Source organism: Candidatus Accumulibacter meliphilus (assembly GCF_036625345.1).
In the GTDB taxonomy this organism is placed as follows: domain Bacteria; phylum Pseudomonadota; class Gammaproteobacteria; order Burkholderiales; family Rhodocyclaceae; genus Accumulibacter; species Accumulibacter meliphilus.
Genome location: NZ_JAZKTZ010000009.1, coordinates 55,795 through 225,743, shown reverse-complemented (window position 1 = coordinate 225,743; position 169,949 = coordinate 55,795). Strand labels below are relative to the sequence as shown.

The window sequence follows — 169,949 nt, the reverse complement described above, 5'->3', positions numbered from 1 at the left end:
ACGATCAGCGTCGTCGTGACCAATGCCGCACCTGTCGCCAATCCCGATACCGCCAGCACGCGGGAAGACACCCCGGTCAGCGGCAACGTCCTGACCAACGACACCGACAGCGACTCGGGCGACAGCAAGACCGTCACCCAGTTCGTGGTCGACGGCGTGACGGTCACCGTTCCCGCCGGCGCAGTCGGCGGTAGCACCCTGATCGCCGGCGTCGGCACGCTGACGCTAAAGGCGGATGGCAGCTACACTTTCACGCCTCTGGCCGACTGGAATGGCAGCGTTCCGGTCGTAACCTACACCGTTCGTGACACGGTCGGCGCGACCGCCAGCAGTACGCTGGCAATTGCCGTCACGCCGGTGGCCGACATCACCGCGGACAGCGTCACCACCAACAGCACGGGGTTAGTGACCTTCGATCCGCTCACCGGCACGAACGGCGCCAGCGCCGACAACTTCGAAGACCCGGCGGCGGCCATCACGGCCATCGGTGCTCCTGGGCAAGGCACCGCCGTGCTCAATCCCGACGGCACGATCACCTACACCCCGACGCCGGGCTACGTCGGACCGGACAGCTTCAGCTATACCGTCAGCAGCGGTGGCGTCAGCGAGATCGCGACGATCAGCGTCGTCGTCACCAATGCCGCCCCCGTCGCCAACCCCGATACCGCCAGCACGCCGGAGGACACCCCCGTCAGCGGCAACGTCCTGACCAACGACACAGACAGCGACCCGGGCGACAGCAAGACCGTCACCCAGTTCGTGGTCGACGGCGTGACGGTCACAGTTCCCGCTGGCGCAGTCGGCGGTAGCACCCTGATCGCCGGCGTCGGCACGCTGACGCTCAAGGCGGATGGCAGCTACAGTTTCACGCCTTTGGCGGACTGGAATGGCAACGTTCCAACGGTGACCTACAGCATTCGTGACGTTGCCGGCGCGGCCGCCAGCAGCACGCTGGAACTTGCCGTCACGCCGGTGGCCGACATCACCGCGGACAGCGTCACCACCAACAGCACGGGGTCAGTGACCTTCGATCCGCTCACCGGCACGAACAGCGCCAGCGCCGACAACTTCGAAGATCCTGCGGCGGCGATCACGGCCATCGGTGCTCCTGGGCAAGGCAGCGCCGTGCTCAATCCCGACGGCACGATCACCTACACCCCGACGCCGGGCTACGTGGGACCGGACAGCTTCAGCTATACCGTCAGCAGCGGTGGCGTCAGCGAGATCGCGACGATCAGCGTCGTCGTCACCAATGCCGTACCTGTTGCCAACCCCGATACCGCCAGCACGCCGGAAGACACCCCCGTCAGCGGCAACGTCCTGACCAACGACACCGACAGCGACTCGGGCGACAGCAAGACCGTCACCCAGTTCGTGGTCGACGGCGTGACGGTCACCGTTCCCGCCGGCGCAGTCGGCGGTAGCACCCTGATCGCCGGCGTCGGCAACCTGACCGTCAAGGCGGATGGCAGCTACACTTTCACGCCTCTGGCCGACTGGAATGGCAGCGTTCCGGTCGTGACCTACAGCATTCGTGACGTTGCCGGCGCGACCGCCAGCAGTACGCTGGAAATCATCGTCACTGCGGTTGCCGACATCACCGCCGACAGCGTCACTACCAGCAGCACTGCAGCGCTCGTGTTCGATCCACTCAACGGAAGCAACGGCGCCAGCGCCGACAACTTCGAAGACCCGGCGGCAGCAGTTACGGCCATCGGTGCTCCTGGGCAAGGCACCGCCGTGCTCAATCCCGACGGCACCATCACCTACACCCCGACGCCGGGCTACGTTGGACCGGACAGCTTCAGCTATACCGTCAGCAGCGGTGGCGTCAGCGAGACCGCGACGATCAGCGTCGTCGTCACCAATGCCGCACCTGTCGCCAATCCCGATACCGCCAGCACGCCGGAAGACACCCCCGTCAGCGGCAACGTCCTGACCAACGACACCGACAGCGACTCGGGCGACAGCAAGACCGTCACCCAGTTCGTGGTCGACGGCGTGACGATTGTCGTCCCGGCAGGGGCGGTCGGTGCCACCACAAGCATCGCCGGCGTCGGCAACCTGACCGTCAAGGCCGATGGCAGCTACAGCTTCAGCCCGTTGGCTGACTGGAATGGCAACGTTCCGACGGTGACCTACACCGTTCGTGACACGGTCGGCGCGACCGCCAGCAGCACGCTGGAACTTGCCGTCACGCCGGTGGCCGACATCACCGCGGACAGCGTCACCACCAACAGCACTGCAGCGCTCGTGTTCGATCCTCTCGCCGGAACGAACGGCGCCACCGCCGACAACTTCGAAGACCCGGCGGCGGCAATCACGGCCATTGGCATGCCAGCCCACGGCAGCGCCGTGCTCAATCCCGACGGCACCATCACTTACACCCCGACGCCGGGCTACGTCGGACCGGACAGCTTCAGCTATATCGTCAGCAGCGGTGGCGTCAGCGAGACCGCGACGATCAGCGTCGTCGTCACCAATGCCGCACCTGTCGCCAACCCCGATACCGCCAGCACGCCGGAAGACACCTTCGTCAGCGGCAACGTCCTGACCAACGACACCGACAGCGACCCGGGCGACAGCAAGACCGTCACCCAGTTCGTGGTCGACGGCGTGACGGTCACCGTTCCCGCCGGCGCAGTCGGCGGTAGCACCCTGATCGCCGGCGTCGGCACGCTGACGCTCAAGGCGGATGGCAGCTACAGTTTCACGCCTTTGGCGGACTGGAATGGCAGCGTTCCGGTCGTAACCTACACCGTTCGTGACACGGTCGGCGCGACCGCCAGCAGTACGCTGGCAATTGCCGTCACGCCGGTGGCCGACATCACCGCGGACAGCGTCACCACCAACAGCACGGGGTCAGTGACCTTCGATCCGCTCACCGGCACGAACGGCGCCACCGCCGACAACTTCGAAGATCCGGCGGCAGCAGTTACGGCCATCGGTGCTCCTGGGCAAGGCACCGCCGTGCTCAATCCCGACGGCACGATCACCTACACCCCGACCCCGGGCTACGTCGGACCGGACAGCTTCAGCTATATCGTCAGCAGCGGTGGCGTCAGCGAGACCGCGACGATCAGCGTCGTCGTCACCAATGCCGCCCCAGTCGCCAACCCCGATACCGCCAGCACGCCGGAAGACACCTTCGTCAGCGGCAACGTCCTGACCAACGACACCGACAGCGACCCGGACGATAGCAAGACCGTCACCCAGTTCGTGGTCGACGGCGTGACGGTCACCGTTCCCGCCGGCGCAGTTGGCGGTAGCACCCTGATCGCCGGCGTCGGCACGCTGACGCTCAAGGCGGATGGCAGCTACAGTTTCACGCCTTTGGCGGACTGGAATGGCAACGTTCCGACGGTGACCTACACGCTTCGTGACGTTGCCAGCGCGACCGCCAGCAGTACGCTGGCAATTGCCGTCACGCCGGTGGCCGACATCACCGCGGACAGCGTCACCACCAACAGCACGGGGTTAGTGACCTTCGATCCGCTCACCGGCACGAACGGCGCCAGCGCCGACAACTTCGAAGATCCGGCGGCGGCAATCATGGCCATTGGCATGCCAGCCCACGGCACCGCCGTGCTCAACCCCGACGGCACGATCACCTACACCCCGACGCCGGGCTACGTTGGACCGGACAGCTTCAGCTATACCGTCAGCAGCGGTGGCGTCAGCGAGACCGCGACGATCAGCGTCGTCGTGACCAATGCCGCACCTGTCGCCAATCCCGATACCGCCAGCACGCCGGAAGACACCCCGGTCAGCGGCAACGTCCTGACCAACGACACCGACAGCGACTCGGACGACAGCAAGACCGTCACCCAGTTCGTGGTCGACGGCGTGACGATTGTCGTCCCGGCAGGGGCGGTCGGTGCCAGCACAAGCATCGCCGGCGTCGGCAACCTGACCGTCAAGGCGGATGGCAGCTACAGCTTCAGCCCGTTGGCCGACTGGAATGGCAACGTTCCGACGGTGACCTACAGCATTCGTGACGTTGCCGGCGCGACCGCCAGCAGCACGCTGGAACTTGCCGTCACGGCGGTCGCCGACATCACCGCCGACAGCGTCACTACCAGCAGCACTGCAGCGCTCGTGTTCGATCCTCTCGCCGGAACGAAGGGCGCCACAGCCGACAACTTCGAGGATCCTGCGGCGGCAATCACGGCCATTGGCATGCCAGCCCACGGCAGCGCCGTGCTCAACCCCGACGGCACCATCACTTACACCCCGACGCCGGGCTACGTTGGACCGGACAGCTTCAGCTATACCGTCAGCAGCGGTGGCGTCAGCGAGATCGCGACGATCAGCGTCGTCGTCACCAATGCCGTACCTGTTGCCAACCCCGACACCGCCAGCACGCCGGAAGACACCCCCGTCAGCGGCCACGTCCTGACCAACGACACCGACAGCGACTCGGACGACAGCAAGACCGTTATCGGCTTCGTCGTCGATGGGGTGAGCGTGGCCGTCCCGGCAGGGGCGGTCGGTGCCACCACAAGCATCGCCGGCGTCGGCAACCTGACCGTCAAGGCCGATGGCAGCTACAGCTTCAGCCCGTTGGCTGACTGGAATGGCAACGTTCCAACGGTGACCTACACCGTTCGTGACACGGTCGGCGCGACCGCCAGCAGCACGCTGGCAATTGCCGTCACGCCGGTCGCCGACATCACGGCCGACAGCGTCACCACCAACAGCACGGGGTCAGTGACTTTCAATCCGCTCACCGGCACGAACGGCGCCACTGCCGACAACTTCGAAGACCCGGCGGCAGCAATCACGGCCATTGGCATGCCAGCCCACGGCAGCGCCGTGCTCAACCCCGACGGCACGATCACCTACACCCCGACGCCGGGCTACGTTGGACCGGACAGCTTCAGCTATACCGTCAGCAGCGGTGGCGTCAGCGAGACCGCGACGATCAGCGTCGTCGTCACCAATGCCGCACCTGTCGCCAATCCCGATACCGCCAGCACGCCGGAGGACACCCCGGTCAGCGGCAACGTCCTGACCAACGACACCGACAGCGACCCGGGCGACAGCAAGACCGTCACCCAGTTCGTGGTCGACGGCGTGACGATTGTCGTCCCGGCAGGGGCGGTCGGTGCCACCACAAGCATCGCCGGCGTCGGCAACCTGACCGTCAAGGCCGATGGCAGCTACAGCTTCAGCCCGTTGGCTGACTGGAATGGCAACGTTCCAACGGTGACCTACACCGTTCGTGACATGGTCGGCGCGACCGCCAGCAGCACGCTGGAACTTGCCGTCACGCCGGTCGCCGACATCACCGCGGACAGCGTCACCACCAGCAGCACGGGGTCAGTGACTTTCGATCCGCTCACCGGAACGAACGGCGCCACCGCCGACAACTTCGAAGACCCGGCGGCGGCAATCACGGCCATTGGCATGCCAGCCCACGGCACCGCCGTGCTCAATCCCGACGGCACGATCACCTACACCCCGACGCCGGGCTACGTCGGACCGGACAGCTTCAGCTATACCGTCAGCAGCGGTGGCGTCAGCGAGACCGCGACGATCAGCGTCGTCGTCACCAATGCCGCCCCCGTCGCCAACCCCGATACCGCCAGCACGCCGGAGGACACCCCCGTCAGCGGCAACGTCCTGACCAACGACACAGACAGCGACCCGGACGACAGCAAGACCGTCACCCAGTTCGTGGTCGACGGCGTGACGGTCACAGTTCCCGCTGGCGCAGTCGGCGGTAGCACCCTGATCGCCGGCGTCGGCACGCTGACGCTCAAGGCGGATGGCAGCTACAGTTTCACGCCTTTGGCGGACTGGAATGGCAACGTTCCAACGGTGACCTACAGCATTCGTGACGTTGCCGGCGCGGCCGCCAGCAGCACGCTGGAACTTGCCGTCACGCCGGTGGCCGACATCACCGCGGACAGCGTCACCACCAACAGCACGGGGTCAGTGACCTTCGATCCGCTCACCGGCACGAACAGCGCCAGCGCCGACAACTTCGAAGACCCTGCGGCGGCGATCACGGCCATCGGTGCTCCTGGGCAAGGCAGCGCCGTGCTCAATCCCGACGGCACCATCACTTACACCCCGACGCCGGGCTACGTCGGACCGGACAGCTTCAGCTATATCGTCAGCAGCGGTGGCGTCAGCGAGACCGCGACGATCAGCGTCGTCGTCACCAATGCCGCACCTGTCGCCAACCCCGATACCGCCAGCACGCCGGAAGACACCTTCGTCAGCGGCAACGTCCTGACCAACGACACCGACAGCGACCCGGGCGACAGCAAGACCGTCACCCAGTTCGTGGTCGACGGCGTGACGGTCACCGTTCCCGCCGGCGCAGTCGGCGGTAGCACCCTGATCGCCGGCGTCGGCACGCTGACGCTCAAGGCGGATGGCAGCTACAGTTTCACGCCTTTGGCGGACTGGAATGGCAGCGTTCCGACGGTGACCTACACGCTTCGTGACGTTGCCGGCGCGACCGCCAGCAGCACGCTGGAAATCATCGTCACTGCGGTCGCCGACATCACAGCCGACAGCGTCACTACCAGCAGCACTGCAGCGCTCGTGTTCGATCCTCTCGCCGGAACGAACGGCGCCACCGCCGACAACTTCGAAGATCCGGCGGCAGCAGTTACGGCCATCGGTGCTCCTGGGCAAGGCACCGCCGTGCTCAATCCCGACGGCACGATCACCTACACCCCGACGCCGGGCTACGTGGGACCGGACAGCTTCAGCTATACCGTCAGCAGCGGTGGCGTCAGCGAGATCGCGACGATCAGCGTCGTCGTCACCAATGCCGTACCTGTTGCCAACCCCGACACCGCCAGCACGCCGGAAGACACCCCGGTCAGCGGCAACGTCCTGACCAACGATACCGACAGCGACCCGGGCGATAGCAAGACCGTCACCCAGTTCGTGGTCGACGGCGTGACGATTGTCGTCCCGGCAGGGGCGGTCGGTGCCACCACAAGCATCGCCGGCGTCGGCAACCTGACCGTCAAGGCGGATGGCAGCTACAGCTTCAGCCCGTTGGCGGACTGGAATGGCAGCGTTCCGACGGTGACGTACACGCTTCGTGACGTTGCCGGCGCGACCGCCAGCAGCACGCTGGAAATCATCGTCACTGCGGTCGCCGACATCACCGCCGACAGCGTCACTACCAGCAGCACTGCAGCGCTCGTGTTTGATCCTCTCGCCGGCACGAACGGCGCCACCGCCGACAACTTCGAAGATCCGGCGGCAGCAGTTACGGCCATCGGTGCTCCTGGGCAAGGCACCGCCGTGCTCAATCCCGACGGCACGATTACCTACACCCCGACCCCGGGCTACGTCGGACCGGACAGCTTCAGCTATACCGTCAGCAGCGGTGGCGTCAGCGAGACCGCGACGATCAGCGTCGTCGTGACCAATGCCGCCCCAGTCGCCAACCCCGATACCGCCAGCACGCCGGAAGACACCTTCGTCAGCGGCAACGTCCTGACCAACGACACCGACAGCGACCCGGACGATAGCAAGACCGTCACCCAGTTCGTGGTCGACGGCGTGACGGTCACAGTTCCCGCTGGCGCAGTCGGCGGTAGCACCCTGATCGCCGGCGTCGGCAACCTGACCGTCAAGGCCGATGGCAGCTACACTTTCACGCCTCTGGCCGACTGGAATGGCAGCGTTCCGGTCGTGACCTACAGCATTCGTGACACGGTCGGCGCGACCGCCAGCAGTACGCTGGAAATCATCGTCACTGCGGTTGCCGACATCACCGCCGACAGCGTCACTACCAGCAGCACTGCAGCGCTCGTGTTCGATCCGCTCAACGGAAGCAACGGCGCCACCGCCGACAACTTCGAAGACCCGGCGGCGGCAATCACGGCCATTGGCATGCCAGCCCACGGCAGCGCCGTGCTCAATCCCGACGGCACCATCACTTACACCCCGACGCCGGGCTACGTCGGACCGGACAGCTTCAGCTATACCGTCAGCAGCGGTGGCGTCAGCGAGACCGCGACGATCAGCGTCGTCGTCACCAATGCCGCACCTGTCGCCAACCCCGATACCGCCAGCACGCCGGAAGACACCCCCGTCAGCGGCAACGTCCTGACCAACGACACCGACAGCGACCCGGGCGACAGCAAGACCGTCACCCAGTTCGTGGTCGACGGCGTGACGATTGTCGTCCCGGCAGGGGCGGTCGGTGCCACCACAAGCATCGCCGGCGTCGGCAACCTGACCGTCAAGGCCGATGGCAGCTACAGCTTCAGCCCGTTGGCTGACTGGAATGGCAACGTTCCAACGGTGACCTACACCGTTCGTGACATGGTCGGCGCGACCGCCAGCAGCACGCTGGAACTTGCCGTCACGCCGGTGGCCGACATCACCGCGGACAGCGTCACCACTAACAGCACGGGGTCAGTGACTTTCGATCCTCTCGCCGGAACGAACGGCGCCACAGCCGACAACTTCGAAGACCCGGCGGCGGCGGTCACGGCCATCGGTGCTCCTGGGCAAGGCACCGCCGTGCTCAACCCCGACGGCACGATCACCTACACCCCGACGCCGGGCTACGTTGGACCGGACAGCTTCAGCTATACCGTCAGCAGCGGTGGCGTCAGCGAGACCGCGACGATCAGCGTCGTCGTCACCAATGCCGCCCCCGTCGCCAACCCCGATACCGCCAGCACGCCGGAAGACACCCCGGTCAGCGGCAACGTCCTGACCAACGACACCGACAGCGACCCGGGCGACAGCAAGACCGTCACCCAGTTCGTGGTCGACGGCGTGACGGTCACCGTTCCCGCCGGCGCAGTCGGCGGTAGCACCCTGATCGCCGGCGTCGGCACGCTGACGCTCAAGGCGGATGGCAGCTACAGTTTCACGCCTTTGGCGGACTGGAATGGCAGCGTTCCGACGGTGACGTACACGCTTCGTGACGTTGCCGGCGCGACCGCCAGCAGCACGCTGGAAATCATCGTCACTGCGGTCGCCGACATCACCGCCGACAGCGTCACTACCAGCAGCACTGCAGCGCTCGTGTTTGATCCTCTCGCCGGAACGAACGGCGCCACAGGCGACAACTTCGAAGATCCGGCGGCGGCCATCACGGCCATCGGTGCTCCTGGGCAAGGCACCGCCGTGCTCAATCCCGACGGCACGATCACCTACACCCCGACCCCGGGCTACGTCGGACCGGACAGCTTCAGCTATACCGTCAGCAGCGGTGGCGTCAGCGAGACCGCGACGATCAGCGTCGTCGTCACCAATGCCGCACCTGTCGCCAACCCCGACACCGCCAGCACGCCGGAAGACACCCCCGTCAGCGGCAACGTCCTGACCAACGACACAGACAGCGACCCGGGCGACAGCAAGACCGTCACCCAGTTCGTGGTCGACGGCGTGACGATTGTCGTCCCGGCAGGGGCGGTCGGTGCCACCACAAGCATCGCCGGCGTCGGCAACCTGACCGTCAAGGCCGATGGCAGCTACAGCTTCAGCCCGTTGGCTGACTGGAATGGCAACGTTCCAACGGTGACCTACACCGTTCGTGACATGGTCGGCGCGACCGCCAGCAGCACGCTGGAACTTGCCGTCACGCCGGTCGCCGACATCACCGCGGACAGCGTCACCACCAGCAGCACGGGGTCAGTGACTTTCGATCCGCTCACCGGAACGAACGGCGCCACCGCCGACAACTTCGAAGACCCGGCGGCGGCAATCACGGCCATTGGCATGCCAGCCCACGGCACCGCCGTGCTCAATCCCGACGGCACGATCACCTACACCCCGACGCCGGGCTACGTCGGACCGGACAGCTTCAGCTATACCGTCAGCAGCGGTGGCGTCAGCGAGACCGCGACGATCAGCGTCGTCGTGACCAATGCCGCACCTGTCGCCAATCCCGATACCGCCAGCACGCGGGAAGACACCCCGGTCAGCGGCAACGTCCTGACCAACGACACCGACAGCGACTCGGGCGACAGCAAGACCGTCACCCAGTTCGTGGTCGACGGCGTGACGGTCACCGTTCCCGCCGGCGCAGTCGGCGGTAGCACCCTGATCGCCGGCGTCGGCACGCTGACGCTAAAGGCGGATGGCAGCTACACTTTCACGCCTCTGGCCGACTGGAATGGCAGCGTTCCGGTCGTAACCTACACCGTTCGTGACACGGTCGGCGCGACCGCCAGCAGTACGCTGGCAATTGCCGTCACGCCGGTGGCCGACATCACCGCGGACAGCGTCACCACCAACAGCACGGGGTTAGTGACCTTCGATCCGCTCACCGGCACGAACGGCGCCAGCGCCGACAACTTCGAAGACCCGGCGGCGGCCATCACGGCCATCGGTGCTCCTGGGCAAGGCACCGCCGTGCTCAATCCCGACGGCACGATCACCTACACCCCGACGCCGGGCTACGTCGGACCGGACAGCTTCAGCTATACCGTCAGCAGCGGTGGCGTCAGCGAGATCGCGACGATCAGCGTCGTCGTCACCAATGCCGCCCCCGTCGCCAACCCCGATACCGCCAGCACGCCGGAAGACACCCCCGTCAGCGGCAACGTCCTGACCAACGACACCGACAGCGACTCGGGCGACAGCAAGACCGTCACCCAGTTCGTGGTCGACGGCGTGACGATTGTCGTCCCGGCAGGGGCGGTCGGTGCCACCACAAGCATCGCCGGCGTCGGCAACCTGACCGTCAAGGCCGATGGCAGCTACAGCTTCAGCCCGTTGGCTGACTGGAATGGCAACGTTCCGACGGTGACCTACACCGTTCGTGACACGGTCGGCGCGACCGCCAGCAGCACGCTGGAAATCATCGTCACTGCGGTCGCCGACATCACCGCCGACAGCGTCACTACCAGCAGCACTGCAGCGCTCGTGTTCGATCCTCTCGCCGGAACGAACGGCGCCACCGCCGACAACTTCGAAGATCCGGCGGCAGCGATCACGGCCATCGGTGCTCCTGGGCAAGGCACCGCCGTGCTCAATCCCGACGGCACGATCACCTACACCCCGACGCCGGGCTACGTCGGACCGGACAGCTTCAGCTATACCGTCAGCAGCGGTGGCGTCAGCGAGACCGCGACGATCAGCGTCGTCGTGACCAATGCCGCCCCCGTCGCCAACCCCGATACCGCCAGCACGCCGGAAGACACCCCGGTCAGCGGCAACGTCCTGACCAACGACACCGACAGCGACTCGGGCGACAGCAAGACCGTCACCCAGTTCGTGGTCGACGGCGTGACGGTCACCGTTCCCGCCGGCGCAGTCGGCGGTAGCACCCTGATCGCCGGCGTCGGCACGCTGACGCTAAAGGCGGATGGCAGCTACACTTTCACGCCTCTGGCCGACTGGAATGGCAGCGTTCCGGTCGTAACCTACACCGTTCGTGACACGGTCGGCGCGACCGCCAGCAGTACGCTGGCAATTGCCGTCACGCCGGTGGCCGACATCACCGCGGACAGCGTCACCACCAACAGCACGGGGTCAGTGACCTTCGATCCGCTCACCGGCACGAACGGCGCCAGCGCCGACAACTTCGAAGATCCTGCGGCGGCGATCACGGCCATCGGTGCTCCTGGGCAAGGCACCGCCGTGCTCAATCCCGACGGCACGATCACCTACACCCCGACGCCGGGCTACGTCGGACCGGACAGCTTCAGCTATATCGTCAGCAGCGGTGGCGTCAGCGAGACCGCGACGATCAGCGTCGTCGTCACCAATGCCGCCCCAGTCGCCAACCCCGATACCGCCAGCACGCCGGAAGACACCTTCGTCAGCGGCAACGTCCTGACCAACGACACCGACAGCGACCCGGACGATAGCAAGACCGTCACCCAGTTCGTGGTCGACGGCGTGACGGTCACCGTTCCCGCCGGCGCAGTTGGCGGTAGCACCCTGATCGCCGGCGTCGGCACGCTGACGCTCAAGGCGGATGGCAGCTACAGTTTCACGCCTTTGGCGGACTGGAATGGCAACGTTCCAACGGTGACCTACAGCATTCGTGACGTTGCCGGCGCGGCCGCCAGCAGCACGCTGGAACTTGCCGTCACGCCGGTGGCCGACATCACCGCGGACAGCGTCACCACCAACAGCACGGGGTCAGTGACCTTCGATCCGCTCACCGGCACGAACGGCGCCACAGGCGACAACTTCGAAGATCCGGCGGCGGCCATCACGGCCATCGGTGCTCCTGGGCAAGGCAGCGCCGTGCTCAACCCCGACGGCACCATCACTTACACCCCGACGCCGGGCTACGTCGGACCGGACAGCTTCAGCTATACCGTCAGCAGCGGTGGCGTCAGCGAGACCGCGACGATCAGCGTCGTCGTCACCAATGCCGCACCTGTCGCCAACCCCGATACCGCCAGCACGCCGGAAGACACCCCCGTCAGCGGCAACGTCCTGACCAACGACACCGACAGCGACCCGGGCGACAGCAAGACCGTCACCCAGTTCGTGGTCGACGGCGTGACGATTGTCGTCCCGGCAGGGGCGGTCGGTGCCACCACAAGCATCGCCGGCGTCGGCAACCTGACCGTCAAGGCCGATGGCAGCTACAGCTTCAGCCCGTTGGCTGACTGGAATGGCAACGTTCCAACGGTGACCTACACCGTTCGTGACATGGTCGGCGCGACCGCCAGCAGCACGCTGGAACTTGCCGTCACGCCGGTGGCCGACATCACCGCGGACAGCGTCACCACTAACAGCACGGGGTCAGTGACTTTCGATCCTCTCGCCGGAACGAACGGCGCCACAGCCGACAACTTCGAAGACCCGGCGGCGGCGGTCACGGCCATCGGTGCTCCTGGGCAAGGCACCGCCGTGCTCAACCCCGACGGCACGATCACCTACACCCCGACGCCGGGCTACGTTGGACCGGACAGCTTCAGCTATACCGTCAGCAGCGGTGGCGTCAGCGAGACCGCGACGATCAGCGTCGTCGTCACCAATGCCGCCCCCGTCGCCAACCCCGATACCGCCAGCACGCCGGAAGACACCCCGGTCAGCGGCAACGTCCTGACCAACGACACCGACAGCGACCCGGGCGACAGCAAGACCGTCACCCAGTTCGTGGTCGACGGCGTGACGGTCACAGTTCCCGCTGGCGCAGTCGGCGGTAGCACCCTGATCGCCGGCGTCGGCAACCTGACCGTCAAGGCGGATGGCAGCTACAGCTTCAGCCCGTTGGCGGACTGGAATGGCAGCGTTCCGACGGTGACCTACACGCTTCGTGACGTTGCCGGCGCGACCGCCAGCAGCACGCTGGAAATCATCGTCACTGCGGTCGCCGACATCACCGCCGACAGCGTCACTACCAGCAGCACTGCAGCGCTCGTGTTCGATCCTCTCGCCGGAACGAACGGCGCCACCGCCGACAACTTCGAAGATCCGGCGGCAGCGATCACGGCCATCGGTGCTCCTGGGCAAGGCAGCGCCGTGCTCAATCCCGACGGCACGATCACCTACACCCCGACGCCGGGCTACGTGGGACCGGACAGCTTCAGCTATACCGTCAGCAGCGGTGGCGTCAGCGAGATCGCGACGATCAGCGTCGTCGTCACCAATGCCGTACCTGTTGCCAACCCCGACACCGCCAGCACGCCGGAAGACACCCCCGTCAGCGGCCACGTCCTGACCAACGACACCGACAGCGACTCGGACGACAGCAAGACCGTCACCCAGTTCGTGGTCGACGGCGTGACGGTCACCGTTCCCGCCGGCGCAGTTGGCGGTAGCACCCTGATCGCCGGCGTCGGCAACCTGACCGTCAAGGCGGATGGCAGCTACAGCTTCAGCCCGTTGGCTGACTGGAATGGCAACGTTCCGGTCGTGACCTACACCGTTCGTGACACGGTCGGCGCGACCGCCAGCAGCACGCTGGCAATTGCCGTCACGCCGGTCGCCGACATCACAGCCGACAGCGTCACCACCAACAGCACTGCAGCGCTCGTGTTCGATCCGCTCAACGGAAGCAACGGCGCCACCGCCGACAACTTCGAAGACCCGGCGGCGGCAATCACGGCCATTGGCATGCCAGCCCACGGCACCGCCGTGCTCAATCCCGACGGCACCATCACTTACACCCCGACGCCGGGCTACGTTGGACCGGACAGCTTCAGCTATACCGTCAGCAGCGGTGGCGTCAGCGAGACCGCGACGATCAGCGTCGTCGTCACCAATGCCGCCCCCGTCGCCAACCCCGATACCGCCAGCACGCCGGAAGACACCCCGGTCAGCGGCAACGTCCTGACCAACGACACTGACAGCGACTCGGGCGACAGCAAGACCGTTATCGGCTTCGTCGTCGATGGGGTGAGCGTGGCCGTCCCGGCAGGCGGCGTCGGCGGCAGCACGACCATCGCCGGCGTCGGCGACTTGAGCTTCCAGGCCGACGGCAGCTACCGCTTTACGCCGCTGCCCGACTGGAACGGCAGGGTGCCGACAGTGAGCTATACCGTTCGCGATACCGCCGGCGCGATCGCCAGCAGTAGCCTGGAAATTACCGTCATACCGCTTCCCGATAGCAGAGTTCCGCCTTACGTTTTCGAAAACTTTGATGTCGCGCGCTGGCTGGACGCGGATCGTATCGAGCGGATTTTCGAGCCCATCGAACAGCCTTTCATCCCTGCTCAGTATGTCTTGCAGCAAGTGGCCAGAGCGCAGGAATCCCTGGCCGAGGCGGTCGCCGCGCTGCTTGGCGTATACGATGCGCGGCAGGCTGGCGAGATACGGTCATTGCTACGCGACTTCTACCAAACGATGACGCCAGGGCAGTTCGTCCTTGACCAGGGCGTTGCGTTCTCGCGGGAACTGCTTGCCGAGTTGCAGCAGCGTGCACTGTTGAGCAGCCACATGGCAGTCGGTGGCGAAAGCTTGTATGACGATTTTTCGATCTTTTCGCCACTCAAGATCGCGGCGGACCCGGGTGGACTGCCAACGGACGGAGGAATACCTTCCGCCGCGGCAGATTTCGCCACGGCGGAAGAGGCGGCTGCCTTGCCTGAGTTGGCGAATGTGGGCAACACGGCGGCCGCGCTCAAGCCAGTTGCCGGAACGGAGGCCGCAGACGGGATCGCGCGGGGCGCCGGGAGCCAGGGCAGCGCCGCCGACCGCTTGCTGCCGCCCGTGCTGGCAGCGCCCAGACCGACGCCAGCCGCTGTTGCCCGTTCCTTCAGTGAACAATTGCGGCAGAGCCAGAGCGCGCGGCAACGCATTCCACTCGTCTAGAAGTCTGATTCTTCGAAAGGCCCCTAATGAAACGTCCCCTGTTAAGCGTGCTGAGCGTATCCCTGCTGGCCGGCTGCGCGAGTATCGCTCCCGAGCCTTTCAGCAGCGAAGAAATTAAGGCCCGCGTGGCACGCGATCAGCTGGAAATGTACAAGGATCAGGCACCGATCCTGCAGCCGATCACTTTCCACGACGCCGTGGCGCGAGCCCTGACCTACAACCTGGACTACCGTCTGAAGTTGATGGAAAGCGCTCTGGCACAAGGTATTTCCGACAGTAGTGCCTTCGAGTTGTTGCCGCGCTTGACCGCCTCTGCTGGCTACAACATGCGCAACAACGACTCGGGTGGGACCAGCGTGAGTATCACGACCGGCGAGGAGACGCTCAGCCCATCAACTTCGCAGGAGCGACGCCACAATCTGCGCGGTGCCGAACTGAGCTGGAATATTCTCGATTTCGGCTTGAGCTATTACCGCGCCAAACAGGCGGGTGACGAATACAACATCGCCGAGGAGCGGCGTCGCAAGGTGCGCCAGAACATCGTCCAGGACATGCGCAACGCTTACTGGCGAGCGCTCGGCGCACAGCGTCTGCTGGTGCAGGTCGAGGCTTTGACCAAGCGCATCGAACGTGCCCTCGAACAGTCGCGCCAGGCCGAAGCGAGCGGCGTGCTGCCGCCGGCGCAGGCGCTTGCCTATCAGCGGGCGCTGCTCGATGCGCTGACGCTGATCACCCTCAAGCGGCAGGAGCTGGAGTTCGCCCGGCACGAGTTGGCGGCGCTGATGAACATCCAACCGGGCACCGTCTTCCAGTTGGCTGATGCCCCCGAAGAGAGCCTGCCGCCGGTACCGGTACGAGTTGCCGAACTCGAAATCCAGGCGCTGGAAAACCGTCCGGAGCTGCGCGAAGAGGATTACCGGGCGCGCATCGATGGCTTCGAAGCGCGCCGACAACTGATCGCCCTCTTGCCGGGCATCGAGTTCGTCACCGGCAACTTGTACGATAGCAACAAGTATCTGTACAACAACAGCTGGTACGACAGCAGCGTGCGCATTTCTTGGAATGTCCTCAAACTGGCCGCCTATCCGACCGTCAAGCGCACGCAGGAAGCGCGCGAACAGACTGCCGAAGCCCGCCGCCTGGCTCTGTCGATGGCGGTGATCACCCAGGTCAGGGTGGCACTGGAACGTTACAAACTGGCCCTGCTGGACTACCGCCAGAGCGACGAATCGGCGCGCGTCGATGAGCGTCTGGCGCAGATCAGCCAGGCCGGCGTCAGCTCGCGGGTGGCGAGCGAACTCGAAGCGGTGCGCACCGAGTCGCGCGCGCTGGTCACGCAGTTCCAGCGCTACGCAGCCTACGCCAACGCACAGACCGCGCTCGGCCGCATCCTGAACTCCGTCGGCCAGAGCGTCCTTCCCGACGAGCTCGAAACCCGCGATCTGGCGACTGTCGCCAGCGAGTTGCAGCAGAGTCTCGATGCGGGCGAGCGCGACGTCTTCCAGTTCGTCAGCGCTGCAGTACCAAAGTCGCAAAGCTTGCGTGTCGAGATCGAATCCCTGCCGAGGAATCTCTCGAAGGCGGCCATCGTGGAGGCGGTCAGCGAGCGTTTGCGGCAGAACCGCTTGCTGATCAGCAAGGAAAGCGGTGGCGCTGTTTTCCGCATGAAGCTGCAGCGCGGCCCGGTCAAGAACGGCGTCGAACGCAGCGCATGGCAGATGAGCCTGTTTGAAGTCTCGGGCAAACTCGTTGCGACGCACAATTACAGTACCGTCCTGACGCCGGATCTCCCGCAGCGTTCGGTGCAGGCCTTTGCCGAAGCCGCGGCTTTGTCGCAGGTGAATTTTCTGCACGAGCAACTGACCCCACCGCCGGCGACGCCGGCACCAGCTCCGACAGCGCCTGCGGCCGCGACGGTGCCACGATAAGCCCGCTGGGCTGATTGACTCGGGACACGAAGAAAATGCAAGGAAGTACGCTCTTTCTCGCTACTTTGCTGGTCTGCAATCCATCCTGGTCGGCCGAAGCAAGGCTCAAGACCGCGCCGGCCGCCGCGACCGCCAGCAGCCAGACAACGCCGCCAATGGCGGTTGCGCATGCGCCGGCCAGCGCCGAAACGCCGGTACGGGCGCTCCTGGTTCCGGATCAGGAAACGACGCTGGCCGCCGGCATGAGCGGCCGGTTGACCGAACTCGAGCCACGACCGGGGGGGGCCGTCAAGAAGGGGCAACTGGTCGCCAGCTTCGAGTGCAGCGAGCCGCAAGCGCGGCGTGACATGGCGCAGGCGGAATTGCACAGTGCCCGCCTGGAACACGATGGCAAAATCCGCCTGCAGGGCCTGCAGTCTGCTTCCGAGCTCGAAGTCGAACTGGCGGCTGCCGCGGTTAGCAAGGCGCAGGCGCAACTGGGCGTCGCCAAGGCGCAGCTCGGGCAGTGCCGCGTGGTCGCACCGTTCGCCGGTTGGGTTGTCAAGTGGCATGCCAAGCCCTTCGAGGGAGTGAACGTCGGCGCGCCACTGATCGAGATCGTCAGCAACCGTCCGCCGCGGCTGCGGCTCAATGTGCCCTCGCTGTGGCTGTCATGGTTGAAGGCGGGAACGCGTTTCGAAGTCGATATCGAGGAAACGGGCAAGCGTTACGCGGTCCAGCTCAGGCAGATCAACGGTCGCGTCGATCCGGTCAGCCAGACCATCGCCGTCGAGGCAGAGCTGCTCAAGAACGACCCGGATCTGCTGCCCGGAATGAGTGGCACGGCGGTATTCGCCACGCCGCAATGAGCGCCTCCGCAGGCACTACCGGAAACGTCGCAGCAGCTGGCGGCTCGGCCAGGCAAGAGTCCGGCTCGACGACCACCCCACTGCAAACCTATTTCGGCCTGGCCGCCAGCGCTCGCGCAGCGGCCAGCCTGGCCGAACTGCAGTTCCTGATCTGCAACGACAGCCATGCGCTGCTGCCGTTCCGGCAGGCGATGCTGCTGCGCCGGGACGCCCGCGGGCAGTGGCGGCTGGTCTGCCATTCGGGACTGAGCGTTGTGGACGAAACCAGCCCCTACAAACTGTGGCTCGAAGCCGTCGTTAGCTGGCGGGATGGCCAGGAGGCTGGCGAGGGAGGGGAGGGTGGGGAGGGTGAGGTTGAGCACAGGGCAGGGGTCATCGAAGTCGGTGACCTGCCTGAGACCTTGCAGGCCGACTGGCACGAGTGGCTGCCGACAGGCCTGCTGGCCTTGCCACTGGCCGGGCCGGAGGGGCCAGTGATGGCCTGGTGGTTGTTGGCCCGTGACGAGCCCTGGCAGTGGCCGGCACGCGCTCCCGACCCGGCGCTGTGGTTGCCAGAGCTGCAGTCGGTCTATGGCTACGCGCTGTGGGCCTGGCTGCGAACTCGCCGGCAGTGGCTGGCGCTCAAGCTGTCGCGGCGCAAGCTGCTGCTCGGCGTGGCCCTGTTGCTGTTGCTGGGCGCCCTGCCGGTGCGGCTGTCGGTTCTCGCACCGGCGGAAATCACGCCGATCGATCCGCAAATCGTCGCCGCGCCGATGGACGGCGTCGTCAAGCGCATCCCGGTCGCTGCGGGGGCGCAGGTGAGCAGCGAGGAGGTGCTGGTCGAGTTCGACGACACTTTGCTGGTCAACCGCCGGCAGGTGCTCGAGGAAGCGACGCGCACCAGCCGTGCCGATCTGCTGCAGGCCGAGCAGCAGGCTTTCGACGACCAGCACGAGAGTCGCATGGCGCTCAGCGTCCTGCGCGGCAAACTGAGCGAGAAGCAGGCCGAGCTCGAAAGCATTGCCCGGCAGAGCCAACGCTTGCAGGTTCGCGCCCCGGCCGACGGTGTCTTCATCTACGGCGATCAGCTCGACTGGGCCGGCAAGCCGCTGCAGACCGGCGAGCGCATCGGCCTGCTCGCCGATCCCGAAGCGATGAACGTAACGGTCTGGGTGCCGGTCGCTGACGCCATCAACCTGCAGACGGGCGCCGAAGTGCTGGTCTATCTGCACGTCGCGCCGCTGCATTCGCTTGCCGCCACCTTGACCGAGACCAGCTTCGCCGCCCAGCCGGGCCCGGACGGAGTGGTCAGTTACCGCATCAAGGCGCGCCTGGAAGAGCGTGAAGACGCCAGGATCGGCCTCAAGGGGACCGCCAAGATCTACGGCGAACGCATGCCGGTGATCTACCTGCTGCTGCGCCGGCCGCTGGCCACTTTGCGCACCTGGTGTGGCTGCTGATTGCCGTGAATGCTCCCGCGGCAGCCGCGCCGCTTCCCCTGCTGCGCGAGGAATTGCGCTTGCTTGCGGCCAGCCCGCAGCCCGACGGATCGCCGGCCTGGAACGTGCTCGACCCGGTTCGCAACCGCTTCTTCCGTATCGGCTGGCTCGAGTTCGAGCTCCTCTTGCGCTGGTCGATCGGCAATGCCGAAGCCATTGCCATCGCCGTCGCTGCCGAAACCACCCTGCCAGCGAGCAGCGATGACGTCGAGGCCCTGGCCCGTTTCCTGCAGCAGAACGAATTGCTGCAGCCGGGATCCAGCACTCTCGGCGCCTCCGCCGCTGCCGGCACGACCGCAGCAGAACTGACGCGACGCAGCGCAGCACGGCGCGGCGCCTGGCTCAAGCGTGCGCTGCACAACTACCTGTTCTTTCGCGTCCCGCTGATCCATCCGCGCCAGTTCCTGGTCAAGGCCGAAGCCATGACCCGCTGGTTGTTCAGCCCCTCCTTCCTGCTCCTGACGGCGCTGGCGGGAATCGTCGGCGGCCTGCTCGCCGCGCGCCAGTGGGATACCGTGCTCGTCCGCCTCGGCGAGTCCTTCAGCCTGCAAGGTTTCCTTGCCTTCGTCCTCGCCTTGCTCTTCGCCAAGTCGCTGCACGAGCTGGCGCATGCCATCACCGCCACCCGCTACGGGGTGCGCGTTGCACACATGGGCGTGGCCATGGTGGTCCTGGCGCCGATGCTATATACCGATACCGGAGAGAGCTGGAAAATTACCAATCACCGCGCCCGTCTGCGCATCGCCGCCGCCGGCATGGCCGCCGAACTGATTCTCGCCATCTGGGCGACGCTGGCCTGGGCAATCGTGCCGGACAGTCAGCTGCGTGCGGCACTGTTCTTTCTCGCCACCACCAGCTGGGTGCTGACCTTGCTGATCAACGTCAGCCCGTTCATGCGCTTCGATGGCTATTTCATCCTTGCCGACGCCCTCGACTTGCCGAATCTGCACGAGCGCAGCACGGCACTGGCCAGGCAGCGGCTGCGCCGTCTGCTCTTCGGAAGCCACTCGCCCGACCCGGAACCGTTCGCTGCTACGAAGGCGCGGCTATTGACCGCTTTCGCCGTGCTCTCCTGGTTGTATCGGCTGGTGATTTTTTTCGGCATCGCACTGGCCGTTTTCCATTTTTTCTTCAAGGCACTCGGTATCTTCCTTTTTGCCGTTGAAATTGCCTGGTTCATCGTCCTGCCGGTGTGGCGCGAGTTGCGCGAATGGCCCGCCCTGCGCAAGCAGATGTCCTCCGCCCGAAAAGGGGTCTATGCGCTGCTGGCGCTGTTCTTGCTATGGCTTCTTTTCTGGCCATGGCAGAGCGCGGTGCATGCGCCGGGCTGGGTGTTTCCGGAAGCGCAGCGCGTCATCTACAGCCCGCAGCCGGCGCGGCTGGTGGCGGTACTTGTCAGCGATGGCGAGACGGTGAACCCTGGGCAATTGCTCTTCGAACTCGAAGCCCCGGAGCTCGATGACGAGGCGCAGCGGGCCAATATTCTCGCCAAAGCCTACGCTCGTCAGGCGGCTGGACTGCCGGTCCTGAACCAGCGTGGCGAAGCGCAGTCGGCCAAGGCGATGCAGCAAGCGCGCGAGTTGCGCCAGCAGGCGCGGGCGCAAACGCAAGCCGCCGAGCGCCTGCTGCTGAGCGCGCCGTTCAGCGGCAGCGTGCGCGATCTGGCCGAAGGCCTGCACCCGGGCACCTGGGTGAACAGCCAGCTGCCGCTCGGCAGAGTCGTCGACGACAGCGCCTGGCGAGCCGAGTTGCTGGTTCAAGAACAGGCCCTGGCCCGCATCGCCGTCGGCCAGTCGGTACGACTTTACCAGCCCGCTCTCGCCAGCGCCCCCTTGACCGGCCGCGTCGCGGCGATCGATCCCTTGCGTGTCACCCGCCTGCCACACCCGATGCTCGATGCCAATAGCGGCGGGCCGATCCTCACTCATCGCCAGGATGAGCGCGATGTCGTGGTCGATGCACTCTATCGCGTCAGTATCACGCTCGATGCGGGCAGTGAGTCAGCTGCTGCCACGGCCGCCGGAGCGATTCGCCGCGGCCGCATCGACGCCGAGCCGCAAAGCCTCTGGCAGCAATGGCTGCGGCCGCTGCTCGCGGTGCTGGTTCGCGAGAGCGGCTTCTGATACGCAACGGGATGGTCGATCAGGACTTGCTGCGACCTGCAAACAGACCCAACAGGCAGAGGGTGTCAAGGCTCAGCTCGGCACTTGCAGCCTCGGTAGGGTGTGCCGGCCTCGCCGGGGTCGTCATCGCGCGCGCACTGGGCTGCCCTTTGCTGCTGTGGCGGGCGCGCTGAGCGTCTAGAGGAAGGCCGCCAGGTCGGCCACCTGCGGCGGGCTCAGCTGCCAGGCCTGCAACAAGCGCGCACCGTCGGCGTGCAGGCGGCCCGCATCGAGTTCGCTGTAGTGGCGCACCACGTCTTCGACGGTTGCAGCGCTGCCGTCATGAAAGTAGGGTGCCGTCGCCAGCAGCCCGCGCAGTCCGGGCACCTTGAACTCACCATAGTGGCGCGGCTCCATGACGACATGCTTGGTCGCGACCGCGCGTGCAGCGTCGGGTGGCGTGTCGGAAAATGCGCCGAGCCGGTTGTAGGGACTGGCAAGCCACTGCTGCAGCCCGCCCCAGCGCCCCGCATCGACGCCATCGGCGCTGAAGAAGAGTCGGCCGACGTCGGCGAATTCGCCGTTCGTGAACGACGGCCCGGCGTGACAGAAAAAGCAGCGACCCGACCCGACGAAGATCTCCAGCCCGCGCTGCGCCGCTGCCGGGTAACGCGCCGCCGTCACGCTGTCGCCGCGTGACAGGGCATCGCGGAAATCATCGAACGGCGTGCGTGGCGGCGGCCATGGGCCATGCGACTCGATGCGTGCACGCTCTTCCGCGGTGAAGTCGACGCTGCCGGCGAGCACCGGAGCGACCACAAACAATGCGAGCAGGGTCCGCAAGGCCCAGGGCCTCACGGTAGTGTGATCGTGTCGAGCAGCCGCTCGGAGTGCTCGCCCGCCCGCACATCCAGCTGCAATTCCCAGCGGCCCGGCATGTGGAACATCAGCCCCTCGACTCGCCAGCGCCCGTCGCCCAGTGGCTTCACGCCGGGGCGGTAGTTCATGCCGTGGCGGTGTTCAGGCATCGTGGCGTTGGCACGCGCGAGGACGGCGCCGGCCGGGCACAACTGCACCTCGATGGCGAAGTGGCGGCCGACGGCGATCGGCGCTCCGTCCACCTTCCAGTCCGCCTGCACCTCGCCCTGTTGCAGCATCGGCGCCGATAGTGGGCAAGCCGTTGCCGGCAGCACCGCACAGAGCAGCAGTGCGGCCCCTCTCATGGCCGCGTCAGCATGGTACCGAACAGCGCCTCGCCATTCTTGTAGGCGATGCGTTCGGCCCCTTCGACAGGCAGGTCGGCCAGCCTTCGCCACGCTGGCGGTATGGCCGCAGCACCGGGATCACGAGATCAGGCGCCTCGGCAAGCAGCATCTGCGCGCCGTCGTCGCTGCTGCTCGAGACCATGGCGCCCTGCAGCCCGGCCTGGCGCAGGATCGCGATGGCTTCTTTGGGCGGCAGTTGCTCCCAGGCGTCGTGGCTGTAGTGCAGGTGCGAGTCGAAGATGGGCAGCAGTGTCGCCGCACCCGTGTTCAAGGCGAACAACAGTGTGCAGCTCAGGATCAGGCGCATCAGCATCGGAATACTCCAGCAAAGCAAAACAGTGGCGGTCAGGGGCGTGGCGATCGCTGCGAAGCATCGCACAGCTGCTGGCCGTCTGTCAGCGCGCAGTCGGCCAAGGCGATGCAGCAAGCGCGCGAGTTGCGCCAGCAGGCGAGGGCACAGACGCAGGCTGCCGAGCGCCTGCTGCTGAGCGCGCCCTTTCGCGAGAGTGGCTTCCGATGCGCAGCGCAGAGGTCGATCAGGGCTTTCTGCAACGTGCAAACAGACCCAGCAGGCCGCAGGCGCCAAGGATCGGCCCCGCGCACATCCCGCCTCCGCCGTCATTGCGAGGAGGCGCAGCCGACGCGGCAATCCAGTTCCATCCTCTCACTCACTACCTTTTTTCCCGGCCCGTGTCGGCCTGAAACGACCGGACGCGCCTGGCTCTGGCCTGTCGTCGCCGAATTGGGGCTAGCCCGGGCGTACCAATTGATCCAAAGACAGCAAGCCCGGACCTGCCGGTCGAGCATTTTCCGAGCGGCCGTCCGCCAAAACTGCTGACGCGGAGCAAGCCGCCGTTGCTCAGGCAATGCCGATTTTGGCACCTGATTGGCAGCTCCGACGCGGTAGAGCAGTGAGCGTAGAATTGACGCCGGTCGGCAGCGGTCAGCGACTCAGCGGTAAAACTGCATCCATGACCCTCTCGTTTCGGCGCTATCATCCGAATCGCATTTCCATCTCTTGACGACTGTCCATGTCCCCCTTGCTTTCCGGCGCCAACAGCAAGAACACCAGCGAATGAACATCATCGACCGAGCCGTCGATCTGCTCAGACCGTTCATGGGCGAAGATCGTCGCGACACCTGGCTGACGCTGGCCTTTCACGCCGAGCATCGCGACGTGTATGACGACATTCCTCGGCGCGGCGCCACGAAGGATTTCGTGGTCGCTTGTGTGCGCCGCCAGACGGCCGCCAGGTCAGCATGCGCAACCCGGTAGTCTTCATCAGCTACTCGCGTAGCGACCGTGACCTCGCCGACCGCCTGGTCGCCGTACTGGAGCGTGCCGGCCATTCCTGCTGGCTGGACAGCAGCGACATCCCCGGCGGCGAAGTATGGCTGGCGGCCATTGCCGATGGCATCGAGCGCGCCTATGCCGTGCTCAGCGTGGTGTCCGCGGCGGCGAACGCCAGCGATTGGGTGCGGCTGGAGTACCTGCATGCAAGCAAGCGTGGCAAGCCCATCGTGCCGCTGCTGGCCGACGACTGTGAGCCGCCGTGGTACATGGCCGACCGCCAGCCGATCTCGATCCGCGACGCCGACTACGCCGACGGCGTGCAGCGCCTGCTGCGATCACTGCCCGCGGCGCCGGCCGCGACGCAGGCACCGGCTCCTGCCGGCGCGCAGCGCGCGGCAGAGCTGGCCTACCTGCGCCGGCTGGAAGTCGGCGAGTTGATACACACCGAGCTGTACACGCCGATGGCCGGTGTGGCCCGGGTGCTGGCGCGCGGCGAAGCGGCCGCCAGTCTGCCGGCCATCGTCATGCGCCCGGAGTTCCGTCATCTGCGCCAGCTTTCGGGTGCCGCGGCGGAAACGCGCAGCGAGTCGCGCCCGTACGAGGACATCGCGCAGGCTTTCGGCCAGGTGCGCCGGGCGGTGCTGCTCGGCGAGCCGGGTGCAGGCAAGACCACCACGCTGTGGAAGCTGGCGCGCGACGCGCTGGAGGCAGCGCTGGCCGACGAGGCCGCGCCGATTCCGCTGCTGGTCAGCCTGGGCAAGTGGACCGAGACCGACGAAAAATTGCGCCCATTTCTCGAACGCCAGTTGGGCGAGCTGGGCGCACACCTCGGCGCTCTGCTTGATTCCGGGCGCGCCATTCTCCTGCTCGACGGACTCAACGAAATGCCTACCGCCGAGCGCGCGGCCAAGGCCGCGCAGGTCAAGGCTTTTCTCCTGGCGCAGCGCAAGCTTGCGGCGATGCTCAGCTGCCGCGAACTGGACTACACCGGCACCCTGTCGCTAGACCTCGATACCGTCAGCATCCGCCCGCTCGACCCGGCGCGCATCCTCGATTTCGTCACCGGCTACCTCACTGCCGCATGCGCAGCCAGCGCAGACGACCCTGCCGCGCGGCAGGCGGCTGGACAGGTGCGTGGTGAGGATCTTTTCTGGCGCCTCGCTGGCGGACAGGACGTACGGCAGGCGTGGGAGGCGTGGCAGGCCGCTGGCGCCAGTTTTTCCCTGTTCTGGTCGGCGAGCGAGATTCCGCGGGCGAACCCGGACATCTACAGTCGCACGAACGAGGCCATGGACCGGGCCTGGCAGCAGGGCGTGCACGACCCGCGCAGCCTGATGCGCCTTGCCGGCAATCCGTATCTGCTCTACATGCTGACCCGCGTCTATCTCGATTCGGGCGAGGTGCCGGAAAACAGGGCCGTGCTCTTCGACCGCTTTGTTGAGGTCCTGCTGCTGCGCGAGCGGCTGGCCGAAGTGAGCGAAGCGGAAGTCGATACGCTGCGGCTCAGCGTGGAAGGCGAGCGTCTGCTCGAAGCCCTGGAGGGCCTGGCGTGGACCCTGCAGTCGCGCCGCGGCACAGGCGCCGCCGAGGACGCCGATGGGCACGGCGATACCGCGACGGCCGTCGACAGGGCGGAGGCGAGCACATTTCTCGACAGCCAGCTCTTGCACCGCGCGGCAGCCGCCAGCCTGCTGGCCGTCGGCGAGCGCGAAGTGAGATTCACCCACCAGTTGCTGCAGGAATACTTCACCGCCCGCGGCTTGCGTTCGCGGCTGGCGTCCGCAAGCTTGCCGGCCAGCGAGCTGTGGTCCGCCGCCCGCTGGTGGGAACGCACCGGCTGGGAGGAAAGCGCCGTGCTGCTGGCCGGTCTGTATGGGGTCGCTTCAGAAAACGAACAATAAAGCACGCTAAGCCGTTTGCATAGGGCGTAGTGGCCTGAACTTGCCTCCACCGATCTTGGCGCCGCTGCGCCACAGGTAGTCGCCGGTCAGGTTGATGTGCTCCCAGCCGAGCGGTGACAGGTACTGAAACAGGCCATCATCGACAGCACCACCGTTGGCACCTGGCGCATGAGCTGCCCGCTCCAGATACGCCGTGTTCCACAGAATGATTGCGGCCGTCACCAAGTTGAGGCCACTGGCCCGGTAGCGCTGCTGCTCGAAACTGCGATCGCGGATTTCGCCTAGGCGGTTGAAGAATACGGCGCGGGCCAGCGCGTTGCGGGCCTCGCCCTTGTTCAAACCGGCGTGGACTCGGCGACGAAGGTCCACGCTTTGCAGCCAGTCGAGGATGAATAGCGTGCGCTCGATACGACCCAATTCGCGCAAGGCGACGGCCAGGCCGTTCTGGCGTGGGTAGCTGCCGAGCTTCCTGAGCATCAGCGAGGCCGTCACCGACCCCTGCTTGATTGAGGTGGCTAGTCGCAAGATTTCATCCCAATGGGCGCGGACATGCTTGATGTTGAGCGTGCCACCGATCATCGGCTTGAGGGCGTCATAGGTCGCTTCGCCTTTCGGGATGTAGAGCTTGGTGTCGCCCAGGTCGCGGATGCGCGGCGCGAAGCGGAAGCCCAGCAGATGCATGAGGGCAAAGACGTGATCGGTAAAGCCGGCCGTGTCGGTGTAGTGCTCCTCGATGCGCAGGTCGGACTCGTGGTACAGCAGGCCGTCAAGCACATAAGTCGAGTCACGCACGCCGACATTGACCACCTTGGTGTGAAACGGCGCGTACTGGTCCGAGATGTGGGTGTAGAAAGTCCGTCCTGGGCTGCTGCCATATTTCGGGTTGATGTGGCCGGTACTCTCGGCCTTGCTTCCGGTTCGGAAGTTCTGGCCATCCGACGATGAGGTGGCGCCGTCGCCCCAGTGCTCGGCGAACGGATGGCGGAACTGGGTGTTCACCAGCTCGGCCAGCGCGGTCGAATAGGTTTCGTCGCGGATGTGCCAGGCTTGCAGCCAGGCGAGCTTGGCGTAGGTTGTGCCGGGACAGGACTCAGTCATCTTGGTCAGGCCGAGGTTGATCGCGTCGGCCAGGATTGCGCTCAGTAGCAGGTTCTTGTCCTTGGCCAGTTCGCCAGATTTCATGTGTGTGAAGTGGCGAGTGAATCCCGTCCACTCATCCACCTCCAGCAGCAGTTCGGTGATCTTGACGTGTGGCAAGAGCATGGCCGTCTGGTTGATCAGCGCCTGCGCGGTGTCGGGCACCGCCGCGTCCAGCGGCGTGATCTTCAAGCCCGACTCGGTGATGATGGCGTCCGGCAGGTCGTTGGCCAACGCCATGCGGTTAACCGTGGCAAGCTGCGTTTCAAGCAGCGTCAGCCTCTCGTGCAAGTACTGGTCGCAGTCGGTGGCCACGGCCAGCGGTAATTCGCCGGACTGCTTGAGGCTGGCGAATTTCTCGGGCGGTACCAGGTAGTCCTCGAAGTCCTTGAACTGGCGAGACCCCTGTACCCAGATGTCGCCCGAGCGTAGCGAGTTCTTCAACTCGTACAGCGCGCACAGTTCGTAGTAGCGTCGGTCAAGTCCGGCGTCGGTCATCACCAGTTTTTCCCAGCGCTTCTTGATGAAGCCGGTCGGCGCATCGGCGGGCACCTTGCGGGCGTTGTCGGTGTTCATGCCGCGCAGCACTTCAACGGCGTCGAGCACGTCCTGGGCGGCTGGAGCAGCCCGCAGCTTGAGCACTCGGAGGAACTCGGGTGCGTAGCGGCGCAAGGTTGCGTAGCTCTCGCCGATGCGGTGAAGGAAATCGAAGTCCTCGGGCTGGGCGAGCTTCTGTGCCTCGGTGACACTCTCGGCGAAGGCATCCCAGGACATAACGGCCTCAATGGCGGCGAACGGGTCACGGCCCGATTGCTTGGCGTCGATCAGCGCCTGGCCGATGCGCCCGTACAGGCGCACCTTGGCGTTGATGGCTTTGCCAGATGCCTGGAACTGCTGCTGATGTTTGTTCTTGGCGGCGTTGAACAGCTTGCCCAGGATGCGGTCGTGCAGGTCGATGATTTCGTCAGTGACGGTGGCCATGCCCTCAATGGCCAGCGCCACGAGGGTGGCATAGCGTCGCTGGGGCTCGAATTTCGCCAGGTCGGCGGGCGTCATCTGGCCGCCCTCGCGGGCGATCTTGAGCAAACGATTCTGGTGAACGAGGCGCTCGATGCCGGCAGGTATGTCGAGAGTCTGCCAAGCTTTGAGACGATCGATGTGTTCGAGCATATGCCGCGAGTTGGGCTTGGCGGGCGACTGGCGAAGCCAGGCCAGCCACGTCGTCTTGCCGTTATCGCGGCGTTTCAGCAGGCCATCGAGGCGATACCGGTGCTCGTTCGACAACGGCTCGGACAGTGCTTCGTAGATGCGCCGATTGGCGCGGGTGATGGCCTCGGCACTGGTGCGCTCGATGGCGTTGAGCGCGGGCAGGATGATCGACTGCCGCCGCAGATGCTCAATCAAGGCACTGGCCAGCACGATGCCTTTATCGGTTTGCATAGCCAGCTCGGTCAGCGTATGTACGGCCTGCCGGTAGTGGCTCATGGTGAACGGCTGGAAGCCGAACACCGTTTGTAGTTCCACCAGGTGTTCGCGCCGGGTCTGCTCCCGCTGCCCGTAGTCGTCCCAGCTTTCGACACCAAGCTTGAGCTGGTCGGCGACCAGTTTCAGCAAGGGCAAGAACGGCGACTGATCAACGCCAAGGACGATGCCAGGGAAACGCAGGTAGCAAAGCTGGACTGCGAAACCCAGGCGGTTTGCAGACCCGCGCCGCTGCCGGATGATCGAGAGGTCGGTATCGTTGAACGTGTAATGTCGGATCAGGTCGTCCTTGGTGTCCGGCATCGCCAGCAGGCTTTCTCGCTCAGCGGCGGACAGTAGGGAACGACGCGGCATGTTTAGTGATTCGCTCTCAAGTATTGATACAGGGTCTCCCGACTGACGCCGAACTCGCGGGCCAGCTTCGCCTTTTGTTCGCCGGCGTCGGCCCGCTGGCGCAATTCGGTCGCACGCTCTGGCGACAGGGCTTTCTTGCGGCCCCGGTAGGCCCCGCGTTGCTTGGCCAGTGCAATGCCCTCGCGCTGCCTCTCGCGGATTAGGGCGCGCTCGAACTCCGCGAACGCGCCCATCACGGACAGCATCAGGTTTGCCATCGGCGAGTCTTCGCCAGTGAAGGTCAGACATTCCTTGACGAACTCAATACGCACGCCGCGCTTGGTGAGCATTTGTACCAGGCGGCGCAAATCGTCGAGATTGCGCGCCAGGCGATCCATGCTGTGCACTACCACGGTGTCACCTTCACGCACGAATATGAGCAGCGCATCGAGTTCGGGCCGCCGGGTGTCTTTGCCCGATGCCTTGTCAGTGAACACCTTGTCCACCTGAGCCTGTTCAAGCTGGCGATCCGGGTTCTGATCGAAGCTGCTGACCCGAACATACCCGATGCGTTGACCTTTCAAGGGTGCCTCCTGCATGAATATGTCAGGAAAGAATCTATGACCCTTTATCGCGAATGTCAATAAACATTCGTTACCACTCTATCCTGACGCATTTTAGGTCCTGTGTTGGACGCCAAGTTAGGGTATAGCTCAAAATGACACCTTGCTTGAATGATTCACTGTAAATCACTATGATTATAGTGCAATCATAAATGAGCAGAGCTGTCCGACAAACGAAGGAGATTTCGCAATGGCACAGACCGAAACCAAAGTGCTGACCGCACACATTCCCATCCCCTTGGCCGAGAAGGTCGATCAGATGGCCGCTCGGCTTGAGAGGTCGCGCGGCTGGATCATGAAACAAGCGCTGTCGGCCTGGATCGACCAGGAGGAAGAGCGCAGTCGCCTGACCCGCGAGGCACTGGCCGATGTGGATGCCGGCCGGGTCATCGACCACCAAGCCGTACAGGCATGGGCCGATAGCCTCAGCTCCGACACGCCGTTGCCGGTGCCGCGTTGATGGAACTGAAATGGACCAGCAAGGCGCTCTCCGACTTGGCTCGTCTATACGAATTTCTGGCCCCGGTAAACAAACCGGCGGCTGCGCGCACCGTACAGGCGCTAGCGGCCGCGCCGTCTGCCTTACTGGTCAACCCACGCATCGGCGAACGGATCGATGAGTTCGAGCCGCGCGAGGTGCGCCGGATTCTCGTGGGGCATTACGAGATGCGCTATGAACTTACGGAAACCACCATCTACGTGCTGCGACTGTGGCACACCCGAGAGGATCGCTGATGGGCCCTGCCGCCAACCTACCTGGCACCTCGAATTCCCCGAGGTTTTCGTGAATCTAGCCACTGCGCGTTAAACGCGACCGATTCGGTTCAATGTGTACGATGAATTACCGCTTTTCCGAGCGATTCCGCCACGTTCTTGCTTCGAATCGCCTCTGGGAGCCGTGATTCGGCCCACAACTGGCGTCAGAAGGCCTCAATCCCGCCTTTTCTGGAGTACATCAACCGGTGCACGCCAAGTGGCTATCGCCGTGTCAGCTGCTGGGTGCATCAAGACGGCTCACAGCAGAACGAGAAAGACAGCGCTCAGCGCTGCGGCGCAACTCCCAGAAACCACTCTTGCGGAAAGTCAATCCGGCCCAAGCGTTGTTCTGGCGGCACACCCTCCTTGGGGTACTGCGTCCCGAAGCGCCAATACCATCGCCACAGCGTGCCGTCCTGGCGCAACAGGAAGACGGCCGCGCCTATACTGCCCCAGTAGTCGTTCTCCTGGAACAGCTTCACTCCACCGCTCACCAAAACGTCGGGTTTACGCACGAGCAGGTTGCGGCGTAAGTTGGCGTCATCACGCCTGTCGCTATGGTAGTCGAGCAAAGTACCATCCGAGCGTAGCGCTAGCAGGTGGATACCCTGGGCCTCGTCGTATGCAAAAGCCATGTCGGCGAAGCCGCAACCCAGCGGCTCCATGCGCACTTTCATGGCTCGTTCCTGGCTCACCCACAGACTGCCGTCAAGCTTGCGGGCGGCGACCAGCGTCGAATCTTTCGAGATCTTGACGTCTACCCAGTCCTGGCCCACCAGTCGGGGCCATGGACTTTCGTTCAAGCCCGGCAGGGCCTCGGACGTAGTCATCGCCGCTAGCGTTCTGCCCCATGCCCAGGTACTCCCATCGGCACGCCAGGCCAGTTCCATGTTGCGTGATTGGGGTAGCCGCGCAAAGCCCAGGCCATGCCAATTCAGGTTCCTGGGTGTTGCGTCGGACTCTCCAGGACGAGCCCAATGCAATTCATTCCAGGCCAACAAGCCGCCGTCACGTTGGAGAATAAGAACGGGCTTGCTGCCACGTACCTGCGTCACATCCTTGGCCATTACCTGAATAGGCCGCTTGCTGCCACCCCAAGCCCAGAGGCGGCCGTCTTGCGCTAGAGCCCGGCCGCCGTAGTTGTCCACATCGGCCAGAATGAAATTCTCGCCGATGCGAGCGGGCTGCCGGCGGCTCTCGCCGCCGTCGCCCAGACGGCCAGAATAGCCGCCGCCCCAGGTCCACAGACTACCGTCGCGCCGCACGACGCTGCTGAAACGCTGGCCTGCTCCGGCATAGAGGTAATCGTCGCCGATTACAAAGGGCGCTACGATCTCAGCCCTATGTGTATCGCCCCTGCCCAATACGCCGTCGTAGTTTATCCCCCAGCCCCAGACGCGCCCTGAGGCTTCGCGCAGGAAGACATGGTCTTCGCCGGCAGAGATCTCCGCTACGCGTGCGGCCCAGCCTTGCGGGTCTGGCGGCGCGCCCGATACGGCACAAGCGGCCAACAGCTGCTCCCATGTGCGAACATCGCCGACCCCCAAGAGCAGGCTCTTGCCGTAGGCACTCAGATTCGGTGCAAGCGATGCGAGCGGGAAGATCTTGCTGTCGATGGAACTCAACATGCCGTAAACATGCCCTGGGCAAGACGGGCCACGGAGCCGCCAGCGTTTGTCGCTACGCCAGACGATCTGGTCGCCGCCCTTCGAACGCCAGCGACGCCATTCCTCGATACACCAATCAAAGGCTTCCAGGCTGCCGGGTGTCCACTGCGCTTCGCCGCGTCGGCGCAGCTTGCGTGCCGCTTCCAAGACGCTGCGCTCGCCGCGCCGGTGGACTGCCAGGCGTCCATCGGGGCTGAGCAGATCGTCCGCTTCCACGCGATCGCCAGTGCGCAGATCGAACAGGCGCTGCTCGTGGTTTTGCCAGCAGCGAGTCTCGCAACCGTAGCTATCTACCTGGAGTACGAGCAGGCGTGGGCTGCGCCACAGCACGGAGACCTTGATGGTCTCATTCGCTGACAGCGCCTCTGGAAGCCTCGAGAGCCGGTCGCTGACATCCTCGTCCCGCGGACTCGCAGGCGCGTCCATGCGCAATAGGTCCCGATAGAGCGCATCGTTGATCCGCAGGCCGACGAGTGCGGGTCTTGTCTGCACGAAAGGTAGGCTGCTGGCCTCGTCTTGCCCCGTCGTTAGCGGCAGGCGAACGGTGTCTATGCGCACTTCCTGTACGCTGCGGCCGGGCTCCTGCGCGCACGACGAAAGCGCTTGCGCCAGTTCGTCAGCCCGCTGGGTGAAGGTACTGCCGAGGTAGTCCTGCGCCGCCACTCCGTCCAGACGGTCAAATTCCGCTCGTACATCGGCTAGCCACGGCGCATGGAGGCGGAGTCGTCCGGGTGCCCCCTGTGCATCGCCACTGCAATGCTGTTGCCAAAGTCCCAAACTGCGCGCTAGCGCATCCCGCAGCACTCGCAAAGCCGGCTGCTCGCACAGTGCCCGATCAATCGCCGGCGCCGTCGCCGGACAATTTTCCCGCGCCCATGCGGTGGGTACATAGGCCACGATGGCCATTGATCCAACCAGCGTGGCCGCGCAAAGCAGCGTCCTCATTGTGGAGTCTTAGTAAACGGCAAGAGTTGATTATGCATACAGTATGAGCTGAAAGAAACCCTTCCGAGCTCAATCCGCTCCGAGAGTCAGGTTGATATGGCGCCTAAGAACCACGAAGGAGCGCTTGGCCAGTCTCCTGTCTTCCGCTCACTACAAGAAGTGTGCCGTGATTGCCATCGATGCAGACGCCAAGCAGGTTTTCATCATCGGTATTTTTGCTACGGCGGCTAGGGCTACGAAACAATCTGCAGGGCGACTCTCAGGGGCCAGGAGCACTGAGCCTTCTTAGCGTGCTTTATTTTCCGTTTTCTGAGACGACCCCTGTATGCCGCCGACTGCACGCCGGTGGTGGAATGGCTGCTGCAGGCGCAGCCCGAGGTGGCCGCGCAGTGCATCCTCCGCAGCGGCGCGCAGTTGCCCGACGCTACCCTGCTGCGGCTGCGGCAGGCGTGGCGACCGCGGCTCACGAATATAGCGGACGATCCCGAGCCCGAGGCCCGCGCGGCCATCGGTCGCGCGCTCGGTAGCCTGACCCTGGACGGCCGGCCGCTGGACGACCGGCCCGGTGTCGGCCTGCGCTTCAATGGCCGGCGGCGATGCCTGGTGCCGGATATCGACTGGGTCGAAGTCCCGGCCGGGGCCTTTCGCTATGGAGACGAGCAGAAGAGGATCAAGCTGCCGGCCTTCCACATCGCCCGCTATCCGGTCACCAACTGTCAGTTCCGCTGCTTCATCGACGACCCGCAAGGCTACGCCGACGACCGCTGGTGGGAAGGCCTTGCCGAGCGTACCGAGCGTCCTGCCGAATCGTCCTGGGACCATGCCAACCACCCGCGCGAGAGCGTTTCGTGGTTCGAGGCCATGGCCTTCTGCCGCTGGCTGAGCCAGATCCTCGGCTATGAGGTCCGTCTCCCGACCGAGCAGGAATGGGAAAAGGCCGCTCGCGGCGCCGATGGCCGGGAATTCCCCTGGGGTGACTTCGCGCCGGGGCATGCCAATATCAACGAGACATGGGACGATGAGGGACCGCACTACCTGGCGCAGACCTCGGCAGCAGGCATCTATCCGCAAGGCGCCTCCCCCTGGGGCTGCCACGACATGGTGGGAAACCTTTGGGAGTGGTGCCTGAACAAGTACAAAAAGCCAGGCGATACCGATCCGGGTGGCGATGTCCGGCGCGTGGTGCGCGGTGGCTCGTGGGACAACGATCGCCTCATCGCGCGTTGCGCCCTCCGCTTCCTCAACGCTCCCGTCAACTGCCGCTACGATCACGGCTTTCGGGTGTTTTGTGTTTCCCCCATCCCTTGAACTGCTGGCCCCCGCTGCGCTGATCTCTGTTTTTCTGTTTCACTGCTTCACTGCGGCACCGCGCAGCGGTGCCTACGGGCGCGTAGCGCCCGGCGAGCCTGTCGGCATCCTGCTGAATGGCAGCCCTGAGAACACGTGTCGGCGCAGGCCCCAGGTATCGGCATAGCGGACGTGATTCACCCACGCCTTTACGCTGACATCGAGCTCGGCAAAGCTGATGCGCCCGGCGCGATAGTCGTCGGGGACGACTCGCGTCAGCGTTGCGTGCGGGAAGTGGTGCTTTAGCCGCTCACGAAATGGTGCGGCACTGGTCTTGCGCTCTTTCGGCTCGGGAACGAAAGCTGGCGTGCCGAGAAGGAGACAAGCCGGTGCCGTTGCACGAAGAAATTCTTCGCGCCGGGCGCCGCGTTGCAGCGCGTCAGAGAGGCGGTGAACCAGAAAAACAGTGATCAGCGCAGCAGTGGCCGGCGTTTCAAGGGATGGGGGCGACACACAACACCCGAAAGCCGATATTAACGTCGCGGAAGCCGGGATCGAGACTGAGGCGGTAGGCACAACGCGCGTAGTGGCGATTGCCGAGCCACGAGCCGCCGCGCGCCACGCGCTGGCCTTGGCCATCGTCGGCATTCTCGCGGCCATCGCCGGCCACATAGGGATACGGGCGGTAGAGGCTGCCGGTCCATTCGAAGGCGTTGCCGCTCATGTCTGCCAGGCCTTGCGGGGTGTCTCCACCGGGCAACACGCCCACCGGCGTGGGGCCCCGCACATGGGTTTCGAAACTGTTGCAGCGGCTGGGGTCGAAGGCTTCTCCCCAGGCGTAGCGCCGCCCCTCCCGGCCACGTGCGGCGGGCCCAGTCCCTCGATGCTCAGCAGGTCCAGCAGCTGGTTGCCGCGATCGGCGAGGGGCATGGATTCCTCTTTCCACTTCGACCCGCTCGCCGCGTAGCCGAGGGTCCACATGCCCAGGCTCGCGACATCCTCCGCGGGTAGGAGGGTGCTCCGTGAGTCGCTTGCGCGACTTTCACCTCAATCCTGCATGGCCATCAGTTCCTTGTCGGAATAGCGCAGACGCATGGCCAGCACTTTGGCGACCGCCTCGACCAGCTCGAAGGCCAGCCGCTTGTGTTCCTCGCGGAGCTTCTCCAGCTGCGCACGCTGCAGCACAAAGAGTTCCGTATCCTCGACGGCGGTGGCGTCGTTGAAGCGCGCCATGTGGGAAAGAAAGGCCATCCCGCCGAAGAAGTCACCGCGGCCGTGGGTCAGCGCGTGATGGCCGGGGAGGTCGCCAGCACTCGGCAGCGTGATGCGCACCGCTCCCTTGCGAATCAGGAACAGCTCGTCGCCCTGATCGCCGAAGGAGTACACCTTGCCATCCTTGGCCACCGAGCGTCGCTCGAAGGACGCTTCGAGGTCAATCAGGGTCTCATCCTTGTGGTCGCTGAAGACCTCGATGTCGGCGAGTTCCAGCGGAGCGATATCGGCTTCCTGTTGCACATCCTTGCCCAGGATCTGGTCTTCAATCCATTCGATGGCGTCGTCGAGTTCAGGGAAGATCTTGACATGCTCGCTCGTCGCCGTCAGCGCCATCTGCTCGAAGAGCTCGCCTATGTTGCGGCCATTGGGCAGCGTCTTCGAGACGCTGCAGAAGATCAGAAAAGCGTCACGTTCGATCAGCGAGTCCCTGATCTGCTCCAGCAGATGCACGGCCGTGACGTCCACCGACTGGACGCGCCGCATGTCGAGCACGAGGTACTTGCGCGTACCGACCTCCTGTTCGAGCGCCAGATACAACTGATCCTTGGTGCCGAAGAAAAGGCTGCCCTGCAGCTCCAGAATGGCCGTCTGCTTTCCCTCTTTCTCGAGCACTTCCATGTCCTCACGCAAGCGCACGCGCTTCGAAAAGCGGCTGCCACCGTCAATCTTGTTGCGGATCACGGTACTGCTCAGTTGCTCGCGGATGAACAGCAGCATCGCGAGAACGATGCCCACGCCCGACGCCGCGATCAGGCTGTAGCCAAGGGCCACGGCGACCACCGTCAGGACCACGAAGAAGTCGAAGCGCGTCCATGGCGAGTCCAGCAGGTGCAGGCTGTTGCGGTCGATCATGCGCACGCCGACGATGATCAGGATGGCCGCCAGGGAAGCGACCGGAATCCAGGCAATGAGGCTTCCCAGGGCGAGAAAGGTGATCAGCGAAAGAACCCCTTCGATGACGCCGGAAATCCGCGTCTGGCCGCCGCTGGTGAGATTGACCAGCGTAGCTCCCATCTGTCCGGCGCCGGGCATGCCACCGACGCAGGCCGAGGCGATGTTGCCGGAACCCTGGGCGATCAGCTCGCGGTTCGAATCGTGGCGGCTGCGGGTCATCGTATCGAGCACGACGCAGGTCTTCAGCGTATCGATCGAGAGCAGAACGCCCAGGGTCATGGCCGTACCAAGCAGCGCGCCGATCTGGCTGAGCTTGAGCTCGCCTATTTCGTGCCAGCGGCCGGTAATCGCTTGCAGCATGCTGGACGCCGTGCCACCCAGCGGGCCAATGATCAGCGAGTTGCCTTCCATGACCAGCAAGGAGTCGTCGACCGTGTAGGCAATCGCGAAATAGGTGATCACGCCAGCGAGCAGACCGAGAATCGCGGCCGGCACGAGGCGCGTGAAGCGCGGCGCACCGAGCATCACGGCGATGGTTACCACGCCAATCAGCGCCGTTTGCCAGTGCCACAGATCGGGCGCAATCACCACCCGCCACCAGGATGAGTCATCCATTACGCCCATGAACTTGGGGATCTGGCTGCCGATGATGATCAGGCCGACGCCACTGAGGTAGCCACTGACGACCGGAAACGGGATGTACTTGATCAGCCCGCCGACGCCGAGAAAGCCGAGCAGCAGCTGGACGATCCCGCAGACCAGACCGAGGGCGGTCAACATCAGGACGATGAAGGTCGCCGGAACGCCGTTTTGCACCAGTTCGATGGCAAAGGCCGAGCATACCGCCGCCGCCGGCGCACAAGGTGCCGTGATCAGGCGGTCAGTGCCACCGAGGGTCGGCGCGATCAGGCCAAGAGCGGTCGTCCCGAGAATGCCGGCCAGCGCGCCCAGGCCTGCATATTCGGGGCCGATGGCGGCGTAGATGGTGACGCCGAAAGCGATTGCCGACGGCAGGGCGACCAGCATCGACGCCAGACCACCCCAGAAATCACCGACGAGTTTGTCGTTCTTGAGATTCAATGCCATTTCCATGCCTTGAGGCCTCCCGCCATAACGGCAGAAATCGCCCTGCTGTGGACCATTGGTCTGCTGCAGGGCCAAAAATAAAACGCAGTCCTGGATAGGTTGCCCAGGCTGCGTCCGCTGCGCGCGGAAGTATAGCGGCTCAGCGCCCTGGCTGTGCGAACGGGGCGCGCTGCCGACTGTTTTTTTGGCATGCCAACACGCATCATGCTATGGACAAACTGCGCGCGGTTCTCGCAAACGATCAGGCGCCTGGCCGTTGACCAGGGCCGCCACGGGCTGCTGCAATAAAGCGCATATATGTCAGCGGTCAGCAGCGCGAAATTGGCAGGGTTTCCATTGTATAAAGTGCTTTGCCTGATTGTTGGGAGTGTTGTGCGCAAGGGCACAACGTGAACCCCGCGGACGGCGTGGGCGCCAAGCAGCAGCGGCCTTCTCGATCCCTGCCTTCACCCGACACGCGGCCAGGAGCAGTCGGGACGCTCGTGTTCCCCGCCTCCGCAAGACACGGCGGGTGTTCAGCAGAGCTTCACGACAATATCCAGCAGCGTGCTGTTACAGATGTTCAGACGGTCGCCGGCCCGGCTCAGCTGGGTGTAGATCTCCTTGCGCCGGAAAATATTCTGGAAGTCGTTGTCCTGAAATAGTTCGGCCAGTGCGCGCCGGACCGTGCGGGTCAGGCTCTTCACCGCTTGATCGGCTTTCTCGGCGTCGGCGCGGCCTGCTTGCGGTTCCTTCGCCAGGCGGCCATAGCCCGCAGCCACCGCTTCCACCCCGGCCTTGAGGTAAACAGCCATTTCCAGGCAGGCCTTGTCAGGCTTCAGAGCGAGAAGCTCGCTATCCATTTCGACGACGATTGATTGGCAGCTGTTGATGATCTCATCGAGATTGATGAACGCCCGATGCAGGTCTTCACGGTCGATCGGCGTCGAGAAAGCTTCGTTCAGCAGGGTCAGGTTGCGAATCTTCTGTCGATCGCCCTCGCGCCCGGCCTCGCAGATTTTCTTGGTCGCCTGGGAGCTGTCGCTGCCCATGTATTCGACCAGCAGGCCGGCGGCGCTATTCACATGAGCACTTTGTTCGGCGAGTAGGGCGAAAAAATCGGTGGTCGTCGGGAAGACCCGCTGCAGGAGCCGGCGGGTGAAAGAAGATGCTTCAGTGCTAACGTCTGACATGGTTAAGCCTTTCCCATATGGAAAATGACGAGGGCAAAAGTCTGAAGACGACCACTACGCGGCCGACCGACTTGACAAAAGCATTTTCTATGCCAGGCCCATCAAATGTGCAGGAAAGCGGAAAAAACAAGAGAGGGCAGGGGTTGGCGATCATGATGCCTGTTGCCCTTTACGCTGCAGGGGGTGAAACAAAACGCTGCAGCGCGTAGGGCAACGTCATTTCCGGTGGCGGTAAACGTCTTCCGAAAGGCACACACGCAGTTTCGGCATGCCGGCGTTGCGATCACAAAATGTTACATCGGGTGCGGATCCACCGGGCTTCGCGGCGCGTCGCATTCCGCGGCTCAGGATCTGGCTTGAAGCATTCGCCGCGCCAAACGCCTGTTGAGCGCCGGACGCGACAGTCCGAGCAGCGTCGCGGCGACGCCCTGGTTGCCTTTGGCGCGGCGGAGCGCTTCCTCGACCATGGCCTCCTCGACCTCGTCAAGGGTCGGAAAGCGTCCCGGGATGACGATCGGCAATCCATCGGATGCCTCTGCCACCGGGTAGTCGGCCCGTAGCTGCTGTTGCTTTTGAATGGCGTGGCGGAAGCTGTCCATGGCCAGTACCGAACCGCCTCGATGCAAGGCCATGGCGTTGAAGACCATCGCTCGCAGCTCGCGCACGTTACCCGGGAAATGGTAGTTCGAGAGCAGCGTGATCAGCTCGTTCGATGGTTCGGGTGCCGGTTTCCTGATCGCCGCGGCCGCTTCGTCGAGAAAGTGCTGCAGGAGCAGCGTGAGATCTTCGGTGTGCTGGCGTAGGGGCGGCACTTCGACCTGATGCACCGAGAGCCGAAAAAAGAGATCGGAGCGAAACTGGTTCTGGCGCATCAGCTGGGCGAGATTGTGGTTGGTCGCACAGACGACGCGGGCGTCGCTGGGTCGCGCCACGTCGGATCCCAGGGGGAAATACATGTGCTCCTGCAACAGGCGCAGGAGTTTGACCTGCGAGGCCATCGACAAATCGCCAATTTCGTCCAGGAACAGGGTGCCGCCGTTGGCTTGTGCGATCAGGCCGGCGCGGTTCTCGTCGGCACCGGTGAAAGCGCCTTTGCGGTGGCCGAAGAGGGTGTCCGAAAACAGGGTGTCGTCGAGGCCGGCGACATTGACCTGCACGAACGGCCCGGGCAGACCGCTGAGTTTGTGCAGGGCATGGGCGAACATTTCCTTGCCGGCCCCGGTCTCCCCGGAGATCAACACCGGCTCTGCCGATATCGCCACTGCTTCGATGTACTGGAAGAGCGCGCGCATCTTGCGGCTATTGGTCACGATGCCGGCAAATGCCTCGCCGTGCTGCAGGCAGTCCGACAACAGATAGTGTTTGAGGACGCCCATCTCACGGCGCAGCGACTGTACCTCCAGCGCGTGCCGGACACTTGCCACCAGCCGGCTTTCCTCGACCGGCTTGACGAGATAGTCGAAAGCGCCTTCCTTCATGCTCAGCACTGCGGTCTCGACATCCTGAGCAGCAGTCATGACGATGATCGGCAACTGCGGGCAGAGGCGGGCGATCTGCGGCAGCAACTCGTTGCCCGTGACATGCGGCATGAAGAGATCAAGAAGGATGGTGCTGGCTGGCTGCCGTTCGAGCGCCGGCAGCAGTTGCCGACTGTCGTCGATGCTCTCGATTCTGGCGACGCCGGCGCTGTGCAGCACCGCCGCCGTCGCGTGCAGGACCGACGGGTCGTCATCGACGACGAAGACCGGCCAACTGGCTGGCGACTTCTCTTTCATTCACGCCTCCTTGACAATCGGCAAATAGATGCTCACCGTTGTTCCAGAACTCTTGTTGGACTCGAAGCGCAAGCGCCCTCCGTGCTTTTCGACGATCGACGACGAGATGGAAAGACCCAGCCCGGTGCCACCACGTTCTGCTTTGGTGGTGAAAAAGGGCTCACTGATCTGGGCCATGACCTCGTCGCTCATGCCGGTGCCCTGATCCTCCACGCGGACGATGATGCGGCTGGCGGAGCGATCCAGCCCGGCGGTAATTTTCACCGAGCGGCTCCGATCCGGCAGCGACTCCAGGGCATTGACGATGACGTTGATGAACACCTGCTCCAGTTGCTGGACATTGCCTCGGACGGGCGGCAAGCCCTCCGGCAGAGCCAGGGTCAGGCAATCGCTCTCCTTTCGGATGCGCGCATCGAGCAAGGTCAGTACGGCCTTGAGGATTTTCGCGATGTCGGCGAGTTCGTCCATATGCCCGTGATCCTGCTTGCCCAGGTGTTTCAGATTGCCGATGATTTTCTGAATCCGCCTGGCGTTTTCGCCGACGTCAGCCATGCCACGTGAAATGGTCTCGCGCGCCTGCGCAAAGCTCAAGCCAGCGAGCAGGAAATCCCCGTGCTCCTGTTCGTATTCGGCAAGGATGGGCAGGGCATCCTGCCAGATGCGGGCCAACAGGGGCGCATTGGCCATGATGGCATGATTGGGGTTGCTGATTTCGTGCGCAATGCCAGCCGACAGCACGCCAAGCGAGGCCAGGCGCGCACTGCGGATCGCCTGCCACTGCAGCTTCCGGTTCTCGGTGATGTCGGTAATCACCACCATCACTGCGGTCATCGCTCTGCCCGTATTGGCGGCGTTGTCCGCACCGATCGGCACCATGCGAATTTCCCACCAGCTAGCGTCGTCGGCGGTGTACTGGCAGTGTTCGATCTGGCCGCTGGCGAATACCTGCCGCAACTTGTCCAGGTACGCGTCGCGAACATGTTCTGGCAAAGCCAGTTCGGAGCGCTTGTCGTCAGCGTCGGGAAACGGGTGCGGCAGCGGCCGGTTTGCGAACAGGATCCGGGCCTGCTCATCGACAGTGAAGATCAGGTCGGGCGAATGATTGAACAAGGTGCGTAACTTCGTTTCCGAGTCGCGCAGCGCATCCTCGGCCAGCTTGTGCTCGGTGATGTCCTCACAAAAGCCGACGATACGGCTCAAGCCGTGCTGCGGCGAACGGACCGGGAAGCCGCAGACGCGCAGCCAGAGCAGATTTCGCTGGCCCCGGCAGCCAGGTGACAGCGGCAGGATCAGCGAAAATCGCCCGCCATCCGCCTGCAAGTCGGCAATCGCTTCGCTTAGCATGCGCCGGTCTTTCGGCGCGAAAACGTCGAGCAGCAGCGATGGTGCCGTACTGTCCAGTTCGACCTCGTCACCGGCCAGCTGCCGGAAAGCGGGGCCGATATACTCCAGCCGCGTTGCCTCGGCGTTGATCGCCCAGAAAACGACATCGACTGTTTCGGCGAGCTGGCGAAGCAGTTCTTCGCGTTCGAAGATGGTTTTTGCGAGCTGGCTGCGATTGTCCAGTTCGCGTCGACTGCGCACCAGGTAAAAACTGAGGAGTGCCGTGAACAAGAGGCCGGTGACCATCACTGACCAATGCGCCTCGGTGAATGCCTCAGCGCTGCGAAAGGTATGCGTGGCCACGCAGGTGACTGTCCAGCTGCGGTCGCCGACGCGAATCGTGGCCACCATCCGTGGCTGATTCTCGTCCTGCTCCGGAAGCCAGCCGGTGGCCGTCGCGGTGGCGCCGGGTTCCAGACGGCTGGGGTAGAAATGGATGAACTGCGGGAGGAACTGCGGGAGGATCTGCGGGAGGAACTGCGCGTCGTCGCCCGTCGTCTCGTCGCGCACCAGTACCTCGACACCGCGTGGTTCGAGCCGCTTGATGGCGAAGTGGACCAGTTCCTCGATGTCATAGACGCCAAGCACGAAACCCTCGGGAGCCGGGCTGCTTTGCGCGCTTGCAGGGGCATGGATCGGCAATGCGGCGTAGATGACGGACAGGCTGTTCCTGCCTGGTCGGGCCAGCGTCATGCGCCCGCTGACGGCAATTTTTCCGCTCTCGCGGGCCCGCGCGAACAATGCCGCGAGTTCGCTGCTCGAGTTCAGGTCGACGCCTTTGGCGAGTTCGGAGAGCGCGCGTGACGCGGCGAGGACAACCGGGATGCGAGTGCGTTGCTCGCGCTCGGTGCCCAGTGGCGTGTCTTTCACTGCCGCTGTCGTTGTCGGCACCCCGCCGATGACAGTGGCCGATGGTTCTTCCTGAGGCGCGGTCTGCAGGGGGGCCCAGAGCAGGCTTGCGATGTACGGGTGACGCTGCAGGATAGGGTCGGCAAAGGCGCTGAACGTGCTTTCGTCAAGTTCCTGGGCGGCGTAGAAAAGCCCGCGAATTTCCCGCAAGGCGTCGAGTCCCTGGTCGACCACAGCTCGCACCGACTCGATGCGATCGCTGGCCGCCCACTGAAATTCCCTGCGGTGGCTGCTTTGCAACTCCTCTCGCACATTCCACGACGACCAGCAGGTCAGCACCACCCCACCGATCGCCACGGCATAGGCGGCGGCATATTTTCGTAGCTGGTCGAACATTGACGATCATCAGAGCGGAGCTGTGAAGAATCCTGCGGTAGTAACTTGCGGACCGCGACGGGCTGTCGGCCGGGAGCTTAGCAGAAAGAGAAAGCGGTGCGGGTGCGCAACAAAGCGGCGTTGCCAAAGCGGAGGGTACGGCGATTCCCGCGCCCGCCTGTGTCGCGACCGTCGCACAGCCAGCAAGTCCCCGCGGCAGCCTCAAGCACGGGTCGCCGGAGACAGGGTGTAACGCCGCGTCTTTACGCGCGATTCCGCCGGAGGAGACACAAGACACCGGTGTACCTACAAAATACCTTGCTTCAACGGTCGGTCATGACCGACAATGTCCATCTTGTTGCACCCCAAAGCGGACGTCGCTTGGCCCCGGCTATTGCCGCCAGGTCACTGATTCAGCATGTGAAGTGTTGCTTGTCTGTTTTATGGCATGATTCGTGCTTTATTTGTTGCGGGGAAAAGCCGTTTGCCGCGCTCATCCGTGCCCGGCCAGCGGCGTTGTCAGCCGGATTTGCCGCGACCGACCCGGCCGAGTCGAGCATTCTGAAGCACTCGTCGACAGACGACAGGGAGGCAGGTCGTGGTCAAGCCTGCCATCGGCAAATAGTCCACGCGACCGCAGCGTCATGTACTGCAGCGACGCCGCCCGGCGGCCACGATTTCGCCATTTGCTTTCGGCGTCAAGGTGCCCGATGTGAGGTCGCCTCGGCTGTCAGGCAAGGGCGACATCTTCGGCCGTAATTGCAATTACCGAGCATTTTCACACCGGCAAAAAGGAGACCTTAATGGACAAGAGCAAGCTGCGCCTGTTTCACACCACGCGAGAAGTGGAAATGCACTTCGATTCCTTCCTCGACACCGTTTCGCAGGGCGGCCTTGCGTTTCGCTCCGCGATTGGGGTGTACCTGGATTCAGCAGCCAATGACGACCTGGCGGCCAAGCTGAAGCAGCTCAACGAACTGGAGCACAAAGGGGACGAGCTGCGTCGCCAGGTCGAGCAAGAGCTTTATACCATGGCCCTGATCCCCGACTTTCGTGGCGACGTTCTCAGTTTGCTGGAAGATCTGGACAGCCTGCTCAATGTCATGGAAGAGACGATGGTGTCGTTCGCCATCGAACGGCCCGCTTTCTCTCAGGAGCTGCACGCCGACCTGCGGGAACTGGCCGAAAGCGTGTCCATGGCCGTCGAGAGCACCGTGCTCGCGTCCCGGGCTTTCCTGCGTGACATTCATTCGGTTCGCGATCACCTGCACAAGGTGATGTTCTATGAAAAGGATGCCGACCGCGCATCCGACAAGCTGAAACGCGCCGTCTTCGGGTCGTCCATGCCTCTGGCCGAAAAGCTGCACCTGCGCCGCTTCATCGATGCGATCGACCATATCGCAGATGAATCCGAGGACGTCGCCGACTGGCTGGCGATCTACACCATCAAGCGCTTGGACTAACGGTCATGACAATCGATACACCTCAGATCATGAAAGTCATGACCGTTTTCCCTCTTCCCCGACCCTTCTCCCGCGAGGGGAGAAGGGAGTTTCGTGAGTCGCTTGCGCGACTTTCACATTAAGTTCAGGGAGACGCCGAGACTATGGATCCTACGATATTCCTTTACCTCTCCAGCGGTTTGTTCCTGGGCTGGTCGCTGGGCGCCAACGATGCGGCCAACGTGTTCGGTACGGCGGTCGCCTCGCGAATGGTCAAGTTCCGGACCGCTGCGATCATCCTCACGATCGGCGTGATTGCCGGCGCCATCGTCAGCGGCGCCGGAGCAGCCCACACCTTGTCCAAGCTCGGCGCGATCAACGCCTTGGGCGGCGCCTTCATGGTCGCGTTTTCGGCAGCGGCCGTGGTCGCCTGGATGACCATCGTCGGTCTGCCGGTTTCGACGACCCAGGCCGTCGTGGGAGCGATCATCGGCTGGAACCTGTTCACCGGTTCGGTGACCGACTACAGCGTCTTCAAGACCATTTGTGCCACCTGGATTGCCAGCCCGCTGCTCACCGGCTTCTTCAGCTACTTTCTCTACAAGGGCGTGCTTAAGTGGCTCGAGAAGGCGCAGATTCACATCATTCGCCTGGATGCCTTGACCCGTATTGGTCTGGTCGTTGCCGGCGCGTTGGGGGCGTATTCGCTGGGCGCCAACAACATCGGCAATGTGATGGGCGTCTTCATCGGTGCAAATCCGTTCCGGGATCTGAACGCCGGGGTGTTCGAGTTCTCTGGTTTGCAGCAGCTGTTCCTGCTCGGCGGGATCGCCATTGCCGTCGGCGTCTTCAGCTACGCCAAGAGGGTGATGATGACGGTGGGAACGTCAATCGCTCCGCTGACCCCGGTCGCTGCCTTTGTGGTGATCATCTCCACCTCGCTGGTTCTGTTCCTCTTCGCCTCGGAAGGCCTGGAGTTTGCTCTCGCTTCCATTGGCCTGCCGACGATCCCTCTGGTACCGGTATCGAGTTCGCAGGCAGTCGTCGGCGGAGTGGTCGGCATCGGGCTGATCAAGAACGCCAAAAACATCAAATGGAGCGTCGTCGGGCGTATTGGCCTGGCCTGGATTCAGACCCCGGTCATCGCGGCGCTGGTTTGCTATGTATTTCTTTTCTTTCTGCAAAACGTCTTCGGACAAACCGTCTACAACCCCTCGGAATATCGTCTCTCCAATCAGTTGCTGATTCAGCATGGCGATGCGGTGGATGCCAAGGCGTTGTCCGCGGTGGTCGGCAAGAACTTCACTACTTCGGGCGCGCTAAAGAGCGCCATCGACAAGGCTCTGCCGGATTTGCCTTACAAAACCAGCCTGAAGCTTGTCGACGACTCCCTGGTCGAAGCAATCACGGTGGACCCGGCCAAATTCGCGGCCCTGGAAAAGTTGAACGTGATTGGGCCGAAGCGCCTGGAGGCTTTGCGCAGTTTGAATGACAAGACCTTCACCTACCGTTGGGAACTGGTTCAGGCGCTTGCCGACGGCACGCCCGAGTGGAAGTTGAAGCCCAACACGGTTCTCAACAAGCCGTACAACAAGGAAATCCAGAAGGACCTCGATCTGGTGATGGATGCCTACGTCGCCAAGATGAAGTAGGCGGTTTGCGCGGAGAACAGGGGATGGGCAGCTTTGCATTGGGGCATGCCATCACACACGCCGAACGCGATGCGGTGGCCGCGAATCAGGCTGCTGCCGGCGGGGGGGCGGACCGTGCGGCGGTGGCGCGAAAGAGCGTCGTGGCTCTGCTGAACTCCGAGCTGCCCACCTGGAGCACCGCTGTCCCCTGCCTCAAGGTGGCCGAAGAGGCGGAAGTGGCCAAAGTGGCCGTGGTCACACCGGAGCTCAGTCGCCGACGTGAAATCGCCCTCGACGTCGTGCGGCGCGCCCGGCGGGACGGTTACCTCTTCTCCTTCCTTGCTTTCGATGGTACTTGCGGCCACCTGCCATGGCTCCCCAGCGAACTGGATAGCGCGGGGGAGACTTTCCTGCTGGAGATTCACCCGGATAGGGCCGTCTATGTCGACGAACCGTCGCCAGTCGTGGCGGATGAACGATCGTCTTTGGTTCGCGCATCACTACGCTTGCGCGAAAAGGCAGCGCCCACTTCCGTGATTGCCTGGATGTCTGCTCAGCCGACAAGCGCGTGGCGTCGGCTCTTGATCACGGGCGGGGAGAATCGCAAGCGCAAGCTGCGCGCCGACTATCTGATCCAGCGGGTATGGGTCTGGGATGGCAGATCCGCGTCGGCTGACAACTGGCATCTCCTGGTACGCCGTGAAATGAATGGCGAGACCCTCAACTTCTGCTTGTCCAATGCCACGCCTGGCGCTTCCCTGCGTCATCTGGCAGAAATGCAGGAGCACGCCATTTCGTCGAGAGCGCCTGCGAGGGCGAAAAAAGCACGTACGACCTGGCTCTGGTGATCGCTGCACCAAGGCGCAAGGCGCTTTCACGTTTCACCCGTGGCCGCTCGCTGTCGGGCATCGCGCCCAGGCGCAGGTAGGGCGCCAACACGCTTTCAGTGCACGCTGATCGGCTTTCAAGCCGTCGATCACTTCGCGCAGGCAGATGGCGTCCGATCCGGCCTTCGACTCGATCAACGCCGGGAAGAGATCGTCTTCCTCATCGGCATGATGGTGCCTGACGGCGCTGTCGAAGTAGCGCGCATTACTTTGGCAGCAGCCGTACGCGCCTCGTCGTCGACGCCATGGGCAAGCAGGTGTGGAACCAGGCCGGGGGAAGGGGGGCGGTCATGACTTTCATGATCAGGGGTGTCTCGACATGTCATGACCGTTAACGGCTTTCGGAAAGCCGTCCCGGTGCGCTTTTCGGAGTCGCTCCGGAATGATCATCAGGCGGCAGTCTGCTGCCACCGGAAATCGAAGTCTTCGGCCCCGGCTCAGTCGATCGCCCGCGATCGCTAATCCTGGCGATCTCCACCATGCTTGCCGTTGCTGCCGTGGCCCTTGTCTTTCTTCTGTTTGCCATGATGGTCATCCCGGCGTTCATCCTCTTGGTAACGGTCGTTGGCGCGACGGTAGTCGCGGCGGTAGTCCTCGCGGTATTCCTCACGGCGATAGCGCTGCTGACCCTGATAGTAGGGAATGTATTCGCGGTTGTACCAGGTGTTCTGAACAAAGTAGACCCGCTCCCCGCAGGCTCGGTACCTGTGACAATTCTTGCTCCAGTGCTTTGCGTGGCCGGGGGGAACGTTCAGGTAGATCGGCGGGCGCATGACCGGTACCCGCTCGATGATGATCGGCTGCGGGTACATCAGCGGCGGTGTTGGATAGCCGCCAAGGTCGATGCGACCATAGAAGCCGGGTTGGCCAATACTTACCGAGACGCCAAGGTCGGTGGAAAGTGCCGCTGAGGTGGCAACGAGTAGTACGGCGGCGAAGAGGAGACGTTTCATGCTGGCCTTGTAGGTGTGGAGCAATCCCTGCGTAACGCAGCAAGCCCTTGCTCCGTTGACTGCCTGCCTTCCTGGCGCGCCGAAGCGCGCGCTGGCTGCCGCCAGGGCGCTGCTTTGCAGCCTGAGCGCCGTCGCTCGGCGCTATGAAGCCCACCGCGCGCCCGTGCGCAACATCCTGACACTGCCGGGTGAGCCGACATCGCCTAAGCTCTCCGCTTATTACACACAGGTATCCATGAAAGCAAGTTCCAAGCCCGGCGCTCAACCCCTTTCGCTTCGCTCTCTGACCATGCGCAATAAGATAGATTGCGTTTCGTCTGCCGTTTCTTGTGCTGCCTTTTAATGTGAAAGAAGCCAGTTGGAAGACGCACGAAACCCTGACCGCCTGTGGTCATGCAAATGGGTTGCTGTGAATCAAGCGGCTGCGGGGATGAAGCCGAAGCGAGTCAGAGCCTTGATCCAGCGAGAAGCGTTGCGCTGTACGGAAAGCTGCTCATAGTTGGTGGCGGAATCCCGGTAGTGTTCGCCACGCTTGAGCATGAAGAAGATGGTGCGCAACATTTTGTGAGCCAGCGCGACGATGGCCCGTTTGTGACCACGGCGAACGATCAGCGACTGGAACTTTGACTGGAACGCTGATTTGGTCCGGCTGGCGGCGTGAGCGAACTCACAGAGAAGTCGGCGAACGTAGAGATTGCCCTTACGCACGCGCCCCGACTTTCGTTTTCCCGCCGACTCGTTGTTGCCCGGACAAACGCCGACCCAGGAAGCGAGCCGGTCCGGGGAACCAAAGGCACTCATGTCGCTGCCGATCTCGACCAGCAGCATGGCCGCGCCGATCAGGTCGACGCCCGGCAGCGTTTGCAGCAGCGCCAGCGCATTCATCTCACTGGCCAACTCGCCGAGCAGGCGGGCGTCGAAGCGGGCGATGCGCGCTTCGAGCTCTTCGATATGCCGCAACAGTTCGTCGAGAACGAACACATGGCTCGCGGTCAATTCGCCCTGCAGGGCATCGTGCAACTCCTCACGACTGGCTTTGAGGCGTCGGCTGGCGAGGTTGAGTACCTCTTGGGGAGGCTTGCCGGCAAGGAGGCCTTTGATCATCGCCCGTGCCGACTGCCCGTGGATGTCACTGACGACGACACCCAGGCGAATGCCGGCGTCGGTCAGCACTTTGTGCATGCGGTTCTTCTCGGACGAGAGCAGGCCAACGAGCTTTTGCCGCTGCCGAGCGATCAGACGCAGTTCGCGCAGTTTGGCCGGTGGCACGAAAGACCCGCGCAGCAAACCGGCTCTCGCCAGGGTGGCCAGCCACTGGGCATCACCAACATCGGTCTTGCGCCCGGGCACCTGCTTGACGTGGCGGGCATTGACCACCGTCGCCCGGATACCCACCGCCTCCAGCGCTGCGTAAGGACTCTTCCAGTAGATGCCGGTGCTTTCCATGACCACTTCGTCAGGATCAAGCGCCGCCGCCCACGCTGCCAGTGCTCGTCGGTCCCGTTTGAAGGCACCGAATTGCCGTTGTTCGAGGCGTGTCTCGCCGCCCGATTCCTCGGTGATTGCGCACGCCGTGATCTGGGCTTGATGGATGTCGAGTCCAATGACCCGCTTGTGGATCGGAACCAGTTCCATACCGTCTCCTTTCACAATAGACTTGAAGGCGGGAGGCGGTGGGTGCCAGAACCGAAGTTGCCTGAAGGCGACAGGTCGCCAACGGCCCTTTTAATGTGTGCGCTCGATGGCAGCAATCCGGGGTACGAGTCGGTTCAGCGGGTCACGTTAGCTTCCGGGGTCAAGCCGCCAAAACTTTGCGCGATCTCTACCCACGGCTTCCCAACTCGTATCTTCTTTCATGATCCGGGGCGGCCGCAACTGCAATGACCGTTAGCTTTGGAAAAGCTGATCTGTTTCATGGTCCGGGCTCGCTTGAAATCGACAGGAAAATCATGCGATAGGCAAATGCGTGATTGAGGTCTTGATTCCTTAGAGTTCAATCTCGACCAATTCATCACGCCATTGATCCCAGATTTCGCCTTCTCCGTTGGTATCCTGATATTCACGCTTCACGATTCTGTGTGCCTCAGGTGAATACCAATAAGTTTCAGAAATTCTCCCCATCCAGCTCCAATCATTAGTTCTGGCGGAATAATTCCCTTCATGCTTGACTCGCATCGCCCGGAAGGTGCCGGCTGGAACGTTGACGGTATCCCAGCCTTCAACCGTCGCTGTTTGGGTCACCGATAATTGTTTGCTCGGAATACTGTACTTGAAGTGCCATGTTTTCCCGTGGCTTAACGGAAAGCTGAGTGGCTGATACTGCCCACTTAAACTTGCATCTGCAAAACTATGGAACTTGGTGTCGAAGAGTTCGCCGGTCACACTTCCCATGCGTTGCTGGTTGTCAGAATTAAGAATATTCCAGCGCACGACCCAAAGCTTGTTATCCGGCAAGATAAAATCCTGGCGAAAGCGCTCCGTCTCTCTGTTTTTCCATAAATCAACCCGCCGATAAGTCCACTTCTGACCTGCGTTAAAAACCGGTGCTTCTATACGATCTTGAGTTTCGCCAGCGACTCGATCCGATGATGAATCTGTGTCGCTTGTGGTGATTTGCATTGGGCTGGTTTCCAGCAGTCCACATCCGCTGAGCAGGCTTATGAGAATGCCAACACAAATGATATTTTGCATCGTTGATTACCTCGTTTCAGTCCGTAGCGGTCGGACAAGGTTATAAACACGAATCACATGACCGTGGCGCCCGCGGCCACAAGGGAATTGAGAAGATTTGGCGAACTTCGGATCACTGTGGAGCGCAGCGCCGTGCACATCTGCACCGTTGATCTCTATCCAGCTGCCCGGCCCTAAGCTAGGGAAACGCTTTAATCAGCCCATCCTTAGGCACTAAGCTTTGATCCTGCCATCAGAAAAATCAAGCCCAAAAAGGCTTGCTGCTGTGATCTACATAGAGCGTCGAGGAAGCATATTGCGAATCAGTCGAAGATTTCTCCTCTTCGGGGAAGCCGTAAGCAGATGCAAAATACTTCGTATTGAGAAAAGGAGCGATGGGTGAACGGTTTGCCTCGCGTGGACGACTCGGATCAATAACCAACAGCCGATCTGAACTCAAGGCATAACGCATCGGCCGAGCAAGTTTTTGAGCATCCTGACCATAAAACCTTGGTCCAACTTGGGGGCAATTGTTTTCTCGGCAATGGTCATAACAAAGCCCTTGGCCGGGACTGACAACGGGATAGGGCGGCCTTTCCTGCGCGGTGATTACCGTCGGCAACAAGACCACTGTCCCGACCAGAGCCAGCCAATATTTAGTCACTTGATTTTCCTCACGTCACCCAACATGGCGTCAGTTTGCAGGGCAATTGAGGAGGGAGTTTGTCGAAATATTGGAGGTTCTTCCAAGCGGCCGAAGAGGAACACAAACGCTGGGTTTATGTCCATGTCGAGCACATCGGAAAGCCAACATAGGGAATTTCGTCGCCGGCGCTCGGGGAACTCCTCCGCGACTTCCTAACGGTCATGACAATCCATACACCCCAGTCATGAAAGCCATGACCGTCCCCCTCTCACTTGCAGTGCGCATTCCGGCTTGGACGCCGGAATCGTTCGCCGGGCAGGGAGAGCATGCTCCCTGAATTCCCCGCCTCACCCCTGACCCTTCTCCTGAGAGGGGAGAGGGAGTTTCGTGAGTCGCTTGCGCGACTTACAGAACCACGCTCGACACCAGATAGACCGCAACCGCCGCGGTCAAGCCCTGCACCAGGGTGCCCACGGTTTGCAGTTTGTAGCCGGTTTTCACATCCATACCGGAGAACTGGGTCACCACCCAGAAGTAGCTGTCATTGGCATGGGACACCACCATGGCCCCGGCGCCGATGGCGATCACGACCAAGGCCCGGTGGGTATCGCTGTCGAGCCCGAGAGTCGCCAGGAGCGGGGCAAGCAGTCCGGCGGTGGTGATGATGGCGACGGTGGACGAGCCTTGCGCGGTCTTGATTCCAGCGGCAATGAGGAACGGCAACCAGATACCGAGATTGGCGTCGCTCAGCGCACCGCCGATCACGTTCGCGATGCCGGAGTTTTGCAGCACCTTGCCGAAGGCCCCGCCGGCACCGGTGATGATGATGATGGTCGCTGCGCCGACGATGGCTTCCCCCACCCAGCCCGTCATCGAGAGCATTTCCTTGTCGAAGCGCTTTGGCAAGGTCATGGCCAGGGCAACGCCAATCAACAAGGCCACCACGGGTTGTCCGAGAAAGCCCAGCACTTCCGTGAAGGCGCCGGCCTCTCCGAAGGGTTTGCTCGGTAGCTCACCGATGGAGCGAGTGACGATGAGGATGATAGGGAGAAAGATCGGCAGCAGTGAGCGAGTGACAGACGGCCCATCCTCCTGCGCGGATACCAGAGGGGCAGAGGCTGAGTCGGCATTCGCCTTCTTCCCGGCATCCGGCGAGATGTAGACTCGCGAGGCCACCAGGATCGCGAACAGCCAGCCGGCGATCATTGAGACCAGCCCGACCGCCATTCCCCACATGATTACCAGACCCAGATCCGCGCCGAGTATCCCCGCCGCTGCCACCGGCCCCGGGGTCGGCGGGACCATGGTGTGAGTGGCGTAGAGACCCAGACTCAAGGCCACGGCGGCCGATGCCAGGGTGATCCCGGCCTTGCTCGCCAGGGCTCGCATGAGCGGCGCCAACAGGACGAACGCGGAGTCGCAGAAGACCGGAATAGAGACCACGTAGCCCATGAATCCCATGGCCAGAGGCACCTGCCGCTCGCCGGTGAGCTTGAGGATGCTGGTCGCCAGGCGATAGGCCCCGCCGGACTTTTCAAGGAAGGCACCGATGATGGCACCGGCCAGGATGACGATTCCGATATAGCCGATAGTGCCGCCAAATCCCTTATTGACCGAATCCACGACATCCTTCAAGGGCATGCCCGAGAGAATGCCGAAGCCAAATGCGGTCAGCAACAAGGCCAGGAATGGGTGCATCTTGAGCTTGGTGGTCGCCAGGACGATGAATACGATGGACAGGGCCAACAGTACAACGAGCCACATGGGAATCTCCTCAGGGTAGGGTGTCGCCGTTTGGGGGGCGCGGTAGGTGTTCTAGTGATGCATTCTTGAAGAGGCTTTACGCAGGCGAGAAACGAGCGCGAAACCCTGATGGTGGCAGTAATCTATCGATTCGACACTGAGAGGTTGTGAATTTATTGCCTTCGCGCCAGTAGAGGCGAAGCTCCCCTGGTAACGCCACCACGGGGCAGAATATGCCTAATTCATGATAATGATTGCCGTTGGCCCTTGATCTATCCCTTTTTTGCCTGTTTTCCCCGGTTACCCGGCGATTTGTGGAACAACGGACGTTCCTGTCCCTATCCCAACCAAGTGGGGTGCGAGCGTGACAGTACGCATCAGGTTATGTGCCAAGGCGAAGAGTAGGGCGACCGCCTTTACTTTCTTCAGCCCGCGAACCCGTAGTCGATTCAGACCCCGGTTGCGTGCCAGGGCATTCACGCATTCGGCCGTCGATGCGCGCTGCTTGTAAATGATCTTGGCTTCATCACTGCCCATCCGCTGACGCCATTTGGCGACCGCCGGGCTGTCTTTGGGTTTCGGTTGGTGGATGTCGACTTCCGAGTTCCTGGCCTTGGGCACCGGGGCATAAACGGTCGTGTTGTCGGCGACTGCGTCGACCTGTCCATGGCCCGGATAGCCCCCATCAACCAGCCAGTTCTCCGGGACCTGACCACAGCGTTCGCTGACTTGTTCGACCATCGGTACCATCTGACCTTGGTCGGTGCCAGCGGTAACGACCTCAACGCCGATGATCACCTGACTTTCGGTGTCGGCGGCGTACTGAAAGTTGTAGGCCGGCCGAAATCCCCCATCGCCCATCTTCATGATCGTCGCGTCGGCATCGGTCGTCGAACTCCGGGCCTTATCCGGCTCCTTGCCCTGACCCTTCTTGATCGCCGCCAGTTCGGGCAGCCGGTCCAGGGCGGCTTCAATGCGCGCCTCCCGTTCGGCCACCGCACGCTGCTGCGCCGCTTGTGTGCGTGCGCTTTCGCCCACGGGGTCGTCATCCAACTGTGCCTTGAGCTTGGCCACCTGTTGCCGCGCCTCTTCGCGACAAGCTTTAAGCGTCTCTTCCCGCCGGAAGGACGCCGCACCGGCACTGGCGCGTACCCGCATGCCGTCTTGCGCACACCCTTTGAGTTTGACCGCTCCCGCCGCCATCAGGCTGGCGACGTTGTCGGTCAGCAGATCGTCGAGCGCCTCGCCCTGGCGGCTGCGAAAATCGCACAAGGTGTGGTAATTGACTTGCACGCCACCACAAATCCACCGGTAGGCATCATGGGACTCGGTCAGACGGGCCACGGCCCGCCCACAGCCCACACCTTCCAGCGTCGCGTAAAGCCAGAGGGCATACAGAATTTCAGGAGCAATCGCCGCCCGTCCCACGCCACCCTCAGTCACTTTGATCCCGGCGTACAGTCCTTCCAGATCTTGTCGCTCGACGTAACCCCATACCAACCGTGCTCGATGTCCAGGCGGCAGCAGTGACTCCAGATCGCTGGCACGCCATTCAAGCTGCGTGCGGTTCGGCATCAAGACTCGTGCCAACGCCTTCGGTAGCGCTGCCTTCTCAGCTTCTGGCGCATTCACGTCCAACGGGGGCATCGCATCGTCGGGGAACAGGGCTTGCGTCGCGGGCATGGTCGTCACCTGGAGTGTAAATGACTTCGTCATTATAACCCAGGTGCGTGGCTTGGCGGTGGAGAGCGGGGAATATTTTCACAGACTCTGAGTGCAACACGACACTAGCGCCCTGGCCGGGAGGCGCTGAAGAAACAGCGCACTACTTGCTCGGTCGCAGCTTGCAGCAGCGAAGGTCCGTCCTCCATGGCCTGTTTGAGGGTCATGGGGCCGTGACAAAGGCTAAAGACGGCGTCGATGCCGATGTGGTGCAAATCGGTGATGCGCTCGCCGATCCCGCCGGCGATGGCCATGCAGGGGATGCCCTGCAACCTGGCCCGCTGGGCGACCCCGGCGGGGGCCTTACCGAAGGCGGTCTGGAAGTCGATCTGGCCCTCAGCCGTGATGACCAGATCGGCACCGGTGAGATGGGCATCAAGGCCTACCAGGTCCAGCACCAGGTCCACGCCACGGCGCAGCTCGGCACCCAGAAAAGCATGTAGCCCGGCCCCCAGCCCGCCAGCGGCCCCGGCTCCCGGGAGGTCACGGACGTCCAGTCCCAGGTCCGCGGCAATGACATCGGCCAAATGGGCCAGACCCGCGTCGAGTTCCTCCACCTGTGCCGGCGAGGCGCCCTTCTGCGGGCCATAGACATGGGCCGCGCCACGCGCTCCGAGCAGTGGGTTATCGACGTCGCAGATGGCTTCGCAACGCAGCCTGGCCAGGCGTGGATCCAGTCCGCTGGCATCGATGCGGTGGATTTGTCCCAGGGCACCGCCGACCGGCGCTACCGGCTTGCCGGCGACGTCGAGGAAGCGCATGCCGAGGGCGGTCGCCATGCCGATGCCGCCGTCGTTGGTGGCACTGCCGCCAATACCCACGACGATGTGGCGAACCCCCAGATCCAGTGCCGCACGAATGAGCTCGCCGGTTCCATAGGTCGTGGTCAGGCTTGGGTTGCGCTGCTGCGGGGTGAGCAGGGCCAGGCCGCTGGCCACCGCCATCTCCACCGCCGCCAGCTCCAGGGCCGGGACATGGCACAGGGTCGCCTGAATCGGCTCGTTGAGGGGGCCGCGCACGGTGACCACCCGCGCCTGACCATCGAGCGCATCGATCAGCACTTCCGTCAACCCGTCGCCACCGTCGGCCACCGGGACCTTGATGACCTCCGCGGCGGGAAAGGCCGCGCGCACTCCGTGCTCCATGGCCACAGCGGCAGCCATGGCCGACAGGCTGCCCTTGAAGGCGTTCGGGGCCAGGACGATTTTCATGTCGGGTCTCTCCGGTGAAAGGAAGGCAGCCAGCGTAGCCGATGGGCAGGAAATTCATCGGCGGCGAGGGCAGTATATGAGCGCCCATCAAGCGGCGTCAATCGCAAAGCTTGGCCCGGCAAGCCTCTGATAGGCGGTCGCGGCCAAGCTGAAAGCGGTCGCCGTCAGCCGGCATTGAGACGCTTGCAGCACGACTTCGAACGGCCACCTGTGGCGTACTGCACGCTCTCGTGCCGGTCGCAGGCCTTTACACGGTGGCTGGAAACTGGGCGACCGTGCGCTCGATTTCGCGGGCATCGCCAGGCCGCACGAGGCGCGCGATTTCCTTGCCACGATGCATGAAGACCAGGGTCGGCCAGAGCTTTACGCGAAACGATCGTCCCAGGGCGCGGCCGGGGCCGTCTTCGATCTTGATGTGGGCGAGCTGCGGATGCTTGGTCAGGACCTGAGCGATCAATGGCTCGGCGGCACGGCAGTAGCCGCACCACGAGGTACCGAACTCGACGATCGTGGGTTCTTCGAGGGCATCGATCTCGATGCGCGAGGGTTCGCTCCCTGACGGGTTTGGTGAGGCTTTCATGGGCTCTACTCCTTGACGATCAGTTCGGCAATCCAGTGCTTGAGCTCGCCGACCGCCGCATCGTAGCGCTCGCAGGCCATCAGGCTTTGCCCGAAGACATAGGCGTAGAGCAGCAGGCTGCGGCTTTTCGCTTCGTCGTCGGAGAGGCCGCGGCGGACAAAGAGCTGGCGGGTGCATTCCAGGCGCCAGGTATCGACTTCCTCGACAATGGCCGCCGCCTGGGCGTCGCGTCGGGCCCATTCGCGCACCGCCAGTTCGATCGAGATCCCCTTGCGGTTGCGCGTTGCGCCATAGACGTCGATCAGATGCAGCAGCTGTTCGCGCTCGCGGCCAGTACTGGCGCCGGTCTGCTTGTTGATGTCACGGATGCGGCCGTCGCGCCAGGTTTCGAGGACGCCGTCGACCAGATCCTGACGATCCTTGAAATGCCAGTAAAAGCTGCCTTTAGTGACGCCGAAGTTCTTGGCCAGGACTTCGATGCGCATCCCCTGCACGCCTTGCTCGGCGAGAACATCAATGGCCGCTTCGATCCATCCGTCACGGTCGAGCGTTACGCGGGCGCTGGTCTTCTCGGTTTTCATCCTTGTCTGCTTCCTTCATTGGTCTCGCGCGTCGGGCAAACGGTAGCAGTAGCGGTCGCTTGGCGCACGCCATCCATACGACATGGTATGGGCTATTGTCCGGTCAGCGTTCGGCAATGTCAAACGCTGACTGTCGGCTCCATGCGCCGTGACCATGCTGTTGAGCGGGGCTTTCCTGAATCGCGTAACTGAGGCAATATTGCTGGCTAGCGTCGCACTGTCCTTGCCGACGGTATTGACAGCCGTTTTTCCATACGGTACCGTACGCCATCCATACGACAGAGTATGGCCTGTTTTCCGGTCAACGGTCGGCGCTGTTATCCGCGGGCGGTGTTGCCTTGGCCGCGATCGATGTCGATTACCTTGCAGTGATAAAGGAGAAAGTTTTGAAGATTCTCGTTCCAATCAAACGAGTGGTGGATTACAACGTCAAAGTGCGCGTCAAGGCTGACGCCAGCAACGTTGATCTGGCCAACGTCAAGATGTCGATGAACCCTTTCGACGAGATCGCTGTTGAAGAAGCGGTGCGTCTCAAGGAAGCGGGGATTGCCAGCGAAGTGGTGGCCGTTTCGGCCGGCGTGGCCAACTGCCAGGAAACCCTGCGCACAGCGATGGCCATTGGCGCCGACCGCGGCATCCTGATCCAGACCGATGTCGACCTGCAGCCGCTCGCGGTCGCCAAGCTGCTCAAGGCGGTGTGCGAGAAGGAGCAGCCGCAGATCGTCATCTGCGGCAAGCAGGCGATCGACGACGACGCCAACCAGACCGGACAGATGCTGGCTGGCCTGTTGGGCTGGCCGCAGGCGACCTTTGCCTCCAAAATTGTCGTTGCCGGTCAGCAGACGACGGTCACTCGCGAGATCGACGGCGGTCTGGAAAGCATCGAAATCGCACTGCCGGCGGTACTGACTACCGACCTGCGTCTCAACGAACCGCGCTACGCGACCCTGCCGAACATCATGAAAGCCAAGCGCAAGCCGCTCGAGACGACCAATCCGGAAGCCTTGGGCGTTGACGTGACGCCGCGCCTGAAGACCCTGAAGGTGGCCGAGCCGCCGAAGCGTAGCGCCGGCATCAAGGTGGCCGACGCCGCCGACCTGGTGATGAAACTCAAGACTGAAGCGAAGGTGATCTGATCATGGCCATACTCGTCATTGCTGAACACGACAATTCTTCGATCAAGGCGGCGACGCTCAATGCCGTGACTGCGGCGACCAGGATCGGTGCCGAGCTTCATCTCCTGGTTGCCGGCAGCGGCTGCGCGGCTGCCGCCGACGCGGCGGCGAAAATCGCCGGCGTGGGCAAGGTCCTGCTCGCCGATGCTCCTCAATACGCTGACCAGTCGCCCGAGAACCTTGCGGCACTGGTCGTGGCCAATGCGGCTGCGTACGGCCACATCGTCACTGCGGCAACCACGATCGGCAAGAACTTCATGCCCCGCGTCGCGGCGCTGCTCGACGTCGCGCAGATCTCGGAAATCGTCGCCGTCGAAGCGCCGGACACCTTTGTTCGCCCGATCTACGCCGGCAACGTCCTGGCCACCGTGCAGTCGAGCGATGCCGTCAAGGTGCTCACCGTGCGTACGACCGCTTTCGAAGCGGCGGGCGAGGGGGGCAGCGCCGCCGTGGAAAGCCTGGCTGCCGGTCCCGATCTCGCGCAAAGCAAGCTCATCAATCGCGAACTGACCAAGTCCGAGCGTCCCGAACTCTCGGCCGCCAAAGTCATCGTCTCCGGCGGTCGCGGCATGGCTAACGGCGACAATTTTCACAAACTGCTCGAGCCGCTGGCCGACAGGCTGGGCGCTGCGGTGGGTGCCTCGCGGGCGGCAGTCGATGCCGGCTACGCTCCCAACGACTACCAGGTCGGCCAGACCGGCAAGATCGTTGCGCCGCAGTTGTACATCGCCGTCGGCATCTCGGGTGCGATTCAGCATCTTGCCGGAATGAAGGACAGCAAGGTGATCGTCGCCATCAACAAGGACGCCGAGGCACCGATCTTCCAGGTTGCCGATTACGGCCTGGTCGGCGACCTCTTCGAGGTCCTGCCGGCATTGCTCGCCGAACTCGGCTGAACACAGTCGGGCGGCGGGCAGCGTGAACCTGCCGGACGGCCTCCTCGGCAGTGGCTGGCTGTTGCTGTCCTGGATGGTCTTCGTCGGGGTCGCGCTGCTTGCCCTGCGGCGGGCGCCGTGGCCTGTGCTGGCCGACGGCGCACGCCTGAATGCCTTCCTGGCGACGATCGTTGCGTTGATCGTACTCTGGCACCTGCAGGCCGGGGTCAAACCCGGTCTTTCGCTGCACCTGCTCGGGGCAACGGTGTTTACCCTGTGCTTCGGCTGGGCGCTGGCTTTTATCGGGCTCTGTCTGGTGCTGCTCGGGGTCGGGCTGAATGGTTTTGCCGGCTGGCAAAGCTTTGCCATAAACGCTTTGCTGATGGCCGGCGTTGGCGTCGCCGTGAGTCATACGCTGCATCGCCTGGTCGATCGCTGGCTGCCGCGCCACATGTTCGTGTACATCTTCTGCAAGGGCTTCTTTGCCGCGGCGCTGGCAGTGATTGCGGTCGGCCTGGCGGCGTGCACGCTTTTGGTGCTGGCGGGGACTTACGACGGTGATTACCTGGCTGCCGAGTATCTACCCTATTTTCTGCTACTCGGTTTCTCGGAGGCCTGGCTGTCGGGAATGATGGCGACCCTGTTTGCTGTTTATCGACCGGATCTTCTCGCCGATTTTGACGATGTGCAGTTCCTCGGAAAAAAGTGATGAGCGCCGGCGAAGGCGACTGTGAGATCAATTAGCAACCACAATGCATCCCAAACGGTCTTGCCGCTGATGACCGTTTCCCCTGGCGAATTTAAAGGAGAATGAAATGAGTGAATATTTTGCCCCAATCCGCGATATGCAATTCGTGCTCAAGGAACTCGCCGGGCTCGAAGAGGTGGCGCAGCTACCCGGCTGCGAAGAGGCGACGCCCGATCTCGTTGACGCGGTTCTCGAAGAAGCCGCCAAGTTTGCCGAGGAAGTGCTCTCGCCGCTCAACATTCCGGGTGACCTCGAAGGCGCCAAATGGCACGACAAGGCGGTGACCATGCCGGCCGGCTTCAAGGAGGCCTACAAGCTGTTCGCCGACAGCGGCTGGACGGCGCTGGCCTGCGAGCCGGAGTGGGGCGGTCAGGGCCTGCCGAAAGTGCTTGCGGCGGCGGTTGCCGAGATGTGGAAGTCGGCCAATCATTCCTTTTCTCTGTGCCCCCTGCTGACCAATGGCGCCATCGAGGCGCTGGTGCTCACCGGTTCCGAGAAGCTCAAGAAGGACTATCTGGAGAAGATGGTCAGCGGCGTGTGGACCGGGACCATGAACCTCACCGAGCCGAATGCCGGCTCCGACCTGGCCGCCGTGCGCACCCGTGCCGAGCCGCAGGCCGACGGCAGCTACAAGATCTTCGGGCAGAAGATTTTCATCACCTATGGCGACCACGACATGGCCGCGAACATCGTCCATCTGGTGCTGGCGCGGACACCGACCGCGCCCGAAGGGGTCAAGGGCATTTCGCTGTTCGTCGTACCGAAGTTCATGGTCAATGACGACGGCAGCCTTGGCGAGCGCAACGACGCCTACTGCGTATCGATCGAGCACAAGCTGGGCATTCACGCCAGCCCAACGGCGATCATGGCTTTCGGCGACCATGGCGGCGCTGTCGGCTACCTCGTCGGTGAAGAGAATCGTGGTCTCGAGTACATGTTCATCATGATGAACGCCGCGCGCTTCGGCGTCGGCCTCGAAGGCGTCGCCGCTTGCGAGCGCTCGTATCAGCGCGCGCGCGACTACGCTCGCGACCGTATCCAGTGCACCGATATCGGCGAGCGTGGCGGGCCGAAAGTGGCGATCATCGCGCATCCGGACGTGCGCCGCATGTTGATGACCATGCGCGCCCACGCCGAGGCGACGCGGGCGCTGGCCTATGTGGTTGCCGCTGCCCACGACGCCGCCATTCACCATCCCGACGCCGCCGAGCGCAAGCGCAACCAGGCTTTCGTCGATCTGATGATCGGCGTGGTCAAGGGCTGGAGCACCGAGAGCGGGGTGAGCATGGCCTCGATGGGCATTCAGGTGCATGGCGGCATGGGTTACATCGAAGAAACCGGCGCCGCGCAGCACCTGCGCGACGCGCAGATCTCGACGATCTACGAGGGCACCACGGCCATTCAGGCCAACGACGTGATCGGTCGCAAGATCGCCCGCGAAGGCGGCGCCACGCTGCAGGCACTGATTGCCAGCATGCGTGCTTTTGACGCCGAACTGGCCGGGCAGGCGGGCAGTCATTTCGACGCCATTCGCAAGCGCTTGACGGCTGGCGTCGAGGCGCTGGCAGAAGCCGGCGACTGGGTGGTGGCCACTTACCGCGACGACGTTCGTGCGGCATCGGCCGGTTCGGTCCCCTTCCTGACCTTGCTCGGCATCGTCGCCGGCGGTTGGCAAATGGCGCGCGCGGCAGTGATCGCGCAGAAGAAAATCGACGGCGGCGACGCCGATCCCTTCTACGCGGCAAAAGTGGTCACCGCGCGTTTCTACGCCGACCACATTCTGTCGCGGGCAGCCGGCCTGGCGAGTAGCGTCACCGACGGTGCCGTCGGCGTGATGGCTTTGCCGGAAGACATGTTTTAAGCAGCTTCAGCGAGGAAGGCGGCCAGCCGGCGGTTGGACCGTTTTCATGCACCCGCGCCGGCGATTGCCAATCGTCGGCGCGCCTTTTCCGCAATCGCCGTGCATCAAGTACAGGAAGCACCATGCCAACAAGCCAACGCAAGCTCGTCCAGACCAGCCTGATGTCCATTCGCTGGGGCGACATGGACGCCTACGGACACGTCAATAACACCGTCTATTTTCGCTACATGGAGCAGTGCCGCGTCGAGTACCTCGAAACACTGGGCTTTAAGGTGCTGCCGCGCGGCACGGCACCGGTAATCATCAACGCCGCGTGCACCTTCCTGGTGCCGCTCAACTACCCGGGCATTGTCGAAGTACGCATGTTCTGCGCTCATCCGGGCCGCAGCAGCGTGCAGACGCATTACGAGATTCGCCTGCAAGACAAGGAAACACTCTACGCCACCGGCGATTCCAAGATCGTCTGGATGGACGTGGCCACCGGCAAGTCGGTGCCGATTCCGGAGGAGTGGCGGGCACAGTTGTCGTAAGCGCGTTTTTCCATCGCAGCAAGGAGGAGGGGATATGGATCAGCAGGCTCTCTGGCGCCCAAGCGCCGAACGTATCGCCGGCGCCCGGCTCAGCGCTTTCATGGCTGCCGTGAATAGCCGCTGGAATGCCGCTTGCAGCGACTATCCCAGCCTCTGGCGCTGGTCGGTGGCCGAGCCGGAGGCGTTCTGGACGTCGGTCTGGGACGAGTGCGGAGTGCTCGGCGAGCGCGGCGAGCGCATTCTCGAAGACGGCAAGCGCATGCCGGGGGCACGCTGGTTCCCGCAAGCGCAGCTCAATTACGCGCAGAATCTGCTGCGCCGCGGCGGCGAAGGAGTCGATCAGGCCGACACCGACGCTCTGGTCTTCTGGGGCGAAGACCAGGTCAAGCGGCGTCTCTCGAACGCCGAGCTGTACGCGCAAGTCTCGCGCTGCGCGCAGGCCCTGCAGGCTGACCGGCGTCGGTCGCGGCGATCGCGTCGCCGCCTACCTGCCGAACATGCCGGAGGCCTTGATCGCCATGCTCGCCACGGCTTCGCTCGGCGCCATCTGGTCGTCGGCGTCGCCCGACTTCGGCGTCAAGGGCGTGCTCGATCGTTTCGGGCAGATCGAAGCCAAGCTGCTGCTCTGCGTCGATGGCTACTGGTACAACGGCAAGCGCATCGACTGCATGGCCAAGAATCTGCAGATTGCCGCCCAGATGCCGACCGTCGAGCGCTGTGTCGTGGTTTCCTACCTCGACCCAAGCCCGGACGTGACCGCGATGCGCAAAGGCCAGCGCTACGCCGACTTCATTGCGCCTTTCACCGCCGGCAGAATCGATTTCGTGCCGCTGCCTTTCGAGCACCCGCTGTTCATCATGTTTTCCTCGGGAACCACCGGCGTCCCCAAATGCATCGTGCACTGCCATGGCGGCGCGCTGCTGCAGCATCTCAAGGAGCATCAGCTGCACAGCGACGTGCAGCCCGGCGACCGCGTCTTCTACTTCACCACCTGCGGCTGGATGATGTGGAACTGGCTGGTGTCCGGGCTCGCCTCGCAGGCGACACTGCTGCTCTACGACGGTTCGCCGTTCATCGCCGGCGCCTCGGGAAAAGCCGGAACGATCCTTTTCGACTACGCCGACGCCGAGCGCATGACGCACTTCGGCACCTCGGCCAAGTTCATCGACGCGCTCGCCAAGACCGGCCTCAAACCACGTGAAACCCACCGTCTGCGGCAACTGCGGGCAATGTTCTCGACCGGCAGCCCGCTGGCGCCGGAAAGTTTCGACTACGTTTATCAAGAGATCAAAGCCGAGCTGCTGCTGGCGTCGATTTCTGGCGGCACCGACATCCTCTCGTGCTTCGCGCTCGGCAGCCCGATTCTTCCCGTATACCGCGGCGAACTGCAGTGCCGCGGCCTGGGCATGGCGGTCGACGTCTTCGACGACGATGGCCAGCCGATTCCCGCCGCTCGTGGCGAGCGCGGCGAACTGGTGTGCACCGCCCCGTTCCCGGCCATGCCGGTCGGTTTCTGGAACGACCCCGACGGCGCCAAGTATCACGCCGCTTACTTCGATCGCTTTGCAAACATCTGGTGCCACGGCGATTTTGTCGAACTCACTGCCCACGAAGGAATGATCATCTACGGCCGCTCGGATGCCGTCCTCAACCCCGGCGGTGTGCGTATCGGCACTGCCGAGATCTATCGCCAGGTCGAGCAATTGCCGGAAGTCGTCGAGTCGCTGGTCATCGGCCAGGAATGGCAGCACGATGTGCGCGTCGTGCTGTTCGTCAAGCTGCGCGAAGGAATGACGCTCGACGACGCGCTGATCGAGCGCATCAAGCAGCAGGTCCACCAGAACACCACGCCGCGGCATGTGCCGGCGCGGGTGTTGCAGGTCGCCGACATTCCGCGCACCAAGAGCGGCAAGATCGTCGAACTGGCGGTGCGCCACATCGTCCATGGCCGGCCGGTGAAGAACGTCGAGGCACTGGCCAATCCTGAGGCGCTGGCGTATTTCCGGGATCGGGACGAACTGCGCAGTTGAGCCATGGCCCCCGCACTCGGATGGCATGGGTTCTTTCGTCATCCTCGGCAAGGGGAGAATTCCCAACATTCACAGGCTCATGACAAGAAAGCGCCAGGAACTGCAGCGACACGCGCTTCGTCCGGCCCGCGACGCGCTGGCTGCCGACTTCCCGGAACCCTAGACCGGCTTGGCAGCGAAGCGGTTTGTCGCGAGGCAGGAGCTGGTTTTCTCCCATTTCTCGTGCCAGGCGATGAACTCGGCGACGGCCAGCGGCGGCGAGAAGTGGTAGCCCTGTCCCCACTGCACGCCGGCGGCGCGCAGGGCCTGCAACTGGGTGTCGGTTTCGATGCCTTCAGCGACGACGGTCAGTTCGCTCGCCTGCAGGAGTCCGGCCAGGCTACGCAACCAGTCGGGGTGCGGGCATTCCGGGGTGATCTCGGCAGTCAGCAGGCGGTCAAGCTTGATGAGCTGGAAGTTGCAACGCGAAATGAGCGCCAGATTGGTGCCGCTCATCATCACGTCGTCGAGGGCGAGCTTGATGCCGCCATGAAACATGCTGTTGAGGGCCAGCAAACCGAGCTGGTCGGGAATTCCGCGTTCGGTCACTTCGAGGATCAGCTGCGTGCGAAACTCGCCGAGACCGGACTTGACGGCGGCGTACTCCAGACCGCCGCGACCGAGGATTTCGGGCGGCACGTTGAGGCTGAGGTGGGCCTCCGGGTGCGCGCGCAGCCAGCCACCGACTTCGCCAGCGAGCGTGTCGATCAGCCAGTAGGTGATCAGTCCGGAGAGCGGGGTATTATCCGCCAGCGGGATGAATTTGTCGGGAGGAACGACGGTGCCGTCAGGTCGCCGCCAGCGGATGAGCGCTTCTGCCCCCAGGCAGCTCTGATCGCCGAGAGAAACGATGGGCAGGTACTCGACGAAGAACTCGTCCTTGTTCAGGCCATCGTAGATCGCGTTTAGCTCGGTCGAAGCGAGCATCATCTGCTGACGGGTGCTGGTCGTGATGAGCCTGAGACGACGACCGGCAGGTGATGATCAGCTTGCGTCGGCTTCATCGGGGTGCTGGCTCTCGTAGTCGCGGCCGTAGAGGCAGGTCAGATCGAACAGGCGTTCGGAGTGCCAGGCTTCGACCTGATCCCAGCGGTAACGCCATTCCCACGATCCCACGCCGACACCCGGCTGGTTCATGCGGTGCGTGCTATCGAGGGCCAGCGCATCCTGCATCGGTATCACGCAATAGCGGGCCACCGACGAAAACGCGAGACGGATCAGATACCAGCACAGTTCTTCGCTGTTCTGGCTGCCCACGCCCAGGTAGGTGTGCACGCGGTCCTTTTCGCTCTGTTCGAGCGATTCCCACCAGCCGCAGGTGGTGTCGTTGTCGTGCGTGCCGGTGTAGACGACGGTATTGGCATCGTAGTTGTGTGGCAGATAGGGGTTTCTGGCGTCATCGCCGAAGGCGAAGTGCAGGATGCGCATGCCCGGCAGCCCGATATCCTCGCGCAGCTTCTTGACCGGCGGGGTGATGATGCCGAGGTCTTCGGCGATGATCTTGAGCTGGCCATGCTCGTCGGCCAGCTCGCGACGCATGGCGGTGAACACTGCGGCGCCCGGTCCTGGTTGCCAGAGGCCGTCGATGGCCGTTTCGGCCGAGCCCGGAATTTCCCAGTACGACTCGAAGCCGCGGAAATGGTCGATGCGCACGATGTCGCAGAGGATCATCATTTGCCGCATGCGATCTACCCACCACAGATAGTGCTCGGCGGCGTGTGCCGACCAGAGGTAGAGGGGGTTTCCCCAGCGCTGTCCGGTCTCGCTGAAGTAGTCCGGCGGGACTCCGGCGACGACGCGCGGACGACCGCTCTTGTCGAGGTCGAAAAGCCCCGGGTTCGCCCACACATCGGCGCTGTGGTCGGCGACAAAGATCGGCAGGTCGCCGACGATCTCGACGCGGTGGGCGTTGGCGTAGGTTTTGAGCCTGGCCCACTGCGTGTAGAAGCACCACTGCGAGAATTTCCAGAAATTGATTTCGTCGGCGTGTGCGCGTTCCGCCGCGCGCAGCGCCTCCGGCTGGCGGTGCGCAAGCTTTGCCGGCCACTCCTGCCAGATCGTTCCGTTTTCACCGCCATGGGCGATATCCAGCGCCATGAACAGCGCGTAATCGTCGAGCCAGGTGCGGGAAGCGGCGCAGAAGGCGGCAAATGCCTTGTGCTCGGGGGTCTTTCCGCTGGCGAAGAAGCGCGCGGCGGCCCGCCGCAACTGGTCCATCCTGAAAGGTCGCACTGCCGCATAGTCGATACGCTGTTCGGGGAATGCCGGAGCTTCGGCGAGATCGGCGGGGGTCAGCCAGCCGGCGTCCTGCAGTTGCACCAGGTCGATCAGCAACTCGTTGCCGGCGAAAGCGGAGGGGCTGGAGTAGGGCGAGTTACCGGGTCCAAGGCCGGTCAGCGGCAGCAGTTGCCACAGCGACTGGCCGCCGGCAACCAGCCAGTCGACGAAGTGGAAAGCGGCGGTGCCGAGGTCGCCCGAGCCGTGCGGTCCGGGCAAGGAAGTCGGGTGCAGAAGAATGCCGCTTTGGCGGGGAGCTGAGTTCATCCGGATCTCTTTTTCTGGTTAAAGCCATCGCCCGCTTGCGAGCGGTGGAGCAAGCAGATGGTCAATGGGTGTCGGGGAGTGTGTCTGGGAGTGCGGCTAAAAGCGTGGCTGGCAGCGTTACCGGGAGTAATAGTGGCATGGTGTAGCAGCGCAGGCCATGCCAGTCGGCTGCGGCGCTGCGCTGGCCCGGGCCGACTTGCGTGCCGACAATCAGTTCTTGAGTCGGGTGATCTTGTTGCCCTGCAGGCCAATACCGGCCATCAGACCTGTTTGCCCGAAGATAAAGGCGTAGATGTCGTCATGCACGGTCGTCGAGGTCATCGATTTGCCCATTCCCTCGTCGACCACGACAATCGATGGGCCAACGCCGACTTCGAATCCTTCGGCCTGATTCAAGGTCCGGAGCGCTTCTTCTTTCATGAAGAACATCGCATAACCGTATTGCTGAGCGCCGGCCTGGAGTCCATACGAAGCACCCGAGGTGTTGTAGTAGCCGCTTGCTTTGCCGGCCCTGAAGAGGACGCCGTCTCCGTATTGCCCGCCGACGACGAGACCAGCCTTGATGATCGTCGGAAAGACGAGGACGGCGACAGCGTCCCTGGACAAAACTTTCGCCGCAGGGATTTTGTCGATCAATTTCTGATAGGCGCTGCGTGCGTCTCTTTCGAGCGCCGCGCGGTCTGCGGCGATGCCGACAGCCGGGGCCAGCAGAGCGCTCAAGGTGGCCATCAGCAGCCACCGGGACAATTGAGAAACCTGCGAAAAAAATGTCTTGTTCATGTCGCCACTCCCTGAAAAGCGCTGTTAAGAAGGGTCCGCCTGCTTGGCTTGCCCAGGCATTATCATAAGCCAAAGTCGGTCTCGCCGCCCGCTTCGGCAAGTGGTTTTCATCCCCGCACCCTGTTCCGACCGGATGGCAGCGGGCCGTGCTGAGCGCGGTTCATGCCGCGACGGGTCGTGCCTTCGCCGTTTTCGCGCGATACGCTAGAATGGATGTTCCGGGCCGCCAGCCAGCCATCAGGCACTGGCGGGAGTTGCCAGGGAAAGAGCGGGGCGAGCAGAGGCGCCTTGCCGGCGAGACGATAAAATCCTTATCCACGACGAGTACATGATGACCAAAGATACCCTTGAGAACCGTTGTTTCGACGAGATCAACATTGGCGATACGGCGAGCATCAAGCGCACGCTGACGGTGCGGGATGTGCAGCTTTTCGCGACCGTTTCAGGTGACGTTAATCCTACCCACCTCGACCTCGAGCTGGTCAAGCAACTCGGCGCCAAGGAGTTGAGCGCGCACAGCATGTGGCTGGGCGCCCAGATCTCCGGATTGCTCGGCAACGAGCTGCCCGGGCCGGGCACCGTGTACGCCGGTCAGGATCTCGAGTTCCACGCACCGCTGGCCATTGGCGAGGAGATCACGATCAGCATCACGGCGCGAGAAAAATTTGCCGAGACGCGCAAAGTGACTTTCGACTGCCTTGGCGTCAACGCCCGCGGCGAGACGATCATGAGCGGTATTGCCCGGGTCGTTGCGCCGCATACGCGGATCATCATGGACCGTCCGGACGCTGCCAAGGTCTCGATTCAGAGCCACGACCGCTTTGACAGCTTTGTCGAACGCTGCGGGAAACTGCCGCCGGTGGCGGTGGCGGTGGTGCATCCCTGCGACGAATCCTCGCTGGGTGCTGCCCTCGAGGCCGCCCGCGAAAACCTCATCGAACCGATCCTGGTTGGTCCGCTGGAAAGGCTGCGGGCGGTGGCCGCGGAGTTTGGCTTCGACCTTGGCGGGGTACGCGTGGAAGACGTGCCGCATAGCCACGCCGCCGCCTTTCGTGCCGTCGAGCTGGTGCGCCTCGGAGAAGCCGCGGCGCTGATGAAAGGAAGTTTGCATACCGACGAACTGATGGCCGAGGTGGTCCATCGGCAAACCGGTTTGCGCACCGAGCGGCGCATCACGCATGCTTTCCTGATGGATGTGCCGACTTACCACAAGCCCTTGATCGTGACCGATGCGGCGATCAACATCGCGCCGGATCTCGACTGCAAACGCGACATTTGCCAGAACGCCATCGATCTGGCGCGAGTGCTGGGTATCGTGCAGCCGAAGGTGGCGATCATCTGCGCCGTCGAAGGCATCAACTCGCGAATGGTGTGCACGACGGACGCCGCTTCGCTGTGCAAGATGGCCGACCGTGGTCAGATCACGGGTGCCATTCTCGACGGCCCGCTGGCCCTTGACAACGCGATCAGCACGGAAGCCGCGCGGATCAAGAAAATCGATTCGGTCGTCGCCGGCGATCCCGACATTCTTGTCGTTCCCGACCTCGCTGCCGGCAACATTCTCGCCAAGCAACTGACTTTCATGAGCAATGCCGATGGTGCGGGCATCGTGCTCGGCGCGCGCGTGCCGATCATCCTGACCAGCCGCGCCGACAACCGGCGTGCCAAGCTCGCCTCATGCGCCGTTGCCTGCCTGATGGCCAGTGCCGTGCTGACGCACGACGCCAGCAAAGTGGGAGCTTGAAATGGGAAACGTAATTCTGGTCCTCAACGCCGGTTCCTCGAGCCTGAAGTTCTCGATCTTTAACGTCGGCGCTGCGCGTGTTCTCAGTGCCATGGCCGTCGGCCAGATCGAAGGGCTGGGCACGGCGCCGCGACTCAAAGCCAAGGGTGCCGACGGCAGTGTCATTGCCGATGAGCAGTGGACGACGAGCGAAGTCGCCAACCACGGGCAGGCTTTACAGGAGATCGCCACCCTGCTGCGTGCGCGCTTTGCAGGCCAGGAACTGGTCGGAGTCGGTCACCGCGTCGTGCATGGCGGACCGGATTACTCGGCGCCGCTACTGATCACGCCGCCGGCCATGGAGACGCTCGCTACCTTCGTGCCGCTGGCCCCGTTGCACCAGCCGCACAATCTTGCTGCCATCCGGGCGGTGGCAGAGGCCAGGCCCGAGTTGCCGCAAGTCGCCTGCTTCGATACCGCTTTTCACCGCACGCAGGAGACGGTCGCGCAGCTCTATGGTCTGCCCTATGAGTATTACGAGCGCGGTATCCGGCGTTATGGCTTCCATGGCCTGTCCTACGAGTACATCGCGGCCACTCTGCCGGAGCTGGCGCCGGAAATCGCCAGCGGACGCGTGATCGTGGCACACCTCGGCAGCGGGGCCAGCATGTGCGCGATCGACAACGGTCGCAGCGTTGGCAGTTCGATGGGCTTCACCGCCCTCGACGGACTGCTGATGGGTACGCGACCGGGCAACCTGGACCCCGGCATCATCCTCTATCTGCTGCAACAGGAAGGCATGAGCGCCAGAGACGTCGAGAGTATGCTTTACAAGCGCTCCGGCCTGCTCGGCCTGTCCGGCATCGGCAACGACATGCGCGTCCTGCAGGCGAGTGACTCGCCGCGCGCGCGGCTGGCGATCGATCATTTCGTCTATCGCATCAGCCGCGAACTCGGCGGGCTGGCAGCGGTACTCGGCGGCATCGACGCTTTCGTATTCACCGCCGGCATCGGCGAAAACAGCGCCTATATCCGCCGCCTGGTCTGCGAACAGGCGAAATGGCTGGGCATCGACCTTGACCCGGCAGCCAACGAGCAGGGCGGTGCGCGCATCAGCAGCGGCGGCAGCAAGGTTTCCGCGTGGGTGGTGCCAACCAACGAGGAACTGATGATCGCCCGCCACACCTGCCAAGTGCTCGGGCTGTAGGCAGGGTTGCACGATCGCGGCTAGCGACTGCCAGCAGCAAAGCCAGCCGCGCGGCCCACTTCAACCGCGCGGGTCTCCACCGGCGCGCGCTTCACTCTATGCTGCGCGCTTCGCTCTAATTGGGGTCGCTTCAGAAAACGGAAAAAATCGTACGCTAAGCCTGTGCCGAGGCTGGCACCCAGCGGTACAGCGTAGGCACGGATACGCCAAGGTTCTTGGCCACGTCCTTAGCTGGCACACCGCTGGCCAGCAGCTTTTTGGCTGACTCGATCTTGCTCTCGGTCATCTTGGGTTTACGACCTCCTTTGCGGCCAAGTTGACGAGCGACATCCAATCCGGCACGGGTGCGCTCGACGATCAGCTCGCGCTCCATTTCGGCGAGGCTGGCCATGACATGGAAGAAGAACCGGCCAGAGGGGGTGCCGGTGTCGATGGCGTCAGTCAGGCTCTTGAACTGGATGCCCTGCTTGTGCAGTTCGCCGACCAGATCGACCAATTGCTTGACGCTGCGCCCCAGGCGATCCAGCTTCCACACCACCAAGGTGTCGCCTTCGCGCAGAATCTCTTGCACTTTGGCTAAGCCGGGTCGATCAGCTCGCGTGCCACTTACCTTGTCCTCAAAGACTTTTTGGCACCCGGCCTTGGTCAAGGCTTCGCGCTGCAGCTCTAGGTTTTGATCCTGCGTCGAGATACGGGCATAGCCGATCAACATTGGATTGCATCAAACCATGCACCGAATGCTTGTTTTGAGGCGAACAACTGTTTGCCGGTCGGCGTATCAATGTCGAGTTGGTAGCCTTCATCGAGCAACTGCTCCATGAGGTATTTGAAATTCGCACCGGCTCTTGTCTTGCCATCGGTAACGCATTCCCATGACGCATGGATATTAAGCATCTGGGTGCTCCTCAGAGAAACATATGAGTATGCCGTCTGCACCGTTTGGCTGATGATCCGGGTCATGTGCAATCGGGGAATTGGTGTCGCTGCAGTCAGATTCAATACCTGGCTGCCCTGGGTTCACGGCAACAACCACCGTCCTGTTGCACTTCGAACAATACACATCCTGTGGTGGTGGCGGAAAACGTGAGAGATCATGGTTCCATTCCTTCGTCGTTACAGTTTTCATCATCGGCATCCTGGCGCACGGCGGGCAGTTGCTTAAGCAACTCCGGTAGCCACTCTTGGGCCGTCTCCCACACCACATCGAGGTTGATGTCGAAATAGCCGTGAGCCATTCGGTTGCGCATGCCGCGCATGTTGCGCCACGGCACCTCGGGGTGCGCCTGAGTGAACGCGACATAGCCCTCCATCACCTTCGTGGCGGCCTCGCCGATGATGATGAGGCTCATGATGACGGCCTGCTGGGTGCGCTTGTCGGCCAGGAAGTCGTCCTTGGCCAACCCTTCCACGAAGCCGCACACATCTGCTGCGGCCTGCTGTATGTGATCGATGTAATCAGGCAGACGGTTCTCATTCATACCGGCTGCGCCTCCGCGAGCACCTTGGCCCGGAACTTCGGCGGCAAGTCGCCGGGTGTTAGCAAATCAACGTGAATGCCGAGCAGCGATTCCAGATCGTCTTGCAGACCGCCTAAGTCCAATAACGTGGCACCCGGCAGCGCATCGACCAACAGGTCAAGGTCGCTGCCATCCCGGTCGGTGCCATGCAGCACCGAACCGAAGACGCGCGGATTCGCCGTGCGAAAGCGGTTCACCGCTTCGCGCACTGCACTTCGCTTCATGTCAAGCACAACGGACGGTCGCATGGGCATCCTTTCTTCTCGAAACTCATTGCAACGGTAAGGGATCGAGAATAACATTTCAAGAACTATTTTCGAGAATCGCAACGCCTTGATTTCGCGTGTCACGTTGGTGGTCTGGTGTGGCCTCTCAAATTCCCTCGTTTTCAAGAAGAAGGAAACTGCATGCCACGCCGTTCGATCCTGTCCGCCGCCGAGCGTGCCAGCCTACTGTTACCACCCGACACCGAAGATGAATTCATCCGGCACTACGCGTTCAGCGAGACCGACCTGTCGCTGATTCGCCAGCGGCGCGGCGATGCCAATCGCCGGGGCGTCGCCGTGCAGTTGTGCTTGCTCCGTTTCCCAGGTCAGGGCTTGCTGCCCGATGCCTCCATGCCAATGTCCCTGTTGCAATGGATCGGACGACAACTGCGTATCAACCCATCATGCTGGCCGCAGTATGCAGAGCGGGAGGAAACCCGGCGCGAGCATCTGCTTGATCTGCGTGCATATTTGGGCGTGGAGCCATTCGGCCTGGCGCACTACCGGCAGACCGTCCATGTCACCACCGAACTGGCATTGCAGACAGACAAGGGCAACTTGCTGGCTGTCAGCGTCCTCGACACGCTGCGCCTCCGGCACATCAGTTTGTACGGGCGCATCGGCCAGGCGTTGATCGACGCCAAGCAATCGGGCCGCGACCCGTTCGCCGCCATCGAAGCCGTCATGTCCTGGGACGCTTTCGCCGAGAGCGTCACCGAGGCGCAGAAGCTCGCGCAGCCCGAGGACTTCGATTTCCTGCATCGCATCGGCGAGAGCTACGCCACACTGCGCCGCTACGCGCCGGAATTCCTTGCCGTGCTCAAGCTTCGGGCCGCGCCCGCCGCTAAAAACGTGCTTGATGCCATCGAGGTGCTACGCGGTATGAACACCGACAACGCCCGCAAGGTGCCCGCCGATGCACCGACCGGCTTCATCAAGCCGCGCTGGCAGAAGTTGGTGATCACCGACGCCGGAATTGACCGGCGCTACTACGAACTGTGCGCCCTGTCGGAACTCAAGAACTCCCTGCGCTCGGGCGACATCTGGGTGCAGGGTTCGCGCCAGTTCAAGGACTTCGAGGACTACCTGGTGCCGCCCGAGAAGTTCGCCAGTCTCAAGCAGTCCTGCGCATTGCCGCTGCCCGTGGTCACTGACTGCGACCAGTACCTGAGCGAGCGCTTGGAGCTGCTGGAAGCGCAGCTCGCCACGGTCAACCGGATGGCGGCGGCCAATGACCTACCGGATGCCATCATCACCGAGTCGGGCCTGAAGATCACGCCGCTCGATGCAGCGGTGCCGGACACCGCGCAGGCGCTGATCGACCAAACGGCCATGATTCTGCCGCACATCAAGATTACCGAACTTCTGCTCGAAGTCGATGAGTGGACGGGATTCACCAGGCACTTTACGCACCTGAAATCGGGTGACCTGGCCAAAGACAAGAACCTGTTGCTGACCACGATCCTGGCAGACGCGATCAACCTGGGCCTGACCAAGATGGCCGAGTCGTGCCCTGGCACGACCTACGCCAAGCTCGCCTGGCTGCAAGCCTGGCATACCCGCGACGAAACCTATTCGACGGCGCTGGCCGAACTCGTCAATGCGCAGGTCCGGCATCCGTTTGCCGGGCATTGGGGCAACGGCACCACGTCATCGTCGGACGGCCAGAACTTCCGAACCGGCAGCAAGGCCGAGAGTACCGGTCACATCAACCCGAAATATGGCAGCAGTCCAGGACGGACGTTCTACACCCACATCTCCGACCAGTACGCACCATTTCACACCAAGGTGGTCAGTGTCGGCGTGCGCGATTCGACCTATGTGCTCGATGGCCTGCTGTACCACGAGTCCGACCTACGCATTGAGGAGCACTACACCGACACGGCGGGCTTCACCGATCACGTTTTTGCGCTGATGCACCTGCTGGGCTTCCGTTTCGCGCCGCGCATCCGCGACCTGGGCGATACCAAGCTCTACATTACCAAGGGCGAAGCCGCCTATGACGCCCTCAAGCCAGTGATCGGCGGCACGCTCAACATCAAGTATGTCCGCGCCCATTGGGACGAAATCCTGCGGCTGGCCACCTCGATCAAGCAGGGCACGGTGACGGCCTCGCTGATGGTCAGGAAACTCGGCAGCTATCCACGCCAGAACGGCCTGGCTGTCGCCCTGCGCGAGCTGGGGCGAATCGAGCGCACGCTGTTCATCCTGGACTGGCTGCAAAGCGTGGAGCTGCGCCGTCGCGTGCATGCCGGGTTGAACAAGGGCGAAGCGCGCAACGCGCTTGCCAGGGCGGTGTTCTTCAATCGGTTGGGCGAAATCCGCGACCGCAGCTTTGAGCAGCAGCGCTATCGGGCCAGCGGCCTCAACCTGGTGACGGCGGCTGTTGTGTTGTGGAACACGGTCTATCTGGAGCGCGCCGCGCATGCTTTGCGCGGCAATGGCCATGCCGTTGATGAGGCGCTGTTGCAGTACCTGTCGCCGCTGGGCTGGGAACACATCAACCTGACCGGCGATTACCTCTGGCGCAGCAGTGCTAAGGTAGGCGCGGGCAAGTTCAGGCCGCTACGTCCGTTCTCTGGGTCTTAACGTACGATTTTTTCCGTTTTCTGAATCGACTCCTAATTGCTGTACGCTTTCTACGCTTGAGAGAGGCGATCGACGGGCGCGTCGAGCCGTAGTCGGCAGATGACTACCGAGAAATCTTCGGGATCGGCCGAGGTCGTGAAGCCGAGGCGGTCGGCGAGCCGCAGCATCGCCGTGTTGGCGCGCAGCACGAAACCTTCCATTTCCACCAGTCCGCGCGCTTTCGCCGCAGCGATCAGCGCACTCATCAGGGTGCGCCCAAGGCCGGTTCGAGCGTATGCGGCGGTGACGGTGACCGCGAACTCGCAGCTCGCCGGATCCGGGCCAATCATCAGGGAGCTGCCGCCCACGACGTCGATCCCATCGTCAGCCGGGATGGTGGCGACGATGCCGGTACCGCGCTCGGGAATGAATGCGAGCACCCTGCGCAAGCGCTTCACGTCGGGTTTGCGGACCACGTGCATGAAGCGCATATAGCGGGTTTCCGGGTCCAGTCGCTCGAAAAATTGCATGAGTTCACCCTCATCCGAGCAGTGCATCGGACGCAGGTGCACCGCACGTCCATCGCGCAGCACGACATCAACATCATTGAACGAGGGGGAGCTCACTTGCCTTTATCTCCGGGTGTGCTGGACAGGAATCGACCTTGTCGCCGCGTCAGTTCAGGTCCGGATCGACGTAATAGGCGGCGGCACCCCAGTTGGCCTGGAGCGCGAAGCCTTTCTCGGTCAACTGGTAGACGTCGATGTAGGGATTGAAGGAGATGGTTCCTCCCGCCGAGCCGGCGGTCGCGGACGCGCCGACATCGCCGCCTGCCTTGCCGCCGATCTTGAATTGATCGAGAGCTGCCGCAGACTTGAAGACGAAGATTTGATACATGGTCTGGTAGCCCAGACCGGGGCCGGTACCGGCGCGAATCGCCTGCATGTAGGTTGGCTTGCCGGTCGCATTGTCGAAAATCACGCCCGGGCCGCGTGAGCCGACGACGACGAGCGCGTTGACCATGGTGATGTCGAAGACGCCATAGCCGACGGCGCCCTTGATGACGGCACGAGCGTCGGGCTGCGTTGCGTAAAGCTTGTCGAGCGCGGTCTTCGCCATGGCCAGCGTGTCTTTGCGCTCCTGCTTGATTTGTGCGCTGTCGAGATTGCGTGACTCGGGCTGCGTCTCGACGCTCGAGCAAGCGGACAGCACGCCCAGTGAAGCGACGAGAAAGAGTGCGGCGAGGTTCTGCTTGAGTCGGGCGGGTTTGTTCACGTGGGTTCCTTGCTAAGTGATTTGGGGGTCGCAGAAAACAGGGCGGCCAGAAGGGAAGCGTATTATATCCGCTGGCCGCTGCGTGGGCGACGACAGGAGGCTGATCGCCGGCCCGATTCCGATCCTGGTCCCGGTCCCGATTGCGGCTGCGAGCGCCAAATGCTTTGTCCCCCCGCCTGCCTTCGACGGATTGCTATTTCCTTATTTCGCTATTTCATTTCTCTCCCGGCGTATTGATGGCTGCGTGTTCCGGAGCGTCTGCTGGCAGTGCCTTGCAACTGCGGGTGTAGCGCTCGATGCCCGTCTTGGCGCTCAAGCCATGCGCGACAACGCTGAGCAGCACGGTAGCCATCACCGCCAGACGGATGGTGTTCTCGCCTGGCAGGTTCGCCTGCTGCTCCAGGTAAACCAGCCCGAGGACGATCGACGCCAGGCCGCGCGGGCCGAACCAGCCGAGGAAAAGCACCGTTGCGCGACTGAGCCCGATGCCGGCAACGGCCAGCGCGACAGGCAGCATGCGCACGACCGTCAGGCTGAGAACGGCGTAGAGGACGATGAGCGGAGTGAAATCCTGCCAGTCGAGCGCGAAGAGCAATCCGAACAGGAAGAAGACGAACCAATTGAACAGCTGCCCCCAGCCTTCGGTGAACTCGACGCTGTGGCGCCCGACTTTCGGGAAGCCGACCTGTGCCGCCAGGCCGGCCACGAAGGCGGCGATGAACATGCTCGCCCCGGACTCCTCGGCGGCCAGTATGCACAGGAGCGGCATCGCCACGACGCCAAGCTGGCCAAGCTCGGGCGACATCCACTGCCGGCGCTGCGCCAGCCCCATCAGCAGACCTCCGCCGAGCCCGATCGCCAGTCCGATCGCGGTTCCGTAGCCAATCTGTTCGAGGAGAAAATGCGCCAGGACGCTGCGTGCGCCGACACCTTCCTCGATGGCTGCAGCGAGAGCAATGAACAGCATCAGGAAAGGAACCGCCAGTCCGTCGTTGAGCCCTGCCTCGACGTTCAGCGCCTGCCGTATGCGCGCCGGCACGCGCGGGCTGTTGACGATGATCTGTCCGAGGCCGGCGTCGGTGGGCGCAAGAATCGCGGCGAGAATGCCGGCCTCCCACCACGACAGTCCGGCGAAGCACGCCATCGCCGCCGCCGCCCCGAGCAGTATGGTGAGCAGCATGCCGACGCTGAGCAAACGCACCGGCAACCTGCGGTTGTCCTGCAAGGCGCGGCGGCTGATGTGCGAGGCGTCGGTGAACAAGGTCATCACCAGGCCAACTTCGGCGATCAGCAGCAGCGCCTTGCGGTCGAGGAACAGTTCCCTGGACGCTGCCGGGAAGAGCAACATCAGCACACCGGCCGCGGTGAACAGGAGGGGAGCGGTAAGCGGCGTGCTTTCCAGCCGGCGCGACACCAGGCTGTAGCCGAAGACCAGGACGATGAATGCGGCAGTGATCAACATGCGGGCTTGTTCCCCAGGCAAAGAACGATTAAGCGAAGGCCGCCGTTCAGGAGGCGAAGTGATGCGAGCGGCAGCCGGGCGTCCCGCTTGCCGACATCACTCTCCCGCAGCCACCGTCATTACCGTCATTGCGAGGAGGCGCGGGAATGTGGAATGGGCAACGTGGTAACGGGGCAATATGGAAGGTCGAATGGGAAGGGCGGAATCAGGCGGCATCGGTCGCTGGCTGCTCGTCGGCGAGGGTCCCGACCAGGCGGTCCTTGACGGTGTTGAAGTTGCGCAGGGACGCCAGATGCAGGTACAGCAACTCGAGCTCGTCGCTCTTCACGAGCTGCTGCAGGGTCTCGCCGGAAAGTGCGCGCAGTTTGTCGCGGCCGACGACCATGAAACCGCCGAGGCTCAGTTTCTCTCCCTTCGGCGTGCTGACGGTCGCCTGCATCGGTTCGAGCAGCCCGAGATCCTTGAGGCGGCGACCGAAAACCCGGGTGCGTTCGAATTGCGCCTGATAATCCTTGAGAAATTCGAGCACCTTGTCGACGTAGGGCGTCGGCTTGCCGTCGTCGCCGAAGAGGGCGTTGCCGCGGCCTTCGCGGTTCACGCCGGGGTGCGACTCGTCGATGCACAGGGTGAGCGATTTGCCGTCGGCCGTGGATGCAAAAACAAAGGGATAGCGGCGGATAAAGGCCGGAATGTAGTCGGCCTTCCAATGCCCGTCCGGCGCCAGGTAGAGGTTTTGCTCGTTGCGTATGCCGAGTATCACCACCGGCATGAGTCCGTCGCCGTCGGCGGCAAAGACGACAGCGTACTCGGCCGTGGCACGCGGAAACTCGACTGCCATCAGCGGCACGGCATTGATAGCCGCGCTGAAGGCATAGCTGTCGCTCCCTTCCAGGGACATGCCGGCATGACGCGTCGCGGAAACCGGCACTGCCGTTTCATAGATCAATAACTGTTTGGCCACGAATATTTACTCCTGTTGTTAATAGGCGACGTGCGGGGCACGCCATTACGGTTCATTGCTGTGATTTCTGCCGCTTGTCGCTTGCCGCTTGCCGCTTGCCGCTCGTCCCTCGCCGATCCCGGCGCCGGGAGCCCGAAGCCGGGACAAAAAACGTGGGACAAAACTCCCGTTGCAATCCTCGCTCCACCAGCGCTGGCAGGCGGAGCACGTATCGAGAGGCTCAGGCCCGATTCAGCACCTCGATTGTCGGCGATAGCGGCAGCGAGATTTCCACGTGCCCCCGTAGTGAAGCGTTTGGCTGGCGTTGTCCGTCATTCTTGCCGAGATGATCAACAAAGTCACGCCACCAGTTGGAAGATCTCGCCGGTGTCGCAGGCGCGGCTCCTCAGCAGCGAAATATCGGCGCTGTCAAGGCAATCTTGCGGATGGAAGAAGGTGACAACGTGTTTTCGCATCGGGGTGAGGGCGGCGCCAAGCACTGAAATCGTTGCCAAGGGTCATCACCGTCGAGATTTGCATCTGAAGTATCGCATGCGTGCCTTCCAGGGCGGACAAGGCGAGGGCTTGCCGGGCGGAGCTTGCGCCGCTAATATCCAGCGCGCGCCCATCTGGCTTGGCGCGTGTTTTACGAGACCCGCAATGAGCTTGCAATCCGTACGTGATTTCTTTTCCGCCCGCGATCTGGATCTGCCGATCATCGAATTGGCAGTCAGCACCGCCACGGTTGCCCTGGCTGCCGACGCGCACGGCGTCGAGCCTGGTCGCATCGCCAAGACCCTCGCTTTTCGCCTGGCCGATGGCCGGGTCATCATTCTCGTGGCACGCGGTGATGCCCGTATTGATAACCGCAAGTTCAGGGCGGCCTTCGGGAAAGGCAAAATGTCGCCGCCGGAAGAGGTTGTCGAGCTGACCGGGCACCCGGTGGGCGGCGTCTGTCCCTTCGGTTTGGCGCAACCGCTAGCGATCTATCTGGATCAATCGCTACAGGACTTCGACGAGGTCTTGCCCGCTGCCGGTGCGCTCCACACGGCCATCCGGATCAGTCCCGCACAGTTGGCAGTGGTGACCAAGGGCGAGTGGGTCGATGTCTGCCGGCTGCGCACTCCCTGATCTGTTTCCCCTGCCCGCCATTTCGCGCAGCAAAGTCTTCCCGCGCAAACGACCCGAACTGCCACCTGTAGTGTAAGCGCAAGCGTGTAATCGCAAGCCTCGGTTCGGCCAGCGACCTGTTCCCCTCAACCCTAGTGGGGGAGGGCCTAGCCATCGACGCCACCGCGCGCACGGTCAAGCTCCCCTCCCCCCTCGCGGGGGAGGGGCTGGGGGAGAGGGGGGATCCGCTGCTCGTTGTCAAGCCAGGCGAGCGCCAGTCCAGCCCACAGGGACAAGGGCTGCGTTGCCATCGCCGCCAGTGCTTCGCTGCGAGCCAGCACGAGCGGACGGATATCCTCAGTTTCGTGCGCCAGGCCATGGCATCCGGCAACGCTGCCAGTATCCACCGCCGCGCAATAGAGATGCACGCGTTCGCTGGACAGGTGTGGCGCCGTGAGATAGACGCCGATGGGCACGATGGCGGTCGGCGTCAGCCCTGACTCTTCAGCGATTTCGCGCCTGATCGTGTCGAGGGGCGTCTGCCCGGCCTCGATGCGGCCAGCGACAATGTCGATCAGCCACGGGTTTTCTCCCGCCAGGTGCGCGCCCGCACGATACTGTTCAACGAGCACGACCTTGTCGGTGCCGGCGTCGTAGAGGAGGGCGGCAGCGACGTCACTTCGATGCAGGACTTCCCGCAGTAACGGGCCGCTGCTGCCTCCGTCAAAAAGATCGTGCTCGACGGTGAGGCGACGAAGCTCAAAAAACCCCCGGTAAGCGGCGTCGATGCGCAGGATGCTTGCTTTCATTGGTTTGCTTTGCTTGGCATTTGGCCATTGTGGATGAACTCGGCGAGTAAGACCACTGCGGCAGCGAGCGAGCCTGCGCGCTCCTGAGCGCTCCAGGCGGCGGTGGTCTGGTGCGCCGGGATGCTCTCGGCTTAGAATTGCGGCCATGTCGCAGGAAAAACTCCCGGTTACGCAGGCCATACGCGTCTTGCGCGCGGCGCGTGTCGCTTTCACTGATCACCCTTACGCCTACGAAGAGCAGGGCGGCACGGCCGTCAGTTGCCGCGAACTGGGCATCGCTGAGCATGCGGTGATCAAGACGCTGGTCATGGAAGATGACGGGAAGCGGCCGCTGATCGTGCTTATGCACGGCGATCGTGAGGTGTCGACCCGGCAGCTCGCGCGTCATATCGGCGTCAAGACGATCTCGCCGTGCAGCCCGGCGGTAGCCAATCGACACTCCGGTTACCTGCTTGGCGGCACCAGCCCTTTTGGCACGCGCAAGGCGATGCCGGTGTATGTCGAGCGCAGCATTCTCGAACTCGAGAAGATCTACATAAACGGCGGTCGTCGCGGTTATCTGGTGGGTATCGCGCCGCGGGTGCTGGTCGAGGTGCTCAAGCTGGAATTGGTTGCGGTGGCTGTTTGAGGCGCGGCGGGGTGAGTATTTTGGCTCGGCTCGTGCTGGGCACGATTTGCCCCTTCTCCCCAACCCCTCTCCCACGAGGGGAGGGGCTAGGCGGGCGTGGGCATGGCCCAGAGGTGGGCGGCGACCAGGGCTCGCCAGGGTGTGAACGGTGCCAGCCAGTCGCGCGCTTGCGCTTCGCTGATTTTCTCGGGGGATGCGAGCAGCGCTTGCAGTTTGCGGCGCACGGCGACGTCGCCATGCAGAGATCCGTCGAGGTTGCCGAATCCGCGCAGCAGGGCGTAGTTGACGGTCCACGGGCCGATCCCGGGCACGCCGAGAAGCTGCTCGCGGATTTCGTCGATTGGCAGCGTCGTCAGCCATGCGGCCAAGGGCAGCTTGCCGCTGCGCACCCCTTGCGCAAGGGAGCGCAAGCTACGCGTCTTGGTCATTGAGAAACCGGCCCGTCGCAAGTCATCCTCGCTCAGTGCAGCGATCTGCCTGGCCTCCGGATAGCAAAACAGACCGCTCGAATGGCGCAGGCCGGTCGCGACAATCAGTTTTCGCCGCACCGAGACAGCGGCCCTGACGCTGATTTGCTGGCCGGTAATCGCCCAGGTCAAGGCTTCGAAGGGCGTGGCCGTCAGTGGTACGCGCAAACCGGGACGGCCGGCAATCAGCGGGCCGAGCTGTGGATGCTGGTGATAACGGCTGGCGAACTGCTCGACGTCCTGCGTCAGGCCGAGCATGCGGCGCAGCATGGCCTGGAAGGCGGCTTCGCTGCTCGTGGCCGCGTTGCCATTGATGCCATTGATGCCATCGCTGCCCTCGCTGTCGTCGATGTCGTCGATGTCGTCGATGTCGAGTTCGGCCGTGGCCATGTCTGCCGCCAAATGAATGCTGAGACAAGCCGGCGCGTCCGCCCAGAGCAGGCCCTTGTGCAGGGAGCTGGCGGTGACACGTTCGGCAATTTCCTGCGCATCACGGCGGTGGAAAGCCAGAATGTCGCCGGCTCGAAAAGATGCGGGCAGGGGTATTGCGCAGCTGAAGCGGATGCTCATTGGCGGCCCGGCGGGCCCGCTTTGCGGAAAGTGAGGTTGATGCGGCAATTCCCGGTCTCCGGGAAGAGCCCATGCTTGAGTGTTTGTACGCCGTGGTAACGCAGGCGGGCAGGGCCGCCCCAGACGACGACATCGCCGTGCGCCAGCAGGACGCGCGTCGTCGGCTCCTTGCGCTTCAGTCCGCCGAAGAGAAAAACAGCCGGCAAGCCGAGCGACACCGAGACAATCGGCGCTTCGCGATCGCGCTCGTCCTTGTCCTGGTGCAGCGAGAGCTTGCTGCCCGGTTCATAGCGGTTGATCAGGCAGGCATCCGGCGTGAAGCCAGGAAAACCGGCTGCGGCGGCTGCCATCTGGGCAAGCTGGCAGAAAACCTCGGGCATTGCCGGCCACTGCCGCCCGCTGTCGGGATCGAGCGGCGAATAGCGGTAGCCCTGGCGGTCGCTGACCCAGCCGAGCGCTCCGCAGTTGCTCATGGCTACCGACATGTGCAAAGCGCCGGGCGTCTGCATGCGGCGAAAGGGCGCTGCCGCGGCGATCTCGTCCACCGCGGCGAGCAAGGCCGGTGCTTGCGCGTGCGCGCAGCCATGCAGCAGCATGGCGCCGTCGGCGAGGATGTCCCGGCGCTGATCTTCGCTGTCAAGGCGGGAAAACAGGTCGTCGATCATTTTCTGCACTTTCGCGCGGAGGTCGTGGCGGTCGCGGCGGAGGTCGGGCCTTGCCGACGCGGGCTCTCGGCGCTGCTGCCTGCCGGCGGCTATCCTTGTCCTGCACGGCGGTGCTGGCGATGGCCAGGCAATGGCTGGCTGCCGCTCAGCTCCGCGCCGCGCCCCAGGTACGAAAGTCGCCGGTGTCGACGTGCAGGAAGTCGGCTCTGGGGTAATAGCCGACGCCGCCAATTCCCAGGTCCACTGCCGCCTGGCTCAGGCGCGCCGTATCGAAACCCACCAGGCGCACATCAATGGCACGTCCGTCCATGTGCAGGCTATTCTTGGCGACGCCGCGCCTGTGGCTACGCAGCGATGCGTTAGTGAGCGGTGAGCGGTAGCCTGATATGATTTCGAAGGTTTCGCCGCCGCAACGCGTGCGCAGTGCATGCAGAATATCGAACAACTGCGGATCCATGTGGATCATCTCGCCGGAGCGGTGGTCGCGCAGCAGCCAGTTCATGCGCTGAATGGCGGGGGCGATGTAGCCGCGGTTGTCGCGAAAAACGACGTCGAGCAATTCGTCGGTGTGCGTGTGGCGAAACTTCAGTTGGTATTTGGCGGTGCCGGCGCTGGCTGAGCGGAAGGGCAAGGCCAGCGGGAGAGCGGCTAATCCCTTCAGAAGTAAACGACGATGTGGTACGGTCTTGCGGTGCGCAGTGCCATGCGAGTGCGTGGAGTGATCGGGCATAGGTCAGATTTATCCGGAAAACGCGTGAAGCGGCCATTTTACCCGATCTTGCGCCGATGTTGACCGTATCGCGCACGCTGGCTTGTATTTGGTCGAGTGCTTTGAAGAATTGCTTTGAAGAACTTCGTCGCTTCTTGCCTCTCCAAGCCACGTTGCCGGTGCGCGCTGACAGGCGCTGTTCGCTGGCTCCTTGGCGGTTTGGCGGCCTGGCGCTGGGCCGGGCGCTGAGAAATTCAGGCGGCAGCAAGCGGTTGCTGCATATGTGTAGTAAATTTCGTCCTCTTTGGCGCTCGCGCCATCGTTGCAATGAATCGTGGGCGCGATCAGCAATCGCTCGCCGAGCAACGGCACGATACTTGGATAGGTCTTTCAACTCTCAGGGATTGCAAGAAATGCGCTTCTGGAACAATGACTTGTTGGGCGGTGCCGGGGCGGTTCGGAGGGCGGCCACAGCGTCGCTGGGGCGGCTCGCTGCGGCGATGCTGTTGACCGGGCTTGCTGGGCCGGCGTTGGCGCAGGCGGTCGCGGCGCCAGACGCCTTCGCCAGCAGGCCGGCGCCGGTCTCTTCGCCGCAGGCGCCGGCTACGACACTGGCGCAGCGCCTCGAACAGGCGCTGAACGAGCCCGCCAGCGTTGAGTCGTCGGGCGGCTCGAGCGAGGCCGCCGCCATCCGGCTCTTCTATTACGGACGGGGTTATCGACCGGCCTGGACCGACAACGCGCGCCGAGGCGAACTGATCGCCGCGGTCGAGGCCAGCCGGGAGCACGGGCTGGCGCCCGACGATTTTGACATTGCCGCGCTGCGCAAGGTGGCTGCCCGAAGCGACGACGATGCGCAGATGATCGTTCACCGGGAGCTGCTGTTTACCGAGACCCTGGCGCGCCTTGTGCGGCAGCTGCGCTACGGCAAGGTCGATCCCTCCGCGCTTTATTCGACCTGGAATTTCTCCCCGCCGCCCGGCGTACAGGAGCGCGCGCAGACGCTGGACGAAGTGCTCGAAGCCGCCTCGCTGCAGAGCGCACTGGCGGCGCTGGCACCGCAGGACGCAGCCTATCGCGGCTTGCAGCAAGCCCTGTCACGGTTCACGGCCCTGGCCGCCAAGGGCGGCTGGCCAAGCGTCCCCGACGGTCCGACGCTGCGTCCCGGCGAGAGCGATGCGCGCGTACCGGCGCTACGCGCGCGCCTGCAGGCGGAGGGCTGGCTGGCAGAAGAGGGTAAAGGTAAAGCGGGTAAAGCCGGTAAAGCGGATGCAGCAGGTGAGCGCCAGGGCAACAAGCTTGGCAAGGCCAGCGCGCGCGGCGATGCCACGCGCTATGACAAGGCGCTTGCCGAGGCCGTGCAGCGCTTCCAGACGGCGCACGGCCTGCGCCCCGACGCGGCGGTGGGAAGCAACACGGTCGCCGCGCTGAACGTCAGCGCGGCCGAACGCGTGGCGCAAATCCGCGTGAACCTGGAACGTGTGCGCTGGGTGGCGCGTGACATGAGTGCGGATCGGCTGGTGGTCGATATCACCAGCTTCAATGCAGCTCTCCAGCTCGATGGGGCGCGGGTGTGGTCATCGAAAGTAATGGTCGGGCGTCCGGCCCGCGAAACGCCGGTGCTACTCGACCATGTCCAGCATCTGGTGCTCAATCCGAAATGGGTGGTGCCACCGACCATTCTGCGCGAGGACGTGATCCCGGGCATGAACCGTAATGCGGCCTACTTGCAACAGCACAATTTGCGCATCGTCAACCGTAGCGGGCAGGCGGTGGCTCCGGAGCAGATCGACTGGAGCAGTGCCAGACGCGGCGGTTTCCCGTATCAGGTGGTGCAGGAATCCGGTTCCCGCGGAGCGCTTGGTCAGGTCAAGTTCTCGCTGTCGAACGGCTACGCCATCTATCTGCACGACACACCGTCGCGTGCGCTCTTCAGCAAACCCGTGCGAGCCCTCAGTTCGGGTTGTGTGCGGATCGAGAAACCGCGCGAGCTGGCGCTGCTGTTGCTTGACGATCCGGAGCGCTGGAACGAGCAAGCGCTGGCCGCCGCGATCGCCAGCGCACGCACGCGAACGCTGCCGGTCGGGAGGCATGTACCGGTGATGCTGCTCTATCGTACAGCCGTCGCCGAGGGGTCCGATGCTGCCGACAACATGGGCACGGTGTCCTTTCGCGTAGACATCTACAACCAGGATCCGCCGCTTCTGGCCATGCTCGATCGCCGTTCGCGGCCACGCCCCGTGGGTGCTCCATTAATGTGAAAGTCGCGTACGCGACTCACGAAACTCCCCTCTCCTCGCGGGAGAACAGACCTCCCGGAATTGCGACTCAGACGCCCCGCTAACCGCGTGATTCAAAAGCCTTATCGTCGTTTTTTGGACCTTCGTCACGCCGGGAACGGAAAACGTTTATTGGACAACGATGCTTATATCCTATTGTAAATACGCAATAACAAGTGCAATAAGCATAAATCTCATGCTAGAATCGCGTCAGGCAGCGGGGACCTGGGGGTGAGGGGTGACGCAGAGCGAGTTATTGGAACCAGCGGTTAAGCAGGAAGGCCGTTTCGACTTGGGCAGAGGCTATTGTCTGCACCTTCCGCGTGGCCCTCGCAGCCAGGGTGACCTTTATCATCATGGCAGTCTGAGCAAACGGGTGAATCTTGCCGACAAGGCCGAGCGGCGCCTCCTGGTGGTTGAGTTATTACAGAGGAAGCTGAACCAGACGCGCTTGGCCGAGGTGCTCAATCTCAGTCGCCAGACGCTGCACAACTATCGCGAGTGCTATCGGCTATTTGGGGTGACCGGCCTGCTGCATGGCTATAGTCCGAGCCGCAGCGTGAGCGAAGAACGGCAAGGTCGGCTGCATGTTGACAAACGCCGCCCCGGCTCCAAGGCCCGCGAACTCGAAGCTTTGCGGCGTGTCGAGAAGCGGCTGACTGCGGAAGTGACCCAAGAGGAACTCGCGTGGGATGGCGAAGCCGCGGCGCGGTGTGCGCTGGAGGAAGCGCCCCTCGAAGAGGTCGTGCGTGTCGATCAGCCGAGCCGCCAGACAGTCGCGGAGCAGGCCTCACCGGAACAGGTTCCCGCCGCAGTGATCGAGCTTCCCTATGCGGAACACCATGACTGGGAAGCCAGCCGCTATGCCGGCATTTTCCCTGTCTTGCTGGTCCTGATGAGCCAATGGCAGTGGATGCAACGGCTCTCCCAGCTGTTCGGGAACGGTTGGCGCATCTTCCAGGTGTTCGTGCTGATGGCGGTGCGTAACATCCGCTCCATCGAGCAGCTCAAACATGAGCGGCGCGAGGAGGCGGGACGGCTCCTGGGCTTGGGGCGGCTACCCGCTCTCGACACGCTGTGGTCCTGGTTCCATGACGTCGCCGGCAAGTCTCGGGCCGGTGCGCTGCTGAAGGCGTTTTTTGCCGATCAGATCCGCTGCGGCCTGGTCGCCACCCGGCTGTGGTTTACGGACGGTCATCTCTTGCCTTATACCGGACAGGACAAGGTGCATGCGGCGTGGAATACACAGCGGCGGATGCCGATGCCCGGACAGACCAATCTGGTCACTTGTGACGAACAGGGGCGCATCGTCTATTTCGACATTCAGGAGGGCAAGGGAGACCTGCGCGCCCAGATTCTGAGGCTTGGCGAGTATGCGCGACAACAGTCCCTGGGAACCCCGCCGGTACAGGTCTTCGACCGTGAGGGCGATGGACTGGGCTTTTTCAGCGAACTCGTGCGCAGCCGCACGCCCTTCATCACTTGGGAGAAGAACGCCAATCCTGCGCGGCTCATGGCCTTGCCGGCCGCAGACTTCACGCACAGCGTAGCGATGAACGGCACGGATTATCGCCTGTTCGAAGAGACCAAGACGTGCGTCTACCCACCTAAAACCGATCCCGACACCGGCACGGCCGAGTCGGTGCATACGTTCGACCTGCGCCGGGTGGTGTTGTGGAATTTGCGCACCAATCACCGCATCAGCGTGCTCTGCTGGGACGCTGACCTTCAGTGGTCGCCGCAAGAGGTGCTGACCGCGATGCTCAGTCGCTGGGGCGCCTCGGAGAACACTTTCAAACACCTCAAGGGGCGTCATCCCTATCATTACCATCCGGGTTTCGGCTTGGCCGAGAGCGACAAACAGGACATCGCCAATCCCCAGATCAAAGGGCTTGCGCAGCAGATCGCGAGCACCCAGGGCCATCTTGCCAAGCTTTACAAGCAACAGGCCAAGACTCAACCCAGCTTCAATCGGGACGGAAGTGAGCGCCACAACAGTCGGCATCGGCGGCTTGCTGCGGCCATCGCCGTGAGCGAAACGCAACTCAAACAACTCCAGGCTGACAAGGCTCGCTTGCCCGAGCGCGTCAATGTCACGGGGCTGTCCGATTACCGCTCCTTCAACGCCATCGATAACGAGGGCAAGAATCTCTTCGACTTCGTCACGAGTTCCGTATGGAACGTGCGCCGCCAGCTTCTCGATTGGCTTAACGACAGCTATGCCAAGGATAGCGATCGGGTGGACCTGCTCTATGCGATCTTCAACTGCCATGGCTGGGTACGCAGTGACGAGCACTGGGTGGTCGTTCGCCTGGAGCCGCTACAGCAACCCGCCCGCCGTTATGCCCAAGAACAGCTGTGCCGTAAGCTCACTGGTCTCGGCGCCAGAATTCCCGGCGGAAAATGGCTGCGCATCGAGGTCGGCCAGTCTCCGCTATGAGACGGCCTTCGCCGACCTACTGTCCAAAATTAGACCACGTTCGCCGGGGATTCCGGGAGGTCTGGAGAAGGGCCGGGGGGAGGCGGGGAATTCAGGGAGCATGCTCCCTGCCCGTCGAAGGATTCCGGCGTGCAAGCCGGAATGCGCACTGCAAGTGGAGGGGGAAAGCTGGCGAAAGCGCCTTTCTCGCTCAGGAAAAGCCCCGCAAATGGTCGATTGAAACGCTTCTGGCGGCGTAGGTCTGACCGACTTTCTGGATGTCGCCGATGTTTTTTACCGAGTCCATGACCTGCACTTTCCTGGCGTCGATGTCACCCAGGCCGAGCGCGTCGATGCCCGCCTGGCTGACGTCCGGGTCGTAGCGCAGGTAGGCAAACTGCTTGCCGACACTGGCATTGGCGCTTCCCCCCGGGGACATTACCATGTCGCCAAACTCACGGTCGATGGCTGGACCGAAGCGGCATTCGCCCAGCGTCCGGCAGGCCATGTCCCAACCTGCGGAAGCCGCGTTCATCAGCGCGCCGGGCAGGTTCTTGGCGTTGTCGAGCAGCCACAGATCGTCGGCCTTGAGATCGGGGCGGGCGTTGGCGGCGCCGCCGGTCCCCACCGAGACGATCAGCAGGTTTTCGGTGCCGCTCTGCCAGCCGACCTGGTATGGCGCAGCGGCGACCATCTGGAAAGCCAGGAAAGCCGGATTGTTGTAAGTGGTGACGCCGCCATCGACGAAGACGAACTGATACTCCCTGTCCGTACCCGGCGCGAAAGTGACCACCTCGGGTGGGAAGAAAGTCGGCGCGGCAGTGCTTGCCCGTAGCAGTTGCCAGAGCGGCAGGCGCAGATTGCAGTCCTGGCGATCGAGCTGGTTGTACCTGGCGCGCGGGTTGTTGGAGACCGGCCAGGGGGAATCGGTGGTCGCGTTGCGCATCACCATCATCAGCATGCTGCGCAGATTGGCATCGCCGAGGGTGGCATTGGCTTCGCCGGGCGTGGACTCATGTCCGAGCGCCGCGTCAAGCTCGCTGCGCAGCTTCTGCGCCAGCGGTTCGTCGTTGTAACTGTACTTCAGACGGTTCAACAGGGATGCCTTGTCGAACATCTGTTGGCCGCTTTCGACGTAGAACTTGCGGATCCGGTCGGTGGACATGCCCGCCGCAATGCACGCCGCAACCATGGCCCCGGTGCTGGTGCCACAGACGAAGTCGAAGTAGTCGGCGAGTACAAGGTCGGCCTTGCCGAGTTTGGCGCGTAGCTCGGCTTCGATTCTGGCCAGGATCTCGACGCTGATCAGGCCCAGGATGCCGCCGCCGTCGCAAGCGAGAATCTTTTTTTGGCCGGGGCGGTCGATGCGCTCAAGGAGTTTCTGGTTCATGGCACTTTCCTTTCGTTAGTCGGTGGCTGGGGGCGCCGGCGTGATACGCACCGGCAGGGGCTGCGAGGCGTCGAGATGCACGTCGTGCTGCGGGAAGGGGATCCTGATTCCGGCGGCGCCCAGGCGCTTCTCCATCGCAAAGCGCAGGTCGCTGTCGACCCGGCGTCCGAACAGCTTCGGCCCGAGCTCGACCCAGAAAAGCAGCACCAGCAGTAGCTCATTATTACCGAAGTCCTCCAAAAAAACCTCCGGCTTCGGGTTCTTCAAGACCTCTCCGTGATCGGCGGCGCAGCCCAGGATGATATCGGCCGCGCCATGCACCGGTGACCCGTAGGCGATGCGGACTTTGATTTCGCGCCGGATTCGGGCATCGGAATGGGTCCAGTTGACGACCTCGTTTTCGAGCAGGCTGGAGTTGGGTATCAGCGCCTCGATACCGTCAAAGCCGAGCACCGTCGATGCCCGCAGGTCGACCTGGGTCACGTAGCCAGTCGTGCCGGCGAGGGAAATGATGTCGCCAACGCGAATCTTGCGTTCGAAGAGGATGATGATGCCGCTGATGACGTTCTTGATGATCGTCTGCGTTCCGAAACCGACGCCGATGGCCAGGGCACCACCCATGAAGGCGAAAACGGTGAGCGGGATGCGCGCCAGATTGAGAATGAAGATGATCAGCACGATCGCCAGGGTGATCATCGCCCAGCGACGAATGACGCCTGCCACTTGCTCGTCGACATGGAAGCGGCTCACCATCAGCCTCTGCATGCGCGCCGAGAGCAGCGAGAACAGCCAGTAGCCGACGATGTACAGCGCAATCGCGCCAATGCTCTTGCCGACGGTCACGCCGTAGGCAACGGTTACCGTCTTGCCGTCGACGACGGTCGAATCTTCGACCGCAAACATCTCGAAGTCCCAGACCTCCTTGAGAACCTGTTTCACCTGCAGCGCGCCGAGCTTCCAGTTGCTGGCGTCGCCGGCTTCGCCGCTGAAGCCAAAATCCGCCAGCCAGCGGTTCAGCTGGCGATAGAGCCGGCTGCCGGCAACTTCGAGGCGTTCGTAGGCCTGCACACGTTTTTCGAGGGCCTCCAGAATCGCCGCTTCCTGTGCCCTCGCACTGGAACTGAGCAAGGGATTGTCGAGCCGCAGCGCTTGTTGCCGGACCGCGACGCGTGCCCCGTTCTGCAGTTCGTTGAACAGGTCGCGGCGGCTGGTGAGCTCATCACTGGTGCGTTTCAGCGCCACGAGAACCGCCTGCCGGGCCGCAGCATCGTCGGAGCTGTAACCGACGAAACGCTGACGCCAGGCGTCGCTGGCGATCTGAATCAGGCCGTGCAGCCAGGTCAAGGTCATCAGCCGCAGGCGGTTGGTCTCCATCTGCTCGGCAAGAACCTGCATGCGATAGGCAATAGGGCCATCGGGATCGGCGCCCGGCAGCAGTTTCGCCAGTCGTTCGTGCTCGACCGTGAGTTTGTTGTTTTCGGCGGTGAGCTGATCGATTTCGGTGCTCACTTTGGCCAGGTCTCCGCGCGCTCTCGCCTGCTGTTGCTCGAGCTCGTCCTTGGCAAGTTTCTGTTCGGGGAGGACGCGGGACAGCAGGCGCCGCATTTGTTCGGCGAGTGGTTGCAGCTTCTTCAATTTCAGATTCATGAAGTCCAGGGCCAGGCCGTTGGCGGTCACGTCGGCCTCTGCCTCTTGCAGGCGCAGTGCAGCGAGCTCGTGCTTGTCGCGATCCTTGTCGGTTTGATTGCGCCGATCGGCCGCCAGACGAAGGGCTTCGCTCGCTCGCTTGCGCGCCTCTACCAGGCCGGCCTGCTGGGCTTCGAGTGCACGGACAGAAGCGGTCAGGCTTTTCAGCTGCGCGCTCAGGGTGTCGTGTTCATCACGCAGGGCATCGACCCGCAAGGCGGAGTAGGGTGGCGGGCCGGCGAGCTCTGCCATCAGCGTCCGCTGGTTTGCCGTCTCGGGTGGTGAGTGTTGCAGCGTATCGAGTTCGTCAAACAGCTTCAGGCGGTCGCTGTAAAAAAGGACCAATCGATCGAGCAGGCGCTGGCGCTCGCTGGTCGGCAATCCCTCCTCGGCGCTTCCCCGGTCCTGGTGCGCTTGCTCCTGTTGTTGACGGCGCGCCTCGGCCAGTAGCGCCTCGGCGTGGGCGCGTCCGTCGCTGGCCTCTTCGCCGGCGGCGGCCTGCGTGGCCGGCGCCGGCTGGAGCAATCCGGAAAACTGCTTGGGCAGGGTGAGCTGCGCGTAAGCGAATGGTGCTAGCACCATCATCAGCAAAGCGAGAAGCAAGTGCTGGAAGATCAGCGAATACGATGAACTTGCCTTCGTGCCGGCAGTGACGTACGGCCGCGCAATAGCCGGCCAGCTTCGGTCGAGGTGGGCAGAATGTATAGGCATCAAGAGTCCAGATAGGCGGCGGCACTTCCCGCGGGGGGCCACTTAAGGTAAGGCGCGTAGTATCGAATGCGACGCTTCACACGTCCACTAGTGCGATGCCTACTGCGATGCCTACTGCCGGGAGAAATAAGTCCTGGCGCCGCGCCACGCCGCCTCGATCGACGCCCTGTTGGTGCTAGCGCGTCGATGCATTCAACTGAGCTGGTCGCGCTTTTGCCGTTCCTGGCGAACTTGTCTGGATGCGGAACGTTCGCAGCGCTTGCGCGATAGCCGTCGATGATGAACCGTCTTGGCCGGGCAGCCAAAGCACGCGTCCACCCAGAGATTCCACCAATCGTGCTTCCTCTTGCACGATTGAGCGTTCCCTATCTTGTGCCGACTTGACCCACAGGTCGGGGCGCAGGGAGCGGATGATGTCGAGGCTATTCGGGCCGTCGAAGAAAATGACCCGAGCCCCGAAGCGCAAGGCGCGCAGAATGATCTGCCGATCTGTCATGCTGCAAAGTGGCCGGTCGCCACGGTTCTTTGGCTGCTCCGCTATGCCTCGCGAGGTGAGCGCCGCGACAACCGGCTGCCGACCATAGGCCGCCGCCGCCTCGATCAAGCGTACGTGGCCGGCATGGATCAGGTCGAAGCAACCGGTGAGCAGCACCAGTTGGTCGGGACGGTCGGCCAACAATTCGGTTAGCGAGCATTCGCGTGGGATTGGTTCATCGTCCGGAGCAAGTCTCGCGAGTCCCTTAGCCAAGCATTCAACAGCAAACGGCGGAAAATTTACCCGTGGCATGCCGAGGGGCAGAGTCAGCGCCGAGTCCACTACTTGCGAGACGCACGACAATCGCCGCAGCATGTAGCGCAGGTCCTCCAGGTCGACCTGCGGTGCCAACGGAGCTGCGTCGGGAGCCGCCCAGACCGGGCCGTGACGCTTCGCGAGGTTTTCCAGAAAGAGGACGGTGGACGCGTCGACGAGAGGGAGAGGACCGTGGATCGCCACGCCTCTTCCGTGGTAGCTAGCAGTTTGGCCCTGATCGTAGATCATTGCGAATGATCTCAGCTCTCATAATTGTTGAGCACAGACGATGTCTTCTATCGCTATGCTTCGATGGCGGGGGTGGCCTGCTTCCATAATTGTTCAAAAATAGCTTGATACGCTCGGATGTTAGAATCGCCTCTGGAAGCAGGGAGGTATAAATTGCCGTCGTAATCCGCTAGGTGCATTTGGGTTTCTATAAAAGCAACTGTTGGTGTTTCACAGTCGGCTTCACCGATTGCCCAGAACGTCCTTGGTAACAAGATATCAGCGACTCTTACAAAGTGGCCTTCACGAACGATTTTTCGATGCAAATCCTCTGCCTCAATTTGACGCTGATCTGGACTTTCAGCTTTGGCGAAACCTTTCTGGGAGCTTGGCTTGTAATTGTTGTCACTGTCATTTCTAAACGTCTTTCCTTTCGGGTTCAGAAAAAGAATTTTTGCTTTGAACTGTTTCTTCTCCAAGAGATGATGAAGGAAGTCGTTCTTATTCCAACCTAGACCCGTGCGCGTGCATAACCAAACCGATGATGCTTCTTTTACGATACTTGAAAGAAGGACCCTGACCTCTTCTGTCAAAAGCAGGTTTTCGCGCCGTGCCTTCTGCAATCGCTCCACATGCTTCGAGATTTCTGCTACGACGTGGCACCAAGCAAGGCTTCTATCTGCGCTGTCCAAGATAGGTTTGCCGTCGTGGCTGTATACGCATTGAAGTTCTTGGAGCTTAAGCGGAATTCCTGTGTTTGTCAGGATTACAGGTAGGCCTATAGCCTCTCCTGTTTCGCACTTTGTCCACGCCAGTGGGAACTCGAATTTCTTGATAAAAGTGGAGTTTGAAAAATTCTGACTAACCAAAAACACAATAATATCTGCGTCTCGGATTTTTGTTCTAATCGTGTTTTTCCACTTGTCCCCTTTTTCGCAAAATTTGTCTATAAAAATGTCTACGTCTCTGTCCCATCCAATAAAACCAAGCTGGCTGACGAGCTCGTGGCAGGAGTCTTCGTCTTGGCGAGCGTAGCAGATGAATATTCTGACCTTTTTGTCTTTGTCCATGATCAAATACCTCTTCACAAGAAATGTTGGCTAAATAAATTGACTATGCGGTCTTTCCTGGTCCCGCAGGACCTCGATGATTTCGTTACAGCGTGCCAGCGGGTGGGTGCAGTGGCGGAGGCATTCGGTGCGGTGCATGCGTGCGAGTAGCTCGCGTCGCTGCCGGCCGTTCCATAACTCGGAGAATCCCACGCCATTGGCGTAATCCAGGCGCCCCATGGCCCAGGCGGGCAGGGCGCGTAGATTGCAGCAGCCGTACAGAGTGCCGTCGGCGGTAACGACTGCCAGCAAGGGGGAGGCCAGGCAACGGCCGGTACGGTGTTCGATTGGGATGCCGGCCATTTCCCGAATGTCGCCGCGACCGTTGGCGGCCAGCTTTCCAGGGCGCTCGCTGTCCTGCTCTGCGTCGCCGACCCAGTTGCCGATCAACACTTCCAGCGGACCACTGTAAGCGCAGGCGAGTTGGCTCAATCGGGCACGTACCTGTCTGGCCTGGCTCACGGTCATGGTCGGCTCGCGCCCCACTTCCTCGAAAAAGGGTGGTCGCAGCAGCACATAGTCGACCCGCAGGCTTTCGCCGAGTGCTATGGCTTCTCTGGCCAGCGCCACGCCGTCCGTGTCCACCGCGAAACTCAGGCCGATGATTGGTTGGCGGCGTTCTTTGCGCGCAGCAACGAGGTCGGCGACTCCTCGCACGATGTCATCGAAATCATTGCTGCGGTGAACTCGCTGGTGACTCTCCGGCGTCGGGCCGTCGATACTCACCCGAATGTAGGCGGTGTGCCCGGCCAGCGTTTCGGCACAGTCCCGTAAGCGCGAACCGTTGCTTACCACGCCTACGGACAGGCCCAGGGTAGCTGTGCGCTCGACCATCGCCGGGAATTCGGGATGCAGAGACGGCTCACCGCCGCCCTTGAAAACGATGCCCTCGACGCACCGGCCAGCGACTTCGAAGCGAGCCAACTCGACAAGCAAACGCTCGAAGGTCGTCCAGGGCATGCGCTCGTTTTTGTGAACGGGATCGACGCACCAGCCGCAGGCATGGTTGCAGTAAGCCACGGGATCGATCTCGACGGTAACCGGCGCCACGTCCTTGCCGCTTGCCAGGTCGCGCAATCGGTCGACGTGGTGCAGGATCTTCAGTGGATTAAGTTCGCGGTCGTGCAGGGTGCTCATCGCCTAGCCACCGTTCCCTTGGCAGTCAGCAGGTCAGCGAAGCAGTAGGGATCGCAGATGCGGGCAATGTCTTCGCCGTGGCGGGCTGAGCCTTCGGCGTGTGCGAGTTCGTGCCAGGCCATAATCGGACAGGACCCGGAGCAGCGCACTTGGTAATGGCCGCAGCTCAGGCACTTCTGGTGTTTGTAGCGCTCCAGATCCCTGAACACGGCCCAGCGCCGGCTGTCGCGCCAGATATCACCGAGGCTTTCCTGGCGCAGGTTGCCGGCGACGAAAACCTGCCAACCCTCCTGGTCGGGCGAGTCGGGAAACGATGCCGGGCTATAGGAACAGCCGTAAACGTCTCCGAGTGGGCCGACCACGCAGGCTTCCACGCCGGCCGCACAGGTGGTCTTCTTCTCCACGATCAAGTCGTGCGAGGTGCGCGCGTCGGGATCAAGCAGGTCGATGGTGGTCGAGAACTCGACGCATGGGTAGAGTCCGCGCAAGCGATTGACCTCGCGGATAAAGGTGTAAAAGTCCTCCTGGTTGAACATCTCGTGCACCATTTCGCGCAGCGATCGACCGTAGGGACGCAGGGGAATCAGGTTCAGGCTGTCGACGCCATGTTCAGCCGCTACCCGGGCCACCGCCTCGAGGGCGCTCAGGTTATGGCGCGCGACCACCATATTGAGCCGGGTCCGCAGCGAATGGCCGGCGAGCATGCGCAGGCCGCGCAGGACGCTGTCGTAGCTGCCGCGTCCCCGTACCCGGTCGTTCGTTTCGCGGTCACCGTCCAGCGAGACGATGACCCAGTGAATGCCTGAGCCGGGTAGCCATTCGAGCGTCTCCTCGGACCAGACGCCGTTGCTGCCCATCGATATATAGAAACCGCGGGCGTATGCGTCGGCGATCACCTCGGCGAACCACGGCAAAGTGGTGCACTCGCCCCCGGTGTAGCGCATCTCGAAGACGCCCAGCTCCCATGCTTGGCGGTTGACCTCCAGCGCCCCTTCGCGTCCGAGCTCGTTAGCGAGCGCCAGCCGGGAGGCGTTGAAGCACGAGCGGCAGGCCAGGTTGCATTGGCGCGTCATCTCGAAATAAATGCGCTTGGGTGCAGCGGTGGCATCCTCGGGAAGTTGGTCCGCGGCAATCTTGCTCGCCACCCAGCGCGTCGCATCCCAGGCTGCACGCTGGTGAAGACCGTGCTCCTCGATCAAGGGAAGCAGTTCAGAGTCCTCTTCCTGTGCGACTGCCCTGAGTGATTCGGCGAGCAGATAGCCGTCGCCCGCGGAGAGCGCTTCCAGATAGCGATAGCTGGCCGGGCCGACGCTCAGTACGCGACCCTGGTCGCGGATCAGCCAGAGTCCGCCGCTTCGTTCTTGCCTGATGACGTGCCGGATCATGAATCGTTCTCCACAAGGTGGGCGAAGCAGGTGGGGTCAAGAGCATCGAGGGCTCCGCGCCGGAAATGCCCGATCGCCGGGCATCCACCGGCGCAACGATTCCGGTAGTGCGCGCATGACTGACATTCGGGTGCTTTGCTATGAACCCGGAAGGGCTCGAATACGGGCGAGCTGCGCCATATTTCGCCTAGCGACTCGCGGTGCAGGTTGCCAGCACTGAATCTGCGATCCGGAGTGACGAAGAAGGCGCAGGGATAGACGTCGCCGCTGGCCGAAATATTGACCATGACCCGACCTGCGCCACAGGCAGTTCCGGCGTGGGTAACTGCGAACGACTCCTGGCACGCGTCGAGAATGTCGAAGTCGGTCAATATCCGGATCGTCGGATACTTCATACGCAGTGCGGAGACCGCTTTGACCACGCCGAAGTAGTCCTGCGGTCGCGGCAAGATATCCTGGAGTTCGGCCAGGGCTCGACCCACCGGCCGCAGGGGCGAGAACTTGAGGTCGACGCCCAGGTCGGCGGCGAGCTCCGCTAGTCCCGCGACATCGTGAAGGTTGTGGCGTCCGATGTGGCAGGAGAGGGCGACCGACCTGCCGGCGACGCTTAGGCGACGACAGGTACTCACCGAACGCTGGAATGTGCCCCTACCACGAATTTGTTCATGCGCAGGTTCCAGGCCGTCAAGGCTGACCAGAAAACGCGCGATGGAGGATTCCAGAAGTGTAGCCAGAATCGAGTCGGCCAGGACGCCGTGAGTATTCAGGGTGACGGCGATTGCCTGGCGCGCGCAGGCTTCGAGGATTTGCTTAAGCTGCGAATGAAGGGTCGGTTCACCGCCCGAGAGGCGTACCTGCTTGACCCCCCACGAGTGCATCTCGGCCAGTGTTCGCTCGATCAGCGCAAATTCTAGCTCGTCGCTCTGTTCGGGTCCCGATTCGTTACAGCAGTGGCGGCATTGAAGTTGGCAGCGAGTGGTGAGCTCGATACCTACCGCCGACGGCCAGGGCGCGAAGCGCGGTGGTGAGAGAGGATTGAGCAGCCGGGTGCTGCCAAACTCAATTGTCATGATCACGTCCCAGCTGGAGGCCCTGCTCCAGCAGGTGCTCGTAGCTGTTGCTGCCCCAGGCGCTCCCGACCCAGTCGCGGCAGGTCCGACAGCAGCTCAGTGAGTAGCACCCCTCGACGTGATCCTCCCGTATGCGGTCGTTGTGGGCCGATTGCCAGACCGCGGCGATGCTGCTTTCAGCAAGACTTAGGTCGCCCAGGACATCTTCGTCGGGCTCGGACCAGCTGTTGAAGCAGGCGAGGACTTTGCCTCCCGGGCCAACCGTGCAGCGCGTCCAAAGCTGGGCGCAAGGGTGGCGTTGCTCGGGTTGAGCGGCGCACGGGCCCTGAATGCGGTTGCCCCAGCTATGGTAGGGGCGGTAGATCACCTGGTCGGCATGCTGCTTCCAGAAAGCGCGGTGGTCCTCTTTCTCCACCTGAAACTCCGGCTGATCGACTGCCGAAACCACCAGCCGTGTTGGCGCGCCGCTGGCATCGCGCAGACGTCGAAAAGCGATGATGTTGTCGACGACCTGCTGGTGCTTGCCGTTACGCATCAGGCGCTCATAAGTGTGCGTGTGCCCATGGACAGAGCACTCGAGAACGTCAAGGCCGGCGGCAAGGATAGCTTGCGACATTTTCTCATCGAGCCTCACCGCGTCGGTGAAAGCCTGCACCAGGCGCACCCCCGCCCGCTTCGCGTAGCTCACCATGGCAACGAAATCGGGATGCAGCAGCGGCTCACCGCGTGCGTGCAGTCGCAGCCAGGCATGCGGATAGCGGGCGACCTCGTCAGCGACCTTCTGAAACAGCTCCAAGCGCATCAACTGATGCTGCCGTGGCCCAAGTTCCGCGACGCTTTTAGCGTCAGCGTCACCAAAGCGCACGCGACCGACCGGGCAGGAGACGCAGCGGCTGTCACAAACTCCGTGCACCAGAGTGACCTGAGTGCACACCGGGAACGCCTCGTATTCGGCGTTTGGAAACAGTGATTTGGCATCCATGTTTGTCGTCCTCGTGCCTTTACCGAAAATTTTGCGATGCACCGGCCCAGGTGCGGCCATCGGCAATTAGCTCGTCAATTACCCGGTCGCGCCAGAGGCGGACCCGGTGGTGGTCGAAGGTGGTGGTACTGATGGTGAAGCCGGCTCGCCGTTCGCGGCCGATCTGCAGGTATCCGGAGTAGTCACGATCTATGGACACGATCCCGTACTTTTCTGGGTGGTCGTGAATCGGGGTACCCGGGTAGGCGATCAGCGGATAGACCATGAACTCCTCCCAGGGGCAGTCCTTTACCAGCGCCAGCGTTTCCTCGATGCTGTGCTCTGTCTCACCAGGGAACCCCACGATCAGGTAAATGCGTGCCGTCAGGCCGACGGCGGCCGCGTTGGCCAACGCACGGCGTATCTGAACAGGCGTCTGGCATTTGTTCATCGCGTGCCGACCAAGGATCATCGGGCTACCGGACTCGACCCCGAAGCTCACGTGCTGGCAGCCGCTGTCAACCAGCAGCTGGGCGACGTCGCGGGAGAAGCCGGTGACTCGGGCGAAGCAGCGGTAAAAGACTTCCTCGGTGCGCAGCAGCGGCGACAGCTCTTTGAGGCGCCGCTTGCTGGAAGTGAACAGATCATCCTGGAATCGGAAATGCCGCACGCCATACTGTGCTTTCAAGTGGCGAATCTCGGCGACGACATTCTCGGCCGATCGATAGCGAATTCCGTGCCCAGCCCCCATGATGTTCGAATTACAGAAAGAGCAGGGGAAGGGACAGCCACGGCTACTGACGATCGACAGGCTGCGCTGACCGGACACCGTACGGCGGTAGCTGGTGATGTCCACCAACTCGTAAGCGGGGTACGGCACGCTATCCAGGGGATCGGGTGTCTGCCCGGCGAGGATGCGCGGCGGCGTCGAAGCAGCCGCCAGGTCTTGCAGGACTCGGGCCAGCGCGAGTTCGCCTTCCCCCGTGACAACTACGTCGAAGCCGTCACCTGAAACCTGCTCTGGAAGGGCCGTGGCATGGGGGCCTCCGGCCATCAGCAAGGTACCGGGATTGCAACGCTTCACCGTCATCGCCAGGGCTACGGTCAATTCGTAACTGACGCTGTAGGTAGAAAACCCGTAGAGGTCGAAACCACGCGGCAGGTCGCGTTCCGGATCGGGATTCGCAGATCCCGCCAGGTCCACCAATTGAACCTCGTGTCCCAGATCGCGTGCGATGGCTGCCAGATAAAGTAGCCCGAGTGGCGGCTCCAGGCGATCGTCTTCCAGCGCAGGGCAGGGCGTGTGCACCAGGCACAGCCTGACCGGGCGGCAGGAGTGATTGTTTGCCATTCTGCCCGCCTCTGCGAGTCGTCAGGTTATGAATGCCATGACTACAGTGGCGTCGCCGGATGGCGGTCTGGCAGTGCGGGCGGGAGGTCGACGCTGATCCTGCTGGCTTTTGGGATCGTGTTGGCTTCGCTGGTATTGGCGGCGGCGGGGCGGTTCAAGTGACATAGCAATTGGGGCCTCCAGGAAATCCATTTGAAATGACCGCTGCTGGGGAGCGCTTGCTTTTCTGCTTGTTATCTTTCTGGCGATATCAAGGAACTAATCCTTTGTCCATTTCGTAAGTAGTGTTTCGCTTGCCCAATATTAGCGCGTATTGAAAAAAATGCTAGAGATCTCCAGTGCTCTACGCTGAATCGGCCGCTTCACTGCTTCTCCGGACGTGGACAGAGCACTGACGCAGGGTGATTTTCACGCGGTCGAAGTTCGAAGAAATCCGGTACGCTTTTGAAAGGGATTTAACGGAGCATTGCGTAGCAATACCGTAGAAAGCAGCTTGAACTCTGGGTTTTAGCCGCATAGAATCACTTCGTAGCGATTACGTAGGAAATCCCATGGCTGCCAACATACTCTCTCCCACCGCCGTCCGGCGGGCTACCGGTAAGCTGTGTGATGACCTGAGTCGAACCGATCGCACGCGGCTCGATTCGCTGCTCGCTCTGCTCGCCGACGATGGACGGATTTCACTCGCCGATGCGCTTCAGGCCTTGTTCCCGAATCAGCTAAGGGAAGGCGCGCTGACCGCTTTCCGTCAGTTCAGGAGCCGACTTCGGGAGGCTGCTGCGGAACTCGGCTTGAGGCTCTCGCTGGAAACGGACCGCCAGACCCGGGCTGCGCCGGCGGAGCGCTGGTGCTGGTTCGAGGGCGACGACGGCGCGCTTGAGGCGGCGACTCGCTTGGCTGTCGAGGAGACCGGGAACGTCCAGCGAAGTGGTCAATCGGCCATCGAGCTTCTGGAGACCCGTGACGGCAAACCAGTTGTCCGCTATTTCGTTTCCTACGCGCACAAGGACAAGGTTCAATCGGACAAGCTGCTAGAGCACTTGCAGAACCAGCTCGAGGTCTCCAAGGACTACAACTTCGAAGCCTGGACCGATCGCGATATTCTCCCCGGGGAGGGGTGGCACGAGGAGATCCAGGGCGCTATTGCACGATGTCAGTTCGGACTGCTGCTGGTTTCTGCCGGCTTCCTCGGCAGCAAGTACATCACTGCAAACGAGCTTGCGGCGTTTGTTGCCCGCGAACCGGGCGCCGCTGACCCGGGAAAGCGAGCCATCCCGGTGGCGTTGAAGCGAGTTCTGGTTGATGGCTCAATGGACCTCAAAGGTCTCGAGCAGCGCCAGATCTTCCACGACAAGGCTGGGCGGGCTTTTGCCGAGCGGAGCACAGGCAAGACCCAGGAGGACTTCGCCCGGGAGCTCTTCCAGAAAATTCTCGCTGTGGTGGCCGTTCGCTTTGCCACGCCGCCGGTTACGACCGCACAGCGATCGGCCTCACCTCGCGAGCGCGCGGAGCGTGCTCAGCGGCGCTACATCGACGAGATCTTCGATTGGCACTGTCACGTGCCCACACAGGGATTCTCCAGCGCATTGCACAAACTCGAACGTGAGCCGGAGACGCCTGCAGCCGAAGTGGAACGTGCCGATGCGCTCGCCTTTCTCGACGATTGGGTCGGTAATCCGCAGGCGCAGCCGTATTGCGCGCTGCTTGGCGAACTGGGCATGGGCAAGACGACCACCTGCATGGCTTTTGCCCGTTCACTGCTCGATCGACGCAAGGACGACCCGGCCACGCCGCTGCCGATCTACCTGGACCTGCGCCACCTCGGCGACCGCGCCCGGGCCGAGCCGGGCCTCAAGGAGATCCTCGAAAGCGTGCTCGTCAAGAGCTGGCGGGGTGGCCACGGCGAGCCCGACCTGACGGCTGACGAAGCAATCCGGCTGGTACAGAGCGAAGGCGCGGTGGCCATCTTCGATGGCCTCGACGAGGTGCTGGTGCATTTGTCGCCTGCCGGCGGGCAGCGCTTCGTCCGCGAGATTTTCCGGCTGTTGCCGCCTGTCGCGCCGGTAGGGAGGGGCCAAGCCAGTGCTAGGCCGGCGGCCAAGTTGGGGCGACGCGGACGCCTGCTGATGGCCTGCAGAACACACTTTTTCCGGACGCTGCGCGAGCAGAAGAATTTCTTCACCGCCGAAGACCGGGACGGCGTCCGAGCCGAGGACTACAGGGCTTTCGTCCTGCTGCCTTTCAGCGAAGAACAGATCCGCGAGTATCTCGCTCATACCCTGCCAGATCAGGATCCCGAGCGGGTGCTGGAGCTGATTCGGGCGGTACACAACCTTTCCGAGATGGCCGAGCGGCCGTACACCTTGAGCCTGATCACTCGCCATATCCCTGAAATCGAGCGCTGGAAGCTTGAAGGTCGAAGTGTCACCGGCGTAATGCTCTATCGTCACATGGTGCTGTCGTGGCTGGAGCGTGATGATGGCAAGCACCAGATCTTGCCGGATCACAAGCGTCGCCTGATGGAACATCTCGCGGCGGAACTGTGGCGCTGTGGGCAGCGGGTGTGGTCAGTGGGCGATCTGGAACAGTGGCTGCTTGACTTCCTGGCGCGTCGTCCCGCCATCGCCGCGCACTACGACGGCAAGGATAGAGAGCTGCTCAAGGAAGATTTGCGCACGGCGACTTTCCTGGTGCGCGAGGGGGAAGACAATTTTCGCTTCGCTCACACGTCGCTGCAGGAGTTCTTCCTGGCAGGCTATTTGTTCGAAGCGCTGCGGCAGGGTTCGCCGGAGTTGTGGGCCTTGCCGATACCGAGCCCGGAAACGCTCGATTTTCTCGGGCAGTTGCTTGCCGAGGATGGGTCGCTGCGCGACAAGACTCTGGAAACGCTGCGCGAACTGCGCGACACACGGCGGCCGCAGGCCAGTGAGTTGGCCTTCTCGTATGCACTGCTCGCTCTTCGCAAGGGCTATCCAGCGCCCTCGACCGCTGGCTTTCGCCTTGAAGGCGCTGACTTGCGGAATTGGGAGATCTGGGGGCGGGAAAGCGAGCCACGGGTTAACCTGCGTGGCGCTTGCTTGCGCGAGGCGCGCTTGTCTGGCGCGGCCTTCGCCCATCTCGATCTGGAAGGCGCTGATCTAGGTGCGGCAGACCTGTCGCACACCCAGTGGCTGTCGATTCGGGCTCCCCGATTGCGGCTCGTCGGGGCGCAACTGAAGGGTGCCCTTTTCCGACAATGCAATTTCACGCAGGCCGATTTTTCTGGTGGCGGCTTTTACCGGACGAAGTTCCTTTTCTGTCACTTTCGCGCCGCAACAGGATTGGCGGCCGAAGCTCCTGCCGCCTTCCTTGTTGCCTGTGAGGAGGTCGAGGGATGTGTAGTGCCGGCTGGAGTCGATCGCGTATTGACACCTCTAAATGGCCACCAGGAGGCCGTGACTGCCTGTGCCTGGTCGCCAGACGGGCGTCAACTGGCCTCAGGGTCACGAGACCGGACCTTGCGGCTATGGGACGCGGAAAGCGGTGACGAGCTGGCTGTGCTGCTCGGCCATGAAAAAGCCGTTTTCAATTGTGCGTGGTCGCCCGATGGGCGTCGCCTCGCTTCTGCCTCATGGGATCAGACACTGCGGCTGTGGGACGTGGCGAGTGGCAAATTGTTGTTCGTGCTGCGAGGTCATGAAGAAGCCGTCACAGCTTGCGCGTGGTCGGCCGATGGTCGTCTCGCGTCGTCCTCCTGGGATCATACCTTGCGGATTTGGGATGCGGACAGTGGAGAAATGTTGCAGGTTCTACGTGGCCATGAAGGGGAAGTGACGGCTTGCCAATGGTCGCACGGGAGTCGCCTGGCGTCTGCCTCGCGCGACCAGACATTGCGGGTATGGGATGTGGTGAGTGGTAAGTCGCTTCTGGTGCTACGAGGGCATGAAGGGGAGGTGACGGCTTGCGCGTGGTCGCCCGACGGGAGTCGCTTGGCATCCGCGTCGTCGGACCACACGCTGCGGCTGTGGGAAGTGACCAGCGGCGAGTCGCTACTGGTGTTGCGCGGCCAGGAAAAGGTGGTGTCGGCTTGCGCGTGGTCGCCCGATGGCCGCCGCGTGGCGTCAGGCACGTGGGGCGGGGACCTTTCCCTGTGGGACGCGAGTAGTGGCGAATCGCTGCTGGTGTTTTCGGGCCATCAAGGTGGCGTGCTGGCCTGTGCATGGTCGCCCGACGGCCATCGGCTGGCGTCCGCGTCCGGGGCACTGCGGATATGGGATGCGGATAGCGGCGAGTTGCTGCTGATGCGGGGAAGCCGTAGTCAGGGCGTGATGGCCTGTGCGTGGTCGCCCGATGGCCGCCGCGTGGCGTCAGGGGCGGAGGGGGGCTGGGACCTTTCCCTATGGGACGCGAGTAGTGGCAAATCGCTGCTGGTGCTTGGCCATGAAAATGGCGTGCTGGCCTGTGCATGGTCGCCCGATGGGCGCTACCTCGCGTCAACATCATGGGATGGCATGCTGCGGGTCTGGGATGCGGTGTGCGGAGACTTGCTGCGGCTGCTGAACAGAGACGATGAAGAGGTGATGGGGTTTGGGTGGTCTCCAGACGCTCGCCGCCTAGCGTGCGTCTCGCCGCGCGGGGTGCTCTGGCTATGGGACGTCGAGAGTGCCGAGACGCTGGTCGTACCTGGTGATCATGAGCAGAAAGTGTCGGCCTGCGCATGGTCGCCCGACGGTCGGCGCCTGGTAACTGCCGCGTGGGATGGGGGGCTGTGGTTATGGGATATGGAGAGTGGCGAATCGCTAAAGGTATTGAAAGGCCACGAGGAGCAGGTGTCCACCTGCGCTTGCTCGCCCGACGGGCGGCGCCTGGTCTCCGCCGCCTGCGATGGGACGCTGCGGCTATGGGACCTGGAGAGTGGCGAGTCGCTGTGGGTGCGTAGCAACCATCAGGAGGAGGAGGTCTACCCTTCTTGCTGTGCGTGGTCTCCCGACGGCCTTCGTCTGGTGACTACTTCGGACCACGGAACGTTGCGGGTATGGGACGCGCAGAGCGGCGAATCGCTACTGGTGTTGCGCGGCCACGACGAGGTAGTGTCGTCTTGTGCGTGGTCCCCGGATGGGCAGCGCCTCGTGTCTGCCTCGTGGGACGGGACGCTTCGGCTCTGGGACGCGGCGACCGGCGCGCCTCTGGGCCGACAGATTCGCTTCTTCGAGGGCGGCGCCTGGGCGTCACTCGATCTGGAACGTAATCGCATCATCGAAGTCCATGGCGACGCGTGGCGCTGGCTTGGCTGGCGGGTGCGTGATTCAGAGACCGGCCGGTGGGAAGTCTGGCCGGCGGAGACGTTTGGCGCGCTGCCGAGCAAGTAGGTGTTGCTTGGCTTTCTGCACCAATTGCACCATCCGCGCCAGAAGCAGCTAGACTCGCCGCACGCATTCCGGAGCATTCCCATGACCACCGCTGTCGACGCTGTCGCCTCCCTGCCTGAAAAAAACCACGATCTGGAAGTGATTTCCTTGATCGGTTTCGTGCATGGCGTATCACACTTCTTCCATTTGCTGCTGCCGCCGCTGTTTCCCTGGCTGATGCACGATTTTGGTTTGAGCTTTACCGGCATCGGGGCGACGATGACGATTTTCTTTGTCGTCTCGGCGATTGGGCAAGCGCTGGCCGGTTTCCTCGTCGATCGCTTTGGTGCGGCCAGGGTGCTTGGTGGCGGCATTACGTGTTTTCTGCTTGCGGCGCTGCTGCTGTCAGTGGTCGACGATTACCTTGGCTTGACTCTGGTTGCCGCGCTGGCCGGGCTGGGCAACAGTGTTTTCCACCCCGCCGACTTCACGGTGCTCAACCGGCACGTCTCGCAGCACCGGCTCGGGCACGCTTTCTCGATCCACGGTTTGTCGGGCAATCTGGGCTGGGCGCTGGCGCCGGTGTTCATGACCGGGATTGCTGCGACTGCCGGCTGGCGGGTTGCCGCGCTGGCCGCCGCGGGGGTCGCAGCGCTGGCTTTGCTGCTCGTCGCCTGGCGGCGGCGGACACTGGCTGACCCGCCGGGCTCACTGGTCGGCGGCGCAGCGGGTGGGCAGGCGATTTCGGCGTTCGGTTTTCTGCGCTCGCCGGCGGTCTGGATGTGCTTTTTGTTCTTTCTGCTGATCACCACCGCCTTTGGCGGCATTCAGAATTTCGTGACGCCGATCCTGCAAAACCTGCACGGTCTGTCCCTGGCGGCCGGGGCGACGGCGCTGTCGGCGTATCTGGTCGGTGGCGCTGGCGGCATTCTGACCGGCGGCTTCCTGGCCCAGAAAGGCGAACAGGAACGCTTGATTGCTGCGGCGCTCGGCGCCGGGGCATTGCTCACTATCGCGCTGGCGCTGCTGCCGCTGCCGCAGTGGAGCGTGTTGCCGCTGATGGTCGGTATTGGCTACTGCACGGGAATCGCCGGCCCATCGCGTGACCTGCTGGTACGCCGGGCGGCCACTTCGCGCTTCGGGCAGGCGGCCTACGGCCGCGTTTACGGCTTTGTCTACTCGGGGCTCGATACCGGCCTGGCCTTGGCGCCGCTGGTCTTCGGCGGGCTCATGGACGGCGGGCGTTTCGCCGCGGTGCTGATCGGCATTGCCGCATTGTGGGGGCTGTCGATCCTGACCGCGCTGCGCGTCGGTGGCGTTACCCGGCAGGCGGCCGCCTGAGGGTTTTGTCGGCGGCCGGGTTGATGATCAACCCGACCGCCGTGCCAGCCGGCCAGCCACGACGGTGGTCAAGCCGGGGCGGTCACGCCGACGTCGTCAAAATGCGGCAACAGGCGGGTCGGCAGGCGGGGCAGCTCTCCGCTCAGGCGATTCCTGTCCGTTCCAGCGCCGGCCGCCAGCATTTTGCGAGGCGATTGAAGCCGCGTACGGTCGGATGCAACTCGTTGGCCCAATCGTCTTCGGGCTTCAGGGTATGACGCCCGTCCACGAGTTGCAGTGTTGGCGCTTTCGCCTGCGCTTCTTCAAGGCACAGCCAGAACTCGTCGATCAGCAGCTTGACCACCTCCGGCTGCAGGGCGCGGTCTACGTTGGCTTCATCCATCGGATACTGCAACCATTGCCCGAGACCGAGGAAGCCTTTGCCGTTTGGCGGCGGATAGTCGTAGCTGTGCACGAAGACCGGCGTGCCGGGAATTTTCTCCTCGACCAGCGTGACGACGCTGAGCAGGGCGTCGATGACGCTGCTGAAGAGCTGCTTCGGCTGGCCGCTACGCAAGCAGGCGAAGGCTGAAGTAGCGTTGGAACAGTCTTCCAGGAGCAGCTTCCCGAGATCGTCACGGCCGGCGAAATCGTTGCCTCCGCCAGACAGAAAAACCGCTTTAATGGTCCGGCCATAGCCTTTCTTGCGGTCGAGGTCGCGTTCGATCTGCTCGCGAATCGGGCCTGACTCGTATTCGACGGCTTCGGCACCGCTATGGCCACGGACCAGGATGATGTGGCGCTTCTTGCGGTTCAGGCGCTTGTGCAGCTGGTTGAGAAGATTATTCTTCGGGTACCAGAACCACGAATCGCCAATCGCGAGGACGGTCGGAAACAGGCCATCCCTGGTCAATATCGATTCGTCCCAAACGGGCTTGTTGATCATTTCACCTCCTCCAGTAGATTGTTTTAACTTATCTTGCTTGTAGTGCTTGCCTTGCGGATGCGGCAGTGGTTGGCCAGCAGATAATCGCATAAGGCATGCACAATCGGCAACGGGCGCGTGTCGGCGCGGCGGCTGACGACGGCCCGGACAGCCGACAAGCGCGCAAGCCTGAGCACGGATTTTGCTACTCTCGTCGACCATCGGCCGCGTCCGCTGGCCTGCCTGGCGCAGGAACTCTTCGCTACGCGTTGAAGTCGGAGACGCGAGGCGACAAGACGACAAGGCGGGATCACAGGACACGACGCGTTTTCAGTTTTCGACGCTCAACTCTCAGCTCTCAGCTCTCAGCTCTCATGTCCTGGCTCGGCAAGAGCTGCCAGCAAACCAGAAAGAAGGTGATGACGATGTCCAAAACGATGACCAACAGGCGCTATTCCAATCCTGCCATTGCTCTGCACTGGCTGATGGCCATCCTGCTGATCAGCCTGTTCAGCCTCGGCATCTACATGCACGAACTGCCGCTATCACCCGACAAGCTCAAGCTCTATTCGTGGCACAAGTGGGCCGGCGTGAGCGCTTTCATGCTGGTCCTGCTACGCCTGCTGTGGCGAGCCGGCCACCGGCCGCCGCCCTTGCCGGCGGCGATGCCTGGCTGGCAAAAGACCGCGTCGCACGGCATGCACCATCTGCTCTACGTGTTGATGGTCGCCATTCCGCTGAGCGGCTGGCTGATGAGCTCCGCCAAAGGTTTCCAGACCGTGTATTTTGGCGTCCTGCCGCTGCCCGATCTCCTCGGCAAGGACAAGGCGCTCGGCGAGCTGCTGCAGACGGTGCACAAGATCCTCAACCTCAGTCTGGCGGCGCTGGTGGTCGCGCATGTGGGCGCTGCACTGAAGCATCATCTCGTCGACCGCGACGACATCCTGTCGCGCATGCTGCCTTTGCGCAAGCGCCGGCAGGAGTCCCCCCAGACCCAGACCCGTACCCCATCGCAGGAGCAAAGCCACTGACCGGCAGCGAAAACTTTCCCGCGTTCGACGCACCCATGGAGAAAACATGAACATCCTTCGCCCTATCCTGTCCGCGTTGCTGGCCGCGCTGCTGGTCGCCAGTGGCACCGCGCAGGCGGTCGAGTTTACGCAGTTCCAGGCCGACAAGAGCACGCTGCAGTTCGTTTCCAAACAAATGGGAGTAGCGGTCGATGGCCGCTTCAAAAAGTTCTCCGCGACCCTGGCTTTCGATCCGGCCAGGCCGGCGACGGCGACTGCCCGGCTCGAGCTCGACCTGGCCAGTGTCGATGCCGGCTCTGCGGAGGCCGACGGCGAGGTGGTCGGCAAGCCGTGGTTCAACGTCAAACTGTTCCCCACCGCCACTTTCGTGGCGACGGCGATTCGTCCGCTCGGCGGCGACAAATTCGAACTCGTTGGCAAGCTCACCATCAAGGACAAGACGCAGGATGTCAGCGCGCCTTTCAGCTTCCGGGAGGAGGGTGGTCATGCTATCTTCGCCGGCGCTTTCGTCCTCAAGCGCCTCGATTTCGGTGTTGGTGACGGTATCTGGTCCGATGTCAGCGCCGTCGCCAACGAAGTGCAAATCAAGTTTCACATCGTCGCTGCGCCCACCGCGGCCGGCAAGTAAGCCGTTGCAGGCGAGAAGTTCGGAACCGTCTGCAGAATCACCATCGCTCGCATCTCAAGGAGATATTGCATGAAGAAGCAAGTTGCCGCACGCAAAGTTTTCGCCGTTTTCGCCCTCAGCGGTCTTTTCGCAGCGCCGGTATTCGCCGCAGCCGAAACCTTTGTCGTCGATCCGAACCACACCTATCCGCGTTTCGAGTACAGCCATCTTGGTTACTCGAAGCAGATCCAGCGCTTCAACAAGACTTCCGGGACCATCGTTGTGGACCGTGCGGCCAAGACCGGCACGGTGGACATCAGCATTGACGCCAGGTCGGTGGATACCGGTTACCCATTGTTCAACGAGCATATCCAGGGCGAGGACTATTTCGATACCGCGAAGTATCCGACCATCACCTACAAGTCGACGGCCGTGAAATTCGAAGGCGACATACCGGTGTCCGTCGAAGGTCTGCTGACCATCAAGGGAGTGACCAAGCCGGTGACGCTGACCGTCACTTCGTTTCACGCCATGCCGCACCCGATGCTCAAGAAGGATGCCATCGGCGCCAATGCGGTCGCCACGATCAAACGTTCCGACTTCAACGCCGGCAAGAACGCGCCCCACGTGAGCGACGAGGTGACATTAAGCATCGCCGTCGAAGCCCTGAAGCAGTAGACTGGCGGTCGCACGGGGCCCGCGGGCCCCGCCCCGGCTTGCCCTATTGGCGAGCGACAACAAGAAACTGGAGACTGCCATGAGCGAGAACAAGCCAACTGTTGCCCAACAAGCGCCTTACGCGGTCGAGGTCGAAGCCGGCAAGACCTACTGGTGGTGCGCTTGCGGTAACAGCAGGAAGCAGCCTTTCTGCGACGGTAGCCACAAAGCTGGCCCCTACTTGCCGCTGGAGTACAAAGCGGAAGCGGCCGTGAAGTTGTACTTTTGCGGTTGCAAGCACAGCGCCAACAAGCCGCTGTGCGACGGTAGCCACAAGAAGCTTTAAGAACGAGAGAGACGAAACGGACGCAACAGCCAAAGCGACCGAAGCAGCCGAAACGGACGCCAGAAACCAAAGCGGCGAAGCGCTGCAGCGGGCATCCACAGCCGCTTCGTCAGCGCCCGCCCAAACCTCTGGAGGAGAGAGCACATGACCAGAAGCCTGAACAGCGCAGCACTCGCCCAACTATTCTGCGAAGCGCGAACCCACAACGCTTTCGCCCCCGAGCCGCTTCCCGAGGCCACTCTGCGTCATCTGTACAGCTTGATGAAGTGGGGCCCGACGTCCATGAATTGCCAGCCCGCGCGGCTGCTGTTCGTGACCAGCGCCGAGGGCAAGGCCCGTTTGGCGCCAGCACTATCGCCCGGTAACCTGGACAAGACGCTGGCTGCCCCGGCAACCGTCATCGTTGCCACCGACACGCGCTTCTACGAACATCTGCCGACGATGTTCCCGGCCTACGACGCCCAGCCAATGTTTGCCGGCAACGCGGAACTGGCTGCCAGCACCGCCGCACGCAACGGCACCTTGCAAGGCGCTTACCTGATTCTCGCCGCGCGTGCGCTGGGTCTGGATTGCGGGCCGATGTCCGGCTTCGACGCTGGCAAGCTCAACGCCGCGTTCTTTCCGGACGGGCGTTACCAGGCCAATTTTCTGTGCAATCTTGGCATCGGCGATCCCGCGGCGCTGCATCCGCGTGGGCCACGCTTGAGTTTCGAGGAAGCCTGCGAGATCGCCTGAGGGACGCCTTGTTCGTCTTTTCGCCCGTCTTCCGTGTTGCGACGAGGGACTGCGTTTTCGAGCCCGAGTGGCCGTGGCTCAACGGCCTTCGCCACGCGCCGCCAGATAGATCCCGAAGAGCAGCAGCACAAAGCCAATCCCCTGCAGCAGCGCAAACGACTCGGCGAAGAATATCCAGGCCAGCGCCGCGCTGCCGACCGGTTCGCCGAGCGTGACCACGGCGATGAAAGTCGCGGAGACGTGTTTCAGCGACCAGTTGTACGAAGTGTGCCCGAGCAACTGCGGGCCGAGCGCCATACCCAGAGCGATCAGGTAGGCGGCGCCGGAATAGCCGGCGAGCGGCGTGTTGCTCAACTGGCAGGCGAAGAGCAGAAACAGCGAGGCGCTGCCATAGGCCAGCCAGACGTAGGCCGGTAGCGGCAGATTGGCGCGCAGGCGCCGCCCGATCAGCAGGTAGGCGGAAAAACACCAGCTGCCGACGATGGCCAGGAAGTTGCCGAGCAGCGGGTCACTGCCGGCCGCACTGCTCTGGCTGTCGCTCCAGAAGATCAGCAGGCTGCCGGAAAGCGAGATGACGATGCCCAGGGCCATCACGGTACCCGGCTTTTCCCCAAAGAGAAAAAACGACGCGATGCCAACCCAGAGCAGATTGGTGGTCACCAGCGCCGTGCTGCTGGCTACCGAGGTGTATTCGAGAGAGCTGATCCAGGTGGCGAAGTGCAGCGCCAGGAAGAATCCGGCGCCGCAGGTCAGCAGGGCCTGGCGCAGGCTCAGGGCGCGCAGCACATGGCCCGATTGCCAGAGGGCAATCGGGGTGATGATCAGCGCCGCCAGTCCCAGGCGCAGGGTGGCGATGGTCAGGGACGGCAGGCCATAGCCCTGCGCCAGCCGCGCCAGAATGGCGCCGAAGGAAATCGCCAGCAGCCCGATGCCGAGGACGACAAAGGGTAGCCAGCGTGGTGGGGCTTCGCTCTTTTCCACTCTTCCGCGGCCAGCGCTCGGCTAGGCAGCGGTCTCCGTCTGGGCGCCTTCGAGATAGGCGGCGCGCACTTCCGGACTGGCCAGCAGTTCGCTCCCCGTACCGGAGAGAATGATCTGGCCGTGCTGCAGGACGTAGCCACGATGCGCCACGCGCAGGGCATGGTGCGCGTTTTGCTCGACGAGCAGGATGGTCATGCCGTGTTCGCGGTTGAGCTCGCGAATGATCTGGAAAATCTTCTTGATATACAGTGGCGCCAGGCCCAGAGAAGGCTCGTCGAGGAGCAGCAGTTGCGGCCGGCTCATCAGCGCGCGGGCGATGGCCAGCATCTGCTGTTCGCCACCGGAAAGCGTGCCGGCACTCTGCGTGCAACGCTCTTCGAGAATCGGAAAAAGGGTGTACATGCGTTTGAGGTCGACCGCGAAGTTGCTCTCTTCGCCGAGAACGGCGCCCATTTGCAGGTTTTCGAGGACCGACATGCGCGGGAAAATACGCCGCCCTTCGGGCACCAGGGCGATGCCGCGGCGGGCGATGTCATGGGTCGGCAGGGCGGTGATGTCTTCGCCGTCGAAGACGATGCGCCCGGCCGAGGCGCGCGGCTGGCCGAAGATGGACATCATCAGCGTCGACTTGCCAGCGCCGTTGGCGCCGATCAGGGTCACCACCTCGCCGACCTGCACTGCCACATCGACGCCGTGCAGGGCGTGGATGCTTCCATAGTGGGCATGGACACCCGACAGTTGCAGCATCATGAGTTGGCCTCCGCGTGCAGTTGTTCGTCGGCATCGTCCTCGCCCAGATAGGCCTTTATGACGTTCGCGTCCTGCTGGATGTGCGCTGGCGTGCCTTCGGCGATCTTGCGCCCGTAGTTGAGCACGCAGATATGGTCCGAGACGTTCATCACCACACTCATGTCGTGCTCGATGAGCAGGATGGCGATGCCTTCGTCAGCTGCCAGGTGCTTGAGAAGTTCGTTGAGTTCGGCCGATTCGCGCGGATTGAGGCCGGCGGCCGGCTCGTCGAGGCAGAGCAGTAGCGGGTCGACACAGAGAGCGCGCGCGATCTCGATGCGCCGCTGCATGCCGTAGGGCAGGTCGCCGGCCGCGGTATTGGCCTTGTCGATCAGCTCCAGCCGCTGCAGCCAGCCGATGGCCTTTTCCATCGCCGCCGCCTCGGCACGCCGATAGCCGGCGAGGCCGAAAAGTCCGGCCAGCGAAAAACGCGACGCATGCTGCAGCGCATTGTGCTGGGCCACCATCAGGTTTTCGAGGACGGTCATTTTCGGGAACAGGCGAATGTTCTGAAAAGTGCGCACTACCTGCGCCTTGTGCGCCACCTGGTGGCTGGGCAGGGTTTCGAGGCGCATCAGCCCGCGCTTTGGGTGGTTCAGGCGGACGCTGCCTTCGGTCGGCTTGTAGAAGCCGGTCAGGCAGTTGAAGAAAGTCGTCTTGCCGGCACCGTTAGGTCCGATGACGCCGGTGATCTGGCGTGCGGCGACGTCCAGCGACATGTCGTCGATGGCCAGGAGACCCCCGAAGCGCATGGTCAGGCGCTCGACGCTGAGCAGCGGAGTGGTGTTGGTGGCGCTCATTTGCCGTCTCCGTCGGCGACATAACGCAGCGTCGGTTCGCGGTGCGACAGGATGCCGCCCGGCTTCCAGACCATGATCAGGACCATCGCCGCGCCGAAGAGCAGCATCCGGTACTCGGCGAAATCGCGTCCCAACTCGGGCAGCAGGACCAGTACCAGCGAGGCCAGGACGACGCCCAGCTGGCTGCCCATGCCGCCGAGAACGACGATCGCCAGGATGATCGCCGATTCGCTGAACGTGAAGGATTCCGGCGAGATGAAGCCCATCCGGGCAGCGAAGAAAACACCGGCAAAACCGCCGAGCATGGCCCCGATGGCAAAGGCCGAGAGCTTGACGTTGCGGGCGTTGATGCCCATTGCCTTGCAGGCGATCTCGTCTTCGCGGATCGCTTCCCAGGCGCGTCCGATCGGCAGTTTGCGCATGCGCGAGACGAAAAGGTTGGTGAGCAGCGCCAGCGCCAGGATCAGGTAGTAGAGAAAGATCAGGCGCTGGATTGGCGAATACTCGATACCGAAAAACGAGGCAAAGGTCGGGTCGTCGCCGGGCGGCTTGAGCTCAAGACCGAAGAAGGTCGGGCGCGGAATCGACGCAATGCCGTTCGGGCCGCCGGAGAGCTCGGTCCAGTTCACCAGAATGACGCGAATGATCTCACCGAAACCGAGCGTCACGATGGCCAGATAGTCGCCGCGCAGGCGCAGCGTCGGCCAGCCGAGCAGGACCCCGAAAAGCGCTGCCATGCCGCCGGCCACGGGTAGGGCCTGCCAGAAGCCCCAGCCGAATTCGGTTCCCAGGATGGCATAGGTGTAGGCACCGACGGCGTAGAAGGCGACGTAACCCAGGTCGAGCAGACCGGCCAGGCCGACGACGACGTTCAGCCCCCAACCGAGCATGACGTAGATGAGCACGGTGGTCGCGGTATCGACGACGTAACGGTTGTCGGCAAAGAACATCGGCAAGGTCAGTGCGACGCCGAAGGCTGCCCAGGCGACCCAGGTGAGCAGCGGGCTGCCGGCGCGCCCACTGCTGTCGGTCAGCGCTGCCGCGGCCGTGGCCGCGCTCGAGCGCTCCCGCGTCAGTTGGTGCGCCTTGAACTGGTCGATGCCGTAACGCAGAACCAGCCGGCCGGCGAAAGCGACGCCGACGAAGGTGAACAGGGTCGGCCAGCGAGTGGCAATCTGCAACGCGCCGCCGCTATCGACGGTAGTCAGACCGATCATCGGAATGCCCAGCAGCAGGGCAATAAAGGCCACCGCGGCGGCGTCCTTGAGACGCGTCGCGGGCGAGAGGCTGTGCGGGGCGAGAACGAAAGCGGCCATCAGACTTTCTCCACTTCAGGACGGCCGAGCAGGCCGGAAGGGCGGAACATCAGGACCAGGATCAGGATGCTGAAAGTCGCCACGTCCTTGTATTCGGCGGACAGATAGGCGGCCCAGAAAGCTTCGATCAGGCCAATCAGCAGGCCGCCGAGCATCGCCCCCGGCAGCGAGCCGATGCCGCCGAGAACGGCCGCCGTGAACGCCTTGATGCCGGCGACGAAACCGATGAAGAAGTCGACCACCCCGTAATAGACGGTGACCATCACCCCGGCCACCGCCGCCAGCGCTGCACCGAGCATGAAAGTCAGCGAAATCGTGCGGTCGACATTGATGCCGAGCAGGGCGGTCATGGTTCGATCCTGCTCGCAGGATCGTTGCTGTCGCCCGAATGAGGTTTTTGTGATCAGGTAAGTGAAGCCGACCATCAGCGCAACGGTGACGATGACGATGAGAATCTGCGTGTAGGCCAGGCGAACGGTGAAGCCGTCGACGGTCATCAGGTCGATGCCGCCGACCAGCACTGGTGGGATCGGTTTGACGCGCGCGCCCTGCGTCAGCTGCACCATGTTCTGCAGGAAAATCGACATGCCGATCGCCGAAATCAGTGGCGCCAGGCGCGTCGCCCCGCGCAGCGGCCGGTAAGCGATGCGCTCGACGGCCCAGCCATAGACCGAGGTAAACAGGACGGCGATGATCAGCACCAGCACCAGAGCCAGAGGCACCGAGCTGATCGCGAAACTGGCGAGCAGGGTGAACACGGTGACGGCGATGAAGGCGCTGACCATGTAGATGTCACCGTGCGCGAAGTTGATCATCCCGATGATGCCGTAGACCATCGTGTACCCGATGGCGATCAGGCCATAGACGGCACCAAGCGTCAGGCCGTTGATCAGTTGCTGAAGTGCAAGAGCCATCACCTTCCTCCTTTGCTGCTGGCGCGAAATGCGCTGATTATTGTGCTTGCGTCAGACCGTCAAACTTCGCCGGCACGCGCAGCGTCAGAATCTTCCGGGCTCTGGAATGCCAAGGTCACGGCAGGCTGCCATGGCGCCAGTCATGTGACGCGACCGCCGATAGCTTCGGTAGCCGTCAAACTGGCAGCGCTTCGGACCGAAATCGCTTCGGTCGGCAAGCATCAGTATTGGGTAGGTCACGATTGTGGTCAGGCGCTTCGTCTGCTCATGGTCGGATGATGTGCGACACCAAGCAGACCATCGATCGAGATGTCTTCGTCGATCAATTTCCAGTGAATACCATACCCCGAGGGAGAAACTTCGAATTCCTTCTGTTCTTCCTCCGTCGCGGCCGCCAGCGCCGGTGATATTTGCTTCAGGTCACGCTGAATTCTCTGGCCGTCGACGACGAGGCTGAGAATGCCCCGTTCGATAGCGATGCCATCCACTTCATGGTGCTTTTTCATTTTCCCCGCCTTTCCTGTAATTCTCTCCACTGCTCAACGATATAATCGAAGTGCTCAAAGATTATTTGACGTATTTGCTTCCTGTCCCGGGATGACAATCCGTAACAATAGGCTTCCTGAATATCAAAGCCGTCTACATCGATCCAGTATTTGCATCTCGGCGCTTTCTCATTCATCACCCGCGTCGAGCGCCATCAAGCTGGCATTGCCGCCCGCCGCGGTGGTATCGACCGACAGCGTGCGCTCGCTGGCGAAACGGTAAAGATAGTGCGGCCCACCGGCCTTCGGCCCGGTGCCCGACAGTCCTTCACCACCGAAAGGCTGCACGCCGACGACCGCGCCGATGAGGTTGCGGTTGACGTAGGTGTTGCCGACATGGAGGCGGGCAGTGATGCGGCGGATGGTGTTCTCGATGCGGCTGTGGATGCCCAGGGTCAGGCCGTAGCCGGTGCTGGCGATGGCGTCGCAGACTTCGTCGAGATCCTCGCCGCGCCAGCGGACGATGTGCAGGATCGGCCCGAAGACTTCGCGTTCGAGGCGCGACAGGCTGTCGATTTCGTAGGCGCGTGGGGCAAAGAAGCTGCCGTCGGCGGTGGCCTGCTCGTCGAGCGCGCAGGTATAGAGCGGGGTGGCAAAACTGTCCAGCCAGCTGGCGTGGGCGACGAGCACCTTGCGCGCGGCTTCGTCGATTACCGGGCCGACGTCGGTGCGCAGGTCGGCCGGGTCGCCGATGCGCAGTTCCTGCATCGCGCCGGCGAGCATCGTGCCGACGCGGTCGGCAATATCCGCCTGGACGAAGAGCACGCGTAGCGCCGAGCAGCGCTGACCGGCCGAATTGAAGGCCGAGGCGAGGACGTCGCGGACGATCTGTTCGGGCAGTGCCGACGAGTCGGCGATCAGCGCGTTCTGACCACCGGTCTCGGCGATCAACGGCACCAGCGGGCCGTCCTTGCCGGCCAGGCTGCGGGCGATGATGCGCGCCACCTCGGTCGAGCCGGTGAAGGCCACGCCGGCGCATTCGCGGCCGGCGACCATCGCCGCACCGACGCGGCCATCGCCGGGCAGGAAGGCCAGGACATTGGTCGGGATGCCGGCGCTGTGCAGCATGCCCACAGCCAGCGCAGCGACCAGTGGCGTCTGCTCGGCGGGCTTGGCGAGCACCGTGTTGCCGGCGGCCAGCGCCGCGGCGACCTGGCCGACGAAAATGGCCAGCGGGAAATTCCACGGGCTGATGCAGACGAAAACTCCGCGGCCGTGCAGCGACAGGCTGTTGCTCTCGCCGGTCGGGCCGGGTAGCACGATCGGCGCGGCGAACTTCTCCCTGGCCTGGGCGGCGTAGTAGCGGCAGAAATCGATCGCCTCGCGGACTTCGGAAACGGCGTCGACCTGGATGCGGCCGCCTTCGCGAACGATCAGCGCGACCAGTTCCGGGAGGCCTTCCTGCATCAGGTCGGCGGCACGCTCGAGAGCGGCCGCACGGGTGGCGGCGGGCGTCGCTTCCCAGGCCGGGAAGGCCGCCTGCGCGACCGCCAGCGCGGCGTTGACGTCGGCGACGCTGGCTTCGATCACCTGTCCGACGACTTCGCGCTGGTTGGCCGGCGAACAGACCGGCCGGCTGCTGGCGCCGGTTCCCTGCTTGCCGCCAATCAGCGGCGCGGCGAGGTAGTTCACCGTCTGGCTTTGCTGGATGGCCTGGTGCAGGTCTTGCAGTGCGGCTTTGTCGTTCATGTCCGGTCCTTCACTGTTGGCGCGTTTGGCACCGAAAATGTCACGTGGCAGCGGGATGCGCGGCTGGCGTTTGACCGCCAGCGCGGCCAGTCTTTCGACCGGGTCGGCAATCAGCGCGTCGATCGGCAGCTCGGCGTCGGCGATGCGATTGACGAAGGACGAGTTGGCACCATTCTCGAGGAGGCGACGAACCAGGTAGGCGAGCAGGTCTTCATGGCTGCCGACCGGCGCGTAAACGCGACAGGGCCGGTTCCATTTCCTGGCCCCGACGATCTGGTCGTAGAGCTCTTCGCCCATGCCGTGCAGGCGCTGGTATTCCCACTCGTCGCTGCCGCCGGCGCTGATCGCGATTTCGGCGACGGCGGCGAGGGTGTGCGCGTTGTGCGTCGCGAATGCCGGGTAGAAGGCCTGAGGATCGGCGAACAAGCGCCTGGTACAGGCCAGGTAGGAGACGTCGCTGGTCACCTTGCGCGTAAACACCGGGTAATCGCCATGCCCACGCTCCTGCGCGATCTTGATCTCGGCGTCCCAGTAGGCGCCTTTGCACAGGCGCACCAGCAAGCGCCGCTGACCACGGTGGGCGACGTCGGCAAGCCAGTCGAGCAGGGGCAGGGCGCGTTTCTGGTAGGCCTGGATGGCCAGACCGAGCCCGTTCCAGCCGAGCAGTTCGTGATCGGTGGCCAGCGCTTCGATCAGTCCCATCGACAGTTCGAGGCGCTCGGCTTCCTCGGCGTCGATGGTCAGGCCGATGTTCCTGGCCTTGGCCCTGACCGCCAGCGCCTTGATCGCCGGCAGCAGTTCGCGGCGCACACGTTCTTCGTTGGCGACTTCATAACGCGGGTGCAAGGCGGAGAGCTTGATCGAGATCGATGGCGCGATGAACGGCGGCCGACCACTGGCCGAGTCGCCGATGGCGGCGATCGCCTTGCTGTAGGAATCGAAGTAGCGCAGCGCGTCGGCGCTGGTGCGTGCGGCTTCGCCGAGCATGTCGTAGGAGTGCCGGTAGCCGGCTTTTTCCGCCGCTACGTGCGCGCTCCAGCGCCTCATTGATATTACGCCCCATGACGAACTGCTTGCCGAGAATGCGCATCGCGGTGGTCACCGCCTGGCGGATCACGGGTTCGCCGGTGCGCGAAACCAGGCGCTTGAGAATGCCGCTGACGTTGCGCTGCGCCGTGTCGAGATTGACGATCTGGCCGGTGAGCATCAAGGCCCAGGTGCCGGCATTGACGAAAGTGCTGTGCGAGGCGCCGAGTCGCTTCTGCCACTCGGTGCTGCCGATCTTGTCGCGAATCAGGCGATCGACGGTGTCTGCGTCGGGAATGCGCAGCAGCGCTTCGGCGAGGCACATCAGCACCACCCCCTCGCGCGACGAAAGGTCGTAGGTGGTCAGGAAGGCATCGATGCCGCCGCTTTTCAAGCGTTGGTCGCGAACCGTCTGCACCAGCGGCGTCGCGCGTTGGCGGATACCCTGCTGTTCGGATGCGGTGAAGCGCGCCTTGGCGATCAGCTCCTCGACGAGCGTTTCCTCGTCAATGCGATGATAGTCACGCAAACGCTGCCGTAGTGCTTGCGGTGTGGCCACGCTCATGCTCTCTCCCGTCGAGTCGAGTTGATGCGAGTTGATGCGAGTTGATGCGAGTTGATGCGAGTTCATGAGTTCATGCGATTTGGCACGCTGCGTCGGTGCCGCCTTGCCTTGTGGAAATGTCCGCCCTCGGGGCGGACGCCGCGAGTCGTTCTCGGTCCCGGTGCCGGCTGGCCGAGCCAGCCGGCACCACGTCGCTGCTTACTTCTTCACGTAATCGTACTTGCCACCTTGCCACTGATAGACCATGAAGCCGGGCAGCTTGTTGTCGCCCTTGGCGTCGAAACTCAGTGTGCCGATCACCGTGTCGAAGCTGCCTGAACGCATCGCCTTCTCGAGGTCCTTGTACTTGGTGCTCTTGGCCTTGTCCGCGGCTTCGGCGAACAACTGCATGGCCGCATAGGCGTACATCACGTAGCCCTCGGGCTCGACCTTGGCGTCACGAAACTTCTTGACGACGGCGGCGGCAGAAGGGTTCTTGCGCGGATCCGGCGCGAAGGTGAAGAACACGTTGTCGGCGGCCGGGCCGGCAGCGGTCACCAGTTCGGAGTTGGTCATCGTGTCGCCACCCATCACCATCAGTTTCAGGCCTGCCTGCTGTGCCTGGCGCAGGATCAGCGCGACTTCCGTGTGGTAGCCACCGAAAGCCATCACTTCAACGCCGGCCGACTTGAGCTTGCTGACCAGACCCGAATAGTCTTTTTCGCCGGCGGTGATCGATTCGCGCAGCGCTGGCTTGACGCCTTTCGCTTCCATCGCCTTGGCAATCTCATCGGCGAGGCCCTTGCCGTAAGCGTTCTTGTCATCGACCACGGCAATTTTCTGGCCCTTGAAGTGCTCGGCCAGGAAAGTGCCGGCGACCAGGCCTTGCTGGTCATCGCGGCCCATGATCCGGAAAATGTTCTTCAAGCCGCGCTCGGTGACCTGCGGGTTGGTCGACACGGTCGCCATCGGAATCTGCGACTCGTTGTAGACGTCGGAGGCCGGGATCGTCGAGCTCGAACACCAGTGCCCGTGCATGAAGACGATCTGCTTGTTGACCATCGTATTGGCCACTGAAACGGCCTGTTTCGGATCGCAGGCGTCGTCGCCGATTTCCAGTTGCAGCTTCTGGCCAAGGACGCCGCCTTTGGCGTTGATGTCGGCGATGGCCATCTCGGCGCCCTTGCGGATCTGGTCACCCGCCGACGCGTATTGACCGGTCATCGGGCCGGCGATGGCCACCAGAATATCGGCGTAAGCGCTGCCGCCGGCGAGGGCCAGCAGACTGAAGCTGGCCATCAGGATCGATTTCTTCATTTGTTTCCTCCTTTGCTACGGTGGTAATTCAGGTAATGGACAAGTGACGCACCCGCGTCGAGCACATGTGCCCGCGTGAGTTCTGCCGCCGCGTCCGGGTCCCGGCGGACGAACGCGTCGAGAATCTCGCTGTGTTCGTACAGGGTCTTGGGCAGTTCGGTGGTGATCGACAACAGTGCGCGCACGTAGCGCTCGACCTTGTTGTACAGCGATCGGATTTCGGCAAGCAGGATCGGGCGTTCGGCTGCGGCGTACAGCGTCGAGTGGAACAGCCAGTTCAACTCGCCCCAGCGACCGGCGTCGGTGGCCAGGGCGAAAGCAGCAAGATGCTGACGAGCGCTGGCGATGGCCTGCTCGTCGATAAGCGGCGCCGACAGGCGGGCCGCGCGCGCTTCGAGCATGGCCCGGATTTCCATGTATTCGCCGATCTCGGCGGCCGACAGCGAGGCGACCACGGCGCCCCGGTTGGGCAGGAAAGTCACCAGGCCTTTGGCCTCGAGGTGCTTCAATGCTTCGCGGACGGGGATCTTGCTGACGTGAAAGTGGCTGGCGATTTCGTCCTGGCGGAGCAGTTCGCCCGCCGGCAGCACACCATCGACGATCGCTTTCTTGAGCATCTGTGCCACATGGTCCGACGCGCTGAGGCGGGGGATCTTTTGGGCAGCGATCTGTTCAAGCGCCGACGGAATGGTCAATGAGGAAGCCTCCGAATATCGTATACGATATAAACCTTCGCGTTCAAGCTAGCGGCAGATTCGCCGGATAGCAAGCTGCAGTGCAGCAATACAAGGGTCGACCGGGATCCTTGCTGTAGAATCGCCAGCCCATGAACACTGTCAGCATCGACACCACGCGCAGCGCACCCCGCAATCTCTTCGCCTACCGGAAATTCTGGGCCAGCCGTTTCGGCAGCGCGCCCTTCCTGCCGATGTCGCGGGCCGAAATGGATGAACTCGGCTGGGACTCCTGCGACATCATTCTGGTCACCGGCGACGCCTACATCGACCACCCGAGCTTCGGCATGGCGCTGATCGGGCGCCTGCTCGAAGCGCAGGGCTTTCGCGTCGGCATCATCAGCCAGCCCGACTGGCTGTCGGCCAAGGCTTTCCAGGTACTCGGCAGGCCGAATCTGTTTTTCGGCGTTACTGCCGGCAACATGGATTCGATGGTCAATCGCTACACCGCCGATCGCAAACCGCGCTCCGACGACGCCTACACGGCCAACGCCGAGCCGCACCGGCGCCCGGATCACGCGGTCGTCGTCTACGCGCAACGCTGTCGCGAGGCCTTTCCGGGCGCCAACGTGGTGATCGGCTCGATCGAAGCCAGCCTGCGCCGCATCGCGCACTACGATTACTGGTCGGACAAGGTGCGCCGCTCCGTGCTGCCGGATTCGAAAGCCGATCTGCTGATCTTCGGCAGCGCCGAACGGGCCATCGTCGAGCTGGCGCATCGTCTGGCGGCCGGCGAGAAGATCGCCGACATCCGCGACCTGCGCGGTACCGCCTTCATGGCCCCGCGCGGCTGGTTGCCGGGCAGCGACTGGGCCGAAATCGATTCCCGCGAAGTCGATACCCCGGGGACGCTGATCCGCCATCCCGACCCCTACGCGATGACTCCGGAAAGCGGCAAGGAGGCGCTGTGCGCATCGAAATCAGAAAACTCTGCAGCCTCGGCAAACCCGGCCAGCGCTGCGGAATCAGCCGGCGCCGCCGGACAGCCGCGCACGCAGGTGATCAGGATGCAGTTCCAGTTGCATCAGCGCATGCCCAAGCTCGAGCGCACACGCACCGCCATCCGCCTGCCGTCCTACGAACAGGTGGTCGCCGATCCGGTGCTCTATGCGCATGCCTCGCGGACTTTCCACATCGAATCGAATCCCGGCAATGCGCGGGCGCTGATCCAGGGACATGGTGAACGCGACCTGTGGCTCAATCCGCCGCCGATTCCGCTGAGCACGCCGGAAATGGATGGCGTCTTCGCCTCGCCGTTTCAGCGCCGACCGCACCCCGCGTACGGCGACGCCAAGATTCCGGCTTTCGAGATGATTCGCTTCTCGATCAACATCATGCGCGGCTGCTTCGGCGGCTGCACCTTCTGCTCGATCACCGAGCATGAGGGGCGCATCATCCAGAGCCGCTCCGAGGAATCGATCCTGCACGAGATCGAGGAGATTCGCGACAAGGCGCCCGGCTTTACGGGCATCATTTCCGACCTTGGCGGACCCACCGCCAATATGTACCGCCTGGCCTGCAAGGACGCGAAGATCGAGTCCTCGTGTCGCCGCCTGTCCTGCGTCTTTCCCGGCATCTGTGAAAACCTGAACACCGATCACACGCCGCTGGTGAATCTCTACCGCAAGGCGCGGGCGGTTCCGGGAGTCAAGAAAGTGCTGATCAGTTCGGGTCTGCGCTACGACCTCGCCGTGCGCGATCCGCAGTACGTCAAGGAACTGGTCAGCCATCACGTCGGCGGCTATCTCAAGATCGCGCCCGAGCACACCGAAGACGGGCCCTTGGCGCACATGATGAAGCCGGGCATGGGCTCCTACGAGCAGTTCAAGGCGATGTTCGAGAAATTCTCCAAAGAAGCCGGAAAGCAGCAATACCTGATTCCGTACTTCATCGCCGCGCATCCGGGCACCACCGACCGCGACATGCTGAACCTGGCGCTGTGGCTGAAGCGCAACAAGTTTCGCCTCGACCAGGTGCAGACCTTCCTGCCGACGCCGATGGCCATTGCCACGGCCATGTACCACAGCGAGAAGAACCCGCTGGCCAAAGTGGGCCGGGCATCGGCGACCGTCGAAACCGTTCGCAACGCTCGCCAGCGCCGCCTGCACAAAGCTTTTCTGCGCTATCACGACGCCAACAACTGGCCCTTGCTGCGCGAAGCGCTCAAGCAGATGGGGCGCGCCGACCTGATTGGCAACGGCCACCAGCAGCTGATTCCGAGCTTTCAGCCGCCGGGCACCGGCACGCGGCGCCCGCCGCCGGCGTCCGCCGCGGCGAAAACGGCCCCGCGTGCGCCGGTACGCTCGGCCGTCAGCGCCGTGCCGGCTGGCGCTCGCTCGCGCAAGCGCTGATTCCGGTCGCCGCCGCGACCAGCGCGGCCGGCGATCAGGAACAGGCGTCCCGGATGCGATCAGACGGGGAGGGCAGCCGCTTCGTAGTGGACCGCCAGCCAGATCGTCTCGCGTCCCGGCAGCGTCCATTCAACCCGATGCCGCCGCAAGGGCGCGATGTCGACGAAGTCCCCCGCCTTGAGCTGCTGCGCCAGCGGCTGGTCCGCGAAGCGCAACAGCGCCTCCCCTTGCAGCAGCAGGATCCACTCACCCTGCGCTTGTTCGTACCAGAAACCCGGCGCGCTGGCCTGGCCGGTCGAGACGATACGTTCGATCCGCAGCCCCGGCCGGGCAAGCAGGTCGAGAAACTGCTCGTCGGGCGATGCGCCTGGCGGCAGTTCGGCGAAGATGTTTTTCATCGGGGAGGCTCGATACTGACGCGCAGCGGCCCGTTGGTATCGAGATGCAGGTCGCGCTGCGGGAAGGCGATGACGATGCCGGCTTCGTTGAAGCGGCGGTTGATCGCCCTGTGCAGGGCGGTGACGGTGGACAGGCGGTAGTCGATCGAGTCGATGTAGACGCGCAGATTCAGGTTCAGGGAATTGTCGCCGAAGCCTTCGAAACTCGGTACCGGCGCCGGATCGTCGAGCACATGCTCCTGTTCCTCCGCGATCTCCTTCATGATCGCCATCGCCTGGTCCACGTCGCTACCGTAAGCAACCCCTACCGCGACGATGGAGCGGGTGATCGAGTCCGACAACGACCAGTTGAGCAGGCGACCGGTGATGAACTCCTTGTTCGGCACCACCAGTTCCTTGCGGTCCCAGTTGCGGATGGTGGTGGCGCGAATGCGGATCTTGGTGACCACGCCATCGGTGTCGCCGACGGTGACGATGTCGCCGACCCGAATCGGTCGCTCGAAGAGCAGAATCAGGCCGCTGATGAAGTTGGCGACGATCTCCTGCAGGCCAAAGCCGATGCCGACGCTCAGCGCTGCGACCAGCCACTGCAACTTCGACCATTGCGCGCCGAGGGTATTCAGGACCAGCAGGAGACCGACAGCAATGATTGCATAGCTGCTGATCGTGGTCACCGTGTAGCGGCTTCCCGATGACATTTCGAAGCGCTGCAGAAGAATGATCTCGAGAACGGCCGGCAGACGCTTGACCAGCACCATGCTGCCGATGCCGTAAAGCAGCGCCAGGCCGAGATCGCCGACAGTGATCGGCAGGCGCTTGTCCGCACCGTCAACCGTTACCGTCTGGTACCACAGCGTGACGTCGTCGAAGATGCGCAGCGCCGGCAGCAGGGGCGACCAGATCAGATACAGGGCGACCAGTGCGGCGCTGATGATGGTGACTTTGAGGAGTTCGCGGCTGGCTTCACTCAATGCCGCCAGGTCCACTTCGGGCTCCTCGAATTGCGCGGCGCCGCGCCCCTCATCGTCGCTTTGCGAGTCAGCGCTCTGCCTGGCGGCAAGCGCCGCCCGTTGGCGTTCGCGAGCCGCCGCGTAGGCCAGACGCCGCTGCGCAAGCAAGAGCCAGCGCAGGGCCAGCGCGTGCAGCATCACCAGACCGGCGATGGTCCACAGCGTGTGCAAAAAAAGGTTTGACTCGGTAGCCGCAGAATAGACATAGCCGCCAAGCGCCGACACGGCAGTCAGCACGGGTGCCAGCAAGAGCAGCGGGAAGCAGAGCCGATAGGCAAGAAACAGCATTCCCGCGCGATCATCGCTCGGCAAGTGTGCCAGCACGCCTTTTCCGGGGTGAAACACCCGATAGAGAAAGCGGACGAGTGCGGCAGCGAACGCCAGATAGCTGAGTCGGGCGACGGTATTGCCGCTCTCGCTGGGGTGCAAGGCCATGGCCAGCATGACGATCAGGCCCGCCGGCACATAGATCCAGGTCAGCCGGTCGAGCTCGATCTTCAGCAAGCGCGTCGCGGATTTTGGCCAGCGAAAATGCGCATCGGCCAGTCCACCGGGAATGCACAGCATCGACAAGGCGCGCAGGAAATAGAAATGCACGGCCAGGCGCACGAGGACCGCGCCCACGGCATGCGACTGGTCAGCGCCCTGCTCGGCGACCAGCAACTGCCAGCCCACGGCCCCCAGGAGCAGCGGCGCGGGCGCTGCTGCCAGCAAACTCAGCAGTATGGTGCGCAAGGTATGGCTGAAGCGGTCAGTGGACGGTTTGCCGAGTCGCCCGGCGATTTCCTCGATCGCGGCGATCAGTGCGCGGCGTTTCCACAACAGGGCGAAGACCGCCAGCAGGGCAAGAACGAAGACTGGCGAGCCGCTGACCTGATCCAGGAATACGCCTCCCATGGGCAGCCAGATCGCTGGCGCGAGCAACTCCCGGAAGTGCTCCGGCAGCTGCCTGACATCTTCCAGCCGTGTGCGCTCGCTGGTCCGCAGCCAGAACAAATGCTCGTTCAGGAAGTCGTCATAGGCGTGGCTGACCTCGAGCAGCTTCGCCTCGGCAAGGTCAAGCTCATGCAGCTGACCGAGGAAGAACTCATCGTCCTGCAAGGCCTTTTCCAGCAGGGCGCTGCGCTTGGCCACCAGTGCATGGAGTTGGTAACGCAACAGGGGCGTTTTCTCGACCTCCAGTTGCGCTTCGAGCGCGTCGACGGCTTGCTCGATATCGGCGATCTGTCGTGCTTCCGCGCCATGGCGCAAGCGCCGCACGCCCACTTCGGCGATCTCGTGCTTGCGCGCGCGCGCTTTTCGCGAATAAATCTGGAAGTCGGGCAGAAATTTTCGCTGCCTGATCAGGACCTGGCCCAGCCCCTCGCTCAGCCCGCCGGCATCCAGGGTGCTCTTGGCATCCTTGAAACCCGCCGCAATGCGTGCCGCAAGCTGCTCGGCCTGCGCCTGTTCGCGGTCCAGCGTCTCTAGCCGGACAGCCATGGCGTGCAGATCTTCGGTGATTTCTGCATTCTGCCTGGTCAAATCCACGATCACCGGCAGGGAACCCAGCGCCTCGCGCTGCGCTTCCTCGGCTTCGCGCCGCGCCTGTTCCGCAGCCTGCTGGCGCTTGCGGTTGACCAGTTCGCTCGACAGTTTGATCTGCGTACCGATCCGGTCGACACTGGCCGACTCCTGCTCCAGCTTGGCTTCGAGCAGGCCGACGCGCGCGCGCTGGCTGAGCAGCTCCTGGTCGAGCATCCTGATCTCGGTGCTCAGCGCCACATAGCGCGTTTCCAGAACCCAGCGTCGCGCCTGACTGAGCACCGGTCCTTCGTCGGCAGCAGAGTGGACGCCCAGCGTGGCGATGATTTCCTCCTGTTCCTGCCTGGCTTCGGCGAGACGCTGGCTGATCGTCGCGGGCCGATTCCGTTGATAGGACAGCAGCCTCTCGAAGTCAGCACGACGGGCTTCCATCGCAGCCAGGTCCGCCTGCTCCTTGGCAAGTTGCTGCTCGATCTCCTCAAGTGGCGCGTCGAGGCCGAGCGTCAGCGCTTCCTTCGGGTCACTCTGCCGGGTGGCCGCGATCTGTTCACGGATCTCCTGCGTCTGCACGGGGGCTGTTCGGGTCGCTTCCTCGAAGGCGCTGGCCCGCGCCGTGTTGGCGCTCACCTCTTCCATTTTGCTCACCGCTTGCCGGTAGAGGTCGACCAGCCGGGTCTTGACCTCTGCCTGCACGTCGGTCGCTGTCTCGACCTCCTTGATCTTGGCTTCGAGAACCCCTGTCGTCACGGATAGCGAGGGTAGCGCTGTCGACGAGCTATTTGCCGTAACGTCGAGTGGCTTGGGGCTTGCCGCCAGGCACAGACCCGTGGCGAAAATCAAAGGCAGGAAGAAGTGTTTTATGTTGAGCATGATTCGCAGAGGCAAGGAGCGAGTGGTCAGAGCGGTCGCTTGATCAGGGTGAAAAGTGGCATCGGACGGTTCCCGGCGCCAGCCAGTATACTGGTCCGGGTGTTTTTCATTGCCGAGCAATGAACGTGCCAACAACAGCTATGACGATAGCACTCACTCAAGCGAAGTTGTTCGCAGCAATGGCCGCGCCGCGAGCAATGCCATCAGGCGCCAGCGCGGGGCAGAGCGATTGCAGCATGATCCGGAGCGACGAAGGCAGGTGTCGCGCCGTCGGCCTAGATCGTTCAGCAAGCGCCGGAACTCCGGGTTGTCCCGCAATAGCTGCCCCGGCGCATCAGTTACCATTCAGACGCAACGGATCGCCAGGAAGGCAAATCAAGTCGACCCTGAGCCGTTTGAATGCTTTGATCAAAATCACCGCCACGCAACATATTTCCCAAAGGGTACGAAGCACCGACCCGTTTGCGTAACAATTCCCTTCTGGCAAGGTTTGCGGCCCGAAATAGTGGCACTGACCCCTACGCTCGCCACGGCTACCCACAGCCGTCACCGCTGCGCGAAGAAACGCTGGACGACGCCGGCGAATTGTCCATCGTCCCAGCCACGTTCGCCATAGGGATGGCAGCGCCGCTTGGCAATATTGGGGAAGAGTCGTGTCTCCGTTCCCGCCAAACCAATGAGCAGGCTGTTCTTGCCGAGCAGATCGGCGAGGCCCAATTCGAGGCAGACATTGGGGTTGAAGCCGGTGAGGTCCACCAGGACGTGGCTCGCCTGTCCCGTCTCCTCCCAGATCGAGTGGATGATCTCCTGGCGCACGGCGACATCACCGCGAATGGTATCCACGCCGATGCGGGTACCTTCGTCGGCAATAGCCCGGTAGGTCCGCTGTGTGGCTTCCAGCTCTTGGGCGAAGGGCATGACGATGAAGCAACGCGGTCGCCCCCCTTGCGTATAGCCGATCGGCCAGCGCGGCGTCACGAGAACGAAGGGGCTGCCACTCAATGCGCTATTGAAGTTGTTGAGCGCTGCGCGGTACTGGATCGGGTCGGCAAGGGCCTTGCGCAGGAGTTGTAGAGCGATGCGCAGGCGCGAGTCGGAGGCCGCCGCCGGCTGCGCCGATTGCTCGGCAAAGACCAGGGTGGCCTCAAGGCAGGAGCCTTGACCGCCCATGACCTGCACACCGTACATCGCCTCATCGATATGCTGGTCGAAGAAGGCGGCTGCCACGTTGCCATCGTCGTAGTAACAAACGTTTTGCGCAATATCGAACGGCGCCGCAGTTCCAGCGCGCGCGACGAGCAGGATCTCGGTGCCCAGCCCGAGAGCAACCCCTATCTCGTAAAACACCTGCGGGTCGCGCTCCGAGATGTCAAATATGGCGAGGTTGGCGCGCGCCAAGTCGATCCAGCGCGCCTCGGCGATATCGGCGCCGGCTCTGGGGCGGGCGTTGAAGAGCAGCCGGCGGCGCGCAGCGTAGTGCGCCAGGGTGCTGCCGACAGCGGCGGGGCCGGAGAAGAACAGCGTGTTTGGATCGACCACGATCCCACGCTGCGACCACACCGGACGCGCCAGGCCAAGATGCTCGCGGCGCGCATACCGCCGCACCTCATTGGCGAGCGTGCGGGCACGATCCGCCTCCAGCCGGATCAGCGCGTCCTCATCGCCAGCGCTGGCGTGCACATCCGTGACCAAGCGGCCGAGCCGAACCATCAGATCCCACGCGGTGCCTGGCTTGCCCAGGCCCAGGTCTGCATGCATGGGCATCGCATCGGCCATGACGAAAGCCTTGAGTTCTTGCACCTGCGCCAGTACCCGTGCCGCACGCGATCCGGCCGGCGGCGCCGGCCCGGCCAGAGTCGGGTCCTTGGTACGCGATAGCATTTCGGTGAACAGCCTGTCCATTTCGCCCCGGAGGGTGACGTTCTCGAGCAAATCCTCGCGCAGCGCGGCGAGCCGCGTCTCATCGTCGAGACCTTCGGTGCTGCGCGCCGGCTCGGTGCCGCGCTTCACGCTCGCCTCAAGGCGCGGCATGAACTGCTCGATGCCGGCGCGGCGCACCGGATCCATGTCGCACTTGCCGTGCTCGACTTCGCCCTGCAGCTGCGCGAACAGCGCTGCGATATCGCTCCGGCCGCTCGGATCGAGCGCGTTCGCTTTGCCGCTTGCCGCCTCGGCCTCCGCGAGCGCGCGGACATCCCCGGCGCTGCCCAGATCGTCCCATGCCATTGCCGCATCCCACCAGGTACGGGCTCGTTCGATGGCGTCGCCGCGAAGGCCGTCAGCTTCGCGCGCGAGGTTGCTCAGCTCGTACGCGACGGCCTGCATTTCGCGCAGGAACTCCGCTCCGCTGCGCTGCGGCCAGCGCTCTAACGCGGCCACATGGCGCGCGCGCAAGCGCTCGCGATGGTGTAGTTGGGTACGGGTCAAAGGACGCGGTGGAGCTGCACGCTGGTCATCTGGCCGGTGACATGGTTCGAGATCTGTCCCTGCATCAGGCGGCCGCCGTTGAAGACCTGGTAGGTGGCGACACCGTGAGTAGGGATCGGGCCCCACGCTGTCGGGATCGGCACCGTCTGAAATTGCACTTGCAGGATGTTGCCATCGAAGCCGCCATTGCTGTCGGCTATGAATCGGCCGAACTGATCCCACGCTTGGATGCGCACACGGTTTCCGTCGTGCGCGATGCGGAACAGAAAGCCGTCAGGGCTCCGCCAATCTCCAGAGAGGTCGAGCGCCGCCGGCGCAGCCGCCTGTTTGCTCGCGGCCCACGCTGCGAGACCTTTGATGAGCAGATCGCCCCATCCCGGCGCCGCTTGGTTCTTTGCCTCCTGTGCCACGCGCTCGGCCTCCTCGGCGCGCTGGCGCTGCGCTTCCAGCGCACCCTCGAGCTCCCGCCGCCGTGCGGCTTCGCGCCGCGATTCCTCCTCCGCTTTGTGCGTTCTGCGCTGGGCTTCCGCGGCGCGCCGCTCGGCCTGTGCCGATGCCTTGCCGGACTGGGACGCATCGCCTTTTTCCTCCGCCCGTAACACCTCGATGTATTCTTGGTAGTTCGCCTCGCTGCTAAACACCTCCTGTGCCTGGTCGAGCAGGGCCTGCTCGAGGCGCGCGCTGCTGGAATGCTGATTGCGTACATCTCTGTGGCGCTTTTTCAAGCGCGCATAGTTTTCTTCGCGCGACTTGCTGCGCTCGATGCAATGACCGAGTTCGCGAAAGAAGTCGGGATAACGGCGCGCCATGATCGACTCCTTGCGCCTTGTGTATCGGTCAGCTCACCTTGAGCGCGTCCACCCGCTCGGCGCTTTGCTGGATCTGCCGCTTCGACATCAAGGCCGGACACTGCAACTCGCTCCTGATCTCACGCCCGGAGCCCAATTCCTTGGCGTGGAGCCGAACGATGCCCGAGCTGTCGTAACCCAGTGTCACCTCGATCTTCGGCTCGCCCTTGGGCAGGGCCGGTATGCCTTCAAGAACCGCCTCGCCGACCTTGATGCATTCCGCCGGCTCCAGGTCCTCGCCCTGGATGACCTGGAGCCGCACCGAAGTCTGGTTGTCATCGGCCGTCGTATACCCGCCCCGGGTCTTCTCGGTGGGTATCTCGGTATCCTTTTCGATGATGGTGGAATTGACATCCTTGTGCTCGTGGTCGAGGGTAATAACGCCCAGGGCATGGGCGGTGACGTTGCGCAAGCTCACCTGCTTCAGCGCTTGCCCCTTTGCATTGCGCACGGTGACGCCGCTCAGGTTCGCCGCATAGATCGCCGCCCCCAGTGCCACCATCTCGTCCGGGTTGATCCCCACCTCCGGTGTCTTCCCGGTGAGCTGCTGCAGCATCTCGCGCACCATCGGGATGCGCGTCGAGCCCCCGACCAGTAGCACCCTGTCGATGTCGCGCCAACCAAGCTTGGCAGCCGCCAGCGCCTCCTCGCTGAGGTCTTTTGTTTTTTCGATGTGATGCTTGATCAATTTCTCGAAGTCGCGGCGCTCGAGAGTAAGATCCAGCACCTTGCCCGCAGCCGAAAGGCTAACGTCCACCTGCGAATCGGCGGACAGGTCGATCTTGGCCAATTCGGCTGCATCGCAAAACGCCTGGTCGGTCTTCAGATCCCCGACTTTTTTCAAGTCGACTCCATGTTTGCTTTCGAACTGCCGGACGAAATAGGCGCTCAGGTCTGCGTCGAAATCGCCTCCGCCCAGGAAACGATCACCGCCCGACGTAAGCACCCGCAGCGCCTCTGGGCCGATGACATTCATGATCGTGACATCGAATGTGCCACCGCCCAGATCGTAGACAAAGATGTTCTTGTCGGCTTCGCCCTTCCCAAGCCCGTAAGCGAGCGCCGCCGCGGTCGGTTCGTTGATGATGTCGAGCACCTTGAGCCCGGCGATTTCCCCCGCCTGGCGCGTGCGGTTTCGTTCCAGGTCGGCAAAGTAGGCCGGCACGGTGATCACCGCCTCGGTGACTTCGGTGCCCAGTGCCTGCTCGGCGTCCTGCTTCAGTTTTTTCAGGATCAGCGCCGACAACTCTTCCGGGCGGTGTTGCCGTTCATCTTCATCGATGAAGACGAAATCCGGATCGCACATGCGGCGCTTGATGAACTGGAACACGTTGTGCGGCTTGGCGATTGCCGCGCGTTTTGCGCGCTCACCGACCACGCGCTCCGCGCCGCGCACCAGCACCGCAGAGGGCGTCAGGGTCTTGCCCTCGCGGTTGGCGATCATCTGCGGTCGCCCCATGGCATCGACGATCGCCGTGGCGGACATGGTCGTTCCCAAGTCGATCCCTATCGCTTTACCCATTGTCTTGACCCTCCTCGACACCATTGAACCTTCCTACGACCACGCACTCGGGCCGCAGCAGGCGCCCGCGATGACGAAAGCCGCGGCTCACCACCGTCAGCACCTTCTGATCGTCTTCGCGCCGCGGCACGGCGGCAACGTCGACTGCTTCCTGAACCATTTCATCAAACGAACCGGGCCCGTCGTCGATGATCGACACTTCCTGCCGTCGTAACGCCTGGAGTATCTCGCTGCGAAAGCTGCGCACCTGATCCAGAATATCTTCGCGCTGCAGGTGCGCGACACTGTCTTCCTCGACGAGCGCGTCGACTCGGTCGAAAAGGCGAATGAGGTCTGTGAACACGCGCCGGGTGATATTAGCGAAGACGAAGTCGTCGCGATAATTCGCCAAGTCACGGTAGAGTTTCTCGAACAAATCGCCTTTCGTGACGTCATCGCGAATCTTCTCCTCAAACACCCGGTGCAACTCGGCCAACTGAGCATTGACGGCAGCGCACCATGGGGCGAGGGCATCGCGCGTTCTCTCCGCAGAAGGCGCATCAGCGGGCGTATCAAAGTGCGAAGTATCGTCGGACATAGTGTCTGCGTTGCACAGTCAGAAACAACGTAATAGGTCCGCCACAACGGCGGCGACGGCTACGCGCCCAGAGCTGGTCGCAATTACTAACACCAACACGGCAGGCTGGGGGCCGCCTCTGTTGTAAGCAACTAGCTTTTCCATTTCGTGCCGCCTCCGAATCGCGTCGTATGCAAGGCGTGGCCCTGACGCTGCGGCCAAATGCCGGATACCCGGAGTTGCGTTTCCGAACCGGACTCCGCCGACATCGAAGTCCTATCCCTCTGCTGCTGTACTTGGCGGCTGCGCAGCCTACTTGTTAGCGACAGCCGCCTTTTTTTCTGCCGCGCTGCCTTCTTCTAGCGAACCACGATTCCATAATAGACAACGAGCATCGATATGTCTTGGAAATTGCGATCACCGGGAACCTTTGCCGGTGATCGATTTAGGCACCCCAGATGGTCACAGAACGGACTTTAAAGCTGCCACTCAGGTCGCCACATTGCCTTGGTGTAACGAACGCTCGCTTCCGCCGTATCGGTTCTTGCCGCGAATGGCAGCTCTGACAAATCGCGACCGACAGCTCAGGGTCGTGAACAATCTGTAAAATTTCATTGGTCATACAATGGCGATCGGGGGAACGGGATTCTCAGCGATCGATGGGCGACTGCCTGCCTTTAGCCGGACCTCCAAGCTTGCTCTGCAGTTCGCTTCGGCGCATGATCACGACGCCACAAACTCAAGCTGGAGGAGAGGTTCGTCGCCGAAGCCGTTGAGCGGAGCACGGTCGTCTCTTTCCATCAACTGGCTGGAACCAAAAGGAGGGCGGGATGCAACACATGATGAGAATGGCGGGGCTGGCTGCGGCCGGCGCGATCAGCGTGGCCGGGTGCGCAAGCATGCAGCCGGGGCCCAAGGACATGACGTTCTTTGTGACCAGTGTCGGCTCTGGCAAAGGCGGCGACCTGGGGGGGCTGGACGGAGCCGACCAGCACTGCCAATCGCTGGCGCGGGCGGCAGGTGCCGGTGATCGCACCTGGCATGCCTACCTGAGCACCCAGGCAGCGAAGTTGACCGATACGAACTTCGTGAATGCGCGCGACAGAATCGGTGCAGGCCCCTGGCAGAATGCCAAGGGCGAGGTGATTGCGCGCAGTGTCGACGACTTGCACTCAGCGAACAGCCAGCTGACGAAGCTGACAGCACTGGACGAAAAGGGACAAGCCGTAAATAGTGGCACGGAGAAACCTAACAAGCACGACATGCTGACCGGTTCGCGACCTGACGGAACGGCCTTTCCGGGCGCCCCATTTCCCGACATGACCTGCAGCAACTGGACCAACAGCGGACCCAATGGCGCCGCGATGACCGGTCATTTCGACCGTGCTGGTCCCCTCGATGCCTCTTGGGCCATGTCCTGGAATTCGGCGCACCCGACACTTGGCTGTAGTCAGGAGAAAGTGCGTCCCACGGGTGGCGACGGACTATTTTATTGCTTTGCAACGAAATGAGCCCTTGACTCCATGACTCCATGACTCGCTAGCGATGGGACCGAAGGCGCGGGTTTTGGGGTCAGGTGTTTCCCGGAGGTTTTTGGGGTCAGGTCTTTTGCCGTGCCTTTGGCAAACGTCAAGACCTGACCGTTCGCAGTAAAACATCGCCAGCCAGTGACAACGATTCCATAAAGCTCCATTAATGCGAAGCGAGCGGCTGACGACTCCGGGCTGCCAATCAATTGGATTGGAATTTAGTAATTTGGCAAGGGCCAACGTTTCCTGTTTTTCATGTGGATTATGTAGAGTAAAACTGTAGTTCCGGCGCAGCCTGACCAACTGATGATGGACACGCGATGAACAAGCTCACCTTTCCCAAACCCCTCCCGAGTGCCATTTCGCTTGGACTTGCGCTGCTGATCTGGTTCATCATTCCCGTGCCTGCCAAGGTCACACCTGAAGCCTGGCACCTGCTTGCGCTGTTTACCGGGACGATTGCGGCCATCATCGGCAAGGCGCTTCCGATCGGTGCGGTATCGATCATAGCCATCGCCCTGGTTGCCATCACGGAGGTCACCCGTCCGGGCAAGCCCGGGGGTGCGATTGTTGACGCCTTGAGCGGCTTTGCCAATCCGCTGATCTGGCTGATCGCCATCGCCGTGATGATTGCCATTGCGCTGACCAAGACCGGGCTGGGCGCACGGATCGGTTATTACTTCATTGCGCTGTTCGGCAAGAAGACAGTCGGCATCGCCTATGGGCTGGCGCTGTCCGAATTGGTCATTGCACCGGTCACGCCAAGCAACACAGCGCGCGGCGGCGCCATCATTCACCCCCTCATGCGTTCGATTGCGGACGGCTTCGGCTCCAGCCCTGAATTGGGCACGCAAAACAAGATGGGGCGCTATCTGGCACTGGTCAACTACAACACCAATCCAATCACCTCGGCCATGTTCATCACGGCCACTGCACCCAATCCGCTGATCGTGGACCTGATTGCCAAGGCCACGAACTCCGCCATCTCGATCACCTGGGGACAGTGGGCGCTGGCTGCACTGCTGCCCGGGCTGTGCATGCTGATGCTGATGCCGTTGGTGCTCTATTTCATGTTCCCGCCCGAGATCAAGAATACGCCCGATGCCAAAGGTATGGCCGAAGCGCAACTGACCAAGCTGGGCCCGATGAAGGCGTCCGAGGTCGTCACGCTGGGTGTTCTGGCGCTGATGCTGCTCATGTGGGCCGGCGTTCCCGCGATATTCCTCGGCCCGGAGGCGGACCTCAACGCGACGACTATGGCCATGGTCGGCCTGTCCTTGCTACTGGTGACGGGCGTGCTGGAATGGGAGGACATCCTCAAGGCCAAGAGTGCCTGGGACACCCTGATCTGGTTCGCTGCGCTGGTGATGATGGCCACGTTCCTGGGCAAACTCGGGCTGATCACCTGGTTCTCGCTGTCAATCCAGGATGGCATCAATCACATGGGCCTGGGCTGGATCAGCGCGACCGTGATCCTGGTGCTGATCTATTTCTACTCCCACTATTTCTTTGCCAGCACCACGGCCCACATTACCGCCATGTTTGGTGCATTTTTCGCCGCCGGCGTGGCCTTGGGCGCGCCGCCCATGCTACTGGCGCTGCTGCTCGCCTTTTCGTCATCGCTGATGATGTCGCTGACCCATTACGGCACCGGCACGGCGCCGATCATTTTCGGCTCGGGCTACACTACGCTCAACGAATGGTGGGCAGCCGGCGCCGTGATGAGCGTGGTCAACCTGCTGGTTCTGGTGGTGGTGGGCAGCGTCTGGTGGAAGTTGCTGGGATATATTTGATCAAGCGACGTGCGGCCCTCGGGGTCTTTCCATTTGCCTCTGATAGAGTAATAGGGTAATAGGAGTCAGACGCCTATTACTCTTGCGACCGTCTCTTCACGATCCATTGCCGACCACCGGCGCGAGGGAAAGCAGACGTTGGAAGTGGTGCGCCTACAGACTAGACACGCAGCTATGTTCCATGTCTGGCTATGCAGTTGCGACACATTCATTCTCCATCATCAAAGATACCCCAGTCATGTCCTCTCTCCGGTGGCACCAAGCACACCACCCAAAGATAGTCGTGCCAAAACAGGTGGGTTATCTTCGGCTCCGCATAACATAACCAATCTTTTTTGGTGGTGGGCAGGTTGGGTCTGGGGGCTGTGAAAAACAACCGCAGTTTGAGCACCAGCGACCACCGTTATGTTCAATCGTGCTTTCTTTTCGACAGCGCCCGCATAGGACTGCATCCGGTGTTGGCGTATGGGCGTCTTGATCGGGAACGTGTTCGGTGGAGCAAGTGACGGTCTCCGAGACTCGTGCCTGAGTGCTACCCTGAGGAACGAGTTCTGTGATGCATGTGACTCTCCTGCATTGCAACCCATTCTTGTTCAAGTGAGAAAGCAGAGGATCGAAACCCTTGTCTTTTGAGAGAACGAAACACTTTGTTGTTGGCGCAATCTCAATCGTTCGCCCAAGCTCAAAAGCGATGTGAAAATCCAGTGCATTCTTCCCAGAGCCGTCGATTTTCTGAAAGTCGACGCGTGCAAAACGGTGTTCAGTTGTTTTCTTCGTTGATGCTTTAGGTCGATTTTGCTTGGCTCCTACAAAGATAATCGCGCGAAACGAATCGTCAAGAATTGAGAGGTCTATTCGCGAGATGTTCTCGTAGTCAACAAGGATAAGTTTTTTATTCATTAGGGTAGTAAGTAAGCGTTTCGTCGGTTGCTACGTTTAACGACCGCGTTGAACCCCCTTGACTCTCCATGCTGACAGATCGCAATCAGGAATACATGACGATACATAGCACAGCAGGCGGAGTGTTCTGCCGTCGGCTTCCGACCCTTATGGAAAGCTTTCCATAAGGGTCGTTATGCAAAGTCGTCGATTATGGAAAGTAGCTGTCGCGATGGCCGTTCAGGCCTAGGCAGGACGGGCAGCCAGCGGCAGTAGCTCGGCGACGAGGTAGACATAATTTCTCCAGTCTCCTGAAGTGGTAGCTCCACTTCAGGAGACTGCCATGAACACCAAGACACCCCAGGCCGCGTCGATCGAACAGGTCGACGCCGCATCCACCGATCACATCGAAGAAGAACTGCGGCGCTACGACGCGTACCTGCGCGACCTGCGTGGGCTGTCACCGGGTAGCCGACGGCACGGCTTGCGTATTGCAGGCCGGCTACTGCGCCAGAAATTTGGTAACGGCGTCGTTGATTTCGCCCGACTGCGTCCAGCCGATGTCCGACAGTTTCTTGCAGACCAACTGGATGCTCGCCGAACGCCCTCCAATGCAACCACTTTGGCCTCGGGGCTGCGGAGCTATCTCCGGTATCGAAGCGCTTGCGGAGACTCCGTCAAAGCATTGACGGCGGTCATTTCATTGCCGGCGCATTGGCGGCTGGCAACTTTGCCACACGCGCTGACGGTGGAAGAGGTTGAGCAGTTCCTGAATTCCATCAGGCTCGCCCGACGGTGGCCGAAACGCGGTTATGCGATTGCTCGTTGTGCCCTCGACTTGGGCTTGCGGGCCGGAGAAATTGCGCGCCTATCGATCAGTGACATTGACTGGCGCGCCGGTACGGTGACGCTGAGGGGTACGAAGTCATTTCGGCAGGATACTTTGCCCTTGCCGGTCGAGACCGGGCAGGCACTTGCGGACTATCTACAGCACGAGCGACCGCCAACTTCCAACCCTGCCATCTTCGTTCGCCGATTGGGGGCGCGCGATCAACCCATCACATCGCAGGCGATCCAGAAAGTGATCACGCGCGCCTGTCGACGCAGCGGCCTACCGCATTCTGGATCGCATGCCCTGCGCCATACCTTGGCGTGCCGCCTCGTGGAGCACGGTAGCTCCCTCAAGGAGGTCGCCGACCTTCTGCGCCATCGTTCGCTGAACACGACGCTCATCTACGCCAAGCTCGACACGCCGATGCTCTCAACGGTACCGCTGCCGTGGCCTGGGAGTAAATCATGAGCGCGCGAATCGGCTTGCAGACAAGAGTTGACGGCTATCTGGCCGAACGCCATCGGCTTGGTTTCGAGCTGCACTCGCAGGACACGCTCCTGGCCGACTTTGCGAAGTTCGTTGCTGATCGGCATCACCACGGCCCCCTGACCGTCGAGTTGATGGTCGATTGGGTGCGAAAGGGCAAAGGGGGGCTTGGGACACCGGAAACCTGGTATCGGCGGATGGCGATACTGCGTCGTTTCGTTCGCTACCTGCAGCAATTCGAGCCGCAAACCGAGATCCCCGAGGAGTCGATCTTTGGCCCTGAACCCGGTCGCGTGGCGCCGCACATCTACCGCGAGGAGGAGATCGTCGATCTGTTGGCAGCCGCCCACAAACTCGGGCCACGCTGGAGCTTACGTCCGGCGAGCTTTGAAACCTTGTTTGGCCTGATGGCCTCAACGGGGCTACGTGTTTCCGAAGCCATTCACCTGCGTGATGCCGACGTCGATCTCAAACGTGGGATGCTGATCGTGCGGCAGACCAAGTTTGCCAAGTCACGTCAGTTGCCCTTGCCTCCGAGTACCGTAGAAGCGCTCGCGCGCTACCGGCAGCAGCGTATCCGCCACGTACCGACAACGGCCGACACCCCGTTCTTCATTAGTAGTCGGGGTCGGCGGCTGGGACAGCCGCTCGGTGATCGACAGGTCCATCGTGTCTTCAATGCGCTACGGGATAGTCTCGACTGGGTCAATCGGGGTGCGCATGCCGGGCCGCGTCTTCATGATCTACGCCATACCTTTGCCGTCAGGCGCTTGGTGCGTTGGCATAGCGAAGGCACCGATGTCGACCAGATGATGCTGGCCTTGTCGACCTACCTGGGCCACACCAAGATCTCGCATACGTACTGGTATCTCTCGGCGGTGCCAGAACTGATGGCACTGGCCGGCGGCAAGTTCGAGCGCTTCGTCGATCTCGCAGGAGCCGACGATGAGTAAGCCCGCCACACCGCCGTCATTCGCCACGCTCGTGCAGGCCTACTTCGCCGACTACCTCACCCAGCAGCGGGCGCTCAGCCCACAGACCGTCGCTGCCTACCGCGATGCCTTTGTGCTCTTCCTGGCGTTCGCTCAGTGCCGATTGGGCAAGTCGCCCACCACCATGACGCTCGCGGACATGACGCCCGAGCTGATCACGGCGTTTCTCAACCATCTTGAACAGCAGCGCCACAACTGCGTGCGCAGTCGTAACGCGCGCTTGGCTGCGCTTCGCTCATTCCTCAAGTTTGCTGGCCACCGGGATGTGTCGTCGCTGCGAATCGTCGAGCGCGCGCTCGGCATACCGGTGAAGCGCTTCGAGCGGCCGATGTTCGGTTACCTGTCCCGCGAGGAGATGCTCGCCGTGATCGACGCGCCGGATGGAACCTGGATCGGTCAGCGTGACCATGTGCTCTTCCTGATGCTTTACAACACGGGTGCGCGCGTGTCCGAGATCATCGGAGTCAAGGTCGGTGAGGTGGTTGTGGAGGATCGTGCAGCTTGCGTACATCTGCACGGCAAGGGCCGCAAGCAGCGCAGCGTTCCGCTCTGGCGCTCGACGGTCAGGGCGATCCGAGCTTGGCGGAAGCAAAATCCTCAGTTCGAGGCAGCTTCGCCGTTGCTGCCCAACCGAAACGGACAGGCGATGACGCGTGCCAACGTCTCCCTCCGATTGGCCTTGGCGGTGCAAACCGCGACCACTGCCTACCCTGATTTGGCAAAACGCAAGGTCTCGCCCCACGTGATTCGCCACACCACGGCAATGCACCTGTTGCAGGCCGGCGTCGACATCAGCGTGATCGCGCTTTGGCTCGGGCACGAGAGCCCAGTGACCACTCACCAGTACGTCGAGGCCGATCTCGCCATGAAGGAAAGGGCACTGGCCAGACTCCGCGAACCGGACGCTAAAATCCAGCGCTACCGGGCTCCTGACACCCTGATCCACTTCCTGAAGACCTTGTGATTATGGAAACCCCGCAGCGCACGCTTGCCGCTGCTCACCAGCGATCGGTGCGCGCTGCAATCAGCGACTTTCCATAATCGACGACTTTGCATAACGACCCTGAGCTGCCTGATGACGTTTGCAAGCGCTACGTCAGCTTACTGATCCTCAAGCTGCCGCTCGGTGAAGACTAACTCTTGGCGGCAGTTCGGCCAGGCCAGAGCGGTCTGTCGCCCGCCGCGGGCAATAGGGGTCGCGGGCAATAGGGGTCAGACCCCTATTACCCGCGGTGGTGTAAGAGGGCGACGGGGTTAACTCCGTCCCCACTCGATTCGCTCCGTGGAAAAACGCTACTCACCCTTTCGACCCTGAGTCGATCCCCGGCGCGAAGGAAAGCAGCCATTCAACGGTGAGTTGAGCTGACCTTGACGGCGACCGACCGGAGCGGCAGCGCAGGGAGGGAGCGGTCAAAGGTCGGCTCCAACGATTTGTTATCTTGATCTCCCTGCTCTATGCCTATGTCTATGTTAGTGGATGCGGACGAAAAGTTACTAGATACGCAACTCGCATGCGATTCAAGGCGGGCTTGCAGTAGCCCATCATCGTCCCCAATCCTTGACTCAAACGACTTACCACCCCAATCGACTTTCTCTCGAACGTAGGCTCTCCCTTCATCATCTAACGTCGCGTACTTTGCAGTGAAGAGTCGCAAAAACTCGCACGCTTGTTTGTATTGTGTCGCTTCAGTGTGGAACCGGGTGAACTTGAAGAGGTTCCAATCTGTGTATTTGGCGGCCTTTATATCTAGTGATACCTTCTCGATCCTTCCGGCTCCAAAAAAATCCACCCAAGCTCGCCTCCATTTATCGTAGTCAGCACCACTTGGGTCGTTCGCATACCCTAAATAAATCTCCAACTGGTTGACTGCCACCATGTCAACAGCAAACGCATCGTAATATTCAGGAAAAGTTGCAAGTTGATAGCTGCTTTTGAACCACAAATATGCGGATGCGATAGCAAGGTTGTAGTTCAATGGACTTTGCGCTCGACCGTGCAACCAGCGAGACTTCAAGTAAACCTCAATTGGCTTTTTCCCTGATATCGCCAACTGATTTAAAGCAGTAATTGTGTTCAGGGCCACGTCCGGTCGATCCAAGTATGTATAGAGCTTAACTTCGCGGTCTTGAAATAGACTTGGAACTTGTATGTTCAAAGACTCGATCTCTTCTCCGTTGCCCGCATCGCGAATCTGGATTAGTAAATTTTCGACAGGGATCGTAAGCGAGGATGAAGATATTGCTACCTGATGCCAATTGCTGGAGCCCGTGTCTTTCAGTTGCCAAGAATTCTGCCCTTCATCGAAGGCAGTAATTTCGACCGGGCCAGATGCGGCGACAGCCTTTACCTTTAAGGTCAATTGATATGGATGAGCAAGGATAGGTGCAAGGGAAAGCACGGTGAATGCGAATGCGACCAACTGCCACTTATCAAACTTGTGTCGGAGCATGATCAGATTCCTTTTCTTTTGATGCGGATATTCCGAGCGTAACCGTTAGGGACGTAATAAGTGCATCGTGCATATTTCGAGCAAAATGCAGAATGTCCGAAGCAGAAATACCCCTTGAATTAAGTAATAACGCGGCAGCATCATCAGTGAGATCAATCTGCAATAGGGTAGCGATTCCTAAGCTTGCAATGAAGATTAGCGACAGTAGCACGGTGGGCCAAGAAGTAATATTTCTAAGCATGCTGCCGGAAGTCAGCCCTACCAGCAGTGGCATAATTATCCGGAGGAAGAGTTCTTGATTGTTCGCGTCCGTTGAGACGAACTTAAGAACTGAATCGACAAAAGCAAACCTACTTTCAAAGCCGCCTAGGACGGTGCCACCTATATAAATAATATAAAGGGGGCCGAGATACAGACCTAGTAATGCGACCAAGAATAGGAGTATCGGGCCGTTCTCATTTTGTTGTTTTGCCATTCGTTCCTCCCGCAGCAAAATCGGGGGTGCTGGATGGATATAAACGCTCAGGCTTGTTATGAATATATTAGTGCGCTGATTCGCGCTCGAACAAGCCAACTTCTAAGTTAACGTCCTGACGTGAAACATCGTGGGGAGCTATGTTTAACGTCAGCGGGCATATCATCATAGCCACGTCCCTGCGGATGGATGAGCTGCAGATTCGCCTCTACCGGCCGGCATTTGCGGCCCTGCTGTTCGTCTCTCTGGATGAACTGGTAGGCCAATAGAGATTTTCGATCGAACGGCCACCATGGGGATAGCTTCCGCACCGGCCGTTCCTGGCCGAAAGACGCCGCTCGGTGATTGTACTACAAAGCGGTCATCGACAAGCAATCGGGAGTAACGGGCGGCCGTCCGGCCCGGTCAATTTGGAATCGTTGGAGCCAGCAGATGGTACTTGGCTACTCCACTCGCCGCGGCGGCCGGCCAAATGAGGATCGCCCGATTAATCGGGCAATGGCGGGGAGGCGGCATGGCGATAGCTCTTGTGACGCGACCCTATCGGCGCTCGTGCGGCGCTGGTCCTTGACGATTTCACGAATCGAAGAACGACGCTTGCCGGTCGCCGTCTGCTCGGCGGATGGCGTTGCCGGTGACTTCGTCAGACGCCTGCCGACCGAGCGCGGGGCTTGTTGTCGAGGCCCGACGCGGCGCTGTGCCGCGTTGCACAGCACGTCCGAAGGGCCGCGGCGCAGCCGACCACAGCCTATTGAAGGCTCTGCTCGGAGCGCGGGATACTGCCGGCGCGCCGTCGATTTGTCTTGTTGTATCAAGGAGAAAACACTCATGAGCCAAAACCTCGTAACGCTGCATATCAGCCCCGACGACCTGGCGGCGATTGCCGCGGCGATCACGACCCTGCAGGAGAAACTCGGCGGCCTGATCGAACTTTCGGTCGACCAGCGACGCAGCCTGACCAAGATGGGCGACAAGTCGGAAGCCTTTTGCCAACAGACGCTGATCGTCCTGGCGCAGAACAAGCAGATCATCACGCCGGAACTCGATCTCGCCGAAGCCGAGCGCGATCTCCACAACCTCGATCTTTTGCGCCCGCATCTCGCCAACCTGAGGCAGCTGGTGAGCAAGGCCGACGACACCGAAATGGCGCTCGGCAGCGACATCCTGACGGCCGCGCTCGAGGGTTACGCGCTGGCCAAGGTCTTCGGCAAGGGCGCCGGGCTCGATGCCTTGAAGGAAGCGATGGCCGCTCGCTACAGTCGCAAGCGTCACCCGACCGCGGTCGCCACGGCCTGAGCGCCGCGGCAGGCCTCGCGCTCGGCGTGCAAGGCTCGGAGCTTCAAGCGCAAGGCTCCGAGCTGCGACGGCAAGCCTCCGATGCCTGGCCGCAAGCCTATGAACTTCGCTGTGCACGCAGCAAAGGCTTGGCCGCAAAGCTCCGCGGCTCGATCGAGATGAAAAACAGCATCAAATACAAGCTTTCCGACCTTGCGCGCAAGGCTTTGCACTTCGCGCGCAAGGATCAAAGCCTTGCGGTGCAAGCCTCGATGCTTTGCGCGCCGAGCAAAAAGGCTTGCGGGAATGGCTTTTTAGCTTGCCGGTGAAGCGCAGAGCCTTGGCCGCGAAGCTCGGAGCCTTGCAGGGACAGTTCGCCGTGGCGCCGATCGAGCAAAAAGCTTCGCCGCGGCACTCATCGGGCTGACGAACGCGGATCAAAGGCTCGCCCGAAGAGCAAAGAGGCTGGCGCATCGAGCACGCGGCCTTGCGCATCGAGCAGGAAGCCTCGCGCACGCACTTCGCGGGCTGGCGACGCAAGGATCATCCGAGGCTCGTCGGGGCAGGAGACTTGCGTACGCGTTCCCTACGGCCGACCGCCCAATAGCGCAGCCTGCTCGCCGGCAGCTCCGCACAGAGAGCGACGGGGTCGGCCTTCGACACCTGCGCGCCGACGACGCGCGAGTCCGCCCAGTTCCATGTGGCAGCCTCCGACCCTTATGGAAAGCTTTCCATAAGGGTCGTTATGCAAAGTCGTCGATTATGGAAAGTCGCTGATTGCAGCGCGCACCGATCGCTGGTGAGCAGCGGCAAGCGTGCGCTGCGGGGTTTCCATAATCACAAGGTCTTCAGGAAGTGGATCAGGGTGTCAGGAGCCCGGTAGCGCTGGATTTTAGCGTCCGGTTCGCGGAGTCTGGCCAGTGCCCTTTCCTTCATGGCGAGATCGGCCTCGACGTACTGGTGAGTGGTCACTGGGCTCTCGTGCCCGAGCCAAAGCGCGATCACGCTGATGTCGACGCCGGCCTGCAACAGGTGCATTGCCGTGGTGTGGCGAATCACGTGGGGCGAGACCTTGCGTTTTGCCAAATCAGGGTAGGCAGTGGTCGCGGTTTGCACCGCCAAGGCCAATCGGAGGGAGACGTTGGCACGCGTCATCGCCTGTCCGTTTCGGTTGGGCAGCAACGGCGAAGCTGCCTCGAACTGAGGATTTTGCTTCCGCCAAGCTCGGATCGCCCTGACCGTCGAGCGCCAGAGCGGAACGCTGCGCTGCTTGCGGCCCTTGCCGTGCAGATGTACGCAAGCTGCACGATCCTCCACAACCACCTCACCGACCTTGACTCCGATGATCTCGGACACGCGCGCACCCGTGTTGTAAAGCATCAGGAAGAGCACATGGTCACGCTGACCGATCCAGGTTCCATCCGGCGCGTCGATCACGGCGAGCATCTCCTCGCGGGACAGGTAACCGAACATCGGCCGCTCGAAGCGCTTCACCGGTATGCCGAGCGCGCGCTCGACGATTCGCAGCGACGACACATCCCGGTGGCCAGCAAACTTGAGGAATGAGCGAAGCGCAGCCAAGCGCGCGTTACGACTGCGCACGCAGTTGTGGCGCTGCTGTTCAAGATGGTTGAGAAACGCCGTGATCAGCTCGGGCGTCATGTCCGCGAGCGTCATGGTGGTGGGCGACTTGCCCAATCGGCACTGAGCGAACGCCAGGAAGAGCACAAAGGCATCGCGGTAGGCAGCGACGGTCTGTGGGCTGAGCGCCCGCTGCTGGGTGAGGTAGTCGGCGAAGTAGGCCTGCACGAGCGTGGCGAATGACGGCGGTGTGGCGGGCTTACTCATCGTCGGCTCCTGCGAGATCGACGAAGCGCTCGAACTTGCCGCCGGCCAGTGCCATCAGTTCTGGCACCGCCGAGAGATACCAGTACGTATGCGAGATCTTGGTGTGGCCCAGGTAGGTCGACAAGGCCAGCATCATCTGGTCGACATCGGTGCCTTCGCTATGCCAACGCACCAAGCGCCTGACGGCAAAGGTATGGCGTAGATCATGAAGACGCGGCCCGGCATGCGCACCCCGATTGACCCAGTCGAGACTATCCCGTAGCGCATTGAAGACACGATGGACCTGTCGATCACCGAGCGGCTGTCCCAGCCGCCGACCCCGACTACTAATGAAGAACGGGGTGTCGGCCGTTGTCGGTACGTGGCGGATACGCTGCTGCCGGTAGCGCGCGAGCGCTTCTACGGTACTCGGAGGCAAGGGCAACTGACGTGACTTGGCAAACTTGGTCTGCCGCACGATCAGCATCCCACGTTTGAGATCGACGTCGGCATCACGCAGGTGAATGGCTTCGGAAACACGTAGCCCCGTTGAGGCCATCAGGCCAAACAAGGTTTCAAAGCTCGCCGGACGTAAGCTCCAGCGTGGCCCGAGTTTGTGGGCGGCTGCCAACAGATCGACGATCTCCTCCTCGCGGTAGATGTGCGGCGCCACGCGACCGGGTTCAGGGCCAAAGATCGACTCCTCGGGGATCTCGGTTTGCGGCTCGAATTGCTGCAGGTAGCGAACGAAACGACGCAGTATCGCCATCCGCCGATACCAGGTTTCCGGTGTCCCAAGCCCCCCTTTGCCCTTTCGCACCCAATCGACCATCAACTCGACGGTCAGGGGGCCGTGGTGATGCCGATCAGCAACGAACTTCGCAAAGTCGGCCAGGAGCGTGTCCTGCGAGTGCAGCTCGAAACCAAGCCGATGGCGTTCGGCCAGATAGCCGTCAACTCTTGTCTGCAAGCCGATTCGCGCGCTCATGATTTACTCCCAGGCCACGGCAGCGGTACCGTTGAGAGCATCGGCGTGTCGAGCTTGGCGTAGATGAGCGTCGTGTTCAGCGAACGATGGCGCAGAAGGTCGGCGACCTCCTTGAGGGAGCTACCGTGCTCCACGAGGCGGCACGCCAAGGTATGGCGCAGGGCATGCGATCCAGAATGCGGTAGGCCGCTGCGTCGACAGGCGCGCGTGATCACTTTCTGGATCGCCTGCGATGTGATGGGTTGATCGCGCGCCCCCAATCGGCGAACGAAGATGGCAGGGTTGGAAGTTGGCGGTCGCTCGTGCTGTAGATAGTCCGCAAGTGCCTGCCCGGTCTCGACCGGCAAGGGCAAAGTATCCTGCCGAAATGACTTCGTACCCCTCAGCGTCACCGTACCGGCGCGCCAGTCAATGTCACTGATCGATAGGCGCGCAATTTCTCCGGCCCGCAAGCCCAAGTCGAGGGCACAACGAGCAATCGCATAACCGCGTTTCGGCCACCGTCGGGCGAGCCTGATGGAATTCAGGAACTGCTCAACCTCTTCCACCGTCAGCGCGTGTGGCAAAGTTGCCAGCCGCCAATGCGCCGGCAATGAAATGACCGCCGTCAATGCTTTGACGGAGTCTCCGCAAGCGCTTCGATACCGGAGATAGCTCCGCAGCCCCGAGGCCAAAGTGGTTGCATTGGAGGGCGTTCGGCGAGCATCCAGTTGGTCTGCAAGAAACTGTCGGACATCGGCTGGACGCAGTCGGGCGAAATCAACGACGCCGTTACCAAATTTCTGGCGCAGTAGCCGGCCTGCAATACGCAAGCCGTGCCGTCGGCTACCCGGTGACAGCCCACGCAGGTCGCGCAGGTACGCGTCGTAGCGCCGCAGTTCTTCTTCGATGTGATCGGTGGATGCGGCGTCGACCTGTTCGATCGACGCGGCCTGGGGTGTCTTGGTGTTCATGGCAGTCTCCTGAAGTGGAGCTACCACTTCAGGAGACTGGAGAAATTATGTCTACCTCGTCGCCGAGCTACTGCCGCTGGCTGCCCGTCCTGCCTAGGCCTGAACGGCCATCGCGACAGCTACTTTCCATAATCGACGACTTTGCATAACGATCCTTTGCTGACATTCACGCTGTCGCTGCCGCAAAGGGGGGGCAACTGTGTACGGCAGCCCTTCGTGGCGACAGGTAGCCGGCAAGTTATCGGCGAGACAGTCGTGCAACTTCGGCAGCGGCAGCGCGCGCATCAAGCGCCCGTTGTTGGCGGTGGCGGGTGGATGTTGGGCTTCCTGCGTCAGCCCAACCTACGCTTGCTGTCAGCGGCCGTTGCGGTCATGGTTTGGTAGCTAAAGCACTTGCGTGTCCGTTCACTACATGCGGGTATGCAAGATTTCCCCGCGGCTCGCACCTGCTATCGTGCCGGTGGACTGCGAGATCAGCCTGACAGCCATCGCTAATTTCGTCATAATCGGTCGGAAGAAATCAACAAACCACAGTGGAACTGGCATGGACCCGTCGACTTCTTTCGTCGCAGATTATTACTGCGTCAACCATATTTTCGCTGCAACCATTCTTGGCTCGCGCCTGAGCAACATCCTCGCACGCATGCATCAGGGCCGCCCACTAACGCAATACGCGCTGGATTTCCTGCGGCAGCAGGATCTTCCTGGCCTGTTTCCACTGGCCGGCGGGGAGATCACCCATGAGGCTTATATCGCGGGGCTCGACTCCGTCTATTTGGCGAGAAACCAGGCAGCGAAGGCAGCGCATCAAGCCAAGCAATCCGAGCAGCAGGCACTTGAAGCCCACTACCGATCCTGCAGGATTACCTACCCAGCTCCAAAAGCGGCTCCAAAATTAGATTGGGAGGCTGATCGCATCCTCCGACGCAAGCGCGAGCGGGAGGCTAGTGAAGCCGTTCTCAAGGCGCAAAGGGCTCGCCAGGCCGAATTGAAAGCACAGCGTGAATACAATTCCAAACTAGCCGCTGTCGCTTACCAGGCTCGCGCGATCAGCCCGGATTACAGGGTACCGACTGCCCACGACATCGCTCACCACTTCGAACTCGAGCACATCGCCGCTGCGCTTTGCCTACCCACGAGCGATATTCTGGAAGCACTTTTCCGGGGCCGACCCCTAACTGATGAGGAGCTTGGCCACCTCAAGCACAGCGCACCGGACGACCTCTACCGACTCGCATCTGGCCACTTGACCTTTGCCGCGTACATCGGTCCAGCAAGAGCCGCCGCGGCCGAATTCGCTGCACGTAAGGCCAGTGAAGTGGCTGCCGAGGCCGCGCGCATCGCCCGCGAAAGCGACCCCAAATACATCGCGATGAAGCAGACGCAAGCCTTGTACGGAAAATACGGGGTATCGCTGAGTGATGAGCCGTTAATGCCACGGATGACAAAGCTGCTCCAGCTGATCGATGCCGACAATCGCCTACCTCAGAACGAGCTTGTCTGGCTCAGCACCGAAGCCAGGAGTCATTTCACGGAGCGACTCCAGGAGGCCTATCATCGTCTCGAAGCAGAATTTCATGCCGATCAGTATCGGCGCACCCAGGATCCGTGGAGCGTTGTCAACGCCAGCGGACACTACCGGAAGTGCTGGCGAGCAGAAACCGCGCTCGAACTGCTCGACAGCGTTTCACCTGATCGCCTGAAGCACCCAAAGCTTCGATCGGCCCTGCTCACTACTCACGGCGGTGTCATGCGGGACCTCAGACGACCGTCCGAAGCAATTCAGATGGGCGAGAAGGCGCATTCCCTTCGGCCTCGAGACTACCGCCCATGCACCTTGCTTGGCGCAGTTCACATGGAGCAGCGTGAGTTTGAACGTGGTCACGCATGGTATGAAAAAGCGCGCGAGCGCGGCGCACCCGAAAAGAGTATCGACTCGCAACTGCGAAGCATCTTTCAACAGCTGGCTGCGGACGCTCGCAAGGCCATGAAGACCTTTCTGTTGGCTAAAGATCCGTATCGACATCCTTGGCTAAACCAGACGAGGCAGCAGGAGGCGCCACGTTTGCGGAAGCGTTCCGGGTAGATGGATTCGCACTGGGACAGTTGGTGAATTGGCCAACGTATCGTCATAGCCGAAATGGCCGATCAGGAGGCGATTCTCTAGATGACGCGGGCGATCATCACCGACGACTGAACACGCTGGTCGAGCAAAGTGAGTTCCGGCCACCACCGATGCTCGGCGAGGCTTGACGACAATGCTGGTGTCTGGGCGTGCGATTTTTTTCGTTGGCGGAAGGGCCTCATCAGAGGCAGGGTGGTGAGTGCTGCCGGTGGCGATCAGGTCGCTGCCCGCGCGGCCGGGCCGATGGTCTGGCAGACAAGAGGCCCGGGATGGTCAAGCCGGGGACTGGCGCAGCGACCGTCAGAGTGGGTATGCTTCAGGCTTTGCCGGTGCAGGATACCGGCGCGCACTCGCCAGCGCGGCGCAATAACTGTGGAAAATGCTCATGATCATCAACAGGCAAGCACTGCTCCTGCTCATCGTCGTGCTCAGCGGCTGCGCCGCGATTACCCGGCACACGCTCAACGAGGACTATGGCGCACCGGACCCGGCGCGCTTCGATGTGCCGGCCATGCCGCCGGCGGGATTCTCGTATCGTAGCCAGGTGCAGCCGATCCTTGAACAGCGCTGCGTGGTTTGCCACGCCTGTTACGACGCACCCTGCCAACTCAAGTTTACCGCCTGGGAGGGAATTGCCCGTGGCACCAGCAAGGAACTGGTCTACGACAGCGGGCGCCTGGACGAAGCCCAGTTGACGCGCCTGTTCACCGACGCGCAGACGGCCTCGCAATGGCGCGACAAAGGCTTCGCGGCGGTCCTCAACGAGCGCGAGCCGACGCCGGCGGCGAATCTGGCGGCCAGCGTGATGTATCGCGCCCTGAAGCTCAAAGAGGAGCATCCGCTGCCCGACACGGCCATCCTGCCGGAGGCTTTCGATTTTTCGCTCGACCGGGCACAGCAGTGCCCGCGGATCGACGACTACGCGGCTTTCGAGCGCAAGAATCCCCTCTGGGGAATGCCTTTTGGTCTGCCCGGCCTGAACGAAGCCGAAATGGCCACCCTGAGCCGCTGGCTCGAACTGGGCGCGCCTTTCGAAGGGCTGCCGCCGCTGCCGGCAGCGATTGACGGGCAGGTCGCCGACTGGGAAGAGTTCCTCAATGGCGACTCGCTCAAGCAGCGCCTGGCCAGCCGCTACATCTACGAACATCTCTTCCTGGCGCATCTGTACTTCGACGACGATCCGGCGCATCACTACTTCCGGATGGTCCGCTCGCGGACGCCGCCGGGCCAGCCGATCGACCTCATTGCCAGCCGTCGGCCGTATGACGACCCTGGCGTCGAGCGCGTTTACTACCGGCTCGATCGCGAACGCGAGACGATTGTCGACAAGACGCATCTACCCTACGCCCTCGGGCCGAAGCGCATGCAGCGCTGGCAGGAGCTGTTCATTGCGGCGGAGTACACGGTCAGCGAACTGCCATCCTACGAGCTGAAAGTGGCTTCCAACCCCTTCGTGACTTTCCAGGCCCTGCCCACCTCGACACGCTATCAGTTCATGCTCGACGAGGCGCAATTCACGATCATGAACTTCATCAAGGGACCGGTCTGTCGTGGCCAGGTCGCCCTGAACGTGATCGAAGATCGTTTCTGGGTGTTCTTCCTCGCCGACGCCGACCTGCAGGACCAGGCCGGCGAGTTCCTGTCGCGCGAATCCAGTCTGCTGGCCTTGCCGGCGGCGCAGGGAAGTGACGCCGGGATCGTCGGTCCGTGGCGCAAGTACGCCAAACTGCAGAGCGAGTATCTGCGGGCCAAGTCGAAGTTTCTCGATCGCTACGCGGCGGCGAACAAAGGCCCGAATCCGGGGTGGATCTGGAACGGCGACGGCAATAACCCGAACGCCGCGCTGACCATTTTCCGCCACTTCGACAACGCCTCGGTGGTCAAGGGCCTGGTCGGCGGCCCTCCGAAGACGGCGTGGGTGATCGGCTACGGTCTGCTCGAGCGTATCCACTACCTGCTGGTCGCCGGTTACGATGTCTATGGCAACGTCGGCCACCAGTTGCTGTCGCGGATGTACATGGACTTCCTGCGCATGGAAGGCGAGTTCAACTTCCTCACTTTTCTGCCCCGCGATGATCGCAAGAAAGTGAGCGACTACTGGTATCGCGGTGCCAGCCAGGAAGTCAAGGACCACGTGTACGGGGACCTGGCCAGTTTCGATGGCCACAGCGGCATCCGTTATCGCAGCAAGGATCCGCAGCGCGAACTCTATACGCTGCTCCAGAACCGCGTGGCGCCGGTGCTGACCCACGAATACGACCTCTCGCAAGTGAGCGACGCCGCCTTGCGCAAGGATCTCGCGACGTTCGCCAGTCCGCACGGTGCGGCTTTGTCGTGGTTTCCCGAGATGGTCTCCGTGCGTCTCGAGGATCCGCCGCGCGCGCCGCGTTACTTCACGCTGTTGCGCAATACCGGCCACCTCAGTGTCTCGAGCCTGCTTCGCGAAGGCCGTGAGCTAGCGCCGGCCGAGAATACGATGACCGTGGTGCCAGGTTTCATCGGCGCCTACCCGAGCGCCATCTATCGCCTGCAACGCTCGGAAATCAAGGCCCTGGCGGCAGCCATCGGCAGCTTGTCGTCGGAGGAGGACTACCGCGCGCTGGCCGATCGCTACGTCGTTCGCCGCAGCAACCCGCAGTTCTGGCAGGCCAGCGACGAGCTGCAGGAAGCGCACCTGCAGTTTTCGCCGATCGGCTCCGGCCTGCTCGACTACAACCGGCTGGAAAACCGCTGAGCGCCGACCCGTTCGCTTGCCGGCGCGCACGGGCGTGTGGCGCGAGCCGAACGGGGGGCGGGTCCAGCGCTCCAGCGCTCCAGCGGTGCCGCCGGACTTACCGCTGCTGCTGTTTCATCAGTTCCTTAACGCGCGGGTCCTTCATCAGCTCGTTGATGTCCATGCCGCCGATGGTCGGCATGCTGATGTCTCCGGGCTTCTGACCCGGCTGGCAGGGGCCGATCCAGCGCGCGTCGAGCGAGGCTTTCGATTCGCTGATGCCGTGCAGCGGCGGGCTGAAGCGGGTACGCATGTCGCCTTTGTAGGCGACGTCGAAAGAGCCGACGAAAGTCGCGTCGGTCGTCGCGGTGCTGCCCTCGATCTTGCATACCGCGTGCACGCTGGCCTTCTTGCCCTGCGTCTTGACATCCAGGACGCTGCACTTGTGCTTTTCCTTCTGCGCCTGCTGCATCATCAGGTCATCGCTCTCGCGGTCGATGCACTGGCGCATCGCGCCGATCGATGGCATGCCTTCCATGCGCGTGTTGAGCTCCCACAGGCCGGGTTTGCGTTTCGGCAGCTCGCCGCTGGCGGCGTGCAGGGTGCTGGTCAGGCTGCACGCCGCCAGCGCAAAAAGGAGTAGGGAAGGGCTGCGGCGGCGGGTGATGGCGGCGGTCAAGCGTGTCATGTAGTTCCTCATCGGTAATCGGGCGAGTTGCTCGCCGCGCTGAGAATAGCAAAACTGAACAGCGCTGGGGTCTGCGGCGAGCGTTGATCGCCCCCGACATCGTTCGGCAAGCTTTGTCGCACTGCTAGAATGGCGGCCATGAGAGTTGATGGCACGCCGACAAGAACGATCTGGCCGCTGGCAAACGCCGACGCGGTCGAGATCATCGACCAGACGGCGCTGCCGCACGCCTATCGCGTCTTGCGCCTGGACAGTCTGGCGGAGGTGGCGCAGGCGATCTGCAGCATGCAGGTGCGCGGCGCGCCGCTGATCGGGGTGACGGCTGCCTACGGGCTGGCGCTGGCGATGGTGCGTGGCAACGATGATGCGGCGCTGCTGGCCGCCGTCGATACCCTGGCCGCAACGCGGCCGACGGCGGTGAACCTGCGCTGGGTGCTGGCGCGCATGCGGCGCTGTCTGGCGCCGCTGCCACGCGCGGAGCGTGCCGAAGCCGCCTGGCAGGAAGCGGCACGGATCGCCGACGAAGACGTCGAACAGTGTCGTCAGATCGGCCGCCACGGCCTGCAACTGCTGCGCAGCGCCAGCGGCGCTCGCGACCGGCTGCAGATCATGACCCACTGCAACGCCGGCTGGTTGGCAACCGTCGATTACGGTACGGCGCTGGCGCCGGTCTATGCCGCTTTCGACGCCGGCATCGACGTCCATGTGTGGGTTTCGGAAACGCGGCCGCGCAATCAGGGGCTATTGACGGCCTGGGAGCTGGCCCAGCACGGCGTGCCGCATACCGTCATTGCCGATAACGCCGCCGGCCTGCTGCTGGCGCGCGGCGACATCGATACGGTCATCGTCGGTGCCGACCGCATCGCCGCCAACGGCGACGTCGCCAACAAGATCGGCACCTACCTCAAGGCGCTGGCGGCTGCCGCCGCCGGGGTGCCGTTCTATGTCGCAGCGCCGCGCTCGACGATCGACTTTGCCTGTCCGAGCGGGGCGGAGATTCCGATCGAGGAACGCGCTGTCGACGAGCTGCGCATCGTGCACGGCCGCGATGCTGGCGGTGTTCGCGGCCAGTTGCAGCAGTTGCCGGCCAGCGCAAGCGTCGTGAACCCGGCTTTCGACATCACCCCGGCAAAGCTGGTCAGTAGCCTGATCACTGAACGCGCTTGCTGTCCGGCCAGCGCTGCCGGGCTGTTGTCCCTGTACCCGGAGGAAAGACATGCTTGAGCTTCGTCAGAGATTGATTGCCAGCGCACGGCGGATGACCGCCGTCGGCCTGAACCGCGGCACTGCCGGCAACCTCAGCGTGCGTGTCGGCGGCGATGCGGATGGCTTCCTGATCACCCCGACGGGCATGGACTACGATGGCCTGGAAGCCGAGGACATCGTTTTCATGCGCCTCGACGGGACGCCCGAGGGGCGCCGCAAGCCGTCCTCCGAGTGGCGTTTCCACCGTGACCTCTACCTTGCTCGCCCCGACGCCGGCGCCATTCTGCACGCCCACTCGTCGTTCGCCACCAGCCTGGCCTGTCTGCGCCGCGACATCCCGGCTTTTCATTACATGATCGCGCGCTTTGGCGGTGACAGCCTGCGCTGCGCCGACTACGCGACTTTCGGCACGCAGGCACTCTCCGACGCCGTGCTGCGGGCGATGGCCGATCGTTGCGCCTGCCTGCTCGGCAATCACGGCATGCTGGTGCTCGGTGAGGATATCGAGCAGGCGCTGGCGCTCGGCGTTGAACTCGAAACCCTTTGCGAACAGTACTGGCGCGCCTGCCAGCTCGGTCGGCCGGTGCTGCTCGACGCCGCCGAGATGGCAACAGTGCTGGCCAAGTTTGCCAGCTACGGACAGCAGGCCTGAGCGCCGGCGCTCCTGGAGAAAGCCAAAGCACCATGTTGCGCGTCAGTGAAATCCGCCTGCCCATCGACCATCGGCCGGAAGCGCTGCCGGCTGCCGTGGCTGCTCGGCTCGGCATTCCCGTGCAGGATATCGGCGAAGTCAAGGTTTTCCGGCGCAGCTGCGACGCCCGCAAGGCGAGGGCGCTGGTCTTCAGTTACAGCGTCGACCTGACGCTGCCCGACGAGGCGCAGCTGCTGGCCCGCTTTGCGGACGACCGCCAGGTGCAGGCAGCACCCGACATGCGCTACCACTTCGTCGGGCGCGCGCCGGAGGGGCTGGCCAGCCGGCCGCTGATCGTCGGCTTCGGTCCGGCGGGCATTTTCGCGGCGCTGATTCTGGCGCAGTCCGGGTTCAGGCCGATCGTCCTCGAACGTGGCAAGGCGGTGCGCGAGCGCACGCAGGATACCTGGGGACTGTGGCGCAAGAAAGTGCTCGACCCGGAATCCAATGTGCAGTTCGGCGAAGGCGGTGCCGGTACTTTTTCCGACGGCAAGCTGTATAGCCAGATCAAGGATCCGCGCCAGCATGGCCGCAAGGTCCTCGAAGAATTCGTCAAGGCCGGCGCGCCGGAAGAAATTCTCTACGTCAACAAGCCGCATATCGGCACTTTTCGGCTGGTCGGCATGGTCGAGCAGATGCGCCGTGAAATCGAGCGCCTGGGTGGCGAAGTGCGCTTCCAGCAGCGAGTCACCGGGGTGCGCATCGAAGCCGGGCGGGTGCGCGGCGTGACCCTGGCCGCGGGCGAAGAACTCGCTTGCGAGCAGTTGATTCTGGCGCTCGGCCACAGCGCGCGCGACACTTTCGAGATGCTTGAGCAGGCGGGAGTGTGCATGGAAGCCAAAGCGTTTTCGATCGGCTTTCGCATCGAACACCCGCAAGCGCTGATCGACAAGGCGCGTTTCGGCGCCCACGCCGGCAATCCCGCGCTCGGCGCCGCCGACTACAAGCTGGTCCATCACTGCCGCAACGGGCGCTCGGTGTATAGCTTCTGCATGTGCCCGGGCGGCACGGTGGTGGCGGCGACTTCGGAAGAAAAGCGGGTGGTGACCAACGGCATGAGCCAGTATTCGCGCAATGAACGCAACGCCAACGCCGGCATCGTCGTCGGCATTACGCCGCTCGACTACCCGGGTGGACCACTGGGGGGCATCGCCTTGCAGCGCGAACTCGAGAGCCGCGCTTTCGAACTCGGCGGGGGCAGCTACGAGGCGCCAGCGCAACTGGTCGGCGATTTCCTTGCCGGGCGGCCGTCAAGCCATCTCGGCAGCGTCATGCCTTCGTACCAACCCGGCGTTCGCCTGACCGATCTCTCGACGGCCTTGCCGGATTACGCGATTGCCGCGATCCGCGAAGCCTTGCCGGCCTTCGAGCGCCAGATTCGGGGCTTCGCCATGGCCGATGCCTTGCTCACCGGCGTCGAGACACGCACTTCGTCACCGCTGCGCATCACCCGCGGCGCGGATTACCAGAGCTTGAACGTCAGAGGTTTGTATCCTGCGGGGGAGGGCGCCGGCTACGCTGGCGGTATTCTCTCGGCCGGCGTCGATGGCATCAGGGTTGCCGAAGCGCTGACCCGCGACCTGCTCCAGGCAGAGCACGCCTAGCGCCCGTCTGGGGCGGATGGCGAGTGCCGGGGTTTTCAGCTGCCGGCGTTCAACGCTCAGCCGCCGAAACGGCGCTTGTTCTGCTCGCGGCGCTCCTGGGCTTCAAGGCACAGGCTGGCGGTCGAACGCGCCAGCAGGCGGGCCATGCCGATCGGCTCGCCGGTTTCCTCGCACCAGCCGTAGCTGCCGTCGTCAATACGGCGCAGGGCCTCGCGAATCTTCTGCAGCAGTTTTCTTTCACGATCGCGAACGCGCAGCTCCAGCGTGTGCTCTTCCTCGGTGCTGGCCCGATCGCTCCAGTCGGCACTGGGCTCTGCCTCCTGCAGGTGGCCGGCGGTTTCTTTCACTGCCGAGAGCAGGGTTTGTTCTTCGTCGCGCAGTCGCTGGCGAAAAAACGCCAATTGTTTGGGTGACATGTACTCTTCCGCGGGCGCTGCCAGCAACATGGCCTCGATTTCCTCGATCTTCGCATCCCCGCGCACGGCAAGCTTGTCCATGATTCTCACTCCTTGGGTTGCTGATTGAGGCGGCATTCCGACCTCTCGCTGTTGACGGCTCATGGTAGCGCATTGTGCGGCGGGGGCATAGCGGCGACGGCCCATGGCGGTGATCAGGGTCAGGCTCGCGCGGCGTGCTGGCGCAAGCGCGCTCTTCGACGCTGGCGCGACTGCGTTCTCTCAACAACGCCCCTGTCCTCGTTTATCATTCCCGGCAAACCATCAGGATGACGAGGTATTGCCCGCATGAAGTCCCCTGTAAAGCACGGCGCAGGCGCGGCAGCGCGCAACGCGTGGCAGATTTTCCTGATCTTTCTTCGTCTCGGGCTGACTTCCTTCGGTGGCCCGGTTGCGCACCTGGGCTATTTCCGGGAAGAGTTCGTTAACCGCCGCAACTGGCTCGGCGATCGCGCCTACGCCGATCTGGTGGCGCTGTGCCAGTTTCTGCCCGGCCCGGCGAGCAGCCAGGTCGGCATCGCGCTCGGGCTGTCGCGTGGCGGCTACGCCGGCGCGCTGGCGGCCTGGGCGGGCTTCACGCTGCCGTCAGCGATTGCCCTGATCGCGTTCGCGCTGGGGCTTTCGACCTGGGGCGACGTACTTCCGGCGGGAGTGCTCGATAGCCTCAAAGTGGTCGCCGTGGCGGTCGTCGCACAAGCCGTCTGGGGCATGGCGCGAACTTTATGCGCCGACACGCCGCGCGTTTCGATCATGGTCGCCGCCAGCTGCCTGGTCCTTGCCTTGCCCAGCGCCTTGGGCCAGGTCGGGGTGATCGTCGCCGCCGGCGTCCTTGGCCTATTGTTGTTCAAGCCGGAACAAGACGCGCCGCACGAGCCGCTGCCGATCATCGCCAGCCGGCGTGCCGGAAGCGCCTTGCTGCTGCTGTTTGTGCTGCTGCTGCTCGTCTTGCCGATCGTGACACAGGCATGGCCCGGCAGCACACTGGCGATGATCGACGCTTTCTATCGCTCGGGGGCTCTGGTTTTCGGTGGCGGCCATGTTGTCCTGCCACTGCTGCAAGCCGAGGTGGTGCCCACCGGCTGGGTGAGCAATACCTCCTTCCTGGCCGGCTACGGCGCCGCCCAGGCGGTGCCCGGTCCCCTGTTCACCTTTGCCGCATTCCTTGGCGCGTCAATGAACCAGGCGCCAAGCGGCTGGCTTGGCGGCCTGATCTGCCTGGTCGCGGTTTTCGTACCGTCGTTCCTGCTCGTCATCGGTGCGCTGCCCTTCTGGGAGCAGCTGCGGCGCAGCCGCCACACGCAAGCGGCGCTGACCGGCATCAATGCTGCAGTTGTCGGTCTGCTCCTGGCGGCGCTGTATCAGCCGGTATGGACCAGCGCCATACGCCAGCCGGCCGATTTTGGCCTGGCGCTGATCGCACTGCTCGCCCTGATGTTCTGGAAGCTGCCGCCGTGGCTGGTGGTGATGGCGAGCGCGCTTGTCGGCTGGCTGTTGAGCAGTCTGGGCGTCGCTGCATAAAGACAGTGCACGCTGTGACTGGCGAAACACCGTCGCTCGCGGAACGGATGAAGCTGCACTTTGAACGAGGTAGAATTGCCTTCTACGCCAAGTGCTGCTCGCAGCCAGGCAAGGTCGGAGGGACAAAATGGAAAATCAGGACAGGGTGGACAAAGTGACAGATATTGAGGAGGCGATCGGCAATCACGCGCGCTGGATGTCGCTTTTGCGCGATGCCATTCTTCAGGCACCTCCGACCGTTGATGTGACCGAGGTTCAGGCGGAAGACCAGTGCGAATTCGGCAAGTGGCTGCACGGCTCACGCTTGTCGGGTGAAGACCGGGCGAGCGCCGTCTACCAGGAGGTGAATCGCTTGCACGCCGATTTCCATAAGCTGGCCGCACAGGTGGTTGAACTGGCGGCGTCCGGGAAGCCCCGCGACGCTTACGATCTGCTCTATGGCGAGTACATCACCATGTCCGGCCGTCTCGCCATCGCCATGCGCGCGTGGCAGGACAAGCTGAAAGACACTCCCTGAGGACAGCCGTTTAACACGCCTCCGCTGGCGTGTTCATGGCCATGTAATGCACCGCCAGATCGTCGAGGCGGCGCAGGCGACGACTCAACTCCCTGGCCAGATTGAGCACGATCAGGGTAAATGTCGGCAAATCGGATTCGTAGATGGTGAACAGGTCGGCGTTGGATAATGCCAAGGCCTCCACCGGTTCAAGCGCCCGCACCGTGGCCGAGCGACGCTGCAGGTCGATCAACTCCATCTCACCGAACACGTCACCAACTTTCAGGACCGCGAGGCGCTTTTCGAAATGCCCATCTTCGGCAGCACTCGCCTTCAGCACTTCGACCGAGCCACTGCAAATGATGAACAGCGAGTCGCCGTCGTCGCCCTCGCGAACGATCGCCTCGCCGGCAGCAAAACTGAGCTCGCTCAGCAAGGGAATGATGACTGCCATCGCACGGTCGTCTACGCCGCCAAACAGCGCCTGGTCTTGCAGAAATCGGATGCTTGTCATGGCTAGGCTCCTGCTGTTGTGCTGTTGACTTCGCCGGCCGGCCTGGGAAGGCGCCTATCGCGGCCGCTGATCCAGTGCTTCACTTTTACCTGCGGCCAGCTGCTCCACCAGCGCCAGCAAGCGCGGCAAAGTCTGCGATGCAAGGTCCAGCTGCTCCTCGATGTCCTGCCGCGCTTGCCTGCGCAAAGCCGCCATCTGGCCGGGATCTTCGAGCACCGAGATAATCGTTTCGGCCAGGCTGCTTGGCGAAAAGAAATCGACCAGCAGCCCGTTGCGGCCGGCGGTGATGACTTCTCGTACCGGAGCCGTGTCCGAGGCAATCACCGGGCAGCCGCAGGACATCGCTTCGAGCAGTGACCACGAAAGGACGAACGGGTAGGTGAGATAGACGTGCGCACTCGAGAGACGCAGGACGTCGATAAATTTGTGATACGGCAGCTTTCCCATGAAATGTACACGCTTGCCGTCGAGCTGGCCACCGACTTCACGCCAATAGAGTTGGCGATAACTTTCTCCGCCAGGCAAGTGCCGCCCGTAGCTGACTTCGTCTCCACCGACGATCAATACCTGCGCCTTCGGCCGTGCGCTCAGTACCGCTGGCAAAGCGCGCATGAAGCGATGAAATCCGCGATACGGTTCGAGATTGCGGGCCACGTAGGTGATTACCTCGTCGCCCGAACGAAGTGTGCCGCCGCCTGGCAGGGCAAACTCGGCGACCGGCCCGGGGCAGACGACTTCAGTCTGCACGCCGTCGTGAATGACCTCGATCAGCTCTTGAAATGCCTGCGGATACTGCTCGCGCTGCCAGTGCGTCGGGCTAAGGCCGGCGTCGGCGGCTTCGAGGCTGATCAACTGCGTGGCGTTGCGCAGGCGAATCCGGCACTGGTCATCGAATGAGGTCGGAAACTCGTCGTCGAAGTTCATGTCCGAACCGCGGGCGCGATAAAAGAACTCGAGATAGAGCAGCAAGCGGGCGTCGGGGTAGGCTTCCTTGAGGAATAGCGCTTCGCCCCAGGCGGGATGCGCGCAGATGACGTCGGGGACGAAACCCTGCTTGCGCAGCGCCAGGGCCAGACGCAGTACCGCTTGCCCACGGCGCACCGCCGCCTCGGTACTGTGCAGGTAATGATGCGTCTGCTTAGAAGCCCCGACCGGTTCGGGATACGCCAGGAGGCGAACGCGCGGATGGAAGCCCTGCGCGCGCCTGACGTTGGCCTGCTCACCGATGGCGACGACCTGGTTGGCGGGCGAATTGGCCAGCGCAGGCGCCAGATGCTTGTATTGCCCGGGAAAATTTTGGTGGACAAAGAGGATTCGCATGACGGAAGGCGCTTTTCACGATCGGAATTGGCGAGGCTTTCTGCGATGGTACCCGATTTGACAGCCACCTTCGCAGGGTGGGTCGCGCTCCGCCCTACGGCGCGACTGCCCTGCGGGCGCTGCGGTGGAAGGTTGAATGTAGAATGCGCGCGATGAACGACGAATACTATATGCGCGAAGCGATTTCTCTGGCACGCGCGGCCGAATGCCTGGGCGAAGTGCCGGTCGGCGCACTGGTGGTCTGCGACGGCGTCATCGTCGGACGTGGCTTCAATTCGCCGATCGGCGAACATGATCCGACGGCACACGCCGAGATCGCTGCGCTGCGCGATGCCGCCCGCAACTTGCAGAACTATCGTTTGCCGGGATGCGAGCTTTTTGTGACCCTGGAGCCCTGTGCAATGTGTGCCGGAGCGGTCCTGCAGGCACGCATCGCGCGCCTGGTGTACGGCGCGCGCGACCCGAAAACCGGCGTCCACGGCAGCGTCGTCGATCTTTTTGCCGTCGAACGGCTCAACCATCACACCGAGGTCCTGAGTGGCGTTCTGGCGGCGGAGTGCGGCCAGCTCCTCTCCGCTTTCTTTGCCGCGCGGCGCCGCCGAGGAGGAGAGTAAAAGTGCGTATCGACATTTCGATCAAGGAACAGACCTTGCGCCTGGTGGATGCGGCGGGGCAGGTACTGCACAGGTATTCGGTATCGACGGCGGCGAACGGTGCTGGGGAAGTCACTGGCAGCTACTGCACACCGCGCGGCAAGCACCTGGTGCGCGCCAAAATCGGCGCCGGACTCGCCGCCAACACAATCTTGGTTGGTCGCCGCCCGAACGGCGAAATCTATTGTCGTGAACTGGCCGAACGCTTCCCGACGCGCGACTGGATTCTGACCCGCATCCTCTGGCTATCCGGCTGCGAACCCGGGCGTAACCGGTTCGGCCAGGTCGATACCATGCGCCGCTACATCTACATTCACGGCAGCCCGGACACGACGCCAATGGGTCGTCCCGGCTCGCACGGCTGCATCCGCATGCGCAATGCCGATATTGTCGAACTGTTTGAACGGGTGCTGCCCTATACGCCGGTCGAGATCAGCGAGGACTGACTCCAGGGTATCTCGATTGTCATAACCGTTGACGCCGCATCACTTAGCGCTTGCGGCGACGCGACGCAACGAGACCAGCGAGACCGAGGCCAAGAAGGCCGAGCAGGGCAGGTTCGGGCACCGCGGCTTCTGGCTGGACCTGGCCGCGAATTTCACCGCCAGGAAATGCTGACGTATGAAGATTGATGTACCAGTTGCCTGCCAGCAGGTCTTTGACTTGCAGGAGGGTGATGGTCGTCGACCCCGCGCTTGGGCTGCTCAAACCGCTGATGTTTCCGATATTCACCTGAACCCCCGCATTGACCCCGGGGGCGGCCGGGCCGTGGAAGTGCATTGCGGTCACGGGGCCGGTCAGGCCGGCAAAGCTGATGTTCCAAGCGAGATCACCGGACACGTCATCAACACTCCCGGAAGCGGAACCCGTCCCAAGAGAGCCGGAGGGCGGAACTTCCTGCGCCTGATTGATCGTCGCCGACCAAGGAATGACGGTCGCTTTACCGGCGGGAGAAACCAGCATTCCGGCGATGGAAAGCAGGCCGATTAAGGTCGTTTTGATCATTGAAGCCCTCCTTCGGTAGGTGAAAACAATTGCCTGGATAAAGAAAGCAATTCCTGGGCCTGAACAAGAATCATTAACGGATCAAACGGTTATAAAAGCATCTTTCCCGAGGTGTAAAAATTCCCGACAGTTTTTATCAAGAAAAACTCTCGCAGACTTCGCCGCTAAGCAGCGCGCCAGCGCCGAAACTACGCTCGATCAAGGTCGTCAGACCGTCCCGGTGACGGACGAGCAGCGTCGAGGCGCGCGTCCCGTAGTCTTCGGAGCGCACGAAAATTGACGAGAGGATGCGCTCCCAGGCGAGCGGTACGCCGGTCTCCGGCAGGTGGGAATCGGCAACGATTTCCTGGTCGGCGAGCAGATCGAAGAAGGCTGCGTGCTTCGGCAGCTCGGCCAGTGCTTCGGCAAAGCTCGCTTTGGCAGTCGCCAGCTTGGGCCAGGGGGTGTCGAGGAGGTGGTTGGAGAGGCCGTAGATGCCGGGGCTCAGCAAGCGTGGCGGACTGTCGCCACGGTTTGCGTAGTAGGCCAGGCACTGGCCATCGGCAACAAAGAGGTTGAAGCCGTTGTAGTCGACGGCACGCGCCGCGACCTGCGCCAGGTACGCGGATGGGCGGGTATCACCGCTAAGGAAGTCGGCAACCAGGGCGCCACGCGAGCGCGCATTGCTCGCCACCCGGCCACCTTCGCGGTAATTGGTGAGCGCCGCGAAACGCTGTGCACGGCTAATTCCCAACCAGCTGCCACCGGCTTCCAGGTCGCGGCCAGCTAGCACCTGCGGCGCTTCCGGCCAGAACGCGGCAGCCGCCGCGGGGCGTGCAAAGAACTCGTCGCGGTTGGCGGCGACGACCAGGGGATAGTCCGGATGTGCCTGCCAGGCGATCAGGATCAGGCACATTGCTGGCAGTGCGCGAACGCGCCGATCACCCGCTTAACGCGCAAGCGGCTGCAAGTCGATGGGCGCGCCGCCCGGGGTGGCAATTTCCAGATCGGCGGCGGCGACGAAACTCTCCTGGACAATCGCCAAAGCATCGTAGCCACCCGTCGGCGCCGGTGCCGCATTGACCACCATTCCGCACGGATGCTCGGGATTGGCCGGCGAAAAGATTTTGCTGCCGGGCGGAATCGGTGTGCTGGAGTGGGCGCGGTACAGGTGACGTTTGACTTTGCCCAGATACTGCGTACGAGCAATGATTTCCTGGCCCGGATAGCAGCCTTTGTGAAAGCTGACTCCTCCCAGTTGATCAAAGTTGGCCATTTGTGGCACGAACTCTTCCCTGGTGCCGCCAGTAATCAAGGGTAGGCCGGCGTCGACATCCAGCCATTGCCAGACCCGGGTACCGACCGGTCGCGCCACCGACAGCAGCGCTTGCCAGAGCTCGGGAGCGACCTTGCTGCTAGCCAGCAGTTCGAAGCGCTGACTTTCCAGGCGGATAACGAGGGTGTCCGCCGCAACGACGCTGCTCAGCGCTGCGCCGGGGACCGCAAGGCCGGCTGCGTGCAGCGCTTCTTCGGCGCGCGGGCCCGACACGCCGATGATCTGACGAGCGTCAGAGTGGTCGACGATGTTCACCTTGCTGCGCAGCACGAACATCTGCAGGCGCTTGAGAATCGCTGGCAGCAAATCGGCAGACAGTTGCAACTGATAGTTGGAGCCACTGCGGAAAACCAGAAAGCTGGCCAGCATGCGACCTTTTGCCGAGCACCAGGCCGAATGCTGCGCCTCGCCGTCGGCGAGATGCTTGACGTCGCTGGTCAGCTGCTGGTGCAGAAAAGTTGCCGCCTCAGCGCCGCCGACTTCAATCACCCCGAGATGGGTCAGCGGCGCGGCGATCGTCGCCGCGGGCGCGGCCAGCAACTCTGCCGCTGCGTCACCGAAATCGGCGACCAGGTCCTGGTCCACGCGTGCTCCTGAAGCACAAAGAAATTCCAGCCAGCTTGCGTTCATCGTTAAGTCGTTCTCGTCAATTGTTCAGGGCGGGCCTGCTTGTTGTCTGCAGGGAAGCAGCAGTCTTCGCGATCCGCCGGAGGCTGCGAGGAACTCTGACCGGGTCGGCGGCGGCTGAGTTCAGCCACGCGGCTTTCGGCTATTATAGGGCCAGTCGAAGTTCGTCCTCACCTCCCAGCCCCGCAGCCTGTCCGCTGCGCCGGATTGATGCGCAAACACCTCCTCAAGCTGCTCCTTTTCGCCGTCATCGCTGTCGTTCTGCTGACCGCTGCGGCCGCTTGGGTGGTGCTGACGCCGGTCGCTCTGAAGAGCGAGCAGATCGAGTTCACGATTATCTCTGGGAGCAGCATGCGCGTCGCGGCACGGGAGGTCGCGGCGGCGGGCGTCGAGCTGGACCCGTGGGTGCTGCGCCTTCTCGGCAAGTTGCTGCGCGTCGATACCTCGATCAAGGCCGGTAGTTACGAAATCGCTGCCGGCATTACGCCGCTGGAGCTGCTGAAGAAGCTGACCCGCGGTGACGTCACGCAAGCGGAGCTGGCTTTCATCGAAGGATGGACTTTCCGGCAGATGCGCGAGCGTCTCGATGCGCATCCGGATCTGCGCCACGACACCCAGGATTTGCCGGAGGCCGAGATCATGCGTCTGATTGGTGCGCCGGAAGCGGTCGCTGAAGGCCTTTTCTTTCCGGATACTTATTTTTTTGCCAGGCGCAGCAGCGATGTCGAGCTACTGGCCAGGGCCTACCGTTCGATGCAGCAGCATCTGCAGCGCGCCTGGCAGGCGAGGGCGCCCGAGTTGCCCTATCAGGATCCCTACCAGGCCTTGATCATGGCTTCGATCGTCGAAAAGGAAACCGGCCGCGCCGATGATCGACCGCTGGTCGCCGGGGTATTCGTCAATCGCCTGCGCCAGGGAATGCTGCTGCAGACCGACCCGACGGTGATCTACGGTATTGGCGAGGGCTTCGACGGCGATCTGCGCAAGCGCGACCTGCTCGCCGACACGCCGTACAACACCTATACCCGGCCAGGTCTGCCACCGACGCCGATCGCCATGCCCGGCCTTGCTTCCCTGCAGGCGGCTCTGCATCCGGCGTCCACCGAGGCGCTTTATTTTGTTGCACGTGGTGATGGCAGTAGCCAGTTTTCACCTACTCTCGACGAACACAATCGCGCCGTCAGGCGCTTTCAGAAAGGCGGCAGACCGTGAGTGCGAGTCCGAGCGAGCGCCGACAGCGCGGCAAGTTCATCACTTTCGAAGGTATCGACGGTGCCGGCAAGAGCAGTCATATTGCCGACGCGGCGGCGCTGCTTCGCGGCCGTGGGCTGAACGTGCTGACCACCCGTGAGCCCGGCGGCACCGCGCTTGGCGAAAAGCTTCGCGAACTGCTGTTGCACGAAGCGATGCATGTCGAGACCGAAGCGCTGCTGATGTTTGCCGCTCGCCGCGAACACCTCGAACGGGTCATCGAACCGGCTCTGGCGTGCGGCGACTGGGTCATCTGCGACCGCTTCAGCGACGCCACCTACGCTTACCAGAGCGGTGGACGCGGTCTCGACAAAACGAAGTTTGCACAACTCGAAAACTGGGTCCACGGTCACCTGCAACCGGATCTGACGCTGCTCTTCGATTTGCCGTCGTCGATCGCCAGCCAGCGCATCGCCGCGCAAGAGCGCGACCTCGACCGCTTCGAACAGGAGCGCGCCGAGTTTCATGAACGTGTGCGCCTCGCCTACCTTGAGCGTGCGACGGTAGCTGCGCAACGAATTCGCTGTATCGACGCCAACCAGGTGCCAGACAAGATCAAGATTGTGATTCAAGAAACGATTATAAAGTACTGTTTATGAACATAATTGAAATGCACAGACAGAGCTGGCAGCAACTTCAAGAGCGACGCGCTCAGTTGCCGCACGCGCTGCTGATTGCCGGCCAGCGCGGGATCGGCAAATTCGAGTTGGCGCGCAGCTTTGCCGCGTCGCTGCTCTGCGAAGCGCGCACCGAGTCGGGCAGCGCTTGCGGCCGTTGCCCGGCTTGCGGCTGGCTGGCGCAGGGCAACCATCCGGATCTACGCCTGCTACAGCCAAGCGCGCTCGCCGAAGGCGAGGAGACCGAGGCCGCTGCGGGTGACGCGGCAGGCAAGAAGAGAGCCAGTCAGCAGATCACCATCGATCAGGTGCGCGCGCTCGATGAGTTCCTGCATGTTGGCACCCACCGCCATGGCGCGCGCGTAGTCTTGCTCAACCCCGCCGAAGCCATGAATCGGGCGACGGCCAATGCCATTCTTAAAGCACTTGAAGAACCGATTCCAGGTACTTTATTTATATTGGTTTCAAGCGAGCCACATCGCTTGCTGCCGACGATTCGCAGCCGTTGCCAGACGATTCCCATGCGACCGCCACCGGCGGCCAGTGCGATCGCCTGGCTGCGCCATGCCGGCGTTCGCGACGGCGAGCAGTGGCTGGCGCTCGCCGGTGGCTCGCCGCTGCTGGCCCTCGAACTGAGTGCCAAGGGTGAACGCGCGCTGCTCGATTCGCTGCTCGGCCAGGTGGCGCATGGCAAAGGCCTCAACGCCGTGCTGGCGGCGGCCATTGTCGACAAGGCGGTGAAGGCGGAGAAACGTCCGGCAGCATTGAAGCGTACGCTCGAGTGGGCTCAGAAGTGGTTGTTTGACCTGACCCTGGCCAGCCAGGGCTTGCCGCCGCGCTATTTCGTTGCGCACGCGCCGCAGTTGCTGCGCCTGGCGCAAGGCACCGACGCCCGCAAGCTCTTGGCATTCAATCGAAAGGCGATACAATACAAAGCCCAGTGCGAGCAACCCGTGAATAGCCGCCTGTTTCTCGAAGAGTTTTTCCTGAACTACATACGGCTTTTCTGAACCTCCCGAGGGGATATGGCAGAAGCAGACAGTCGCAAGCAAGTCGCAGCCAGCTCACCACGCCCGAGCGTCTTGTCGTTGAACATCAATTCGAAATCGGCGCTGTACGCGGCGTATATGCCCCTGCTGCGCAACGGTGGAATCTTCATTCCGACTACCCGCCATTACGCCATCGGTGACGAGGTGTTCATGTTGTTGTCGCTGATCGACGACCCGGCCAAGTTGCCGATTGCCGGTACGGTCGTCTGGATAACCCCGGTCGGAGCCCAGAACAACAAGGCGCAAGGCATCGGTGTGCACTTCAACAACGACGAAGGCGGACTCGAAGCCAAAAGGCGCATCGAAGCCCTTCTCGGCGGCGTGATGCAGTCCGGCCGCCCGACGCATACGATCTGAGCGAGCGCCGCCGAAGAACGCCGATGCTGATCGACTCGCACTGCCATCTCGACTTTCCGGATCTGTCCGAAAAAATTGCGCCAATCCTCGCATTGATGAAGGATAACGAGGTCGCCTGCGCGGTGTGCATCGGGGTTTCGCTGGAAGACCTCGGCCGGGTGCTGGCGCTGGCCGAACGCTGGCCGGCGATCCTGGCTTCGGTTGGCGTTCATCCCGAGGCCACCGGCGGACGCGAACCCTCGGTCGGCGACCTGGTCGAGCTGGCTCGTCATCCGCGAGTCATCGCCATTGGCGAGACGGGTCTCGATTACTACTGGCACAAGGATGCACCGGAGTGGCAACGTGAACGCTTCCGCACCCACATCCGCGCCGCCCGCGAAGCGCACAAACCCCTGGTGATTCATACTCGCGAGGCAGCTGCCGACACGCTGCGGCTGATGCAGGAGGAGGGGGCTGCGGCGGCCGGCGGCGTGATGCACTGCTTCACCGAGAGCTGGCAGGTCGCCGAGCAAGCTCTCGAACAGGGCTTCTACATTTCGATGTCCGGCATCGTGACCTTCAAGAAGGCCGAAATCGTGCGCGACGTGGCGCAGCGTGTTCCGCTCGACCGTCTGCTGGTTGAAACTGATTCGCCTTATCTTTCCCCGGTTCCCTATCGCGGCAAGACCAACCAGCCTGGCTACGTGAAGCACGTCGCCGAAGAAGTCGCGCGCCTGCGTGGCCTCACTTACGAGGACCTTGTTGACGCCACGACGGAGAACTTTTTCCGCCTGTTCCCAGAAGCCCGATCAAAAATTGCCCAATGAAAACAATCGCTCTGCTCTTTGCCCTGCTGCTGCCAAGCCTCGCCACAGCCGGCGCTCATGAAGATATGGAGGAAGCGCTGATCTCCGGCAATACCTCGTGGGCCGTCAAGTTGCTCGACCAGGGCATGGACGTCAACGCGGTGGATGCTGCCGGCAACACCTTGCTGATGCAGGCCGTGCAGCGCGACAACGGTGATTTTCTGGAGCAGCTGCTACAGCGCCGCGCACGCCTGAACACCCGCAATCGCAACCATGAGACGGCGCTCAGCCTGGCGGCCTTCAAGGGTAATTTGCCGATCGTCCGGCGTCTCGTCGAAGCCGGTGCAGACGTCAACCTCTACGGTTGGCCGCCCCTGATCTACGCCGCTTTCAATGGCCACACGGCGGTCGTCGAATACCTGATCACGAGGGCTGCCAACATCGATGCGACGACCGAGAACGGTTCGACAGCGCTGTTCTTCGCCGCCCGCTTTGGACACCTGCAGATCGTCGAATTGCTGCTAAAGAACAAGGCCGATGCGAGCATTGCCAACGATCGGGGTGCGACGGCAGACGACTGGGCGCGGCAGACCGAGAATACCAATATCGCCGATATCCTGCGCCAGGCAAGCGACCAGACAAGGGCGGCAAGGGAGCAGGCGAGGAAGGCAAGGGACGAGGCGAGGGAGGCACGGGAGCAGGCGGCTGCGGCCGAGCTCGAGACCGAGCTCGTTGATACCGAGCCCGAGCCCGAGGCCGAGCCGTCAAAGTAACGGTCATGACATGTCGGGATACCCCGGATCATGAAAGTCATGACCGTTTCCCCCTCTTCCCCGACCCTTCTCCCGCGAGGGGAGAAGGGAGATTCGTGAGGACTTTCACATTAGGAACGGGGGCAGGGGGCGAAGGCCGATCTTGCCGGCGTGCAGGAAACGGCCAATGACGCGGTAGGTGTCGGGGTCGAAAGCCTGGCCGGTCGGCCCATCCGCCAGGCGCGCCTGCAGCGCCTCTTCGTTATGCACGGTGGCCACCAGACGCCACCGGTCCACCAGGTGGAACTCTTCGCGCATTCCGAATTCGTCGCGCTCCAGTAGAAGCAGCGGCCCCTTGTAAGGCCAGGGCTTGACCTTGAATTTGGCCAGGGCGGTCAGAACTCGGGCGCTGTGCAGGGCGACCGTTTCCTTGCCAATGCAAACGCCGCGGCAGCTCTTCTGTCGATAA

Annotated in this window: 131 protein-coding genes and 3 pseudogenes (1 of these 134 running past the window's edge); 56 read left to right on the top strand and 78 right to left on the bottom strand. The window is 62.7% G+C overall.

Annotated elements, in window-relative coordinates; genetic code table 11:
• The first annotated feature begins 3 nt into the window (after positions 1-3).
• From V5B40_RS19005 to V5B40_RS18985, 5 genes are read left to right on the top strand one after another with little or no spacing between them, the layout of a single operon-like run.
• Positions 4-15,216, top strand: coding sequence for an Ig-like domain-containing protein (locus V5B40_RS19005; protein WP_332355965.1), 15,213 nt, complete (start codon positions 4-6; stop codon positions 15,214-15,216).
• A 26-nt stretch (positions 15,217-15,242) separates the two neighbouring features.
• The gene (locus V5B40_RS19000; protein WP_332355960.1) at positions 15,243-17,144 is read left to right on the top strand and encodes a TolC family protein; all 1,902 of its coding nucleotides are present in this window, start codon (positions 15,243-15,245) and stop codon (positions 17,142-17,144) included.
• Between the two features lie 35 nt (positions 17,145-17,179).
• Positions 17,180-17,992, top strand: coding sequence for an efflux RND transporter periplasmic adaptor subunit (locus V5B40_RS18995; protein ID WP_332355959.1), 813 nt, complete (start codon positions 17,180-17,182; stop codon positions 17,990-17,992).
• Complete coding sequence (locus V5B40_RS18990; RefSeq protein ID WP_332355958.1) at positions 17,989-19,431, top strand: efflux RND transporter periplasmic adaptor subunit; 1,443 nt, start codon at positions 17,989-17,991, stop codon at positions 19,429-19,431. Before V5B40_RS18995 ends, V5B40_RS18990 begins: the two co-directional genes overlap by 4 nt.
• 5 nt (positions 19,432-19,436) lie before the next feature.
• Positions 19,437-21,593: an HlyD family efflux transporter periplasmic adaptor subunit gene (locus V5B40_RS18985; RefSeq protein ID WP_332355957.1), complete on the top strand. Its 2,157-nt coding sequence runs from the start codon at positions 19,437-19,439 to the stop codon at positions 21,591-21,593.
• 177 nt (positions 21,594-21,770) lie between these two features.
• Here the strand turns inward: V5B40_RS18985 and V5B40_RS18980 are convergent, their stop codons facing one another.
• The 3 genes from V5B40_RS18980 to V5B40_RS18970 are packed head-to-tail and all read right to left on the bottom strand — an operon-like array spanning position 21,771 to position 23,150.
• On the bottom strand, positions 21,771-22,415 hold the full coding sequence (locus V5B40_RS18980) for a hypothetical protein (RefSeq protein WP_332355956.1): 645 nt from the start codon (positions 22,413-22,415) through the stop codon (positions 21,771-21,773).
• Positions 22,416-22,426: 11 nt separating this feature from the next.
• The gene (locus tag V5B40_RS18975) at positions 22,427-22,795 is read right to left on the bottom strand and encodes a hypothetical protein (RefSeq protein ID WP_332355955.1); all 369 of its coding nucleotides are present in this window, start codon (positions 22,793-22,795) and stop codon (positions 22,427-22,429) included.
• Positions 22,796-22,802: 7 nt separating this feature from the next.
• Positions 22,803-23,150 carry a hypothetical protein gene (locus V5B40_RS18970; protein ID WP_332355954.1) on the bottom strand — a complete coding sequence of 116 codons (348 nt, stop codon included), beginning with the start codon at positions 23,148-23,150 and terminating at the stop codon, positions 22,803-22,805.
• A 762-nt stretch (positions 23,151-23,912) separates the two neighbouring features.
• On the opposite strand from V5B40_RS18970, the gene V5B40_RS18965 reads away from it, so the two are divergent.
• Together V5B40_RS18965 and V5B40_RS18960 are read left to right on the top strand one after the other, a co-directional pair.
• Entirely contained in the window at positions 23,913-24,113 is a 201-nt protein-coding gene (locus V5B40_RS18965; protein WP_332355953.1) for a hypothetical protein, read from the top strand.
• Positions 24,098-26,032, top strand: a complete 1,935-nt coding sequence (locus V5B40_RS18960; RefSeq protein WP_332355952.1) for a TIR domain-containing protein — start codon at positions 24,098-24,100, stop codon at positions 26,030-26,032. Before V5B40_RS18965 ends, V5B40_RS18960 begins: the two co-directional genes overlap by 16 nt.
• Before the next feature lie 6 nt (positions 26,033-26,038).
• Here the strand turns inward: V5B40_RS18960 and V5B40_RS18955 are convergent, their stop codons facing one another.
• Both V5B40_RS18955 and V5B40_RS18950 read right to left on the bottom strand, forming a co-directional pair.
• A complete protein-coding gene (locus V5B40_RS18955) occupies positions 26,039-29,005 on the bottom strand; it encodes a Tn3 family transposase (RefSeq protein ID WP_332355951.1) in 2,967 nt (988 codons plus the stop codon).
• A gap of 2 nt (positions 29,006-29,007) precedes the next feature.
• A complete protein-coding gene (locus V5B40_RS18950) occupies positions 29,008-29,568 on the bottom strand; it encodes a recombinase family protein (RefSeq protein ID WP_332355950.1) in 561 nt (186 codons plus the stop codon).
• A gap of 229 nt (positions 29,569-29,797) precedes the next feature.
• Here V5B40_RS18950 and V5B40_RS18945 point away from each other — a divergent pair, with 229 nt between their 5' ends.
• Positions 29,798-30,067 (top strand): CopG family ribbon-helix-helix protein, encoded by a 270-nt coding sequence (locus tag V5B40_RS18945; RefSeq protein WP_295508424.1) that lies wholly within the window; start codon positions 29,798-29,800, stop codon positions 30,065-30,067.
• Positions 30,067-30,342 carry a type II toxin-antitoxin system RelE/ParE family toxin gene (locus V5B40_RS18940; RefSeq protein WP_332355949.1) on the top strand — a complete coding sequence of 92 codons (276 nt, stop codon included), beginning with the start codon at positions 30,067-30,069 and terminating at the stop codon, positions 30,340-30,342. Before V5B40_RS18945 ends, V5B40_RS18940 begins: the two co-directional genes overlap by 1 nt.
• Before the next feature lie 305 nt (positions 30,343-30,647).
• On the opposite strand, the gene V5B40_RS18935 is transcribed toward V5B40_RS18940, so the two are convergent.
• Positions 30,648-32,975, bottom strand: a complete 2,328-nt coding sequence (locus V5B40_RS18935; protein WP_332355948.1) for an RCC1 domain-containing protein — start codon at positions 32,973-32,975, stop codon at positions 30,648-30,650.
• Positions 32,976-33,323: 348 nt separating this feature from the next.
• On the opposite strand from V5B40_RS18935, the gene V5B40_RS18930 reads away from it, so the two are divergent.
• Positions 33,324-34,283 carry a formylglycine-generating enzyme family protein gene (locus V5B40_RS18930; protein WP_332355947.1) on the top strand — a complete coding sequence of 320 codons (960 nt, stop codon included), beginning with the start codon at positions 33,324-33,326 and terminating at the stop codon, positions 34,281-34,283.
• 72 nt (positions 34,284-34,355) lie between these two features.
• Here the strand turns inward: V5B40_RS18930 and V5B40_RS18925 are convergent, their stop codons facing one another.
• The 6 genes from V5B40_RS18925 to V5B40_RS18900 form a co-directional block, all read right to left on the bottom strand.
• Positions 34,356-34,775 (bottom strand): hypothetical protein, encoded by a 420-nt coding sequence (locus tag V5B40_RS18925; protein WP_332355946.1) that lies wholly within the window; start codon positions 34,773-34,775, stop codon positions 34,356-34,358.
• Positions 34,756-35,208 (bottom strand): formylglycine-generating enzyme family protein, encoded by a 453-nt coding sequence (locus V5B40_RS18920; RefSeq protein ID WP_332355945.1) that lies wholly within the window; start codon positions 35,206-35,208, stop codon positions 34,756-34,758. The genes V5B40_RS18925 and V5B40_RS18920 overlap by 20 nt, the downstream gene beginning before the upstream one ends.
• A 101-nt stretch (positions 35,209-35,309) precedes the next feature.
• A complete protein-coding gene (locus tag V5B40_RS18915; RefSeq protein WP_332355944.1) occupies positions 35,310-37,523 on the bottom strand; it encodes an SLC26A/SulP transporter family protein in 2,214 nt (737 codons plus the stop codon).
• Positions 37,524-38,032: 509 nt separating this feature from the next.
• Positions 38,033-38,689, bottom strand: coding sequence for a DUF47 domain-containing protein (locus V5B40_RS18910; protein WP_332355943.1), 657 nt, complete (start codon positions 38,687-38,689; stop codon positions 38,033-38,035).
• Positions 38,690-39,033: 344 nt separating this feature from the next.
• Positions 39,034-40,464, bottom strand: coding sequence for a sigma-54-dependent transcriptional regulator (locus V5B40_RS18905; RefSeq protein ID WP_332355942.1), 1,431 nt, complete (start codon positions 40,462-40,464; stop codon positions 39,034-39,036).
• A complete protein-coding gene (locus V5B40_RS18900) occupies positions 40,465-43,092 on the bottom strand; it encodes an ATP-binding protein (RefSeq protein ID WP_332355941.1) in 2,628 nt (875 codons plus the stop codon). It abuts the gene before it with no gap.
• Positions 43,093-43,874: 782 nt separating this feature from the next.
• Here V5B40_RS18900 and V5B40_RS18895 point away from each other — a divergent pair.
• From V5B40_RS18895 to V5B40_RS18885, 3 genes are all read left to right on the top strand, one after another.
• On the top strand, positions 43,875-44,534 hold the full coding sequence (locus tag V5B40_RS18895) for a DUF47 domain-containing protein (RefSeq protein ID WP_332355940.1): 660 nt from the start codon (positions 43,875-43,877) through the stop codon (positions 44,532-44,534).
• Positions 44,535-44,677: 143 nt separating this feature from the next.
• A complete protein-coding gene (locus V5B40_RS18890; protein WP_332355939.1) occupies positions 44,678-46,165 on the top strand; it encodes an inorganic phosphate transporter in 1,488 nt (495 codons plus the stop codon).
• A gap of 23 nt (positions 46,166-46,188) precedes the next feature.
• A complete protein-coding gene (locus tag V5B40_RS18885) occupies positions 46,189-46,992 on the top strand; it encodes a transposase (protein ID WP_332355938.1) in 804 nt (267 codons plus the stop codon).
• An 81-nt stretch (positions 46,993-47,073) separates the two neighbouring features.
• Here the strand turns inward: V5B40_RS18885 and V5B40_RS18880 are convergent.
• The 10 genes and pseudogenes from V5B40_RS18880 to V5B40_RS18835 form a co-directional block, all read right to left on the bottom strand.
• Positions 47,074-47,357, bottom strand: a pseudogene (locus tag V5B40_RS18880) (hemerythrin domain-containing protein); the annotation flags it as partial.
• A 132-nt stretch (positions 47,358-47,489) separates the two neighbouring features.
• On the bottom strand, positions 47,490-47,984 hold the full coding sequence (locus V5B40_RS18875; protein ID WP_332355937.1) for a hypothetical protein: 495 nt from the start codon (positions 47,982-47,984) through the stop codon (positions 47,490-47,492).
• A 414-nt stretch (positions 47,985-48,398) separates the two neighbouring features.
• The gene (locus tag V5B40_RS18870; RefSeq protein ID WP_332355936.1) at positions 48,399-49,619 is read right to left on the bottom strand and encodes an IS110 family transposase; all 1,221 of its coding nucleotides are present in this window, start codon (positions 49,617-49,619) and stop codon (positions 48,399-48,401) included.
• Positions 49,620-49,970: 351 nt separating this feature from the next.
• Positions 49,971-50,675, bottom strand: coding sequence for a hypothetical protein (locus V5B40_RS18865; RefSeq protein ID WP_332355935.1), 705 nt, complete (start codon positions 50,673-50,675; stop codon positions 49,971-49,973).
• A gap of 241 nt (positions 50,676-50,916) precedes the next feature.
• A complete protein-coding gene (locus V5B40_RS18860) occupies positions 50,917-51,318 on the bottom strand; it encodes a hypothetical protein (RefSeq protein ID WP_332355934.1) in 402 nt (133 codons plus the stop codon).
• A 387-nt stretch (positions 51,319-51,705) separates the two neighbouring features.
• Positions 51,706-53,064 (bottom strand): GntP family permease, encoded by a 1,359-nt coding sequence (locus tag V5B40_RS18855; protein WP_332355933.1) that lies wholly within the window; start codon positions 53,062-53,064, stop codon positions 51,706-51,708.
• Between the two features lie 279 nt (positions 53,065-53,343).
• Entirely contained in the window at positions 53,344-54,726 is a 1,383-nt protein-coding gene (locus V5B40_RS18850; protein ID WP_332353184.1) for an IS1182 family transposase, read from the bottom strand.
• Positions 54,727-54,830: 104 nt separating this feature from the next.
• Positions 54,831-55,976 carry a glycerate kinase gene (locus V5B40_RS18845; protein WP_332355932.1) on the bottom strand — a complete coding sequence of 382 codons (1,146 nt, stop codon included), beginning with the start codon at positions 55,974-55,976 and terminating at the stop codon, positions 54,831-54,833.
• Positions 55,977-56,223: 247 nt separating this feature from the next.
• Complete coding sequence (locus V5B40_RS18840; RefSeq protein ID WP_332355931.1) at positions 56,224-56,556, bottom strand: thioredoxin family protein; 333 nt, start codon at positions 56,554-56,556, stop codon at positions 56,224-56,226.
• A gap of 5 nt (positions 56,557-56,561) precedes the next feature.
• The gene (locus V5B40_RS18835; protein ID WP_332355930.1) at positions 56,562-57,137 is read right to left on the bottom strand and encodes a TetR/AcrR family transcriptional regulator; all 576 of its coding nucleotides are present in this window, start codon (positions 57,135-57,137) and stop codon (positions 56,562-56,564) included.
• 386 nt (positions 57,138-57,523) lie between these two features.
• On the opposite strand from V5B40_RS18835, the gene V5B40_RS18830 reads away from it, so the two are divergent.
• The 6 genes and pseudogenes from V5B40_RS18830 to V5B40_RS18805 all read left to right on the top strand — a co-directional run bounded on the left by V5B40_RS18830 (position 57,524) and on the right by V5B40_RS18805 (position 64,356).
• Positions 57,524-58,273 carry an electron transfer flavoprotein subunit beta/FixA family protein gene (locus V5B40_RS18830; RefSeq protein WP_332355929.1) on the top strand — a complete coding sequence of 250 codons (750 nt, stop codon included), beginning with the start codon at positions 57,524-57,526 and terminating at the stop codon, positions 58,271-58,273.
• Positions 58,274-58,275: 2 nt separating this feature from the next.
• Entirely contained in the window at positions 58,276-59,208 is a 933-nt protein-coding gene (locus V5B40_RS18825; RefSeq protein ID WP_332355928.1) for an electron transfer flavoprotein subunit alpha/FixB family protein, read from the top strand.
• A 22-nt stretch (positions 59,209-59,230) separates the two neighbouring features.
• A complete protein-coding gene (locus V5B40_RS18820; RefSeq protein ID WP_332355927.1) occupies positions 59,231-59,896 on the top strand; it encodes an energy-coupling factor ABC transporter permease in 666 nt (221 codons plus the stop codon).
• Between the two features lie 106 nt (positions 59,897-60,002).
• Positions 60,003-61,796 (top strand): acyl-CoA dehydrogenase C-terminal domain-containing protein, encoded by a 1,794-nt coding sequence (locus tag V5B40_RS18815; protein WP_332355926.1) that lies wholly within the window; start codon positions 60,003-60,005, stop codon positions 61,794-61,796.
• 122 nt (positions 61,797-61,918) lie between these two features.
• Positions 61,919-62,326, top strand: coding sequence for an acyl-CoA thioesterase (locus V5B40_RS18810; protein ID WP_332355925.1), 408 nt, complete (start codon positions 61,919-61,921; stop codon positions 62,324-62,326).
• 34 nt (positions 62,327-62,360) lie between these two features.
• Positions 62,361-64,356, top strand: a pseudogene (locus tag V5B40_RS18805) (acetoacetate--CoA ligase).
• 159 nt (positions 64,357-64,515) lie between these two features.
• On the opposite strand, the gene V5B40_RS18800 reads toward V5B40_RS18805, so the two are convergent.
• The 3 genes from V5B40_RS18800 to V5B40_RS18790 form a co-directional block, all read right to left on the bottom strand.
• Positions 64,516-65,322 carry an EAL domain-containing protein gene (locus tag V5B40_RS18800; protein WP_332355924.1) on the bottom strand — a complete coding sequence of 269 codons (807 nt, stop codon included), beginning with the start codon at positions 65,320-65,322 and terminating at the stop codon, positions 64,516-64,518.
• A 57-nt stretch (positions 65,323-65,379) separates the two neighbouring features.
• Positions 65,380-66,939, bottom strand: coding sequence for a 4-alpha-glucanotransferase (gene malQ, locus V5B40_RS18795; RefSeq protein WP_332355923.1), 1,560 nt, complete (start codon positions 66,937-66,939; stop codon positions 65,380-65,382).
• Between the two features lie 210 nt (positions 66,940-67,149).
• Complete coding sequence (locus tag V5B40_RS18790; protein ID WP_332355922.1) at positions 67,150-67,719, bottom strand: lipid-binding SYLF domain-containing protein; 570 nt, start codon at positions 67,717-67,719, stop codon at positions 67,150-67,152.
• Positions 67,720-68,050: 331 nt separating this feature from the next.
• Here V5B40_RS18790 and V5B40_RS18785 point away from each other — a divergent pair, with 331 nt between their 5' ends.
• Both V5B40_RS18785 and V5B40_RS18780 read left to right on the top strand, forming a co-directional pair.
• Positions 68,051-69,463: a bifunctional enoyl-CoA hydratase/phosphate acetyltransferase gene (locus V5B40_RS18785; RefSeq protein ID WP_332355921.1), complete on the top strand. Its 1,413-nt coding sequence runs from the start codon at positions 68,051-68,053 to the stop codon at positions 69,461-69,463.
• 1 nt (position 69,464) lies between these two features.
• Positions 69,465-70,649 (top strand): acetate/propionate family kinase, encoded by a 1,185-nt coding sequence (locus V5B40_RS18780; protein ID WP_332355920.1) that lies wholly within the window; start codon positions 69,465-69,467, stop codon positions 70,647-70,649.
• Between the two features lie 154 nt (positions 70,650-70,803).
• Here V5B40_RS18780 and V5B40_RS18775 read toward each other — a convergent pair whose 3' ends face one another.
• The 4 genes from V5B40_RS18775 to V5B40_RS18760 form a co-directional block, all read right to left on the bottom strand.
• Positions 70,804-71,361 carry a recombinase family protein gene (locus tag V5B40_RS18775; protein ID WP_332355919.1) on the bottom strand — a complete coding sequence of 186 codons (558 nt, stop codon included), beginning with the start codon at positions 71,359-71,361 and terminating at the stop codon, positions 70,804-70,806.
• Positions 71,355-71,543 (bottom strand): hypothetical protein, encoded by a 189-nt coding sequence (locus V5B40_RS18770; RefSeq protein ID WP_332355918.1) that lies wholly within the window; start codon positions 71,541-71,543, stop codon positions 71,355-71,357. The genes V5B40_RS18775 and V5B40_RS18770 overlap by 7 nt, the downstream gene beginning before the upstream one ends.
• 197 nt (positions 71,544-71,740) lie before the next feature.
• Positions 71,741-72,127 carry a HepT-like ribonuclease domain-containing protein gene (locus V5B40_RS18765; protein ID WP_332355917.1) on the bottom strand — a complete coding sequence of 129 codons (387 nt, stop codon included), beginning with the start codon at positions 72,125-72,127 and terminating at the stop codon, positions 71,741-71,743.
• Complete coding sequence (locus V5B40_RS18760; protein ID WP_322210873.1) at positions 72,124-72,414, bottom strand: nucleotidyltransferase family protein; 291 nt, start codon at positions 72,412-72,414, stop codon at positions 72,124-72,126. The genes V5B40_RS18765 and V5B40_RS18760 overlap by 4 nt, the downstream gene beginning before the upstream one ends.
• A gap of 159 nt (positions 72,415-72,573) precedes the next feature.
• On the opposite strand from V5B40_RS18760, the gene V5B40_RS18755 reads away from it, so the two are divergent.
• Positions 72,574-75,021 (top strand): Tn3 family transposase, encoded by a 2,448-nt coding sequence (locus V5B40_RS18755; protein WP_332355916.1) that lies wholly within the window; start codon positions 72,574-72,576, stop codon positions 75,019-75,021.
• 50 nt (positions 75,022-75,071) lie between these two features.
• Here the strand turns inward: V5B40_RS18755 and V5B40_RS18750 are convergent, their stop codons facing one another.
• The 5 genes from V5B40_RS18750 to V5B40_RS18730 all read right to left on the bottom strand — a co-directional run bounded on the left by V5B40_RS18750 (position 75,072) and on the right by V5B40_RS18730 (position 79,192).
• Entirely contained in the window at positions 75,072-75,593 is a 522-nt protein-coding gene (locus tag V5B40_RS18750; protein ID WP_332355915.1) for a GNAT family N-acetyltransferase, read from the bottom strand.
• 82 nt (positions 75,594-75,675) lie between these two features.
• Entirely contained in the window at positions 75,676-76,275 is a 600-nt protein-coding gene (locus V5B40_RS18745) for a hypothetical protein (protein ID WP_332355914.1), read from the bottom strand.
• A gap of 214 nt (positions 76,276-76,489) precedes the next feature.
• On the bottom strand, positions 76,490-77,737 hold the full coding sequence (locus V5B40_RS18740; protein ID WP_332355913.1) for a cation:proton antiporter: 1,248 nt from the start codon (positions 77,735-77,737) through the stop codon (positions 76,490-76,492).
• A gap of 205 nt (positions 77,738-77,942) precedes the next feature.
• Positions 77,943-78,698 (bottom strand): SapC family protein, encoded by a 756-nt coding sequence (locus V5B40_RS18735; protein WP_332355912.1) that lies wholly within the window; start codon positions 78,696-78,698, stop codon positions 77,943-77,945.
• A gap of 338 nt (positions 78,699-79,036) precedes the next feature.
• Positions 79,037-79,192 (bottom strand): hypothetical protein, encoded by a 156-nt coding sequence (locus V5B40_RS18730; RefSeq protein WP_332355911.1) that lies wholly within the window; start codon positions 79,190-79,192, stop codon positions 79,037-79,039.
• A 145-nt stretch (positions 79,193-79,337) separates the two neighbouring features.
• On the opposite strand from V5B40_RS18730, the gene V5B40_RS18725 reads away from it, so the two are divergent.
• The gene (locus V5B40_RS18725; RefSeq protein WP_332355909.1) at positions 79,338-79,808 is read left to right on the top strand and encodes a YbaK/EbsC family protein; all 471 of its coding nucleotides are present in this window, start codon (positions 79,338-79,340) and stop codon (positions 79,806-79,808) included.
• A 146-nt stretch (positions 79,809-79,954) separates the two neighbouring features.
• Here V5B40_RS18725 and V5B40_RS18720 read toward each other — a convergent pair whose 3' ends face one another.
• Positions 79,955-80,596: an NUDIX domain-containing protein gene (locus V5B40_RS18720; RefSeq protein ID WP_332355908.1), complete on the bottom strand. Its 642-nt coding sequence runs from the start codon at positions 80,594-80,596 to the stop codon at positions 79,955-79,957.
• Between the two features lie 145 nt (positions 80,597-80,741).
• Between V5B40_RS18720 and V5B40_RS18715 the strand changes: the two genes are divergently transcribed.
• Positions 80,742-81,224 carry an aminoacyl-tRNA deacylase gene (locus V5B40_RS18715; protein WP_332355907.1) on the top strand — a complete coding sequence of 161 codons (483 nt, stop codon included), beginning with the start codon at positions 80,742-80,744 and terminating at the stop codon, positions 81,222-81,224.
• 86 nt (positions 81,225-81,310) lie between these two features.
• Here V5B40_RS18715 and V5B40_RS18710 read toward each other — a convergent pair whose 3' ends face one another.
• From V5B40_RS18710 to V5B40_RS18700, 3 genes are all read right to left on the bottom strand, one after another.
• Positions 81,311-82,261, bottom strand: a complete 951-nt coding sequence (locus V5B40_RS18710; protein WP_332355906.1) for a DNA-3-methyladenine glycosylase 2 — start codon at positions 82,259-82,261, stop codon at positions 81,311-81,313.
• Entirely contained in the window at positions 82,258-82,926 is a 669-nt protein-coding gene (gene alkB / locus V5B40_RS18705) for a DNA oxidative demethylase AlkB (RefSeq protein WP_332355905.1), read from the bottom strand. Before alkB ends, V5B40_RS18710 begins: the two co-directional genes overlap by 4 nt.
• 145 nt (positions 82,927-83,071) lie before the next feature.
• A complete protein-coding gene (locus tag V5B40_RS18700; protein WP_332355904.1) occupies positions 83,072-83,656 on the bottom strand; it encodes a YcbK family protein in 585 nt (194 codons plus the stop codon).
• Positions 83,657-84,048: 392 nt separating this feature from the next.
• Between V5B40_RS18700 and V5B40_RS18695 the strand changes: the two genes are divergently transcribed.
• Positions 84,049-85,896 (top strand): L,D-transpeptidase family protein, encoded by a 1,848-nt coding sequence (locus tag V5B40_RS18695; RefSeq protein ID WP_332355903.1) that lies wholly within the window; start codon positions 84,049-84,051, stop codon positions 85,894-85,896.
• Positions 85,897-86,290: 394 nt separating this feature from the next.
• Positions 86,291-88,354, top strand: coding sequence for a putative transposase (locus V5B40_RS18690; RefSeq protein ID WP_332353452.1), 2,064 nt, complete (start codon positions 86,291-86,293; stop codon positions 88,352-88,354).
• Between the two features lie 190 nt (positions 88,355-88,544).
• Here the strand turns inward: V5B40_RS18690 and V5B40_RS18685 are convergent, their stop codons facing one another.
• The 9 genes from V5B40_RS18685 to V5B40_RS18645 all read right to left on the bottom strand — a co-directional run bounded on the left by V5B40_RS18685 (position 88,545) and on the right by V5B40_RS18645 (position 100,151).
• Complete coding sequence (locus tag V5B40_RS18685; RefSeq protein ID WP_332355902.1) at positions 88,545-89,723, bottom strand: patatin-like phospholipase family protein; 1,179 nt, start codon at positions 89,721-89,723, stop codon at positions 88,545-88,547.
• 15 nt (positions 89,724-89,738) lie between these two features.
• Positions 89,739-92,120 (bottom strand): mechanosensitive ion channel domain-containing protein, encoded by a 2,382-nt coding sequence (locus V5B40_RS18680; RefSeq protein ID WP_332355901.1) that lies wholly within the window; start codon positions 92,118-92,120, stop codon positions 89,739-89,741.
• A 175-nt stretch (positions 92,121-92,295) separates the two neighbouring features.
• The gene (locus tag V5B40_RS18675) at positions 92,296-93,159 is read right to left on the bottom strand and encodes an adenylyltransferase/cytidyltransferase family protein (RefSeq protein WP_291995959.1); all 864 of its coding nucleotides are present in this window, start codon (positions 93,157-93,159) and stop codon (positions 92,296-92,298) included.
• A gap of 53 nt (positions 93,160-93,212) precedes the next feature.
• The gene (locus V5B40_RS18670) at positions 93,213-94,208 is read right to left on the bottom strand and encodes a toll/interleukin-1 receptor domain-containing protein (protein ID WP_332355900.1); all 996 of its coding nucleotides are present in this window, start codon (positions 94,206-94,208) and stop codon (positions 93,213-93,215) included.
• A gap of 30 nt (positions 94,209-94,238) precedes the next feature.
• Positions 94,239-95,384, bottom strand: a complete 1,146-nt coding sequence (locus tag V5B40_RS18665) for a radical SAM protein (protein WP_291995961.1) — start codon at positions 95,382-95,384, stop codon at positions 94,239-94,241.
• Positions 95,381-96,769, bottom strand: a complete 1,389-nt coding sequence (locus V5B40_RS18660) for a radical SAM/SPASM domain-containing protein (RefSeq protein ID WP_291995962.1) — start codon at positions 96,767-96,769, stop codon at positions 95,381-95,383. Before V5B40_RS18660 ends, V5B40_RS18665 begins: the two co-directional genes overlap by 4 nt.
• Positions 96,766-97,839 (bottom strand): radical SAM/SPASM domain-containing protein, encoded by a 1,074-nt coding sequence (locus V5B40_RS18655; RefSeq protein ID WP_291995963.1) that lies wholly within the window; start codon positions 97,837-97,839, stop codon positions 96,766-96,768. The genes V5B40_RS18660 and V5B40_RS18655 overlap by 4 nt, the downstream gene beginning before the upstream one ends.
• Positions 97,829-98,821 carry a radical SAM/SPASM domain-containing protein gene (locus tag V5B40_RS18650; protein WP_332355899.1) on the bottom strand — a complete coding sequence of 331 codons (993 nt, stop codon included), beginning with the start codon at positions 98,819-98,821 and terminating at the stop codon, positions 97,829-97,831. The genes V5B40_RS18655 and V5B40_RS18650 overlap by 11 nt, the downstream gene beginning before the upstream one ends.
• 19 nt (positions 98,822-98,840) lie before the next feature.
• A complete protein-coding gene (locus tag V5B40_RS18645) occupies positions 98,841-100,151 on the bottom strand; it encodes a B12-binding domain-containing radical SAM protein (RefSeq protein WP_291995965.1) in 1,311 nt (436 codons plus the stop codon).
• Between the two features lie 551 nt (positions 100,152-100,702).
• Between V5B40_RS18645 and V5B40_RS18640 the strand changes: the two genes are divergently transcribed.
• On the top strand, positions 100,703-105,499 hold the full coding sequence (locus tag V5B40_RS18640; protein WP_291995966.1) for a TIR domain-containing protein: 4,797 nt from the start codon (positions 100,703-100,705) through the stop codon (positions 105,497-105,499).
• A gap of 81 nt (positions 105,500-105,580) precedes the next feature.
• Complete coding sequence (locus tag V5B40_RS18635) at positions 105,581-106,819, top strand: MFS transporter (RefSeq protein WP_291995967.1); 1,239 nt, start codon at positions 105,581-105,583, stop codon at positions 106,817-106,819.
• Between the two features lie 142 nt (positions 106,820-106,961).
• On the opposite strand, the gene V5B40_RS18630 is transcribed toward V5B40_RS18635, so the two are convergent.
• Positions 106,962-107,744: an SGNH/GDSL hydrolase family protein gene (locus V5B40_RS18630; protein ID WP_291995968.1), complete on the bottom strand. Its 783-nt coding sequence runs from the start codon at positions 107,742-107,744 to the stop codon at positions 106,962-106,964.
• Positions 107,745-108,148: 404 nt separating this feature from the next.
• On the opposite strand from V5B40_RS18630, the gene V5B40_RS18625 reads away from it, so the two are divergent.
• The 5 genes from V5B40_RS18625 (at position 108,149) to V5B40_RS18605 (ending at position 111,099) form a co-directional block, all read left to right on the top strand.
• A complete protein-coding gene (locus V5B40_RS18625; RefSeq protein ID WP_332355898.1) occupies positions 108,149-108,754 on the top strand; it encodes a cytochrome b in 606 nt (201 codons plus the stop codon).
• 46 nt (positions 108,755-108,800) lie between these two features.
• Positions 108,801-109,382 carry a YceI family protein gene (locus V5B40_RS18620; RefSeq protein WP_332355897.1) on the top strand — a complete coding sequence of 194 codons (582 nt, stop codon included), beginning with the start codon at positions 108,801-108,803 and terminating at the stop codon, positions 109,380-109,382.
• A gap of 69 nt (positions 109,383-109,451) precedes the next feature.
• Positions 109,452-110,039: a YceI family protein gene (locus V5B40_RS18615; protein WP_332355896.1), complete on the top strand. Its 588-nt coding sequence runs from the start codon at positions 109,452-109,454 to the stop codon at positions 110,037-110,039.
• 79 nt (positions 110,040-110,118) lie between these two features.
• Positions 110,119-110,364 (top strand): CDGSH iron-sulfur domain-containing protein, encoded by a 246-nt coding sequence (locus tag V5B40_RS18610; RefSeq protein WP_332355895.1) that lies wholly within the window; start codon positions 110,119-110,121, stop codon positions 110,362-110,364.
• A 144-nt stretch (positions 110,365-110,508) separates the two neighbouring features.
• Entirely contained in the window at positions 110,509-111,099 is a 591-nt protein-coding gene (locus V5B40_RS18605) for a malonic semialdehyde reductase (RefSeq protein ID WP_332355894.1), read from the top strand.
• A gap of 78 nt (positions 111,100-111,177) precedes the next feature.
• Here the strand turns inward: V5B40_RS18605 and V5B40_RS18600 are convergent, their stop codons facing one another.
• The 10 genes and pseudogenes from V5B40_RS18600 to V5B40_RS18555 form a co-directional block, all read right to left on the bottom strand.
• Positions 111,178-112,080, bottom strand: a complete 903-nt coding sequence (locus V5B40_RS18600; RefSeq protein WP_332355893.1) for a DMT family transporter — start codon at positions 112,078-112,080, stop codon at positions 111,178-111,180.
• A gap of 21 nt (positions 112,081-112,101) precedes the next feature.
• Positions 112,102-112,827: an ABC transporter ATP-binding protein gene (locus V5B40_RS18595; RefSeq protein WP_332355964.1), complete on the bottom strand. Its 726-nt coding sequence runs from the start codon at positions 112,825-112,827 to the stop codon at positions 112,102-112,104.
• Positions 112,827-113,669 (bottom strand): ABC transporter ATP-binding protein, encoded by an 843-nt coding sequence (locus tag V5B40_RS18590; RefSeq protein WP_332355892.1) that lies wholly within the window; start codon positions 113,667-113,669, stop codon positions 112,827-112,829. Before V5B40_RS18590 ends, V5B40_RS18595 begins: the two co-directional genes overlap by 1 nt.
• The gene (livM, locus tag V5B40_RS18585; RefSeq protein ID WP_332355891.1) at positions 113,666-114,985 is read right to left on the bottom strand and encodes a high-affinity branched-chain amino acid ABC transporter permease LivM; all 1,320 of its coding nucleotides are present in this window, start codon (positions 114,983-114,985) and stop codon (positions 113,666-113,668) included. The genes V5B40_RS18590 and livM overlap by 4 nt, the downstream gene beginning before the upstream one ends.
• A complete protein-coding gene (locus V5B40_RS18580; RefSeq protein ID WP_332355890.1) occupies positions 114,985-115,899 on the bottom strand; it encodes an ABC transporter permease subunit in 915 nt (304 codons plus the stop codon). The genes livM and V5B40_RS18580 overlap by 1 nt, the downstream gene beginning before the upstream one ends.
• Before the next feature lie 248 nt (positions 115,900-116,147).
• Positions 116,148-116,405, bottom strand: a complete 258-nt coding sequence (locus tag V5B40_RS18575; RefSeq protein WP_332355889.1) for a DUF2442 domain-containing protein — start codon at positions 116,403-116,405, stop codon at positions 116,148-116,150.
• Positions 116,402-116,581, bottom strand: a complete 180-nt coding sequence (locus tag V5B40_RS18570; RefSeq protein WP_332355888.1) for a DUF4160 domain-containing protein — start codon at positions 116,579-116,581, stop codon at positions 116,402-116,404. The genes V5B40_RS18575 and V5B40_RS18570 overlap by 4 nt, the downstream gene beginning before the upstream one ends.
• Positions 116,574-119,724 (bottom strand): annotated as a pseudogene (putA, locus tag V5B40_RS18565) (bifunctional proline dehydrogenase/L-glutamate gamma-semialdehyde dehydrogenase PutA). Before putA ends, V5B40_RS18570 begins: the two are co-directional and overlap by 8 nt.
• A gap of 198 nt (positions 119,725-119,922) precedes the next feature.
• Positions 119,923-121,020, bottom strand: coding sequence for a branched-chain amino acid ABC transporter substrate-binding protein (locus V5B40_RS18560; protein ID WP_332355887.1), 1,098 nt, complete (start codon positions 121,018-121,020; stop codon positions 119,923-119,925).
• Entirely contained in the window at positions 121,017-121,715 is a 699-nt protein-coding gene (locus tag V5B40_RS18555; RefSeq protein WP_332355886.1) for a GntR family transcriptional regulator, read from the bottom strand. Before V5B40_RS18555 ends, V5B40_RS18560 begins: the two co-directional genes overlap by 4 nt.
• Positions 121,716-121,846: 131 nt before the next feature.
• Here V5B40_RS18555 and V5B40_RS18550 point away from each other — a divergent pair, with 131 nt between their 5' ends.
• Positions 121,847-124,105 (top strand): YgiQ family radical SAM protein, encoded by a 2,259-nt coding sequence (locus V5B40_RS18550; RefSeq protein WP_332355885.1) that lies wholly within the window; start codon positions 121,847-121,849, stop codon positions 124,103-124,105.
• Positions 124,106-124,164: 59 nt separating this feature from the next.
• Here the strand turns inward: V5B40_RS18550 and V5B40_RS18545 are convergent, their stop codons facing one another.
• The 6 genes from V5B40_RS18545 to grpE form a co-directional block, all read right to left on the bottom strand.
• Positions 124,165-124,503, bottom strand: a complete 339-nt coding sequence (locus tag V5B40_RS18545; RefSeq protein WP_332355884.1) for a cupin — start codon at positions 124,501-124,503, stop codon at positions 124,165-124,167.
• Positions 124,500-127,907, bottom strand: a complete 3,408-nt coding sequence (locus V5B40_RS18540; RefSeq protein ID WP_332355883.1) for a mechanosensitive ion channel domain-containing protein — start codon at positions 127,905-127,907, stop codon at positions 124,500-124,502. The genes V5B40_RS18545 and V5B40_RS18540 overlap by 4 nt, the downstream gene beginning before the upstream one ends.
• A gap of 546 nt (positions 127,908-128,453) precedes the next feature.
• Positions 128,454-130,232: a hypothetical protein gene (locus tag V5B40_RS18535; RefSeq protein ID WP_332355882.1), complete on the bottom strand. Its 1,779-nt coding sequence runs from the start codon at positions 130,230-130,232 to the stop codon at positions 128,454-128,456.
• Between the two features lie 98 nt (positions 130,233-130,330).
• Positions 130,331-131,143 carry a hypothetical protein gene (locus V5B40_RS18530; RefSeq protein ID WP_332355881.1) on the bottom strand — a complete coding sequence of 271 codons (813 nt, stop codon included), beginning with the start codon at positions 131,141-131,143 and terminating at the stop codon, positions 130,331-130,333.
• Between the two features lie 28 nt (positions 131,144-131,171).
• Positions 131,172-132,704, bottom strand: a complete 1,533-nt coding sequence (locus V5B40_RS18525) for an Hsp70 family protein (RefSeq protein WP_332355880.1) — start codon at positions 132,702-132,704, stop codon at positions 131,172-131,174.
• On the bottom strand, positions 132,697-133,179 hold the full coding sequence (gene grpE / locus V5B40_RS18520) for a nucleotide exchange factor GrpE (RefSeq protein WP_332355878.1): 483 nt from the start codon (positions 133,177-133,179) through the stop codon (positions 132,697-132,699). Before grpE ends, V5B40_RS18525 begins: the two co-directional genes overlap by 8 nt.
• Positions 133,180-134,090: 911 nt before the next feature.
• On the opposite strand from grpE, the gene V5B40_RS18515 reads away from it, so the two are divergent.
• Both V5B40_RS18515 and V5B40_RS18510 read left to right on the top strand, forming a co-directional pair.
• Positions 134,091-134,771 carry a hypothetical protein gene (locus V5B40_RS18515; RefSeq protein ID WP_332355877.1) on the top strand — a complete coding sequence of 227 codons (681 nt, stop codon included), beginning with the start codon at positions 134,091-134,093 and terminating at the stop codon, positions 134,769-134,771.
• A gap of 338 nt (positions 134,772-135,109) precedes the next feature.
• Positions 135,110-136,582, top strand: coding sequence for a DASS family sodium-coupled anion symporter (locus V5B40_RS18510; RefSeq protein WP_332355876.1), 1,473 nt, complete (start codon positions 135,110-135,112; stop codon positions 136,580-136,582).
• A 300-nt stretch (positions 136,583-136,882) separates the two neighbouring features.
• Here V5B40_RS18510 and V5B40_RS25320 read toward each other — a convergent pair whose 3' ends face one another.
• On the bottom strand, positions 136,883-137,482 hold the full coding sequence (locus V5B40_RS25320; RefSeq protein ID WP_434735888.1) for a PIN domain-containing protein: 600 nt from the start codon (positions 137,480-137,482) through the stop codon (positions 136,883-136,885).
• 322 nt (positions 137,483-137,804) lie between these two features.
• Between V5B40_RS25320 and V5B40_RS18505 the strand changes: the two genes are divergently transcribed.
• Genes V5B40_RS18505 through V5B40_RS18495 form a run of 3 tightly spaced genes read left to right on the top strand, consistent with a single transcriptional unit; the run spans position 137,805 to position 140,735 of the window.
• Positions 137,805-138,761, top strand: a complete 957-nt coding sequence (locus V5B40_RS18505; RefSeq protein WP_332355869.1) for a tyrosine-type recombinase/integrase — start codon at positions 137,805-137,807, stop codon at positions 138,759-138,761.
• The gene (locus V5B40_RS18500) at positions 138,758-139,732 is read left to right on the top strand and encodes a tyrosine-type recombinase/integrase (protein WP_332355870.1); all 975 of its coding nucleotides are present in this window, start codon (positions 138,758-138,760) and stop codon (positions 139,730-139,732) included. The genes V5B40_RS18505 and V5B40_RS18500 overlap by 4 nt, the downstream gene beginning before the upstream one ends.
• Complete coding sequence (locus tag V5B40_RS18495) at positions 139,725-140,735, top strand: tyrosine-type recombinase/integrase (protein ID WP_332355871.1); 1,011 nt, start codon at positions 139,725-139,727, stop codon at positions 140,733-140,735. The genes V5B40_RS18500 and V5B40_RS18495 overlap by 8 nt, the downstream gene beginning before the upstream one ends.
• A 382-nt stretch (positions 140,736-141,117) precedes the next feature.
• On the opposite strand, the gene V5B40_RS18490 is transcribed toward V5B40_RS18495, so the two are convergent.
• The gene (locus tag V5B40_RS18490; RefSeq protein ID WP_332355875.1) at positions 141,118-142,221 is read right to left on the bottom strand and encodes a hypothetical protein; all 1,104 of its coding nucleotides are present in this window, start codon (positions 142,219-142,221) and stop codon (positions 141,118-141,120) included.
• On the bottom strand, positions 142,202-142,696 hold the full coding sequence (locus V5B40_RS18485) for a hypothetical protein (RefSeq protein WP_332355874.1): 495 nt from the start codon (positions 142,694-142,696) through the stop codon (positions 142,202-142,204). The genes V5B40_RS18490 and V5B40_RS18485 overlap by 20 nt, the downstream gene beginning before the upstream one ends.
• Positions 142,697-143,524: 828 nt before the next feature.
• On the opposite strand from V5B40_RS18485, the gene V5B40_RS18480 reads away from it, so the two are divergent.
• Together V5B40_RS18480 and V5B40_RS18475 are read left to right on the top strand one after the other, a co-directional pair.
• Complete coding sequence (locus V5B40_RS18480) at positions 143,525-143,992, top strand: hypothetical protein (RefSeq protein ID WP_332355873.1); 468 nt, start codon at positions 143,525-143,527, stop codon at positions 143,990-143,992.
• 128 nt (positions 143,993-144,120) lie between these two features.
• Positions 144,121-144,300, top strand: coding sequence for a hypothetical protein (locus V5B40_RS18475; RefSeq protein WP_332355872.1), 180 nt, complete (start codon positions 144,121-144,123; stop codon positions 144,298-144,300).
• 508 nt (positions 144,301-144,808) lie between these two features.
• On the opposite strand, the gene V5B40_RS18470 is transcribed toward V5B40_RS18475, so the two are convergent.
• The 3 genes from V5B40_RS18470 to V5B40_RS18460 are packed head-to-tail and all read right to left on the bottom strand — an operon-like array spanning position 144,809 to position 147,739.
• Complete coding sequence (locus V5B40_RS18470; RefSeq protein WP_332355871.1) at positions 144,809-145,819, bottom strand: tyrosine-type recombinase/integrase; 1,011 nt, start codon at positions 145,817-145,819, stop codon at positions 144,809-144,811.
• The gene (locus V5B40_RS18465; RefSeq protein WP_332355870.1) at positions 145,812-146,786 is read right to left on the bottom strand and encodes a tyrosine-type recombinase/integrase; all 975 of its coding nucleotides are present in this window, start codon (positions 146,784-146,786) and stop codon (positions 145,812-145,814) included. The genes V5B40_RS18470 and V5B40_RS18465 overlap by 8 nt, the downstream gene beginning before the upstream one ends.
• Positions 146,783-147,739, bottom strand: a complete 957-nt coding sequence (locus tag V5B40_RS18460) for a tyrosine-type recombinase/integrase (RefSeq protein ID WP_332355869.1) — start codon at positions 147,737-147,739, stop codon at positions 146,783-146,785. The genes V5B40_RS18465 and V5B40_RS18460 overlap by 4 nt, the downstream gene beginning before the upstream one ends.
• Positions 147,740-148,136: 397 nt before the next feature.
• Between V5B40_RS18460 and V5B40_RS18455 the strand changes: the two genes are divergently transcribed.
• On the top strand, positions 148,137-149,825 hold the full coding sequence (locus V5B40_RS18455; RefSeq protein WP_332355868.1) for a hypothetical protein: 1,689 nt from the start codon (positions 148,137-148,139) through the stop codon (positions 149,823-149,825).
• A gap of 424 nt (positions 149,826-150,249) precedes the next feature.
• Positions 150,250-152,598: a fatty acid cis/trans isomerase gene (locus V5B40_RS18450; RefSeq protein WP_332355867.1), complete on the top strand. Its 2,349-nt coding sequence runs from the start codon at positions 150,250-150,252 to the stop codon at positions 152,596-152,598.
• Positions 152,599-152,695: 97 nt separating this feature from the next.
• On the opposite strand, the gene V5B40_RS18445 is transcribed toward V5B40_RS18450, so the two are convergent.
• Positions 152,696-153,265, bottom strand: a complete 570-nt coding sequence (locus V5B40_RS18445; protein WP_332355866.1) for a DUF3617 domain-containing protein — start codon at positions 153,263-153,265, stop codon at positions 152,696-152,698.
• Positions 153,266-153,403: 138 nt separating this feature from the next.
• Here V5B40_RS18445 and mtnA point away from each other — a divergent pair, with 138 nt between their 5' ends.
• Genes mtnA through V5B40_RS18430 form a run of 3 tightly spaced genes read left to right on the top strand, consistent with a single transcriptional unit; the run spans position 153,404 to position 156,766 of the window.
• Complete coding sequence (gene mtnA, locus V5B40_RS18440; RefSeq protein WP_332355865.1) at positions 153,404-154,489, top strand: S-methyl-5-thioribose-1-phosphate isomerase; 1,086 nt, start codon at positions 153,404-153,406, stop codon at positions 154,487-154,489.
• Positions 154,482-155,123: a class II aldolase/adducin family protein gene (locus tag V5B40_RS18435; RefSeq protein ID WP_332355864.1), complete on the top strand. Its 642-nt coding sequence runs from the start codon at positions 154,482-154,484 to the stop codon at positions 155,121-155,123. Before mtnA ends, V5B40_RS18435 begins: the two co-directional genes overlap by 8 nt.
• Positions 155,124-155,155: 32 nt before the next feature.
• Positions 155,156-156,766, top strand: a complete 1,611-nt coding sequence (locus tag V5B40_RS18430) for an NAD(P)/FAD-dependent oxidoreductase (protein ID WP_332355863.1) — start codon at positions 155,156-155,158, stop codon at positions 156,764-156,766.
• A gap of 56 nt (positions 156,767-156,822) precedes the next feature.
• Here the strand turns inward: V5B40_RS18430 and dksA are convergent, their stop codons facing one another.
• The gene (gene dksA, locus V5B40_RS18425) at positions 156,823-157,263 is read right to left on the bottom strand and encodes an RNA polymerase-binding protein DksA (RefSeq protein ID WP_332355862.1); all 441 of its coding nucleotides are present in this window, start codon (positions 157,261-157,263) and stop codon (positions 156,823-156,825) included.
• A gap of 246 nt (positions 157,264-157,509) precedes the next feature.
• Here dksA and chrA point away from each other — a divergent pair, with 246 nt between their 5' ends.
• Together chrA and V5B40_RS18415 are read left to right on the top strand one after the other, a co-directional pair.
• A complete protein-coding gene (chrA, locus tag V5B40_RS18420) occupies positions 157,510-158,739 on the top strand; it encodes a chromate efflux transporter (protein WP_332355861.1) in 1,230 nt (409 codons plus the stop codon).
• Between the two features lie 127 nt (positions 158,740-158,866).
• On the top strand, positions 158,867-159,256 hold the full coding sequence (locus tag V5B40_RS18415; RefSeq protein WP_332355860.1) for a CZB domain-containing protein: 390 nt from the start codon (positions 158,867-158,869) through the stop codon (positions 159,254-159,256).
• Between the two features lie 10 nt (positions 159,257-159,266).
• Here the strand turns inward: V5B40_RS18415 and V5B40_RS18410 are convergent, their stop codons facing one another.
• Together V5B40_RS18410 and V5B40_RS18405 are read right to left on the bottom strand one after the other, a co-directional pair.
• Positions 159,267-159,749 carry a cyclic nucleotide-binding domain-containing protein gene (locus V5B40_RS18410; protein WP_332355859.1) on the bottom strand — a complete coding sequence of 161 codons (483 nt, stop codon included), beginning with the start codon at positions 159,747-159,749 and terminating at the stop codon, positions 159,267-159,269.
• 54 nt (positions 159,750-159,803) lie between these two features.
• Positions 159,804-161,069, bottom strand: a complete 1,266-nt coding sequence (locus tag V5B40_RS18405) for a glycosyltransferase family 4 protein (RefSeq protein ID WP_332355858.1) — start codon at positions 161,067-161,069, stop codon at positions 159,804-159,806.
• A 152-nt stretch (positions 161,070-161,221) separates the two neighbouring features.
• Between V5B40_RS18405 and tadA the strand changes: the two genes are divergently transcribed.
• Entirely contained in the window at positions 161,222-161,683 is a 462-nt protein-coding gene (gene tadA / locus V5B40_RS18400; RefSeq protein ID WP_332355857.1) for a tRNA adenosine(34) deaminase TadA, read from the top strand.
• Between the two features lie 2 nt (positions 161,684-161,685).
• Complete coding sequence (locus V5B40_RS18395; protein ID WP_332355856.1) at positions 161,686-162,168, top strand: L,D-transpeptidase; 483 nt, start codon at positions 161,686-161,688, stop codon at positions 162,166-162,168.
• 43 nt (positions 162,169-162,211) lie between these two features.
• Here the strand turns inward: V5B40_RS18395 and V5B40_RS18390 are convergent, their stop codons facing one another.
• The 3 genes from V5B40_RS18390 to V5B40_RS18380 all read right to left on the bottom strand — a co-directional run bounded on the left by V5B40_RS18390 (position 162,212) and on the right by V5B40_RS18380 (position 164,627).
• Complete coding sequence (locus V5B40_RS18390) at positions 162,212-162,727, bottom strand: CHRD domain-containing protein (protein WP_332355855.1); 516 nt, start codon at positions 162,725-162,727, stop codon at positions 162,212-162,214.
• A gap of 136 nt (positions 162,728-162,863) precedes the next feature.
• Positions 162,864-163,622 carry an NRDE family protein gene (locus V5B40_RS18385; protein WP_332355854.1) on the bottom strand — a complete coding sequence of 253 codons (759 nt, stop codon included), beginning with the start codon at positions 163,620-163,622 and terminating at the stop codon, positions 162,864-162,866.
• A gap of 33 nt (positions 163,623-163,655) precedes the next feature.
• Positions 163,656-164,627, bottom strand: coding sequence for a YgfZ/GcvT domain-containing protein (locus V5B40_RS18380; RefSeq protein ID WP_332355853.1), 972 nt, complete (start codon positions 164,625-164,627; stop codon positions 163,656-163,658).
• 252 nt (positions 164,628-164,879) lie between these two features.
• On the opposite strand from V5B40_RS18380, the gene mltG reads away from it, so the two are divergent.
• The 6 genes from mltG to V5B40_RS18350 are packed head-to-tail and all read left to right on the top strand — an operon-like array spanning position 164,880 to position 169,501.
• Complete coding sequence (gene mltG, locus V5B40_RS18375; RefSeq protein WP_332355852.1) at positions 164,880-165,881, top strand: endolytic transglycosylase MltG; 1,002 nt, start codon at positions 164,880-164,882, stop codon at positions 165,879-165,881.
• On the top strand, positions 165,878-166,519 hold the full coding sequence (gene tmk / locus V5B40_RS18370) for a dTMP kinase (RefSeq protein ID WP_332355851.1): 642 nt from the start codon (positions 165,878-165,880) through the stop codon (positions 166,517-166,519). Before mltG ends, tmk begins: the two co-directional genes overlap by 4 nt.
• An 11-nt stretch (positions 166,520-166,530) precedes the next feature.
• Positions 166,531-167,547: a DNA polymerase III subunit delta' gene (holB, locus tag V5B40_RS18365; RefSeq protein WP_332355850.1), complete on the top strand. Its 1,017-nt coding sequence runs from the start codon at positions 166,531-166,533 to the stop codon at positions 167,545-167,547.
• Positions 167,548-167,562: 15 nt separating this feature from the next.
• On the top strand, positions 167,563-167,943 hold the full coding sequence (locus V5B40_RS18360) for a PilZ domain-containing protein (protein WP_332355849.1): 381 nt from the start codon (positions 167,563-167,565) through the stop codon (positions 167,941-167,943).
• Between the two features lie 23 nt (positions 167,944-167,966).
• Positions 167,967-168,749: a TatD family hydrolase gene (locus V5B40_RS18355; protein WP_332355848.1), complete on the top strand. Its 783-nt coding sequence runs from the start codon at positions 167,967-167,969 to the stop codon at positions 168,747-168,749.
• Positions 168,746-169,501: an ankyrin repeat domain-containing protein gene (locus V5B40_RS18350; protein WP_332355846.1), complete on the top strand. Its 756-nt coding sequence runs from the start codon at positions 168,746-168,748 to the stop codon at positions 169,499-169,501. Before V5B40_RS18355 ends, V5B40_RS18350 begins: the two co-directional genes overlap by 4 nt.
• A gap of 105 nt (positions 169,502-169,606) precedes the next feature.
• On the opposite strand, the gene V5B40_RS18345 is transcribed toward V5B40_RS18350, so the two are convergent.
• A protein-coding gene (locus V5B40_RS18345) for a 3'-5' exonuclease family protein (protein WP_332355844.1) crosses the window boundary here: on the bottom strand, positions 169,607-169,949 show its end. 1,118 nt of this gene lie beyond the right edge of the window; only the last 343 of its 1,461 coding nucleotides appear in the window; its start codon lies beyond the right edge, outside the window; its stop codon occupies positions 169,607-169,609.

Bases quoted from the DNA above. Each gene is read 5' to 3' on its own strand.
- V5B40_RS18695 (WP_332355903.1), top strand. From the start codon at position 84,049: ATGCGCTTCTGGAACAATGACTTGTTGGGCGGTGCCGGGGCGGTTCGG.
- V5B40_RS18785 (WP_332355921.1), top strand. From the start codon at position 68,051: ATGACCAAAGATACCCTTGAGAACCGTTGTTTCGACGAGATCAACATT.
- V5B40_RS18715 (WP_332355907.1), top strand. From the start codon at position 80,742: ATGTCGCAGGAAAAACTCCCGGTTACGCAGGCCATACGCGTCTTGCGC.
- V5B40_RS18760 (WP_322210873.1), bottom strand. From the start codon at position 72,414: ATGCGACCGTCCGTTGTGCTTGACATGAAGCGAAGTGCAGTGCGCGAA.
- V5B40_RS18915 (WP_332355944.1), bottom strand. From the start codon at position 37,523: ATGGAAATGGCATTGAATCTCAAGAACGACAAACTCGTCGGTGATTTC.
- V5B40_RS18890 (WP_332355939.1), top strand. From the start codon at position 44,678: ATGGATCCTACGATATTCCTTTACCTCTCCAGCGGTTTGTTCCTGGGC.
- V5B40_RS25320 (WP_434735888.1), bottom strand. From the start codon at position 137,482: ATGAATAAAAAACTTATCCTTGTTGACTACGAGAACATCTCGCGAATA.
- V5B40_RS18525 (WP_332355880.1), bottom strand. From the start codon at position 132,704: ATGGGTAAAGCGATAGGGATCGACTTGGGAACGACCATGTCCGCCACG.
- V5B40_RS18825 (WP_332355928.1), top strand. From the start codon at position 58,276: ATGGCCATACTCGTCATTGCTGAACACGACAATTCTTCGATCAAGGCG.
- V5B40_RS18870 (WP_332355936.1), bottom strand. From the start codon at position 49,619: ATGGAACTGGTTCCGATCCACAAGCGGGTCATTGGACTCGACATCCAT.
- V5B40_RS18435 (WP_332355864.1), top strand. From the start codon at position 154,482: ATGCTTGAGCTTCGTCAGAGATTGATTGCCAGCGCACGGCGGATGACC.
- V5B40_RS18780 (WP_332355920.1), top strand. From the start codon at position 69,465: ATGGGAAACGTAATTCTGGTCCTCAACGCCGGTTCCTCGAGCCTGAAG.
- V5B40_RS18910 (WP_332355943.1), bottom strand. From the start codon at position 38,689: ATGTCAGACGTTAGCACTGAAGCATCTTCTTTCACCCGCCGGCTCCTG.
- V5B40_RS19000 (WP_332355960.1), top strand. From the start codon at position 15,243: ATGAAACGTCCCCTGTTAAGCGTGCTGAGCGTATCCCTGCTGGCCGGC.
- V5B40_RS18445 (WP_332355866.1), bottom strand. From the start codon at position 153,265: ATGACACGCTTGACCGCCGCCATCACCCGCCGCCGCAGCCCTTCCCTA.
- V5B40_RS18755 (WP_332355916.1), top strand. From the start codon at position 72,574: ATGCCACGCCGTTCGATCCTGTCCGCCGCCGAGCGTGCCAGCCTACTG.
- V5B40_RS18535 (WP_332355882.1), bottom strand. From the start codon at position 130,232: ATGCAGGCCGTCGCGTACGAGCTGAGCAACCTCGCGCGCGAAGCTGAC.
- V5B40_RS18710 (WP_332355906.1), bottom strand. From the start codon at position 82,261: ATGAGCATCCGCTTCAGCTGCGCAATACCCCTGCCCGCATCTTTTCGA.
- V5B40_RS18740 (WP_332355913.1), bottom strand. From the start codon at position 77,737: ATGTTGATCACTGCCGCATTCATCGTCCTGGTCTTCGGCTACAGCCTG.
- mltG (WP_332355852.1), top strand. From the start codon at position 164,880: ATGCGCAAACACCTCCTCAAGCTGCTCCTTTTCGCCGTCATCGCTGTC.
- V5B40_RS18550 (WP_332355885.1), top strand. From the start codon at position 121,847: ATGAACACTGTCAGCATCGACACCACGCGCAGCGCACCCCGCAATCTC.
- V5B40_RS18945 (WP_295508424.1), top strand. From the start codon at position 29,798: ATGGCACAGACCGAAACCAAAGTGCTGACCGCACACATTCCCATCCCC.
- V5B40_RS18460 (WP_332355869.1), bottom strand. From the start codon at position 147,739: ATGAACACCAAGACACCCCAGGCCGCGTCGATCGAACAGGTCGACGCC.
- V5B40_RS18580 (WP_332355890.1), bottom strand. From the start codon at position 115,899: ATGGCTCTTGCACTTCAGCAACTGATCAACGGCCTGACGCTTGGTGCC.
- V5B40_RS18675 (WP_291995959.1), bottom strand. From the start codon at position 93,159: ATGATCTACGATCAGGGCCAAACTGCTAGCTACCACGGAAGAGGCGTG.
- V5B40_RS18955 (WP_332355951.1), bottom strand. From the start codon at position 29,005: ATGCCGCGTCGTTCCCTACTGTCCGCCGCTGAGCGAGAAAGCCTGCTG.
- V5B40_RS18900 (WP_332355941.1), bottom strand. From the start codon at position 43,092: ATGTTCGACCAGCTACGAAAATATGCCGCCGCCTATGCCGTGGCGATC.
- V5B40_RS18625 (WP_332355898.1), top strand. From the start codon at position 108,149: ATGTCCAAAACGATGACCAACAGGCGCTATTCCAATCCTGCCATTGCT.
- V5B40_RS18770 (WP_332355918.1), bottom strand. From the start codon at position 71,543: ATGCTTAATATCCATGCGTCATGGGAATGCGTTACCGATGGCAAGACA.
- V5B40_RS18790 (WP_332355922.1), bottom strand. From the start codon at position 67,719: ATGAACAAGACATTTTTTTCGCAGGTTTCTCAATTGTCCCGGTGGCTG.
- V5B40_RS18470 (WP_332355871.1), bottom strand. From the start codon at position 145,819: ATGAGTAAGCCCGCCACACCGCCGTCATTCGCCACGCTCGTGCAGGCC.
- tadA (WP_332355857.1), top strand. From the start codon at position 161,222: ATGAACGACGAATACTATATGCGCGAAGCGATTTCTCTGGCACGCGCG.
- V5B40_RS18700 (WP_332355904.1), bottom strand. From the start codon at position 83,656: ATGCCCGATCACTCCACGCACTCGCATGGCACTGCGCACCGCAAGACC.
- V5B40_RS18840 (WP_332355931.1), bottom strand. From the start codon at position 56,556: ATGAAAGCCTCACCAAACCCGTCAGGGAGCGAACCCTCGCGCATCGAG.
- V5B40_RS18530 (WP_332355881.1), bottom strand. From the start codon at position 131,143: ATGGCGCGCCGTTATCCCGACTTCTTTCGCGAACTCGGTCATTGCATC.
- V5B40_RS18990 (WP_332355958.1), top strand. From the start codon at position 17,989: ATGAGCGCCTCCGCAGGCACTACCGGAAACGTCGCAGCAGCTGGCGGC.
- V5B40_RS18515 (WP_332355877.1), top strand. From the start codon at position 134,091: ATGCAACACATGATGAGAATGGCGGGGCTGGCTGCGGCCGGCGCGATC.
- V5B40_RS18645 (WP_291995965.1), bottom strand. From the start codon at position 100,151: ATGGCAAACAATCACTCCTGCCGCCCGGTCAGGCTGTGCCTGGTGCAC.
- V5B40_RS18350 (WP_332355846.1), top strand. From the start codon at position 168,746: ATGAAAACAATCGCTCTGCTCTTTGCCCTGCTGCTGCCAAGCCTCGCC.
- malQ (WP_332355923.1), bottom strand. From the start codon at position 66,939: ATGAACTCAGCTCCCCGCCAAAGCGGCATTCTTCTGCACCCGACTTCC.
- V5B40_RS18965 (WP_332355953.1), top strand. From the start codon at position 23,913: ATGAACATCATCGACCGAGCCGTCGATCTGCTCAGACCGTTCATGGGC.
- V5B40_RS18605 (WP_332355894.1), top strand. From the start codon at position 110,509: ATGACCAGAAGCCTGAACAGCGCAGCACTCGCCCAACTATTCTGCGAA.
- V5B40_RS18390 (WP_332355855.1), bottom strand. From the start codon at position 162,727: ATGATCAAAACGACCTTAATCGGCCTGCTTTCCATCGCCGGAATGCTG.
- V5B40_RS18640 (WP_291995966.1), top strand. From the start codon at position 100,703: ATGGCTGCCAACATACTCTCTCCCACCGCCGTCCGGCGGGCTACCGGT.
- V5B40_RS18885 (WP_332355938.1), top strand. From the start codon at position 46,189: ATGGGCAGCTTTGCATTGGGGCATGCCATCACACACGCCGAACGCGAT.
- V5B40_RS18940 (WP_332355949.1), top strand. From the start codon at position 30,067: ATGGAACTGAAATGGACCAGCAAGGCGCTCTCCGACTTGGCTCGTCTA.
- V5B40_RS18405 (WP_332355858.1), bottom strand. From the start codon at position 161,069: ATGCGAATCCTCTTTGTCCACCAAAATTTTCCCGGGCAATACAAGCAT.
- V5B40_RS18545 (WP_332355884.1), bottom strand. From the start codon at position 124,503: ATGAAAAACATCTTCGCCGAACTGCCGCCAGGCGCATCGCCCGACGAG.
- V5B40_RS18615 (WP_332355896.1), top strand. From the start codon at position 109,452: ATGAAGAAGCAAGTTGCCGCACGCAAAGTTTTCGCCGTTTTCGCCCTC.
- mtnA (WP_332355865.1), top strand. From the start codon at position 153,404: ATGAGAGTTGATGGCACGCCGACAAGAACGATCTGGCCGCTGGCAAAC.
- V5B40_RS18490 (WP_332355875.1), bottom strand. From the start codon at position 142,221: ATGCTCCGACACAAGTTTGATAAGTGGCAGTTGGTCGCATTCGCATTC.
- V5B40_RS18560 (WP_332355887.1), bottom strand. From the start codon at position 121,020: ATGAAGAAATCGATCCTGATGGCCAGCTTCAGTCTGCTGGCCCTCGCC.
- V5B40_RS18620 (WP_332355897.1), top strand. From the start codon at position 108,801: ATGAACATCCTTCGCCCTATCCTGTCCGCGTTGCTGGCCGCGCTGCTG.
- V5B40_RS18685 (WP_332355902.1), bottom strand. From the start codon at position 89,723: ATGAACCAGAAACTCCTTGAGCGCATCGACCGCCCCGGCCAAAAAAAG.
- V5B40_RS18655 (WP_291995963.1), bottom strand. From the start codon at position 97,839: ATGACAATTGAGTTTGGCAGCACCCGGCTGCTCAATCCTCTCTCACCA.
- V5B40_RS18775 (WP_332355919.1), bottom strand. From the start codon at position 71,361: ATGTTGATCGGCTATGCCCGTATCTCGACGCAGGATCAAAACCTAGAG.
- V5B40_RS18635 (WP_291995967.1), top strand. From the start codon at position 105,581: ATGACCACCGCTGTCGACGCTGTCGCCTCCCTGCCTGAAAAAAACCAC.
- V5B40_RS18570 (WP_332355888.1), bottom strand. From the start codon at position 116,581: ATGAATGAGAAAGCGCCGAGATGCAAATACTGGATCGATGTAGACGGC.
- V5B40_RS18510 (WP_332355876.1), top strand. From the start codon at position 135,110: ATGAACAAGCTCACCTTTCCCAAACCCCTCCCGAGTGCCATTTCGCTT.
- V5B40_RS18410 (WP_332355859.1), bottom strand. From the start codon at position 159,749: ATGACAAGCATCCGATTTCTGCAAGACCAGGCGCTGTTTGGCGGCGTA.
- V5B40_RS18670 (WP_332355900.1), bottom strand. From the start codon at position 94,208: ATGGACAAAGACAAAAAGGTCAGAATATTCATCTGCTACGCTCGCCAA.
- V5B40_RS18850 (WP_332353184.1), bottom strand. From the start codon at position 54,726: ATGCCCGCGACGCAAGCCCTGTTCCCCGACGATGCGATGCCCCCGTTG.
- V5B40_RS18905 (WP_332355942.1), bottom strand. From the start codon at position 40,464: ATGAAAGAGAAGTCGCCAGCCAGTTGGCCGGTCTTCGTCGTCGATGAC.
- V5B40_RS18835 (WP_332355930.1), bottom strand. From the start codon at position 57,137: ATGAAAACCGAGAAGACCAGCGCCCGCGTAACGCTCGACCGTGACGGA.
- holB (WP_332355850.1), top strand. From the start codon at position 166,531: ATGCACAGACAGAGCTGGCAGCAACTTCAAGAGCGACGCGCTCAGTTG.
- V5B40_RS18680 (WP_332355901.1), bottom strand. From the start codon at position 92,120: ATGCCTATACATTCTGCCCACCTCGACCGAAGCTGGCCGGCTATTGCG.
- V5B40_RS18595 (WP_332355964.1), bottom strand. From the start codon at position 112,827: ATGCTGCAACTGTCGGGTGTCCATGCCCACTATGGAAGCATCCACGCC.
- V5B40_RS18725 (WP_332355909.1), top strand. From the start codon at position 79,338: ATGAGCTTGCAATCCGTACGTGATTTCTTTTCCGCCCGCGATCTGGAT.
- V5B40_RS18720 (WP_332355908.1), bottom strand. From the start codon at position 80,596: ATGAAAGCAAGCATCCTGCGCATCGACGCCGCTTACCGGGGGTTTTTT.
- V5B40_RS18975 (WP_332355955.1), bottom strand. From the start codon at position 22,795: ATGAGAGGGGCCGCACTGCTGCTCTGTGCGGTGCTGCCGGCAACGGCT.
- V5B40_RS18575 (WP_332355889.1), bottom strand. From the start codon at position 116,405: ATGAAAAAGCACCATGAAGTGGATGGCATCGCTATCGAACGGGGCATT.
- V5B40_RS18495 (WP_332355871.1), top strand. From the start codon at position 139,725: ATGAGTAAGCCCGCCACACCGCCGTCATTCGCCACGCTCGTGCAGGCC.
- V5B40_RS18650 (WP_332355899.1), bottom strand. From the start codon at position 98,821: ATGGATGCCAAATCACTGTTTCCAAACGCCGAATACGAGGCGTTCCCG.
- V5B40_RS18895 (WP_332355940.1), top strand. From the start codon at position 43,875: ATGGACAAGAGCAAGCTGCGCCTGTTTCACACCACGCGAGAAGTGGAA.
- V5B40_RS18875 (WP_332355937.1), bottom strand. From the start codon at position 47,984: ATGAAACGTCTCCTCTTCGCCGCCGTACTACTCGTTGCCACCTCAGCG.
- V5B40_RS18960 (WP_332355952.1), top strand. From the start codon at position 24,098: ATGCGCAACCCGGTAGTCTTCATCAGCTACTCGCGTAGCGACCGTGAC.
- V5B40_RS18590 (WP_332355892.1), bottom strand. From the start codon at position 113,669: ATGAGCGCCACCAACACCACTCCGCTGCTCAGCGTCGAGCGCCTGACC.
- V5B40_RS18765 (WP_332355917.1), bottom strand. From the start codon at position 72,127: ATGAATGAGAACCGTCTGCCTGATTACATCGATCACATACAGCAGGCC.
- V5B40_RS18415 (WP_332355860.1), top strand. From the start codon at position 158,867: ATGGAAAATCAGGACAGGGTGGACAAAGTGACAGATATTGAGGAGGCG.
- alkB (WP_332355905.1), bottom strand. From the start codon at position 82,926: ATGATCGACGACCTGTTTTCCCGCCTTGACAGCGAAGATCAGCGCCGG.
- V5B40_RS18865 (WP_332355935.1), bottom strand. From the start codon at position 50,675: ATGCAAAATATCATTTGTGTTGGCATTCTCATAAGCCTGCTCAGCGGA.
- V5B40_RS18810 (WP_332355925.1), top strand. From the start codon at position 61,919: ATGCCAACAAGCCAACGCAAGCTCGTCCAGACCAGCCTGATGTCCATT.
- V5B40_RS18385 (WP_332355854.1), bottom strand. From the start codon at position 163,622: ATGTGCCTGATCCTGATCGCCTGGCAGGCACATCCGGACTATCCCCTG.
- V5B40_RS18485 (WP_332355874.1), bottom strand. From the start codon at position 142,696: ATGGCAAAACAACAAAATGAGAACGGCCCGATACTCCTATTCTTGGTC.
- V5B40_RS18855 (WP_332355933.1), bottom strand. From the start codon at position 53,064: ATGTGGCTCGTTGTACTGTTGGCCCTGTCCATCGTATTCATCGTCCTG.
- V5B40_RS18500 (WP_332355870.1), top strand. From the start codon at position 138,758: ATGAGCGCGCGAATCGGCTTGCAGACAAGAGTTGACGGCTATCTGGCC.
- V5B40_RS18665 (WP_291995961.1), bottom strand. From the start codon at position 95,384: ATGAGCACCCTGCACGACCGCGAACTTAATCCACTGAAGATCCTGCAC.
- V5B40_RS18935 (WP_332355948.1), bottom strand. From the start codon at position 32,975: ATGAGGACGCTGCTTTGCGCGGCCACGCTGGTTGGATCAATGGCCATC.
- V5B40_RS18815 (WP_332355926.1), top strand. From the start codon at position 60,003: ATGAGTGAATATTTTGCCCCAATCCGCGATATGCAATTCGTGCTCAAG.
- V5B40_RS18610 (WP_332355895.1), top strand. From the start codon at position 110,119: ATGAGCGAGAACAAGCCAACTGTTGCCCAACAAGCGCCTTACGCGGTC.
- V5B40_RS18630 (WP_291995968.1), bottom strand. From the start codon at position 107,744: ATGATCAACAAGCCCGTTTGGGACGAATCGATATTGACCAGGGATGGC.
- V5B40_RS18430 (WP_332355863.1), top strand. From the start codon at position 155,156: ATGTTGCGCGTCAGTGAAATCCGCCTGCCCATCGACCATCGGCCGGAA.
- V5B40_RS18540 (WP_332355883.1), bottom strand. From the start codon at position 127,907: ATGCTCAACATAAAACACTTCTTCCTGCCTTTGATTTTCGCCACGGGT.
- chrA (WP_332355861.1), top strand. From the start codon at position 157,510: ATGAAGTCCCCTGTAAAGCACGGCGCAGGCGCGGCAGCGCGCAACGCG.
- V5B40_RS18660 (WP_291995962.1), bottom strand. From the start codon at position 96,769: ATGATCCGGCACGTCATCAGGCAAGAACGAAGCGGCGGACTCTGGCTG.
- dksA (WP_332355862.1), bottom strand. From the start codon at position 157,263: ATGGACAAGCTTGCCGTGCGCGGGGATGCGAAGATCGAGGAAATCGAG.
- V5B40_RS18465 (WP_332355870.1), bottom strand. From the start codon at position 146,786: ATGAGCGCGCGAATCGGCTTGCAGACAAGAGTTGACGGCTATCTGGCC.
- V5B40_RS18355 (WP_332355848.1), top strand. From the start codon at position 167,967: ATGCTGATCGACTCGCACTGCCATCTCGACTTTCCGGATCTGTCCGAA.
- V5B40_RS18970 (WP_332355954.1), bottom strand. From the start codon at position 23,150: ATGCTGATGCGCCTGATCCTGAGCTGCACACTGTTGTTCGCCTTGAAC.
- livM (WP_332355891.1), bottom strand. From the start codon at position 114,985: ATGGCCGCTTTCGTTCTCGCCCCGCACAGCCTCTCGCCCGCGACGCGT.
- V5B40_RS18360 (WP_332355849.1), top strand. From the start codon at position 167,563: ATGGCAGAAGCAGACAGTCGCAAGCAAGTCGCAGCCAGCTCACCACGC.
- V5B40_RS18480 (WP_332355873.1), top strand. From the start codon at position 143,525: ATGAGCCAAAACCTCGTAACGCTGCATATCAGCCCCGACGACCTGGCG.
- V5B40_RS18505 (WP_332355869.1), top strand. From the start codon at position 137,805: ATGAACACCAAGACACCCCAGGCCGCGTCGATCGAACAGGTCGACGCC.
- V5B40_RS18800 (WP_332355924.1), bottom strand. From the start codon at position 65,322: ATGCTCGCTTCGACCGAGCTAAACGCGATCTACGATGGCCTGAACAAG.
- V5B40_RS18995 (WP_332355959.1), top strand. From the start codon at position 17,180: ATGCAAGGAAGTACGCTCTTTCTCGCTACTTTGCTGGTCTGCAATCCA.
- V5B40_RS18845 (WP_332355932.1), bottom strand. From the start codon at position 55,976: ATGAAAATCGTCCTGGCCCCGAACGCCTTCAAGGGCAGCCTGTCGGCC.
- V5B40_RS18450 (WP_332355867.1), top strand. From the start codon at position 150,250: ATGATCATCAACAGGCAAGCACTGCTCCTGCTCATCGTCGTGCTCAGC.